Origin of the sequence: Pseudarthrobacter sp. 902506025, assembly GCF_040702325.1 — a bacterium.
Classification (GTDB): Bacteria; Actinomycetota; Actinomycetes; order Actinomycetales; family Micrococcaceae; genus Arthrobacter.
Genome location: NZ_JBFBKW010000004.1, coordinates 56,428 through 280,304, shown reverse-complemented (window position 1 = coordinate 280,304; position 223,877 = coordinate 56,428). Strand labels below are relative to the sequence as shown.

Annotated in this window: 215 protein-coding genes, 1 tRNA gene and 1 pseudogene (2 of these 217 only partly in view); 115 read left to right on the top strand and 102 right to left on the bottom strand. The window is 67.4% G+C overall.

The features are described 5' to 3' along the window. The 3 genes from AB0280_RS11180 to AB0280_RS11170 all read right to left on the bottom strand — a co-directional run. Positions 1 to 795: the 5' portion of a hemolysin family protein gene (locus AB0280_RS11180; protein WP_307491094.1), read on the bottom strand. 246 nt of this gene lie to the left of the window's left edge; the window shows 795 of its 1,041 coding nt (coding positions 1-795); the start codon lies at positions 793 to 795; the stop codon falls past the left edge of the window. After that, positions 788 to 2,149 (bottom strand): hemolysin family protein, encoded by a 1,362-nt coding sequence (locus AB0280_RS11175; RefSeq protein ID WP_307491096.1) that lies wholly within the window; start codon positions 2,147 to 2,149, stop codon positions 788 to 790. Before AB0280_RS11175 ends, AB0280_RS11180 begins: the two co-directional genes overlap by 8 nt. Before the next feature lie 124 nt (positions 2,150 to 2,273). Next, positions 2,274 to 2,510, bottom strand: a complete 237-nt coding sequence (locus tag AB0280_RS11170) for a zinc-ribbon domain-containing protein (protein WP_307491098.1) — start codon at positions 2,508 to 2,510, stop codon at positions 2,274 to 2,276. 147 nt (positions 2,511 to 2,657) lie between these two features. Here AB0280_RS11170 and AB0280_RS11165 point away from each other — a divergent pair, with 147 nt between their 5' ends. After that, positions 2,658 to 3,809 (top strand): GGDEF domain-containing protein, encoded by a 1,152-nt coding sequence (locus AB0280_RS11165; protein WP_275181463.1) that lies wholly within the window; start codon positions 2,658 to 2,660, stop codon positions 3,807 to 3,809. Positions 3,810 to 3,845: 36 nt separating this feature from the next. Here AB0280_RS11165 and AB0280_RS11160 read toward each other — a convergent pair whose 3' ends face one another. The 7 genes from AB0280_RS11160 to AB0280_RS11130 are packed head-to-tail and all read right to left on the bottom strand — an operon-like array spanning position 3,846 to position 11,084. Then, a complete protein-coding gene (locus AB0280_RS11160) occupies positions 3,846 to 4,961 on the bottom strand; it encodes a Gfo/Idh/MocA family protein (RefSeq protein ID WP_159634897.1) in 1,116 nt (371 codons plus the stop codon). Beyond that, the gene (locus tag AB0280_RS11155; RefSeq protein WP_275181352.1) at positions 4,946 to 5,644 is read right to left on the bottom strand and encodes a ThuA domain-containing protein; all 699 of its coding nucleotides are present in this window, start codon (positions 5,642 to 5,644) and stop codon (positions 4,946 to 4,948) included. The genes AB0280_RS11160 and AB0280_RS11155 overlap by 16 nt, the downstream gene beginning before the upstream one ends. 48 nt (positions 5,645 to 5,692) lie before the next feature. Continuing rightward, positions 5,693 to 6,697 carry a sugar phosphate isomerase/epimerase family protein gene (locus AB0280_RS11150; protein WP_366367264.1) on the bottom strand — a complete coding sequence of 335 codons (1,005 nt, stop codon included), beginning with the start codon at positions 6,695 to 6,697 and terminating at the stop codon, positions 5,693 to 5,695. Positions 6,698 to 6,748: 51 nt separating this feature from the next. Continuing rightward, complete coding sequence (locus tag AB0280_RS11145; protein ID WP_275181354.1) at positions 6,749 to 7,939, bottom strand: Gfo/Idh/MocA family protein; 1,191 nt, start codon at positions 7,937 to 7,939, stop codon at positions 6,749 to 6,751. A 14-nt stretch (positions 7,940 to 7,953) separates the two neighbouring features. Then, positions 7,954 to 8,856, bottom strand: a complete 903-nt coding sequence (locus tag AB0280_RS11140) for a carbohydrate ABC transporter permease (protein WP_275181355.1) — start codon at positions 8,854 to 8,856, stop codon at positions 7,954 to 7,956. Then, a complete protein-coding gene (locus AB0280_RS11135; RefSeq protein WP_307491106.1) occupies positions 8,856 to 9,758 on the bottom strand; it encodes a carbohydrate ABC transporter permease in 903 nt (300 codons plus the stop codon). The genes AB0280_RS11140 and AB0280_RS11135 overlap by 1 nt, the downstream gene beginning before the upstream one ends. Positions 9,759 to 9,764: 6 nt before the next feature. Further along, positions 9,765 to 11,084 carry an extracellular solute-binding protein gene (locus tag AB0280_RS11130; protein WP_307491108.1) on the bottom strand — a complete coding sequence of 440 codons (1,320 nt, stop codon included), beginning with the start codon at positions 11,082 to 11,084 and terminating at the stop codon, positions 9,765 to 9,767. Positions 11,085 to 11,381: 297 nt separating this feature from the next. Between AB0280_RS11130 and AB0280_RS11125 the strand changes: the two genes are divergently transcribed. Next, positions 11,382 to 12,422 carry a LacI family DNA-binding transcriptional regulator gene (locus AB0280_RS11125; protein WP_307491110.1) on the top strand — a complete coding sequence of 347 codons (1,041 nt, stop codon included), beginning with the start codon at positions 11,382 to 11,384 and terminating at the stop codon, positions 12,420 to 12,422. A gap of 91 nt (positions 12,423 to 12,513) precedes the next feature. On the opposite strand, the gene AB0280_RS11120 is transcribed toward AB0280_RS11125, so the two are convergent. The 6 genes from AB0280_RS11120 to AB0280_RS11095 form a co-directional block, all read right to left on the bottom strand. Continuing rightward, positions 12,514 to 13,374 (bottom strand): phosphogluconate dehydrogenase C-terminal domain-containing protein, encoded by an 861-nt coding sequence (locus AB0280_RS11120; protein WP_224024029.1) that lies wholly within the window; start codon positions 13,372 to 13,374, stop codon positions 12,514 to 12,516. Position 13,375: 1 nt separating this feature from the next. Continuing rightward, complete coding sequence (locus tag AB0280_RS11115) at positions 13,376 to 14,176, bottom strand: sugar phosphate isomerase/epimerase family protein (protein WP_224024031.1); 801 nt, start codon at positions 14,174 to 14,176, stop codon at positions 13,376 to 13,378. Then, positions 14,173 to 14,976, bottom strand: coding sequence for a triose-phosphate isomerase family protein (locus tag AB0280_RS11110; protein WP_224024033.1), 804 nt, complete (start codon positions 14,974 to 14,976; stop codon positions 14,173 to 14,175). Before AB0280_RS11110 ends, AB0280_RS11115 begins: the two co-directional genes overlap by 4 nt. Further along, positions 14,960 to 15,430 carry a ribose-5-phosphate isomerase gene (locus AB0280_RS11105; RefSeq protein WP_224024035.1) on the bottom strand — a complete coding sequence of 157 codons (471 nt, stop codon included), beginning with the start codon at positions 15,428 to 15,430 and terminating at the stop codon, positions 14,960 to 14,962. The genes AB0280_RS11110 and AB0280_RS11105 overlap by 17 nt, the downstream gene beginning before the upstream one ends. Next, positions 15,427 to 17,169, bottom strand: a complete 1,743-nt coding sequence (locus tag AB0280_RS11100) for a dihydroxyacetone kinase family protein (protein WP_224024037.1) — start codon at positions 17,167 to 17,169, stop codon at positions 15,427 to 15,429. Before AB0280_RS11100 ends, AB0280_RS11105 begins: the two co-directional genes overlap by 4 nt. Positions 17,170 to 17,275: 106 nt before the next feature. Then, positions 17,276 to 18,640: an MFS transporter gene (locus tag AB0280_RS11095; protein ID WP_366367260.1), complete on the bottom strand. Its 1,365-nt coding sequence runs from the start codon at positions 18,638 to 18,640 to the stop codon at positions 17,276 to 17,278. A 225-nt stretch (positions 18,641 to 18,865) separates the two neighbouring features. On the opposite strand from AB0280_RS11095, the gene AB0280_RS11090 reads away from it, so the two are divergent. Continuing rightward, positions 18,866 to 19,609: a FadR/GntR family transcriptional regulator gene (locus tag AB0280_RS11090; RefSeq protein ID WP_224024041.1), complete on the top strand. Its 744-nt coding sequence runs from the start codon at positions 18,866 to 18,868 to the stop codon at positions 19,607 to 19,609. 10 nt (positions 19,610 to 19,619) lie between these two features. Here AB0280_RS11090 and AB0280_RS11085 read toward each other — a convergent pair whose 3' ends face one another. Beyond that, complete coding sequence (locus AB0280_RS11085) at positions 19,620 to 20,729, bottom strand: LacI family DNA-binding transcriptional regulator (RefSeq protein WP_224024043.1); 1,110 nt, start codon at positions 20,727 to 20,729, stop codon at positions 19,620 to 19,622. Between the two features lie 173 nt (positions 20,730 to 20,902). Here AB0280_RS11085 and AB0280_RS11080 point away from each other — a divergent pair, with 173 nt between their 5' ends. From AB0280_RS11080 to AB0280_RS11060, 5 genes are all read left to right on the top strand, one after another. Beyond that, entirely contained in the window at positions 20,903 to 21,766 is an 864-nt protein-coding gene (locus tag AB0280_RS11080; protein WP_224024045.1) for an ABC transporter substrate-binding protein, read from the top strand. A 97-nt stretch (positions 21,767 to 21,863) separates the two neighbouring features. Then, entirely contained in the window at positions 21,864 to 22,652 is a 789-nt protein-coding gene (locus AB0280_RS11075; RefSeq protein WP_307491125.1) for an amino acid ABC transporter permease, read from the top strand. Then, complete coding sequence (locus tag AB0280_RS11070; RefSeq protein WP_307491127.1) at positions 22,649 to 23,431, top strand: amino acid ABC transporter ATP-binding protein; 783 nt, start codon at positions 22,649 to 22,651, stop codon at positions 23,429 to 23,431. Before AB0280_RS11075 ends, AB0280_RS11070 begins: the two co-directional genes overlap by 4 nt. Beyond that, positions 23,431 to 24,474 (top strand): Gfo/Idh/MocA family protein, encoded by a 1,044-nt coding sequence (locus AB0280_RS11065; protein ID WP_307491129.1) that lies wholly within the window; start codon positions 23,431 to 23,433, stop codon positions 24,472 to 24,474. The genes AB0280_RS11070 and AB0280_RS11065 overlap by 1 nt, the downstream gene beginning before the upstream one ends. 77 nt (positions 24,475 to 24,551) lie before the next feature. Then, the gene (locus AB0280_RS11060) at positions 24,552 to 25,673 is read left to right on the top strand and encodes an NAD(P)/FAD-dependent oxidoreductase (protein WP_366367257.1); all 1,122 of its coding nucleotides are present in this window, start codon (positions 24,552 to 24,554) and stop codon (positions 25,671 to 25,673) included. A gap of 59 nt (positions 25,674 to 25,732) precedes the next feature. Here the strand turns inward: AB0280_RS11060 and AB0280_RS11055 are convergent, their stop codons facing one another. After that, a complete protein-coding gene (locus tag AB0280_RS11055; RefSeq protein ID WP_275181464.1) occupies positions 25,733 to 27,184 on the bottom strand; it encodes a SulP family inorganic anion transporter in 1,452 nt (483 codons plus the stop codon). Between the two features lie 230 nt (positions 27,185 to 27,414). Here AB0280_RS11055 and AB0280_RS11050 point away from each other — a divergent pair, with 230 nt between their 5' ends. Next, positions 27,415 to 27,816: a MerR family transcriptional regulator gene (locus AB0280_RS11050; protein WP_201302543.1), complete on the top strand. Its 402-nt coding sequence runs from the start codon at positions 27,415 to 27,417 to the stop codon at positions 27,814 to 27,816. Between the two features lie 77 nt (positions 27,817 to 27,893). Continuing rightward, complete coding sequence (gene mptB, locus AB0280_RS11045) at positions 27,894 to 29,591, top strand: polyprenol phosphomannose-dependent alpha 1,6 mannosyltransferase MptB (protein ID WP_307491133.1); 1,698 nt, start codon at positions 27,894 to 27,896, stop codon at positions 29,589 to 29,591. 24 nt (positions 29,592 to 29,615) lie between these two features. Here mptB and AB0280_RS11040 read toward each other — a convergent pair whose 3' ends face one another. Both AB0280_RS11040 and AB0280_RS11035 read right to left on the bottom strand, forming a co-directional pair. After that, a complete protein-coding gene (locus AB0280_RS11040) occupies positions 29,616 to 30,872 on the bottom strand; it encodes a glycosyltransferase 87 family protein (protein ID WP_364398462.1) in 1,257 nt (418 codons plus the stop codon). Positions 30,873 to 30,900: 28 nt separating this feature from the next. Next, positions 30,901 to 32,190 (bottom strand): glycosyltransferase family 87 protein, encoded by a 1,290-nt coding sequence (locus AB0280_RS11035; protein ID WP_201302542.1) that lies wholly within the window; start codon positions 32,188 to 32,190, stop codon positions 30,901 to 30,903. Positions 32,191 to 32,546: 356 nt separating this feature from the next. Between AB0280_RS11035 and AB0280_RS11030 the strand changes: the two genes are divergently transcribed. Beyond that, positions 32,547 to 32,750 (top strand): hypothetical protein, encoded by a 204-nt coding sequence (locus AB0280_RS11030; protein ID WP_159634846.1) that lies wholly within the window; start codon positions 32,547 to 32,549, stop codon positions 32,748 to 32,750. 125 nt (positions 32,751 to 32,875) lie between these two features. Here the strand turns inward: AB0280_RS11030 and AB0280_RS11025 are convergent, their stop codons facing one another. Next, positions 32,876 to 33,136: a DUF3072 domain-containing protein gene (locus tag AB0280_RS11025; RefSeq protein WP_159634843.1), complete on the bottom strand. Its 261-nt coding sequence runs from the start codon at positions 33,134 to 33,136 to the stop codon at positions 32,876 to 32,878. A gap of 138 nt (positions 33,137 to 33,274) precedes the next feature. Between AB0280_RS11025 and AB0280_RS11020 the strand changes: the two genes are divergently transcribed. From AB0280_RS11020 to AB0280_RS10955, 14 genes are all read left to right on the top strand, one after another. Beyond that, on the top strand, positions 33,275 to 34,147 hold the full coding sequence (locus AB0280_RS11020) for an NAD(P)-dependent oxidoreductase (RefSeq protein ID WP_275181368.1): 873 nt from the start codon (positions 33,275 to 33,277) through the stop codon (positions 34,145 to 34,147). A gap of 188 nt (positions 34,148 to 34,335) precedes the next feature. Beyond that, entirely contained in the window at positions 34,336 to 35,712 is a 1,377-nt protein-coding gene (locus tag AB0280_RS11015; protein ID WP_366367256.1) for an MFS transporter, read from the top strand. Between the two features lie 146 nt (positions 35,713 to 35,858). Further along, positions 35,859 to 36,521: a GntR family transcriptional regulator gene (locus tag AB0280_RS11010; RefSeq protein ID WP_307491143.1), complete on the top strand. Its 663-nt coding sequence runs from the start codon at positions 35,859 to 35,861 to the stop codon at positions 36,519 to 36,521. Then, positions 36,518 to 37,687 carry an MFS transporter gene (locus AB0280_RS11005; protein ID WP_366367255.1) on the top strand — a complete coding sequence of 390 codons (1,170 nt, stop codon included), beginning with the start codon at positions 36,518 to 36,520 and terminating at the stop codon, positions 37,685 to 37,687. Before AB0280_RS11010 ends, AB0280_RS11005 begins: the two co-directional genes overlap by 4 nt. A 190-nt stretch (positions 37,688 to 37,877) precedes the next feature. Beyond that, the gene (locus AB0280_RS11000) at positions 37,878 to 38,606 is read left to right on the top strand and encodes an HD domain-containing protein (protein WP_307491146.1); all 729 of its coding nucleotides are present in this window, start codon (positions 37,878 to 37,880) and stop codon (positions 38,604 to 38,606) included. A gap of 57 nt (positions 38,607 to 38,663) precedes the next feature. Then, positions 38,664 to 39,458: an IclR family transcriptional regulator gene (locus tag AB0280_RS10995; protein WP_307491147.1), complete on the top strand. Its 795-nt coding sequence runs from the start codon at positions 38,664 to 38,666 to the stop codon at positions 39,456 to 39,458. A 121-nt stretch (positions 39,459 to 39,579) separates the two neighbouring features. Next, the gene (locus AB0280_RS10990; RefSeq protein ID WP_307491148.1) at positions 39,580 to 40,857 is read left to right on the top strand and encodes a cytochrome P450; all 1,278 of its coding nucleotides are present in this window, start codon (positions 39,580 to 39,582) and stop codon (positions 40,855 to 40,857) included. A 5-nt stretch (positions 40,858 to 40,862) separates the two neighbouring features. Then, a complete protein-coding gene (locus AB0280_RS10985) occupies positions 40,863 to 41,942 on the top strand; it encodes a PEP/pyruvate-binding domain-containing protein (protein WP_307491149.1) in 1,080 nt (359 codons plus the stop codon). Between the two features lie 61 nt (positions 41,943 to 42,003). Then, complete coding sequence (locus tag AB0280_RS10980; protein ID WP_307491150.1) at positions 42,004 to 43,872, top strand: PEP-utilizing enzyme; 1,869 nt, start codon at positions 42,004 to 42,006, stop codon at positions 43,870 to 43,872. Positions 43,873 to 43,909: 37 nt separating this feature from the next. Then, a complete protein-coding gene (locus AB0280_RS10975) occupies positions 43,910 to 44,653 on the top strand; it encodes an SDR family NAD(P)-dependent oxidoreductase (protein ID WP_307491152.1) in 744 nt (247 codons plus the stop codon). A 50-nt stretch (positions 44,654 to 44,703) separates the two neighbouring features. Beyond that, positions 44,704 to 45,024 carry a 2Fe-2S iron-sulfur cluster-binding protein gene (locus AB0280_RS10970; RefSeq protein ID WP_286400767.1) on the top strand — a complete coding sequence of 107 codons (321 nt, stop codon included), beginning with the start codon at positions 44,704 to 44,706 and terminating at the stop codon, positions 45,022 to 45,024. A 2-nt stretch (positions 45,025 to 45,026) separates the two neighbouring features. Next, the gene (locus AB0280_RS10965) at positions 45,027 to 46,328 is read left to right on the top strand and encodes an NAD(P)/FAD-dependent oxidoreductase (RefSeq protein ID WP_307491154.1); all 1,302 of its coding nucleotides are present in this window, start codon (positions 45,027 to 45,029) and stop codon (positions 46,326 to 46,328) included. Between the two features lie 30 nt (positions 46,329 to 46,358). Next, positions 46,359 to 47,138 (top strand): HD domain-containing protein, encoded by a 780-nt coding sequence (locus AB0280_RS10960; protein WP_307491156.1) that lies wholly within the window; start codon positions 46,359 to 46,361, stop codon positions 47,136 to 47,138. Next, positions 47,135 to 48,664: an aldehyde dehydrogenase family protein gene (locus tag AB0280_RS10955; RefSeq protein ID WP_307491159.1), complete on the top strand. Its 1,530-nt coding sequence runs from the start codon at positions 47,135 to 47,137 to the stop codon at positions 48,662 to 48,664. The genes AB0280_RS10960 and AB0280_RS10955 overlap by 4 nt, the downstream gene beginning before the upstream one ends. 158 nt (positions 48,665 to 48,822) lie before the next feature. Here the strand turns inward: AB0280_RS10955 and AB0280_RS10950 are convergent, their stop codons facing one another. Next, entirely contained in the window at positions 48,823 to 49,395 is a 573-nt protein-coding gene (locus tag AB0280_RS10950) for an MOSC domain-containing protein (protein ID WP_307491160.1), read from the bottom strand. Positions 49,396 to 49,456: 61 nt separating this feature from the next. Here AB0280_RS10950 and AB0280_RS10945 point away from each other — a divergent pair, with 61 nt between their 5' ends. After that, the gene (locus tag AB0280_RS10945; protein WP_307491162.1) at positions 49,457 to 50,431 is read left to right on the top strand and encodes an alpha/beta hydrolase; all 975 of its coding nucleotides are present in this window, start codon (positions 49,457 to 49,459) and stop codon (positions 50,429 to 50,431) included. A gap of 16 nt (positions 50,432 to 50,447) precedes the next feature. Here the strand turns inward: AB0280_RS10945 and AB0280_RS10940 are convergent, their stop codons facing one another. The 3 genes from AB0280_RS10940 to AB0280_RS10930 all read right to left on the bottom strand — a co-directional run bounded on the left by AB0280_RS10940 (position 50,448) and on the right by AB0280_RS10930 (position 53,793). Beyond that, entirely contained in the window at positions 50,448 to 52,817 is a 2,370-nt protein-coding gene (locus AB0280_RS10940; RefSeq protein WP_307491353.1) for an excinuclease ABC subunit UvrA, read from the bottom strand. A gap of 110 nt (positions 52,818 to 52,927) precedes the next feature. Beyond that, positions 52,928 to 53,347: a VOC family protein gene (locus AB0280_RS10935; protein ID WP_307491164.1), complete on the bottom strand. Its 420-nt coding sequence runs from the start codon at positions 53,345 to 53,347 to the stop codon at positions 52,928 to 52,930. After that, positions 53,344 to 53,793 (bottom strand): helix-turn-helix transcriptional regulator, encoded by a 450-nt coding sequence (locus AB0280_RS10930; protein ID WP_224024088.1) that lies wholly within the window; start codon positions 53,791 to 53,793, stop codon positions 53,344 to 53,346. Before AB0280_RS10930 ends, AB0280_RS10935 begins: the two co-directional genes overlap by 4 nt. A 256-nt stretch (positions 53,794 to 54,049) precedes the next feature. Between AB0280_RS10930 and AB0280_RS10925 the strand changes: the two genes are divergently transcribed. Then, the gene (locus AB0280_RS10925) at positions 54,050 to 54,439 is read left to right on the top strand and encodes a CBU_0592 family membrane protein (protein WP_307491167.1); all 390 of its coding nucleotides are present in this window, start codon (positions 54,050 to 54,052) and stop codon (positions 54,437 to 54,439) included. Between the two features lie 133 nt (positions 54,440 to 54,572). Next, positions 54,573 to 55,595, top strand: a complete 1,023-nt coding sequence (locus AB0280_RS10920) for a sugar phosphate isomerase/epimerase family protein (protein ID WP_307491355.1) — start codon at positions 54,573 to 54,575, stop codon at positions 55,593 to 55,595. A 21-nt stretch (positions 55,596 to 55,616) separates the two neighbouring features. Here AB0280_RS10920 and AB0280_RS10915 read toward each other — a convergent pair whose 3' ends face one another. From AB0280_RS10915 to AB0280_RS10890, 6 genes are all read right to left on the bottom strand, one after another. Beyond that, the gene (locus AB0280_RS10915) at positions 55,617 to 56,252 is read right to left on the bottom strand and encodes a PAS and ANTAR domain-containing protein (RefSeq protein ID WP_224024094.1); all 636 of its coding nucleotides are present in this window, start codon (positions 56,250 to 56,252) and stop codon (positions 55,617 to 55,619) included. A 144-nt stretch (positions 56,253 to 56,396) separates the two neighbouring features. Next, positions 56,397 to 57,341, bottom strand: a complete 945-nt coding sequence (locus tag AB0280_RS10910; RefSeq protein ID WP_307491171.1) for an NAD(P)-dependent oxidoreductase — start codon at positions 57,339 to 57,341, stop codon at positions 56,397 to 56,399. Beyond that, positions 57,338 to 58,687 carry an MFS transporter gene (locus AB0280_RS10905; protein ID WP_159634747.1) on the bottom strand — a complete coding sequence of 450 codons (1,350 nt, stop codon included), beginning with the start codon at positions 58,685 to 58,687 and terminating at the stop codon, positions 57,338 to 57,340. Before AB0280_RS10905 ends, AB0280_RS10910 begins: the two co-directional genes overlap by 4 nt. 158 nt (positions 58,688 to 58,845) lie before the next feature. Next, entirely contained in the window at positions 58,846 to 59,643 is a 798-nt protein-coding gene (locus tag AB0280_RS10900; RefSeq protein WP_366367251.1) for an IclR family transcriptional regulator, read from the bottom strand. A 91-nt stretch (positions 59,644 to 59,734) separates the two neighbouring features. Next, on the bottom strand, positions 59,735 to 60,472 hold the full coding sequence (locus AB0280_RS10895) for a fumarylacetoacetate hydrolase family protein (protein ID WP_159634741.1): 738 nt from the start codon (positions 60,470 to 60,472) through the stop codon (positions 59,735 to 59,737). A gap of 13 nt (positions 60,473 to 60,485) precedes the next feature. Further along, entirely contained in the window at positions 60,486 to 61,538 is a 1,053-nt protein-coding gene (locus AB0280_RS10890) for a D-2-hydroxyacid dehydrogenase (protein WP_159634738.1), read from the bottom strand. Between the two features lie 197 nt (positions 61,539 to 61,735). Between AB0280_RS10890 and AB0280_RS10885 the strand changes: the two genes are divergently transcribed. Then, positions 61,736 to 62,641, top strand: coding sequence for an MBL fold metallo-hydrolase (locus AB0280_RS10885; RefSeq protein WP_366367249.1), 906 nt, complete (start codon positions 61,736 to 61,738; stop codon positions 62,639 to 62,641). Positions 62,642 to 62,650: 9 nt separating this feature from the next. Here AB0280_RS10885 and AB0280_RS10880 read toward each other — a convergent pair whose 3' ends face one another. The 3 genes from AB0280_RS10880 to AB0280_RS10870 are packed head-to-tail and all read right to left on the bottom strand — an operon-like array spanning position 62,651 to position 65,768. Next, positions 62,651 to 63,628 carry a hypothetical protein gene (locus tag AB0280_RS10880; protein ID WP_366367247.1) on the bottom strand — a complete coding sequence of 326 codons (978 nt, stop codon included), beginning with the start codon at positions 63,626 to 63,628 and terminating at the stop codon, positions 62,651 to 62,653. Between the two features lie 9 nt (positions 63,629 to 63,637). Beyond that, positions 63,638 to 64,744: a GTP pyrophosphokinase gene (locus AB0280_RS10875; protein WP_307491183.1), complete on the bottom strand. Its 1,107-nt coding sequence runs from the start codon at positions 64,742 to 64,744 to the stop codon at positions 63,638 to 63,640. Positions 64,745 to 64,778: 34 nt separating this feature from the next. After that, positions 64,779 to 65,768 (bottom strand): LacI family DNA-binding transcriptional regulator, encoded by a 990-nt coding sequence (locus AB0280_RS10870; RefSeq protein ID WP_425328599.1) that lies wholly within the window; start codon positions 65,766 to 65,768, stop codon positions 64,779 to 64,781. 269 nt (positions 65,769 to 66,037) lie between these two features. Here AB0280_RS10870 and AB0280_RS10865 point away from each other — a divergent pair, with 269 nt between their 5' ends. From AB0280_RS10865 to AB0280_RS10855, 3 genes are read left to right on the top strand one after another with little or no spacing between them, the layout of a single operon-like run. Next, positions 66,038 to 67,090, top strand: a complete 1,053-nt coding sequence (locus tag AB0280_RS10865) for a nucleoside hydrolase (protein WP_366367245.1) — start codon at positions 66,038 to 66,040, stop codon at positions 67,088 to 67,090. Continuing rightward, positions 67,091 to 68,521: an MFS transporter gene (locus tag AB0280_RS10860; protein WP_366367243.1), complete on the top strand. Its 1,431-nt coding sequence runs from the start codon at positions 67,091 to 67,093 to the stop codon at positions 68,519 to 68,521. It begins immediately after the preceding gene. Further along, positions 68,518 to 69,480 carry a ribokinase gene (locus AB0280_RS10855; RefSeq protein WP_366367241.1) on the top strand — a complete coding sequence of 321 codons (963 nt, stop codon included), beginning with the start codon at positions 68,518 to 68,520 and terminating at the stop codon, positions 69,478 to 69,480. Before AB0280_RS10860 ends, AB0280_RS10855 begins: the two co-directional genes overlap by 4 nt. A 92-nt stretch (positions 69,481 to 69,572) precedes the next feature. Here the strand turns inward: AB0280_RS10855 and AB0280_RS10850 are convergent, their stop codons facing one another. The 10 genes from AB0280_RS10850 to AB0280_RS10805 form a co-directional block, all read right to left on the bottom strand. Continuing rightward, positions 69,573 to 70,319, bottom strand: a complete 747-nt coding sequence (locus AB0280_RS10850) for an SDR family NAD(P)-dependent oxidoreductase (RefSeq protein ID WP_366367239.1) — start codon at positions 70,317 to 70,319, stop codon at positions 69,573 to 69,575. A 34-nt stretch (positions 70,320 to 70,353) separates the two neighbouring features. After that, positions 70,354 to 71,553, bottom strand: a complete 1,200-nt coding sequence (locus tag AB0280_RS10845; protein ID WP_275181391.1) for an ROK family transcriptional regulator — start codon at positions 71,551 to 71,553, stop codon at positions 70,354 to 70,356. 27 nt (positions 71,554 to 71,580) lie between these two features. After that, positions 71,581 to 72,939 carry a glucosylglycerate hydrolase gene (ggh, locus tag AB0280_RS10840; RefSeq protein WP_307491196.1) on the bottom strand — a complete coding sequence of 453 codons (1,359 nt, stop codon included), beginning with the start codon at positions 72,937 to 72,939 and terminating at the stop codon, positions 71,581 to 71,583. Then, positions 72,936 to 74,018: an ABC transporter ATP-binding protein gene (locus AB0280_RS10835; protein WP_307491198.1), complete on the bottom strand. Its 1,083-nt coding sequence runs from the start codon at positions 74,016 to 74,018 to the stop codon at positions 72,936 to 72,938. The genes ggh and AB0280_RS10835 overlap by 4 nt, the downstream gene beginning before the upstream one ends. Before the next feature lie 42 nt (positions 74,019 to 74,060). Next, positions 74,061 to 74,900: a carbohydrate ABC transporter permease gene (locus AB0280_RS10830; protein ID WP_366367237.1), complete on the bottom strand. Its 840-nt coding sequence runs from the start codon at positions 74,898 to 74,900 to the stop codon at positions 74,061 to 74,063. After that, positions 74,897 to 75,790, bottom strand: a complete 894-nt coding sequence (locus AB0280_RS10825; RefSeq protein ID WP_159634699.1) for a carbohydrate ABC transporter permease — start codon at positions 75,788 to 75,790, stop codon at positions 74,897 to 74,899. Before AB0280_RS10825 ends, AB0280_RS10830 begins: the two co-directional genes overlap by 4 nt. After that, a complete protein-coding gene (locus AB0280_RS10820) occupies positions 75,790 to 77,055 on the bottom strand; it encodes an ABC transporter substrate-binding protein (protein WP_224024125.1) in 1,266 nt (421 codons plus the stop codon). Before AB0280_RS10820 ends, AB0280_RS10825 begins: the two co-directional genes overlap by 1 nt. Before the next feature lie 296 nt (positions 77,056 to 77,351). Then, on the bottom strand, positions 77,352 to 77,720 hold the full coding sequence (locus AB0280_RS10815; protein WP_366367234.1) for a hypothetical protein: 369 nt from the start codon (positions 77,718 to 77,720) through the stop codon (positions 77,352 to 77,354). Positions 77,721 to 77,805: 85 nt separating this feature from the next. Further along, positions 77,806 to 78,762, bottom strand: coding sequence for a hypothetical protein (locus tag AB0280_RS10810; RefSeq protein ID WP_366367233.1), 957 nt, complete (start codon positions 78,760 to 78,762; stop codon positions 77,806 to 77,808). A gap of 122 nt (positions 78,763 to 78,884) precedes the next feature. After that, a complete protein-coding gene (locus AB0280_RS10805) occupies positions 78,885 to 79,541 on the bottom strand; it encodes a cyclodeaminase/cyclohydrolase family protein (protein ID WP_366367232.1) in 657 nt (218 codons plus the stop codon). Between the two features lie 175 nt (positions 79,542 to 79,716). Here AB0280_RS10805 and AB0280_RS10800 point away from each other — a divergent pair, with 175 nt between their 5' ends. Continuing rightward, on the top strand, positions 79,717 to 80,511 hold the full coding sequence (locus AB0280_RS10800) for an alpha/beta hydrolase (protein WP_366367231.1): 795 nt from the start codon (positions 79,717 to 79,719) through the stop codon (positions 80,509 to 80,511). Between the two features lie 42 nt (positions 80,512 to 80,553). After that, on the top strand, positions 80,554 to 81,498 hold the full coding sequence (locus AB0280_RS10795) for a carbohydrate kinase family protein (protein ID WP_366367230.1): 945 nt from the start codon (positions 80,554 to 80,556) through the stop codon (positions 81,496 to 81,498). A gap of 6 nt (positions 81,499 to 81,504) precedes the next feature. On the opposite strand, the gene AB0280_RS10790 is transcribed toward AB0280_RS10795, so the two are convergent. Next, positions 81,505 to 82,281, bottom strand: coding sequence for a matrixin family metalloprotease (locus AB0280_RS10790; protein WP_366367229.1), 777 nt, complete (start codon positions 82,279 to 82,281; stop codon positions 81,505 to 81,507). Between the two features lie 467 nt (positions 82,282 to 82,748). After that, on the bottom strand, positions 82,749 to 83,927 hold the full coding sequence (locus tag AB0280_RS10785) for an ABC transporter substrate-binding protein (RefSeq protein WP_366367228.1): 1,179 nt from the start codon (positions 83,925 to 83,927) through the stop codon (positions 82,749 to 82,751). A 299-nt stretch (positions 83,928 to 84,226) separates the two neighbouring features. Between AB0280_RS10785 and AB0280_RS10780 the strand changes: the two genes are divergently transcribed. Beyond that, entirely contained in the window at positions 84,227 to 84,373 is a 147-nt protein-coding gene (locus AB0280_RS10780; protein WP_159634671.1) for a lmo0937 family membrane protein, read from the top strand. 106 nt (positions 84,374 to 84,479) lie between these two features. Here AB0280_RS10780 and AB0280_RS10775 read toward each other — a convergent pair whose 3' ends face one another. Together AB0280_RS10775 and AB0280_RS10770 are read right to left on the bottom strand one after the other, a co-directional pair. Further along, positions 84,480 to 85,778 carry a Y-family DNA polymerase gene (locus AB0280_RS10775; RefSeq protein ID WP_366367226.1) on the bottom strand — a complete coding sequence of 433 codons (1,299 nt, stop codon included), beginning with the start codon at positions 85,776 to 85,778 and terminating at the stop codon, positions 84,480 to 84,482. 23 nt (positions 85,779 to 85,801) lie between these two features. Continuing rightward, complete coding sequence (locus AB0280_RS10770) at positions 85,802 to 86,233, bottom strand: LexA family protein (RefSeq protein ID WP_159634668.1); 432 nt, start codon at positions 86,231 to 86,233, stop codon at positions 85,802 to 85,804. Positions 86,234 to 86,407: 174 nt separating this feature from the next. Between AB0280_RS10770 and AB0280_RS10765 the strand changes: the two genes are divergently transcribed. The 4 genes from AB0280_RS10765 (at position 86,408) to AB0280_RS10750 (ending at position 89,294) form a co-directional block, all read left to right on the top strand. Continuing rightward, positions 86,408 to 87,196, top strand: a complete 789-nt coding sequence (locus AB0280_RS10765) for a hypothetical protein (RefSeq protein WP_366367225.1) — start codon at positions 86,408 to 86,410, stop codon at positions 87,194 to 87,196. Positions 87,197 to 87,205: 9 nt separating this feature from the next. Continuing rightward, positions 87,206 to 88,024, top strand: a complete 819-nt coding sequence (locus tag AB0280_RS10760; RefSeq protein ID WP_364398543.1) for an HAD family hydrolase — start codon at positions 87,206 to 87,208, stop codon at positions 88,022 to 88,024. A gap of 125 nt (positions 88,025 to 88,149) precedes the next feature. After that, positions 88,150 to 88,413, top strand: coding sequence for a hypothetical protein (locus AB0280_RS10755; protein WP_159634626.1), 264 nt, complete (start codon positions 88,150 to 88,152; stop codon positions 88,411 to 88,413). A gap of 41 nt (positions 88,414 to 88,454) precedes the next feature. After that, complete coding sequence (locus AB0280_RS10750) at positions 88,455 to 89,294, top strand: glycerophosphodiester phosphodiesterase family protein (RefSeq protein WP_414703671.1); 840 nt, start codon at positions 88,455 to 88,457, stop codon at positions 89,292 to 89,294. A 48-nt stretch (positions 89,295 to 89,342) separates the two neighbouring features. Here AB0280_RS10750 and AB0280_RS10745 read toward each other — a convergent pair whose 3' ends face one another. After that, positions 89,343 to 89,702 (bottom strand): hypothetical protein, encoded by a 360-nt coding sequence (locus tag AB0280_RS10745; protein ID WP_366367223.1) that lies wholly within the window; start codon positions 89,700 to 89,702, stop codon positions 89,343 to 89,345. 133 nt (positions 89,703 to 89,835) lie between these two features. Here AB0280_RS10745 and AB0280_RS10740 point away from each other — a divergent pair, with 133 nt between their 5' ends. Next, positions 89,836 to 90,072, top strand: coding sequence for a DUF6480 family protein (locus tag AB0280_RS10740; protein ID WP_224024140.1), 237 nt, complete (start codon positions 89,836 to 89,838; stop codon positions 90,070 to 90,072). A gap of 61 nt (positions 90,073 to 90,133) precedes the next feature. On the opposite strand, the gene AB0280_RS10735 is transcribed toward AB0280_RS10740, so the two are convergent. The 3 genes from AB0280_RS10735 to AB0280_RS10725 form a co-directional block, all read right to left on the bottom strand. Next, positions 90,134 to 91,198, bottom strand: coding sequence for an EAL domain-containing protein (locus AB0280_RS10735; RefSeq protein WP_224024142.1), 1,065 nt, complete (start codon positions 91,196 to 91,198; stop codon positions 90,134 to 90,136). A gap of 170 nt (positions 91,199 to 91,368) precedes the next feature. Next, entirely contained in the window at positions 91,369 to 92,919 is a 1,551-nt protein-coding gene (locus tag AB0280_RS10730) for a putative bifunctional diguanylate cyclase/phosphodiesterase (RefSeq protein WP_307491277.1), read from the bottom strand. A gap of 20 nt (positions 92,920 to 92,939) precedes the next feature. Beyond that, entirely contained in the window at positions 92,940 to 94,583 is a 1,644-nt protein-coding gene (locus tag AB0280_RS10725) for an ATP-binding protein (protein WP_224024146.1), read from the bottom strand. Positions 94,584 to 94,791: 208 nt separating this feature from the next. Here AB0280_RS10725 and AB0280_RS10720 point away from each other — a divergent pair, with 208 nt between their 5' ends. From AB0280_RS10720 to AB0280_RS10705, 4 genes are all read left to right on the top strand, one after another. Continuing rightward, positions 94,792 to 95,589, top strand: a complete 798-nt coding sequence (locus AB0280_RS10720) for a class I SAM-dependent methyltransferase (protein WP_307491360.1) — start codon at positions 94,792 to 94,794, stop codon at positions 95,587 to 95,589. A gap of 346 nt (positions 95,590 to 95,935) precedes the next feature. Further along, the gene (locus tag AB0280_RS10715; RefSeq protein ID WP_366367221.1) at positions 95,936 to 96,382 is read left to right on the top strand and encodes a hypothetical protein; all 447 of its coding nucleotides are present in this window, start codon (positions 95,936 to 95,938) and stop codon (positions 96,380 to 96,382) included. 18 nt (positions 96,383 to 96,400) lie between these two features. Beyond that, the gene (locus tag AB0280_RS10710; protein ID WP_366367219.1) at positions 96,401 to 97,210 is read left to right on the top strand and encodes an SDR family oxidoreductase; all 810 of its coding nucleotides are present in this window, start codon (positions 96,401 to 96,403) and stop codon (positions 97,208 to 97,210) included. A gap of 86 nt (positions 97,211 to 97,296) precedes the next feature. Then, positions 97,297 to 98,421, top strand: a complete 1,125-nt coding sequence (locus AB0280_RS10705; RefSeq protein ID WP_224024148.1) for a glycerate kinase — start codon at positions 97,297 to 97,299, stop codon at positions 98,419 to 98,421. 13 nt (positions 98,422 to 98,434) lie between these two features. On the opposite strand, the gene AB0280_RS10700 is transcribed toward AB0280_RS10705, so the two are convergent. Then, the gene (locus AB0280_RS10700) at positions 98,435 to 99,097 is read right to left on the bottom strand and encodes a DUF6766 family protein (protein WP_307491284.1); all 663 of its coding nucleotides are present in this window, start codon (positions 99,095 to 99,097) and stop codon (positions 98,435 to 98,437) included. 2 nt (positions 99,098 to 99,099) lie between these two features. Beyond that, complete coding sequence (locus AB0280_RS10695; RefSeq protein WP_159634599.1) at positions 99,100 to 99,618, bottom strand: DUF6328 family protein; 519 nt, start codon at positions 99,616 to 99,618, stop codon at positions 99,100 to 99,102. Positions 99,619 to 99,838: 220 nt separating this feature from the next. Here AB0280_RS10695 and AB0280_RS10690 point away from each other — a divergent pair, with 220 nt between their 5' ends. From AB0280_RS10690 to AB0280_RS10680, 3 genes are all read left to right on the top strand, one after another. After that, positions 99,839 to 100,738: an SDR family oxidoreductase gene (locus tag AB0280_RS10690; RefSeq protein ID WP_307491288.1), complete on the top strand. Its 900-nt coding sequence runs from the start codon at positions 99,839 to 99,841 to the stop codon at positions 100,736 to 100,738. A gap of 87 nt (positions 100,739 to 100,825) precedes the next feature. Further along, positions 100,826 to 101,200: a hypothetical protein gene (locus AB0280_RS10685; protein WP_307491289.1), complete on the top strand. Its 375-nt coding sequence runs from the start codon at positions 100,826 to 100,828 to the stop codon at positions 101,198 to 101,200. Between the two features lie 227 nt (positions 101,201 to 101,427). Further along, positions 101,428 to 102,306 carry a glycosyltransferase gene (locus tag AB0280_RS10680; protein WP_159634589.1) on the top strand — a complete coding sequence of 293 codons (879 nt, stop codon included), beginning with the start codon at positions 101,428 to 101,430 and terminating at the stop codon, positions 102,304 to 102,306. Between the two features lie 14 nt (positions 102,307 to 102,320). Here AB0280_RS10680 and AB0280_RS10675 read toward each other — a convergent pair whose 3' ends face one another. The 10 genes from AB0280_RS10675 to AB0280_RS10630 all read right to left on the bottom strand — a co-directional run bounded on the left by AB0280_RS10675 (position 102,321) and on the right by AB0280_RS10630 (position 112,639). Then, positions 102,321 to 103,208, bottom strand: a complete 888-nt coding sequence (locus tag AB0280_RS10675) for a TolB family protein (protein ID WP_366367217.1) — start codon at positions 103,206 to 103,208, stop codon at positions 102,321 to 102,323. Positions 103,209 to 103,216: 8 nt separating this feature from the next. Further along, positions 103,217 to 104,218, bottom strand: coding sequence for a sugar phosphate isomerase/epimerase family protein (locus AB0280_RS10670; protein WP_366367215.1), 1,002 nt, complete (start codon positions 104,216 to 104,218; stop codon positions 103,217 to 103,219). Between the two features lie 51 nt (positions 104,219 to 104,269). Next, the gene (locus AB0280_RS10665) at positions 104,270 to 105,448 is read right to left on the bottom strand and encodes a Gfo/Idh/MocA family protein (protein WP_224024157.1); all 1,179 of its coding nucleotides are present in this window, start codon (positions 105,446 to 105,448) and stop codon (positions 104,270 to 104,272) included. Between the two features lie 56 nt (positions 105,449 to 105,504). After that, complete coding sequence (locus tag AB0280_RS10660; RefSeq protein WP_224024159.1) at positions 105,505 to 106,632, bottom strand: Gfo/Idh/MocA family protein; 1,128 nt, start codon at positions 106,630 to 106,632, stop codon at positions 105,505 to 105,507. Continuing rightward, positions 106,629 to 107,381 carry a sugar phosphate isomerase/epimerase family protein gene (locus AB0280_RS10655; protein WP_275181437.1) on the bottom strand — a complete coding sequence of 251 codons (753 nt, stop codon included), beginning with the start codon at positions 107,379 to 107,381 and terminating at the stop codon, positions 106,629 to 106,631. Before AB0280_RS10655 ends, AB0280_RS10660 begins: the two co-directional genes overlap by 4 nt. Before the next feature lie 42 nt (positions 107,382 to 107,423). Continuing rightward, positions 107,424 to 108,314, bottom strand: a complete 891-nt coding sequence (locus AB0280_RS10650; RefSeq protein WP_159634571.1) for a carbohydrate ABC transporter permease — start codon at positions 108,312 to 108,314, stop codon at positions 107,424 to 107,426. Then, positions 108,314 to 109,276 carry a carbohydrate ABC transporter permease gene (locus tag AB0280_RS10645; RefSeq protein ID WP_159634568.1) on the bottom strand — a complete coding sequence of 321 codons (963 nt, stop codon included), beginning with the start codon at positions 109,274 to 109,276 and terminating at the stop codon, positions 108,314 to 108,316. The genes AB0280_RS10650 and AB0280_RS10645 overlap by 1 nt, the downstream gene beginning before the upstream one ends. Before the next feature lie 12 nt (positions 109,277 to 109,288). Then, positions 109,289 to 110,617 (bottom strand): ABC transporter substrate-binding protein, encoded by a 1,329-nt coding sequence (locus AB0280_RS10640; RefSeq protein ID WP_366367212.1) that lies wholly within the window; start codon positions 110,615 to 110,617, stop codon positions 109,289 to 109,291. A 112-nt stretch (positions 110,618 to 110,729) separates the two neighbouring features. Further along, a complete protein-coding gene (locus AB0280_RS10635; RefSeq protein WP_366367211.1) occupies positions 110,730 to 111,551 on the bottom strand; it encodes a hypothetical protein in 822 nt (273 codons plus the stop codon). Then, positions 111,548 to 112,639 carry a Gfo/Idh/MocA family protein gene (locus AB0280_RS10630; protein WP_425328598.1) on the bottom strand — a complete coding sequence of 364 codons (1,092 nt, stop codon included), beginning with the start codon at positions 112,637 to 112,639 and terminating at the stop codon, positions 111,548 to 111,550. The genes AB0280_RS10635 and AB0280_RS10630 overlap by 4 nt, the downstream gene beginning before the upstream one ends. Before the next feature lie 195 nt (positions 112,640 to 112,834). Between AB0280_RS10630 and AB0280_RS10625 the strand changes: the two genes are divergently transcribed. Beyond that, positions 112,835 to 114,052 carry an ROK family transcriptional regulator gene (locus AB0280_RS10625; RefSeq protein ID WP_366367207.1) on the top strand — a complete coding sequence of 406 codons (1,218 nt, stop codon included), beginning with the start codon at positions 112,835 to 112,837 and terminating at the stop codon, positions 114,050 to 114,052. A 36-nt stretch (positions 114,053 to 114,088) separates the two neighbouring features. On the opposite strand, the gene treS is transcribed toward AB0280_RS10625, so the two are convergent. Beyond that, positions 114,089 to 116,368 carry a maltose alpha-D-glucosyltransferase gene (treS, locus tag AB0280_RS10620; protein ID WP_224024169.1) on the bottom strand — a complete coding sequence of 760 codons (2,280 nt, stop codon included), beginning with the start codon at positions 116,366 to 116,368 and terminating at the stop codon, positions 114,089 to 114,091. 276 nt (positions 116,369 to 116,644) lie between these two features. Here treS and AB0280_RS10615 point away from each other — a divergent pair, with 276 nt between their 5' ends. Then, positions 116,645 to 117,529: a GAF and ANTAR domain-containing protein gene (locus tag AB0280_RS10615; protein ID WP_307491310.1), complete on the top strand. Its 885-nt coding sequence runs from the start codon at positions 116,645 to 116,647 to the stop codon at positions 117,527 to 117,529. After that, positions 117,526 to 118,431 carry an SGNH/GDSL hydrolase family protein gene (locus AB0280_RS10610; protein WP_366367206.1) on the top strand — a complete coding sequence of 302 codons (906 nt, stop codon included), beginning with the start codon at positions 117,526 to 117,528 and terminating at the stop codon, positions 118,429 to 118,431. The genes AB0280_RS10615 and AB0280_RS10610 overlap by 4 nt, the downstream gene beginning before the upstream one ends. A 58-nt stretch (positions 118,432 to 118,489) precedes the next feature. Here the strand turns inward: AB0280_RS10610 and AB0280_RS10605 are convergent, their stop codons facing one another. Next, the gene (locus AB0280_RS10605; protein WP_307491314.1) at positions 118,490 to 118,957 is read right to left on the bottom strand and encodes a hypothetical protein; all 468 of its coding nucleotides are present in this window, start codon (positions 118,955 to 118,957) and stop codon (positions 118,490 to 118,492) included. A 75-nt stretch (positions 118,958 to 119,032) separates the two neighbouring features. Beyond that, the gene (locus AB0280_RS10600; RefSeq protein WP_224024176.1) at positions 119,033 to 120,385 is read right to left on the bottom strand and encodes a uracil-xanthine permease family protein; all 1,353 of its coding nucleotides are present in this window, start codon (positions 120,383 to 120,385) and stop codon (positions 119,033 to 119,035) included. 200 nt (positions 120,386 to 120,585) lie between these two features. Here AB0280_RS10600 and AB0280_RS10595 point away from each other — a divergent pair. Both AB0280_RS10595 and AB0280_RS10590 read left to right on the top strand, forming a co-directional pair. Continuing rightward, positions 120,586 to 121,191 (top strand): annotated as a pseudogene (locus AB0280_RS10595) (malonic semialdehyde reductase). Between the two features lie 133 nt (positions 121,192 to 121,324). Then, positions 121,325 to 121,852 (top strand): hypothetical protein, encoded by a 528-nt coding sequence (locus AB0280_RS10590; RefSeq protein WP_307491362.1) that lies wholly within the window; start codon positions 121,325 to 121,327, stop codon positions 121,850 to 121,852. Here the strand turns inward: AB0280_RS10590 and pgm are convergent. Further along, positions 121,849 to 123,501 (bottom strand): phosphoglucomutase (alpha-D-glucose-1,6-bisphosphate-dependent), encoded by a 1,653-nt coding sequence (gene pgm / locus AB0280_RS10585; protein ID WP_275181445.1) that lies wholly within the window; start codon positions 123,499 to 123,501, stop codon positions 121,849 to 121,851. The two genes, AB0280_RS10590 and pgm, sit on opposite strands and share 4 nt — an antisense overlap. A gap of 241 nt (positions 123,502 to 123,742) precedes the next feature. Here pgm and AB0280_RS10580 point away from each other — a divergent pair, with 241 nt between their 5' ends. Further along, positions 123,743 to 124,699, top strand: a complete 957-nt coding sequence (locus AB0280_RS10580; protein ID WP_275181446.1) for a nuclease-related domain-containing protein — start codon at positions 123,743 to 123,745, stop codon at positions 124,697 to 124,699. Here AB0280_RS10580 and AB0280_RS10575 read toward each other — a convergent pair. After that, on the bottom strand, positions 124,659 to 125,588 hold the full coding sequence (locus AB0280_RS10575) for a LysR family transcriptional regulator ArgP (RefSeq protein WP_224024182.1): 930 nt from the start codon (positions 125,586 to 125,588) through the stop codon (positions 124,659 to 124,661). The genes AB0280_RS10580 and AB0280_RS10575 overlap by 41 nt on opposite strands. Before the next feature lie 94 nt (positions 125,589 to 125,682). On the opposite strand from AB0280_RS10575, the gene AB0280_RS10570 reads away from it, so the two are divergent. Further along, a complete protein-coding gene (locus AB0280_RS10570; protein ID WP_224027255.1) occupies positions 125,683 to 126,255 on the top strand; it encodes a LysE/ArgO family amino acid transporter in 573 nt (190 codons plus the stop codon). A 34-nt stretch (positions 126,256 to 126,289) separates the two neighbouring features. Then, positions 126,290 to 126,796 (top strand): DUF4190 domain-containing protein, encoded by a 507-nt coding sequence (locus AB0280_RS10565; protein WP_307491322.1) that lies wholly within the window; start codon positions 126,290 to 126,292, stop codon positions 126,794 to 126,796. Positions 126,797 to 126,885: 89 nt separating this feature from the next. Here AB0280_RS10565 and AB0280_RS10560 read toward each other — a convergent pair whose 3' ends face one another. Together AB0280_RS10560 and AB0280_RS10555 are read right to left on the bottom strand one after the other, a co-directional pair. Continuing rightward, complete coding sequence (locus tag AB0280_RS10560) at positions 126,886 to 128,331, bottom strand: purine-cytosine permease family protein (RefSeq protein WP_275181448.1); 1,446 nt, start codon at positions 128,329 to 128,331, stop codon at positions 126,886 to 126,888. Between the two features lie 139 nt (positions 128,332 to 128,470). Beyond that, entirely contained in the window at positions 128,471 to 129,169 is a 699-nt protein-coding gene (locus tag AB0280_RS10555) for a FadR/GntR family transcriptional regulator (protein WP_275181449.1), read from the bottom strand. A gap of 131 nt (positions 129,170 to 129,300) precedes the next feature. Between AB0280_RS10555 and AB0280_RS10550 the strand changes: the two genes are divergently transcribed. The 3 genes from AB0280_RS10550 to AB0280_RS10540 are packed head-to-tail and all read left to right on the top strand — an operon-like array spanning position 129,301 to position 133,477. Continuing rightward, a complete protein-coding gene (locus AB0280_RS10550) occupies positions 129,301 to 130,671 on the top strand; it encodes an SLC13 family permease (protein ID WP_159634477.1) in 1,371 nt (456 codons plus the stop codon). 48 nt (positions 130,672 to 130,719) lie between these two features. After that, on the top strand, positions 130,720 to 131,943 hold the full coding sequence (locus AB0280_RS10545) for a CaiB/BaiF CoA transferase family protein (protein ID WP_307491325.1): 1,224 nt from the start codon (positions 130,720 to 130,722) through the stop codon (positions 131,941 to 131,943). A gap of 1 nt (position 131,944) precedes the next feature. Beyond that, complete coding sequence (locus tag AB0280_RS10540; protein WP_307491327.1) at positions 131,945 to 133,477, top strand: carboxyl transferase domain-containing protein; 1,533 nt, start codon at positions 131,945 to 131,947, stop codon at positions 133,475 to 133,477. A 12-nt stretch (positions 133,478 to 133,489) separates the two neighbouring features. Here AB0280_RS10540 and AB0280_RS10535 read toward each other — a convergent pair whose 3' ends face one another. From AB0280_RS10535 to AB0280_RS10525, 3 genes are all read right to left on the bottom strand, one after another. Then, positions 133,490 to 133,843 carry a LapA family protein gene (locus AB0280_RS10535; protein ID WP_307491330.1) on the bottom strand — a complete coding sequence of 118 codons (354 nt, stop codon included), beginning with the start codon at positions 133,841 to 133,843 and terminating at the stop codon, positions 133,490 to 133,492. Between the two features lie 667 nt (positions 133,844 to 134,510). After that, the gene (locus AB0280_RS10530; protein WP_159634465.1) at positions 134,511 to 134,738 is read right to left on the bottom strand and encodes a hypothetical protein; all 228 of its coding nucleotides are present in this window, start codon (positions 134,736 to 134,738) and stop codon (positions 134,511 to 134,513) included. Positions 134,739 to 134,926: 188 nt separating this feature from the next. Next, positions 134,927 to 136,333 (bottom strand): amidase, encoded by a 1,407-nt coding sequence (locus tag AB0280_RS10525; protein WP_366367201.1) that lies wholly within the window; start codon positions 136,331 to 136,333, stop codon positions 134,927 to 134,929. A 220-nt stretch (positions 136,334 to 136,553) separates the two neighbouring features. Here AB0280_RS10525 and AB0280_RS10520 point away from each other — a divergent pair, with 220 nt between their 5' ends. The 3 genes from AB0280_RS10520 (at position 136,554) to AB0280_RS10510 (ending at position 138,179) form a co-directional block, all read left to right on the top strand. After that, the gene (locus AB0280_RS10520; protein WP_224024197.1) at positions 136,554 to 136,880 is read left to right on the top strand and encodes a rhodanese-like domain-containing protein; all 327 of its coding nucleotides are present in this window, start codon (positions 136,554 to 136,556) and stop codon (positions 136,878 to 136,880) included. Continuing rightward, positions 136,880 to 137,860 (top strand): prephenate dehydratase, encoded by a 981-nt coding sequence (gene pheA, locus AB0280_RS10515; protein WP_275181454.1) that lies wholly within the window; start codon positions 136,880 to 136,882, stop codon positions 137,858 to 137,860. The genes AB0280_RS10520 and pheA overlap by 1 nt, the downstream gene beginning before the upstream one ends. Before the next feature lie 94 nt (positions 137,861 to 137,954). Beyond that, complete coding sequence (locus AB0280_RS10510; RefSeq protein WP_159634453.1) at positions 137,955 to 138,179, top strand: hypothetical protein; 225 nt, start codon at positions 137,955 to 137,957, stop codon at positions 138,177 to 138,179. Positions 138,180 to 138,231: 52 nt separating this feature from the next. On the opposite strand, the gene AB0280_RS10505 is transcribed toward AB0280_RS10510, so the two are convergent. Further along, on the bottom strand, positions 138,232 to 139,329 hold the full coding sequence (locus tag AB0280_RS10505) for a diacylglycerol/lipid kinase family protein (protein WP_366367199.1): 1,098 nt from the start codon (positions 139,327 to 139,329) through the stop codon (positions 138,232 to 138,234). A gap of 88 nt (positions 139,330 to 139,417) precedes the next feature. On the opposite strand from AB0280_RS10505, the gene serS reads away from it, so the two are divergent. The 4 genes from serS to AB0280_RS10485 all read left to right on the top strand — a co-directional run bounded on the left by serS (position 139,418) and on the right by AB0280_RS10485 (position 143,624). Beyond that, a complete protein-coding gene (gene serS, locus AB0280_RS10500) occupies positions 139,418 to 140,698 on the top strand; it encodes a serine--tRNA ligase (protein ID WP_159634447.1) in 1,281 nt (426 codons plus the stop codon). A 138-nt stretch (positions 140,699 to 140,836) separates the two neighbouring features. After that, entirely contained in the window at positions 140,837 to 141,844 is a 1,008-nt protein-coding gene (locus tag AB0280_RS10495) for a type IV toxin-antitoxin system AbiEi family antitoxin domain-containing protein (protein ID WP_307491337.1), read from the top strand. Positions 141,845 to 142,085: 241 nt separating this feature from the next. Further along, positions 142,086 to 142,973, top strand: a complete 888-nt coding sequence (locus tag AB0280_RS10490) for an HAD family hydrolase (RefSeq protein ID WP_307491339.1) — start codon at positions 142,086 to 142,088, stop codon at positions 142,971 to 142,973. 66 nt (positions 142,974 to 143,039) lie between these two features. Further along, the gene (locus AB0280_RS10485) at positions 143,040 to 143,624 is read left to right on the top strand and encodes a histidine phosphatase family protein (protein WP_159634438.1); all 585 of its coding nucleotides are present in this window, start codon (positions 143,040 to 143,042) and stop codon (positions 143,622 to 143,624) included. Between the two features lie 82 nt (positions 143,625 to 143,706). Here AB0280_RS10485 and AB0280_RS10480 read toward each other — a convergent pair whose 3' ends face one another. Together AB0280_RS10480 and AB0280_RS10475 are read right to left on the bottom strand one after the other, a co-directional pair. Further along, entirely contained in the window at positions 143,707 to 144,306 is a 600-nt protein-coding gene (locus AB0280_RS10480) for a hypothetical protein (RefSeq protein WP_275181458.1), read from the bottom strand. 150 nt (positions 144,307 to 144,456) lie between these two features. Then, positions 144,457 to 146,688, bottom strand: coding sequence for a catalase (locus AB0280_RS10475; RefSeq protein WP_275181459.1), 2,232 nt, complete (start codon positions 146,686 to 146,688; stop codon positions 144,457 to 144,459). 186 nt (positions 146,689 to 146,874) lie between these two features. Here AB0280_RS10475 and AB0280_RS10470 point away from each other — a divergent pair, with 186 nt between their 5' ends. Then, positions 146,875 to 149,313 carry a phosphoketolase family protein gene (locus AB0280_RS10470; protein ID WP_307491343.1) on the top strand — a complete coding sequence of 813 codons (2,439 nt, stop codon included), beginning with the start codon at positions 146,875 to 146,877 and terminating at the stop codon, positions 149,311 to 149,313. A gap of 4 nt (positions 149,314 to 149,317) precedes the next feature. On the opposite strand, the gene AB0280_RS10465 is transcribed toward AB0280_RS10470, so the two are convergent. From AB0280_RS10465 to AB0280_RS10455, 3 genes are all read right to left on the bottom strand, one after another. After that, positions 149,318 to 150,070, bottom strand: coding sequence for a DUF429 domain-containing protein (locus AB0280_RS10465; protein WP_307491344.1), 753 nt, complete (start codon positions 150,068 to 150,070; stop codon positions 149,318 to 149,320). Positions 150,071 to 150,107: 37 nt separating this feature from the next. Beyond that, positions 150,108 to 151,451 (bottom strand): carboxylesterase family protein, encoded by a 1,344-nt coding sequence (locus AB0280_RS10460; RefSeq protein WP_307491345.1) that lies wholly within the window; start codon positions 151,449 to 151,451, stop codon positions 150,108 to 150,110. Positions 151,452 to 151,565: 114 nt separating this feature from the next. Next, positions 151,566 to 152,054 (bottom strand): inorganic diphosphatase, encoded by a 489-nt coding sequence (locus AB0280_RS10455; protein ID WP_043450105.1) that lies wholly within the window; start codon positions 152,052 to 152,054, stop codon positions 151,566 to 151,568. Positions 152,055 to 152,210: 156 nt separating this feature from the next. Here AB0280_RS10455 and dacB point away from each other — a divergent pair, with 156 nt between their 5' ends. From dacB to AB0280_RS10380, 15 genes are all read left to right on the top strand, one after another. Continuing rightward, positions 152,211 to 153,707 carry a D-alanyl-D-alanine carboxypeptidase/D-alanyl-D-alanine endopeptidase gene (dacB, locus tag AB0280_RS10450; protein WP_224024220.1) on the top strand — a complete coding sequence of 499 codons (1,497 nt, stop codon included), beginning with the start codon at positions 152,211 to 152,213 and terminating at the stop codon, positions 153,705 to 153,707. A gap of 356 nt (positions 153,708 to 154,063) precedes the next feature. Next, on the top strand, positions 154,064 to 155,227 hold the full coding sequence (locus AB0280_RS10445) for a zinc-dependent metalloprotease (RefSeq protein WP_224024222.1): 1,164 nt from the start codon (positions 154,064 to 154,066) through the stop codon (positions 155,225 to 155,227). A 108-nt stretch (positions 155,228 to 155,335) separates the two neighbouring features. After that, the gene (gene tilS, locus AB0280_RS10440; protein WP_307492857.1) at positions 155,336 to 156,409 is read left to right on the top strand and encodes a tRNA lysidine(34) synthetase TilS; all 1,074 of its coding nucleotides are present in this window, start codon (positions 155,336 to 155,338) and stop codon (positions 156,407 to 156,409) included. Between the two features lie 30 nt (positions 156,410 to 156,439). Further along, the gene (gene hpt, locus AB0280_RS10435; protein ID WP_041651844.1) at positions 156,440 to 156,991 is read left to right on the top strand and encodes a hypoxanthine phosphoribosyltransferase; all 552 of its coding nucleotides are present in this window, start codon (positions 156,440 to 156,442) and stop codon (positions 156,989 to 156,991) included. Positions 156,992 to 157,097: 106 nt separating this feature from the next. Continuing rightward, entirely contained in the window at positions 157,098 to 158,228 is a 1,131-nt protein-coding gene (locus tag AB0280_RS10430) for a LacI family DNA-binding transcriptional regulator (RefSeq protein WP_307492735.1), read from the top strand. 171 nt (positions 158,229 to 158,399) lie between these two features. Then, positions 158,400 to 160,463 carry an ATP-dependent zinc metalloprotease FtsH gene (gene ftsH, locus AB0280_RS10425; protein ID WP_159634414.1) on the top strand — a complete coding sequence of 688 codons (2,064 nt, stop codon included), beginning with the start codon at positions 158,400 to 158,402 and terminating at the stop codon, positions 160,461 to 160,463. A 9-nt stretch (positions 160,464 to 160,472) separates the two neighbouring features. Beyond that, a complete protein-coding gene (gene folE, locus AB0280_RS10420; protein ID WP_224024226.1) occupies positions 160,473 to 161,117 on the top strand; it encodes a GTP cyclohydrolase I FolE in 645 nt (214 codons plus the stop codon). Between the two features lie 9 nt (positions 161,118 to 161,126). Beyond that, positions 161,127 to 162,062: a dihydropteroate synthase gene (gene folP / locus AB0280_RS10415; protein ID WP_159634408.1), complete on the top strand. Its 936-nt coding sequence runs from the start codon at positions 161,127 to 161,129 to the stop codon at positions 162,060 to 162,062. 13 nt (positions 162,063 to 162,075) lie between these two features. Further along, entirely contained in the window at positions 162,076 to 162,468 is a 393-nt protein-coding gene (gene folB, locus AB0280_RS10410) for a dihydroneopterin aldolase (protein WP_159634405.1), read from the top strand. Next, complete coding sequence (gene folK, locus AB0280_RS10405) at positions 162,465 to 163,010, top strand: 2-amino-4-hydroxy-6-hydroxymethyldihydropteridine diphosphokinase (protein ID WP_159634402.1); 546 nt, start codon at positions 162,465 to 162,467, stop codon at positions 163,008 to 163,010. The genes folB and folK overlap by 4 nt, the downstream gene beginning before the upstream one ends. Continuing rightward, on the top strand, positions 163,007 to 163,555 hold the full coding sequence (locus tag AB0280_RS10400; protein WP_224024230.1) for a DUF3180 domain-containing protein: 549 nt from the start codon (positions 163,007 to 163,009) through the stop codon (positions 163,553 to 163,555). The genes folK and AB0280_RS10400 overlap by 4 nt, the downstream gene beginning before the upstream one ends. After that, positions 163,536 to 164,048, top strand: a complete 513-nt coding sequence (locus AB0280_RS10395) for a PH domain-containing protein (RefSeq protein WP_275181952.1) — start codon at positions 163,536 to 163,538, stop codon at positions 164,046 to 164,048. Before AB0280_RS10400 ends, AB0280_RS10395 begins: the two co-directional genes overlap by 20 nt. Continuing rightward, entirely contained in the window at positions 164,045 to 165,694 is a 1,650-nt protein-coding gene (locus tag AB0280_RS10390) for a PH domain-containing protein (protein WP_275181951.1), read from the top strand. The genes AB0280_RS10395 and AB0280_RS10390 overlap by 4 nt, the downstream gene beginning before the upstream one ends. Next, positions 165,687 to 166,580, top strand: a complete 894-nt coding sequence (locus tag AB0280_RS10385) for a Rossmann-like and DUF2520 domain-containing protein (protein WP_275181950.1) — start codon at positions 165,687 to 165,689, stop codon at positions 166,578 to 166,580. Before AB0280_RS10390 ends, AB0280_RS10385 begins: the two co-directional genes overlap by 8 nt. Beyond that, on the top strand, positions 166,581 to 167,504 hold the full coding sequence (locus AB0280_RS10380) for a 4-phosphopantoate--beta-alanine ligase (protein WP_224024236.1): 924 nt from the start codon (positions 166,581 to 166,583) through the stop codon (positions 167,502 to 167,504). Between the two features lie 45 nt (positions 167,505 to 167,549). On the opposite strand, the gene AB0280_RS10375 is transcribed toward AB0280_RS10380, so the two are convergent. Further along, on the bottom strand, positions 167,550 to 167,816 hold the full coding sequence (locus tag AB0280_RS10375; RefSeq protein ID WP_159634351.1) for a hypothetical protein: 267 nt from the start codon (positions 167,814 to 167,816) through the stop codon (positions 167,550 to 167,552). Between the two features lie 127 nt (positions 167,817 to 167,943). Between AB0280_RS10375 and AB0280_RS10370 the strand changes: the two genes are divergently transcribed. Next, on the top strand, positions 167,944 to 168,564 hold the full coding sequence (locus AB0280_RS10370; protein ID WP_366367193.1) for a TetR/AcrR family transcriptional regulator: 621 nt from the start codon (positions 167,944 to 167,946) through the stop codon (positions 168,562 to 168,564). 55 nt (positions 168,565 to 168,619) lie between these two features. On the opposite strand, the gene AB0280_RS10365 is transcribed toward AB0280_RS10370, so the two are convergent. Next, complete coding sequence (locus AB0280_RS10365) at positions 168,620 to 170,245, bottom strand: HNH endonuclease signature motif containing protein (RefSeq protein WP_366367192.1); 1,626 nt, start codon at positions 170,243 to 170,245, stop codon at positions 168,620 to 168,622. Between the two features lie 359 nt (positions 170,246 to 170,604). Between AB0280_RS10365 and AB0280_RS10360 the strand changes: the two genes are divergently transcribed. Next, positions 170,605 to 171,171: a type 1 glutamine amidotransferase domain-containing protein gene (locus tag AB0280_RS10360; protein WP_159634341.1), complete on the top strand. Its 567-nt coding sequence runs from the start codon at positions 170,605 to 170,607 to the stop codon at positions 171,169 to 171,171. A 129-nt stretch (positions 171,172 to 171,300) separates the two neighbouring features. Further along, entirely contained in the window at positions 171,301 to 172,803 is a 1,503-nt protein-coding gene (locus AB0280_RS10355; protein ID WP_366367191.1) for an MDR family MFS transporter, read from the top strand. Here the strand turns inward: AB0280_RS10355 and AB0280_RS10350 are convergent. Both AB0280_RS10350 and AB0280_RS10345 read right to left on the bottom strand, forming a co-directional pair. Beyond that, on the bottom strand, positions 172,800 to 173,636 hold the full coding sequence (locus AB0280_RS10350) for an alpha/beta fold hydrolase (RefSeq protein ID WP_159634334.1): 837 nt from the start codon (positions 173,634 to 173,636) through the stop codon (positions 172,800 to 172,802). The genes AB0280_RS10355 and AB0280_RS10350 overlap by 4 nt on opposite strands. Positions 173,637 to 173,687: 51 nt before the next feature. Continuing rightward, positions 173,688 to 174,359 (bottom strand): TetR/AcrR family transcriptional regulator, encoded by a 672-nt coding sequence (locus tag AB0280_RS10345; RefSeq protein ID WP_275181944.1) that lies wholly within the window; start codon positions 174,357 to 174,359, stop codon positions 173,688 to 173,690. Positions 174,360 to 174,601: 242 nt separating this feature from the next. On the opposite strand from AB0280_RS10345, the gene AB0280_RS10340 reads away from it, so the two are divergent. From AB0280_RS10340 to atzF, 5 genes are read left to right on the top strand one after another with little or no spacing between them, the layout of a single operon-like run. Next, positions 174,602 to 176,104: an amino acid permease gene (locus tag AB0280_RS10340; protein ID WP_307492750.1), complete on the top strand. Its 1,503-nt coding sequence runs from the start codon at positions 174,602 to 174,604 to the stop codon at positions 176,102 to 176,104. A 47-nt stretch (positions 176,105 to 176,151) separates the two neighbouring features. Further along, positions 176,152 to 177,027: an urea amidolyase associated protein UAAP1 gene (locus tag AB0280_RS10335; RefSeq protein ID WP_307492753.1), complete on the top strand. Its 876-nt coding sequence runs from the start codon at positions 176,152 to 176,154 to the stop codon at positions 177,025 to 177,027. Then, positions 177,024 to 177,695, top strand: a complete 672-nt coding sequence (locus AB0280_RS10330) for an urea amidolyase associated protein UAAP2 (RefSeq protein ID WP_159634321.1) — start codon at positions 177,024 to 177,026, stop codon at positions 177,693 to 177,695. The genes AB0280_RS10335 and AB0280_RS10330 overlap by 4 nt, the downstream gene beginning before the upstream one ends. An 8-nt stretch (positions 177,696 to 177,703) precedes the next feature. After that, positions 177,704 to 181,429 (top strand): urea carboxylase, encoded by a 3,726-nt coding sequence (uca, locus tag AB0280_RS10325; RefSeq protein WP_307492859.1) that lies wholly within the window; start codon positions 177,704 to 177,706, stop codon positions 181,427 to 181,429. After that, positions 181,426 to 183,288 carry an allophanate hydrolase gene (gene atzF / locus AB0280_RS10320; protein WP_224024251.1) on the top strand — a complete coding sequence of 621 codons (1,863 nt, stop codon included), beginning with the start codon at positions 181,426 to 181,428 and terminating at the stop codon, positions 183,286 to 183,288. Before uca ends, atzF begins: the two co-directional genes overlap by 4 nt. Here the strand turns inward: atzF and AB0280_RS10315 are convergent. Further along, positions 183,266 to 184,180 carry an alpha/beta fold hydrolase gene (locus AB0280_RS10315; RefSeq protein ID WP_159634315.1) on the bottom strand — a complete coding sequence of 305 codons (915 nt, stop codon included), beginning with the start codon at positions 184,178 to 184,180 and terminating at the stop codon, positions 183,266 to 183,268. The genes atzF and AB0280_RS10315 overlap by 23 nt on opposite strands. A 68-nt stretch (positions 184,181 to 184,248) precedes the next feature. Here AB0280_RS10315 and lysS point away from each other — a divergent pair, with 68 nt between their 5' ends. The 10 genes from lysS to AB0280_RS10265 all read left to right on the top strand — a co-directional run bounded on the left by lysS (position 184,249) and on the right by AB0280_RS10265 (position 195,102). Then, positions 184,249 to 185,787: a lysine--tRNA ligase gene (gene lysS / locus AB0280_RS10310; protein ID WP_366367188.1), complete on the top strand. Its 1,539-nt coding sequence runs from the start codon at positions 184,249 to 184,251 to the stop codon at positions 185,785 to 185,787. 2 nt (positions 185,788 to 185,789) lie between these two features. Beyond that, positions 185,790 to 185,966: a hypothetical protein gene (locus AB0280_RS10305; RefSeq protein ID WP_307492758.1), complete on the top strand. Its 177-nt coding sequence runs from the start codon at positions 185,790 to 185,792 to the stop codon at positions 185,964 to 185,966. A 139-nt stretch (positions 185,967 to 186,105) separates the two neighbouring features. Next, the gene (locus AB0280_RS10300; RefSeq protein WP_159634309.1) at positions 186,106 to 186,435 is read left to right on the top strand and encodes a histone-like nucleoid-structuring protein Lsr2; all 330 of its coding nucleotides are present in this window, start codon (positions 186,106 to 186,108) and stop codon (positions 186,433 to 186,435) included. Between the two features lie 345 nt (positions 186,436 to 186,780). After that, the gene (locus tag AB0280_RS10295) at positions 186,781 to 189,273 is read left to right on the top strand and encodes an ATP-dependent Clp protease ATP-binding subunit (protein WP_159634306.1); all 2,493 of its coding nucleotides are present in this window, start codon (positions 186,781 to 186,783) and stop codon (positions 189,271 to 189,273) included. Between the two features lie 207 nt (positions 189,274 to 189,480). Then, the gene (locus tag AB0280_RS10290) at positions 189,481 to 191,601 is read left to right on the top strand and encodes a S9 family peptidase (RefSeq protein ID WP_224024255.1); all 2,121 of its coding nucleotides are present in this window, start codon (positions 189,481 to 189,483) and stop codon (positions 191,599 to 191,601) included. Between the two features lie 159 nt (positions 191,602 to 191,760). After that, on the top strand, positions 191,761 to 192,270 hold the full coding sequence (locus AB0280_RS10285) for an amino-acid N-acetyltransferase (protein WP_159634302.1): 510 nt from the start codon (positions 191,761 to 191,763) through the stop codon (positions 192,268 to 192,270). A 249-nt stretch (positions 192,271 to 192,519) separates the two neighbouring features. Beyond that, the gene (dhaK, locus tag AB0280_RS10280; RefSeq protein WP_159634300.1) at positions 192,520 to 193,521 is read left to right on the top strand and encodes a dihydroxyacetone kinase subunit DhaK; all 1,002 of its coding nucleotides are present in this window, start codon (positions 192,520 to 192,522) and stop codon (positions 193,519 to 193,521) included. 2 nt (positions 193,522 to 193,523) lie between these two features. Next, entirely contained in the window at positions 193,524 to 194,156 is a 633-nt protein-coding gene (gene dhaL, locus AB0280_RS10275) for a dihydroxyacetone kinase subunit DhaL (RefSeq protein ID WP_307492766.1), read from the top strand. Beyond that, positions 194,153 to 194,893: an HPr family phosphocarrier protein gene (locus tag AB0280_RS10270; protein ID WP_366367185.1), complete on the top strand. Its 741-nt coding sequence runs from the start codon at positions 194,153 to 194,155 to the stop codon at positions 194,891 to 194,893. The genes dhaL and AB0280_RS10270 overlap by 4 nt, the downstream gene beginning before the upstream one ends. 35 nt (positions 194,894 to 194,928) lie before the next feature. Then, positions 194,929 to 195,102 (top strand): hypothetical protein, encoded by a 174-nt coding sequence (locus AB0280_RS10265; RefSeq protein WP_366367183.1) that lies wholly within the window; start codon positions 194,929 to 194,931, stop codon positions 195,100 to 195,102. On the opposite strand, the gene AB0280_RS10260 is transcribed toward AB0280_RS10265, so the two are convergent. The 3 genes from AB0280_RS10260 to AB0280_RS10250 are packed head-to-tail and all read right to left on the bottom strand — an operon-like array spanning position 195,099 to position 196,945. After that, positions 195,099 to 195,605, bottom strand: coding sequence for a hypothetical protein (locus tag AB0280_RS10260; RefSeq protein WP_366367181.1), 507 nt, complete (start codon positions 195,603 to 195,605; stop codon positions 195,099 to 195,101). The genes AB0280_RS10265 and AB0280_RS10260 overlap by 4 nt on opposite strands. 29 nt (positions 195,606 to 195,634) lie before the next feature. After that, positions 195,635 to 196,066: a DUF3592 domain-containing protein gene (locus AB0280_RS10255; RefSeq protein WP_366367179.1), complete on the bottom strand. Its 432-nt coding sequence runs from the start codon at positions 196,064 to 196,066 to the stop codon at positions 195,635 to 195,637. 60 nt (positions 196,067 to 196,126) lie between these two features. Next, the gene (locus AB0280_RS10250) at positions 196,127 to 196,945 is read right to left on the bottom strand and encodes an A/G-specific adenine glycosylase (RefSeq protein ID WP_224024264.1); all 819 of its coding nucleotides are present in this window, start codon (positions 196,943 to 196,945) and stop codon (positions 196,127 to 196,129) included. Between the two features lie 274 nt (positions 196,946 to 197,219). Between AB0280_RS10250 and AB0280_RS10245 the strand changes: the two genes are divergently transcribed. Continuing rightward, on the top strand, positions 197,220 to 197,918 hold the full coding sequence (locus AB0280_RS10245) for a hypothetical protein (RefSeq protein ID WP_366367177.1): 699 nt from the start codon (positions 197,220 to 197,222) through the stop codon (positions 197,916 to 197,918). 96 nt (positions 197,919 to 198,014) lie between these two features. Here AB0280_RS10245 and disA read toward each other — a convergent pair whose 3' ends face one another. The 3 genes from disA to AB0280_RS10230 all read right to left on the bottom strand — a co-directional run bounded on the left by disA (position 198,015) and on the right by AB0280_RS10230 (position 200,154). Continuing rightward, positions 198,015 to 199,091: a DNA integrity scanning diadenylate cyclase DisA gene (gene disA, locus AB0280_RS10240; protein WP_159634285.1), complete on the bottom strand. Its 1,077-nt coding sequence runs from the start codon at positions 199,089 to 199,091 to the stop codon at positions 198,015 to 198,017. A 248-nt stretch (positions 199,092 to 199,339) separates the two neighbouring features. Beyond that, entirely contained in the window at positions 199,340 to 199,840 is a 501-nt protein-coding gene (locus tag AB0280_RS10235) for a 2'-5' RNA ligase family protein (protein ID WP_366367175.1), read from the bottom strand. Between the two features lie 83 nt (positions 199,841 to 199,923). Continuing rightward, a complete protein-coding gene (locus tag AB0280_RS10230; RefSeq protein ID WP_366367174.1) occupies positions 199,924 to 200,154 on the bottom strand; it encodes a hypothetical protein in 231 nt (76 codons plus the stop codon). 197 nt (positions 200,155 to 200,351) lie between these two features. Between AB0280_RS10230 and AB0280_RS10225 the strand changes: the two genes are divergently transcribed. Further along, the gene (locus tag AB0280_RS10225) at positions 200,352 to 201,965 is read left to right on the top strand and encodes a peptide chain release factor 3 (RefSeq protein WP_275181936.1); all 1,614 of its coding nucleotides are present in this window, start codon (positions 200,352 to 200,354) and stop codon (positions 201,963 to 201,965) included. A gap of 7 nt (positions 201,966 to 201,972) precedes the next feature. Then, positions 201,973 to 203,202, top strand: a complete 1,230-nt coding sequence (locus tag AB0280_RS10220; protein ID WP_366367173.1) for a beta-ketoacyl-[acyl-carrier-protein] synthase family protein — start codon at positions 201,973 to 201,975, stop codon at positions 203,200 to 203,202. Between the two features lie 43 nt (positions 203,203 to 203,245). Here AB0280_RS10220 and AB0280_RS10215 read toward each other — a convergent pair whose 3' ends face one another. Beyond that, positions 203,246 to 203,734: an NUDIX domain-containing protein gene (locus AB0280_RS10215; RefSeq protein ID WP_366367171.1), complete on the bottom strand. Its 489-nt coding sequence runs from the start codon at positions 203,732 to 203,734 to the stop codon at positions 203,246 to 203,248. Positions 203,735 to 203,853: 119 nt separating this feature from the next. On the opposite strand from AB0280_RS10215, the gene AB0280_RS10210 reads away from it, so the two are divergent. Then, positions 203,854 to 204,093 (top strand): hypothetical protein, encoded by a 240-nt coding sequence (locus AB0280_RS10210; RefSeq protein WP_366367169.1) that lies wholly within the window; start codon positions 203,854 to 203,856, stop codon positions 204,091 to 204,093. 13 nt (positions 204,094 to 204,106) lie between these two features. Here AB0280_RS10210 and AB0280_RS10205 read toward each other — a convergent pair whose 3' ends face one another. The 3 genes from AB0280_RS10205 to AB0280_RS10195 all read right to left on the bottom strand — a co-directional run bounded on the left by AB0280_RS10205 (position 204,107) and on the right by AB0280_RS10195 (position 208,444). After that, on the bottom strand, positions 204,107 to 205,678 hold the full coding sequence (locus AB0280_RS10205; RefSeq protein ID WP_366367168.1) for a HAMP domain-containing sensor histidine kinase: 1,572 nt from the start codon (positions 205,676 to 205,678) through the stop codon (positions 204,107 to 204,109). Positions 205,679 to 205,913: 235 nt separating this feature from the next. Further along, entirely contained in the window at positions 205,914 to 207,287 is a 1,374-nt protein-coding gene (radA, locus tag AB0280_RS10200) for a DNA repair protein RadA (RefSeq protein ID WP_159634258.1), read from the bottom strand. 29 nt (positions 207,288 to 207,316) lie between these two features. Continuing rightward, the gene (locus AB0280_RS10195) at positions 207,317 to 208,444 is read right to left on the bottom strand and encodes an FUSC family protein (protein ID WP_224024280.1); all 1,128 of its coding nucleotides are present in this window, start codon (positions 208,442 to 208,444) and stop codon (positions 207,317 to 207,319) included. Between the two features lie 251 nt (positions 208,445 to 208,695). On the opposite strand from AB0280_RS10195, the gene pstS reads away from it, so the two are divergent. The 5 genes from pstS to AB0280_RS10170 all read left to right on the top strand — a co-directional run bounded on the left by pstS (position 208,696) and on the right by AB0280_RS10170 (position 213,337). Then, complete coding sequence (pstS, locus tag AB0280_RS10190; RefSeq protein ID WP_366367165.1) at positions 208,696 to 209,817, top strand: phosphate ABC transporter substrate-binding protein PstS; 1,122 nt, start codon at positions 208,696 to 208,698, stop codon at positions 209,815 to 209,817. A 101-nt stretch (positions 209,818 to 209,918) separates the two neighbouring features. Next, positions 209,919 to 210,851 (top strand): phosphate ABC transporter permease subunit PstC, encoded by a 933-nt coding sequence (gene pstC, locus AB0280_RS10185; protein ID WP_366367164.1) that lies wholly within the window; start codon positions 209,919 to 209,921, stop codon positions 210,849 to 210,851. Further along, complete coding sequence (gene pstA / locus AB0280_RS10180; RefSeq protein ID WP_159634246.1) at positions 210,852 to 211,964, top strand: phosphate ABC transporter permease PstA; 1,113 nt, start codon at positions 210,852 to 210,854, stop codon at positions 211,962 to 211,964. Positions 211,965 to 212,035: 71 nt separating this feature from the next. Next, positions 212,036 to 212,815 carry a phosphate ABC transporter ATP-binding protein PstB gene (gene pstB / locus AB0280_RS10175; RefSeq protein ID WP_018763202.1) on the top strand — a complete coding sequence of 260 codons (780 nt, stop codon included), beginning with the start codon at positions 212,036 to 212,038 and terminating at the stop codon, positions 212,813 to 212,815. 93 nt (positions 212,816 to 212,908) lie between these two features. Then, positions 212,909 to 213,337: a hypothetical protein gene (locus AB0280_RS10170; RefSeq protein ID WP_224024285.1), complete on the top strand. Its 429-nt coding sequence runs from the start codon at positions 212,909 to 212,911 to the stop codon at positions 213,335 to 213,337. 129 nt (positions 213,338 to 213,466) lie between these two features. On the opposite strand, the gene AB0280_RS10165 is transcribed toward AB0280_RS10170, so the two are convergent. From AB0280_RS10165 to AB0280_RS10150, 4 genes are all read right to left on the bottom strand, one after another. Further along, a complete protein-coding gene (locus AB0280_RS10165; protein WP_224024287.1) occupies positions 213,467 to 213,874 on the bottom strand; it encodes a hypothetical protein in 408 nt (135 codons plus the stop codon). Between the two features lie 180 nt (positions 213,875 to 214,054). Further along, positions 214,055 to 215,065, bottom strand: a complete 1,011-nt coding sequence (locus AB0280_RS10160) for an inorganic phosphate transporter (RefSeq protein ID WP_366367161.1) — start codon at positions 215,063 to 215,065, stop codon at positions 214,055 to 214,057. 1 nt (position 215,066) lies between these two features. Then, positions 215,067 to 215,684 carry a DUF47 domain-containing protein gene (locus tag AB0280_RS10155; RefSeq protein WP_366367159.1) on the bottom strand — a complete coding sequence of 206 codons (618 nt, stop codon included), beginning with the start codon at positions 215,682 to 215,684 and terminating at the stop codon, positions 215,067 to 215,069. Positions 215,685 to 215,998: 314 nt separating this feature from the next. Then, positions 215,999 to 216,658 carry a hypothetical protein gene (locus tag AB0280_RS10150; protein WP_159634234.1) on the bottom strand — a complete coding sequence of 220 codons (660 nt, stop codon included), beginning with the start codon at positions 216,656 to 216,658 and terminating at the stop codon, positions 215,999 to 216,001. A 212-nt stretch (positions 216,659 to 216,870) separates the two neighbouring features. Here AB0280_RS10150 and AB0280_RS10145 point away from each other — a divergent pair. Further along, a tRNA-Lys gene (locus AB0280_RS10145) sits at positions 216,871 to 216,943 on the top strand. Between the two features lie 67 nt (positions 216,944 to 217,010). Here the strand turns inward: AB0280_RS10145 and AB0280_RS10140 are convergent. Next, complete coding sequence (locus tag AB0280_RS10140; protein WP_366367157.1) at positions 217,011 to 217,628, bottom strand: M23 family metallopeptidase; 618 nt, start codon at positions 217,626 to 217,628, stop codon at positions 217,011 to 217,013. Between the two features lie 3 nt (positions 217,629 to 217,631). Next, positions 217,632 to 217,973: a YciI family protein gene (locus AB0280_RS10135; protein ID WP_307492799.1), complete on the bottom strand. Its 342-nt coding sequence runs from the start codon at positions 217,971 to 217,973 to the stop codon at positions 217,632 to 217,634. A gap of 161 nt (positions 217,974 to 218,134) precedes the next feature. Between AB0280_RS10135 and AB0280_RS10130 the strand changes: the two genes are divergently transcribed. From AB0280_RS10130 to AB0280_RS10110, 5 genes are all read left to right on the top strand, one after another. After that, positions 218,135 to 219,154 (top strand): LacI family DNA-binding transcriptional regulator, encoded by a 1,020-nt coding sequence (locus AB0280_RS10130; RefSeq protein ID WP_159634225.1) that lies wholly within the window; start codon positions 218,135 to 218,137, stop codon positions 219,152 to 219,154. Between the two features lie 150 nt (positions 219,155 to 219,304). Then, entirely contained in the window at positions 219,305 to 220,141 is an 837-nt protein-coding gene (locus AB0280_RS10125) for a DUF4397 domain-containing protein (RefSeq protein WP_159634222.1), read from the top strand. Between the two features lie 113 nt (positions 220,142 to 220,254). Continuing rightward, positions 220,255 to 220,968: a class F sortase gene (locus tag AB0280_RS10120; protein ID WP_364398684.1), complete on the top strand. Its 714-nt coding sequence runs from the start codon at positions 220,255 to 220,257 to the stop codon at positions 220,966 to 220,968. A 45-nt stretch (positions 220,969 to 221,013) separates the two neighbouring features. Further along, a complete protein-coding gene (locus AB0280_RS10115) occupies positions 221,014 to 221,628 on the top strand; it encodes an RNA polymerase sigma factor (protein WP_425328597.1) in 615 nt (204 codons plus the stop codon). Further along, complete coding sequence (locus tag AB0280_RS10110) at positions 221,615 to 222,511, top strand: anti-sigma factor (protein WP_366367153.1); 897 nt, start codon at positions 221,615 to 221,617, stop codon at positions 222,509 to 222,511. The genes AB0280_RS10115 and AB0280_RS10110 overlap by 14 nt, the downstream gene beginning before the upstream one ends. 47 nt (positions 222,512 to 222,558) lie before the next feature. Here the strand turns inward: AB0280_RS10110 and AB0280_RS10105 are convergent, their stop codons facing one another. Further along, the gene (locus tag AB0280_RS10105) at positions 222,559 to 223,458 is read right to left on the bottom strand and encodes an ANTAR domain-containing response regulator (RefSeq protein WP_366367152.1); all 900 of its coding nucleotides are present in this window, start codon (positions 223,456 to 223,458) and stop codon (positions 222,559 to 222,561) included. A gap of 361 nt (positions 223,459 to 223,819) precedes the next feature. Here AB0280_RS10105 and AB0280_RS10100 point away from each other — a divergent pair, with 361 nt between their 5' ends. Then, a protein-coding gene (locus AB0280_RS10100) for an alpha-N-arabinofuranosidase (protein WP_366367151.1) crosses the window boundary here: on the top strand, positions 223,820 to 223,877 show its beginning. Its footprint extends 1,469 nt past the window's final position; only the first 58 of its 1,527 coding nucleotides appear in the window; the start codon lies at positions 223,820 to 223,822; the stop codon falls past the right edge of the window.

Here is a 223,877-nt window from a genome sequence, read left to right as displayed (position 1 = left end):
GTGCAGGTAGCCATCCGGCTCGCCGGCCGCGTTAACCAGGATGTACCGCGAGTAGCCGTGTCCTGCCACGGCCTGCTGGATGTCCGCCGGCGTGGCGGAGTCGTGCAGCAGCACCATCTCCGCCATGGGCACCTGCACGTCGGCCACCGTCTTGGCCGTGAACTCGAAGGCGTTGGTCAGGGCGCCGGTGGTGTCCTTCAGCATGCCGTCCCGGGTGGACTGCTCCACGATGGTGGCCACCTCATCCAGGGTGTACGCGCTGGTGGCCTCGTCCTTGGGCTCAACCCGGAAGAGCCGGAGGACGGAATTGGCAATCCCGTTCAGCGTCCAGATCACCGGCTTGAACACCTTGGCCACGAACACCAGCGGCGGGGCGAGCAGGAGGGCTGCCCGGGTAGGCACCGAGAAGGAGATGTTCTTGGGCACCATCTCGCCCACCACCACGTGCAGGAACGTCACCAGCAGCAGCGCCACCACGAACGCGATGATGCTTATTGCCTCGTAGGACAATGCGGTCAGGCCCAGCGGGATTTCCAGCAGGTGGTGGATGGCGGGTTCGGACACGTTCAGGATGACCAGGGAGCAGACGGTGATGCCCAGTTGGCTGGTGGCCAGCATGAGGGTGGCGTGTTCCATGGCCCAGAGGGTGGTTTTCGCAGCCTTGCTCCCGGCTTCGGCGCGGGGTTCGATCTGGGAGCGGCGGGCCGAAATGACCGCGAACTCGGCACCCACGAAGAAGCCGTTGACCAAAAGGAGAACCACCAGCCAGATGATGCCGGGAAGATACTCACTCATGGGTCAGCTCCTGGGTCAGGCTGTCGATAATGCGGTCGTGCGGGCTGCGCGGCGGTTCGCCGGACGCCGCAGGGGTGAAGCGCAGCCGTTCCACGTGCATGCCCGCCACGCGCTCCACGCGGAGGGTGCCGCCGTCGACCGCCACCTCGTCGCCCAGCTCGGGAAGCCGGTCCAGCCGGTCCGTGACGTACCCGGCCACGGTGTCGTACTCGTCCCCGTCGGGGACCTCGATGCCGGTGCGGTCCAGCAGCTCGTCCGGCCGCAGTGCGGCGTCGAACGTGACGGAACGGCCCACGCGGACCACCCCGGCCCGCGCCCGGTCGTGCTCGTCCTCCAGCTCGCCCACGATCTCCTCCACCAGGTCCTCCAGCGTGACGATTCCGGCCGTGCCGCCGTGCTCGTCGGAGACGATGGCCACCTGGAGACCCTGGCGCCGAAGCAGGCCCAGGAGCGTGTCAACGCCCATGGATTCCGGAACCCGCAGCGGCTCGATCATGAGCTCCGCCGCGGTGGTGTCCGCACGCCGGCCAAGGGGCACGGCGAAGGCCTGCTTGACGTGCAGGAGGCCCAGGACATCATCCTTGTCACGTCCGGTGACCGGGAAGCGGGAGTAACCGGTGGAGGTGGCAAGGGCGACGATGTCCTCCGCGGTGTCCGCCGCGCCCACCGCCGCCATCCGGACGCGCGGGGTCATCACGTCCGCCGCGCTGTACTCGGAGAAGCGGAGGGTGCGGTGCAGCAGGGTGGCGTGGTCCAGGTCCAGGACGCCCTCGACGGCGGACCGGCGCACCAGGGAGCTCAGCTCCTCCGCGCTCCGGGCACCCGAGAGTTCCTCCTTGGGCTCGATGCCGAAGCCGCGGATGATGCTGTTGGCCGTGTTGTTGAACAGCAGGATTACCGGCTTGAACACGGCGGTGAAGAGGGCCTGGAACGGCACCACCACCTTGGCGGTGGCCAGCGGCAGGGCCAGGGCGAAGTTCTTGGGGACAAGCTCGCCCACCACCATCGAGAAGACCGTGGCCAGGAAGATACCGGCAACAGACCCGACGGCCGGCACCAAGGCTTCGGCCAGCCCCGCAGACTGCAGCGGGCCGCTGAGCATCCGGCTGATGGCGGGCTCAAAGGTGTAGCCCGTCAGCAGGGTGGTCAGCGTGATGCCCAGCTGCGCGCCGGAAAGGTGCGTGGAGGTGATGCGAAGGGCCTTGATGGTGGGCCCAAGCCGCTTTTCGCCGCGGGCCTGGCGGGCTTCCAGGTCATGCCGGTCCAGGTTCACCAGCGCGAACTCCGAGGCGACGAAGAAGCCGGTGCTGACGGTCAGGACCAGGCCGATGCCCAGCATGATCCATTCAAACATTGGGGCGCCCCTCTCCTGGTGTGGCCGGTGATCCGGTCAGGTGGCAGAGGGGCCAGGGCATGTGTGAAGGAGGGTCGTCCATAACCCTTTCAACTCAGCCGGGGACGCGAAGGTTCCCGGCGCCCTACGGCCGCAGTTCCAGCGCACGCTTCTGGCGGGCGCTGATGGAGGATTCATGGCCGCAGTTGGTGCAGGTGATCCGGTATTTCCGGGACACGGTAAGCACCGGGATGAAGAACAGCGTGAACCTGGTGGCCTGCTCCTCAAGGAGGTGGTGGATGAAGGCGCCGCAGTGCGGGCAGGTAGCGGTCCGTCCCGGCAGGGCCTTGTGCACGGTCTTGAACCCAAAGAGAAGAAGCATGGCGGCCTTTCGTGGTCCGGTTGCTAACCACTACCCTAGGCGGGTTTCGAAGGTGTCCGTCAGGGGTACGGGAGCTTCTGCAGTGTCTGTGTTAAATGCAATACTTGCGTGAGCAGCAATCGCCGCATTTGGGGGGACGTCTGGCACATGGTTCTGGATACGGCAACCCTGCGCATCGCTTTTGGCCTGATGGCCCTGGTGCTGGTGGTTCTGTTCTACTTTTCCGCCTACCGGGTGACGCGATCGCCGTACAGCGCCTGGTGGTGCGGTGCCCTGCTGTTCTTCCTGTCGGGATCGGCCTGTTTCCTCCTCGATGGCACGCCCCACCAGTGGTGGGCCAACCCGGCCGGGAACACCCTGCTGGTCCACGGCGGCGTCGCGGTGTGGGCAGGGGCGCGTTCGCTGCGGACAGTGCGGCCGCCCAAGTGGGCCTTCACGGGCATTCCGCTGGCCACGCTCGTTGCCTCCCTGCTCGACCATCCCGCCACCAACACCTGGTCCGGCGGTCCCGTGTTCCTCGCCGCGATGAGCTTGACTGTTGGGCTTGCGTCCCGTGAACTGTGGCGCCTTGAGCCGGGTTATTCGCGGGTCCGCATCCCCATGGCGGTGGCTGCGGGCGGACTTTCCGTTTTTTACTTCTTCCGTTGGCTGGCGTTCCTCGTGGAGGGCCCGGATGGCCCGGTGTTCGTTAATGTCTTTGGCTCGGCCATCACCACGCTGGTCACCATGGTGTTGCTGGTGGTGGTTTCCTTCAGCATGGCGGCGTTGAGCAGTGAACAGCAGACGCGTGCCCTGCGTGTGGTCGCCACCCGGGATGACCTCACGGGGCTATTGAACCGCAAGGCCTTCATGGACCTTGCTGCGGAACAGCTTGCCGACCGCAGCATCACGGGCGGCTCGGGAGCCTTGATCCTTGCCGACCTGGACCACTTCAAAGCGGTCAACGACACCTACGGCCATGCCGCCGGGGACCTGGCGCTTCAGGCCTTCGCCGACGCCTGCGTGGCAACTGTCCGATCCACCGACCTGATCGGGCGGTATGGCGGGGAAGAGTTCGTCATCCTGGTTCCGGGGGCAAGCGCGGAACGGGCAGAGACGATCGCGGAGGAAATCAGCAGGCGCCTGGCCGGCGCCAAAGCACCGGATGGCATGGAGATGCCCACCGCGAGTTACGGGATTTCCACGTACGACGCCGGAACTTTCGATGCCGATGACCTGGTCGCCTCGGCGGACGCGGCTTTGTACAGGGCCAAGTCCCTGGGCAGGAACCGCGCCGCCCGCAGCGATCGGCTGCACTAGCCCCCCTGCTTCTGCGGCGCGGTTCCGGACACCTGCCTACTTGGACTGGAGCGCGTCTGCCTGCTCAGCCAGGACCGTCAGCTCCACGCTGCCAGGCCGCTCAACGGTGCTCTCGATGGCCACCGCCGTGCCCTTGTGTGCGGACTCCAGGACGGATTCCATGACCTCCAGGGCGTGGTAGGCCAAGGCTCCGCCGGCCCTGGGCTCCATTCCCTGCGGGGTGGCGGCCAGGTCCGCGATGCCGAACCCGCGGCCGGAATCCACGTAGCCGGCGGACACGGGAAGGGTTTCCCAGTCCTCGGCGCCCAGGGAAAACAGCTGGACGTCGCCGTCGAAGTGGTTGGGGTCCGGTACCACCAGGGAGCCGCGCTCGCCGTGGATCTCGATGTTGGGGGATTTGGACTTCACGGCATCAAAGCTCATGAAGAGCGTCGAGAGCGCGCCGGATGCGTGGACCAGGACGCCGGTGACGTGGGAATCGATGTTCACGGGGACCTTCCCGCCCTGGCGCGGCCCCGAGCCGATGGTCCGCTCATTCCGCGTGTGGCTGGCCGCACCGATCACCGACACCACAGGGCCCAGCAGCGTCACGAGTGCCGTGACGTAGTAGGGGCCCATGTCCAGGAGGGGGCCGCCGCCGGGCTGGTAGTAGAAGTCAGGGTTGGGGTGCCAGCGCTCGTGGCCCGGCGTCACCATGGTGGCGGACGCCGCGATGGGTGCGCCGATCAGTCCGTCATCAATGGCTTTCCGGGCGGTCTGGATCCCGGTGCCCAGCACGGTGTCCGGTGCACAGCCGACGACGACACCTGCCTCCCGCGCCGCGTCCAGCACCCGGCGTGCTTCTTCGGTGGTGGCAGCCAGGGGTTTTTCGCCGTAAACGCTTTTTCCTGCGGCGATCGCCTTCAGTGCCACCTCTGCGTGGGCGGCGGGGATGGTCAGGTTCAGGACCAGGTCCACGTCCTCTGCGGAGAGCAGTTCGTCCACGGAGACGGCGCGGACGCCGTCGTAGTCATCCGCCACGGCCTGCGCACGTGCCGGATCCAGGTCCGCCACGGCCACCAGCTGGATCTGGTCCAGCCGGCGGAAGTTGGCGAGGTACTGCGCGATGATGGCTCCGCAGCCAACGATTCCGACTTTCAACGGCTTGCCCACAGCAGGCCCCTTTCGATGATGGTGCGTACGTTCCGGTCCTGGAGGATTTCCACGCGGTGCCCGGGGGTGGACACGAAGATCCGGCCTTTGCCCCACTGGCGGGTCCAGATGGCGGGGGATGTCACTTCGCGGTTCCAGGGGTCCCACTCGCGGACTTTTTGGGTGGTGGTGGCCAGGACGTCGATGTAGTCGTCCGACAGCACCCAGTACTGTTCGGTGATCAGGTCGAAGTCCTTGATGCCCTTGGTGATGGGGTGGTCGGCGGCGGCCGGCAGCATGTTGACGGTGTAGGGCACGTAGTTGTCCGACTGCTCACCGATGCACTCATCCGGGTGCTTGCCGGGGTGGCAGGCGAACTGGCCGCCGATCAGGTGCAGGTAGTCGGAGGTGTTCCGGTAGGAATCGGCGATCCCGCCGTGCCAGCCGGCCAGGCCGGTGCCGTTCTCCACGGCTGCCCGCAGTCCGGCGAATTCGTCCTTTTCGATGGTGGTCATGGTCATGCACTGCATGATGAGGTCCACCCCTGCCATGTAGGCGGCATCGGCGTAGACCTTCGGGGATTCCTCCACCCGGACGTCGTAGCCGTTGTCCTTGAGGTAGGGGATGAAGAGCTCTGTGGCCTCGTAGGGCTGGTGGCCGTCCCAGCCGCCGCGGACCACCAGGGCGTTCTTGCGTTCTGTCATTGGGGTTTCCTTTGGTTGGCTGCCGGCTTTTGCCGGCAAGGCGTGGGGTCAGCGGCTGGCGAAAGCGGCGTCGAAGGCCGCTGCCGGCGGGGCGATCCGGGCCAGGTCCTGGACCATGGCCAGCGCCTGCGGGGCCCCGATAAGCCGGTCCATGCCGGCGTCCTCCCACTCGATGCTGGTGGGGCCCTCGTAGCCGATGGCGTTCAGGGTCCGGAAGATCCGGTTCCACTGCACGTCCCCGTGCCCTGCCGTGACGAAATCCCAGCCGCGCCGGGGATCGGCCCAGGCCAGGTGCGAGCCCAGGCGGCCGTTGCGGCCGTCGAGCTGGCGGATGGACTCCTTGACGTGGACGTGGAAAATCCTGTCCGCGTAGTCCTGCAGGAACATGACGGGGTCCAGGTCCTGCCAGATGAAGTGGGAGGGGTCGAAGTTCAGGCCGAAGTTCTCCCGGTGTCCGATCGCCTCAAGGGTGCGCTTGGCGGTCCAGTAATCGTAGGCGATTTCGGACGGGTGGACTTCCAGGGCGAACCGGACACCCACCTCGTCGAAGACGTCGAGGATGGGGTTCCAGCGGTCCGCGAAGTCCTGGTAGCCGGCGTCGATCATTTCCTGGGAGGCGGGCGGGAACATGGCCACCGCCTTCCAGATGGAGGAGCCCGTGAAGCCGGTGACAGTCTTCACCCCCAGGCGGGCAGCAGCCCTGGCGGTGTCCTTCATGGCGTCCGCTGCCCGGCGGCGTACGCCTTCGGGCGCCCCGTCACCCCAGACCTCAGCGGACAGGATGCCCTGGTGGCGCTCATCGATGGGGTCGTCGCACACCGCCTGTCCGGTCAGGTGGTTGGCGATGGCGAACACCTTCAGGTTGTTCTTTTCGAGGATGTCCAGCCGGCCCTGGAGGTAGTTGTCATCCTCGGCCGCGCGGCGCGGGTCCAGATGGTCGCCCCAGCAGGCGATCTCCAGCCCGTCGAAGCCCCACTCGCCCGCGAGCCGCGCCACTTCCTCGAAGGGCAGGTCGGCCCACTGGCCGGTAAACAGCGTGATTGGTCGTGTCATGTCTATTCCTTGGATCGCTTGAAGCTGGTCGTTGCCGTGCCGAACCGCTGCTCAGACTTTTTGCCACTGGCTGGAATTTGCGGCACTGGACTCCACAGCGGCCAGGACCCGCTGCACCTGCAGGGCGTCGGCGAAGGACGGTTCCGGTTGGCGGGCTTCGCCGATGGCCGTGACGAGGTCCACCACCTGGTGGGTGAAGCCGTGTTCGTACCCCAGGCCGTGGCCGGTGGGCCACCAGTTTCCGACGTAGGGGTGCTCGGGCTCGGTGACGAAGATCTTCCGGAACCCGGCGTCGGGGGATTCGGCGGCGTCGTAGAAGGACAGGACGTTCATGTCCTCGAAGTCGAAGGCAACGGAACCCTTGGTGCCGTTGACCTCCAGCCGCATGGCGTTCTTCCTGCCCAGGGCGTAACGCGTGGCTTCAAAGACGCCGATCGCACCCGAAGCCGTGCCGCCGTCGAACTTTGCGCTGAAGATTGCCGCGTCATCAACCGTGACTTTTCCCCGCGGAGCATCGCTGCTGAGGTCGCCGTGCCCGCCGAGTCCCACCAGGTCGCCGGCCAGCGGGCGTTCCTGCACAAAGGTCTCCAGCAGGGCCGAGACCCCGCTGATGTTCAGGCCCGTAACCCACTGCGCGGCGTCGATGCTGTGTGCTCCGATGTCACCCAAGGAGCCGGATCCGGACTTGCTCTTGTCCAGCCGCCAGGTCATGGGGGCGTTGGCATCGCTGAGCCAGTCCTGCAGGTATTGGGCCCTGACATGGCGGATGCCGCCCAGCCTGCCCTGTTCCACGAACCGCTTGGCCAGCGCCAGCGCCGGAGTGCGGCGGTAGCTGAAGCCGCACATGGAGAAGACGCCGTTCTTCGCCGCGGTCTCCGCGGCGAGCGTCATCCGTTCGGCTTCCTCGACGGAGTTGGCCAGCGGCTTCTCGCACAGCACGTGCTTTCCGGCTTCAAGGGCGGCGATGGCAATTTCGGCGTGGGTGTTGCCGGGCGTGCAGATATCGATGAGGTCGATGTCGTCGCGCTCGATCAGGCGGCGCCAGTCCGTTTCAACCGATTCCCAGCCGAGCTTGTCTGCCGCGGAACGGACTCCCTCGGCATTCCTGCCCGCGACCGCGGTCAGCCGGGGCTGCAGGGGCAGGTCGAAAAACCGGGGTGCGGTCCGCCAGGCGTGGGAGTGGGCTGCACCCATGAAGGCGTAGCCCACCATGCCGACCCGCAGGGGTTGTGCGGTGGTCATGGAGATGTCCTTTCTTACTTGCTGAAGCCGGCGGTGAGGCCGCTCAACAGTTGACGGCGGGCGACGACGTATACCACCAGCAGGGGAAGGGTCGCCAGGACGACGGAGGCGAGAATGGCGGGGATGTTCACGCTGAACTCACCCTGGAAGGTCCACAGGGACAGCGGCAGGACCCTGGTTGCCGGGCTCTGCGTCAGGATCAGCGGGAAGAGGAAACCGTTCCAGACATGCAGGGCGTTGTAGATGCCGACGGTGATGACCGCCGGCTTGGTCATGGGGAGAGCGAGGCGCCACATCATGGCCCAGTCGGAACAGCCGTCCAGGCGCATCGATTCGAAAAGCTCATTGGGGACATCGCGCATGAAGTTGGACAGGATGAGGACGCTGACCGGGATGGCAAATGCCACGGACGGAAGGATCAGGGCCAGCAAGGTGTCATACATGTGCGCCCGGGTGATCATCCAGTAGATGGGGATGATGGTGGCGTGCAGGGGGATGGCCAGGCCAAGGAGGAACAGGTTGTTCGTCAGGCTCAGGAACCGGCCCTTGCCGCGGACGATCGCATACGCGGCCATGAAGGACACCAGCAGGGCAGGCAGGACCGTGCCCAGGGTGACGATCAGGCTGTTGGTGAAGTACCTGACGAAGTTGTTCTCCAGGACCAGCTTGTAGTTGTCCAGGGTGGGTTCCGTTGCCGGGAGCATGGGGTTGGAGGTGAAGAAACCAGCCTGGTTCTTGAAGCTGGTGATCACCACGTAATAGATGGGGACGATGATGATGGCCAGCCAAAGCCAGCCGCCCAGCCCGCCAAGGAGGTTTGGCCGCAGCCGCCCGGGTCCCTTGGTGCGGGTAACCGGTGCTGCGGTGATGCTGCCCGCCGGGGCCGGTGGGACGGGAAGTTGTGTTGTGGAGGCCATCAGGCACCTTCCAATTGGCTTGCGTTGCGGTTTTTGCCGCCCAACCGCTGGAGGATGAGCGCCAGGCCCAGTCCGATGACGACGAGAATGACTCCCAGGGCGCTCGCGGCGCCCATGTCGTTGGCCTTGAAACCCGTCAGGTACATGTGCAGCGGTAGCAGCCGCGTGCTGTAGCCGGGGCCGCCCCCGGTGAGCACGAAGATGAGGTCGAAGTAGGCGAGGCTGCCCACCACCATCAGGGTGGAGGACGTGATGATCGTGTACTTGAGCTGGGGCAGGGTGATGTTCCAGAACTGGCGGAAGCGTCCCGCGCCGTCGATTTCGGCGGCCTCGTACAGCGACGTGGGGATCTGGCGGACGCCGCCCTGGTAAATCAGCGTGTGGAAGGGAACGAACTGCCACGCAATCACGAAGACCACCACGAACAGGACCAAATCCGAGTTGCCAAGCCAGTCCTGGGCAAGGATGGGCAGGTTGAATCCGGGGCCCAGGCCGAAGTTGGGATCGAGCAGGGCCTTGAAGGCGATGGCAACGGCGGCGGACGAAAGCAGCAACGGCAGGAAATAGAGCACGGCGAGGGCGGCGCGGTACTTCTGGCCGCCGGCCGTGAACACGCCAAGCAGCAGGCTGATGGGCGCCTGGACGATGAATGAGAAGAACATGATCTTCCCGGTGACCACCAGGGCGTTGCCGGTGACCGGATCCGTGAGGACCGTGGTCCAGCTGGACAGGCCGTCCAGCTTGATCTCGCCCAAACCGTTCCAGCTGGTGAAGCTGAGGAGGACGACGCCGATCAGCGGGACGACAGCGAACGCCAGGAAGAAGACCAGGGCCGGGACTGCGAGCCATCCCGAGGGGCCCGCGTCGCGGACCCCCCGGTTGGCGGAACCAAGAGCCGTCATGGAACCTTACTTTCCGATCGTGGCGTTCATGGTGCTGATGAACTGGTCAGGGCTGATCTTCTTGAGGAAGATCTGGTCCAGGTTGGACAGCATGGCGTCACCCTGCGCGGGGCTGAGGGCCTGGTCCCAGGAGAGGGTGAAGCTGGGGGCGTTCTTGGCCAGGCCGTAGACGAAGGTCAGGAAGTCCTTGTCGGGTGAGGCGGCGAGTTTGTCTTCGATTCCCTTGACTACCGGGACGGCGCCGGAGCTAATCAAGGCATCTGTGTTGGCATCGGTGAACATGCCGTCCTTGACATAGTCCAGGGCGGCCTTCTTCTGGGCATCGGTCGCCTTGGCGGAGATGGACCAGAAGTTGGAGGGGTTGCCCACGACGTTCGTCGGGTCACCCTTGCCGCCCGAAACGGTGGGGAAGGTGCTGTATCCCAGCTTTCCACTCTTGACGAAGTCGGCGGCGTCCTTCTTCATGCCCTGGTAGATCCAGCCGCCCTGCAGGATCATGGCGGCCTTGCCGGTGTACATCAGGGCCTGGTCTGCGTTGCTGTCCGCCGCAACGGATGAGAAGCCGTTGATGAACCCGCCGGCGTCGGCCAGGTCCTGGATCTTGGTCAGCGCCTCTTTGACGGCGGGGTCGGACCAGGCTCCGGGCTTGTTGGCTGCGATGTTGGCGAAGACTTCGGGGCCGCCAATGCGCTCCACCAGGTACTCAAGCCACATCAGGTCCGGCCACTTGGACTGGCCGCCCAGCGAGAACGGGGCAACACCGGCTGCCTTGAACTTCGGCACCAGGGCCATCAGCTCATCCCAGGTCTTCGGCGGCTGGGCTCCCACCTTGTCGAAGACGTCCTTGTTGAAGTAGAGGACAACCGGCTGGACGTTGTTGTTCGGCAGTGCGTAGGTCTTGCCGTTTACTTCACCGTTCTTCAGCACTGAGGGAAGGTAACGGTCCTTGACCTGCGGGTTGTCCTTGATGAAGGTGGACAGGTCGTCAACCTGGCTGGCGTCGACGTACGACTTCAGGACTCCGCCGCCCCAGCCATAGATGAAGGTGGGGCCTTCGCCGGCGCCGACGGCGGTGCGGACTTTGGTCTTGTAGGCGTCGTTGGCGAAGAAATCCAGCTTGATGGACTTGTCCGGGTTGGCCTGGTTCCAGTCATCCACCGACTTCTGGAGCACCGGCTGGTTGCCGCCGGTGAGTCCCCACATGGTGGCCGAATCGCTGCTGACGTTTGAGCCGGCAGGACCTGACGAACCGCAGGCAGCGAGGCTGACTGCCAGTCCTGCTGCGGAAATTGCCAACGCTGCCGAGCGCAACTCTCGAATCTTCATTTCGCTTCCGTTCATCCTCCGGGCTCAACGCTGGGTCCCGGTAACGTGTGAAGCAGGCGTTTGCCTCGGCTCCGAGGCGGATGGCCCGCGTCAATTCGGTCAGTGGTCGTACCGCGCGGCTTTCGAAAGTTTTCGAAACATTACGAGCGGTGGTGCCAATCTAGCCGTGAGCCGGGTCACAGTCAAGAGTTGAACCGTGATGGGCTCGACCTGTCCTTACCGGTAATCAGTTGACGCCCTGAGGAAACGCAGGCAAGATGGCCGTAAACGAAATGTTTCGAAAGAGTGGATGAGTCAGTGGCGAAGACTGCACGGCCGGCAAAGACAACCCTGGCAGCTGTTGCCTTGCAGGCGGGGGTTTCCACCCCCACAGTGTCCAAGGTGGTCAACGGCCGCGAAGATGTTGCGCCGGAGACCCGGGCCCGCATCCTGGCCGCCTTGGAGCAGGCGGGGTATCAATCACCCGTGCAGCGCCGTTCCGTGACGAGGACCAGCACGGTGATCGAGGTGGTGGTGGACGTCCTGACCTCCGCCTACACCACCGAGGTCCTGGACGGGATTCTGCAGTTCGCCGCTTCCGAGGATGTCGAGGTCCTGGTGAGCGTCACCGCACCGTCGACTCCGACGGTGCAGACCGCGGAGCGCCGCGCGCAGCGGATGGTCGACGAAGGCAGGGCGGGAATGATCGTGGTGACCTCGGCATTCAGCGAGGCGCAGATGCACGCTTTCCGGCGGCGCCGGATCCCGGTGGTGGTGATCGATCCGCTCAACCCGCCACCCGCGGACGTGGTCAGCGTAGGGGCCACCAACTGGGCGGGCGGCAAGGCCGCCACCGAACACCTGCTGGAACTGGGCCACCGGCGCATTGCCTACATCGGCGGTATTGAGCGGGCCGAGTGCAACCAGGCGCGGCTCCACGGCTACATGGCCGCCCTTGCAGCCTATGGCCTCTCCGTGGATCCGCAGTACATCATTTCGGGCGGCAGGTTCCGCCGGGACAGCGGGGTGTCCGGGATGAAGGCGCTGCTTGGCCTCGAGAAGCGCCCCACGGCCATCTTTGCCGGAAGCGACAGCATCGCCTTGGGCGTGCTCAGCGAGGCGGCGCATTGCGGCTTGAAGGTTCCCGGGGACATCAGCCTCGTCGGTTTCGATGGCACCATCCAGGGCGAGGAATCCGTGCCGGCGCTCACGTCGGTGGCGCAGCCCCTTGAGGAGATGGGACGGGCTGCCCTGAGGTCGCTGCTGCGCCAGGCGCGCGGTGAAGTCCTCGATTCCCGCCGGGTGGAGCTGGCCACCCACGTGATTGTCCGCGAGTCCACCGCCCCTCCCGCGGCCTGAGTGCGGGGCGGGGCAACGCGTGGAACACAAAGCGGCGGCTGCCACCCCGTCCGAAGAGGACCGGGTGGCAGCCGCCGCTGGGGTGTGAAGCCTAGCGCTTGACCGCTTCCAGCTTCAGCATCTTGGCAATGACGCCGTCGAGTTCGGAGTCGTCGAAGATCTTCTTCCAGTCGTCCTTGATGATGGTGTCCTTGCCGTACTGGATGGCGATTTCGCAGGCCTCGGAGAACGGGTTGGACCCGCGCAGGGCGTTGGTCAGCGCGATCTGGACGTGGCCGAACAGCATGGCCTTGGCGGCTTCCTCGGGGACGCCGGCGGTGTGGACGGTCTCGTGCAGTGCCTCGTTGAGCAGGGTGCCGATCATGCAGGCCACCGTTTCCACGAGGGTGGGTTCGAGGATGGCGAGCTGCTTGACGGTGACCCAGTGGACGTCGATGACGGGGGCGTAGATGGTGCGGATGGTCGCCTCCGCAGCTGCCTTGGTGGCCTCCGGGGCGTCTTCGTCGATGGCGGCCACCACGTTCTGCGGGGCGCCCTGGCCGCCGAAGGTGTCGGCCCATTCTTCCTTGGTGGTGCGCTCCAGGAACACGGACGGGTGGCACGGGTGCGCTACCGCCTGCACGACGTCGTCGCGCTTGGCCAGCAGGCCGGCGTAGGCGGCGGCGGGGTCCAGGGTGAGGAGGATGGATCCGGCTTTCATCTGCGGGACCACGCCTTCTGACACGATGCCCAGGACGGTGTCCGGGACGGCGAGGATCACCACGTCGGCGCCCTTGACGGCGTCGTCCGTGGCGGTGATCTCGCGGCGCTCGGCGCGGACGCGCTCCTGGCCGGCGGGGGAGTTCTCGCTGTAGAAGACGGTGTGGCCGGACTTCTGGAGGTTCCGGGAAACCCGCAGCCCCATCTTGCCCCCGGCTCCGATGACGGCGACGGTCAAAGTTTCTGCTGACATTTCACTTGCTCCTTAGGTATTCGATGCTTTGCCGGGTCCACTGGTTTTCGAGCCGGATGGTTTCCGCCTCGGTGTCCTGCCAGGGCAGCCAGTGTTCGACGATTTGGTTGATGTTTCGTTCGTGCGGCCGGATCTTCCCGGCCATGTACCCGTAGTCGAGCAGGCCTTCGCCGAGTGGGGCGCCGGAGTAGGTGAATCCCACCCAGCCGTCCTTGCGGCTGAAGGCAAAGTCCTTGACGTGCATGTTCAGGACATGGGGTGCGACGGCGTCAATCACCTCACGCGGCATCTCCAGCGCCGCGACGGTGTTGGCGGGGTCGCTGCAGATCCCCAGGTGCGGGCTGTTCACGCCGTGGATCACGTCCAGGACCCGGGAGGTGGGGACCTGTTCGTAGGTTTCCACGGCGATCTTCACCCCTGCCGCCTCGAACTCGGGCAGGACCTCCTTGAAGATGGCCACCGCTTCCTCCGTGGTGGGGGTGTGGCCTGGGGTGTTGAACATGGTCCGCAGCAGCGGGGATCCTAGGATTTCCGCGATGTGCAGGAACTTCCGAAGGTGCTCCGGCCGGATCCCCTTGGTGCCCAGCTCAAGGCCGATGCCCAGCCGGTCCGCGGTATCCCGCACGGCCTGGAGTTGGGCGTCGGTCATGGCTTCCAGCGGTGCGTAGTCGCAGACCTGGAAGAGGTCAACGCCCAGTTCCGCCGTCCGTTCCAGGGCGTCATGGATGCTCAGTGGCGTGGAGACCTGGTCCGAGAGCTGCCAGAAGAAGGCGTAGCTGCTGAGGCCGATTCGTGAGGTCATGCCGCCACCTCCGCTGTTTCCAGCCGCGCCGCGGTTTCGTCCAGGATGGTCTTCAGCGCCTTCGGGTCGTGGGCGAAGCGGCCCAGGAACAAACCGGCGACGGCGGGATCCAGCTGGGTGATCAGGCCCGGTCCGGCACTGCCGCCGTAGATCACGCGGCTGGTGTCCTGGCCCGGGAGGCTGCGCAGGTGCGCGTCCAGTCCGGTGGTGACGGCGCTGATGTACTCCGGTGTGGCCGGTTCCGGGGCGCCGATGGCCCATTGAGGCTCGTAGGCGACGATGGTCCGGCCGGCGGGCGCCAGGGACGACGCGCGGTTCAGTGCGGCGTCGATCTCCGCCGTGCACTGGGCGACGGCCTCCTCCACGGACCCCTGCTGCAGTTCACCGACGCACAGGACGGGGGTCAGCCCGTTGCGGTAGGCGGCTGCGGTCTTCAGCCCGATGGTCCGGTCGTCCTCGCCGAAGATCCGGCGGCGTTCCGCATGGCCCACCTCGGCGTACCGGCCGCCGAGTTCGGCGATGGTCCTGCCGCCCACCTCGCCGGTGTAGGCGCCTTCGTCTTCCCAGAAGATGTCCTGGGCGCCGGCGGCGGCACCGGCGGGGCCCAGGATCCTTGCGGCCTCCGGCAGTGCCGGCAGGACGGGCAGGACGAAGAGCTCGATGTCGCCGCTTTGCACTGCCGGATGGGCGAAGGCGATGGATGCGACGTCGCGGCAGTAGTCCACCGAGCGGGCGTAGCCGAAGTACATCTTCAGGCTGACGCCGATGATGGCTTGGGGGTTCTTAGCAGGAAGTGACACCCTCGTAGTCCTTAATCAGGGCGACCTTCTCCGCCGAGGCGGAGCTTTCGTCGAACGTGTAGGTGAGCCATTCCTTCGCCAGCCGGCGGGCGAGCTCCAGGCCGACGACACGCTGGCCGAAGGTGAGGACCTGGGCGTTGTTGCTCAGGATGGCGCGTTCAACCGAGAAGCTGTCGTGCGCTGTGACGGCACGGACGCCGGGGACCTTGTTCGCGGCGATCGCGACACCCAGCCCGGTGCCGCAGACCAGCAGGGCCCGGTCGGCCTTGCCCGCGGCGATGAGTTCGGCGGCGGCGATGGCAACTGACGGGTAGGGGGTGTGGCTACTGGCGTCCACCCCGACGTCGGTCACGGATTCGACCAGTTCGGAGGCTTCCAGGTCGGCCTTCAGGGCTTCCTTGTAGTCGAAACCGGCGTCGTCGGCTCCAATGACCAGGCGCAGTTTGGCGCTCATGCGTTCTCCTTGATGGTGGTGTTCTGGCTGAGGGTGTTGTGGATGGCACGGACGATCAGGGCCATGGACACGGCGCCGGCGTCAGGGGTGCCCAGGCTCTTCTCGGCGTGGGGCCGGGCCCGGCCCATCAGGGGCAGCAGGTTGGCGGTGTCCTCGGCAGCCTGCTGGGCAGTGGTGGCTGCAACGTCCCAGGCATCGGCCAGGGACTTTCCGCCCTCCACGCCGGCGGTCAGGGCATCCCGGAACGGAACCAGCACGTCCACCAAGGTCTTGTCGCCCACCTTGGCCTTGCCAAAGTCCATGATCGCGGCGGCGGCGCCTGCCACGCCGGCGGCGACAGCACCGGCGTCGGGCGCTTTGCTGTCACCCACGGCATCGCCTACCGCACGCAGGGCCATGCCCCACAAGGCGCCGGATGTGCCGCCGGCCTTGTCGGCCCAGGCATCGGCGGCGAAGTACAGGGTGGTGGCAGCGCCGGCACCGCGGCCGACGGCGTCTGCCGCGGCTTGCACGGCCGCGCGGACGCCGCGCTCCATGCCGATGCCGTGGTCGCCGTCTCCGGCGATCGCATCGATCCGGCCCAGTTCGGCGGCGTTGGCGTCCACCACATCCTTGGCGGCGCCAAGCGCCGCGAGGACACGGCACGCACCGGCCTGGGATTCAGCGGTTGCCTCCGGGACCGAAAGTTCGACGTCGGCCGTCTCGCCTGCCGTCTCCTCCAGCGCTTCGGCGGTGACGGCGCCGCGGCGGAAAGCCGGGGCGTCGGCGGGGGCGTTCCAGAGGGCCTCCAACTCGTCGTCGAGCCAGAAGAGGGTCAGGGAGGTGCCGGCCATGTCGAAGCTGGTGACCAGCTCGCCCACCTGCGGGTCCACCGCCTCCAGGCCTGCCTCAGCCAGCAGCTGGGCCACGCGCCGGTACACCACGAAGAGCTCTTCGTATTTGACGCTGCCCAGGCCGTTGAGGATGGGGACTAGGCGGGCGCTGGCGGCCTCAATGCCGTCGGGCACTTCGGTGAGGAGCTTGCCAACGAGCAGTTCGGCGAGCTCATCCGCCGTCGGAATGTCTGTTTCTCCAATGCCCGGCTCACCGTGGATGCCCATGCCCACCGCCATCCGGCCCTCGGGAACGGAGAACAGCGGTGTTTCGGCGCCTGGGAGGGTGCAGCCGGTGAAGGCGACGCCGAAGGAGCGGGTGCGGTGGTTGGCGCGTTCGGCGATCTCCATCACCGCATCCATGCCGTAGCCGGCCTCCGCGGCAGCGGCCGCTACCTTGAAGACGGTGAGGTCTCCGGCGATGCCGCGGCGCTTGGTGTGCTCTTCGATCGGGGCAGAGGAAACGTCGTCCGTGACGGCGATGCTGCGGCAGTCGATGCCTTCCCTGCGGAGCTTTTCCTTGGCCTGGGTGAAGTGGAGGACGTCACCGGCGTAGTTTCCGTAACCAAGCAGCACGCCGGTGCCGTTGTGGGCGGCCCTGGCCACGTTGTAAACCTGCTGGGCCGACGGCGATGCGAAAAGGTTGCCCATGGCGGCGCCGTGAGCCAGGCCCTGGCCCACGAGTCCGGCGAAGGCCGGGTAGTGGCCGGAGCCGCCGCCAATAACCAGTGCCACCGTGTCCGGGGTGCTCTTGGTGTTGCGGACAACGCCTCCGGAAACACGCCTCACCCAGCGTCCGTGTGAGGCGACGAAGCCTTCGATCATTTCGTCAGCGAAGGCTGACGGTTCGTTGAACAGGCGGGTCATGGGAAAAGCTCCTGGGCCTAGCTGGGGAAGGGTCTGTGGGCAGTGGTTGGTGTGGGGGCGCCTTCGGGCAAGGAAGGCGCCCCCGGGTTTTACGGTGCGTTGCCGCTCAGGGCTCGGCGTGCTGGCCGGCGCCGGCCGGATCCAGGGCCTCGGACCGGATGCCCTCCGTGACGCGGCCGGAACGGCTCAACGCCACCATCAGGACGGCGGACAGGAGCATGAAGCCGCCCACCACGAACATCGGCACGGTGTAGTCGCCTGTCCAGTCCTTGAGCCAGCCGGTGATGTAGCCGGCGCTGAAGCCTGCCAGGTTGCCCACGGTGTTGATCAGGGCGATGCCGGCTGCCGCTGCCGCACCGGTCAGGAACTGCGTGGGGACCGTCCAGAAGTTGGGCAGCGCGGCGAAAATGGCCATGGCCGTGATGGTGATGACGGCGATGGTGGCTGCCGGGCTTCCCGCAAAGAGTGCCAGCGGGATGCTCAGTCCACCCACCAGGGCCGGTACTGCGATGTGCCAGGTCTTGACGCCGCGCTTGGTGGCGTCCTTGGACCAGAAGTACAGGGCGATGGCTGCCGGCAGGTACGGGATGGCGGTGATCAGGCCCTTTTGGAAGACGTCGAACTTGGTGCCGTAGACGCCTTCGAAGCCGGAGATGATGGTCGGCAGGAAGAAGCCGAGGGCGTAAAGGCCGTAGATGAAGCCGAAGTAGATCAGGGAGAGCATCCAGACGCGGCCGTTGCCGAAGACGGTGCGTACGCTGACGTGCTTGTTGCCCGCGGCGGTTTCGTTCTTTTCCTTCTCCAGCGCGCCGGTCAGCCAGGTCTTTTCCTCGGCGCTGAGCCACTTGGCCTTGGCGGGGGAGTCGGCCAGGTAGAACCAGGAAACGATGCCGATGGGGATGGCGGGGATGGCAACGCCGAGGAACATCACGCGCCAGCCTTCGAGCCCGAAGAGGCCGTGCTGCTGGATGAGGACGCCGGCCAGCGGGGCGCCGATGACTGTGGTCAGCGGCTGGGCCAGGTAGAACAGGGCCAGGATCTTGCTGCGGTGCCTGGCGGGAACCCAGAGGCTCAGGAAGAGGATGGCGCCGGGGAAGAATCCGGCTTCGGCCACGCCCAGGATGAAGCGCAGGATGTAGAGCTGCTCAACGTTGGCCACCCAGGTGAACAGCAGGGAGACGATGCCCCAGCTGACCATGATGCGGGCCAGCCAGCGGCGGGCTCCGAACTTGTGGAGCGCCAGGTTGGAGGGGACCTCCAGCAGGATGTAGCCGATGAAGAAGACGCCGGAGGCGAAGCCGAACTGGGCGGCGTTCAGGGCCAGGTCCTTGTTCATGCCGTTGGGGCCGGCGAAAGAGATGGCGGTGCGGTCGAGATAGTTGATGAAGAACATCAGCGCGACGAACGGGACAAGCCTGATCGCCACTTTCCTGATTGCGGATTTTTCGACCACCGATTGTGTGGTGTCCACGTTGACTCCTAGATGTTGGTGTCCCGGCCGCATCCGTCACTGGAGGCGTGGGGCTGTCTCATGTGCACGCGGGCTTGGGGTTCCGCGGCGGCTGAAGCTGTGAGTTCCACCATAGGACTGAAACAAGAATTGGTCAACCGGTTGACTGGTTCCCGTCCGATGACAATCCCGTAGGTGGTCCTCTGGGGCCGTCCGGCGTGGTCAACCAGTTGTTACGCTTGGGTGGTGTCCGTAGAATCCGCCGCCGCGACGGCCAAGATCAGTGCCGCCCTGGGCTCTCTGGGGCAGGGTTCAGTGGTGTCGGAAGTGGCCGAGCGCCTGCTGGCCTTTTTCACCAGCGGTGATATTGCCCCGGGAACCAGGCTCCCTGCCGAGCGCACGCTGGCCGCCTCCCTTGGCGTTGGCCGGTCAGCGGTGCGGGAGGCCCTCGCTGCGCTGGAAATCCTTGGCATCGTGGTGGTCCGGCCGGGATCCGGCACTTATCTTCGGGACGGCGTCTCGGAGCTTCTGCCCCGCACCCTGAGCTGGGGCATGATGCTGGGCGCCCCACGCACGCGCGAACTCGTGGAACTGCGCAGCGGACTCGAGGTGCAGGCCGCCCAACTGGCCGCAGGGCGCATCACCGACGAGGCGCTGGAGCGGATGCGCTCAAACCTGGACACGATGGAACGCACGCTTGACGACCTTACGGCCTTCGTTGAGGCCGACGCCTCGTTCCACCGCGAAATCGCCGCGGCTTCCGGGAACCAGGTGCTCCAGGAACTCCTGCAAAGCATCCGCTCGTTGCTGCGGATCTGGGTGGACCGGGCCCTCACGGACGAAGGGCATGCTGCTGCCGCGCTGAAGGAGCACACCAAAATCTACGAAGCGCTGGCCGCCCGGGATGCCGGTGCCGTGACGGCAACCATGAGCTCCCACATGGAGACGGCTACCCGGCGCCTGCTGGCGGGATTCGACGCCGCCCAGTAGGCCCGGGGCGTCAGGCGGGCTTTCCCGCCAGCTGTTCGCGGCCAGGTTTCCCGGTGGTGGCCGGGCACGGCCCCACTGACCCGCGCCGCACCAGGGTTGCCGTGAATTGTGCGGGAGCGGCAGGCGGGAGCCCCTCCATTTGCCGGATCAACGCCTTCGCTGCCGCCACTCCCATGTTGTAGACGGGCTGGGCGATGACCGTGAGGGGCGGGGTTGTCAGCCTGGTCCACGCAAAGTCGTCGTACATCAGGAATGAAACATCCGCTGGAATGGACAGGCCCAGTTCCTGGATCGCTTCCACCACGCTGAGGGCGATGAGGCCGTCGGACGCCACCGCGGCCGTGGCCCGGTCCGGACCCCTGAGCACTTCCCGGGTAATGCTGCGGATGGAGTCTTCATCGCCCGCGTTCAACCGGACCAAGTCCTCCGGAAAAGCCAGCCCGTATTCCAGGAAGGCCTCCCGCATGCCTTCGATACGGTCGGCAATCTGTGAGGACTCCAGCGTCATTCCGGGGGTGTACGGGGCATTAGTCCTCAACGTGGAAATGAAGGCGATCCGGCGGTGGCCCGCATCCAGCAGGTACCGCGTAGCCTCGCGCGAAATCCGTGCCATGTCCACGGCCATGGTCTCAACCGGCATGTCCCCGGCAGTGCGGTCGATGAAGACCATGGGCCGGCCTGACCGGTGCACCTCCTGGAGGTGTCCGGTGTCCACCGAGGACGCAGGAGCGACGATCAGCCCGTCCACGCGCTTGTCCAGCAGCACCCGCACTGCGTCCACTTCCGCCTCGCGGTCCTCGTCCGTATTGACCAGGATGACGTTGTAGCCGGCCTTCTTTGCCGTGTCCGTGATGCCCCGGGTCGCCAGTCCGAAGTGGGGGTTCTCGATGTCACCCACCACCACGCCGATGGTGTGCGATTTGCCCGTGTTCATGCTGCGCGCAAGCTCATTGGGCCGGTAGGAAAGGGCCTCCGCCGCGGCCTGGACGCGCTCGCGGACGTCGTCGCTGACGGCGCCGTAATTGCCCAACGCGCGGGCTGCCTGGGCCTTGGAGACCTGGGCTGCCTTTGCGACGTCTGCAACGGTGACGTCCCGCCGCCGTGCTCCTTCAGCGCTCATCTTCACCTTTCGAAGAGGCTGTTGACGCCCCCTGTGACTTCCGCTACATTTCTATCCATCGATGTGAGTCCGGTCTCAATCCTAGAGTGTGAGACCGGACTCAACAAGAGCATCGGCGACTTTCTTCGGCGGCCCTGACAGCACCGCCTCCCTCCCAACGATTGGACAACGCTGTGAAGAAAAAGAACCTCCGCCCGGCCGGAATCGCCGCCGCAGCACTGGCTGCGGTCCTGGCGCTCTCCGGCTGCAGCTCCACCTCCGCCGCTTCCACCACTGAGAACAACCCTTACGGCCTGATCCAGCCGGGCACCATCCGCGTGGCCAGCCTGGGCGACTCCAAGCCGTACACCTTCGCCGACGCGTCCGGTAATTTCACCGGCTTCGACGTCGAACTGTTCAAGGATGTGGCCCACCGGGCCGGTGTGGACAACGTGGTCTTCACCGGACAGGACTTTTCCGGCCTCCTGGCCGCAGTGGCCAACGGGCAGTTCGACGCCGGTGTGGCCGCGATCGGCATCACGGACAAGCGGAAGGAAACCGTGGACTTCTCGGACGGCTACCTGGCCGGTTACCTGACGGTGATCACCACCAAGACGTCGGGCATCACAAGCGCTGAGGGCCTGGCCGGCAAGCGCCTGGGTGTGGTCCAGGGAACCCTGCAGGAAGCGTACGCCGTCAAGAACTTCACCTCGGCCAGCCTGGTCCGCTTCCCGGACAACAACACCGCCATCGCGGCCGTGAACAGCGGCAGCGCGGACGCCCACTTCCTGGATTACGAGGCAGCGAAGGCCTACGAGGACCAGCACGGCCTGGTCAGCGCCGCGGACATCCCGTCCTTCGACGCTCCGGCCGGGTTCGCCGTCGCCAAGGGCAAGACCGCCTTCAAGGAAGCCCTGAACAAGGGCTTGGCCGCCGCCATGGAGGACGGCACCTGGAAGAAGCTCTACCAGAAATGGTTCCCGGGCTCCCCGATGCCCAAGCAGTACCTGCCCAAGGCCGAACAGGCCGCCTCCGCCTCACCCGCGCCCAGTAAGTAGCCCGCGCGCACCAGCCCTCCGGCTTCACTGCCGGGGCGGGCCCCGCTGGCCGAGGCCCGCCCCGGCACCTCCACCCAATCTACGTCTGAGAGCAACCATGGACTGGTTCAACACCATCATCCGTACTTTCTTCGACTTCGGCGCTATGGCCGAGGTCCTGCCCCAACTGTTGGCGGTCGGCCTGCTGAACACGCTGATCATCTCCATCGCCGCCACCGTCCTTGGCACGGTGCTGGGGATGGTGGTGGCCGTCATGGGCATCTCACCCTCGAAATGGCTGCGGGTTCCGGCCCGGATCTACACCGACCTTTTCCGGGGCCTGCCGGCCATCCTGACCATCCTGCTGATCGGCCAGGGCTTCGCCCGGCTCAGCCAATCGATCTTCGGGCCGTCCCCTTACCCGCTGGGCATCATCGCACTGAGCCTGATCGCCAGCGCCTACATCGGCGAGATCTTCCGCGCCGGCATCCTCAGCGTGGACAAGGGCCAGGGCGAGGCCTGCCGCGCCCTGGGGATGAGCTACGCCAAGTCCATGGCCCTGGTGGTGGTGCCCCAAGGCGTACGCCGGGTGCTTCCGGCTCTGGTGAACCAGTTCATCGCGATCGTCAAGGACTCCTCCCTGGTGTACTTCCTGGGCCTGCTGGTCACCGAACGCGAACTCTTCCGCGTGGGCCAGGACGCCGCCGTGCTCTCCGGCAACCTCTCACCTCTGGTCGCGGCAGGCCTGTTCTACCTGGTCATCACCGTCCCGCTGACGCACCTGGTAAACCACTTCGACAACAAGTTCCGCAGCGGACGCCGCCGGGCCGCGCCACCCACCAGCGGGCTGAAGGAAGTCAAGGAACTCGACGCGGCCTCGCCGCTCACCACCGGGAGCAACACATGAACACCCCCACGCAAAACACCACCACAGCAGGCCGCATCGGGGCCCCGACCTTCCACGGCTCCAGCCTGGAACTGCACAACGTCACCATGGCCTACGGCGACATCGACGTCCTGCGTAACGTCAGCCTCACGGTCGCCCCCGGAACCACCACCTGCATCATCGGCCCCTCCGGCTCCGGCAAATCCACCCTGCTGCGGGGCATTAACCGCCTCCACGAACCCAAAAGCGGCGACGTGCTGCTCGCCGGCGACAGCACCCTGGGCACCAACCCTGACACCCTGCGTACCCGCATCGGCATGGTCTTCCAGCACTTCAACCTCTTCCCGGACCACACCGCGGAAGAAAACGTTGCCCTGGCCCTCTGGGCCGTCAAGGGCATGCCCAGGGCCCAGGCCATGAATCGCGCCCGCCAACGCCTGGCCGAAGTAGGCCTCGCCGAACGCGCCGACCACCGCCCCCGCGATCTCTCCGGCGGCCAGCAGCAGCGCGTCGCCATCGCCCGCGCCCTGGCCATGGAACCCGAAGTCATGCTCTTCGACGAAGCAACCAGCGCCCTGGACCCTGAGCTGGTCAAGGGCGTCCTGAACCTCATGGCGGGCCTGGGCCGCCGCGGCATGACCATGCTGGTGGTCACCCACGAAATGGGCTTTGCCCGCAAAGTCGCCGACCAGGTGGTCTTCATGGACGAAGGTGAAGTGGTCGAAGCAGGCACTCCCACCCAACTCTTCGACAACCCCCGCAGCGAACGCCTCCAGCGCTTCCTCTCCGAGGTGCTCTGATGGGTACGGTTCCCGCTGCACCCATCCGGACCGCCGTCGTCGGCTTTGGGGTCTCCGGAAAGGTCTTCCACGCGCCGCTGATCGCGGCCAACCCGGATTTCTCGCTCGACGTGATCGTGACGGCCCAGCCCGGGCGCGCGGCCGAGGCGGCACGCCTCTACCCACGGGCACGGATCGTTGGAACTCCAGAAGAGCTATTCGCCCTGTCCGCGGACCTGGACCTGGTCATCCTGGGCACCCCGCCGCACACCCACTTCGGACTGGCCGCGACGGCCATCGCCCATGGCCTGCACGTGGTGGTGGACAAGCCGTTCGTGCCCACGTCCGCCCTGGGTGGGGAACTGCTCAGCAGGGCGGACGACGGCGGCGTGCGGCTTACGGTGTTCCAGAACCGCCGGTGGGATGCAGACTTCCTTACCCTCCGGAAGATCCTGGCCTCGGGAGCGCTGGGGCAGGTCAGCAGCTTCGAATCACGGTTCGAGTGGTGGCGGCCGGAAGGGTTTGGGAACTGGCGGGACACCGTGTCCCTTGCCGAGGGCGGCGGCATCCTGCACGACCTGGGAGCCCACCTGATCGACCAGGCCATCCAGTTGTTTGGCCCGGTGGAACAGAGCTACGGCGAGACGGCCAACCGCGGGAAACATCCGGACGCTGCCGACACTGAGGCCTTCGTGTCACTGCTGCATGCCTCCGGAGTACGCTCCCGGCTGTGGATGAACGGCATGGCCGCCCAGGCGGGCGCCCGCTTCCACGTCCTCGGCTCCGCGGCCGGGTACACCAAGTGGGGTCTTGACGGCCAGGAACCTGCGCTCGCAGCGGGGATGCCGCCGTCGGATCCGGCATATGGCCTCGACCCCCAGGAGTCTTGGGGGCTCCTGGGCATCGATGGTGCAACGTCCCCCGTTCCTGCCGAACGCGGCGCCTACCCGCAGTTTTACGTGCAACTGGCCGCAGCCCTGCACGGGGAGGGGCCGCTGCCCGTCGACCCCGCCGGCCCCCTCGAAGTACTGAAAGTCATCGAGGGGATCCACGCCCTGGCCTGAGGCTCCCCCCAACTCTTCTCCATGACGCACCGTTCGCGTCCAACCCAGAACCACGAATTCCACAGAAAGGGACACCAATGTCCTCTGCCACAGCCACCAAGCGCGTCGCCATCATCGGCGGCGGAATCCTGGGCGTTTCCACCGCCGTGCACCTGCTCCGCGAAGGCGCCTCCGTGATCCTGCTGACCGAGCGCGGCCTGGCCAGCGAAGCCAGCGGCCGTTCCCTGTCCTGGCTCAACTCAGCGGGCGAACGGTCCACCCCGTACCACCAGCTGCGGGTTGCCGGCGTGGACCGCTACCGCACGCTCTTCGCCTCGGACCCCAAGCGGGAGTGGCTCCAGTTCGGAGGCGGACTCATGTGGAACGCGGACGGGCAGGCTGAAACGACCGAGGCGCGGCACGCTTACGAGAAGTCCATCGGTTACGACTCCAAACTGCTGGCTCCGGAAGAGATTGCCACAGCCACCCCCGGTATCGATTCCAGTGCCGTACCGGACAACGCCATCTTCAACCCCGGCGAAGGCTGGGTCAGCCTTCCGGACCTGATCGACTTCCTGATGGAGGAGTTCCACTCCCGTGGCGGCGAACTGGTCCTCAATGCCGGCAAGGCCTCCGTCATGGTGGAGGGCGGCCGCACCACCGGCGTGGAGACCTCGTCCGGCGGGACCTACCCGGCCGACGCCGTCCTGGTGGCGTGCGGGGCAGCGACGCCCGCCGTCGTCCAGCCCCTGGGCGTGCACATCCCCAATGGTTCGCCGGTGTCCATGCTGGTGGTGACCAAACAGGTGCAGCACGACGTCACCGCCGTGATGAACACCCCGCGCGCCGCGCTCCGGCCCAACCCCGGCGGCACGTTCGCGCTGGACCACGACTGGTACGAGGAACACATCACCGAGCACGCGGACGGTTCCTTCACCGTCCCGGAAGAAGTGGTGCAGGAACTGGCTGATGAAGCCTCCAGGCTGGTTGCCGGCAATCCGGAACTCAAGCCGGCCTCCTGGAAGATGGGCTACAAGCCGATCCCCGGTGACGGCGAACCCGTCCTGGGCGAACTCGGCCAGGTGCCGGGCTGCTTCGTTGCCTTCATGCACTCCGGTGCCACCCTGGGCCTTATCGCCGGCGAACTTCTTGCCGGTGAAATCCTGACGGGCCGGAAGCACCCCATGCTGGCGACGTTCCGGCCGGGGCGGTTCTCCTAGGTCATGCGCGAAGGAGCGGGACCGCAGACGTGCGGCCCCGCTCCTGGACGCGCCGAAAGTCAGGCGCCCAAATGCCCCGTAAGGCGGCGGTGGAAGCCGGTGCTGCGCTCATCCAGGCCTTCAATGGCCACCGCGGCGCCGTGGTGCCCGTACTTGGTTTCGATGGAGTCCAGGGCCGCCACTGTTGACGCGTCCCAGATCTGGGCGCGGCTAAGGTCGATGGTCACCGAGGCGGGATCGTCGGCGTACGCGAAATGCTCCACGAGGTCATTGCTGCTGCCGAAGAACAGCGGCCCCACCACCTCGTAACGCACGCTTCCGCCGTCGTCCGCCAGGTTCCGCTCGACGGTGATGACGTGGGCCACCCGGCGGGCGAACAGCACCATCGCCAGGATGACGCCCACCAGCACTCCGTAGGCCAGGTTGCCCGTGAAGACCACGACGGCCACCGTGACGCCCATGACGATCGTCTCCGGCAGCGGCATCCGCTTGAGGGTGGACGGCCTGACGCTGTGCCAGTCCACCGTGGTGACGGCCACGACCATCATCACCGCGGCCAGGGCCACCATGGGGATCTGCCCCATGATCGGGCTCAGCCCCGTCACCAAGGCCAGCAGGAACACCCCGGCCACAACCGTTGATATGCGGGTCCGCGCCTGGCCGGTCTTCACATTGAGGACGGTCTGGCCGATCATGGCGCAGCCGGCGATGCCGCCGTAGAACCCGGCGAGGATGTTCGAGACGCCCAGGCCCCAGGACTCGCGGCCCTTGTGCGAGGGCGTCTCAGTGATGTCATCGACCAGTTTCGCCGTGAGGAGGGTTTCCATGAGGCCGACGAACGCCACGCTCAGCGCCGTGGGCAGGACCAGCTTGAAGGTCTCAACATCAAGCGGAACCAGGAACGGGGTGAATCCCGGCATCTGGCCGGTCAGGGGCCCCTCGTCGGCGACGTTGGGAACAGCAAGGCCCGCAAGGATGGCGATCGCCGTGACGACGACGATGGCCACCAGCGGTGACGGGACCACCTTGGTGAAGCGGGGGAGGACGAAAATAATGGCCAGCGTCAGGGCAAACAGGACGTAGGCGAGCCAGGGGACACTGAGGACATGGGGCACCTGCGCCATGAAAATCAGCACACCCAGGGCGTTGACGAACCCGATCATCACTGATCGCGGGATGAACCGCATCAGGCGGGCAAGCCCGGCCAGGCCAAAGACCACCTGGATCACCCCTGCAAGCAGCACCGTGGGCAGGACGTACTGGACACCGTGCTCGTGCACCAGCGGTGCGATGACCAGGGCCACGGAGCCCGCAGCCGCCGTCACGACGCCGGGCCGTCCGCCAAGGATGGACATCGCCAGGGCAAGCACGATGGAGGCGACAAGGCTGACCATCGGATCCACCCCGGCCACGATCGAGAACGAAATGACCTCCGGGACGAGCGCGAGGGTGGTGACCATGCCGGCGAGGACTTCGCGGGTCAGCTGCCGCGGAGAGCGCAGCGCGGCCATGACGGTGTTCGGCTGCCGGGTGGGGCGGGGGCGGTCGGCGACGGCCAAGGAGCGGCTCCAGGGACTTGGCTCTCAGGAAAGAGCGGGTGGGCAACGTTGTGCGCGCCACGGTGCGCAAGGGTCCAGCCCTGCCATGGAAGACAATTGGGGTGGAGAGAAAAGCGCCGGTGACTGCCGGCTGCGCATGCAACACTACCCTAACGTGAGGGTTGAGCCGGATGGGTGACGTGATGGTGAAAGAGATGACCGCCGAAGAAGTGGTGGCCACAATGCATATCGGCGAACTCGCGGACCGTTCGCAGATGTCCCTGCGCACCATCCGCCACTACGACGAGGTGGGCCTGCTCAAACCGTCCGGCCGCACCGACGGCGGATTCCGCCTCTACACCGAGCGCGATTTCGCGCGCCTGCTGCTGATCCGCAGGATGAAACCGCTGGGGTTCACGCTCGAAGCCATGGCCGGGCTCCTGAAGGTCATTGACGCCTTGGAAGCGGCCGCGCCGGGCGAGGATGTTACGGCCATCAGGACTGAGTTGAACGGTTTCATTGAAGAAGCAGCGCGGCGCCGTGCGAAGTTGGAGGAACAACTCGGCATGGCCGACGAGTTCCTGGCGCTGCTGCGCGCTCGGTAGGGGACCCGCCGCTGTTGCCAAACTGTGCCTTGCCGCGCGGCCATGGCCCCGGGGCAGCAGTAAGCACGGCTGATAAAATGACCGGGTTGCAGGGCGGCCCAGGGAGCCGGTGCAACCAGTGCCGTAACAAAGTAGGGGACCACACAATCATGACGGCAGGCGGGTCACACCTTGAGACGTCGGAGAGCCGGCCGGGCAAACCGGTCGACGCCTCCGCGCCCGCCAGGGGCCGCGCCTACCTCGCCACCATCGAAGGTTTCATCGGCGCCCTCATGATGTTTGTCGGCTCCATCGGCACGGGCTGGATCGCCAACGGCTCGCCCATGATCCGCCAGCCGGTGGTCATCGCACTCCGCACCGAGGGGTGGGGTGTGGCCGTATCCACCGTGCTGCTGACGGCCGGCGCCATGCTCCTGATGCGCTCCTGGCTGAGGCTGGGCCAGCGGCTGGGGGACTGGGGGCAGTCGTCGCTGCGGTCCGTGGTGGTGGCCATCTCCGCCTGGTCCCTGCCGCTGCTGTTCTGCGTCCCGGTCTTTTCCCGCGACGTCTACGCCTATACCGGCCAGGGACGCCTGGTCCAGGAGGGCCAGAACCCGTATGAGGTGGGCATTTCCACCCTCAACAACTGGTTTTCGCTGGGCGCCGACCCCGCCTGGGCCGAGAACCGGACCCCCTACGGGCCGTACTTCCTGTGGCTGGCGCGCGCCGTCGTGGGGCTGACCGGCGCCCAGCCCGACGCGTCAGTCCTGCTCTTCAGGCTCCTGGCCGGCGTCGGCGTCCTGCTCTGCGTCATCTACGTCCCCAAGCTGGCCGAACTGCACGGCATCAACGGTGCTCGGGCCCTCTGGATCTCCGTGGCCAACCCGTTGTTCCTCATCAGCTTCATCGCCAGTGCCCACAACGACGCACTCATGGTGGGGCTCGCCGTCGCCGGTGTCTACCTGGCCGCCACCCGCCGCTACCTGCTGGGCATCCTCCTGGTCACCGCCTCCATCGGCATCAAGCCCATCACCGTGCTGCTGCTGCCGTTCATCGGGGTCATGTGGGCGGGCCCCTCTGCTTCATGGCCGCGCAAGTTCCTGATGTGGGGCGCGACGGCGGGCATCAGCTTTGGCGTGCTGGCCCTCAGCGGCATCCCCTACAGCCTGGGTATCGGCTGGACCTGGGCCATTATGGACCCCACCCCGGGCTACACGGGGTACTCGCCGTCGGGCTTCCTGGGCCAGCAGGTGGAGATGCTCGCCAATGCCCTGGGCCTGCCCGGGGGAAGGCTGGCCACCTGGCTGAGGACGGCCATGAAGTGGGCCGCCATCGCCCTGGTCCTGCTGCTCATGTTCCGCGGCGACTACTCCCGTGCGGTGCGCCGGATGGCCCTGGCGTTCACCGCCGTGGTGATGCTCTCACCCATCATTCAGCCCTGGTACATCCTGTGGTTCCTGCCGTTCCTGGCCGTCACCGGCATCCGGGACGACTGGCAGATCCGCTCGCTGTACGTGGGCGTGACGTTCTTCGTGGTGTTCGGCGCGCAGGACCAGCTCTCGGTCTGGTCCTTTGTGGAACTGCCCATCGACGCGTCTTCCCTGGCGTTCTTCACCGCCCTGGCCTTCACGTTCTACCTGCTGGTGCTGGACGTCCACACCCGGAAACTGCTCATCGAGGGAAAGCCCCTGGACCTGGCCCGGCGCGGGTGGCAGTGGGCTTTGGAACGGCGGGCGGTACGCCGCACCCGCGCACCCCAGGCCCCAGCCGCCGTCGACCGGTCCGAAAGCCGCTAGCCGGGCGGCCGGCCACATAAAAAGCTAGGCTTCCGCCGGCACCCGCGTGGAGGTCTTGCGGCCCAGTTCCGCCGTGCGCTTCACCGACCACCACAGCAGCACCACCAGGAGCACGTTACGGGTGGTGAGAATGGCCGCCATGACCGGGTGGGCGTGGATCAGCGGCGTATAGAACAGCGGATAGATCACGAACGTTGTCATGGCAATGCCCATCAGCAGGGCCGCGGGCACCTTCCAGCGCTCCCAGTCATGGGCCAGGCCGGCGATGATCACGGGGGCCAGCCAGATGATGAACTGCGGCGAGCCCACCTTGTTGAAGACGATGAATGCGGTGACCATCATAAGGGAGCCCTCGAGGAACAGTTCCTCGCGCTCGGCGCCCCGCCGCATCGCACGCACCAGCAGGATGGCGGCGGTCACGGCGGCGAGGACCAGCAGCGGCTGCATCAGGAACGCTGCAGTACTGGCTCCGGGGCCGTAGACCTCGGTGGAGTTGATGGCCGTGTTGTCCGCCATTTTGGAGCCGGCGATGTGGAAGACGCTCAGCCAGACCCACGGTGTGGAGAAGGTGGCCTCGAGCTGCATGCCGCGCTCGCCCTGGTTGAGCAGGAAGTCCATGATGTGCGGCAGCCCGCCGGTCAGCCAGGTCCCCAGTCCAACGACGGCGGTCACGGCGGCACCGGCGAGCACCACCTGGATGCGCTTGTGGCTGGCGATGACGATGGGTACCAGCACGGCTGCAGGCCACACCTTGATCCAGGTGGCCACGCTGAGCAGGACGCCCGCCACCACGGGCCGGTCAGCCGCGTAGAGCAGCGCGATCAGCACGATCGGTGCGGTGATGCCTTCCACCCGGGCGAAGCTCAGGTAGCCCATGAAGACGGTGAAAAACAGCCACCACCAGGCCGGCGCAACGCCCGTCACCTTCCGCGGGCCGCGGGTGAGGTAGAGCAGGCCGACGGCGTTGAGCGCCGTGATGATCAGGAACCACACCAGCAGGTAGAGGCTTGGCCCGGCGATGTTCGCCAGGAAGATGGGGATCTGCGCCAGCACGGGGTAGACCCAGGGGCTGATCTTCCCGGTCAGGTCCGCCGGGTTGTACCCGTCCATGGCCCACTGCCGGTACTGCTCGGTGTCGCTGAACGTATCGCCGTTCAGGAAGAAGGACGCCATCCAGCCCAGGAAGTACAAGTGGACGACGGCGAAGCCCCACCACACGCTGGACGGACGGGCGAACCAGTCCACCACCTTGGCTGGCAGGACTTTGCTGCGGACCGTCACCAAACGGTCAAAGAACCTTGCGGAAATCTCAGGTCTCCTTGAGCGCGGGGGCGGGTGCGGCGGTCTTCTTGCCCAGTGAGTACAGGCGCCGGACGCTCCACAGGAACAGGACCACCAGCAGGATGTTGCGGATGGTCAGCACCAGTGCCATCCACGGGTTGTTGTGGCTGAGGGCGTCGTAGAAGAGGGGGTAGATGAAGTAGGTGGCCACGGCGATGGCGATCAGCATCAGTGCCGGGACGCGCCATTCGCGCCAGCTGTGCGCCAGGCCGACGGCGACGGCGGGGCCCAGCCACACCATGAACTGGGGCGAGCCCACCTTGTTGAACACCACGAAGGCGGCGGCCAGGGCGAGGGCGCCGGCGAGAAGCAGCTCGGTCCGGTCCACGCCGCCGGCCACCTTGTGCTGCTTGCCGTTGTGGAGCGCCCAGAAGGCCAGGCCTGCCACCAGCAGGGCGGCCAGGACCAGGAGCGGCTGCATCAGCACGGACATGGTGGCGGTGCCGGGGCCGTCCACCTGCATGGAGTTGATGTCCGTGTTCATGTACATCCGGGAGCCGCCCACGTTCAGGACGGAAAGCCAAAGCCACGGGGTGGTGAAGGTGGCCTCGAGCTGCATGCCGCGGTCGCCCTGTTGGGTGAGGAAGTTCAGGAGCTTGGGGACGCTGCCCAGGGCTGCTGCCAGCGCAACGACGCCCGCCGTCGTCGCGATTCCTGCCAGCACTACCAGCAGGCGGTTCTTCACGACGGCGAACAGGGCCAGCATGATGGCCGCCGGCCAGACCTTCACCCAGGTGCCGATGGCCAGCAGGACCGAGGCGATGAACGGGCGCTGGACGCCGTATGCCAGGGCCACGAGGACCAGCGGGGCGGTGAGGCCGTCAACGCGGGCGAAGCCGAGCCAGCCCATGAGGAAGGTGAAGGCCAGCCACCACCAGCCCGCGGGGATGGCGTTGGCGTTGCGGCCGCGTCCGGTGAGTTTCAGCAGCGCCCAGCCATTGAGGACGGTTGTCATGAGGACCCAGAGGAAGAAGAACGGTCCAGGGCCTGCGAGGCCCGCAATAGCCATGGGGATCAGGGCCAGGATGGGATAAACCCAGGGGCTGGGGCCGCCCCGGAGGTTGGCGTCGTTGAAGCCGGCCATGGCCCAGTCGCGGTAGATGAAGGTGTCGCTGAACGCCTCGCCGCGCAGGGAGAGCGAAGCTGCGAAGACCAGGAAGACCAAATGGACCACGATGAAGCCGCCCAGCAGTCCGCGCCCGGAGTTCAGGCCGCTCCGCACGGGCGCGGGGAGGATGACATTGCGGATCCTGGTCAGACTGCCGAAGAGAGCGTCGGTGGAAATGGCGGAATCCTTGTCAGGTCGTTGCACAGTCAGCGGTCGCGCAATAATGGCTCGGGTGGGCCGCGGGGCGGGTTTCGGAGGCAGATGGAAGCCCCGGAAAACGGCTCCCACTCCCTTTCAACTCTAATTGACAGCGCCCTGCGGCCAGTAATTGTCAGGACAAAGGGTGGCGCCCAAGGCGCTGACCTGCGTCATTTATCTAAAGTTGCTGGCACATTTTTGCTCAGGCACCATGGGTCGAGGCGCGAAAGCGCCAACCGCCTATGCAGCCAGGGGGAGCGCTCGGCGGGGTATGCCCACCCATCCCCTGAAAGACACAGGCAACATCCATGAACTTCCCCCTGACCCTCACCGTCTCCGACCGCCACAGCATGGACACCGAGCTGGACGCCGCGGTCGCAGCTGCCAAGGCCCATGCACTGATCGGCCGCCGCCACGGCATCCTGGTGACCCGCCATGGCGCCGACAAGTTCACGGTGGACCTCAGCGACGCCGTCCCCTTCGGCCTCACCCGCGAACACCAGGCCTGGTAGGCCCCTTCAGCCGGCGGCTGACACAGCCGGCCCCCTGGCACAAAGCCGGTCGTCGAACTTACCCTGCCCCTGACGGCGGCGCCTTTGGCGCCGCCGTCAGTGCCGGCGTCGCCCGCTTGCCGCGTCTAGCTGCCGGCGCTGCTGTCCCCGCCGCCGCCCACGCGGTTGCTGCGCTGCTGCAGCCGGTCGATGTGCTTTGACGCCTCCGCCTTGCTCAGATCAGCGGGAAGTTCCTCCCCCGCCTCGCGTGCAAGGGTATCGAGGTAGCTGCGCTGGGCTGCCGTCATGGGCTCGTCCCCGGTCACCCAGTCTTCCGGGTCCCTGTTGAGCCCTGCGTTAGGTTCGGGTTCCGGGCTGCCGATCGTTTCCTGGTTGCTGTCGCTCATGGGTACGAGTCTAGGCCGGGGCGCAGACATTCCACTGGAGCGTGCGCTCTGGAATGCCTCCGCTTGAATAAGTCGGGGAATCATGGAGACGTTGAGTAGGTAGACGCCGGACATCAACGCAGCCAGGAGAATGACTCGATGGATACCAAGCTCAAAGTCGCCGTGCTCGGGACGGGAATCATGGGAGCGGCCATGGCCCGGAACCTCCTGCGGGCCGGTCACGAGGTTTCCGTGTGGAACCGGGATGCGACCAAAACGGAACCCCTGGCTGCTGACGGCGCCCGGCGTGCCGCCAGTCCCGCCGACGCCGTGGAAGCGGCCGACGTGGTCCTGACCATGCTCTATGACGCCGCCGCGGTGGAAGAAGTGGTCCGGGCTGCAGCCCCGGGCTTCCGGCCAGGCACGGCCTGGATCCAGTCCACCACCGTGGGTGTGCAGGACGCGCCCGCTGTGGCCAAACTGGCCGCCGAGCTCGGACTGGACCTGGTGGAAGCGCCCGTGTCAGGCACCCGCGCGCCCGCTGAAGCCGGCCAGCTCCTGGTGCTGGCCGCCGGGCCTGACGCTGTGCGCCGGCGGGTGGCACCGGTGCTGGATGCCATTGGCGCCCGAACCATCTGGACGGGGCAGGACCCCGCTGAAGGGTCCGCCGCGCGGCTCAAACTTGTGGTGAACAGCTGGGTCATTGCCGCCTCCAACGCCGCCGGCGAGGTGGTTGCCCTTGCCCAGGCGCTCGGGGTCGATCCGCAGCAGTTCCTCAACGTAATCGACGGCGGCGGACTGGACCTTCCCTACCTACGGACCAAGATGGGGCTCATCCTGGATGAGGGACTCGAGCCTGCGTCCTTCGCCGTGGACACTGCCTGCAAGGATGCACACCTGATCGTCGATGCCGCCGCTGAGCAGGGCCTCAAGCTCGACGGCGCCGAAGCGTTCGCCGCCCGGCTGGACCGGGTGGCAGAACAGGGCCGCGCCAAGCAGGACATGGCTGCGGCGTACTACGCCAGCAGGTAGCAGCCGGGGCTCCCCGAGCAGGCTGGATAGCGCTTGCCCGTTGACGTAATGCACGTCACCTTCTATATTGGATGAATCGATTCAAGAGCTGCCGCCCAAGCCCGTCCCCCGTGGGTTTCTGCGCAGACACCGCCCCCACTGTTTCCAGGGGTTTCGGTTCCTTGCCAATGAAGACGAAGGACAAGCACATGAGCACCACCCCAACCCGCGTGGCCCCTTCCAGTCCAGCTGCTGGGGCGGGTCTGCGGGATCCCAAGAAGGCGGCAATGAGCGGCTGGATCGGAAGTGCCCTTGAGTACTACGACTTCGCGCTGTACTCGCTGGCTGCCACGCTGATCTTCCCCGCCATCTTCTTTCCCGCGGAAAACCCGACCGTTGGGATCATTGCCTCCCTTGCAACCTATGCGGTGGGATACGTCTCCCGCCCGGTAGGCGCCGTCGTCCTCGGTGCTTACGGGGACCGGCACGGACGCAAGAAGGTGCTCGTCTTCGCCATGCTGCTCATGGGCTTTGCCACCTTCGCCGTCGGGCTCCTGCCCACGTACGGGCAGGTGGGCCTCCTCGCCCCCGCCCTCCTGGTGATCCTCCGCCTGATCCAGGGCTTCGCGGTGGCCGGCGAACTGGGCGGCGCCAGCGCCATGATCGTCGAGCACTCGCCGGATGCCCGGCGCGGCTTCTTCGCCAGCTTCAGCCTCCAGGGCACCCAGGTGGGGTCGATCCTGGCCACCGCCGTCCTGCTGCCGCTCGCCGCCCTCCTTCCGGCTGACCAGTTCGGCTCCTGGGGCTGGCGCATCCCGTTCCTGCTCAGCGCCGTCGTCATCTTTGCCGGCTACCTCATCCGCCGCCGCGTGACCGAGCCTCCCGCCTACGCCGCGCAGCCCGGGACCGCCGGGGCCGCGCAGCGCTTTCCACTCGCCGAGCTCCTGCGCACCCGGCCGGGCGCACTGCTCCGCTGCATCCTCATGACCTTCACCAATGTCATCGGCATGGCCACCCTGATCTTCGGCGTCTCCTTTGCCACCCAGAAGGGCTACGGCAACGGGTTCTCCAGCAGCGAGTTCCTGTGGGTGACGCTGGTGGCCAATATCGCGGCCGTGGCCACCATTCCGGTGTTCGGCGCGCTCTCGGACAGGATCGGCCGGCGGATGCTGATGGCGGCCGGCGGCGTCACCGGCGGCGTCCTGGTGACCGGATACCTCTGGGCGATCGAGCAGGGGAGCCTGCCACTGGTCTTCGTCTGCGTGGTGATCGTGCAGGGCATCTTCTTCCAGATGTGGAACGCCACATTCGCCACGTTCTTCCAGGAGCAGTTCCCCATGCGGATCCGGGTGACCGGCTTCGCTGTTTCGCAGAACATCGGGCTCATGATCGCGTCGTTCTTCCCGAGCATTTTCACCGCGATCGCCCCTCCCGGTTCCGCGAACATCCCGCTGACCATCGGACTGACTACGCTCGGCATCTGCCTGGTCTCGGCCGTGGCCACCCTGATGTCCTCCGACACCAGGGATACGTCCCTGGAGGACCTGGAAACGCAAAAGACCGGACGAGCCGCAGACCGCGCTTAGGTCCGCCGTTCAAGGAGGCAGAGGGAGGGGCGGCGCCTGCTGCCCCTCCCTTCTTCGTGTGCCGGCCCGCGGCGCCAGGGCGGGCGGGCTCCGCGCGGTTCTTTTGTATAGATGTATACAAGTATGATGCCGAGTGGAGGTGGCACATGTCCGAAACACCCGCCCGGAACACCGGCGCACACTTTGTCTACCAGGAACTCAAGCGCCGGATCCTGGGCCTTGAGCTGAAACCGGGGGAGCGCATCTACGAACCGGCGATGGCATCGGCGCTGCAGGTGAGCCGCACGCCGCTGCGTGAGGCCATCCGGCGCCTCATCTCGGAAAGCCTGCTGGAACAGCAGCCCACAGGCGGGGTGCTGGTGCCGGCCCTTGACGAAGCTGCCATTTCGGAGCTCTACGAGGTCCGCGCGGCAATGGAATCCCTGATGGCCCGCAACGCCTGCCTGAAAGCGACGCCTGCTGACATCGAAGCCCTGCACGGCATCCTTGAACGCAACGCCGCCATGGCGACGTTCGCCGATGACGCCATGCAGCAGGGCATGGCGCTGCACTCAAAAATCGCCGCGATCGCCGGAAACTCCTGGGCCCGCCGCTTCCACGGCCAGATCTCGAGCCATATGGAGCGGTACCGGCACTTCACCAACAGCACCCAGGAGCGCCGGGACCAGGCCCTGGCCCAGCACCGGACCCTGGTGGATGCAGTGGCCGGCGGCGATCCGGACAAGGCTGCCGCCATCGCTTTCCAGCACGTGATGGGCGCCCGGGACGCCGCGGTGCGGGCCATCTCCGGCGCCACAACCAGCGCATGATCGGTGAACTCGGACGGCGCACGTCCACGGCCCTGCTGGTCCATTCCGCACTCATCCAGGCCGTCACCTTCCTGGTCCGCCCAGCCGCCACCTACCGTGCGCTCGAGCTCGATGTCCCCGGCTTCGCCCTGGGCCTCCTCGCCGCCAGCTACGCCGTCTTTCCGCTGCTGCTCGCCGTGCCCACGGGCGGCCTTGTGGACCGCCTCGGTGAGCGCAGGCTCATGGCGATCGGGTCCGCCGTCGTCCTCTCCTGCTCTGCCTTCCTGCTGCTGTGGGGCTCCTCGATCGTGGCCTTGGTCATCGGAACCGCGCTGCTGGGGGCCGGGCAACTGGCGTGCGTCGTGGGGCAGCAGGCGGTGGTGGCCAACAATGCCGCTTCGTCCCGGATGGACTCCGCGTTCGGATACCTGACGTTTGCCGCGTCCCTGGGGCAGGCCCTGGGGCCGCTGGCGATTTCCCTGGTGGGCGGCGCTTCCATCCGTCCCGACACCCAGGCGATCTTCCTTCTTTCGGTCGTCATGAGCCTGGTGCTGTTCGCCACCACCTTTGTTGTCCCGGCCCACGTCAGCGCGCGGAAACGGAAGACCGTTTCCGCTGGTTCGGGAAGTGCGGTAATGCTGCTGAAGTCACCCGGCGTGGCCCGGGCCCTCGCCACCAGCGCCACCGTCCTGGCCGTGGTGGACCTGACCATGGTCTACCTGCCGGCCCTCGGCGCCGACCGTGGACTTACCGCAGCAACCGTGGGCGCCATGCTGACCGTCCGCGCCGTCTTCTCCATGGTGTCGCGGCTCCTGCTGGGCCGGGTGTCCCGGAGGATTGGCCGGATGCGGCTGCTGGTGGTGAGTCTGGCCCTGTCCACCGCGGCGCTGGCAGCCGCAGCCATTCCCATGCCGGCGTGGCTGCTCTTTGTGGTGATGGCCGTGCTGGGGCTGGGCCTGGGCATCGGCCAGCCGCTGACCATGTCCTGGCTTTCGGCGCAGGCGCCGGCCGGGCAGCGGGGGCGGGCACTGGCCCTGCGGCTCGCCGGCAACCGGGTGGGGCAGGTGGTCCTGCCCAGCGCCATCGGCGTCGTTGCCGCCGGGCTGGGTGCGGGCGGCGTGTTCCTTGCGTCAGCCGTCGTGGTGGGCGGGATGCTCCTGCTGCTCCGCGGGGTGCAGCTGGACTAGCGCGTCCTTGCGTCACGCCGGGCAGGCTTTTAGGCTGCGAACGACGGCGGGTCCCCGGGTTTCCGGGGCTTCCCCGTCCCAGGTGGGCCGAAAGCGTGCCGTGCGTGACGCCGTCGTCCGCCCACCGTCCGGTTCCACTGGGCAGAAGCCGCCCGTTGCCCGTGGGCACGATGCCGGGCAGGCTGTAGGAATGACGAAGCTGCAGCCCGCCGCCAACCACTCAGGCCTCGACGCCGCCGCTGTTGCCTCCGGGATCGAGCCGCACCCGGCGGGGGTCATCGCGCTGGACCCGGTGCTGGCAGGGATCTGGGAACTGGCTGCACCATACCTGAAGGTCCGGGACAATGACGCCCACACCCTCTACGCCTTCGGCCTGGCCCGCGCCCTGCTGGACGCCCACCCGGAAGCGGACGCCGCGGTGGTGCTTCCAGCCATCCTGCTGCACGACACCGGCTGGTCACAGGTCCCGCCCGGCGACGTCCTGGCGGCCATTGCGCCGGGCGGCGGCAGGCCGGACCTGGTGCTGCTGCACGAAAAGGAGGGGGCGCGCCTGGCCGCGGACATCCTCATCGAGTGCCGTTATGACCGCATCAGGATCCCCGCCATCCTGAACATCATCGACGGCCACGATTCCCGGCGGGAGGCCCTCTCCATCGAGGACGCCATCGTCAAGGACGCGGACAAGACCTGGCGCCTCAGCCCGCACGGGATCGACACCGTCATGGACTGGTTCGGGCTGGACCGCGGACAGGCCCTGCGGCTCTGCTCCCAGCGCGTGCACGGCCACCTGTTCACCGCGGAGGCCCAGGCCATGGCGCGGGCACTGTCGGCACTGGAATCGGTCACCCTCTGGCCGCAGCGCAACGCCTGCTTGGCTGACCTGGAAACCGGCGCGGCCCGGAGCCGTTCCCGCGCTTAGACTCTTTCCGGACGCTGCCGGCACCCTGGGCCCAGCGCCAGGAGCGAGGAGGCCCCCATGGCCGGCGGCAGCCGCGACCCCGGACGCACCGTGACCTCTAAAGTGCTGTCCATCCTGGAAGCCTTCGAGACGTCCCGCGGCGCCCTCAGCCTGACCGATATCGCGGACAAATCCGGGCTCCCGCTCAGCACCGCGCACCGCCTGGTGAACGAACTGACCGACTGGGGATTCCTGTCGCGGGAACCGAACGGCCGCTACCAGCTGGGCATCCGGCTGTGGGAGCTGGCGCAGAACACCGGCCGCCAGCTGCGCGATGCCGCCCACCCCTACGTCCAGGACCTGTTCTCGCTGACCGGCGAGACGGCACACCTGGCCATCCGGGCCGGCAATGAGGTCCTCTACATCGACCGGGTCTACGGCTCCAAACGCGTGCCCCGCGCGTCCCGGGTGGGCGGCCGTCTGCCCATGCACGCCACCGCCGTCGGGAAAGTCATCCTGGCGTTCGAAGACGACTGGGTGCGCGACGCCTACCTGCACCGGGACCTGGAACGCGCCACCGCCCACACCCACATCGATCCGCAAAAATTCACCGCCGAGCTGGTGGACATCCACGCGCAGGGCTACGCCACCACCCTCGAGGAAGTGCGGCTTGGCTCGTGCTCCATTGCTGTCCCGGTGTTCCATACCGGCCGGATCGGCGCCGCGATCGGCCTGGTGCTGCCCACCGCCCAGGCATCCACCATGACCAGGTACCTTCCCGTCCTCAAGGGCATCTCAGCCCAAATCGAAAAGGCCACCGCGCGGATCCCCCTGGAGACATTGATCGGCGTCCACAAAGGCCCGCGGGGCTGACGTTCGTTTCCGTCCAGTGGAAGCCGGCGCTGTCCCCTCCCGGTGATGTGGACCACACTGGTCACTAAGAAACCCCCGCCGCCCTGAGGCGCCGGGCGGAGCCAAGTCACCAGGAGTCACCATGTCATCGTCGACAGAAACGGCTGGCCGCTGTCCTTTCGGGTACGGCGCCGAAGCCCCCGCCGGGCACCACGGCTACGAACCCTTCCAGATGAAGGATCCCTTCACCGCCTACGCAGAACTCCGGGCCGAGCAGCCCGTGATGTTCGATGAGCGCACCGGCCTGTACGTCGTCTCCCGCTACGACGACATCAAAGCCGTCTTCGAGGACTGGGAAACGTTCTCCAGTGAGAACGCCCAGGCCCCGGTCCGGGAACGCGGACCCGCCGCGAAAAAGATCATGGAAGAGGGCGGCTTCACCGCCTACTCCGGCCTCTCCGCCCGCCGGCCGCCGGAGCACACCCGCATCCGCGCCGTGGTGCAGAAGGCCTTCACGCCCCGCCGCTACAAGGCGCTGGAACCGTTCATCCGGCAGAACGTGGTGGACCTGCTCGGGAGGATGCTCTCCCGCGAAGAGCGCCGCGGCGACCTGGTCAAGGACCTGGCCTACGACGTTCCCACCATCACCATCCTCACCCTGATCGGGGCGGATGCTTCCCAGGTGGACACGTTCAAGCGCTGGTCCGACTCCCGGGCCGCCATGACCTGGGGCGACCTGAGCGACGAGGAGCAGATCCCGCACGCCCATAACTTGGTGGAGTACTGGCAGGAATGCCTGCGCCTGGTCCGGGTGGCCCACGAACAGGGCGGCGACAACCTCACCGCAGACCTGGTCAAGGCCCAGCAGGACGGCGCCGAAATTTCGGACCACGAGATCGCCTCGGTCCTCTACAGCCTGCTCTTCGCCGGGCACGAGACCACCACCACCCTCATCTCCAACGCCCTGCGCGAGCTCCTGGCCCGTCCGGAGCAGTGGGAGCAACTGGTGGCGGATCCCAAGAGGATCCCCGCCGCCATCGACGAGGTCCTCCGCTACGCCGGCTCCATCGTCGGATGGCGGCGCAAAGCCCTCAAGGACACCGAGGTGGGCGGAGTGCCCATCCAGGAGGGCTCGCAGCTGCTGCTCCTGATGGGCTCGGCCAACCGCGATGAAACCAAGTTCATTGACGGCGAGGACTTCGAGATCACCCGGCCGAACGCCCGCGAGCACCTCTCCTTTGGGTTCGGGATCCATTACTGCCTGGGCAACATGCTCGCCAAGCTGCAGGCGAAAATCGCGCTCGAGGAAGTGGCCCGGCTCGCCCCCGGGCTGCAGCTCGACGCCCCCGGGGACATCGCCTTCCGCGAAAACCTCTCCTTCCGTGTTCCCGAGACCGTTCCTGTCACCTGGAAGGCCTAAGCACCATGCACAGCAACGATTACGTCCAGTTCTTCGACGGCGGCATCGAGCCGAAGCTTGAAAACCTCGGCGGCAAGGGAGCGTCCCTGGTCACCATGACCTCCGCCGGCATGCCCGTTCCGCCCGGCTTCGTCGTCACCACCGCCCAGTTCGATGCCTTCATGGACGAAGCCGGCATCACGGCGAAGATCCACGAACTGCTCGCCGGGTTGGACCCTGAGGACACCCGCCAGGTGGACCAGGTGTCCGCAGCCATCCGCGAGGACATCTGCTCCCGCCCCGTCCCTGAAGAACTGCGCAGCATGACCATCGCCGCCTACGAATCCCTGATGGGACGCTTCGACGCCCCCGTCCCCGTGGCAGTGCGCTCCAGTGCCACCGCCGAGGACCTGCCGGACGCGTCCTTCGCCGGGCAGCAGGACACCTACCTCTGGCTGGACGGCGTCAAGGCAGTCACCGACCACATCCGCCAGTGCTGGGCTTCGCTCTACACCTCCCGCGCCATCATCTACCGGCTCAAGAACAGCATCCCCAACGAAGGCCTGTCCATGGCCGTGGTGGTGCAGAAGATGGTCAATTCCAAGGTTTCCGGCGTGGCCATCACCATGGACCCCACCAACGGCGACCGGTCCAAGATCACCATCGATTCCTCGTACGGCGTGGGCGAGATGGTGGTCTCCGGCCAGGTCACCCCGGACAACATCGTGCTGGACAAGGTGACCCTCGCCGTCGTCACCGAACACCTGGGCGACAAGCACGCCGAGCTGGTCCCGGACGCCGGCGCCAAGGGCCTGGTTGAACGCGAGGTCGACGACGAACGCCGGGGCCGCCGCAGCCTCACCGACGCCGAGCTCACCGCCGTCGCCCAGATGGCCAAGCGGGCCGAGAAGCACTACAAGTGCCCGCAGGACATTGAGTGGGCCCTCGACGCGGACCTCCCCGACGGCGAAAACCTGCTCCTCCTGCAGTCCCGGCCGGAAACGGTCCACTCCTCGAAGCCTGCCGCGGTGACCGCGCCCCAGCCGGTCGTCACCGGCGGCTACTTCAGGGGCTTGAGCACCCCCGCGCTCAAGCCGACTGCCTGACCCCCATCCGAGGCTTCACCCCCACCAAGGCTCACCGCCGAGCCCTCCTGAAAGGACCGCCATGTCCATGAAGTCGTTCCCCAAGCCCTCCGAACTGCCGGTTCCCGCCGGGGCCGAAGGCTGGGAAAAGATCTACCCCTACTACCTGGTGTTCCAGGACAAGCTCAAGGAGCAGGAGGACGCCAAGTTCTGGTTCTGCGACAGCCAGCACTGGCCCACTGTGTTCAAGCCCTTCGAGACCATCGGCGGCGAATTCGCGGTCAAGTGCCTGGGCCAGTACAACGCCAGGCACCTCATGATCCCCAACGCCAACGGCATCGAGTTCCGCATCCACCTGGGCTACCTCTACATGTCCCCCATTCCCGTCCCGGAGGACCAGATCGCCGCCCGCGTGCCGCTGTTCGAGCAGCGCGTCGGCCACTACTTCCAGAACTGGGAGCAGCTGCTCAAGGACTGGCACGTCAAGGTCAAGGGCACCATCGCCGAGATGGAAGCCATCTCTTTCCCCAAGCTGCCGGACATGGTCCCGCTCGAGGACATCACCTCCGGCAAGGGCAAGGACGGTTCCGAGAAGCTCCTGGAAAGCTACGACCGGCTCATCCAGCTGGCCTACCAGAACTGGCAGTACCACTTCGAGTTCCTCAACCTGGGCTACATCGCCTACCTGGACTTCTTCAACTTCTGCAAGCAGGTCTTCCCCAACATCCCGGACCAGTCGATCGCCAGCATGGTCCAGGGCGTGGACATGGAACTGTTCCGGCCCGATGACGAGCTCAAGCAGCTCGCCAAGCTCGCCGCCGAGCTGGGCCTGCAGCCCCACTTTGGAAACACGGACGACGTCGAGGCTACTTTGGGTGCCATCGCCGCCGCCCCGGGCGGGGACCGCTGGCTGGCCCAGTACGAAGGTGCCAAGGACCCGTGGTTCAACTTCACCGTGGGCAACGGCTTCTACGGCCACGACAAGTACTGGAACGTGAACCAGGAAATCCCGCTGGGCTACATCGCCGACTACATCCGGCGCGTGGACGAAGGCCAGGAGATCATGCGTCCCGTCGAGGCCCTCATCGTCGAACGCGACCGCATCATCGAGGAATACCGGGACCTCCTCGAAGGCGACAACCAGGCCGTCTTCGACGCCAAGCGCGGCCTCGCCGCCACCGCCTACCCCTACGTGGAGAACCACAACTTCTACATCGAGCACTGGACCATGGGCGTCTTCTGGCGCAAGATCCGCGAACTCTCCCGCATGATGCATGCCGAGGGTTTCTGGACCCAGCCGGACGACCTGCTCTACCTGGGCCGCAACGAGGTCCGCGACGCCCTCTTCGACCTGGTCACCGGCTGGGGCGTGGGCGCCAAGCCCATCGGCCCCGACTACTGGCCCGAGGAGATCGAACGCCGCCGCGGCATCGTGGACGCACTCAAGACCGCCCGCCCCGCGCCGGCCCTGAACACCCCACCGGCCTCCATCACCGAACCCTTCACCCGGATGCTCTGGGGCATCACCACCGAGCAGGTCCAGCAGTGGCTGGGAGCGGGCGAAGAAGTGGAAGGCGGCGGACTCCGCGGCATGGCCGCCTCGCCCGGCGTGGTGGAAGGCCTGGCCCGCGTGGTCACCGACGCCGACCAGCTCTCCGAGGTGCAGCAGGGCGAGATCCTGGTGGCCACGGTGACGGCGCCCTCCTGGGGACCCATCTTCGGCAAGATCAGCGCAACCGTCACGGACATCGGCGGCATGATGAGCCACGCCGCGATCGTGTGCCGTGAATACGGCCTGCCGGCCGTGACCGGAACGGGCTCCGGGTCCACCACCATTAAGACCGGCCAGCGGCTGCGTGTGGACGGCACCAAGGGCACGGTCCAGATCCTGGACGCCGAGGACGACCTTGTGGTTGCCGGACCCGGCGCCCACAGCCATAGCCATGTCTGATCTGGACATGCCCTCAGGAGAATATTCCACTGAGGGCATGAATGATAGAACGGTCCTCATCACGGGAGCCGCCGGCGGGCTGGGAAGGGCGTTCGCGCTCGGCTTCGCCGGCCGCGGCTACCGGGTGGCGGTGGCCGACATCAATCTCGAGGGTGCCGAACAGACCGCCAAGCTGGTCCGGGAAGCCGGCGCCCGCGCCGCTGCCTTCGCCGCCGACGTGACCGACCTGGACTCCACGGAGCAGCTCGCCGCGAGCTGCGCGGACTTCGGAAACGGACGCATCGACGTCGTCCTCAACAACGCGGCGGTCTACGCGGGGGTGACACGCAGCCGCTTCGAGGACATCGATCCGGCCGAATGGGACCTGGTGATGAACGTCAACCTCAAGGGACCCTGGCTGGTGACCCGCGCCGCGAGCCCCTACCTGGCCGAGGGTGGCCGCGTCATCAACCTCTCCAGCGCCACGATCTTCAGCGGCTCCGAGCAATGGGCGCACTACGTCGCCTCCAAGGGCGGCGTAGTGGCCCTCACCCGGGTCATGGCCAAGGAACTGGGCCGGCGGGGGATCACGGTGAACGCCATCGCCCCCGGCTTCACGCTCACCGAAGCCAGCTACGGGCTCATGGAAAACGCCGAGAACTACGGCGTGGACCGCGGCGCCATCAAACGCGCCAGCCAGCCCGAGGACATTGTGGGCGCCGCCCTGTTCCTCGCCGGGCCCGACAGCTCCTACTACACCGGCCAGACCATGGTGGTGGACGGCGGCCGGCAGTTCATCTGACCGGCCACCCCCCGCCACCACCCAACCAACTTCAACCAAGGAGGACCACAATGCCAACGGTTCACTTCACCGACGCAGAAGGCACCGTCCGGGACGTCGAAGGCAATGCAGGCGATTCGGTCATGGAAACCGCGGTGCGCAACGGCGTCCCCGGCATCGTGGCCGAATGCGGCGGCTCGCTGTCCTGCGCCACCTGCCACGTCTTCGTCCGCGAGGACTGCGCCTCGCAGCTTCCTCCCATGGAGGACATGGAGGATGAAATGCTCTACGGCACCGCCGTGGACCGTGAAGACAACTCCCGGCTGTCCTGCCAGCTCCGCCTGACGGAGGAGCTCGAACTCTTCGTCACCACCCCCGAAACCCAGGTGTAGCCATGGGAACGCAGGCAGTGGAGCAGGAAGCCGGAACGGCCACGGTCCCCACCCGGACCGGGCTCCTGATCATCGGCGCCAGCCAGTCCGGCGTGCAGCTGGCCGTATCGCTCCGGGCGCTCGGCTTCGACGAACACATCACCCTGCTGGGGGACGAGAACCACCGCCCGTACCAGCGGCCGGCGCTGTCCAAGGAGTTCCTGCAGGGCACCGTGGAAAGCGAATCCCTCATCTTCCGGTCCAACGACTACTGGGCCGAGCACAACGTGGACCTGGTCAAGGGCGAATACATCGTCCGGATCGACAAGGAAGCGGACGGTTCCGGGGTGGCGCATGCGTCCTCGGGCCGGGAGTTCCCGTTCAAGCGGCTGGCCCTCACCGTAGGCGCCCGCGCCCGGAAACTGGAGATTGACGGCAACGGCCTGGACGGCGTGCTCTACCTCCGCAACGCCGACGACGCCCTGGCCCTGAAGGCAAAAGTGGGCGACGCCACGGATGTGGTGGTGATCGGCGGCGGGTTCATCGGCCTCGAGGCCGCGTCCAGCCTGCAGAAAATGGGTAAGAACGTCACCGTGCTCGAGTTCGGCCCGCGGCTGGTGGGCAGGGCCGTCGGGGAGGAAACCGCCGAATACTTCCTGCAGGCCCACCGGTCACGCGGCCTCGACATCCGTCTCAACACCAGTGCGGCGCGCTTCACCGCTGACGACGGCGGCACCCGGGTTGCCGCCGTCGAACTCCAGGACGGGACGGTACTGCCGGCACAGATCGTCCTGATCGGCATCGGCGTCATCCCCAACACCCAACTGGCAGAACAGCTGGGCCTTGCGGTGGACAACGGCGTGGTGGTGGACCGGTTCGCGCTGGCCTCCGACGGCACCACGGTGGCCGTGGGGGACGTCGCCAACATGCCCAACCCCGTTCCCGGCTCCGAGCCCGGGGAACGGATCCGGCTGGAAAGCGTCAACAACGCCATCGAGCACGCCAAGGTGGCCGCGTATTCCCTGACCGGGCGGCGCGAGGAGTACGCCGGAATCCCGTGGTTCTGGTCCAACCAGGCGGACCTCAAGCTGCAGATCGCCGGCCTGTGCAACGGCTACGACCGGACCGTAGTCCGGAACGACCGGGAACGCGGAAAATTCAGCGTCCTCTACTACCGCCAGGGCCGCATCATCGCCGCGGACTGCGTCAACGCGCCGCTGGACTTCATGGCCGTCAAGAACGCACTCGCCAAGGGCCTCAACATTCCCGCCGGGGCCGCAGCAGACCCCGGCACCCAACTCAAGACCATCACCACGGACAGCTAGCCGCGAGGCCGGCCAACCCGAAGGAGCATTATGAGCACCCCCAAGACGCCGTTTGCCCCGGCGGAGCCCGGCATTGCCGCCGGCAGCGCCCCCGGTGCCCCCGGCACCGCACCGGACACGGGCGACGCCCTGGCCGATGCCTTCGCCGCCGAATACAGCGTCCGCCCCATCCCCGCCCCCGGCCCCGTGGACACCACCCCCATTGCCGGCACCCCCGCGGCCCTGGACTCGCTCGACGCGCTCTGGAAGGCCGTGGTCCACGAGACCCGGACCCGCGGCAACGACATCCACCTGCCCATCTCCCTTGCGTTCGCCGAACGGCTGTGCCGCGCCTACCCGGACGCGGATGCAGACCTGGTGCGGGTGGCCACGCTGCTGCATGACACCGGCTGGGCCCACGTGGATGAATCCCGGATCCTCTCGGAAGGGTTCACGGGGGACTGGCGCAAGGCAACCATCCGCTATGAGCACGAAAAGCAGGGCTGCGACGTGGCCCGCCGGGTCCTTCCCGGCCTGGGCTATGCCCCCGGGTTCGTGGAGCAGGTCTGCGCAATCATTGACGGCCACGACACCCGGCCCGTGGCCCGCTCCCTCGAGGACGCGCTGATGCGTGACGCCGACAGGCTGTGGCGGTTCGACCACGCCGGCATCGCCCTCGCCTCCTCCTGGTTCGGGATGGATCCCGCCACCTACACGGACCGGCTGGCCGCCGAAATCATCCCCGAGCTCATCACCGGGGCCGCCCTCGAGATGGCCACCGCGGACCTTGCCCGGTCCAACGCGCTGCTGAAGACGGCGGTGATCCGATGACCTCCGCCACGCATGACGCACCGGCCGGCGCACCGGCCTTGACCACGCGGTCCGGCCTGGCGCTGCCGCACACCCACGTGGACACCATCTACGTCGACGGCGCCTGGCAGCGGTCCCGGGGCACCGGCCGGAACCCGGTCACCGACCCCGCCACCGGCGAAGTCTGGGGCTCTGTCCCGGACGGCACGCCGGGGGACGTGGACGCCGCCGTCGGTTCCGCCCAGAAGGCGTTCGCCGGCGAATGGCCCCGGCTGGCACCGTCCGAGCGGGCCGCCTACCTGCTCCGGATCGCCGACGAAGTGGAGAAGCGCGCTGACGAACTCTCCCTGACCAACTCGCGGGAGAACGGATCCCCGGTGGCCGAATCCTCCGGTGCCGCCGCCAACGCCGCCGGGATCCTGCGTTACTTCGCCACCCTGGACGGATACCTGGAACAGGAGGACGTCCGGCCCTTCCCGCGCGGCGGCGGTGAGTCCGTGGTGCGGCGGGACCCGCTGGGCGTCTGCGCGCTGATCGCCCCGTGGAACTTCCCCATCAACCTGGTGATGATCAAGCTGGCGCCGGCGCTGCTGGCCGGCTGCACCGTGGTGATCAAACCGGCGTCGCCCACCCCGCTGTCCATCCGTGTGATCATCGATGCCATTGCCGCAGCAGGCGTCCCGGCCGGCGTCGTCAACCTGGTCACCGGCTCCGGCCGGCTGGGCGACGTGCTGGTCAAGCACCCCGGAGTGGCCAAAGTGGCATTCACGGGGTCGACGCCGGTGGGCCGGAAAATCGCCGCCGCCTGCGGTGAGCTGCTGCGTCCGGTCACCCTGGAGCTGGGCGGCAAGTCCAGCGCCATCGTGCTGCCGGACGCGGACCTGGACGCCATGTCCCGGGTGCTGATCAAGTCCTCCATGCGGAACACCGGGCAGACCTGCTACATCTCCACCCGCATCCTGGCCCCGGCCAGCCGGTATGACGAGGTGGTGGACATGGTCACGGCCACCATCGCCGCCGGGAAGCAGGGCGACCCCCTGGATCCGGACACGGTGTTTGGCCCCTGCGCCACCGAAGCGCAGTACCGGACGGTCATGGAATACGTCGAGTCCGGGCTGGCTGAAGGCGCCCGCGCCACCACCGGAGGACGCGCTGCGTCCCTTGCCGGAGGGCTGGAGGACGGCTACTTCATTGAGCCCACGGTGTTCGCCGACGTCACCCCGGACATGCGGATAGCCCGGGAGGAGATCTTCGGGCCGGTGATCACCATCCTCAAATACAACGACGCCGGCGGCAGCGTCGAGGAGGCAGTGGCACTGGCGAACAACACCGAATTCGGCCTGGGCGGCCTGGTGTTCGGCCGGGACGAGGACGCCGCGCTCGCCGTGGCGGACCGCATGGACACGGGCTCGGTGGGACTGAACTTCTTCGCCTCCAACCACTCCGCCCCGTTCGGCGGCCGGCACGACTCCGGGCTGGGCACCGAGTACGGGATCGAGGGCCTCAACGCCTACCTGAGCTACAAGTCGATCCACCGGAAACGGTAGGCCGCGGCAGGCGTCACGCGAGGCAGGCTTTCAGGCAGCGCACGACGGCGGGATCCCGGGTTTCCGGGGCTTCCCCGCCCCGGGTGGGCCGAAAGCGTGCCGTGCGTGACGCCGTCTTCCGTCTTACGTCCTGCCGGGGCGTCCTAGGGCAGGGCCTGCTAGGGCAGCCGGGACGGCCGCAGGACGCTGGCCTCGCCTGCCCGGGCAGGGTCCAGCGGCACAGGGCTGACCAGCACCGCAGGACCCCGGTGCAGGAAGCCGCTGGAGACGGCCCGGCAGCGGATGCCCCCGCGGCCACGCATGGCCGGATGGGCGCCGGGGGCGAGCATTTCGTTCATCCACGCGCAGGGCTGGGCGTGCCGGCCGCCGTGCAGGGTCACCTGGGAGCCGCCGGATTCCAGCACGAAGTCCTGCCCCAACAGTGGGGCCAGCTGGGCCCCGCGCAGCACCACGTTCCGGCGGGTCAGCAGCGGATCGAACGGCGCCGAGCCCAACTCTGCGGCGATGGCCTCGAGGGACTCGACGGCGAACAGGGTCACCGCGGCGTCCATGTGCGCGGCCTTGCCGAAGAACCGGTCGTCCACGATGCCCTTGCCGGCCACCACCTCAGCCTGCGGAGCATCAGTGGTGGGAACGTCGGCGGCGCCGTCCCGGGCTCGGCCAAAGTAAGCGTGCGCGGGGGATACCAGCAGGTGCAGGATCTCGACGTCGTACCGGAACATTTCGGGCATACGGCCAGCGTAGGCCAGCCCGGCATTGAAATCCTGCCGCCGGATGGAAGGATCAGGAACCATGGAGACCTCACCGGCCGGCCAAGCCAGTGCGCCGCCCAGGAAGCGGACGGCCCTGTTCTGGGCATCGGCGGCTTGCGCTGCCGCCCTGATGGGGGTTGCGCTGTGGATGCTGGCAGGCAACCCCGCCGTCCTGGGCGGCCATCCGCTGCTGCCGGGCATCCTGCTGGCCGCGTCAGCCGCCGGTGCAGCTTGGGCAGCCCTGCTCTCGCTCCGCCGCGATGTGCCCCGGCCCCGCTCCCGCGTCCGGGCCATCGGCGGGTGGGCCGGCAGGCTGGCCGTCCTGGCCCTCGCCGCTGGGCTCGCCTGGCTCAACCCCTTCGCCTATCAGCCGGGCCCGACGGCGGAGGCCGGGCCGGCGTCGGACCTCACCGTCACCGAAACGGACACCGCCATCACCATGGCGCCCGACGCAGCCAGGACCACCAAGGGGCTGGTCTTCTACCCGGGAGCACGCGTTGATGCCCGGGCCTACCGGGACGTCCTGGCTCCCGCGGTCGGTGCCGGGTACCGGGTGGTCATCCTGAAGGAACCGCTCGGGCTCAGCCTGCTGGACGGCAACCAGGCCCGCAGCGCCATCGAGGACAACCCGGACATCACTACATGGGCGGTGGGCGGCCACTCCCTGGGCGGGGTGTCCGCATCGTCATTCGCCCTGGCGAACACCGACATCACCGGCCTGGTGCTGTACGCCTCCTACCCGGTGGAATCGCTGCGGGGACGGACCGGCCTTTCCGTCCTGTCCGTCTCCGGGACCAAGGACGGTCTCAGCACGCCGGACAAGATCCAGGCCTCCCGGGAACTCCTGCCCCCGGATACTGAGTTCGCCGCCGTCCAGGGCGGAGTGCACGCGTTCTTCGGCGACTACGGTGATCAGCCCGGCGACGGCGAGCCCGGCATCAGCCGCAGCGCCGCCCAGCAGCAGATTGGCACCGCCACCGTCAGCTTCCTGGGCCAGCTGCCGGGCAGCCGCTAAGCACGGTCCAGCGGCTTCAGGCCCCGACGTACGCCGCCAGATGCTGGCCGGTGAGCGTGGCCCGGCCGGCCACCAGGTCAGCCGGGGTGCCCTCGAAGACGATCCTGCCGCCGTCGTGCCCTGCTCCCGGACCGATATCGATGATCCAGTCACCGTGCACCATCACCGCCTGGTGGTGCTCGATGACGATGACCGACTTCCCGGAGTCAACCAGCCGGTCCAGGAGCCCCAGCAGCTGTTCCACGTCCGCCAGGTGCAAACCCACCGTGGGCTCATCAAGGATGTAGACATCCCCGGACTCAGCCATCTGGGTGGCCAGCTTCAGCCGCTGGCGCTCGCCGCCGGACAGGGTGGTCAGCGGCTGGCCCAGTGAAATGTAGCCCAGGCCCACATCCGCCAGGCGTTCCAGGACCTTGTGCGCGGCGGGCGTTTTGGCGTCCCCCTCGGCAAAGTAGGCCAATGCCGCGTCCACGGACATGTCCAGGACATCTGCAATGTTCTGGCCGCCCAGGGTATATTCGAGGACGGCGGGCTGGAAGCGGCGGCCCTCGCAGTCTTCGCAGGTGGACTCCACCGTGGCCATGACGCCCAGTTCGGTGAAGATCACCCCGGCGCCGTTGCAGGTGGGGCACGCGCCCTCGGAGTTCGAGCTGAACAGCGCCGGCTTCACACCGTTGGCCTTGGCGAATGCCTTCCGGATGGGCTCGAGGAGCCCCGTGTAGGTGGCCGGATTGCTCCGCCGTGAGCCCTTGATGGCACCCTGGTCGATGACGACCACGCCTTCGCGCTTTGCCAGCGAGCCGTGGATCAGGGAGCTCTTGCCGGACCCGGCCACGCCCGTCACCACGCAGAGCACGCCCAGCGGCACATCGACGTCGACGTCCTGCAGGTTGTTCGTCGACGCGCCCCGGACCTCCAGGGCGCCCGTAGCGTTCCGGAAGGACTCCTTGAGGCGGGCGCGGTCGTCCAGGTGGCGCCCGGTGATGGTGCCGCTGGAACGCAGCCCGTCCACGTTGCCCTCGTAGACGATCTCGCCGCCGCCGGTGCCGGCCTTGGGACCGAGGTCGACGACGTGGTCGGCGATGGCGATCATCTCCGGTTTGTGCTCCACCACCAGGACGGTGTTGCCTTTGTCCCGCAGCTGCAGCAGGAGCGTGTTCATCCGCTCGATGTCGTGTGGGTGCAGGCCGATGCTGGGTTCGTCGAAAACGTAGGTGACATCCGTGAGGGAGGAGCCCAGGTGGCGGATCATCTTGGTCCGCTGTGCCTCGCCGCCGGAGAGGGTGCCGGCCGGGCGGTCCAGTGAGAGGTAGCCCAGGCCGATCTCGGCAAACGAGTCCAGCAGGTCCCGGAGCCCGGCGAGCAACGGCCGGACCGAGGGCTCGTCCAGGCCGCGGATCCACTGCGCCAGGTCGCTGATCTGCATGGTGCACAGGTCCGCGATGTTCTTGCCGTTGATCCGGGAGTTGAGCACCTCCGGGGTCAGCCGGGTCCCGCCGCAGTCCGGGCACACCGCGAAGGTGACGGCGCGCTCCACGAACCGCTTCACGTGCGGCTGCATGGCCTCCACGTCCTTGGAGAGCATGGATTTCTGGATCTTGGGGATGACGCCCTCGAACGTGAGGTTGACGCCTTCCACCTTGATCTTGGTGGGCTCGGCGTACAGCATCGTGTCCAGCTGCTTCGCCGTGAACTTGGCGATCGGCTTGTCCATGGGCAGGCCCATGCCCTCGAACAGGCGGCCGTACCAGCCGTCCATGGAGTAGCCGGGAACGGTGAGCGCGCCCTCGTTCAGGGACTTTGACTCGTCATAGAGGGCGGTCCGGTCGATGTCGCTAATGTTCCCCATGCCCTCGCAGCGCGGGCACATGCCGCCCAGGTAGGTGACCTGGCGGACCACGTTCTTTTCCACCCGGCCGCCCTTCTCGGTGCTCATGATGCCGCTGGCCTTACGGGTGGGCACGTTGAAGGAGAAGGCCGTCGGCGGGCCGACATAGGGCTTGCCCAGGCGGCTGAACAGGATCCGCAGCATGGCGTTGGCATCGGTGGCCGTGCCCACGGTGGAGCGCGGGTTGGCGCCCATCCGCTCCTGGTCCACGATGATCGCCGTGGTCAGTCCCTCCAGCCGGTCCACGTCCGGCCGGGCCAGGCTGGGCATGAACCCCTGGACAAAAGCGCTGTAGGTTTCGTTGATCATCCGCTGCGACTCGGCGGCGATGGTGGCGAACACCAGGGAGCTCTTCCCTGAGCCGGAAACACCCGTGAACGCGGTCAGCCGGCGCTTGGGCAGCTCCAGGCTCACGTCCTTCAGGTTGTTCTCCCGTGCGCCCTGCACCCGGATCAGGTCGTGGCTGTCGGCAACGTGCGCCGCCTGCCTGGTTTCCATGTCTGCTTCCGTGCTCAAGGTGTCCCCCTCTTCCTGGAGCGGCGCCGAAGCGGAGCTGCGCTGGCAGCCCCGTTCCGGCGTCGTCCGTATATACGTGTCTGTTTATATGCCTAGGGCTGCTGGTTGATGCGGACCGTGTTGCCGGCGGGGTCGCGGAAGGCGCAGTCACGGATGCCGTACGGCTGGTCGATGGGTTCCTGCACGACGTCGGCCCCGGTCGCCTCCACCTTGGCGAACGCGGCGTCCACGTCGGGGGAGGAGAGGACGATGGTGGCGTAGGTTCCCTTGGCCATCATCTCGGTGATGGTGCGGCGCTCACTTTCGGTGATGCCAGGGTCCACGGCCGGCGGGTGCAGGACGATGGAAACGTCCTTCTGGCCGGCGGGGCCTACGGTGATCCACCGCATGGCGCCGCGGCCTACGTCGTTGCGGATTTCGAAGCCCAGGGCGTCGCGGTAGAACGCCAGGGAGGCGTCCGGATCGGTGGCGGGAAGGAAGGTGGAAGAAATGTTGATGTCCATGGCAGTCATGCTAGTGACGGCTCACGGGCCGGCGCTTCTCGATTCCTGACCGGTCTGGTGACCTGTTTCGCCACGCAGGCCGGGATTCCCGCCGTCGACTCCGCTGCCTCCTGCTTGTAGACGCTCGGCGGCATGCCCACCAGTTCGCTGAAGCGGGTGCTGAAGGTGCCCAGCGAGGAACAGCCGACGGCGAAGCACACCTCGGTGACGCTGAGGTCGCCCTTGCGGAGCAGCGCCATGGCCCGTTCGATCCTGCGGGTCATGAGGTAGCTGTACGGGGATTCGCCGTAGGCAAGCTTGAAGCGGCGGCTGAAATGGCCGGCCGACATATGGACATCCCTGGCAAGGGATTCGACGTCCAGCGGCTGGGCATATTCGCGGTCCATCCGGTCTTTGACGCGCCTCAGCTGGGTGAGTTCACGGAGGTAGGGATCGGGTGCGGGACTGCTGGTCACAGCTTCGATCGTGCTACGCCGCGCGGGCCTTGTCCAGACGTGGGGAGTATCACGTATCGGCCGTAATTGTGGCGTCCGCGCGCGGGATATGATTATGCCGCCGGCCAGCGTAAGAGGTCCTCGCCCGAACAGGGCTCGAGTCAACGCAGAGCTGGATGATGCAGGTTCCACGGAACGGCATCCGGCGAAACCCAACCTTAAACCACCTCTTGAGCCCTGCCCTGATACTGCGCAGGCATCACCTTGGAAGGACGCCATGGAACTGCTGTGGGAATTTGCCGGCTGGGCAGGCGCTGTTGCGATTCTCAGTGCATACCTGTCTGTTTCCATGGGGTGGCTGAAGGCCGGCAAGGGCTTCCAGACCGCCAACCTCTTTGGCTCCGTTGCCTTCATCATCAATGGAACCCTGCACGGCGCCTGGCCGTCAGTGGTCACCAATGTTGCCTGGTTCCTGATCTCTGCGGTGGCGCTGGTCCGCATGCGGTCGGAGGAAGCTGCCGCCGAGCCGGCCGAGGTTGCGCATGTCCAGTACCCCGGCGTCCCGGACTCCACCGGCCAGCTGGCCGTCGTTGAGGCCTTCACCGATGCCCTGCCCGTGGTCGGTTCCGCACCCGTCCTGGCGGACGGGCCCCGGCTGGCCGTCTAGGCCAACGACGGCGGTCCGCGCCGCAGGCGCTTTAAGGTTCCCGCCCAAAAGACCTATTGACAGGACAAATTGTCTCTCATACCTTGTTAGAGCGCTCCATTATCAGGAGTGGCCTTTCAAAGGAGAGAACCCCCTGAGGCTTGGTGTCTACAACGCGATCCTGCATGACCGTCCACTGCCCGAGGCGCTGACGGTCATCGCCAACCTGGGCCTGACGGGAATCGAGATCAATACCGGCGGCTTCCTTCCCCCGGTGCACGTTCCCACCTTTGACCAGATCCTGGAAAGTGACGCGGCGCGTGATGACTACCTGGCGCTATTTGAAGGGACCGGCGTTTCCATTGCGGGGCTGAACTGCAACGGCAACCCGTTGCACCCCAATCCGGAGATCGGGGAGAAGCATGCCGGGGACATCCGCCGCTCCATCAGGCTGGCGCACCGACTGGGCCAGACCCGCGTGGTCACCATGTCCGGCCTGCCCGGCGGCGAGCCCGGGGCGACCGTTCCCAACTGGATTGTCAACGCCTGGAACTCGGCCGCACTGGACGTCCTGGACTACCAGTGGGAGATTGCGGCGGAGTTCTGGAAAGAGATCGACCAGCTGGCGCGCGAGCTTGAGGTCAAGGTGGCCCTTGAACTGCACCCGCAGAACCTGGTGTTCAACACCGCCGATGTCCGGAAGCTGATCGATCTCACGGGGGCCACCCACGTGGGCGTTGAGCTGGATGCCAGCCACCTCTTCTGGCAGCAGATGGACCCGGTGGCAGTGGTCCGCGAACTGGGCCCCCTGGTATTCCAGGCTGCCGCCAAGGACGTCCGCATCAACAAGGAAAATGCCGCACTGTACGGGGTCCTGGACAACAGCTTCCGCCGGCTGTCCCCGGACGAGAACCGTACCAACCTGGGCGGTGACGAATGGGCCAACGAATGGCCACGGCACTCCGCCTGGGACTTCGTGGCCCTGGGCCGCGGCCATGACACCGCCTACTGGACGGAGTTCCTGCGCGCCCTGCACGAAGTGGACCCGGAGATGCTGGTCAACATCGAGCACGAGGACGTTTCACTCGGCCGGATCGAGGGCCTTCAGGTAGCTGCGAAAGTCCTGCGTGACGCGGACGCGGCACTGCGGGAGTCGCTGGCCTCCACTTCGGCGTAGAAGGCCTGTTCTTCCCTGCGGTTACAACAGGGGATGGCTTTGCGCGTCCGGCTCGCCGGCGCGGACGGTGGCACGGTCCACGATGTCCTGGGCAACAGCGTAGACCTTGCGGTTTGTGTCCTGGCTCAGCTGGCTGATGAGCTCGTAGGCCTGGTCGGCGGTGACACCCGTGCGGCCCATCAGGACGCCCTTGGCCTGTTCAATGACCGCCCGGTTGAGCGCCGACGCCGCCACCGCCTCGGTGGCGAGCTGGTGCCGGTCCGTGTGGATTGACGTCGTGAGGTCCACCACCACGCCCCAGACGCCGATCGGGGTGTCTCCGTCCATGATGTAGTCGGCGGAGTAGAGCAGCTTGTGCTGGTGGTCCTTGCGGTCCCGGATGGACAGGTACATGGATGACGGTCCGCCCTGGGTGGACACATGGTCCCAGTAGGCCTGCACCCTTGGCCGGTCTTCGGGCTCGACGTGGGGAAGCACCATCTCCATGGTCGGGACCACCTCGCCCCGTTCGTACCCGTAGATGCGGTACAGCCCGTCCGACCAGCGGAAGACGCCGTCCGCGAAGTAGTACTCAACGAATCCGGTGGGGCAGTTGAGGAAATCAGTGTGCTGGACGTTACCCTGCGCGGAATCTGGGTGCCTGCTGCTTGGTTTCAATAAAGGGCCGTTCGACGTGCTGTAGCCCGGCTCCCCTGCGCCCAGGCCTGAAAACACCAGAATATAGCAGAGCTCCCGCGGTCTGGACCGCAGGCCTGGGCGGGTCAGGCAGCGCCGTTCAGCAGGGCCAGGCGAACAGCGGACTCAGTGCGGAGACTCCTCCGGGGAGGCGGTGCCCAGGGTGGCGATCGCCTGCCGCACCACGGCCAGGTCCAGATCGCCAAGGCCCTGCGCCACCAGTTCCGCGTACAGGTCGACGCCGGCGGAAGCCATGGGTGTGGCGGTGCGGGCAGTTGCGGCGCTTTCCAGCACGAAGGACAGGTCCTTGTGCATGAACTTCGCCGGCCCTGTCGGCGTGTAATCCTTTGCCGCGAGCCGGGGGCCCACCACCTCCAGCACCCTGCTGGCGGCGAGGCCGCCGGACAGGACCTCAAAGAGGGCTTCCACATCCAGCCCGGAGCGTTCCGCAAGCTCGGCAGCCTCGGCGAGTGCCGCCGTCGTGGTTCCCACGATCAGTTGGTTGCACGCCTTGGCCAGCGAGCCGGCACCCAGGTCACCCAGCCGGCGGACGGAGGTCCCCATTGCCTCCAAAGCCGGGAGGGCCCGGCTGAAGTCTTCCGGTGAACCGCCGGCCATGATGGCGAGGGTTCCCCGCTGCGCGCCGACCGTGCCGCCGCTGACCGGGGCATCAAGCACCGAGGCGCTTCCGCCGCTGGCATCCGCAACGGCGAGCCCGAAGGCCCGCACCGCAACCGGCGACACGCTGCTCATCACCACAACGAGTGTTCCCGGTGCGGGCGGCGCCGCCCGCCACGCCTCCAGGAGCCCCGCCGCAGCCTCTTCAATGAAGGGGAGATCGGGGAGCATGAAGATGATGACGGGCTCGTCCCGAAGGTCCGCAACGTGGCTGGCGGCGTTCCCGCCCAGCGCCTCGAGGTCGCGGACGGCGCCGGGGGAGCGGTTCCAGCCCGTGACGTTCCACCCTGCCGTGAGCAGGTTGGCGGCCATCGGCGCTCCCATCAGCCCCAGCCCGACGAACCCCGCACTTTTGGGCGCAGGGTCCGTCGGGGCGGCGTTGCCGATGGTCACTTGGCGTCCTCCACGAGCACCAGGTCGCGGCCGTTGGTTTCCGGGGTGAAGAAGGTGGTGGCGAACGAGATAGCCGCCAGGACCAGGGAGTAGAGCGCGGGTACCAGCCAGGAGTGGTTGGTGGCCGCCAGCAGCGCGACGCCGATCATCGGGGCGAAGCCGCCGGCGAGCACGGCCGAAAGTTCACGGCTCAGGGCCACGCCGGTGAAGCGGTGCTGCGAGCCGAAGAGTTCCGGGAGCAGGGCGCACTGCGGGCCAAGCATGGACTGCACGCCCAGGGCGATGCCCACCACCATGACCACCCAGACCAGGGCCACGTTGCCGAGCGTCACCAGGTAGAACGCCGGCAGGGCGATGACGGCCTGGAAGAGCGCGCCGTAGCGGTACACGGGAACCCGGCCAAAGCGGTCGGACAGGGCGCCGAAGGCAACAACCAGCACCGCTGCGAAGCCCGCGGCGATCAGCAGGCCGGTGGGGCCGATGAACTTGTCGCCGGGGAAGACGCCGGCCGGCATGCTGATGAAGGACACCAGCAGCGCGGAGTAGATGGACGAGTTGCCGTTCTCGCCCATGCGGAGGCCAATGCCCACCAGTACGTTCTTCTTGGAGTGCTTCCAGATCTGGCCCACCGGGTTCTTGACCACGGCCTTGTGCTTCTCCAGTTCCTGGAAGACCGGGGTCTCCTTGAGCCGGAGGCGGATGAAGACGGCAATCGCGATCAGGATGATGCTGGCCAGGAACGGAACGCGCCAGAGCCAGCCCTGCAGGACCTGCTTGTCCGCCAGGGCCATCAGGGCAAAGGTGCCGGCGCCCAGGAGGGTGCCCAGCTGGATGCCCACGAACGGCAGCGAAGCGAAGAAACCACGACGGCGGCGCGGGGCCACCTCGGAGATGAGGGTGGTGGCACCTGCCTGCTCGGCGCCGGCGCCCAGGCCCTGGAGGATGCGCAGCGTCACCAGGAGCACCGCCCCCAGCATTCCCGCCTGGTCGAAGGTGGGCAGGAGGCCGATGGCGCAGCTGGAGAGGCCCATCAGGCCGATGGTCAGGATGAGCACCATCTTGCGGCCGAAGCGGTCGCCGATGTGGCCGAAGACCACGCCGCCGAAGGGCCGTGCCGCGAATCCGACGCCGTACGTGGCGAAGGAGGCGATAACGGCTCCGCTCTCGCCCAGCGGGGCGAAGAACAGTGGTCCGAAGATCAGGGCCGAGGCCAGGCCGTAGATGTAGAAGTCGTAGTACTCCAGGGCGGACCCTACGGAGCTGGCAAGTGTTGCCCTTCGCAGCTGGTCCGGATCGACGACGGCGCCGTCCGTGGTGGCCTGCGGTGAGTTAGTACGAGTTGTCACGAAAACTCCCTCTAATGCACTCCAGGCCCCCGTTGGCCTGGTGGGATAGCGGCAACACCTGTTGTGTCGATCACTATGCTGAACACAATACAGCAAGCTGAACAACTGGCAACAGTTTTTGGTTTTGAGTTACGGAAAGCCGCTGGGCCGGCCCGGGCCTAGCCCATCGGGTTGCCCAAGGAGTGGGCCAGTTCCTGCAGTTCCTTGACCATTTGGGAGCCCTGCTCCGGCGTGTAAGTGGCCTTGAGGGCTGTCACGGACAGGCCCAGGCTGGGACCGTGGGCGCCGCGGGTGGGGACAGAGACGGCGAGGCACACCACGCCGGTGGTGGATTCCTCGTCCTCGAAGGCAAAGCCCTGCTCGCGGATCTCCTTCAGCTGCGCCTTCAGTTCCGCGCTGGTGCGCAGGGATTTGGGGGTGAGCACCGGCAGTTCGGCGTCATCCGGGAACATTTCCTCCAGGTCATGGTCACGCAGCCGCGCGATCAGGGCCTTGCCCACGGCGCACAGGGACACCGGCATCTTGTCGCCGATGTTGGACGTGAGCCGCACGGCGGGGTGGCCCTCATACCGGGCCAGGTAAATGACGTTGGTGCCATCCAGCATGGCGATCCGCACCGTTTCGCGGGACAGGACGGAGGCCTGCTCGCAGTAGCGGTAGAACTCCTGTACCTCGTCCATCCGGCCGAGATACGCGGCGCCCAGTTCCACCAGCTTGCGGCCCAGCGTGAACTCCGAGCCCTGCCGGCTGATCAGGCGGGCCTCCTCCAGCGCCAGCAGGAGGTTGGAGGTGGAGGACTTGGGGATTCCGACCTCGCGCGAGAGGTCACTCAGGGTGAGGCGGCCGGTGGCCGAGGCGGCAAGGGCATCCAGGACGGCTGCTGCCCGGGTGACGGCCGGCGCCGGCGAGGTGGCTCCCGCTTTGTCGGATGAAGCGGGGATGTGGGAATCGGCCATGATTCTCCTTAGGTCGCCAGGGCAGACTGCGGTTCCGTTCAGTCAACTGAACGCAATCCATCATAAGGGCCGCGTCGGCACCCTCCTCCCGTCAGGCCACGAGGCTGCTCAGGGTGCCGATGCCCTCCACGACGATGTCCACCCGGTCCCCGGGCTCGACGGGCACCACTGTGGCGGGTGCACCGGTCATCACCACATCCCCGGGTTCCAGGGTGAGCCAGGAAGTGACGTACACAAGGCAGTCCACCACTGTGGAGGGGAGGTTGAAGGTCCCGGAGGCGGCCTTCGCTGCTCCGTTAACGTAAACGTCGATGGACACCTTTTCGGGATCCGGGAGTTGGGTTTCTATCCACGGGCCCAGGGGCGTGTAGTTGACGCCTGACTTGCCTTGGAAATTCCGCTCGTCCACCGCGTTCTGGTCCACGTTGGTGACGTCGTTGACGCACGTGTAGCCCAGGACGTGCTCCAGGGCGTTCTCCACGGTCAGGCTGGCGGCTGTCCTGCCGATCACGACGGCGAGTTCACCCTCGGCATTGACCGTGCCTTTGCCGCGGACCGCGGTGATGGTGTCGCCGGGTCCGGCGACGGTGTGGACGGACTTGTGCCACGCCTGGATGGGCAGTGGGTGGTCGTTCAGGGTCCTGTTGTGGCCAATGCCCAGGACGACGGCGGGCGTCACCGGGGCGAGGAATGTTGCCTCGCTGTGGGTGGTGGCGCCGCCGGTGTAACGGAGGGTTTCCTCAAAGGGGTCGATGATGTGATGCCAGGTGCCGTCGCTTTCAACGGCGTGCTGCGGGCCTGCTGCTGTTTGGATTCTGGCGATGCGCACTTCTCTGCCCGTCCTAGTAGAAGTGGACCGTGTCCACGAGGTGGGGGAGGTCCCCGCCGTCGAGGAACGTCCGGAGGTTGCTGCAGAACCGTTCGGTGATGAGGCGGTTCTCGGCGGCGCTGAGGGCTGAGGTGTGCGGCGAGACCATGACCTTGGGATGGTTCCACAGGGGGCTGTCCTGCGGCAGTGGTTCCACGGCGAAGACGTCAAGGCAGGCGTAGCCCACCTGGCCGTTGTCCAGGGCCTCCAGCAGCGCCTCCTCGTCCACCACGGTTCCGCGGCCCACGTTGACGAAGGTGGTCCCGGGCTTCATGGCGGCGAACAGGTCCCGGTTGAACAGCTTTTCCGTGTAGGCGGTGCCGGGCAGGGTGTTGACGACGGCGTCTGCCGTGGCCAGGAGGGCGGGAAGCCCGGCGTTGTCCACCACCTGGTCGATTCCGTCGATGGGCTCCACGGTCCGCTTGGTGCCGCTGACCTTCATCCCCAGTGCCCGTGCGATCCGGGCGGTTTCCAGTCCGATTTCGCCGAGGCCGCTGATGACCAGGTTGGATCCATTGACCAGCCGGGTGGGGACCCGGAGGCTGGGCCAGGCCTTTGCAGCCTGGTCCTGGGCAAGTTCGGCGCTGCGCTTGAAGCCGTTGAGGATTCCCATCGCTGCGAACTCCGCGAGGGGCAGGGCGTGGACTCCGGCGGAGGTGGTGATCTTGAACTTCTGCAGGACGTCCTGGCTCAGGCCCGATGCCTTGACCGCTCCGCCCGCCCCGGCCGCCATCGCGTGGACCCACTCCAGCCGTGGGTTTTCCCGGGCGATGCGCGCCAGGCCGTCAGGACTCTCGTTGGGAAAGCCGTACAGCACGTCGGCACTGTTGAGCATTGCCCAGTAGCGCTCTTCCTGTTCAGCCGTCCGTTTGAAGGCCGGATCCCCTGCGTGGTCGGCCGGGAAGCGCTCCGGGGGCAGGAGGCCGGGCTCGTAAAGGACAGTGACGGTGGGGTCAACGGCGCGGATCTGGTCCACAAGCTCTGCTTCGAGCGGGACAGCGATGGCCACGGTCTTGGTGGAAGTCATGCGTACAGCATACTGGGTGATGTTCGACATATTGAACAACGGGCGATACATGGTTCTTTTACTGCGATTAGTTTTTCAACGAATGACATTAGCCTGCTCCCCCCGACGCTTCCTGGCTGATTCTTGGAAGTCATCGGGTTTGCCTGCAGTCAGGTGGGTCCGCGACGTCACTGTCACAACGTCTTAGGGAGCACGTTTTGGATTCAAAGGACCATGAAGACAGGCTTGTCATGCTGGGGGTCAACGGCGGACCTGTCATCGCGCCCGGCGAGGCCCAGCCCGCCCTCGCGCTTGTAGTCAACAACGCTGTCTACCTGGTGGATTGTGGGCTGGACAGTGCACGGCAGTTGGTCCACTCGGGGCTCGGCTTCGGCCCGGTTCGGAGCGTCTTTATTACCCACCATCACTTCGATCACACTTCGGGGCTGCCGGGGCTGCTGCTCCACGGGTGGACGGCCCGCCCGCCGCTGTCGTTCCTTGACCTGTGGGGACCGCCCGGGACCAAAGCCAAGGCAAGGAACCTCCTGGCCGGCTTCGAGGACGACATCTCCCTGTACCAGGCGGGTGGCGGTTTTGGCCCGTTTCCGGCGGTCGAAGGCCACGACGTCGAACTGCCTGCTGATGGCGCCATCACTCCCGTCATGGAGGATGAGAACGTGGTGGTGGCCGCAACCAGGGTGTTCCACGGTCCGGAAGTGGCGGACTCCTATGCGTACCGGTTCACCATTAAACGCACGGGCAAGGTGGTGGTCTTTTCCGGCGACACTGCCGCCCATGATGCAAACCTGATTGCCCTCGCCAAGGACTGCGACGTTCTGGTCCACGAGACACAGGACAACTCCGCGGTTGAGAGAATCGCTGCCGGTCTTCCCGGGCCGCAGGCCGCCGAATTGACCAAGCACTTGTTCGAAGCGCATTCCAGCGTCCTTGAACTGCCGGCCATATCCGCAGCTGCAGGGGCGGGGAAGCTCGTCCTGAGCCATTACACCCCCACCGTTCAGCCTCCGGACGTGTGGCTGGCCATGGTGCTGCCTGCGGCCGAAAAAGCGGGATACACCGGAGAAATTGTCGCTCCCGCGGCTTTGGACGTAATTCCCCTGTGACCTGCTGGTTTACCGGAACCCGGAGGTGTTTGACCCGGACAGGTTGAGTACGTCCTTCAGCATCGCCAGTGCCGCCCCCTTCGGGCTGGAGCGGCCGCCCTGGACGGTGATGTCCCCGGCGTCCGGGCACCTGAAGACCATGGCCTTTTCCGGTCCAGCAATGGCGAAAAGCGGGTCCCCCGGCGCCACGGCTTCCAAGCGGACCGTGACCATCATGGGTCGCTCCAGGGAGGCGGACGCCACGGCGCGTAAACGCAAGCCTTGCCCGGAGGCCTCCTGCGCCCTGGCGGCGGTGGAGGAGTCGATGGGCTCCGTGTCCACCGCAATGGTGGACACGTCCCAGTTCCAGAGAAGCCCGGCGATAAGCCGCACCTTTGTGGCCGCATCCTTCCCGGACAGGTCCGCGGAAGGGTCTGCCTCCGCGATGCCGCGGCGCTGCGCCTCCAGGACCGCGGGCTCCAGCCCGGCACCGCGGGACAGCTCATCGAGAATGAACGTGGATGTGCCGTTGGGGCAGGCCCGGACAGCGTTGCAGCCCATGCCCCGAAGCGCGACGCGGGCCATGTCCGCCGTGGGAAGCGCGGCGCCGGTGGCCCCCGAGATACGGATGTGGCTGCCGCCATCGACGGCGGCACGCTCAAGGTCCCGCCAGTGGCTCAGCACGTGGCTCTTGGTTGCTGTCACCACATCCACCCCACTCCGGAGGGCAGCAACCGCTTCCTCCAGGGCACGGGCGTGAGCGTCCGGTGCGGATGGCAGGGCCTGGACCAGGACAGTGGCGGCGGTCCGGGACAGCGTTTCCTCAATGGGCCCGATTTGGTCCCATGACGAACGGGCGGGCACAGCGGAACCCGGCGCAAGGAAGACTTCGGTCCTGTGACCGCGGATGGCAGCAAGCTGCAACAGGGGACCATGCTCCAGGACAGCATCGACGAAGGCGCGGCCCACGGCACCGAAGCCGGACAGAACCAGCCGCACAGGTTCCATCAACGGCACCTACTTCTTCGTCATCCTGTACCGCTCAATTTGCCGCAGCCGCCGCAGGAGGCTGTCGCGCCGCGGGTGCGGGACGGCGTCGGGATCTTCCGCGGTGAGGTCGATGTGCTTGGTGCCGTACTGCCAGAGGAGGAGGTCATCCAGGAGCCGGTCCGGGCCGGGGGAGTAGCGGTGGTCCAGGGCCTTGCGGACTTCCGTGATCTGGTTGGCGCTGAGCAGTCCGGCCAGTTGCATGGTCTGGTTGAGCCCATGCGCGGCGAGGAGCTCGGCAGCCCAGCCCCAGTCATCGTCCACCTTGCGGTCCACGTGCGGGAGCAGGGTCCGCCAGACGTCCCGGATCCGGTTGGGCGTCAGCGGGGCCGCGCCCTCGCCGTCCATGTCCCAGTAGCCGCGGACTTCCTCGTAGCTTTCGTGAAGGTCCGAGAAGGCCGTTTCCACGGTTTCCAGCATGGCGGCGGTGGCGGTGAACTGCCGGTCGAAGTGCGGCGTCCAGGCACGGGGGTCCTCGGCCTTGAACCGGATATCGTGCTCAATCTCGCTCCACGCGTGCGCGAAAATGGTGCGGATCTGGCACTCGAAAAAGTAGCTGCCGTTGGGCTGCAGGTCCGGGTTGAAGACCTGCTGGTACTCCTTGACGGCTTCGTTCTGGATGGTGCGCAGGATCAGGTGCCGGCTGGAATACCCGTAGGTGCCGGACTCGATGGAACCAATGTCCTTTTCCCGGTCGCCGCGGCAGTCGAAAAGCTGCCGCTGGCGCTTGATGATGTTGGCGACCTCGGCGTTCTCCGCCGGCAGCTTGGTGATCACCCGGATGCCCACCATGTCATTGAGCGTGCGGAACGGGTCCGGAAACTTCAGGAGCCTCCGCCCGCCCGGCTCCAGCGGCTCCTCGGTGCGCGAGATCTTTTCCTTGAAGGATTCCACGGTCTTGGTGCGGCCGGTAACGAACAGCGGGGTGACCTCACTGTCCTTCAGCATGTCCCGCAAAACCAGCAGGACATCACGGGTAACCAGCTTCAGGGCAGGCCGGACGCGCTCATAGATTTCCACGTTGTGCTGCACCGACTCACGCAGCGGTGCGTCCAGACTTTCCCAGTTACTCGGCATGGTCCCAGCTTACGGCCGGGGTCCGACAGGAGGCCTACGTTGCGGCGGCCGACGTGGAGCCGCGCACCACCAGCGAGGTCTCCAGGGTGACGCCGCCGGACCCCAGCGACTTCCCCTCCATGAGCCCGCGCAGCTGCTCCCCGGCCTTCTGGCCCAGGGCCGTGGCAGGCAGGTGCACACTGGTCAGGCCCGGATTGCTGGTGGCCGAATAGGGCAGGTCATCGAACCCGGCCACGGCCAGCTCCCCGGGAATCCGGATCCCTGCGACGCGCGCTTCCTGCAGCACCCCGTACGCGTGGGTATCGGTGGCGCAGGCGACGGCGGTTACTCCCGCGCGCTGCCAGTCCGGCCACGCTTCGGCGAACGCGCCCGCCGCCGCACCGACGTCGATGGTGGTGCTGATAATGCGCTCCGGGCTCACGGTGATGCCGCGCGAGGCGGCCTCCTCCAGGAACGCCGCGCGCCGGACCGCGAACGTCTCGGTGCCGGTCACGCTGTCCACGTAGGCAGCTTCCCTGTGCCCGGCGCCGGCCAGGTGCGCCGCCAGCTGGCGCGCCCCGCTGGCCACATCCAGGTTCACGGAGGGCGCGTAGGACTCCAGCCCCGGCGCATCAAGCAGGACAAGGGGCGACGGCGACGCGAGGTCATCGAGGAACCCGGCGTTGGGTGCGTCCACCAGCAGCCCTGCCGGCCGCAGGGACATCAGGCGCCGGACGTCGTCGGCCTCCGGAAATTCGCCGGCCTCCGTGACGGACAGCAGCAGCTGGTACTGCGGGCCCAGCGACTCCCGCACCCCGGCGATCACCTTGGCGAAGAACGGGTTGGAGATGTCCGGCGCCACCAGGATCACAATCGAGCTGACGCCCTTGGCCAGGGAGCTGCCGATCCCGTCCACCACGTACCCCAACTCCGCAATGGCCTCCCGCACCCGGGAAATGTTGTCCTCGGCCACGCGCCCGGCGGTCTTGCCATTGGCCACCAGCGACACCGTGGCCACCGAAACGCCGGCCCGCGCAGCGACCATCGCCGCCGTCACCCGCCGCGGCCGTGGCCGTTGCTGCTGCACCTGTTCCCCGGAATCCATACTTTGATCGTAGTAGTCCCCGCCGCGCACGGATTGCGAGCCCTGCAGGCCTCCACGGCCAGGCGGGCCGGCTTCCTTGTCCCATATGGCATCAAGCGTTTGACGTGCGCCAATGCTCCCCATCACGTTAAGCGCTTGACGTAGACCACAAAACCCTGCCATGATCACTCGCGGAATACTCAAGACCCCTGCCCGCAAGGCAGGCCCCAATGACGTGGAGCACCATCGTGGAACCTAATCCCCAAGCGAGCCAGCACCGGACGGGTTCAACAGAACCCCGGAAGATCATCCTGGACTGCGACCCCGGCCACGATGACGCCGTGGCCCTGCTGCTGGCACACGGCAACCCCAACATCGAACTGCTGGCCGTCACCACCGTCGTGGGCAACCAGACCCTCGAAAAAGTCACCCGCAACGCCCTGGCCGTCGGCACCATCGCCGGCATTACCGGCGTCCCCTTCGCCGCCGGCTGCCCCCGCCCGCTGGTCCGCAGCATCGAAACCGCACCGGACATCCACGGCGAGTCCGGCATGGACGGGCCCGCGCTCCCTGAGTCCACCATCGAGCTCGACCCGCGCCACGCCGTCGACCTCATCATCGACACCGTCATGGCGCACGAGCCCGGCAGCGTCACCCTGGTCCCCACCGCCGGCCTGACCAACATCGCCCTGGCCGCCCGCAAGGAACCGCGCATCGTGGAACGCGTCAAGGAAGTGGTCCTCATGGGCGGCGGCTACCACGTGGGCAACTGGAGCGCGGTGGCCGAGTTCAACATCATCATCGATCCCGAGGCCGCGCACATCGTCTTCAACGAAAAGTGGCCCGTGGTGATGGTGGGCCTGGACCTCACCCACCAGGCGCTGGCCACTCCGGACGTCGTGGAGAAGATCGCCGCCATCGGCACCGGGCCTGCGAAGTTCGTCACCGAGCTGATGGACTTCTTCGCCCACACCTACAAGGACGCCCAGGGCTTCGACTACCCGCCGGTCCACGATCCCTGCGCCGTCGCGTACGTGATCGACCCCAGCATCGTCAGCACCCGCAAGGTCCCCGTGAACATTGAACTCCAGGGCACGCTGACCCTGGGCATGACCGTGGCGGACTTCCGCGCCCCGGCCCCCGCCGACTGCCATACCAGCGTGGCCGTGGACCTGGACCACGCACGGTTCTGGGACCTCGTCACCGACGCGCTGGTCCGCATCGGCGAGCCCGGCACCGTACGCCCGGAAAGTGCCCAGCTCACCTCCGGAGGTGTCAAGTAGATGGCCACCGCAACCATGACTGAAACCAAGACCGGCCGCGGCAACATCGCCGCCCTCATGACCGCCCTGCTGGCCGCCTGCGTGGCGTTCCAGCTCAACGCCTCCATGCTCAGCCCCGCCCTGGTGACCATGGGCCAGGAACTCAAGGCGGACCAGGCCCTGATCGGGCTTTCCCAGACCTGGTTCTTCACTGCCGCCGCCCTGTTCTCCCTGTTCCTGCCGCGCCTGAGCGACATCATCGGCCGCAAGAAGGTACTGGTCGGCATGATGCTGCTCATGGCCGTGGGCTCCGTCATCGCCGCACTGGCCCCGGACATCACCTGGCTGTTCGTGGGCCGCATCATCCAGGGCGTCAGCGGCCCCACCGTCCCGCTCTGCCTGATCATGCTGCGCTCCGCCGTCAGTAACCCCCGCAAGTACGGCACCCTCATGGGCCTCATCACCGCAGTCAACGGCGGGGTGGCCGGCGTGGACTCCTTCGTGGGCGGTTACTTCGCCGAGCACTTCGGCTTCCGCAGCATCTTCTGGCTGATGGTGGTCCTGGCCCTCGCGGCCACCGCCCTCATCATGTTCCTCGCCACCGAGAGCAAGCCCGGCGCCGGCACCCGGATGGACTGGCGCGGCGTGTTCTTCATCGTGGTGGCCGTCGGCGCACTGCTGACCGCCCTGAACGAAGGCTCCAAGCTGGTGGCTGGCTTCTCCTCCGGCACGATGCTGCTGAGCCTGGCGCTGGTCCTGGTATCCGCCGTCGCGTTCTTCGCGTTCTGGCGCACCGAACAGCGCGCCGCCCAGCCCATGGTGGAAACGGTGCACCTGCGCCAGCGCGCCACCTGGGCCCCGCTGCTCACCACCACCCTGACCATGACCGGCATCTTCGCCGTCATCAACGGCATCGTGCCCGCCTACGTCCAGGCCGCCAGCCCGGGCTTCGGGGTGGGCCCCACCGAAATGTCGTTGATCATCCTCACCCCCTACGCCCTGCTGGGCTGGCTGGTGGGCCCGCTCAGCGGACGCCTCGCCCCTGTCCTCGGGTACACCAAGGTGCTGCGGATCGGGCTGCTGGGCAGCATCGCCGCGCTCGCCGTCATCGCGTTCCTGGGCCTGCACAGCCTGCCCATGATGATTGCCGGCACGGTCTTGCTGGGCATCATGTACGCCGGTACGGTCAACATCATGCTCAACGGACTCGGCGTCGTCCTCTCGCCCGCCGGCAACCCCGGCTTCCTCCCCGGCATGAACGCCGGCGCCTTCAACCTGGGCGCGGGCCTGAGCTTCCTCATCCTGCCTGCCGTCCTGGTGGCGACGTCCGCACTCGGCGACGCGACGGCGTCGTACCTGACCGTCGTGGTGGTCGGCCTGGCGCTGACCGTGGCAGCGTTCGCGGCGTCGCTGCTGATCCCCAAGCCGGTTGAGGCCGAGGTGGCCGCATGAGTGCTGCCGCTGCCGCTTCAGGCCGGATCGTCGTCGTCGGCTCCCTGAACGCCGACCTCACCATCTACTGCGAGCGGCTTCCGCAGCCCGGTGAGACGGTCCAGGGCAACGGTTTCGCCGTGAATCCCGGTGGCAAGAGCGCCAACCAGGCCGTGGCCGCGGCCCGGCTGGGCGGGCACGTCAGCCTGGTCGGCGCCGTGGGGGAGGACGCCAACGGCAACATGCTTGAGGCCTCGGTGGCTGGCGCAGGCGTGGACGTCAGCCACGTGCGCACCTCCAGCGAGCCCACCGGCGTCGCCGTAATCGCCGTGGACGCCCGAGGCGAGAACAACATCATCATCTCGGCCGGCGCCAACGGCACCCTGTCCCCGGCGGACGTGGCCGGAGCCGCGGACGTCCTGGAGGGCGCCGCCGTGGTGAGCCTCTGCCTGGAAGTCAGCATGGAGACGGTGCTGGCCGCCGCGCAGGCAGGGCACGACGCCGGCGCAACAGTGTTGCTGAACCTGTCGCCGTATGCGGAGATCCCGGCTGCTTTGGCCGGGTTGGCAGACGTCCTGCTGGTCAACGCGCACGAGGCCGCGCTGTTCCTGGCTTCTGACATTCCAGGGGCCGTCGCTGTTGGCTCGGACTGGGACGCGGTGCGCGAACGGTTCGCAGGCCACGGGATCCAGCAGGTGCTGGTGACACTGGGTTCGCAGGGGTCCGTGGTGCTGGACTCGCTCGCTGCACCCGGCGCCCGGGTGACCCGTGTCCAGCCCACCACGGTGGGCGCCGTGGACACCACCGGGGCCGGGGACGCTTTCACCGGTGCCGTTGCGGTCCGGCTGGCGGCGGGCGATGCGCTCGCGGAAGCCGCCGCATTCGCCTCCGTTGCCGCGGCGTTGGCCACCACCCGCAAGGGGACGCAGGCGGCGTATCCGGAAGCGGCCGACGTCGAACGCCGCCTCAGTACCGCCTAGACCCGCCTTCACCCCCCATCGATTGCTCCCCACCGGCATAAAACCCCCGTCGATTGCTCCGTACTTGTCGTTTTCGCGCCCCAAAACGGCGTTTACGGAGCAATCGATTCCGGCAGGGTGAGGCCGGTGTGCTCCGCGAGCCGGGCCAGCAGCGCGTCCTGGAACCGCGGATCAGTGGCAGCCGGGTGCGGGGCCTGCAGGCGCTGGTGGTACCAGTAGCCGCCGCTGGCCAGGGCGGCCGGATCATCACTGGTGGCCAGCCATTCCTGGGTGCGGTGGCCCAGTTCCAGGCTGTCCGGGGCAGACCGCCCGCCCATCCGGGTGGGCACCCAGCCGGGATCCACCGCGTTGCTGGCGACGCCCGGCACCAGCCTGGCCACGGCTGCCGACAGCGCAGTGACGTGCAGCTTGGTGGTGGAGTAGGAGGCCGTCGTCGTGCGTTCTAACCAGTCCAGGCCGTCCAGGCCGGTGTCGCCGCCCCGGTGCATGCCGCTGCTCAGGTAGATGAGCCGACGGGGGCCGGGAATGAGGGCGGTGAGCACGTACGGGGCCACCACGTTCACCGGAACCAGCGCCGCGCCGCTCAGGACGCCGGCATTGTGGATGACGGCGTCGATGCCGCCGATTCCGTTGGCGTCCTCAGCGATCTTCCGGACGTCCGCCAGGATGGCCAGGTCCCCGACAACACTCTGCGCCCCGCGGTCCAGCAGGTGCTGGACTGCGGGGATCCGCCTCAGGGACCGCGCGTGCACGATCACCTCGTGGCCGTCCCGCAACAGCGTGTCCGCCGCCGCGAGGCCAAGTCCGTCGGTGGATCCGGTGATGAAGATGCGTGCCATGTCCGGCCTTCTTTCGCTCGTCGTCGCCCTGCCGCTACCGCCTGGTGCTGCCGGATGCCACGCGGACCGCCTCTTCGGAGAAGACCTGGTCTACGGCGCCCGGAGCAAAGATCTTCCGCATGACCAGGGTAGCGAGCCCCGAACAGGCAGCCTGGTCCTCCGGATGCCCTGTTTCCACCACCAGGCCCTCGCCGATGCGGTCCACCACATCGGCGAGAACGCGCTCTCCCACCTGCGCTGCGAAAAAGTCCAGGGAACCCAGGTCGCCGCCCAGGACCAGCCGGTCCGGGTTGAGCGTTGTGACGGTGGCGGCCAGGGCGCTGCCCAGCACCTCCGCTGCCGACTCAACGGCGCCGAGCACGGCCGGGTCGCCGGCCCCGGCGGCGGCGCGGATGTCAGCCATATTCCTGAAGCCCCGGCCGCTGAGCTTTTCGCTGAGTGCCCTGCCGGAACTGTAGGCGGCGAGGCAGCCGCGGCGGCCGCACCGGCAGAGCGGGCCGTCCGGGGTCATGCGGATGTGCCCGATGTCCCCCGCCGCGCCGTGGGCGCCCCGCAGGATGGAGCCTTCCACCACAATGCCGCAGCCAATGCCGGTGCCCACTTTCACGTAGACCACGGTTTCGGCATCGCTCCTGCGCTCACCCAGGCCGGCCGCCCTGGCATCATTTTCGACGACGAGGGGCAGGTCCCAGGATGCGGTGACCGCTTGCACCACGGAGTCGTCTGCCCAGCCGGGGAGGGTGGTGGGGTGCCGGACGTGCCCGGTGTCAGCCTCCACGGGGGCCGGAAGGCTGACACCGATGCCGAGCAGGGTCTCGTTCTTTCCCTGGGCCAGCAGCTCCTGCCCTTCCCGGATCAACGGACCCAGCACGGACTCGGCGGGAGCGCTGACATCGAGGGTCTTCGTGAAGGAGCGCAGCTGCCGGCCGGTGGTGTCGGCGATGCTTACCGTTCCGTGGGTCTGGCCCAAGGTGATGGCCAGGACCACCCTGCCCCGGTCTTCGAACCGGATCTTCCGCGACGGGCGGCCCCCGGTGGACCCCAGCGGTTCGGCTTCGTAAATGTAGCCCCGCCGCGTCAGGGTATCCAGCCGTTCATACAGGGTGGCACGCGACATCCCGGTGGTGGAAAGGAGCTGCTGCCGCGACAGCCCATCCGCGGCGCGGATCAGCTCCAGCAGGTGTCCGTGCGACGTCGCCCCAACCAGTCCCGCAGGCACTCTTTCAACCGTCACTCCGGCCCCCTTTCCCGGTTTCCCAGCCTACTTCCCCGGACGGTTCTCCTGGGCCGGCCCCACCCACTCAAGCGCCGCAGCCGCGGTCCAGGCCTGTGCGAGGCTTCCCAGGGGCTCGCCGGTGAAAGGCTCGTAGTACTCGCCGAACTGCAGGTCGGAAAGCTGTTCAAGGGACGCCGACCTGAGCGCGTCGACCAGGGCGGTTTCGCCGTCGCGGGCACAGGCCCAGCCAAGCAGCAGGTTGAGGAAGGGCCACACCGGTCCGCGCCAGTAGGTCCGCGGCCGGAAGGCCTCACTGGCCGGAGAGGTGGAGGGCGGCAGGGCGAACCGAAGGCCCGGGAACCCCATCCACCGCGGTCCGAGCAGAAGCTCCCGCTGGGCTGCGAGAAGGGCGGGGTCGCCGCCGGCGACGAGGGGAGCGAAGCCCGAGACAGTTTCGGTGCCGATCCACTCCCGGGCCAGCACATCGTAATCGCGCGCCAGCCCTGTGGCCGGGTCCACGGTTGAGGCAACGCCCTCCCGGAAGCGGGTGGCCATGCTTCTGAGTTCTTCGGCGTCCTGGTCCCGCCCGATTTCCGCAGCAAGTCCTGCGAGTACGTCGCTGGAGGCCGCCATGATGGCGGAGAAGAAGACGTCGCGGACACGGAAATCCACGGCGTCCTGCACGGCGGCATCGTCGAACCTGACCTCCGCCATTTGCTGGACCAGCCACAGGTACTTGGTGTATTCGGCGTCGTCGGGCCGTTCGCTGGCGTCCGCGACGTGCAGGACGTCGCGGCGGGTGAAGGGCGGCACGGTTCCCGGCACGATCCGCGAGTAGGGGCCGTCCCAGCGGGGGGAGTTGTCGAAGCCCGACTCCCAGCCGTGGTGGATTTCAACAAGTCCCACGCCGTCGGGGTCCCGGACGGTGGCCAGCCACCGGTGCCACGCCAGCCAGCCGTCAAAAGATTCGGCCAGGAACGCCTCGGCCACCTCCTGGTCCGCGCCGCCGTTTTCCCGTCCGCGGTCCACGATGTGGCGCAGGGCGATGGCGTGGACCGGCGGTTGGCAGATGCCGCTGCTTTTGATGCCTTCCGGCAGCGCCGCGGCGCCCGCCGTTCCCCACCGGTCGAAGCCCGGGAAGTAGCCGGTGTGGTTGTCACTGAAGACGATGTGCGGAATCATCCCCGTGGACCACTGCGCTTTGAGGAGGCTGCGCAGCTCCGTCACGGCACGGGGAACGCTGGTCCGGGCCAGGCCGATGGCAACGAACGCCGCGTCCCAGCTCCACATATGGGGGTACAGGTTGGGGGCGGCACTGGTCATGGTGCCCAGGTCATTTACCTTCAACACTTCAGTGGCGGCTGAGCGCAGTTCTTCCATGGACAGGGAACGGGTCGGGTTCATGAGGCCTCCAGTGCCATTGACGTTTCGCGGTCATAGACGCGCATGGTGTTCGGGGCGAAGCCCAGCCAGATGGTCTGGTGGGGTGCCGTCTTGAAGGTGGGGGTTGCCTGCACCTTGAGGGTGTGTCCGTCGACCTCAACGGTGAGCAGGATGGTGGATCCCATCGGCTCCACCACCAGGACCGTAGCGGCCACATCGCCGGAAGACCGGGTGCTGCTAACCGTCACGTTTTCGGCGCGGACCCCAAGGAGGACGTCCTTGCCCGCGAAGGAACGCAGGATGGACGGGGCCATGAGCCGCTGTTCGCCCAGGACCAGCGTGCCGCCGTCGTGGCTGACTGCTGCGTCCAGGAAGTTCATCGGCGGGGAACCGATGAAGCCGCCCACGAACCGGTCGGCGGGTGCGTCGTAGACGTCCAGCGGGTCACCCAGCTGCGCGATCCGGCCCTTCCGCATCACCGCGACCTGGTCTCCGAGGGAAAGTGCCTCGCTTTGGTCGTGCGTGACGTAGACCGTGGTGGTCCCGAGGTCCTGGACGATCTTCTTGAGCTCGGACCGGAAGGTCAGGCGCAGCAGGGCGTCGAGGTTGGACAGCGGTTCATCCATCAGCAGGACGTCGGCGTCCATGACGATTGCACGCGCCACGGCGACCCGCTGCCGCTGGCCACCCGAGAGGTTGGCCGGCAGGCGGTCCAGGTAGGGGCCCAGTTGGAGGAGATCTGCTGCCCACTGGACCTTGCGTTCGATCTCGTCGGCAGGAACCTTCGCCATCCGCAGCCCAAATCCGATGTTGTACCGGACCTTCCGGTGCGGGAACACGGCGTAGGACTGGAACACCATGGACAGGTTGCGTTTGTTGGGCGGCAGGTAGGTGACGTCGCGGCCGCCGATGGAGATGGAGCCGGAGTCCGGCAGTTCAAGTCCGGCGATCATCCGGAGCAGGGTGGTCTTTCCGCAGCCGGAAGGGCCAAGGAGGACGGTGAATTCACCGTCGGGGATGGACAGGGACACGTCATCCGTCGCGCGTTCGGATCCGCCCGGATAGGTCTTGACGAGGTTGGAGATTTGGATGTCAGCCACGATCGGCTCCTTCAAAAAAATGGTGGTGAGCGGGGGAGGGGCCTAGCGGATGGTTGAGCCCCACATGTTGGTGAGGTACCGGCGCATCAGGGCGATGAAGATGATGGACGGGATGACCAGGGCAAAGCCCCCGGCGAACCTGTAGGCCAGCGGTGAGTCTGACAGCGAGCTGAGGACCTGCGCGGGCAGGGTGCGGTGGTCGAGGGTGAGGATTGACGCGCCCAGCACTTCATTCCAGGACATGACGAACGTGAAGATCGACGCCGCGGCGAGGCCCGGCAGTGCCATGGGCAGCACCACCCTGCCGAACGCCCCCAGCGGTGAGCAACCAAACAGGCGGGCAGCTTCCTCAACATCAACGGGGACGCTGAGGAACACGCTGGCCGAGATCAGGATGGTGGTGGGCAGCGCCAAGGCCGTGTGGAGCAGGATGACGGCGTAGGTCGTGTCGTAGATGTCCACGGTGAGGAAGAGCCGGGCCAGGGGGACGGACAGCACCACGATGGGCAGGGCGCGGGTGAACAGCAGGAACAGCTGGTAGGGGTCCTTGCCGGGGAAAGTGAACCTGGCCAGGGCGTACCCTGCAGGGACTCCGATCAGTGCCGACAGCAGGAGTGTGCCGGCGCCAACAATCAGCGAGTTGCCCAGGGCTCCGAAGATTCCCGTGGAGCCGAGGAAAGCGTTGAGCGTGTCCACGGAAACGTTCGTGGGAAGGAGCGACAACGGAAACTCGTTGAACGATTCCCGGGTGGAAAGCGCCGCAAGCGAGATCAGGTAGATGGGAATCAGCATGAAAAGCGAGACGGCGATGCATGCGGTCTGCAGCAGGACCCGGTTCCGCTTTCTCCGGGCGATGGGGGTGGTGTCCACAGTGGTGCTCATCGGAGCCCTCCCTGGTTCTTGTCGCGGAGGGCCCGCAGGTAGAAGATCGATGTCAGCATGGACACGACGAGGATGACGAGTGCCAGCGCCGCAGCGACGTTGGGGTTCTGCAGCCCGGTGTACCAGCGGTAGGTTTCACCCACCACCAGGGGAAAGTTCTGGCCCGTGAGCGCCTGCGCCACCGCAAAGGTCTGGAACGCAAGGATGGTCCGCAGGATCAGTGCCACCTGGAGGCTCGGCTTCAGCAGCGGCAATGTGACGTGCCGGAGGCGCTGCCAGAACGTGGCGCCGAAGACCTGCGCGGCCTCGTCGTAGTCCTTGGGGATGCCCTGGAGCCCCGCCACCACGATGATGAGCACCAGGGAGGTTGCGCGCCAAAGTTCGGCGATCAGGACGCAGATGAACATGCTGGTCTGGTTGTCGTACGCCAGCCAGGAGGTGCCCTGCAGTCCGAACCAGGAAAGGACCGAGTTCAGGTACCCGCGGTCGTTGAAGATTGCGAGCCAGACCAGGCCGGCCGCCAGGTCGCTGAGCGCCAGCGGTATGGCCCAGACAAAGAAGTGGACTTTGTGAAGCCGGGGGTTGCTCCGCAGCATCAGGGCCATGGCGATGGCAAGGGCGAACTGCAGCGGGATCATCACCACGATCAGCAACAGCGTGTTGCGTACCGCCGGCCAGAAGTATGGGTCCTGCACCATGCGGTTGACGAACTCAAAGGTGAAACCCTGGTCATTCCTGAAGGCCTGCAGGACGCCCTGGATGACGGGCCATCCCAGCAGCAGCGCCATGAATATCACCGAGGGGGCTATCAGCAGGACGGCCGGCGGTATCCTGCGCCGGCGTGGCGGCGCAACAGTTGCCGCGGGGGTGGGGGGTGCCTCTACGGCCATTACGCTACCTCGCACTTCGTGGAAACCGGATCGGGCGCCCAGCAGGGAACATTCAAGCCCTTCAGGATGGTGTTCAACTGCGTCGCCTGCGTATCGAGGACCTGCTGGATGGGCCGGGTTTCCAGGCAGATCTGCTGGAAACAGTTCTTGAAAATCTGCGACACTTCGCCCTCTTTGGCGCCGAGGCCCACCGGGGGAAGGGCCAGGAGGGCGCCGGCAGACCGCTGCTGGCGGCGGACTGCGGCAGCTTCGAGCGCAATAGCGCCGGTCAAGTCGGAGGGAAGCTCCGTTTGGACCACCGGGAAGAAGGCGTTGCTGCGCAGGGTCTCGATCTGGGACGCGGGTTCGGTCAGGGCGCGGATGGCCTTTTCGGCGAGGTCGCGGTCCTTGCCATTTTTTGGCAGGGCCATCCCGGCGATGATCAGCATGTAGCCGCGGCCCTTGGGCCCTCGTGGTGCGGGGACCATGAGCCAGTCGTCGGGCTTGTCAGCAGGGGCATGGACCAGGCGGGCCACGTGGTCCCAGGCGACCAGGACCTCGCCTCGCGCCAAGGGTTCCTGCATGTAGTCATAGTTGGTGGATGCCGGTGCCATCGCGGACCACAGCTCCTGCATGTAGTCCCAGCCGGCTGCGGCATCCTGGTTCCGGAACGTGGTGATCTGCCCGCCGGTGAAGCTGGGCAGCAGGAAACCCTGGTAGAAGCGGTGGTGCAGGCCTTTGGGTCCGGCGGGCATCCCGAAGACGGGCCGGCCAGCTCCCTGTTTAGCCGCCTTGGCCCATGCGAGGTAGCCCTCGTAGGTAAGGTCGTTGACGTCCACCCCCGGGGGCAGCCACTCCAGGGCCTTCTTGTTCACCGCCACCACGTAGGTTGCCTGCATCCAGGGGACATACCGCGAGGTGGAACCGCCCACCTTGGTCAGCTCGAGCATCTCCTTCGTGAAGCCGCGCCCTGACAGGTCCCTGAGGAGGCCATCGACATCCTCCAGGGAGTCGGCCAGCGGAGCGAGCTCACCGTGAAGTCCGCCCAGGAGCGAGGTCTTCACGTTGCCGGCGCTCGCCTGGGAGGTGACCGTGGAGGCGAAGACGCCGGGGTCCACGGAGTTGTAGGCGGTGGGGACTTTCGCGAATTTCTTGAGGACTGCCTCGTACCGCTGCTTTTCCTCCACGGGCGTGAACTGGGTGGAGAGGAAGCCCACGGTTCCCTGGCCGGCTGCTGCGCCGCTGGTATCAAAACCTGCACAGGATGCGAGGAAAGGGGCCGACATGGCCGTTCCCAGTCCGGCCAAAAGGAGGCTCCTGCGGGAAACGGGCCCTCGCTGGGGATGAAATTTCGGGTCGTTCATTGAATGCTCCGATCGAGTGTGCGCCACTGCACAAACTTTCGTTTAAGCATTAGACATAAGTCGGGGGGGTGTCAACCCTTCGGTTCGAACGCCAATTGATAGAAAGGGTTCACCACGACAGCGGAAGGCGGCCCGGCGCACGCCGGGCCGCCTTCTGTGCGGACTCATCCAAGCCGGCCCCGTACCGGAGCCAAGTGGAGGTCAAAGGTGGGTTCAGCTCAGCCGCGCTTCCGGCCCAGGATCAGCGCCAGCAGGCCTCCGAAGACCAGAAAGAGCACACCCACCACCAGCAGCCCGGTGTTGATGCCGGTGTCGGCCGGGGGCGTGGACCCGGAGGCGGTGGCCCCTGCCGGCGCGGCGCCCCCGGCGGCTGCGGCCGTGTGGGCGGTGTGGGCACTGCGGCCGGAGGGCTGGGGCACGGAAGAAACCGTGCCGCCCAGGAAGGGGGCGGCGGTGTGGGTGGCGGGAATCGTGGCCGGCGTTGCCGGCGTGGTGCCGGCGGCATGGGCGGCTACGCCGTTGGAGGCCAGAAGGCCGCCTGCGATCACGGCGCTGAGCAGGCATCCACGGATAGTGCGGTGCATCATTTGGAAGTTCTCCTGAAGGTTGGATCGGGCCTACTGCTTAGCCCGGGACTGGCTCATTCCGCGTTGGGGCGCGGAGGGGCCTCAACTAGTCAGGAAAGGAGCCGGGGTAGAAGGACACACCGTCCGGGGCAGTGGGCAGACCGCCCTGGACGGCGGCTGAGCCGGCCGCCGGGATCTGCAGGTTATGGGCGTCCAGCCAGGCGGGCATGGCGGTGCCATTGCCGGACAGGCTGCTTCCGCCGGTGGCGCCGGGGACGCCCGGCAGCGGATCAGCCGGCCCGCGGGACGGCGGCCTGTGCGGATCCGTCCCCGTCAGCAGCGGCTTCCCGGCGGACGGCTCCATCCGCGGGTCGCACGGCAGGCCGTTGCTGTGAAACTTCCCATGGGACAGCGGGATCTCGAGGAGGGGCCGGGCGGAAGCCGGCGCTGTGCCGCCTGCCCCAACTTCCAGTTCGGCCGGCCGGGCAGGCGCGGCATCACCCGCCTGCGGAATGTCGACACCCGAAGGAAGGGGTGCCATGGCCGTGGGCGGGGGTGCAGTGGGTGCCGCCAAAGGAACAGCGCCGATGACCGGCTCAAGGACCGGCGCAAGCGGCTCAAGGACCGCGCCGGCCACGGGAACAACGGCTCCTACCGTTTCGCCGGCCACGCCGTCCACAGTGCCAACGGCCGGATCCACCACTGCTGCCACGGCTCCTGCCGGTACCACGGTGCTGACCATCGGAACAGCCTGCACCACGTCATCGGCCACGGTGGAGACCTCCTCCACGGCCGGGCGGAGGGGTGGCAATGCATAAGGTGACGGGGTCGCCGGGGCGCTTGCCGGTCCGGATTCCACTGGTTCCAGGACGTCCCCGGCGCGGTGAGTGAGGGTGGCGGCAGCCGATGCCAGCGCGGACCGGGCGGCTCCGGGAAGCGGGTCGCCGGGAGCGGAGGTATCAGCGGATGCACCCGCGGCGGACAAAACGATCCACGATGCGGCTGCCGCCACCGCGAGCAAGAGGGGTCGCAGGAACGTCCAGGCAGCCAGTCTTGACTTCACCTAGTACGCCTCCCCCCAGAGTTACCTGCAAACAATGCTGCCCACCATAAGCACAGCCGTGCAGCAGAGTCCAACCACCTGGGGAACGCCATGAACACCAGGCGGTCACATGTTTGCCCTGCTCAGGCCGCGTCGGTCGGGGCGGCCCGGTGGTCAATGTCCGCGGTCAGGGTGTCAATACGGTCCATGGCTTCACTGAGTTTCTCGACGGCGGCCCACAGGTCCGGCTGCTGCTGGCGGACCTGTTCCAGGGTGGCCCCGGCGGAGCGGAGGGATCCGAGGTCGAAACTGACATTGGTGCGGGCGCCGGCCACTGCCGCACGGAGGGCGCCGAACGCGACCACGACATCTGCGACCAGTGCCCGGTTGCCGTTGGTGGCCAGCCAGGCGAGGTCGTCGATTGCCTGGATGGCCCGCTCGCCAAGGACAGCAGAGGATGCTGCGGCTTCCAGCGACGCGCGGCGGATTGCCTCGTCCCGTTCCGGGCCCGGTTCCAGCCGGAAGGCGGCGCCGAAGGCTTTGGAGGCGGACGCGTCGTCATCAGCCAGCTTCAGGGCTTCCCGGCGCAGCGCCCGGGCCCGCGCCCGTATCCCGGCCGGCTCCCCGCCGTCGTCCTCCCCATTGCCGCTGTAGCCGGCGACCATCGACGTCAGCGATGCCGCCAGCGCCAGCATCAGGCCGGTCCCCGCGCCCCCGCCCGGCGAACCCGTGGACTCCGCCAGCGCGCGTGTCCACTCCTCAACAGTCGAATCCTGGGTGGTTACTTCAGCCTCTTCCATGCCAGGAACCGTGCCCATTAGGGCCACAGGCTAAACGGAAACAGCCGCAATGCCCGCGCTGGCCCAGTTATGGCGGCGGGACCCTGGAAAGTCCACGGTACCGCCGTCGTTAACCACCCCAAAAGTGGGCCAGTGTGACACTCACCCGCCCGCAGGCGCATGTAGTCTCGGCAAAGTGCAGCGGCATAGATACCAGTACGGCCAGGACCCCAGCCAGTGGGGCGAGCTTTTCCTGCCGGATCTTCCGGCCGGCAGCAAGCAGCGGGGCGTGGTGGTGGTGATCCACGGCGGCTACTGGCGCTCCACCTACGGCGCCGAACTGGGGGAGCCGCTGGCGAAGGACCTGGCGGAGCACGGCATGGCCGCCTGGAACCTGGAGTACCGCCGGGCGGGCAACGGCGGGGGCTGGCCGGAGACCTTCCAGGACATCCTTGCGGGCATCGACAAGCTTGCCGCGCTCGCAGGGCCGCACTCACTGGACCTGGACAAAGTGGTGGCGCTGGGACATTCGGCCGGCGGCCACTTGGCGGTATGGGCGGCGGGCAGGGACCGGCTGGATGGGCTTGGGACGGCGGAGGCCCGCCAGGTAAATAACACGAACGACGGCGTCCGCCTCACCGGGGTGGTCAGCCAGTCCGGGGTGCTGAACCTGGCCGACGCCGAAAGGCTGGGCCTCAGCAACGGCGCCGTGGGCAACCTGCTGGGCGGACCGTCGTCGGACTTCCCCGGACGCCACCGTGTGGCCGACCCGATGGCCGTGCTGCCGCTGGACCTTCCGGTCTACGCCGTCCACGCGACGGAAGACGACGACGTTCCCCTGGGCATGTCCACAACGTACGTGGAGGCCAGCCGTTCCGGAGCCGTCCCGGCACGGCTGATCACGGTGCCGGGGGACCACTTCGCGCTCATCGATCCCGCCGCGGAGGCCTATGTGACGTGCCGGGAACTGGTTGGAAAGCTGCTCGGCTGACACGAACTGCTGACGCCGGCCGGTTTCTGGCAGAGTATGACCATGCTCACAGTGATCGGCGAAGGCCTTGTTGACGTTGTCCAGCGCGCTTCCGGAATCGAGGCCCACGTGGGCGGAAGCCCCCTGAATGTCGCGGTGGGCCTGGCCCGGCTGGACCACCCGGTGCAGTTCATTGGCCGTTACGGCCGGGACGCGTACGGCGACTCGGTGGCTGCGCACCTGCGCGCCAGCTCGGTCATGCTGCCGGTGGCCCCGGACGAGCTGCCCACCAGCGTGGCCACTGCACTGATTGACGACGACGGCGCCGCCACCTACACGTTTGACCTCGCGTGGGAGCTGCCGCACCTGGCAGACCGGCTTGGCTTCATGCTGCAGGGAACCACCCTGCTGCACACCGGCTCCATTGCCACCATGCTGGCGCCCGGTGCCACCGAAGTGCTGGCCGCCGTCGAATACGCCCACCCGTCCGCCACCATCAGTTTCGATCCCAACTGCCGGCCCAGCATCATCACGGACGTGGACTTTGCCCGGCGCCAGGCGGAAAAGTTCGTCACGTTGTCCGACGTGGTGAAAGCGTCCGACGAGGACCTCGCCTGGCTTTATCCGGGACAGGATGTGCTGGATTCGGCCCGCAAGTGGCTGGCGCTCGGCGGGGAAGAAGGCCCTGCGATGGTGGTGGTCACCCGCGGTGCGGACGGGCCGTGGGGTGTGTGCCGGGCCGGCGAAGCCGCAATTCCTGCGCCCAGGGTGGAAGTGGCGGATACCGTGGGGGCCGGGGATTCCTTCATGGCGGCCCTGCTGTCCGGCCTGGTGGACCGGGAGCTGGACGGCGCCCAGAACCGGCAGGACCTGCGCGACCTTCCCGTCGAGGGACTCTCCGAACTCCTGGCACACGCCGCCCGCGCCGCCGCCGTCACGGTGTCCCGCCCGGGTGCCAACCCGCCGACCCGGGAGGAACTCCACGGGGCAGAAGCCACGGAGGGTTAGAAGGTCCTAGAGCTGCGGGACGCAGGGACCGCTGCCCAGCAGGGCCAGTCCGGCGAGGTCACCCGCAGCGAAGTTCCTGACGCCCACGTTTTCCGCATACATCAGTTGCGTCGGATCATTCACGTGGTCCAGGCCCAGCACGTGTGCCAGTTCGTGCATGATGATGGCGCGCACCTCCGCCGCGCCGTCCGGGCGGCTGGCGATGATGCCGGCAAGGTCAGGGGCATCAAGGCGCACCTGGCCGGCTTCGAGGACCAGCGGCTGCCCGGCGGCCTCCACGTAACCGCTCCCGCCAAGGCCGGCAACATTCCCGGCAAGGCCCGGCGTTTCCGCGGGCGTTGACCAGGCGATGAGTACCGGTACCCACCGCTTTCCGTAGCGGTCCGGCTGGAAAGCGGACCGGTCATCCGACGGCGCTTCCGTGGTGGGTCCGTCATAGACAAACTGCAGGCCGGAGGCCTGGGAGACTGCTGCCACTGCCTCCCGGACCAGGACATCGCCACCCGGCAGCGCGTTGTCCGGCCGGACAACGTAATGGACCGGGCGGCACGGATCGTACGCGACCAGCCGCTGGCCCTCTTTCGGCGACTCCTGCAGCACAAAGGCAGCGGAGCCCGTACTTGCGGGTGGCGTGCCCAGGGGTGCGGAGGCTGCCTCATGCCCCGGCGGCGGCATTTTCGCCCCGGGCAGGTAGGGGGCTGCGGCGGGAAGAACCACGCGGTCGAACAGTGTCGGCGCGAAGTACAGGCAGACCACCAGGGCGATCCCAAGGACTGTCCGCAACCGGATCGTCCCCAACGGGGCGGTCCGCTTCGACCGGAACCCTTCTTTTCCCGCCCTGCTCCGGAACTTCTTCCGCCGCCCTTGACCGGCTTCAGCACTGCGCCAGGGCGAAGGAGCCTCCGCCCGTCCGTACGCTTCATCGATGGCCCATTGCGGGATGCGTCCACTGGGGGAGCGCCGGACGTTTGGCGGCGCGAACCCGCCGGGCATGTCCCGATGAGACTTATCGTCATTCCCGAAGCCGTGCACCGGCACCCCCTGATTCCTGCCGCCCGCCGGCCAACCCTCCCAGCCTAGGGGCGGGCTGCCCGGCCTTGCCGCGGGAAAGGCGCAGGATTTGAGCAAGAAAGGCGGCCCCGGATGCAGGCCGCTCCGGGGCCGAAGTGGAGGCCCGAGGCCACATCGATTGCTCCGTAGACGCCGTTATGAGGGGTCAAAAGGGCGTTTACGGAGCAATCGATGAGGCTTTACTCCTTGCCGAGTCCTGCTGCCGGGGTCTTTCCGGTCGAGACGCTGTTGAGGGCGCGCAGGTCGAAGATGCCGGTGATGTCGGCCTGCTTGGTGGTGCCTGCGGTCACGCCGTCGGCCAGGAGCTTCTGGTAGGTTCCGGCCAGCGGGTCAACGGTGAAGACGATGTTCTTCAGGGAGCGGTCAATGACATCCGCCTTCAGTTCGGCGCCGGCTGCTTCCTTGAGGGCTGCATTGATGACGGTGGCCTTGTCGCCGGCTGAAGCGCTGTTGAGCCATTCGACCGACTTCGCGTGGCCCTTCAGGAGTGCCTTGACGGTGTCCGGGTGGTCTGCCGCGAACTTCTGGTTCACGATCAGGATGGTGGTGGGGAACTCGCCCGGCTTGCCGGACAGCGAACCGTCCCACAGGTCCTTTTCGTCCACCAGCACCTTCGCGCCGGCATTCAGCACCAGGCGTGACGCCCACGGCTCAGGCAACCACGCGCCGTCGAGCTTTCCGTCCTGGAACAGCTTGAGGGTCTGGGCGTTCTCCGTGGGGTTGATGGCCACGTCACCGCTGCCGTCCACCCCGGTCTTGTACCCCTGGGAGGAGAGCCAGGCGCGCAGGGCCACGTCCTGGGTGCCGCCCAGCTGCGGGGAGGCGAGCGTCTTGCCCCGGAGGTCGGCGGCGGAGGTGATGTCCGGCTTGACCACCAGCTGCGCCCCGCCGGCTGCGGCGCCGGCAATGATGTTGATCGACTGGCCCTGGCTCTTCACGAAGGAGTTGATGGCCGGGTTCGGCCCAATGTAGGTGGCGTCGATGGCCCCTGCGTTCAGGGCTTCGATTGCCGCTGGGCCGGCGTTGAACACCTGGGTGCTGAGTTTGGTGCTGCCGAGTTCATCCTTGATGAGGCCTTTGCTGACGCCCACGAGGGCCGGGGCATGCGTGACGTTTCCAAAGTAGCCGAGCTTCAGTTCGGCCGCGGGGTTGCCTGACGGGGCAGCCTCCTGCGAGGCTGCCGGTGTCCCGCTGTTCACGGCGGACGCGACGGCGGCGCCCCCACCGATGAGGGCCAGGACGGCTGCCGCGATTCCGATCTTCAGGCCGAGCGGGCGTGTGGGCTTGGCGGGCTGCCCGGCGACAATGCGGGTGGAGCCGTGCTGGTCTTCCGGACTCTTGTCCTGCTGGTTTGCCATGGGGAAATCCTTTGCTGGGGTGGATGCTGAGACGAGATTACGGAGCGCCCAGCGGCCCCACAATCGATCCCGTAGCGGGCGTTCACGCGGCGACGCGAACGCTCAACGCGGCGTAGTGCGGCGTCAAAAATCGTCGTGCGGGGACGCTGTTCGGAGGTCCGGTGGAGGAGGCCCTGTTCGACGCCGGGACGCAACGGCGGCCTTGGTTGCCATCAGTAGGTGCGGGCCGTGATTCGCGTGCTGCATTGTGGGTACGTGCACGGCATGGGGATTTTGTAAAACTAATCAAGGAGACTCTCATGTTGCTTTGGATTGCCATCATCATCGCCGTTCTCTGGCTTCTCGGATTGCTCGCGAACATTGGCGGCGGCCTGATCCACATTCTGTTGGTTGTCGCAGTGGTGGTCCTGATCTTCCACTTCGTCCGTGGCAGGTCCCGCGTCTAGCAACCCCGCGTCCCCGCCGCCGGCCCAGCGTCCGGCGGCGGGAACCGTCGGCTCCAGGCCGCCTTGCAGCCCCAGGCCGCCTTGAGCTCTTCAGGCGCCTGACCCCTCACGCCGCCTTGACCAGGGGAAGCTCGTCCCAGTGCGTTGTATAGCGGGGCGAGCGCATGTCACGTTTCATGGTCCAGTCCAGCCCGGATTTGATGCCCGCGTGCCCCAGCCCGATGGTGCCCCGCCCGAAGCGGCGGCTCACATCCTCAAGCAGCGGCCCGATGCCGCGTTCCTCATGCCGGTTCTCGAAGGGCTCCAGGGGCGGCTGGTTTCCCGTGGGCCGCAGGTCGGTGAGCATCAGCCCCGCCTTGGCGTATTTGAGCCCGTCCCGGATACTGGGCAGCAGCGCATGCGCCGCCCTGGTGAGCAGCAGCGGATCCGCCGTAGGCATGGGCAGCGGGACGCATACAGACGGGTACGCCTGCTCGTGGTCCCGGAAGGGGGACGTGGCAGCAAACGCCGTCAGGACCTTTGCCTGCAGCCCGTGCTTTGAGAGCCTGGCGCTCGCCTGCTGCCCGTAGATGCTGAGCACCTCCCGAAGCCCGGCGGCGGTGGTCACAGGGGTGGCGAAAGAGCGGGAAAAGATCAGCTGGTCGCGGCCGATGCGCTCTTCTTCCATTGGGATGCAGGGGGTGCCCCGCAGTTCCAGGACCGTGCGCATCAGCACCACCGAGAACTTATTCCTGATCATTACCGGATCCGCCCTGACAAGGTCCTGGACAGTGACGATGCCCAGCACATTGAGGCGCTTTGTGAGCCGCCCGGCAATGCCCCAGATCTCATTGACAGGAAGCCGGGACATCAAACCCTCCCGCACGTCAGCCGGAACGCATTCCCACAGGCAGACTCCGCCAAAGGCGGGATTGTTCTTGGCCCATTTATTGCAGAGTTTCGCCAGGGTTTTAGTGGGGGCGATGCCAACGCACACGGGAACCCCCACGTGCCGCCGGACTGCCTCTTTCATCCTCCGGCCAAGGGACAGCAGCTCGTCCGGGGTGCCCTTGACGCCCAGGAATGCCTCGTCGATGCTGTAGACCTCCAGCCAGGCCGAGTACCTGCCCAGCAGTTCCATTACGCGGGAGCTGATGTCGCCGTACAGCTCATAGTTGCTGGATTTTGCCACCAGGCCCCACTCCTTGGCCCGCGGCGCGAGTTTGAACCACGGTTCGCCGGTGGCGATGCCCAGTGCCTTCGCTTCCGGGGAACGGGTCACGGCGCAGCCGTCATTGTTGGAGAGCACCACCAGCGGCCGCCCTTCCAGGGAGGGGTCGAAGGCGCGCTCGGCGGAGGCGTAGAAGCAGTTGACGTCCACGTGCGCGATCTGCGGCATCTGCCGCATGTGGACGGGCTTAGCCATGCTGGTCCCCAAGCGCGGGCAGCTCAGACATGGTGCAGGCACCTGGTGGCAACGCCCCAGATGGTCAGCTCGGACAGTGCGGGCACGTGGATGTCCGGGTACTTGGGGTTCTCCGCCTGCAGCACCACGCCAGTGCGGGTGATGCGCAAGCGCTTGACCGTCAGTTCCCCGTCCAGGACGGCGATCACCACGGCCCCGTCCCTGGGCTCGAGGGCACGGTTGACGATCAGTTCGTCCCCGTCGCTGATGCCGGCACCCTCCATGGAATCCCCCGTCACCCGGACCACGAAGGTGCTGGTGATGTCCTTGATCAGGTGCGCGTTCAGGTCGATCCGGCCGTCGAAGTAGTCCTGTGCCGGCGACGGAAAGCCCGCCGCCACCGCGACCGGGGAAATCAGCACCGAGAACAACGAGGCGCCCGCGTCTATCACGCGGGGACCGACAATAACGCCCACAACACACCTTTATTCGAAAATATGTTCGATAGTTTCAGTGTAGCCCCGAGGGCTGACAACGGGCAGTCCCGCTCGGGGGACTAGACTCAGGCCACTGTCTGCTCTGGGGGGGGAAACGATGCGGTTGGTACGGCTTTGGTGGATTGCGGCGGCGATGACGCCGGGACTGGCGGGGTGCGCGTACAGCGAGGTACCCGAGGGGCAGGCTCCAGTGCCGTCGCCCCGGCCACCGCTGCCGCCCAGCCCGGCGCCGATCCGCGTGCTTCCGGGGTGGAAGACATGCGCCAGTGGTCCCAGGAGCAACTGCAGCCCAGGTTGCCCGGCGAGTTCGCCGGTTCCACCAGCTCGAACACCACGGTCAGCTTCGGATTCACTGGCGCGGAACCGGGTCGCTATGAGGTGCATTTCACCTGCGAGGGTCCGGTGACGGCAGAGGTTTCGCTTGCCAGCCAGGCCGGCGCCGAAGTCCTTCCCCCGCTGCAGGTCCCCTGTGACGGGAACATCTTCAAAACGCAGGTGGCGCTCGCCGTCCGGGGAGTGGACTTCGTCATGACTCCGGAAGGCGGAGCAGAGGGCCGTTACGCCTTCCGGCTGGTGCCGGCCTCCGCGAAGCCTCCCACCACGGTGCTGCCGGGAACGGATGGGCTGAAGGCCGTGGTCCGCTCCAGTCAGACGTCCGCAACGGGACCCGAGGTGGAGCTCAAGGGCCACATGGACAGGGACGGGGCCGGATGCGTCATCCTGCAGGCTGCCGACGGGAACGATTACACCCTGATCTTCCCCGAAGGAACCAGTTTCGACGCTGAAACGCTGGTAATGCCCGGCGGCCAGCGTCTTGCCGCCGGCGCCCCGGTAGTCCTCAAGGGCACCCGCGCCCCGGCCGATGAAAGCCTAAGCATGTGCCTGAACTACGCCCGGCTCCTGTCCGTGGAATCGGCGCACGGGAGCCAACCGCCCACGTAGACTTGCAGGATGCGGTTGGTAGCAAGCGATATTGACGGAACGATCCTCGGACACGACGGAAAAATCAGTGACCGCACCATCCGTGCCTTCCACGCCTGCCGGGATGCCGGCGTCGAACTGGTGTTTGTGACCGGCCGCCCGCCCCGCTGGCTGCACCCCCTGGAGGAACAGCTGGGCCACACCGGCCGGGTGATCTGCTCCAATGGTGCCGTCGTGTGGGATCTTGAAGCGGACCGCCTGGTCTCCGCCCGCACACTGGCCATCGAGACCGTCCTGGAAGCCCGCCGCATCATCAAGGGGCTCCGCCCGGCTGCGCTGTTCGCCGCGGAAACGCTCACCGGATTCCACCTGGAACCGGGCTTCATCGAAAACGAGTCCAGCGAACTTCTCGCCGAATTCACCCCGGCGCCGCTGAAGCAAACCCTCACGGACGATGACTCCGTGGTCAAGTTCCTCGCCATCGTCCGCGACGGCACTCCGGACGACTTCCTCGCCGAGGTGGCGCCCGCCGTCGAACACCTGGCCGCCACCACCCACTCCTCCCCGGGCGTTGCGATGCTGGAACTGTCGCTGCCCGGCGTGAACAAGGCCGTCACGCTTGCAGAATACGCACGCGCACTGGGCATCGACGCCGCAGACGTGGTGGCCTTCGGCGACATGCCCAACGACATCGAGATGCTCCGCTGGGCCGGTCATGGGTACGCGATGGCCAGCGGCCATCCGGAAGCCATCCGCGCGGCCGGGCAGCAGGCGCCGCATTTTGACGACGACGGCGTGGCCCAGGTTTTGGAGGCCCGGCTCGCTGCCCTGGGCGTCCAGTTTTCCTGACGCCCGGGCTGTCCCGGACCCGGCACCCCCATTTTCACAGCTTGCGCTCACCTGGCGTTTACCTTCCCTGCGTAGCGTGAAGCGTGGAGAGCAGGCACCCTCCCGCCGGCTCGAAGGGGGCAATGATGGCACGAAACGTCAGGCAGCACGCGGCCGATGCGCCGCAGCGCAAAGCAACGCCCGCTCCGCACTGGAAACAGTTGCGCCAGGGTGACCGGGTCCGGGTCCTGTTCGCGCCCGGATTCGAGGCAGGCGGCGTGGTGGACACCGTCACGGCGGACCACACCGCGGTATGGGTCCACCTGGACGCCGGCCGTGGGCGGACCCTGCTGCACTGCGGCGACGGCGTGGACATCCTTCCCTGCGGAGAGACCGCCTGCCTGGACTGACGGTCGGTTTCCACTCATGGTGGGGGCGGTAGGCTCGCAGTGTGAGCCTGCCTTTCTTCGAGCACCCTGACGACGCCGGGCGGCAGCTTCCCATCGCCATGGCGCACCGCGGATTCTCGGCTGAGGGCCTGGAAAACTCCATGGCCGCGTTCCGCGCCGGCGTCGACCTCGGCTTCCGCTACCTCGAAACGGATGTGCACACGACGGCGGACGGCGTGCTGCTGCTCTTCCATGACGAAACCCTGGACCGGGTCACGGACGGCAGGGGCCGGGTGGCGGAACTTCCGGCCGCGGACGTGGCCAGGGCGCGGATCAACGGCCGCGAGCCCATCCCCACGTTCGACGAACTGGTCACCCAGCTTCCCGAAGCGCGGCTGAACCTCGACGTCAAGGACTGGGGCTCGGTCCGCAGCACCGCTGCCGCGATCGAGCGGCACCAGGTGCACCACCGCGTTCTGGTGACCAGCTTTTCGGACCGCCGGCGGCGCGCGGTGCTGAAACTGCTCAGCCAGCCTGTGGCTTCGTCCGCTGGAGTGGCCTCGAGCGCCCTCTTCACCTTGCTGGGGCCTGCGCTTCCACGTCCGGCGTTCCGGTGGCTCATGCGCCGGGTGCTCCGGGACGTGCATGCTCTGCAAGTGCCCGTCCGCTATGGGCGGGTGCCTGTGGTCACTACCGGTTTCATCCGGCGGGCGCATGACCTGGACCTGGTGGTTCATGTGTGGACCATCAACGATGCCGGCGAGATGCACCGGCTCCTCCAGTTGGGGGTGGACGGCATCGTCACCGACCGGGCGGACCTGCTCCGCGACGTGCTGCGCGCCCGAGGCCAGTGGCCGGAGAAGCCCGGGCAGGCTAACCGGGCGCCCGGCCCGGCTGCCTAGCCTCTGGCCTGCTCCCGGCTGCCTAGCCCCCGGCCTGTTCCCGGGCGCCTAGCCCTGGTCTGTTGCGGTGGGCGCCGTGGCGTCCCCGGCCAGGCCGGCGTCGTCCGCTGTGCCGTTCTGCTCCCGCTCGCCGTGCGCCCTGCCGTTGTGCGCCTTGTCGTTGTCGGCGTCGCCGCCCAGCGGGCTGTTGGAGACCGGCCCAGGGGCGGCCCCGGTCTTGAGGCCGGGCGCCTTCTGCTTCTCCGCCTCCATCGCGTTTGAGCCTTCGCTCAGGGACGAGTGGACCTCCACGTCGTCGTTGGGATCTGCCGGGTCCGGCACGTCCGTTTTCTCCGTCGGCTTGGATGTCCCGGCCAGGTCCTCCATGGCGTTTTCTGCTGCCTTGCCAATGCTGTCGCCGATACCCATGTGACTGCTCCTTCCGGCGTTGCGTGCCGGCCGCCCCAGCGGCGTGCCGGCCCTACTCCTCCAGAATTATCAGCATGCTTACAATTAGTCCAGTGCTGGGGAACCGAACCGCAGCCGGAGAGGAAGGAAGGCTATGAGCACTTACCATCCGGAAAATGACCCCGCGAACCCCGACCGCCCGGGGAAGGAAGAGGTGGGCGCCGCCCAGCCCCGTCCGGCGGAGCAGCGCAGCCGGGAGGCGGCCGGCTCGCCGAACCCGGATCCGCTGGAAGGCAATGTCACCGGCCTGGAACCGGGCGGGGGAGTCCCGCCGGGAGAGACGCCGCCGGCGGAGGGCCAGATGAGCAGGGACCAGGGCCACTCCGAATAGGGCCCGGACGTGCAGCGGGGCGGCGCATGCTGCCCGCCGCCAACCTGACTGCGTCAGGTTCTCAGGACGACTCTGTTCCCCGGGTGGTGGCGCGAGGTTCCCCCGGCCCGGCCAGGTGGCGCTCCAGGCCGTCCATGTCGAGGCGCGTGTTCCAGCTGGCCCAGTCCTTGGGCCGCACCGACGGCCGGCCCAGCAGGTAGCCCTGGCCGGCGCTGATGCCCAGCTCCGTGAGGACCTTGAGTTCGCCCACCGTTTCGATGCCCTCCGCCACCAGGGTGATGCCAACCTGGTCGGTGAAGTCCACCAGGCATGCAGCCAGCGCACGCTGGAGGCCGTCCTTGTCGACGTCGCCGATCACGTTGCGGCCCACCTTGAGGAAGTCGGGCCGCAGGTGGACCATGCGGCTCAGCGCGCCGGCGCCGGTGTGGGTGTCGTCGACGGCAATGCGCAGGCCCTTTTCCCGCAGCGGATTGATCGCGGAAAGGAATTGCAGGTATTCCTCTTCGGGAATGTCCTGGGTCAATTCGAGCACCACCCGGTGGATGGGCAATTCAATGTGGTCGAAGAGCTCCGGCAGCCGCGGGTCCAGGCAGGACGTGGGGGAAATGTTGAGGGACACGTACAGGTCCTCGGGCAGGTCCTTCGCGGCCGCTGCCGCCGATCCCAGCGCGGAGAACTCGAGGTTGGCGCCCAGGCCCACCGCGGCGGCCTCGGCAAACCACAGCTCCGCGGCTGCGCCGTCGTCGCTGACGAACCGGGACAGCGCCTCTGCGCCCACCACGGTTCTTCCTTCCAGCCCGTAGATGGGCTGGAACGCGGTCATCAGCATCTGGTTCTCAAGCAGGGTGCTGATCCGGGACGCGCTGCGGATGGCATCCAGCTGCTCCGCAAACTGCGGCGGGAGCGCGGGCGGCGTGAGCCGCATATCCTTCGCGGCTTCCAATGTGTCCGTCATGGTGGCGTCGCTGCGCCGGGTCTCGAGGAGATACTCCAGCAGGGCCCGTTCCGGCACGCCGGGATTCTCATCGAGGCTGTTGCTCAGCCGCTGCCGCACAGCGGTTCCCGCAGGATCCGTATCCGCCAGCACGGCGGCGATAATTCCCCATGCCTGTACCCGAACCGACATTAGCAACGCCCCCAGTTGACGAAGTAATGACCCGATGGCCCCATAATGTTCAAATTTCCAAACGCCTTATAAAAGAACGGTGCTGCCAACCTGATTTCCGAGGCGGCGAAAAACCAGACACCGCACGCTGATCGTATAACGGCGGCCACGAAAGTGCAGTAGTTTTTGCGTTACTGGTTAGCGCTTTCCTGCTGGTCAGCCAGCAGTTCCGGAATCTGGTCGGGGGGAACAGGCCGGCTGAAGTAGTAGCCCTGGGCGCTGCGGCAACCCAGGCCGCGGAGGATTTCTGCCTGCTCCGCCGTTTCGACGCCCTCCCACACCGCTTCCAGCCCGCACGCCCGCACCAGCTGCAGGACTGCCGCCACCAGCGCGGGCTGGCTGGGGTCGCTCTCCAGCCCGGTGATCAGTGACCGGTCCACCTTGACCCGGTCCACCGGCAGCCGGCGAAGGTAGCTGATGGACGAGTAGCCGGTCCCGAAGTCGTCGATTTCGATGCCCACGCCCAGGCCGCGGAGCCCGCCCAGCGAATACCGGTCCAGCTCATTGCCTTTGACGATCGCCACTTCCGTCAACTCCAGCACAACCTGTTCAGGCCTGACGCCGGTCTCCTTCAGGGTGTTCCGCACGTCCTCGATGAACTGCAGGCTCTGCAGGTCCGTGGCGGAGATGTTGATGCGCACAGAGAACCGGCTGTCCACCAGGGCAGCATCAATCCAGGCCCGCAGCTGCTTCACGGCGGTCCTGAGGACCCACAGTCCAAGTTCGGAGATCAGGCCCGCCTCTTCGGCAAGGGGAATGAACTCGTCAGGCATGATGAAGCCGCGGGTGGGGTGGTTCCACCGGACCAGTGCCTCTACGCCTTCGATCCGACCGGTGCCAAGCTCCACCACCGGCTGGTAGTACAGGGTCAGCGCGTCGTCCTTGATGGCGGCCCGCAGGTCATCCACCAGCTGGCTGCGGAGGCGGCGCACCAGCAGCAGGGCGGGCTCGAACCGGTGCAGCTTGTTCTGCCCTTCGGCCTTGGAGGCGTACATGGCGACGTCGGCCTCCATCAGCATGTCCTCAGGGCTTTGGCCCCCGCTGCCCACGCTGAGCCCGATGCTGGCACCACAGCGCACGCTGCGGCCGGGAAGCTCGATGGGTTCGTTGAGGGAGGCCAGGATGCGGTGCGCCACGATCGCCGCCTGGTCCGCCGATGCGGACGGCATGACGATGGCGAATTCATCGCCGCCCAGGCGGGCTACGACGTCGGAGGCGCGCACCGCGGTCCGGAGCCTTTCACCCACGGTCACCAGGACCTGGTCCCCGGCCGTGTGCCCCAGGCTGTCGTTGATGGATTTGAACGCGTCCAGGTCCATCAACAGGATGGCCGGCCCCTCTTCGGATCCCCCGCCGTCCACCGCGGCACGGGCTTCCAGCGCGGAGCGAAGGGCTTCGAGCAGCGCCGACCGGTTGGCCAGCCCGGTCAGCGGGTCCTGCATGGCCATCTTCTGCATCTCAAGGTGGGCCTCGTGAAGGAGCTGGGTCCGGACCTGCACCCGCTGCTCGAGTTCCTCGTAGATGACCTGCAGGTCTTCGGCCAGCAGATTGGTGCCCATGATGATCGCATCGAGCTCGTCCCGGGCCGGGGAGACCTCTATCCGGGACGTGAGGTCGCCGGAGGCAAGCCGGACAATGCCTTCCAGGAGCTGGGAGAGCCGGGGATCGTCGTTGGCAAACATGGCCAGTCCTCCTTCGGCGCCTAGTTGGCCTGGACGCGGTCAGTGCCGAGGGGAAGGCTGACGGTGACGGTGGTCCCGGTGCCCAGGGTGGAAGCGACATCGATCCGCCCGCCGTGGCGGTCCACAATGTCCTTGGAGATGGCAAGGCCCAGCCCTGTTCCCGGGATGGCGCCGTTCATCGCGTTCGAGGCCCGGTAGAACCTGGTGAACACGTGGTTGATTTCGTCGTCCGAGATGCCGATGCCGGTGTCGGCGATGCGCACGGTGGCCCACTTGGACCCGTCCTCCGCGGCGTGGGATTCGCTGCCCACCTCGATCCGGCCGCCGCTGGGGGTGAACTTGATGGCATTGGACACGAGGTTGGTGAAGACCTGCTGGAGCTGCACCTCATCGGCCAGGATCTCCGGATCCTCCGGCACCGGGTCCACATCGATGGTGACGTTCTGCAGCGTGGCCAGCGGCCGGAGTGCCGCGGCAACCAAATCCAGGGTCCGTCCCAGGCGCACCGGCGCGAGCTGCATGTCCGCGTTGTCCAGCCCGCCGCGGGAGACGCTGAGCATGTCCTCGATGAGGGTCCGGAGCCGTTCGGTGTTGCGGACCACGATGTCCAGCATCTGGTGGACCTCCTTGGACACCGGGTGCTCGGTGCTCTCCTGGATCATGTCCAGGTACGCCATGATCGAGGTCAGCGGCGTGCGCAGCTCGTGGTTCACCGTGGCCAGGAAGTCCGTCTTTGCCTTGTCGAGTTCGCGCAGCTGCTTGACCACCTGCTGCTGGCTGCTGATCAGGTGGCTCTGGATGAGTCCGTAGGCGGCGTTTCCGGCCACGTGCTGGATCAGTCCCAGTTCGGCGCTGGACCACGTCCGTGGCCGGTCCATCATGGCGATCCAGATGATCCCCAGGGAGGAGTTGCCTTCGCCGATGGGCACCGCCAGCGTGGAGGCCGCCCCGGCCACGGCCCTGGCAGGCTTTTCGTCGGCCCTGGGCTCGGATTCGTTTCCGTCCGACGAGAGCGTCTCTGTCCCGGCCCAAAGCGCATCGGCCGTGGCGCGGGCCTCGTCCTCGCCGGGGAGGGCGTCCTTGGGCAGTTCCACCAGGCCCTGCCGGTGCCAGGCCGCCATGATCACCGGGACGCGGTGGTCCTCGAAGGTGGCCAGCACCACGTGGTCGGCCTTGAATGTCCGGCCGAAACCGGAGACCACGTGGTTGGCGATCTCCTGGGGATCGTTGGTGGCGCGGACCGCGGCTGAGACCTCGCGCAGCTGTTCACGGAGACCCTCGGCTTCCTGCCTGGCGGCGCGGCGCCGGGACACCTGCTCGATGAGGACGGATGCGCGGTGCACCAGCTCTTTGGGCTCCGGCGGCTTGGTGATGCAGTCGTGGACGCCGGCCGGGTTGGCTGCGGCTACCTCCTGCGGATTGTCCAGGTCCACCATCAGCAGGACGGGGGCTGCGGACTGGGCAGGGGACAGAAGCGCGTCGGCGACGACGACGGAGGGCTGGCCTGCGTCCAGCAACGCGGCGAGGCCGGCGGCGTCCGCCGCTTCCTGGACGCCGTACCCGGCGTCCCGCAGTGCCTGGGCGTTGCGGGCCAGGCGGCCGGCGTCGGGATCGGCGACGACGGCGGTGCGGGTCAGGGGCACGCCACTCGGCACAGCCGTCACAGTGTTCCCTTCCTCCCAGTTGAGTACATTCTAGGGGGACGGGGGCCGCACGGGTCCAGAGCGCCCGCGCCCACCCCGAGATTCGTGCCCCGCGGGCAGGGCACGCCGTAATGTGGCCGAAGCTGCGCCGGTTGGCAGGGATGGAACATATATTTGAGCCGTGTCCTCCCCAACGAAGTCGCCGCGGTCCGTCCTGCAGAAGTACCTGATGCTTCCCAAGCTCGTCAGGTTGTCGCGGGGTGCGCCGAAAGACCGGCACCAGGCATGGGATACCTACTGGGCAGGAATCACGGCCACGGGCCCCGGGGGAGAGGTCCTGTGGGATTCGGGCAGCGACCATGAGTTCCTGGGCTACAAGGACAGTCTCCTGCGCTACCTGGACCCTGCGCTTCCTGTGGTGGATACCGGGTGCGGCCATGGCAGTTTCACCCGGGCGCTCGCAGGCGTCTTCCCCCGGGTGGTTGGCGTTGATGTCTCCCCGCACGCCGTTGACAGGGCCCGGGCGGAGTGCGGGGGAAGCGGCAACGTGACTTTCGAAGCGCGGGACATGACGGCGGAGGGTGCCGGGGCAGCCCTGGCAGAGTCCCTCAACGCAGGCAAGGAAGGGGCCAACGTCTTCATCCGCGGCGTCCTGCACGTCCTTGCCCCTGCGCACCAGATGGCACTGGTCGAAAACCTCCGGCTCCTGGCCGGGCACCGCGGCACCGTCTTCATGGCGGAAACCAACTTCCAGGGCAATCCGGTGGAGTATGTGTCCCACCTCGGGGCAACCACGCGGGGCATTCCGGCGCCGTTGGAGCTGGCCATCCGCGGGCTCCCCATGCCGGGACACTTCGGGCCCGAAGAGCGCGAACGGACGTTCCCGGCGCCGGCCTGGGAACTCCTTGAAGATGGCCATACGGCCATCGAAACCAACCCCGTGACCGGCGTGCCCGGCCAGGACCGGGTGCCCGGGTACTACGCGATCGTCCGCCCCCGCCGTCAGGCCCCGGGACAGGCCATTTGACCGTCCCCGCAGACTTGCCCGGATTCCCGCAGCCAGTCCGCAGGCCGCCGTCCTTCCCCTTGACACGGGCCGGATCCCGAGGCTCCATGGTAAGTAGACTTACTAGTTAGCCCGAGGTGAAAGGAAGGCCACGCCAGCCGGGGGGACGGTTCTGCACCTTCGACTCCCGGACACACTGAATTTCCTCTACCAGCAACAGCAGCGACGGCATCCACCGAATGTCTTCCGGTTGGAAAATCCCAGCCCCGAAGACGCCCAAGCCGCACCCGCGCCCCAGCGCCGGCTGGTTCCGGACTACCCTCCGGTACCGCCACCGGCAGCAGGTGCAAGACCTACAGGAACCACCATGAGCAACCTCATTCCGTCCGGCGAACTCCGCCGGATGCTGCTGCCCCCCACCTACGGGCGGCACGTCACGCCAGCCACCGAATTCACCATTCTGTCCGTGGAGGTATGGGCCTCCGGGTTGGTGGTGAACATCCACCTTCCCTCGGATGACGCCCCCGAGCCCCGGCTCGTGCTCCAGGACCATTTCGGGACCGAATACACACTGCAGGAATCCGCCACCGTCGGGGCCCGCAACCTGCAGGTCTTCACCCCATCCGTGCCGCCGGGCACCAGGAGCCTGACCATCAGATCGGCTGACGACGCCGGCAGCAGGCCCGTGGTGACCTTCGCCGTACCCCTCATGGCCGTGCCCAAAGGCCGGCCAAACCTGGAGGCGGCAGGCCGCGGGGACTCTACTTCCGTGAGTGACGAGTCCTACGAGTCCGAGCTCCGCCGCCCTGCCTGACCTACAGAAAGGCCCGCCATGCCCGACACCAGCAACTTCGCGCCCACTGCCGCCATCGTCACCGCCTCCGACTCGGGAATCGGCAAGGCCACCGCTGTTGCGCTGGCCCGCGCCGGGATGGACGTGGGCGTCACCTGGCATTCGGACAAGGCGGGCGCGGAGGGGACGGCCGACGAGATCCGCAGCCTGGGGCGCAAGGCCGTGGTCCGCCAGCTTGACACCACCGAACTCCGCTCCGCTGCGGGCGTGATCGATGACCTCGCCGAGGAGCTGGGCGGCCTGGACGTCTTCGTCAACAACGCGGGGACGGGAACCAGCACCAAGTTCCTCGATCTGGGCATCGACGACTGGATGAAGATCCTCGACACGAACCTCAACGGCGCCTTTGTCTGCCTGCAGGCGGCGGCGCGGCGCATGGTCAAGGCCGGCAAGGGCGGCCGGCTGGTGGCGGTGTCCAGCGTGCACGAGTTCCAGCCGCGCGTGGGTTCATCCGCCTACGATGCCTCCAAGCATGGCCTGGGCGGCCTCATGAAAACGCTCTCACTGGAGCTGGGCCAGTACGGCATCACGGCCAACACGGTGGCCCCCGGCGAGATTGCCACGCCCATGACGGGGCAGGAGGACCAGGATCCGACGACGACGGCACGGCCCGGGGTGCCGCTCGGACGGCCCGGCCACGCGCGGGAGATCGCCGACGTCATCGCCTTCCTTGCCTCGCCGGCCTCCAGCTATGTGACGGGTGCGGCCTGGGTGGTGGACGGCGGCATGCTCCAGATGGGTCCGCAGGCGGGATCGCACCTCAGCGGCAATGAATGGCGCGAGGGATAGGCTGATCCGTCCGGCTGGGGGATCGCGCAGTCCGCATCGCGGAGATGGCAAGCGCTTTCCCGAGTGGTGCTGGCATGATGGAGCGCATGCGCATTCTTATCGCTCCGGACAAGTTCAAGGGGTCCCTGACGGCAGCTGAAGCCGCCGCCTCCATCGCTGAGGGGGCACTCCGGGTGTACCCGGACGCCGTCGCCACCCAGTTTCCCATCGCCGACGGCGGCGAGGGCACGCTGGAAGCGGCGGTGGCGGCAGGCTATGAGGAGCGGTTGAACGCCGTGGTGGGGCCAATCCTCGCCCCCCTTGGTGCCGCCTGGGCCATCCACAAGGCAGGCGACGGCAAGGTCACGGCGGTGATCGAAACGGCCCAGGCGTCCGGCCTGGCCGACATGGAGCCAATCCCGGCCAACGCCTTGCGCGCCCACAGCTATGGGTGCGGCCAGCTGATCGCCGCAGCCCTCGACGCCGGCGCCACCGAGATCGTCCTGGGGCTGGGCGGGTCCGCCATGACGGACGGAGGCAGCGGCGCCCTGCGCGCCCTCGGACTGAAACCTTTGGACTCAGCAGGAAACGTGGTGCCCCTGGGGGGAGGTTCGCTGGCCGACGTCACGGCGCTGGACACAAGCGGGCTGGACCCGAGGCTCTCCGCCACCACGTTCCGCATCGCCGTCGACGTCCGCAACCCGCTGTACGGGCCGTCCGGCGCTGCCCACGTCTTCGCCCCGCAGAAAGGTGCGGACCAGGACGCCGTGGAAATGCTCGACGCCGGGCTCCGCAACTGGGCGTCGGTGCTGCGGGAAGCAACGGGCCGGGACGTGAACGTCCCCGGCGCCGGCGCCGCCGGTGGCTTCCCGGCGTCGTTCCTTGCGTTCACCAACGCCACGCTGGAAGGCGGCTTTGCGCTGGTGGCGGGGCTGACCGGACTGGCTACCCAGCTGGACCAGGCGGACCTGGTGATCACCGGCGAAGGATCCATGGACTCCCAGTCGCTCACCGGCAAGGCGCCGATCGCACTCGCGAACGCGGCCCGGGACCGCGGCATACCCGTCATTGTGGTGGCCGGCAGGATCCTGGTGACTTTCGAGGACCTCGCCGGACACGGCGTGGTGGCCGCGGCCCAGCTGCTGGACGTGGCGTCGAGTCCGGAAGATGCCGTGGCAAACGCCGGCAAGTACTTGGCCTGGGCAACAAGCCAGGTACTCGAAGGGGCCTGACCGGCGCGGAACGTCAGGCACCGGTCTCGTAGTGGGGCTCGGCAACAGGCTTCGATTCCGGGGATCCCTTCTCCCGCAGGTATACCGACGCCCCTACCAGGACGCCGACGGCCAGGAACTCGCTCTGCCAGTTCTGGAAGGACTCGAACCAGAAGCGGCTGGTGCCCAGGTACTGCAGGAACGTGATGACGGGCTGGCCGTGGCTTTGCTGGTCCTGGTTGTACTCGTCCACGCCGCCGGCGGCGTGGAGGAGGAACGAGGCAAGGAACAACACGAAAAACAGGATCGACAGGGAGTGCTCGTAGACCTTGAGTGCCATGCCGCCGCGCCGGATCGGCCATGGGGTGGCGCTGCTGATACGCGCTTCCCGGGGGTCCTGGTCCTGAGGGGCCTTCCTGCCCATCGGCTTGGACTCGGATGAGCCCTTCTGGAACAGGAACACCGTGAGGACCACGTACATGCCCATCTGCAGGAACTCCGACTCCCAGTTCTCGAACGTGGCCTCAACGAAGGCGCCGGTTCCCAGGAACTGAAGTACGGATACCGCCGGCTCCCCATGGGCCTGCTGGTCTTCGCTGTACGACGCTGCACCGGAGAGGACCATTCCCACGAAAAATGCGAGGAACAGGCCCAGGTTGGCCACCAGCAGCCCGTGCTCTTTGGCCCACTTACGCATCCTCACTCCTTATCTTTGGCCGGGAGGATCCTCCCGGTGGCCCGTTTGTTCAGGCGAAGCGGAACGAACACCAGCATCACCACCATGACGCCCAGCAGCGCGCCACCCGCCATGACCCCGGCGGACCGGCCGGCCGCAACATCAAAGACCAGGGCGGCTGTTCCCGCGCTCAACAGGGCGATGCCGCCGAGGGCAATCTTGGTGATGGTGTCCGCGCTGGACACCAGCATTTCCTTCAGCCGTTTCCGGAAGAGCCGCCGGTGCACGCTGACCGGAAGGAGGATGAAGGCGGTGGTCAGGGCGGCAATCACCACGTTGGTGAGGTAGAGGCCAACTTCCCAGTCGTCCAGCTTTTCAAAGCGCTGCTGGAACGGCAGGGTCAGCAGGAAGCCGGCCAGGATCTGCACCCCGGTCTGGAGCACCCGCAACTCCTGCAGGAGTTCGGCCCAGTTGCGGTCCAGCTGCTCTTCGCGGGTCTCGTTCCGGCCCGTGCGGCCCGTGTAGTCCTCAACTTCGGACATCGGCGCTCCTTCCTTCCCGGCGGCGGTCCAAGTCTTCTTTCTACTCCTCCCGTACCCAGAAACAAGGCTGGCCGTTGCGCCCGCTACAACATTTGATAAGTTTACTGATTATTACCCGCGGTGGTGGACTTGGTCCGCTGCCCGGGATAGCTTCAAAGGGCCGGAGCACGGCGGAGCCCTTCTCTATCGACACAGGTCAACCGACAGCAGGCAGGCGGACATGAGCGACACCGACAAGCAGACAGACCAGCCGCAGGATCCGCGCGGCGGCTACCACTCGGGCCCCTTTCCCGAGCAGGAACAGAAGCAGCCCGGGCTCACGGCACCCATGGACCCCAAGCCGGACCACGGGGAGCTCAGCTACGAAGGACACGGCAAGCTCGAAGGCAAGGCCGCCCTCATCACCGGCGGCGACTCCGGCATCGGAAAGGCCGCAGCCATCGCGTTCGCCCGCGAAGGGGCCGACGTCGCCATCTCCTACCTGCCCGAAGAGGAAGACGACGCGCAGGACACCGCGGAGTGGATCCGCAAAACCGGGCGCCGGGTCCTCCTTCTTCCGGGCGACGGCCGTGAAGAGGAGTTCAGCACCCGCATCGTGGAGGAAACCGTTTCCGAATTCGGGCGGCTCGACGTCCTGGTGCTGAACGCGGCCTACCAGAAGAACCGGGAGAGCCTGGAGACGCTTCCCACCGAAGAGTTCGACCGGGTCTTCCGCACCAACCTCTATTCACTGCTGTGGTCGGCGCGGGCAGCCGTGCCGCACTTGAAGGCCGGGGCTTCGATCATCACCACGGCCTCCATCCAGGCCTTCAACCCGTCGCCGGAGCTCATCGACTACGCCATGACCAAAGCGGCGCAGGTGGCCTTCACCAAGGCCTTGGCCCAGGAGCTCGGCCCGAAGGGGATCCGGGTCAACGCGGTGGCCCCCGGCCCCATCTGGACACCCTTGATTCCCGCCACCGAGTGGCCGGACAAGCTCCCGTCCTTCGGCCAGGACACGCCGCTGGAGCGCGCGGGCCAACCCGCCGAACTCGCCGCAGCCTACGTACTGCTTGCTTCCGAGGACGGCTCCTACATCTCCGGCGCAGTCCTGCCCGTCACCGGCGGCAAGGGGCTCTAGGCGGCGCGCTCCAGGCAGTACCGGGGTTGTACCGCCCGGGCAGTATCAACAGACCAGCAACATCGGCAACGCACAACAGGAGGAAGCATGACGCAGGAAAACCAGCAGGCTGAACCCGAGTCGGCCCCGGGCGGCTACGGCACCCCCACCGCCGAGCAGGAGGCTGCCGGCACCCAGGGCGGCCAGCAGTCCAGCGGCGGCCAGCAGTCCGGCGGGGCTTCGTCGGCCGGCGCGGACACCAACGAACCGCAGTCGGGCACGGGCGGGAACCCCGTCCCGCACGACATGGACCTCCCCTCCAGCGCCGCGGAGATCGACGAGTCGAACGACGACTCCAAGGGCTCGGCGCCGGTCTCCTCGGAGTCCGGGCAGGAAGCCACGGGCATTCCGGACGGCAGCGGAAATGACCTTCCGCAGGAGAAGTCGCCGAACGATGACGACGAAAGCTTCGACGCCGGATAAGTCACCTGGCCCATGGCCCCCGTTTCCCCTGCCCGCTGCGGCAGCGGCAACGGGGGCCTTTGCCGTGCCCGCTGCTCCTCCTGCCGGCCCATTCCGGCGGTCCCCTGCAGTGGCATACATCCCGTCCGGCTGGGTACGGGACACGCGAAACCACATCAGCCGGCAGGCAGCAGAAGGCATCCCCTCCTGCCCGCCGGCGTCAATTTCGACGCCAGGAAGGTGGACCTGTGGGCAGGAGATCTTCGGAGCAGTGGGCGCGGCAGCCGGACCGGCCGGACAAAGTGGCGGTGGATGTCCTGGTGCCCACCTGCAACCGGCCGGCGGAGCTGGCCGTCACCCTTGCGGGACTGGCAGCGCAGCAGGAACCCGCGTTCGCCGTCGTCATCAGCGACCAGTCAGCGGGGCAGCCCGCGTGGGAACATCCGGCACCCGCAGCGATGGTGCGGGTGCTGGAGGCGCAGGGCCGGACCGTGACGCTGCTGCGCCACCTTCCACGGCGGGGACTGGCCGAACACCGGCAGTTCCTGCTGGACCAGTCCACCGCGGAGCAGTGCCTGTTCCTGGACGACGACGTTTGGCTGGAACCCGGCGCCCTGGAACGGCTGAGCCAGGCCCTCGCCGAGCTGCAATGCGGGTTTGTGGGCATGGCCCCGCAGGGGTTGTCCTTCCTGGACGATCCCCGGCCTGAACAAACAGCGGCCTTCTCAGCCTGGGAGGGCCCGGTGGCGCCGGAGCGCATCCGCCCGGGCAGCCCGGAATTCGAGCGCTGGCCGCTGCACAACGCCGCGAACCTCAGCCATCTCAGTGCCGAACTGGCCCTGCAGCCTGGCGACTGGGTGCCCTACCGCGTGGCGTGGCTGGGCGGCTGCGTGCTGTACCGCAGGGAGGCGTTGAACGACGCCGGCGGGTTCCGTTTCTGGACCAGCCTTCCGGCAGACCATGCCGGCGAGGACGTCGTGGCCCAGTGGCAGGTGATGGAACGGTACGGCGGGGCCGGAATCCTGCCGTCCGGCGCGGTCCACCTTGAAGCGCCCACCACCGTGACGGACCGGCGGGTGGAGGCGCACGACGTCGTCCTCAGGCAGGACTCCGCCGGGGCGCCCTAGTAGGCGTCAGGGCCTCAGGCTCCGCTCCCGGCTGCTCCCCACAGGGGGTACGCCACATACGCGAAACGGTCTGAAGCCGGCGACCAGCTGTTGACGTTCAGGGTGCCCTGGCCGCCGAAGACCGGCCAGGTGTGGAGCGGGGTGGTCCAGTCAGTGGTGGCGACGAGGACGACGTCGACCGGCAGGTCTGCCGGGTGGCCTTGCGTTCCGGCGGGGAAGCGGATGTAGCCGGCCAGGCGGCCGTCGGGGGAGAGATGCGGGAACCAGTCCACGGAAGCGCTGTCCACCAGCCGCTCGAACTGGCTTCCGTCGGTCCGGACGCGGGCGAGTTGGGCATGGCCGGGGAGGGTGGTGAAGGATTCCGTATTGAGGTACAGCCAGTCGCCGCCGGGCGAGTACTCGGGCCCGTCGCAGTGCCCGGGCCCGACGTCGACCCTGGCGGCAGCACCGCCGTCGGACTTTATGGTCATCAGGCGCCCCGGCCGTGTGAAGTCGCCGCCCTCAATCCCTACATATGCGAGCTCCGTGCCGTCGGGACTGACGCCATGCAGGAAATGGAAGGACCCGTCGTCGTCCGTGATCCTGGTGGCCTGTCCACCCGCCAGGGGCGCCCGGTAGATGTGTCCGTCCTCCCCGGACAGGAAGATGGTGTCGCCGTCCGGGGCCAGGACATGGTCGTTATTGAGCGCCGGGAGGCCCGTCAGCCGGATCCCGGCAAGGGATCCGTCCGCCAGGTCCAGTTTCCACAGGAGGCCGTCGCCGTTCAGGATCAGTGCGCGGCCATCGAGCGTCCAGTTAGGTGCCTCGAGGAGCATATTCCCCGTGGCGTATGCCAGTTCGAGCCCGCCGCCGGCCGAGGCAATCCAGACCTCGCACTGCTGGCCCGGCTGCAGGGCACGCATGGCGTGGATCAGTCCTTGCTGCTGAAGGCGGCGTCGAAGCTGGTTTGGGAGGCTGGGAAATCGTACTTCTTGAGCGCTGCCAGTGCTTCGGGGGCCCCGTGGAGGCGGTCCATGCCGGCGTCTTCCCATTCGATGCTGATGGGGCCGGTGTAGCCAATGGCGGCGAGGGCGCGGAACGAGGCTTCCCAGGGGACGTCGCCGCGGCCGGCGGAGACGAAGTCCCAGCCACGGCGGGGGTCGCCCCAGGGCAGGTGGGAACCCAGGACGGTGTTGCGGCCGGTTTGGCGGATCTTGGTGTCCTTGCAGTCCACGTGGTAGATCCGGTCCTTGAAATCCCAGATGAAGGAGACGGGGTCAATGCCCTGCCACATCATGTGGGAGGGGTCCCAGTTCAGGCCGAACGCTTCGCGGTGGCCGATGGCTTCGAGGGTGCGGACGGTGGTCCAGTAGTCGTAGGCGATTTCGGAGGGGTGGACTTCGTGGGCGAACCGGACCCCGGATTCGTCAAAGACGTCCAGGATGGGGTTCCAGCGGTCGGCGAAGTCCTGGTAGCCGGCGTCGATGACTTTTTCCGGGACGGGCGGGAACATGGCGACGTACTGCCAGATGGAGGAGCCGGTGAACCCGACGACGGTGTCCACGCCGAGGGCTTTGGCGAGCCGGGCGGTGTGCTTCATTTCCTCGGCGGCGCGCTGGCGGACGCCTTCGGGGTCGCCGTCGCCCCAGACCTTGGACCCGACGATGGCCTGGTGGCGGAAGTCGATGGGGTCATCGCAGACGGCCTGGCCCTTGAGGTGGTTGGAGATGGCCCAGACCTTGAGGTTGTACTTGTCCAGGATTGCCAGTTTGGACTCGACGTAGCCCGGTTCATCCCAGCGCCAGGCGTCCAGGTGGTCTCCGGAGACGGCGATTTCCAGGCCGTCGTAGCCCCAGCCGGAAGCAAGCTTCGCGACTTCTTCGAAGGGCAGGTCGGCCCACTGGCCGGTGAACAGGGTGAACGGGCGGGGCATTCGGGGCTCCTTGGCTTAAAGCTGGACTGGCGGGCGCTGCCGGGTCAGGCGTTAGTGGCGGACGACGGTGAGGGTGCTTTTGTTGGCGGCGGATTCCTCCACGGCGTTCAGGATGTGCTGGACGTTCAGTCCTTCTTCGAACGACGGCGAGGGCTGGGTTCCGTCCTTGATGGCGGTGAGGAAGTCGCGGATTTGGTGGGTGAAGGTGTGTTCCCAGCCGATGATGTGGCCCTGCGGCCACCAGGCTTCCAGGTAGGGGTGGCTGGGTTCGTTGACCAGGATTCGGCGGAAGCCCTGTTCCCGGACCGGGGCGGTGGCGTCCAGGAAGCCGAGTTCGTTGAGGTTTTCCAGGTCGAACAGGAGGCTGCCCTTGTCCCCATAGATCTCGATCTGGAGGCTGTTTTTCCGTCCGGTGGCCACCCGGGAGACCTCCACTGAGGCGATGGCCCCGGAGGTGAGGGACAGCGTGGCCCAGGCGGCGTCGTCGACCGTGACGTCCTCGGTGCCGTTCTTGCCGGGGCGCTGGTCCACGAAAGTGTTGAGCCGCCCGGACACCTCGGTGACCTGGTCGCCGAGGAGGAACAGGACCTGGTCGATTGCGTGGGAGGCGATGTCGCCCAGGGCACCGGACCCGGCGGTTTCCTTCCGCAGCCGCCAGGTCATGGGTGCCTGGGCGTCCGCGAGCCAGTCCTGCAGGTACGCGGCCCGGACGTGCCGGACGGTGCCCAGCCGGCCTTCGGCGATCAGTTCCTTCGCGAGGGCCAGGGCCGGGACGCGGCGGTAGTTGAACCCGATCATCGACTGCACGCCCCGGGCCCTGGCTTTGGCTGCGGCGGCGGTCATGAGTTCGGCTTCGGCCAGGGTGTTGGCCAGGGGTTTTTCCACCAGGACGTGCTTGCCTGCCTCCAGCGCGGCGATGGCGATCTCCGCGTGCATCCAGCCCGGGGCGCAGATGTCCACGATGTCGATGTCATCGCGGGTGATCACCGTGCGCCAGTCCGTTGCCGATTCGGCCCAGCCATACCTTTCCGCGGCCTCCGCGACCGCGGTGGCGTCCCGGCCCACGAGGACTTTCTGCTCGAAGGCCGGGACGTCGAAGAAGCTGGCCACATTCCGCCACGCATTCGAGTGGGCCTTGCCCATGAAGGCATAACCGATGGCTGCCACGCCCAGCGGGCGCGAAGCCGGTCGGGAGGCCGGGGGTTCGGAGGGGTGTGCGGGTGCGGTCATGGTGCGTTCCTGCGTGCTTCCTGCTGGCTGGACTACGTGCTGGATTACTTGCTGGATCAGAGCGTGGCGGTTTCCGGCGCCCAGTCCTCGGGGAGGGCGGGGGATGCCGGGGCTGAACTTTCAACGTTCACGAACGTGCCGGAATCGACGGACTCCGAGATCGAGACCATCGTGTCCAGGACGTGGTACGCCAGTTCACCCGTGGCACGGTGCTTCACACCGGCGCGGAGGGAGCGGGCCATGTCCAGGACACCCATGCCGCGGCCGTTGGCGGGCCCGGTGGCGGGAACCGTGGTCCAGTCCTCGTCGCCGGCACGCCAGAGCTTGATGTCTCCGGTGAAGTAGTTGGGGTCCGGCAGCGAAATGGTGGCTTCCGTTCCGGTGATCTCCACGAAACCCATCCGGGTCCGGGGGGATTCGAAGGAGAAGACGCTGTGCGAGGAGGCACCGGATTCGAACTGCGCCATGGCGGAGACGTGGGTGGGCACCTCGACGGTGAACTCCTCGCCTGCCTTGGGTCCCGAACCGATCACACGCACGTCCTTGGACTTGGAACCGACGGCGGCCACCTTGCGGATGGAGCCGAAGGCCTGGACCAGGGTGGTCAGATAGTAGGGGCCCATGTCGAACAGCGGGCCGGCGCCGTGCTGGAAGAGGAAGGCCGGGTTCGGATGCCACGACTCCGGGCCGGGGGTCTGGAACGTGGTCATTGCGGTCAGCGGCGTGCCGATGTCGCCGCGCTGGATCAGGCGCAGCGCCGTTTGGATACCGGCGCCGAGGAAGGTGTCCGGCGCGCAGCCCAGCCGGATGCCGGCGGCGTCGGCGGTCTTGAGCAGGCCCAGGCCGGATTCGCGGTCCAGGGAGAACGGCTTCTCCGTCCAGACGTGCTTGCCCGCGTTGACGGCTGCGGTGGCCACCTCCACGTGGGCTGCGGGGATGGTCAGGTTGACGATGATTTCGACGTCGGGGTGGTTCAGGGCCTTGTCCACGCCTCCCCACTCAGGGATGCCGTACTCCTTGGCGCGGGCTTCGGCGGCGTCCTCGAAGAGGTCGGCGATGACGTGGACCTTGAGGTCGGGGAACGCCGTGAGGTTGTCCAGGTATTGCTTGCTGATCACGCCGGCGCCGATGACGCCGACGCCCACCGGGCCGCTGCGGGCCGGCGTGCCGGCGGGGGTGCTCATGCGTTGGCTCCTTCGGCTGCGGTGTTGCTCTCCAGGAAGGCGAGGCTCTGGGCGATGCCCTCGAAGATGTCGCCGTCGTAGTCGTCAAACTCCACCACGCCTACCTCGAGGGACTGCGCGGCGGCGATGACGTCCATGACCGGGACCTTGCCCTGGCCTGCCGGACGCTGGGCCTTGTTGTCCTTGTTCAGCGGGCCATCCTTGATGTGGATGAACTTCACGCGGCCGCCGAGCTTGGTGAGGATGTCGATCGGGTTCTGGCCGCCGACGGCCACCCAGTAGGTGTCCACTTCGAGGACCAGTTCCGGGTCCAGCAGGGACTCGAAGTACTCCAGGGCGGTGCGGCCCTCGATGGTGGACTCCAGCTCCCAGGCGTGGTTGTGGTAGCCAACCCGGATGCCGTACCCGGCGCCCTTCTTCGCCGCGGCGTTGAGCTTGGCGGCGGTCGCCTGGATGTCCTCCGCCTTCTGCCAGTGCTCGGCGGGCAGGAACGGATCGATGACCGTGGTGATGCCCAGTTCCTTCGCGGCGGCGAAGATTTCGTCCTGGTCCTGGCTCATCAGGGGCGCGTGGCCGGACGGCGCGGTGAGGCCGTTTTCCTTCAGGGCGGCGCCGAGTTCCTTGGCAGTGGCCACGAAGTTGTAGGGCTCAACCTGGGTGTAGCCGATTTCGGCGACTTTCCGGATAGTGCCCGGGAGGTCCTCCGCGATCGCGTTGCGCAGGGTGTAGAGCTGAAGTGAGTAGGACATGGGTTTCCTTAGCGTTCTGTTGTGAATCGAAGTGGACTGCGGTCAGCGGCCGGCGAGCGAGCCGCCGATGCCGCCGACGCTGAAGTATTTGTTCAGCGTGGCGAAGACGATGACGGGCGGGAGCATCATGACCACGGCCAGGGCCATGACGGATGTCCAGTCCGTGGCGTTCTGCTGGAAGAAGGACTGCACGCCCATGGGAAGGGTGAAGATTTCGTTCGAGCGCAGGAACACGATGGCTACGAGGTAGTCGTTCCAGGCCAGGAGGAAGGCGAAGATCGCGGTGGAGAGAACGCCGGGAAGGGAGTTCCGGAGGACCACCTTGGTGAACGAGCCGAACACGGAGCACCCGTCGATCCAGGATGCTTCCTCGAGGCTGATGGGGATGGAGTCGAAGTAGGCGGCCATCATCCAGGTGGCCACGGTCATGGTGGAGCCGACGTAGATGATGGTCAGGCCCAGGAGGTTGTCCACCAGGCCCATGCCGGCGAACAGGATGAACAGCGGCACCACGGAGGTGATGATGGGCAGCGACTGCATGACGAACAGCAGCAGCGAGTACCCGGACACCGCCTTGCTGCGGCCGCGGGAGAGGACGTAGCCGGCAGGGGCGGCAACAGCCACGGAGACCACCACGGTGGACAGGGTGGTGACCAGGCTGTTCTTCAGCCAGGTGGCGGCCAGGGTCTTGGAGAAGACGTTGCCGAGGTTTTCAAACGTCAGGCCGGTGGCAGTGCTGTTGGGTCCGGGCGTGAAGGCCAGCAGCACGGTGACCATGATGGGCACCAGCACGATCCCCGTGATGATGAGGATTGCGGCGAAGCGCCACCAGCGGCCGCGCTGGCCCGCTTCGGAGAGGACCCTGCGCCGCTTGCCGGCGTCGATGCCGAGCGCGGGGCCGGATTCGGGATGGGCGTGGAGGACTGCGCTCATTATTCGACGCTCGACTTTCGGATCTGGCGGTACAGGATGACCGAGATGACCACCAGGGTCATCGTCATGAGGAAGGCGATGGCCACGCCGGGGCCGGTGGCGAAGTCCTGGAACACGGTCCGGTAGGCCAGGACCACCAGGGAGGTGGTGGCATTGACCGGGCCGCCGCCGGTGAGCAGGTAGATGGTGGGAAAGTCGTTGACGCAGAAGATGGTCATCAGGATCCAGCTGATGTAGGTGGAGCGGGCGATCAACGGCAGGGTGATCTGGGTGAACTGCTGCCAGCGGCTGGCGCCATCCATGCTGGCTGCCTCATAAACGGTGGTGTCCACCGAAGCCAGGGCGGCCGAGATCATCATCATCATGAACGGGAAGCTGACCCAGACCTTGAACACCATCACGGTGATGGAGGCCAGGGTGGGATCGGCCAGGAAGAGTGGCGTGCCCATGCCCAGGTTCCGGAACAGCGACGGGATCAGGCTGTCCGGGGTGGCCACCAGCCAGTTCCAGGCAGTGGAGGACACCACGATGGGCACCACCCAGGGCAGGAGCAGCAGGACCTTGAAAGTGCCGCCGCCGGGGATCTTGGTGCGCAGGAGCAGGGCCAGGCCCAGCCCCACCAGCCAGGACCCGAAGACGCCCACGATGGTGAACCACAGCGTGAACTGGGCAGCTTTCCAGAACGCCGGCGAGGTCAGGACGGTGGCGAAGTTCTGGCCCGCCACGAAGTTGCCGGTCTGGAGCAGGTCTCCGTCGTGCGTCGCCTGGATGGCGGCGTAGATCAGCGGGTAGCCGTGGATCAGGACGAGGAGGACCACGGAGGGGAGCAGGAGCCAGAAGAACGTCCTGGTGGCCTGCGCGGAGAGCTTGCTTTTGCGTTTTCCGGGGACGGCCCCGGACCCGCCGGGGGCAAGCCCGCGGCGGGCCCGGCTTAGGCCGGACTGGGTGGTGGTGCTGGACATGGGCGCTCGGTCCTACTTCTTCAGGACCGACTCGAGGCCGGACTGGAAGGTCTGCAGGGCAGTCTTGGCGTCGGCCTTGCCGGTGATGATGGTCTGGCTGAACTGGTTCAGTGCCTGGCCGCCGTCAAGGGCCGCCAGGTTCGCATTGAGCCGGCTGCCCTGGGCGGCGAAGGTCTTGGCAATAGGCTGCCAGTCCTTGACGATCTTGACGTTGTTGGGGTCGTTGGCGAACTCGGGGATCTCCGTGATCGACTTGAAGACCGGCAGGGCGGACATCAGCTTCTTCTGCCACAGCTGCTTGAGCTGGCCCAGGTAGTACACCAGGAACTCCTCCGAGGCTTCCTGCGACGGGGTGTTGGTGTACATCATGATGTTGTTCGGGAAGACGATGGTGGCCTTGTCCCCGTGCGGGCCCTTGATGGGGTCAGCCACCAGCAGGTCACCGGAGGTGTCGCCCACGCGCTGCGGGACGTTCACCTGGAACAGGCCGTAGCCGGCCTTGCCGTCTTTCCACTGGGCGGACATATTGTCCGTGGTGTAGCTGACCGCGGCCGGGTCGACGATGCCGTTGGAGACGAGCTCCAGGACGAATTCCATGGCCTCGACGTTGCGGTCATTCATCAGGTCCAGCTCGCCGTCCTTGTTCCAGACGCCGCCGCCGTTGTTGACCATCATCATGATCATGGAGTGGTTGGCGTAGTTGTTCCCTGCGCCTGCGCCGGTGGTGAAGCCGAACGCGCCCACCTTCTTCAGTGCCTTGCCTGCTTCCAGCAGGGACGGCCAGTCCGTGGGCAGCGCAACGTTGGCTTTCTCGAACAGGGACTTGCGGTACCAGAAGACGCGCATGTCCAGCTGCCACGGGACCGCCACGTAGCCCTTGTCCGACTTGAAGGGGTCCAGCACGCCGGGCAGGAAGTCATCGAACTGGCCGTTGGCCTTCAGCTTCTCGATCACCTTGTCCGCGTAGGCGATCTGGCCCTGCTGCTCGAACTGGAACGCCTGGAAGCCGCCGCCCGTGGACACAGCCGGGCCCGTCTTGGAAGCAATCGCGGAGGAGAAGGTCTGGTAGAAATTGTTCCACTGGATGATCTGGTAGCTCGCCTTGGCGCCATTGGCACCGGAGAAACCTTCCGCGATGCCCTTGGCGGCATCGTTGTAGGCCGGTGTTGCCCAGGGCATGTCCCAGAACTTCACGGTGCCGCCGGCCCCGCCCCCGCCGCCTCCCTGCGATGCCGAGCCGCCGCCGCAGGCGGCGAGCAGGGGTACGGAGGCTGCGGCAGCCGTCAGGCCTAGGAAGCCGCGCCGGGAAAAGGAGCGGCGATGTTCGGGAGTTGCGTTCATGATGTGTCCTTTCGGGACCGTCTTGCGCTGTGCGCCGTTGGTGCGGTCCTGCTCATCGTTGAGAGTGGAGGTGGGACTGGACTGCTGGTTCGGTTGCGTATCGGTGGGCTGGTTACGTGTCAGCGAGGGTTGCGTAGAGGTCGGTCAGCCGGGCAAACCCGGCCAGGTCGTCCGGCAGCGTGCCGGCGCTGAGATGGGTCTTCAGCCGCCGCCACGCCGCCCGGTGGGCGGATTCGTACAGGGTGGGAAGCAAAAGTTGGCCGTGGGCCCCGGTGACCCTGACTTCGGCGGGCCACGCGGCGTCCGGATCCGGGACCTGGACGTCCACGCCGCCGTCGGCCGTGTAGAGGTGGATCCCGACGCCGGCCGGGCGGGCTGCGGTGAGTACGCCCTGGGCGGTGAACGGTGCGCCGTTGGCCAGCCGGCCGGTGGCGGTGTACCCGGTGGTGCCGCTGCGGAGGACGCTGACGCCGTAAAGCTGTCCGCTGACGGCGAGCACGGCGGCGAGGTGCCGGGCCAGGAGCCGCTGCACGTCCGTGCCCGGGGCTGCTGTGGCAACACTGTCCAGCAACGATGCCGTGCCCACGGCGCTGCGAACAGCGTCGCGGGCGTCGGGGTCGCCGCTTCCGCTAACCAGCGCGGGGTTGGAAGCCCAGTGGAGATCGAGGACGACGGCGGCACCGGCTGCCCGGGCAGCGTCCGCCAACTGCGTGGTTTCCTCGGGGACGGGATCCACCACCAGGATGCCGCGCGGCCCGGAGTCGATGGCCCGGGCGGCTTCCGTGGTCCAGCCCGCTTCGCCGGCGACCACCACAACGTCAGCCGCCCGGTCCTCCGTCGCGGGGCCGAAGGTCGCCGGCAGGGAGGCAACTGCCAGGGCTACCGCGCCTGCTTCTTCGGCCCGCGGCGTTGCTGTCACTGTGTACGCGCTCATGCGGTGGCTCCTGCCGTTTCCGTGGCGGCCGCGTGTCCTGTGGCAACGTCCTGCACTGTGGCCGCGGAGATGGCCAGGGCGAAGGTGAGGTCGTCGATCAGGGCCTGGGCGGAGGGGGCCGGGCGCGTGCCGCGGGCCAGTTCAGCCAGTTCACGCCACTCGCCTTCGTAGCCGTTGTGGCCGTACGGACCGAAGGTGCTGGTTTCGCTGCCCCGGGAGAACGTGGCGACGGCGGAGCCGGCCTGGACGTAGGACGGCGTGAAGTCGATCCGCAGCGCGGAGTCGTCAGCGATGGCCTCGAAGGTCCACTCGGGCTTCCAGGTGCTGTTCATGACGGCGCGCAGTTCGATGACGCGGGTGGGGGTCCTGAGTGAGACGGCGTAACCGAACGGCCGGACGTGCCGCGCCTGGAGCACCTCGATCTCATCGAAGTCCGGGGTGAAGCGCCGCACCAGGGGCAGGTCGTGGATGGCCAGGCCCATGATGCCGCCCTGCATCATGGCCTTGATGACCTCGACGTCCGAATAATCGGGCGTGCCGGTGGCGGGGCGGGTAATGATCTCGGTGGCGAAGTCTTCGAAGCGGGCGTTCGGCGGGAGGATGATGGAGGAGCGGATGGTGTGCGCCTGTGCGGGAAGATCGCCCCAGTTTTGTTCCGCTGCGAGCCAGCCTGGGTCGAACGTATGCATGGCCCCCACCACGATCGGGACCCCCGTCGCGGCGCTGACTTCGGCGATCCTGGCTGCCTCCTCACCGTTCATGGCGAAGGGCTTCTCGCAGAGGACGGCTTTCTTGCCGGCCCGGCAGGCGGCAATGACCTGGTCCGCGTGGAAATGGTGGGGGCTGCAGATCGCCACGATGTCCACGCCTGGATCACCCAGCAGGGCCTCCAGGCTGGTGCTGGATGCAGCCCCGACCCGGGCCGCCACCGAAGAGGCCACGGCCGGGTCCACGTCCATGATGTGCCGTACTTCCAGGCTGTCCCGGAGCCGTGCCAGGGCCGGGAGGTGGATGGCCTGGGTGACGGGCCCGGCGCCGAGGATGCCGACGCCCAGGGGCCGGTCTGCTGGCGCTGCGATGTGGGACAAGTTCAACTACCTCTTTGTAAGCGGACTCTGGAGTAGCGGAGGGATCAGTGCGGCGGATGGTTGCCATCGGAACCGCAAATGTGCCTTGAGTCACAACGTAGAGCTACTTTTGACGCGCGTCAAGCAAAAGTTGTTTGTTGCGCGTCATTCTTCTGGCGTGGTGACAGCAGTAAGTAACAGTGTTATGACTTAGACATGACTTCACCGACGGGCAGGCAGGCCGGAAAAGACTCCGATGTCGGCAGCCTGTCGCGCGCCGGGGACCTGTTCCAGCTGCTCCGCGACGGCAGGGCCCGCACCCGCGCCGAACTTGCCCTGAGCACGGGGCTGGCCCGCTCCACGGTGGCCTCCCGGATCGATGCGCTCATGCTGTCCGGCCTGGTGGGCCCGGCAGGGGAAGCCCTCTCCAGCGGCGGCAGGCCGCCGTCGCGCTTTGCCTTCAACCCCGCAGCGCGCCTGGTGCTGGCCGTGGACGTGGGAGCCACCCACGTTATCGTCGCGGTCACCGACCTTGGCGGGAAAATCCTTGCCGAACACCGGCTCGAGCAGCAGGTGGCCGACGGTCCGGAGGCCGTGCTGGACCAGGTGGTGGCCCAGGGCAAGGAGCTGCTGGCTTTGGCGGGACGCAGCGTCGCAGAACTTGCCGGAATCGGCATCGGACTGCCCGGCCCCGTGGAACATGACACCGGCAAACCGGTGAAGCCGCCCATCATGCCGGGCTGGGACGGGTTCGACGTGGTCAGCTACGTCCAGCGGTCCCTGCCCGTCCACGTGCTGGTGGACAACGACGTGAACATCATGGCTTTGGGGGAGCAGTCCGCACACTGGCCGGAGCACAACAACTTTTTCTTCGTCAAGGTGGCCACCGGCATCGGCTCCGGCATCATCAGCAACGGCGAGCTGCAACGCGGTGCCAACGGCACGGCCGGCGACCTGGGGCACGTGCAGGTGGCCCGGGGCGCGGATGTCCTCTGCGCCTGTGGAAACTACGGGTGCCTGGAGGCACTCGCGTCAGGTCCCGCCGTCGCGCGTTCCTTGCGGGAGCACGGACTGGACGTCGGGAGGGGCGCCGACGTGATCCGGCTCGCCGCAGACGGCAACCTGCAGGCGATCCAGGCGCTGCGCCAGGCAGGCCGGGACATCGGTGAGGTCCTGGCCACCGTGGTCAACCTGCTCAATCCGTCCGTGATTGTGGTGGGCGGCAGCTTTGGTGAGACGGGGGAGCACGTGGTGGCCGGCATCCGCGAAGTCGTGTACCGGCGCTCGCCCCCGCTGGCCACCTCACACCTGCGCATCAGCGTCTCCCGCGCCGGAAGCCAGGCTGGCGTGCTGGGGGCAAGCCAGCTGGTCACCCAGTACGTGCTCTCGCCCGCCATCATCGAAGCCACCCTGGCCAGCGCCATCGCCGGGTGACGCCGGAGGATCCCCGGCGCCACCTGGCGATCAGCCTTACGCCTCCGCTTCGGGCTCCGGGGCCTCAGTCAGGAGCAGCGCGGTTCCGCCATAGGCGGGCAGCTCCAGGAAGAAGCTGTGCAGGTCATCCACCTGCCCCACGGTTTCGCCGCTGAACAGGTCCTGGACATTGGCGCCGGACGGCAGTTCGTTGGACTGGATGCTGCCGGCGATGTCCTGCCCGGAGAAGTTCAGCGCGGTGACCTGCAGGGCCCCGTCCTTCAGCCGGTTGACCAGCACCAGCGCGGCGCGGTTGGAGACCTCGGGGACGTCCAGCAGGGTGCCCGTGGCGATGCCGTTTTCTTCCCGGACGGCGAGGATCCGCTGGAGGCGCCGGGCGAAGGAGTCCTGGTCCTGCAACTGGTCCGGCAGGGATCCGTACAGGCTGCGGGCCCGCGGCATCCCGGCCGAGGAGTTGGTGGCGTCCGGGCTGGTCCCCATGAGGTCGTGCGCGCCCCGGTTGATCCAGCGCGTATCGCCCTGCGACGTGAGTTCGCGGACGCTGCTGCGGTCCAGGGCCATGATGCCGGTCAGGTCCCAGCCGGAAAGGGCAAAGACGCCTGGCTGGAGCGCGTTGTACATGGCCAGCAGCAGGTGGACGTCCCGGATCTGCGCCTCCTGCTCCGGGGTTACTGTGGCCGGGTCCTTGATTCCCAGGGCCGCCATGATGAAGCTGACAGTGGTGCAGGCAATGCCGTTGGTGGTGAACACGGCGTTGTACGGCGCATTCTCCCCGGTGAGCTGGTCCCGCAGGGTCTGCTGCACATTCTCGGCCAGCTGGGCGCCGGTGAGTTCCTCACCGTTGAGCTCGAACATCTCGTCCCGGTGTCCGGCAGCGAAGTGCAGCAGCTCGTAGGTGAGTTCGTCATGGTTCTGGAGTGCGTGCACCAGTGAGGCCTGGTCCACCCCGATTTCCATGGACAGCCGGAGGGTCAGCCGCAGGAACTCGGTATCGGCCGTGACCAGGGCGTAGTGGTACGCCGGCCGGGTGATGAAGTCGTAGGAAAGGTCCGGGCCGGACTCCGACGTTGCCTTGATGTCGTCAATGGTCAGGTTCAGCTCCTGGAAGGAGAACCCGCCCACCTTGCGGATCATGGAGCCGATGAGCTGGTTGGCGGCCTCGGACAGCGGATGCCCCTCGGACCAGCCGGGCTGCTCCTCGGCGCTCTTCTCGACGCCCAGGAAGCCGTTGGCATCAAGGCGGAGCGCCCCCGTGCCCAGGTCCACCAGCGAGTGCAGGGCATCGCCCACCACCAGGCGCATGCCGGCGAACGTGGGGTCAAGCCAGTTGATGGAGGGCTGGCCGGCCTTGAAGTAGTGCAGGTAGACCCAGCGGCGGGTCTTTCCGGTGGTGTCCACGATGGGCCGCGTAGCGCTCCAGTTGGTCTCCTTGACTCCGGGCTCGTAGAAGATGACCCGCTGCAGGCGGCCGATGATGTAGCCGGCTTTCTGCAGGGCCTGCTCGGAGTCGGGGCTGAGGTTGACCGAGTCCGCCCCCTCCGGGACGTCCGGGAGCAGGTTCCAGTCCTCTTCCGGGATGTCCACCATGTGGTAGATCCCCGGGTAGTCCCGGAAGTTCATCTCGGCCAGGCGGAAGTCCGCGCCCTTGCCTGTGTGGCCGGGGACGATGTCATCGATCACCGTGCCCTCGTGCTCAGCCGCGACCTCGCACATGCTGCGGAACTCTTCTTCGGTGCCGAAGACCGGATCGATCGCCATGCTGATGCGGTCAAAGTGGCCGTCAACGCTGGGCGTGTGGGACCAGCCGCTGATGCCGCCGGCGAGCTTCACGGGTCCGGTGTGGATCCCGCGGATTCCGATTTCGCGGAAAGCCTTCCACATTTCGGGGTCGCCCAGGGCGGAGAGGAAGGACTGCCCGGTCCGGGTGATGAAGGACAACGGGTAGGCGGTGAACCATACGGAGGCGCGTTCGACGGCGGCCCGCGGGTTGGGATGGGCATACGAGTTCTGCCACATGCTGGCCTGGCCGGACAGCTGCCGTGCCAGCGTATTCGCATCCCCGAGCATGGCCTGGTTGCGCAGCCACTCCACATACGCGGCGTTCCGTCCGTCGAATTCGAAGGACGGCCTGCTGCCCACGAACTGCCGCCGGCGCGCGATGGGCCGCAGCGCCTTGGGCCGGGCAGCGAAGAACTGCTCGTCGAAAGTAACCTCCAGGTCCGGTGACGGCTCCGCAGCGCCCTCTTCCACTTCCGCATTGCCCGCGGCGGCTGCATCCGCTTCTGAAGTACGCTCGCTGGTGCCCGGCTCCCGCATAAGCTCCTCTTTCCGTTGCTCGTTTCCGTGCTGGCATGGATGCCCCAAGACCCCTTGCCCAAGGTCAGGTACCCAAGCGAGCAGGGAGTATTCGGTGTTCCCCCTCCCGATGCTACTGCGCAGCCGAGCCTGCGGAAGGGACACCGGCGCGCCGCTCCTCCCTAAACCCGCGAAACCCCCTGTTTTGCCCGTTTCCCCCACCAACGCCTCAAAGGGGTCGTATTCTTAGAGCAAAGGTTTTGCAGTGGGCCGAAGCGCTGATAGCAGGGCTGGAGCATGGCCGCTGATCCCACGGGGCAGGTTGGCTGGGGACCGCTTCCAGTTACCCCGGAGCCGGTATTCGACAGCAAAGACGTCGAAGACTACCTCTGGGAAGTCACCCGCGACTTCATGACGGGTATCAAAGGTGAGCGCCGCGGCCTCGGCTGGGCGGCCACCCTCTTTCGCCTGGGCAAAGCACGTACCCTCGCGGCCAGCACGGAGCAGGCACGCGAGGCCGACCGCGAACAATGCTCGTTTGCCGACGGGCCGGTCATGGAAGCCGTGCGCACCGGGGAATTCGTCCTGCTGTCCGACCTGGGCCGGGACCGGCGCTGGCCCGGCTATTCCAGCGCCGCCGCCGGCCATGGCGTGCAGTCCCTGCTCTCCGTCCCCATCCTTACCGAAGGCGCCACGAGCGCTGCCATCACCCTGTACGCAGCGGCCCCGCATTCCTTCACCAGCGATGACCTGGTGCAGAGCCAAAGCTATGCACACCAGGTTTCGCGGGCCCTGCGCGTCGTCGTCCGCACGGCGGAGCGGGCGGAGGCAACGGCCGGCCTCGCCGTCGTCCAAAGCTCCCTGATCCTGGTGGACCTGGCGGTCCGCAGCCTCATGAACGAATACGGACTCACCCGCGAGGGTGCACTGCGGTTCCTGCAGACGCAGGCGATGCACCACGAAGTGGACCTGCGGGACGCGGCATTGAACGTTGTGGCCCCCGGCGGCGTGGACCGCGGGGGCGGGCAGGTTCCAGCGCGGCGGCAGGAAACGTACGACGGCGTGGCGGAGCTTCCGCGCCCGTCGGCGGCGGGGCGGGACTTTCCAACCGGAAAGTCGCCCCGGAAGGAAGCTGCGGCGGGGAAGGAACCCCCGCCGGCGGCGGAAGGGAGGACGGCATGACCATCGAGAAGCAGGAGCTGCGCTTCGTCGCCGAAGGACCGGACAGACATCCCTGGCACCGGTTCGTTGCCCTGGGGGACTCCTACACCGAAGGAATTGGCGACCCCGAGCCGAACAGCCTGGGCGGCCTCCGTGGTTGGGCTGACCGGGTGGCCGAGGAACTCGCCGACAGCCAGCCGGACTTCGCCTACGCCAACCTGGCGATCCGGGGCTTCCTTCTGCAGCAGATCCTCGACGTGCAGCTGGCGCCGGCCCTGGCACTGAAACCCGACCTGATCGCCATGTCCGGTGGCGGCAACGACATCGTGTTCCGCCACGGCGATCCGGACAAGCTGGCGGAAAAGATCGACGAGGCTGTCGGCATCCTGTCAGGTACCGGTGCCACGGTGCTGCTCTACGCAGGTCCGGACTGGGGCGACACTCCTGTCTTTGGCAAGATCCGCGGGCGCGTGGCGATCTATAACGAGCACCTGCACAGGATCGGCGCGCGGCACCACGCCATCATGGTGGACCTGTGGTGCCTGCCGGAGCTTCAGCATGCACTGATGTGGGACCCGGACCGGCTGCACCTGTCTCCGCTGGGCCATCACTCCGTGGCCGTGGCCACCCTCAATGCCTTGGGGGTAGCGCACGCCCTCAAGCCGCTCCAGCCGCGGCCGCTTCCGGCCCATGGGTGGACACAGGCCCGGGCCGAGGACCTGGTGTGGGCGCGGCAGTACTTTGTGCCGTGGGTACTGAAGCAGTTGCTTCCCCGGCATGCTGAAGGACTGGCGGCGAAGCGGCCGCAGCCGGCGCCCGTGTTTGGCCTGGGCCGCCCGGGGCCATTCCCGCCCGGGCACCCGGTGGCAGGCCGGAATCCGGGAATGGCGGGCGGCCCCGCACCGGAGGGGCAGGCAGCGTAGCCCTCTGTCCGGCGCGCCGTGTGGAACTCCTGCCCGGCGCCGGCAGGCAGTGCCGGCGTCAGGTCCTGCTGGCGTCCCTGGCCAACGCGATGAGTGCGGGGACCGCTGCCACGATGGCTGGGGCAGCCAGCAGCAACCCGTACCCCGGCTGGGTTGCTGACATTACTGCTGCAATGACAGACGCAGCGAGGGCGCCGATGAGCGCCACGGACCACGGCCTCCGGCGGTCCCTGGCGTTGAAGAACAGGAAACCCCCGAGGCCGGCTGTGGCCACGCCAAGGGCGATGACGATGCCGGAAACAATGGCCGGCCCGGGGCCCGGAGCGTCCTTGAGCTGGTCAATGAGCGCCACGGGTACTGCAAGCATCCAGCTGCCCAAAAGGAATGCGATGACGCAGGCCGCCAGGCGGCCTTTGGGCACCGGGTCCAGGGTGTGGATCTGCTCCGGCGGCAGGTCGGACTGCTGGACGTGGCGGTGGTTTGCCGGCGGTGTTGGCCGCGGCAGGCGCATGAAACTCTCAAGCATGGATCCCCCGAACGTAGTGCTTGACGTCCTTCCAACCTACACCGGGCCCTCAGAGCTGCCCCGCTGTATTCAGCCTCAACGCTTCTTCGGTGCCCGCTTCGCAGCCGCGTTCAGCGCCGACTTGACCGCGGGAGGCAGGACGCCCTGCTCCGTCTCGGGCTCCGCCACAGTTCCCCGCGCCTTCGCGATGGCCTTCATGCCGTGGTAGATCACCAGTGCGGCGGCGGATCCCAGGGCAATGCCGGTGAACTTCAGGTCCCCGATGGTCCAGGTGTAGTCGGCGATGCCGATGATCAGGGCGACGGCGGCGGTGGTCAGGTTGACGGGGTTGGAGAAGTTCACCTTGCTCTGCACCCAGATCTTCACGCCCAGGATGCCGATCATGCCGTACAGCATGGTGGCCGCGCCGCCCAGCACCCCGGCCGGAACGGTGGCAATCAGTTCGCCGAACTTCGGCGAGAAGCTGAGGAGGATGGCGAACATGCCCGCCACCCAGTAGGCCGCCGTCGAATACACCTTGGTGGCAGCCATGACACCGATGTTCTCCGCGTAGGTGGTGGTGCCCGAGCCGCCGCCGAAGCCGGCCAGGACGGTGGCGGCGCCGTCCGCCATCAGCGCGCGTCCGGAGACGCCGTCGAGGTTCTGGCCCGTCATGGCGGCGACCGACTTCACGTGGCCGATATTCTCCGCCACCAGCACCAGGACCACGGGGACGAACAGGCCCAGCACGCCGATATGGAACTCGGGGGTCTGGAAGTGCGGCAGGCCGATCCAGGCTGCGGCGTCCATCTTGTCGTACTTCACTTCGCCGCGGAGCATGGCCACCAGGTAGCCCACCACCACGCCTACCAGGATGCTGAGCCGCCCCAGGATTCCGCGGAACAGGACGCTGACCAGGATGATGGTGACGAGCGTGACCAGGGCGGTGATGGGGGCGGCGTCGAAGTTTTGCTTCGCGGCGGGGGCCAGGTTCAGCCCGATCAGCGCCACAATGGCGCCGGTGACGATGGGCGGCATCAGCCGGTTGATCCAGCCGGCGCCGAACTTCTGCACCACCGCACCCACCAGGGCCAGCGTGGCGCCGGCGAGGACCACGCCGCCCAGGGCTCCGGGGATCCCGAACTGCGCCTGCGAGGCGGTAATGGGAGCGATGAACGCAAAGCTTGAGCCCAGGTAGCTGGGCACCCGGCCCTTGGTGATCACCAGGAACAGCAGCGTCCCGATGCCGGAGAAGAACAGGGTGGTGGCAGGCGGCATCCCGGTGATGATGGGGACCAGGAAGGTGGCGCCGAACATGGCCACCACGTGCTGCATGCCCACGCCGATGGTCAGGGGCCACGCCAGCCGCTCATCCGGGGCCACCACCTGGCCGGGCTTGATGGTTTTGCCGGTGCCGTGCAGCTTCCATTTGATTCCGAGCATGCTCATGGGAAGGAATGCCTTTCAAGGGGGTGCCGCGAAGGGGCGAAGATCAACTCGGTCCAGAATACCGCCAAGTATTTCCCGCGGCCTGCTGTGGCCAAGGTCACCAGGCGTCACGGGAAGAGGAGGAATGCACTTGAAGTTGCAACTATGGACAGCAACAGAGGCCACCCCGGCAGGCGGGCGGCGCAGCGAAAGGGAAGCCAATGACCATTGCCCACGAAGAAGCGGTTATCGATTCGGCAGCCGTCGACGCCATCTTTGCCCAGGCCCGCACCGCCAACTCGTTCACCGGTGAGGTGACCGAGGAGCAGGCCCAGGCCATCTAAGAGCTCACCAAGTTCGGCCCCACCGCGTTCAACTCCCAGCCGCTGCGGGTCACCTACGTCCGCTCGGCCGAGGCCCGTGCCACCCTGGTGGATGCCCTGTCCCGCGGCAACCAGGCCAAGACGGCCTCCGCCCCGCTCGTGGCCATCCTCAGCTACGACACCGACTGGGCCGGCAAGTGGGACAACTTCCTCCCCGGCTACAACGCCCCCAAGGCCATGTACGACGCCGACCCGGCCCTGGCCGCCGCCACGGGCAACAACAACGCCCACCTGCAGGCCGGCTACTTCATCCTGGCCGTCCGCTCGCTCGGCTTCGCCGCCGGCCCCATGACGGGCGCAGACTTCGCCGCGATCGACGCTGCCTTCTTCCCGGCCTGCGACCAGAAGAGCTTCCTGGTGGTCAACATCGGCCTGCCCGGTGAGGAAGCCTGGGGCGAGGCAAAGCCCAAGTTCTCCTACGGCGAGGCCGTCCGCACCGTCTAACCCTCCCCGACGCGCCATCACGTCCTGCCCCCTTTTTTCCAACGCCCCATCACCTACTGATGGGGCGTTGGATTTTTATGGGCGGGAGGTGATGGGGCGTCTGAGGGGGGAGTGGGAGACTGGGGGCATGCCGATGCGGAACCTGATCTTCGTGGCGTTCGTCGAGCCCGTGGCCGACGGCCAGGTTTTCCGGCGGACGGACTGGCCGCTGCACATCACGCTGGTGCGGTTTGACGTGAGGCTCGACGCCGGCGCTGCCGCCACCACAAACGCCCAGGACCCCGCGGACGTCGCGGAAAGCATCGCCGGGCTTGCTGATGCGCCGATCGCCGCTGCGCTGGGTGCCGCGCTCACGGTGGGGGAGGACGCGGCGTTCGGCCGCAACGGTTCGCTACCGGTCAACCTCATCAAGCCCCAGCCGGATCTGCAGGCCCTGCACGTGCAGTTGGTTTCTGTCGTCGACGGCGTGCGCGGCAGGATCCTGACGCCCGCGCACACCCTTGCCGGGTACCGACCCCACGTCTCGCACCACGGTGGCAAACGCCTCCACCCGGGCGACGCCGTCGTGCTGGACCGCGTCGCCCTGGTGGACATGGCTCCCGACGGCGACCACATCATCAGGCGCGTCCTCCGGCTGTGGTGCCGCGAGGGAGAGAGTTAGGCGATGACGCTGTCCACCAGCGCCTTGGCCTCCGCCTGCACCTGCTTCAGGTGCTCCTCACCCTTGAAGGACTCGGCGTAGATCTTGTACACGTCCTCGGTGCCGGACGGGCGGGCCGCGAACCAGGCGTTCTCCGTGACCACCTTCAGGCCGCCGATGGGTGCGCCGTTGCCGGGGGCCTCGGTGAGCTTGGCGGTGATCTCTTCGCCGGCCAGTGAGGTGGCAGTGACGTCCGCGGCGGACAGCTTGCCCAGCTTTGCCTTCTGCTCACGTGTTGCGGCGGCGTCGATCCGGGCGTAGACGGGGGCACCGAACTGGTCGGTCAGGCCCTTGTACAACTGCGACGGGGACTTGCCCGTGACCGCGGTGATCTCGGACGCCAGCAGGGCCAGCAGGATGCCGTCCTTGTCCGTGGTCCACACGCTGCCGTCCAGCTTGTTGAAGGAGGCGCCGGCGGATTCCTCGCCGCCGAACGCGCCTTCACCGGACAGCAGGCCGGGGACGAACCATTTGAAGCCCACCGGGACCTCCACGAGCTTGCGGCCCAGGCTCTGCGCCACGCGGTCGATGATGGAGGAGGACACCAGGGTCTTGCCCACCACCGAGGCCGGGTTCCAGCCGCTGCGGTTGCGGTAAAGGTAGTCGATGGCTACGGCGAGGTAGTGGTTGGGGTTCATCAGTCCGCCGTCAGGGGTGACGATGCCGTGGCGGTCGGCGTCCGCGTCATTGCCGGTGGCGACATCGAAGGTGGATCCGCCGGCAGACATCCGCTGGATCAGCGATGCCATGGCGGACGGCGATGAGCAGTCCATTCGGATCTTCTCGTCCCAGTCCAGGGTCATGAACGCCCACTGGGGATCCACCGTGGGGTTCACCACGGTGAGGTCCAGGTGGTGGCGCTCGGCGATCTCGCCCCAGTAGTCCACGGAGGCCCCGCCCATGGGGTCGGCACCGATCCGGACGCCGGCCTCGCGGATGGCGTCCAGGTTCAGGACGGACGGAAGATCGTCCACGTAGCTGGAGAGGAAATCGAACTTTCCGGTGGTGTCCGCGGACTGCGCGTCGCCCAGCGGAATCCGCTTCACGCCGCGCAGGCCGTTTTCCAGCAGCTCATTGGCCCGGTTGGCGATCCAGCCCGTGGCGTCCGAGTCAGCCGGGCCGCCGTGCGGGGGGTTGTACTTGAAGCCGCCGTCGGCCGGGGGGTTGTGGCTGGGCGTCACCACGATGCCGTCAGCCTGCGGGGCCCCGGGCGCCGCCTTCCGGTTGTAGGTGAGGATGGCGTGGCTCAGTGCCGGCGTGGGGGTGTAGCCGTGCCGGGCATCGACCAGCACCTGGACGCCGTTGGCGGCGAGGACCTCGAGGGCCGAGTTCTGTGCCGGCTCGCTCAGTGCGTGGGTGTCCTTGGCCAGGAACAGCGGACCGGTGACGCCCTGCGCCGCCCGGTACTCCACGATGGCCTGGGTGATGGCCACGATGTGCTGCTCGTTGAAGGAGGCCTTAAGGCTGGATCCCCGGTGCCCGGATGTCCCGAACACCACGCGCTGGCCGGGATCACTGAGGTCCGGCGCGATGTCGTAATACGCGTCAAGGAGCGCAGTGATGTCAACAAGGTCCTGGGGTTGGGCAACTGTACCCGCGCGGCTAGCCATGGCTCCAGCATGCCAGAAGCTGGCAGGAGTCAAAACGATCCGCCCAGAATCCGGACGCTGTGACCTGCTGTGACGGACGCAAACCAAGTAGTCAACCTGAGTACACGGCCGCAAAAGTACCTATATACCGGGCCTTCCGTGCCCTGCTAATTTCAAGAAAATTCCACGAAAACACGCGAAAGGAACGGACGACGGCGGGCCGCCGGCGTCGTCCTGTCCGGCAAGGAAACGGGGACGTCCAATGGGGGCAGGAGACGGGGCAGCGGAACAGTCCAGGCTTGCTGCCGAGCGCGTTGCACGGCTGAAGCGGCGGCTGGACCAGGCCGAACATTCCACCAAGGCATGGGACGCCGGTGCGGTGGGGGAGCGGATGGTGGCCGACAAGCTCAGCGAGCTGGTTCCCCGCGGCTGGTACGTACTCCACGATGTCCATTGGCCGGGCAGGCCAAAGGCAAACCTGGACCATGTCCTGGTGGGCCCGGGCGGCGTGGTGGTGGTGGATTCGAAGAACTGGACCGGTGAGGTGCGGGTGGCTTCCGGGGTGCTGTGGCAGGGCCGTTACGCGCGGACCCAGGCCGTGGAGGGCGCCCTGGCCCAGTGCGCCGCTGTCGCCTCGGTGCTGGCTCCGCCGCACCGCAGGCTGGTGCGTCCGCTCATTTGCATGGCTGCGCAGCCGGACCTTTTCGGGGTGACGGCCTCGGACGTCGCCGTGGCCGGTTCCCAGCGGGTTGTCGGGGCCATCGAGGCGTTGCCTGCCGTCCTCGACCAGCAGGCAGTCGTGGGCCTCTATGAGGAGCTGGGCCGGCAGCTTACGCATGAGCAGGAGCCGGGCATCACGGCCCTGCGCAACGTGCGCCCGGGAACGGTGGTGCGCCCGGCGGGTGCGCTGCCCCCAGCCGGCCCCGCGGTGCCCCCGGCACGTAAAACCGGCTCCGGCGACGAGGCCGCCAGGGCCCGCAGTGCAGCGCGGCACCCCGCCGGCCGGGCCCTGCCGCCACGGGAAAAACCGGCAGGCCAGGGGACCAGCGGGACGGCTGGGGTGTCGGCAAAAAAGCGGTCAGCGCGACCGGCCGGCCCGGGGCGCCACGGCCGGAACGCCAAAGCGCAGCAGCACGGCAGTACCAGCGGAGGAAAGCTGGCGCTGCTGGCTGCATTCGTTATTTTCGCCGTCTATATCCTGCCCTACTTGGCCCGTTAGCTTCCCGGCCGCCGCCCCCGGGCTGCAGCAGGGTTCCGGCGGCCGTCCGGACAGCCGCGCCCAGCCGCGCGAGCCGGTCTGAATCCAGGGCCCACGCCTGCCAGTAGAGGGCCACATCCTGATGGGTGTCCTCCTCCAGCCGGACCAGGACGCCGTCGGCCAGTTCGCCGGTGAGTTGAAGCTCCGGGATCATTCCCCAGCCCAGGCCGGCCGTGACGGCTGCCAGGAACCCCTGGGAAGAAGGCACGGTGTGCGTGGGGGGAAGTCCAGGCACGCTCTTTCCGGTGAGCAGCTGCTGCTGAAGCGTGTCCTTCGTGTTGAATTTCAGCACCGGCATTGCCGCCCAGTCCACCCTGCCGGAGGCGGAAAAGCGGCGGCGCAGCGCGGGGGCGGCCACCGGGATGTAGCGCATGGATCCCAGCAGTTCCACGCGGCACCCGCTGACCGGGACGGGGTCGGACGTCACCGCGCCCATCACCGCACCGTCGCGGAGCAGTTGGCTGCTGTAGCCCTGGTCCTCCACGTGGAGGTCCAGTGCAGAGTCCTCCCAGCCCGCGGCCTGGTGCAGGACCGGAATGAACCACGTGGCCAGCGAGTCGGCGTTCACGGCCACCGGCAGGTGGGCCCGTGCCGGCGACCCCGCCCCCAGCGCTGCTGACGTTTCCGCCTCGAGTACCTGCACCTGCCGGGCCATCCGCAGCATCAGCGCACCGGCGTCCGTGGCGGTACAGGGCACCCGGCGGCGTACCAGGACCTGGCCCACGGATGCTTCCAGCGCCTTGATCCGCTGGCTCACCGCGGACGGCGTGATCCGGAGCAGGTCTGCCGCGGCCTCAAAGGTTCCTTCGTCCATGACGGCGGCGAGGGCTTTCAAGTGCTCGAGGTTCATGAAGATATTCTAATGACAATCAAGAATCCGTTATTTGCCTTCACTGAGCGGGAATCTTACGGTCATTGGTATGTGGGCTGCAGGAATTACGGGAATGCTGACCGGGCTGGCGCTGATCGTGGCGATCGGCGCCCAGAATGCCTTTGTGCTGCGCCAAGGTATCCGCCGGGAGCACATTGGCCCAGTGGTGGCCGTCTGCATGGCTGGTGACGCCCTGCTGATCGTGGCCGGCACGGCGGGTATCGGGGCGCTGGTCACCCGGTTCCCCGGAGTGCTGGAAGTCCTGCGCTGGGCGGGAGCCGCCTACCTGCTGTGGTTCGCGGTGCGGTCCTTTATGGCTGCGGCCAGGCCTGCCGCGCTGGCGGAACAGGCGCCCAGGTCCAGGAGTTCGGTCATCGCAACCACGGCGGCCCTGACATTCCTCAACCCGCATGTCTACCTGGACACCGTGGTGCTGCTGGGCAGCCTTGCCAACCAGCAGGGTCCTGACCTGCGCTGGACTTTCGCCGGCGGCGCCGTGGCCGGAAGCGTCCTGTGGTTTTCAGTCCTCGGGTACGGGGCGCGGGCGCTCGCAGGAGTGCTGGCAAGCCCCCGCACCTGGCGGTGGATCGACGCTGCCATCGGCGTCCTGATGGTGGTCCTGGCCGTCCGTCTGATCCTGCACTGAAGTAGGCTGTAGCCAGATTCGCAGGGGAGGAATCATGACCAACCAGCCGTCCCAGGGGCCCGATTACCAGCGTCCCGAAAACCAGCCCAACGGTTCGCCATGGCCCGGGTACCAGCCACCGGCCCAGTACGGGCAAGGCCAGTACGGGCAGGCCCAGTACAACCAGCCGCAGTACGGGCAGGCCCAGTACAACCAGCCGCAGTACGGACAGGCACCATATAGCCAGGCCCAGTATGGCCAGCCCCAGTATTTCGGCCAGCCGTCCTACTACGGCGGAACTGTGGAACCGAAGACCCTGAGCATCGCCAGCATGGTCTGCGGCATCGCCTCGGTCATCATGGGCTGGCTGTTGCTTCCCCAGTTCGCCGCCATCATCACTGGCCACCTGGCACTGCGCCGCGAACCCTCGGGCAAGGGGATGTCCATTACCGGCCTGGTGCTGGGCTACCTCTGCCTGCTGGGGTACGGGGCGCTCTGGCTGCTGTTCATCATTGGCGTGGCCGTCGCCGGCACCGCCGGGTCAAACACCGGCACGTTCTAACCGGCAGGTGCCAGGCGCGCCGATCCGGCACGAAAGGCGGCCCGGGCACCCGCGCCAGGACCGCCGTCGTGCTTACGGAAACAGCGCCCTTACCCCTTCACTGCCGCGGGGGCCGGCACCTCGAGCGGCCGGTCCGGGTAGATGGACGCCGCCGGGGCGCGGTTGGTTGCCTTGGCCCAGGGGTAGTAGATGGCCAGGGTGGCAACGATCCCCACGAGCCAGGAGATGTCCGCGCCGCCCAGCAGCTTGGTGACCGGGCCGGTATACAGCGACTGCGCCAGGAACGGGACCTGGATGACGACGCCGATTCCATAGGAGACCAGGGCGGCGGCGTTCCAGCGGCCGTAACGTCCGTCCGGGTTGTAGAGGGCCGGGATGTCCAGCCGGTCGCGGGAGATCTTGTAGTAGTCCACGAGGTTGATCACGGACCAGGGGGTGAACACCATGAGCAGCAGGAGCACGAAGTTCTTGAACAGGTTCAGGAAGTCCTTGCTGGCGAACAGCGCGATGAGGACGCTGGCGCCGATGACGGCCACGATGAACGCGATCCGGACGGCTTTGGAGACGGTGTCCCGGCGGTTAACGGCGGTGCTGATGGTGACGCCGCACATGAAGGCGCCGTAGGCGTTGAGGCAGTTCACGGTCAGCTTGCCCGTGACGATCATCAAGTAGATGAAGATGGCGATCAGGCCGCCGCCGGCAAGGTCTCCCATGTACCCCACCTGGTTCTTCAGGAAGTCCCCGCCGAGTTTGGCGGCGGACAGGCCGCCGGCCAGGGCACCCAGGGTCATGGCCCACTGCGCGCCGCCCACCGAGCCCGCGAAGGTGTACCAGAACGTCTTGCGCTCCGAGGTGTCGGCCGGGAGGTAGCGGGAGTAGTCGGCCACGTACGGGCCGAAGGTCAGCTGCCAGCCCGCACCAAGGGCAATGGCGGTCAGGAAGGTGGGCCATTCGAAGCCCTTGACCATCATCACCTGGGTGACATCGAACTTGGTGACGACGGCGACTGTCAGGTACAGGAACCCGGCCAGGCCCAGCACGGTGGCGATGCGGCCCAGCGCATGGATGTACTTGTAGCCCAGGATGGCCAGCAGGGCGGTGGCGGCACCGAAGATGAGGATCCCGACGGCGGGAGTGTCCACTCCCAGCATGAGGTTGATGGCCTGCCCCGAGAGGACGGTGCCCGTGGAAGCGAACCCCACGTACATCAGGATGACCAGCGCCAGCGGGATCACGGCTCCGTAGACGCCGAACTGGGCGCGGCTGGAGATCATCTGGGGCAGCCCCAGTTTGGGGCCCTGGGCAGAGTGGAGGGCCATGACGGCGCCGCCCAGCACGTTGCCCACCAGCAGGCCCACGATGGCCCAGAACGCATCCGCCCCGAATACCACCGCGAGGGCGCCATCCACGATGGCGGTGATCTGCGCGTTGGCGCCGAACCACAGGGTGAACTGGCCCCGCGGGTGGCCGTGGCGCTCACCCGGCGGGATCATGTCGATCGAACGTGCCTCTACGGCGGTACTGCCTCCGGCCATGGCCAAACTCCTCAGTGATGAAAACGTAAGGTCCATCACATCGGTTTTCGCGCCGCGGAAACACCGCCATTCAGGCGCAGCTGTCCGGGGAGCCAGACAGCCCGGCGTGTCGCCGCGGGGTGCCCGGTGCGTGCGGCTGCTAGCGGAGCAGCTCCACGTCGGAGACGAGCTCGATGTGCGCCAGCATGGCGTCGGCCGCTGCCGCAGCGTCCTGCGCACGTACGGCATCCGCGATCTTCCGGTGCGACGCCAGCGACTGTTCCGGCCTGCCGGGCTGGCCCAGGGATTCCATCCTCGTTTCCAGGATCATCTCCGCGATGAAAGCCATCAGCTGTGCCAGCACCGACGAATGCGCTGCGCCGGTGATCGCCTGGTGGAACAGCTCGTCACCGTGGGTGCCGCGGTCGCCGTCACTGATTTCCTGTGCCATGACGTCCAGGGCCTTGTCGATCGCGGCGAGGTCCTGGTCTGTCCGGCGTTCCGCGGCAAGGGCGGCAAGCTTCACTTCCAGGGTGCTGCGGGCTTCCACGATTTCCGGCAGCCGGCTCTGGTGTTCACGCAGGCCCTTGACCACCGAGGCGACGCTGGGCCTCCGGGCCAGGACCGCTCCGGTGCCGTGCTGCACGTCAATGACGCCCAGGACCTCAAGGGCCACAAGTGCCTGGGCGAGAGTGGCGCGGGAGACGCCCAGTCGCTCGGCAAGGTCGCGCTCGGCCGGCAGCAGGTCGCCGGGCTTCAGCTGGGCGGACTCGATATAGGCAAGGATCTGTTCCACCAGCTGCTCGTACAGCCGTGGCCGCGTCACGCGTTCCAGGCCCAGCCGTGCTGTCTTCTCCACAAAGCCCTCCCTTGGGTCTACCGGTCCAGAATACCGCCTTCATCTATTGACAGATAGACTCACTGTCTAAGAGGCTAGTCCAGTGAGCCAGTAACTCACGTCACATTCTTCCCCTCAATGGAGGACCAACGATGTCCGCTCCTGTCCTATCCATCATCATCCTCGCAGCGATGTTCCTGCTCGCCACCGTGCTGCCCCTCAACATGGGCGCACTCGCCTTCGTGGGCGCCTTCCTGCTCGGCGCCGTGGTGCTGGGCATGTCCACCAACGAAATCCTGGCCAACTTCCCCGGCGGCCTCTTCCTCACCATCGTCGGCGTCACCTACCTGTTCGCCATCGCCCAGAACAACGGCACCATCGATCTCCTGGTCCGCGGAGCCGTCAAGCTCGTGGGCAGCCGCGTTGCCCTCATCCCCTGGGTCATGTTCGCCATCACCGCCGTGATCACGGCCGTGGGCGCCCTGTCTCCCGCCGCCGTCGCCATCATTGCTCCCATCGCCCTGAGCTTTGCCGGCAAGTACAAGATCAGCCCGCTCCTGATGGGCATGATGGTGATCCACGGCGCGCAGGCGGGCGGCTTCTCACCGATCGCGGTGTACGGGGTCACCGTCAACGGCATCCTGGCCAAGACCGACCTTGCCTTCAGCCCCACCGCGCTGTTCCTGTCCAGCTTCATCTTCAACCTGGTCATCGCCGTGGTGCTCTTCGTGGTCCTGGGCGGCAGGAACCTCCTGTCCTCCAAGGTGGGGCACTTCGTGGAGCAGGCGGCAGAAGCCCGCATGTCCGTCAGCGTCGGCGCTAAGGCAGCCGGCGGCGACGTCCCCTTCAAGGGCTTCGGTTCGGGCATGTACGGCCCCCGGGACCCTGCGGGTGACGGCATCGCCGCCACCAAGGAACGCAAGGACCGGATCCCGCAGCTGGTCACCATCGCCGGCCTGATCGTGCTGGCCGTCGTGGCCCTCGGCTTCAAGATGGACGTCGGCTTCGTGTCCATCACCATCGCCATCGTGCTGGCCCTCGTCTCACCCGCCGCGCAGAAGGGCGCCATCAACAAGATCAGCTGGTCCACCGTGCTGCTCATCTGCGGCATGCTGACCTTCGTCGGCGTACTCGAGGAAGCCGGCACCATCAAATTCGTCTCCAGCGGCGTGGCCGGGATGGGAATGCCGCTCCTCGCAGCCCTGATCATCTGCTTCATCGGCGCCGTGGTGTCCGCCTTCGCCTCCTCCACCGCCATCCTGGCGGCCCTTATCCCGCTCGCCGTCCCCTTCCTCTCCACCGGCGAAATCGGCGCCGTCGGCGTCATCTGCGCCCTGGCAGTGTCCGCCACGATCGTTGACGTCTCACCCTTCTCCACCAACGGCGCCCTGGTGCTGGCCAACGCGCCGGAGGGCGTGGACAAGGACAAGTTCTACAAGCGCATCCTCGGGTACAGCGGGGTGGTCATCGTGGCAGGCCCCATCCTGGCCTGGCTGACGCTGGTGGTTCCCGGCTGGCTCTAGCCGGCACCGCAACCGCCGCCGCCGTACTTACGAAAGGAAACCCAGCACATGAGCACCGCCGAAACTTCCCAAGGCCCCCTGGCCGGGCACATCGTCGTCGACCTCAGCCGGGCGCTGGCCGGACCGCACGCCGGCATGATGCTGGCAGACCTCGGGGCCCGCGTCATTAAAGTGGAGAACCCCGGTGCGGGCGATGACACCCGGGGGTGGGGCCCGCCCTTCGTGGGGCCCGAAGACGACCTGCAGTCCACCTACTTCATGTCCTGCAACCGCAACAAGGAATCGATCAGCCTGGACCTGAAGAGCGAAGACGGCCAGGCGGTGCTCCGCGGGCTCCTGGAGCGGGCGGATGTGGTGATCGAAAACTTCCGGCCCGGGGTCATGGACCGGCTGGGCTTCTCCACCGCGGCGATGCACGGCATCAACCCGCGCCTGGTGATCCTGTCCATCACCGGCTTTGGCCACGACGGTCCCGAATCCCAGCGCAGCGGCTACGACCAGATCCTCCAGGGTGAGGCCGGTCTGATGTCCCTGACCGGATCGGGCCCGGATGATCCACAGCGCGTGGGCGTGCCCATTGCCGACCTGCTCTCCGGAATGAACGGGGCGTTCGGTGTCCTGGCGGCCCTCGTTGAGCGGAACCGGACCGGGCAGGGCAAGGTGGTGCGCACCTCGCTGCTGGCATCCCTGATCGGCGTCCACGCCTTCCAGGGCACCAGGACCACCGTTGCGGGTGAGGTTCCGCAGGCCCAGGGCAACCACCACCCCTCCATTGCCCCCTACGGCCTGTTCAACTGCAAGGACGGGAGCGTGCAGATCAGCGTCGGCAGCGAGAAGCTCTGGCAGTCCTTTGCCGCGGCTTTTGGTCTGGACCCGGCTGCCCCGGGCTTTGCCAGCAACGCCGAAAGGGTGCGGAACCGGGCGGAGGTGATTGCCGCCGTCGAACGCGCCTTCTCGGAGTACGGCGCGGTGGAGCTGCTGCAAAAGCTGAACGACGCCGGGATCCCCGCAGGCAAGGTGCGCTCGCTGGACGAGGTGTACGCCTGGGAGCAGGTGGCGTCCCAGGGGCTCGTGGTGGATGTACAGCATCCGCTGCTTGGAAAGGTGAGCCTGCCCGGGCCGCCGCTGCGGTTCTTCGCGCCGGGCGACGCCGCGGAAACCACCCTGACCGAACACGACGCGCCGCCGCTGCTCAACGAGGACGGGCAGTCGATCCGGGAGTGGCTGGGGCTTACGACGGCCGGCGCCGCTGCGGCTTCCGGGGCAAAGTAGCATGGCGACGGCGGAAAAGGTGCGGCACATGAACGCCACCGAGCTCCTGGAAACCGTGGTGGACCCCGGCTCCTTCGTCTCCTGGGACACCGAACCCCAACAGCCGGCGCTGTCCGGGGAGTACGCCGGCGATTTGGCCAGGGCGCGCGAACGCAGCGGCGCCGACGAGTCCGTCATCACCGGCGCCGGACTGATCCGCGGCCACAGGGTGGCGCTGATCGTCAGTGAATTCTCCTTCCTTGCCGGCTCGATCGGCCACGCGGCGGCGCAAAGGATCGTTGCCGCCGTCGAGCGCGCCACTGCTGAAGGGCTCCCCCTGCTGGCCGGTCCCGCGTCCGGCGGGACCCGGATGCAGGAAGGGACGCTCGCGTTCCTGTCGATGGTGAAAATCACCGGCGCAGTCCGCGCACACCGGCAGGCCGGCCTTCCCTACCTTGTCTACCTGCGGCACCCCACCACCGGCGGCGTGATGGCATCCTGGGGGTCTTTGGGCCACATCAACGTCGCTGAGCCGGGCGCCCTCCTGGGCTTCCTGGGCCCGCGCGTCTATGAGGCCCTGTACGGCGAAGCGTTCCCGGAGAACGTGCAGGTGGCGGAGAACCTCTTCAGCAAGGGACTGATCGACGGCGTGGTGGAACCCGGCGACCTGGCCGACCTGGTGGGCCGCGCGCTGGACATCCTGGCGGCGAACGGGGGCGCCGGCGGCGGAACCGTGCCGGCGACGGTGCCCGCCCCGCCCGAAACCCTGGACATCAGGCCGTCAACCGCTGATGCCTGGACCTCGATTGGGATTTCACGGCGGCAGCGGCGGCCGGACCTGCGCCAGCTGCTGAAGATCGGCGCCACGGACGCGTTGCCCCTCAACGGAACCGGGCAGGGGGAAAAGGACCCGGGACTGCTGCTGGCACTGGCCCGCTTTGGCACCCAGCCGTGCATCGTGCTGGGGCATGCGCGGCCGCTGCGGAAGGACCCCGCCGGCATGGGCCCGGGATCGCTGCGCGAGGCCCGACGCGGCATGAAACTGGCGGAGGAGCTGCGGCTGCCACTGCTCACCGTCATTGATACTGCCGGTGCAGCCCTCTCGCAGGAAGCGGAGGAGGGCGGACTTGCCGGGGAAATTGCGCGGTCGCTGTACGAACTGATCGGGCTCGAATCGCCGTCGGTCTCCGTGCTGCTTGGCCAGGGCGCCGGGGGAGGGGCGCTGGCGCTGCTGCCCGCTGACCGGACCATCGCCGCCCAGCACAGCTGGCTCTCGCCACTTCCTCCGGAGGGCGCCAGCGCCATTGTGCACCGCACCACCGCGTTCGCGCCCGCGATGGCCCAGGCGCAGGGTGTTGACGTCGCTGCACTGTATGCCAGCGGCCTGGTGGACCACATCGTGGATGAGCGGGGTGATGCTTCACTGGAGCCGCGCGAGTTCTGCACCCGGATGGCGCGGGCCATCGAGTACGAACTGGGTTCGGTGGCCAACATTCCGGTACCTGACTTGGTCGCCGCCCGCGCCCGGAAGTTCGCGAACCTGGGCGCCTTCTGAGGTCGACGGCGGCTACCTGCGTTGCCGGACCCTGTCCCGGTGGGCGTTTGAACGTAGCTGCAGGATGCGCGCGCCGCCCGCCACGGCTACCAGCACGCCGCCGGTCACGGCGGCAATGAACAGCGCCATGCCCAGCGGGACGGACCCCTCAAAGCCCAGGAACTTCACCAGGACCAACTCCTGGTTCTGCAGGATGAAGACGATCAGCAGGATCAGGAGCACCAGGGCGGCTACCACTGCGGCCCAGATGACGCCAGCGCGGGTGACTTTTCGTTCGGGGCCGGCCCCTGCCGTGATGGCTGGACCCCAGGCGCCCGTCGTTTCCGGTACATCCGCCCGGTAAGAGGGTGCGTTGCCGTGCCCCACAGGACGTTCCGCCGGAGTTTCCGGGGGGAGGGGCTGTGCCGTGGCGTGTTCTGACTCCGGCTGCCTGTCAGGTGTAGGCGTGCTCTGTCCTGCGCTCATAGTGTCCTCTTCCCAGAATGCTAAGCATGCTTACGGTTCAACCATAGACGCCAGGGTCACCGCAGCACAACGGCCTGAACGACGAGGCGCCGCAGCGGCTGCATTTCGGCGGAGAGTTGCAGGGGGCCGTGGTGCTGGAGGGGTCCCAGCGCGGTGACCCCTCCAGTGACTCCCGTCCGGGGCATTACTGCCCCGGCGTCAGACCCTCTCCTTGCTCTTTTCAGCGGAGGGGGTGCGTGGCGCAGGCGTCCTGCGCCAGTTGGGGAAGGCCCAGAACGTGAATTCCTGTGCCCTAACCGGCTTCCCGGGATTTTCCGCAGGGGTTTCCGGTTCCGCTTCAGGCCGGCGCTTGGTTTCTTTCTTTGCGCCCCACCCGAAGTCCTTGCTCGATGCGTAGCACATCACAGACCTCCTCATTGGTGACTGCCCCTTAATCGTCCTCCTGCCTGGCGCCGGAGTCGAGGGCGCGGCAGCGGGGCAGGGGGAAGGAGTGCGTGAACTGTGGGGCAGGAGCGCCGGGGCATCGGGTCTTAGGCAGGGTGCCGGCGCAGAGTGGCGCCGGGGACTGTCAGGTGCCGTTGGCCACGACGTCCTGCGCCTCCTGCGGGCGGTGGAACTCGCAGGGCCCCTGATGGCGGATGGGCAGGAGGCAGGTCCGGCCCGTCGGCAGATGGACCAGGGCGCAGCGGCCAGCCATGGCAAGGTCCTCCCTGACGTTGGAGTTGCTGAGGTCCGGCCGTTCCTCGTCTGGCGTCACGGTGGTTCCGGGGCTGGCGGCAGGGTATTCAGCGTTCATTGTGGGCAACTCCTCGTCAGGCGGAGGGCGGGTGGAGGGTGCTGAAACGTGCTTTTCCAGTCTGCGGCCGCGGGGGTTACGGGCGGGTTAACCCGGTGTTATGTTCAGGTCAACAACGTCAACCACGCCGGTGCCTCCCACGGGCTCCAGCTGGCCTGGAAGCCAAGATCGCCCGGTGCAACTGGCCCCTAATACCCCAGTTGCCGCGCCACCTGCAGGAGGAGGGCTTCTGATCCCATGGGGCCCACCAGCTGGATTCCCATGGGAAGTCCGCTCCCCGCGGCACCGCCGGTCCAGTGCACAGGGATGGTGATGGCCGGCAGTCCGCACACATTCACCATGGAGGACCACGGGGCGTATTCGCACTGCTTCCGGTAGTCGCCGTCGGCATCCCCCGGCCACTGGGCCGATGGCCAGCGGTCACCGCCGTGGGCGGTGCCGGTGAACCAGCCCACCGGCCGCGGCGTCTGTGCCAGCGCCGGCATCAGCATCAGGTCCCACTGCCCGTACTGTGCCAGGGTGTCGTGCTGGAACTGCCGCAGGAATGCCAGGGCCTCCGCAAGCTTCGCCGGGCTGCGCTGCTGGGCGCGCCGGCGGAAGGTCCGGGTCAGGGGCGCCAGCAGCGCTTCCCGGGACGGGCTGATGCGGGCAGCACCCACTCCGGCGGTCCACGCGGTGGTGAAGGCGTCCGGGTAGCGGTTGTCGTAGCGGATGCCGGCGTCAGCAAGGGTATGGCCGGCCTGTTCCAGGAGGGTTTCGCCGGCCTGGAGCGCGTCCAGGGCCTCCCGGTCCGGCGTGAACGGAAACGTGCTGGACCACGGGCTGTCCAGCGTGACGCCGATCCGCAGCCGGGGTGGCTCCTGCGTGATCGCCGAAAGGGATTGGTTCCCGGGTGCCAGGACGTCCATCATCAGTGCTGCGTCCTCCGCGCTCCGCGCGAGGGGGCCCGGCGCCACCAGCCGTGCAGGGTCGCCGGTACTTTCCCCGGCGGCCACCACCCCACGGCCGGGCTTGAGCCCCACCAGGCCACAGGCGGCGGCGGGTATGCGGACTGATCCACCGCCGTCGGTTCCGGGGGCAAAAGGCAGCAGCCCTGCGGCCACAGCGGCTGCGCTGCCGCCGGAGGACCCGCCCGAACTCCTGCTGGGCGCATGGGGATTGCGCGACGGCGGTGCGATGCGGTTCTCGCTGTAGGCCGTCAGTCCGAATTCGGGCACCTGGGTCTTGCCCAGCCAAATGGCGCCGGCATCCTTGAACAGGGCCACGAGGGGAGCATCTGCGGGGGCTGGTTTGTGGTCCAGGGCGGCACTGCCGTGCGTGGTCACCACCCCCGCCACATCAGTGAGGTCCTTGAACGCAACCGGCATGCCATGCAGCAGGGGCAGGTCATCGGCCTCCGAGCGGGAGCGCAGGGCATCCGCCGCCCGGGCCTGCGCCATGGCCTGGTCCGCCGTCACTGTAATAAAGGCGCCCAGAAGGGGGTTTTGGCTACCGATCCGGTCCAGGAAGTGGGAAGTGGCGTCCGTGGAGGACACCGCTCCGCTGCGAAGGAGGTCCCGCAGGGCCAGCGCCGGGAGATCGTGAAGTTCAGTCACGATGGCACCCCCGGTGGCATCTCCCCGGCTGCGGCCCGGCGCTCCGGCCTGGACATGCCGGTGGCGCGGGAAGGGCTGTCAGCTGCTGGGACATGGAAACCTCCTGGGCCTTCACCAGCCTAACCTGCAGCCTTTTCCGCTGTGATCCGGGCGGAGCGGGGTGGAAGGGCTAGGCTTAAACCTGACTTTGATCCGCCAGATCCGCCAAGACAGGACTCCGATGAGCGATTTCGATACCGTCCCCGTCCATGACGTCCCCGCAGACGCCGTGATCCTGGACGTCCGGGAGGATTACGAGTGGGTTGCCGGCCACGCTGAAGGCGCTGTCCATATTCCCATGGACCAGATTCCGGCGCGCCTTGGCGAACTCGATCCGGACGAGGATGTCTACGTCATTTGCCGCACGGGCGGCCGCTCCTTCCGCGTCGCCCAATGGCTTACCGGCCAGGGGTACACCGCCATCAACGTCTCCGGCGGAATGGACCAGTGGCTCGAATCCGGCAAGCCCCTCGTCTCGGACAACGGTCTCAAGCCCCTGGTCCTTTAGTGGGCGGCACGTCCCGCACCTACGCCTTCCTGGGCCCCGAAGGCACCTTCACCGAGGCTGCCCTGCTGCAGGTGCCTGACGCCGCCCAGGCTGTCCGGGTGCCGGCGTCGAACGTCAACGCTGGCCTGGACAAGGTCCGCGACGGTTCGGCAGACGCCGCCATGGTCCCTATCGAAAACTCGGTGGAGGGCGGCGTCACCGCCACGCTGGACGCCATCGCCACCGGCCAGGAACTGCGGATCATCCGCGAAGTCCTGGTTCCCATCAGCTTTGTCCTGGTAGCCCGGCCCGGCGTGCGGTTGGAGGATGTGCGGCGGGTATCCACGCACGGTCATGCGTGGGCGCAGTGCAGGCTGTGGATGGACCGGAATATACCGGATGCGGAATATGTCCCCGGCTCCTCGACTGCCGCCTCGGCCCTGGGATTGCTGGATGGGAACTGTCACTACGACGCGGCGATCTGCGCACCGCTGGTGGCCAGGGAGCATCCAGGGCTGTCGGTCCTGGCGGAGAATATCGGGGACAACCCCGGTGCGGTGACGCGCTTCATCCTGGTCAGCCGGCCTGGGCCGCTGCCGGAGCGCACCGGCGCGGACAAAACCACCGTCGTGGTCCCGCTTCCGGAGGACCGGCCGGGCGCCCTGATGGAGATCCTGGACCAGTTCGCCAGCCGCGGCGTCAACCTCAGCAGGATTGAATCCCGCCCCACAGGCCAGTACCTGGGCCACTACTTTTTCAGCATCGACGCCGATGGCCACGCCGGCGAAGCGAGGGTCGCTGACGCGCTGGCGGGTCTGCACCGCATCAGTCCACGCACCCGTTTCCTGGGCTCGTATGCCAGGGCCGACCGGCAGGCCACGCTGGTCCCCGCACATACCTCCGATGAAGCTTTCACAGCGGCCCGGACGTGGGTGCGATCCATACTCGCCGCGGAATCCACCGCAGGTGAAAGCGGTTCCGGGGCTTCGCCCAAAGCGTAGGTAAATGCCTTCCGAAGTACTTCCGTGGGGTGTTGACAATGCGTATGCTTGCCTGATCCACACGGGGTATGGCCCCTGACGAAGGGAGCGGGTCATGACCAGCAGCACTGACAACGACGGCCAGGGGATGATCGTCAATCCCAAGCCCACGGGAGATAACCAGGACTGGGACGGGGACGACGCCGACCGTGCTGACCGCCTGCGCTTCGAAGAGGAGCAGGCGATGATCCGCGAGCAGTCCGAAGCCCATGCTGCTGCCAAACAAGCCCATGCGGACGCGAAAGCTGCTGCCGAGGCAGAGAAGAAGTCCGGGGCCTGACGGCGCCAACTACTGAGTCCGGGCCCCATCGCGGCACCGCTTCAGCCGTCCGCTACCGTGCGGCGTGTGCGCTTCCATGCACGGGACCGCTGTCCTGTACCTGTCCTTTGACCCTGACCAGGAGTGACCGTGGCTCCACCCGGACCGTGAGCTGCGTGGCTTCCCCCGACGTGTCGCCGTCGAGCTGTGTGGGCGTGGGTTCAGGGCACTTGATGACCACCTTGACTGACCGGTAGACGGTCATGATGGGCAGCTTTCCGCTGTGCTTGAACATGATCTTCACGTACATCAGCAGCCAGCCCAGGGCGCTGCGGGGGCTCATGACCACGACGTCGAGCATGCCGTCGTCGATCATGGCCTGCGGGATGAAGTCAATGCCGCCGGGGACCAGCCCACAGTTGGCGAAAAGCACGCTCCGGATGTTCCGGACCTGCTCCGGGTTGTCATCCAGGGCGATGGAAACCTTCTTGCGCCGGCCCGGAAGGTGGCGCACGCCGGCCTCGGTGTAGGCGAGCCAGCCCACGGCCTTCTTCAGCCCCGCGTTCGTGTCGGCCAGGACTTCGGCGTCCATGCCGATACCGGCGATCACCAGGAAGACGTGCTCCGAGTAATGGCCTGTGCGGGAGTTCTCGATGGCCATCCGGGCGGTGTCGATGTACCGTTGGCGGCCGAAAAGGGCTGTCTGGACGTTGCTGTGGAGGTCGTTCACATCCAGGTCCACGTTCCGGGCCAGCAGGTTTCCCGTGCCCAGCGGAATCAGGCCCATGGCAACATCGGTGTGCGCGAGGGCCTCAGCCACCACGCGGACGGTGCCGTCCCCACCGCCCACCAGGACGACGTCGGGCTTTCCCGCCAACGCAGCCTGCATCTGCGAAAAGCCCGGGTCCTCCGCCGTCGTCTCGAAAAAGACCGGTTCCTCCCAGCCGGCGGCCAGGCAGGCCCTGTGGATCATCCCCCTGGCTTCGTCGGCCCGCGCCTTAATGGGATTCAGGACGACGGCCACGCGCTGTCGCGCCAGCCCTGAGTCGTAGGATTCGCCGGCCACGGCGCTGCGCACATGCAGGGCTTTGAGGCGGCGCACCCCCCACCAGCTGGACGTGGCGAAGGCAAGCGCCACCGCAATCAGCAGGTAGAGAATCCAGTCGCTCATGGTGCTTCAACAGTAGCCCGGCGCACGGCGGGGGACCGCACGGGGCCGCGCGCCCGCCGTCGTGCACTGAATTGGATACCCTTGTCTGGTGATCGACGTAAAAGACCTCAGCGAAAACCCGGACAAGTTCCGTGCCAGCCAGCGCGCCCGCGGCGCGGACGAATCAGTGGTGGACGCGATCATCTCCGCGAATTCCGCCCGCCGCGAGGCCCTGCTCCGCTTCGAGAACCTCCGCGCGGAGCAGAATGTCTTCGGCAAGAAGGTGGCGAAGGCCAAGGGCGAGGAGAAGCAGGCCCTGCTGGCTGAGGTCAAGGAACTGGCCAATTCGGTCAAGGCCGCGTCCGCGGAGGCCGATGCGGCCCAGACCAAGCAGGAAGAACTGCTGCGCACCATCCCCAACCTGGTGGAGGACGGCGTTCCCGAAGGCGGCGAGGACGACTACGTGGTGGTCAAGACCGTCGGCACTCCGCGCGAATTCCCCGACTTCGAGCCGAAGGACCACCTGGAGATCGGCGAGCTGATCGGCGCCATCGACATGGAACGCGGCGCCAAGGTCTCCGGCGCGCGCTTCTACTTCCTGCGCGGCGTGGGTGCCCGGCTGGAGATGGCACTGCTGCAGATGGCCATGGACCAGGCCATCCAGGCCGGCTTCATCCCCATGATCACTCCCACCCTGGTGCGCCCCGAGACGATGCAGGGCACCGGCTTCGATGTAAAGCACGACGCCGAGATCTACCGTCTCGCCGAAGACGACCTTTACCTGGTGGGCACCTCAGAGGTGGCCCTGGCCGGGTACCACGCCGACGAGATCCTGGACTTCTCCGCCGGCCCCATCCGCTACGCCGGCCAGAGCTCCTGCTACCGCCGCGAAGCCGGATCCCACGGCAAGGACACCCGCGGCATCATTCGCGTGCACCAGTTCAACAAGGTGGAGATGTTCATCTACACCACCGTTGAAGAGGCCGCCGCCGAGCACCAGCGCCTCCTGGCCTGGGAAGAGGAAATGCTGGCCAAGTGCGAGCTGCCGTACCGGGTCATCGACACCGCGGCCGGCGACCTCGGCACCTCCGCGGCACGCAAGTACGACTGCGAAGCCTGGGTCCCCACGCAGAACGCCTACCGCGAGCTGACGTCCACCTCCAACTGCACCACGTTCCAGGCCCGCCGCCTGAACATCCGTGAACGGGTGGTCAACGCGGAGGGCGTCTCCAAGGGCACCCGCGCGGTGGCCACGCTGAACGGCACCCTGGCCACCACCCGCTGGATCGTGGCGCTGCTGGAGCACCACCAGAACGCGGACGGCTCCGTCAACGTCCCCAAGGCGCTGCAGAAGTACCTGGGTGGCCTCGAGGTCCTCCCGGTCCTCTAGGGGTCCACTCATAAGCTTGTTCGCGGATCCGAACCTACGTGGTTCTGATCCGCGGACGAGCTTAGGTCCGCATCGTGGTTGTCCACATGCAGGCGCCGGTCCCGTATCCCTGCTTCCGCTGTCGCGCATCATGATGGCATGGATGTACCGCCTGGACTGATTGATACTGCCGCCATTCTCCGCACGGGTGCGGGCACTGATACCGTGCACCGTGCCTTCAAAGCGGGGCAACTGGTGCGGATTCGCCGGGGTTTCTACGTTCCCACCGAAGACTGGCTTCGTGCACTGCCCTCCCGCCGCTTCGAATGGACGACGACGGCAGTTGCCAGGTCAGTCAAAGGTGCAGTTCTGTGCGGGCTTACGGCAGCGGTGGCCAGTGGGTTGCCAACGCTTGGAACGCCACCCTGCGTGGAACTGGCCACGACGCTTCCCGGCCGCAGCGGCCTCAGAAATTCGCCGCTGATGGTACTGGGTGGGGACGCTTCCGCCGGGAACGTCCGCCGCACACGTTCCTATCCGCTTCGGTACCGCCTTATGACCGGGTTCAATGCCGTGCCCTTTGGCGAGTTCCTCTGCTCAGGGCTCACCAAGACCACCGTGGACGTACTGGCCTCAGCGGAGCTTAGCCAGGCCCTGGTGCTCGCGGACGGGGCCGCCCGCAGGCTATTGGCAGACGGCGTGCTGGAGGACGGTGTCAGCCTCCTGTCCGTGCCGGAAATTGCCGCCGGCATAGCGGCCCTTCCTTCCGCTGCTGCCCGCTGCCGCGCGGAGCGTGCGGCCGGCCTTGCCAGCCCCCAGCCGGAGTCGGTTGGTGAGTCCTACAGCCGTGCCGTCTTTGAATTCCTCGGCTTTGAGCAACCGGCCCTTCAGCAGGTCTTCAGGGATGGCACCGGCTTCATCGGCAGGAGTGACTTCTGGTGGCCCCGACAAGGCGTGGTGGGTGAATTCGACGGCAAAGGGAAGTACGTGGAGTTGGCCCGGCGGAACGGGATCACCGCAGAGGAGGCTGTTTACCGGGAGAAGCTCCGCGAAGACCGGATCCGTGCCCTCGGCCATGGTTTCGTCCGGTGGCGGTGGGCAGACCTGACGGACCCAAACAAGCTGCGTCACAAGCTCCTCGCCGCAGGCCTCCGCCCGCGCCCGTAGCCTGCCGCCGCTTGAATCAGAGCCTTGTTCGCCAATCGGAACGCTGAAGGCGCGGATGCGCGAACAAAGTCGGGATTCGAGGAATCAAGTGCACTCCTAACGGACAGGACCGCTCAGGGCCGGGGTGAAGGCACGCGCCGGCAAGCGCATCCATGTGGAAACCCGCCGTGTTAACCAACAGTTCAATAAACCTGTGGTCCGCGTCCTAGCGCGTGTCAGTTACGTCTGCTTCACTATGTGGATGACAACGCTGACTGAAACCTCAGTCGCCGGCAACGATGACCGGCGAGACAACAATCGAGACTACAACCAGAACAACATCGGCATCGCCGCGGTGGACCGGAAATTCATGGTCGCCCTGGACGTGGACGGCACCCTGGTCAACCACGACGGGCATATGTCCCCGGGCGTACGGGAAGCCGCGCAGGCCGTCGTGGCCGCCGGGCACGAGGTGATGATCGCCACCGGCCGCTCCCTGAACGCCACGCTTCCCATCATCGAGAAAATCGGCATCGAGCGCGGGTACGCCGTCTGCTGCAACGGCGGCGTGACCCTCCGGCTCCACCCGGAACTGGACAACGGCTACGAGGTCATCCACAAAGCCACGTTTGATCCCGCCCCGGCGCTGCGTGCCCTCCGCGAACGGCTTCCGTCCGCCAAGTATGCGCTTGAGGACGCCGACGGCAACTTCCTCTCCACCGAGCGGTTCCAGGATGCCAGCTTCGGGGTGGAGGCGGTAGGCGTCGACTTCCACACCATGCTGGAGGCAACTGCCGTCCGCGTGGTGGTGTTCAGCACCGAAAACACGCCCGAGGAGTTCAACGAGGCCATCAACCACGTGGGCCTCGCGGGGGTGACCTACTCGGTGGGCTGGACTGCGTGGCTGGACATCGCCGCAGCGGGTGTGACCAAGGCCAGCGCCCTGGAAAACCTGCGGCTCCGCCTTGGCTTCGAAGAACACCTGACGGTTGCGGTGGGGGACGGCCGGAACGACATCGAAATGCTCACCTGGGCCGGCCGCGGCGTCGCCATGGGGCAGGCCCCGGCGGAAGTGGTCGCCGCAGCGGACGAGGTCACCCACTCGGTGCACGACGACGGCGCCGCCCACGTGCTGCGCAGCCTCCTTTAATGCGCTGAAGGCACCGTCCGCTGCCGCGATTCCGGGGCGGGCCTGGAGCCAAGGCAGAATAGAGGCATGACCCTTACGACGTTCGCCCTCGTCCGCCATGGCCAGACCGACTGGAATGCCGAGCGCCGGCTGCAGGGATCAACCGACATCCCCCTGAACGACGTCGGACGCGGCCAGGCGCGGGACGCCGTCGGCATCCTGGCGCCGTACGAATGGGACGCCATCGTCTCCTCCCCGCTCAGCCGCGCTGCCGAGACCGCGGACCTGATCGCCGAAGGGCTCGGGCTCACCGTGGCCCGGCGCGTCCCGGAACTCACCGAGCGCAGCTTCGGCCCGGCCGAAGGGATGCAAGCGGGCCCCGAACTGGAGGCGCTGCGCGTGCCCGGCGGGTTCAAGGGCGCCGAAAGTGAAGACGAAGCCGCCGACCGCGGCCTCGCAGCGCTGGAAGCCCTGGCCGAGGAGTTCCGCGGCCAGCGGCTCCTGGTGGTCACGCATGGCACGCTGCTGCGCGTCAGCCTCAGCCGCGCCATCGGCCAGACCCTGGCGAGCGTGGACAATGCGGCCCTCAACCTGGCGCACCACCACGCGATCGATGGCTGGAAGCTGGAGTACTTCAACGGCGAGCCGGTCCTGGCCGCTACCGGGAGCTAAAGTCCGGAAAAGCCCCTGCAGTAATTGACGACGGAGGGACCGGCTCAGGCGGTCAGCCCACCAGCGGTCAACCCAGCAGCAGTCAGCGCACCGCCAGGATCAGCGCCAGCAGTCTCGCGGCAGCGGGCCGGGCGGCGTGTTCCTCATTCCACTGTGCCCGGGCCACCGCTTTGCTGACGGCCTGGGTGGTGATGCCCAGTTCCTGCGCCACGGCCTTCTGCTGGCCGCGGACCCCGGGGGTCAGCAGGTCGAGTACGCGCCATTCCGCGCCTGACCGCTCGCGCACGATATGGCCCAGCAGCCGCAGGATTGCTTCGGCGTCGTGGGCAACGTCGGCCAGTGGCCCCTCCACCGCAACCGGCACCCGCTCCTTGCTGGTGCGGAGCCGGTCCACGGCCCGGCGCGCATAGACCAGGCCGTGCCCGGACGCGTCCTTGACCTGGTTGGGCAGCGGCTCGTTCACGGGCCCCGCTCCGATACCCACGTACCAGTGCCCGCTTCGCAGTGCGATCAGCGCGGCGTCCACGGCCTGGTGCGGGCAGTCGACGATCCCCTGGACTTCGTCCTCGACCGACCTGTCAAAATCCAGGCGCGCGGGAATGTGCCGCAGCGCCTTGAGCAGCTGCGGCACCTGGTCGCCGTCGCGGCGGCTGTCCGTCTGGTTGATGGTCAGGGTGAACATTCTGGGTCCACACTACCCGGAAGTAGGAATTGCGAAACGGCCGGTTTCCCCTTGGGCGGCCCGCCGGTTCCCACCCCGGCAAACGGCTGGGGGTCCGCATTGCATGGACGCGGACCCCCAGCCACAGGACGGCAGGCCAACAGGCCCGGGTCAGTTTCCCTGTTCCGCAGCGGCGCCCGCTGCCGGGAAACGGTCCCAGGCGCGGTGGCCGGCGATGAGCCCCGAAAGTTCGGTGGTTACCGAGGCAGCATCGTTCCCGCCAACCACCCCTGCGGCCCCCTTCGGGATGCCGGCTGCCTCCAGCACCGCAGACCCGGAGCCCCAGGCCCCAACGGCCTTGGCGTGGCGGTAAGCCTCGGACAGCATCAGCGCGACGCGCGGATCCAGCCCGTCAGCCGGCTCCCCGGCCTTGGCGTCGCGCCCCGCGGAGGCATCGGCCGCGGGTTGCTTGCCCCCGGCGACCATCAGTGCGTCGAACTCGGTGGACCGTGCCGTGAGGAAGGTCCGCTGCACCGTCACCGAAAGCCCGTCGGAGGACAGCGTGCCCCCGGCCGGTGCGATGACCAGCGGGACCATGCCCTCGCCGTCGAGCGCCTTGCGGGCGGCCTCCACCTCCGCAAGGTCGCTGGAAGCGTCGGCGACGATGCCCACCACGCGCCCGGCAACCGGCCAGGTCCCACCCACCTGGGACACGGAAGGGCTGGGATCCCGGTCCGGCACCTGCTCGGTGGCCTCCGGGGCCGGCATGCCGAGGCCCGCGGCGACGGCGGCGCACAGCGCGGCGTCAATGTTGGCCAGGGCCTGGAGCTGGCGTTCGCGGACGGCGCTTTCGTAGCACTTGCCGAGCTCGAACGTGTAGGCCTGGATCACGTGGTCCTGCTCCACGGAGCTCAGGCTGCGGAAGAACAGCCGGGCCTGGCTGTAGTGGTCATCGAAGGATGCCGGGTTGCGCCGTTCCTTGATGGATTCCGCAACCGCCTGGGGCACGTCTACGAATGCCCCCATGTCCTGCCCCGCCAGGAACGGGCAGCCGCCATCCAGCGAATTGGGCCGGTACGGCGCGGCACCGCCATGGACCGCCGCCTGGTGCATGCCGTCGCGGAGCATGTCGTTGACCGGGGCGTGCGGCCTGTTGATGGGAATTTGCGCGAAGTTCGGGCCGCCCAGACGCGAAATCTGGGTATCCAGGTAGGAAAACAGCCGGACCTGCAGCAGGGGATCGTTGGTGACGTCGATGCCCGGAACCAGGTGCCCCGGGTGGAAGGCCACCTGCTCGGTTTCCGCGAAGTAGTTGGTGGGGTTTGCGTTAAGGGTCATGAGCCCGATGGGCTGCACCGGCGCCAGTTCCTCGGGGACGAACTTGGTGGGGTCCAGAAGGTCGATTCCCTGGAACATCTGGTCTTCCGTGTCCGGGAAGGTCTGGATTCCCAGTTCCCACTCCGGGTAGGCGCCGGCCTCGATGGCATCAGCCAGATCGCGCCGGTGGAAGTCCGGGTCCATGCCGTTGATGATCTGGGCTTCTTCCCAGACCAGCGAGTGCACGCCCTGCTTGGGCTTCCAGTGGAACTTCACCAGGGTGGTGTCGCCGGCGGCGTTGACGAGCCGGAAGGTGTGGACGCCGAAGCCCTCCATGGTCCGGTATGACCGGGGGATGCCGCGGTCCGACATGTTCCACAGGGTGTGGGCCTGCGCCTCGGTGTGGAGCGATACGAAGTCCCAGAACGTGTCGTGCGCGCTCTGGGCCTGCGGAATCTCGCGGTCCGGGTGGGGCTTGGCCGCGTGCACCACATCCGGGAACTTCATGCCGTCCTGGATGAAGAAGACGGGAATGTTGTTCCCTACGAGGTCGTAGGTGCCCTCATCGGTGTAGAACTTCGTGGAGAACCCCCGGGTGTCCCGCACGGCGTCGGCTGACCCACGGGAGCCAAGCACCGTGGAGAACCGAACAAACACGGGCGTTTCGACGTCCGCGGCAAGGAAACCGGCGCGCGTTACCTTCGACGCCGTGCCGTAGGACCGGAACACCCCGTGCGCTCCCGCGCCGCGTGCGTGGACAACGCGCTCCGGGATCCGTTCGTGGTCAAAGTGGGTGATCTTCTCGCGCAGGTGGTGGTCCTGCAGCAGGATGGGGCCGCGCGCGCCGGCCTTTAGGGAATGGTCCGTATCCTGCAGCCGCAGGCCCTGGGCCGTGGTCAGGTACTGGCCGGACTGGGCGCGGGCGGTGGCCGGCGCGCCGGTAGGGCTGCCCGTGGGGGACACGGCCTCGGGGCCGCGCTGGTCCGGTTTGGGCGGCAACGGCTCCCGCGGGCTGGTGGGCTCCTCGAACGCCGGCGGCTCGCTGGACGGAACCCCGGGAATTACAACGTCGTCTTCGGCTGGCATGTCTCGATCTCCCCACAATTGATGGTCTTAGCTTCCGCCTCAGCGAAAGCTAAGCTTGCTTAGTACCCTACAGGTGCCGAAGGCGGTAAAGGGAAGGTCCGACGGCGGGGGTTGCCTCCCTGCCCCTCCATCTGTTGCGATGGGGAAACGGCCGCCTGCAGCGGCACACCCGAGGTGAGGATGGTTATGGCCGGCAGCACTGGGCGCGATGGAATGCAGGACACAATGCAGCAGGACGACGTGTGGCAGGAAGGCATCGGGCAGGGGGAACTGGAACTCGTCGACCGCTGGTGGCGCGCCGCCAACTATCTCTCGGTGGGCCAGATCTACCTGCGGTCCAACCCGCTGCTGCGCGAGCCACTGCAGGCTGAGGACACCAAGTCCCGCCTGCTGGGCCACTGGGGCACCACGCCCGGGCTCAACTTCGTATACGCCCACCTGAACCGCGTCATCCGCCGCGACTCACTGGAGATGCTCTTCGTGGCAGGTCCCGGCCATGGCGGCCCCGCCGTCGTCGCCAATGCCTGGCTGGAGGGAACCTACTCCGAAATCTATGCCCACGTGGGCAATGACGAGGCCGGCCTGGCGGAACTGTTCCGGCAGTTCTCCTACCCGGGCGGCATCCCCAGCCACGCCGCACCGGAAAGCCCGGGCTCCATCAGCGAGGGCGGCGAACTGGGATACTGCCTGGCCCACGCCTACGGATCGGTCTTCGACAACCCGCAGCTGGTGACCGCCGTCGTGATCGGTGACGGCGAGGCGGAGACCGGACCGCTGGCCGCCAGCTGGCACTCCCACAACTTCCTGGACCCGGCCACTGACGGTGCCGTGCTGCCCATCCTGCACCTGAACGGCTACAAGATCGCCAACCCCACGGTCCTGGCCCGGATGCCGCAGGACCAGCTGGAGCAGCTGCTGCGCGGCTACGGCCATGAGCCGTATTTCGTGACGGTGGCGGATCCGGACAACACGGAGCAGGCGCACCGGGATTTCGCGGCCGTGCTGGACCGCTGCCTGGCCGATATCAAGGCCATCCAGGACGCCCACCGGCAGGATCCGGATGCAGAAGAGGCGGGGGAGGGCGGCCACCGCTGGCCCATGATCGTCCTGCGCTCGCCCAAGGGCTGGACCGGGCCGCGCACCGTGGACGGGCTGCAGGTGGAAGGCACGTGGCGGGCGCACCAGGTGCCGCTGTCCGAGGTCCGCACCAACGGGGAGCACCTGAAGCAGTTGGAGGAGTGGCTGCAGTCCTACCGCCCGGACGAACTGTTCGACGGCGACGGCAGGCTCCGGCCCGACGTCGCACGGGGTGCGCCCGCCGGTGACTTCCGCATGAGTGCCACACCGCACGCCAACGGCGGACTGCTCCGGCGCGCGCTGAAACTGCCCGCGTACCAGGACCACGCCGTCGAGGTTCCACATCCGGGCACGGACCGGGTGAGCCCCATGATCACGCTCGGGTCCTGGATGCGGGACGTCATCGCACAGAACATGGACAACTTCCGGCTGTTCGGCCCGGACGAGACGGCGTCCAACAGGCTGCAGAACGTCTACGAGGTCACCGACAAGGTGTGGCAGTACCGGATTGACGACGTCGACGAGCACCTGGCACGGTCCGGACGGGTGATGGAGGTACTGAGCGAGCACCTGTGCCAGGGCTGGCTGGAAGGCTACCTCCTCACCGGCCGCCACGGCGTGTTTAACTGCTACGAAGCTTTCGTCCACATCGTCGATTCGATGTTCAACCAGCACGCAAAGTGGCTGAAGGTATCCCGCAAACTTCACTGGCGCCAGCCGGTCCCCTCGCTGAACTACCTGCTGTCCTCCCACGTGTGGCAGCAGGACCACAACGGTTTCTCGCACCAGGACCCGGGCTTCATCGACCACGCGGTCAACAAAAAGGCCGAGGTCATCCGGGTGTACCTGCCGCCGGACGCCAACACCCTGCTGTCCGTCATGGAGCACTGCCTGGCGTCGACGGACTACGTGAACATCGTGGTCAGCGGCAAGCAGCCCTCGCCCACCTGGCTGGGCCCGGCCGATGCCGCCAACCACTGCCACCGCGGCCTGGGCATCTGGACGTTCGCCGGCTCCGAGGTGCCCGGCGAGGAGCCCGACGTCGTACTGGCCTGCGCGGGCGACGTCCCCACCGTGGAGACCGTTGCCGCCGCGGAACTGCTCCGCAACGGCGCCCCCGGCCTCAAGGTGCGGGTGGTCAACGTAGTGGACCTGATGCGGCTGCAGGACGAAAGCGAGCACCCGCACGGCCTCCCCGCCCATGACTTCGACGGCATCTTCACCGCTGACAAACCCGTCATCTTCGCGTACCACGGCTACCCGGCGCTGATCCACCGGCTGGCGTACCGGCGCACCAACCAGCAGGGGCTTCACGTGCACGGCTACAAGGAAGAGGGGACCACCACCACCCCGTTCGATATGGCCATGCTCAACGGCATCGACCGCTTCACCCTGGCCATCGACGCGATCGACCGCGTACCGGGCCTTGCCGAGAAGCACTCACTCCTGCGCCAGGACCTGCAGGACCGGCGCAACCGGGCGCGCGAACACACCCGCACGCACGGCGAGGACCCGGAAGAAATCCGGAACTGGAAACTGGGCGGCTGACGCCCTAAAGCGGGAGGTCGTCCAGCGTGCAGGAGGGCAGGTGGATCCAGCCTTCGCTGCGGGCCGCCCGGGCATGCGCATCGTCAGGGGCGAGGGTACGACGGCGGGCCACGGCCCGGGCGGTCAGCGAGGCGATGACGGCGTCGAACAGGTCGTCCGAAGCGGTTAGCCTGTCCCGGTGCCCGGCCAGGTCCAGCCAGGGCGCCTGCTCCTCGAGGGCCGCCAGCAGGAGGCCCAGGCGTTCGGCTTCGGGGATGCCGCGGCCTTTGTAGCCGCGCCCGTTGAGGCCCCAGATCTTCAGCGACGCCGCCGGGTACACCTCGGCAAAGCGCCCCGAGCCGTCCCGGAGCTGCGGGCCGTGCAGTGCCGCGATCTTCGCCTGGATCACCGCGCAGCGCATGGCAGGGTGGGCCAGCCGGTCGGCGGAAACGCTCAGGGGGATCAGGCCGGTCCGGGCGGTGCAGAACCGGTCCGTGTCCCGGTACGCAAGCAGCCGCCGGCCCGCGATGCCGTCATGTTCCAGGACGGGTGCTGCGTTGAAGGCCAGGTGGCCGGTGAGGAACGGAATCAGCGCGTCAGGCCAGCCCACGGGGCAGTCGACGCCGGTCATGCCGCAGGTGCCGAACAGGTCCACGATCTCCTGGTCGTCAACGTCCAGGGCCAGGTGGGCCAGCCGGGCCCGGTCATCGCTCCACTCGATGACCGCCACGGCAGTCTTCTTGGCCGCCGCCGCCAGATCCACGCCAAGGGTCCTCATGGGCTGCTCATCAACACTGCGGTCAAACGGCATTGCGTCAGACCGCGCGGTAGCGCAGGACGCCGGGGATGCTCCCGGATCCGCCAAGGTCAGTGCCCCGCGCGAAGCCGGCCCACAGGGCGCGCATCCTGCGGCCCGCGGCGTCCACGTCCGCCCAGTCCGCGCCGGCAATGAGCCCAACGCCGTCCCAGGTCTTCCGGTTGCCGAGCAGCAGGGGCAAATCCACCGTGTGGGCGGCGCCGAAGATGTTGCCGGGCGCGTGCCAGTCCAGGATGTAGCAATGCGCCCGCCCGCCCGCCTTGGCATGCCGGCGCGCGAACCTGCGGGTTGCCCGGCCGTACACGGTTTCGGTGACCACCCAGTCGATGGCCCGCACGGCGGCAGGACCCACCAGGGGGATGCCTGCCAGGCGCATCAGGCGGGGGCTGCGGGGGAGGAACAGGCGGGCCTCCTCGGAGGTATGGCCGATCAGCACCTCGATCGACGGCGCTGTCCGGTTCCAGGCAGCCTCGATCACGGACTCCTCCGGAAGCGGATCATGGCCGTACTGGGTGCCAAACGGCATGGCCGCCAGCATGCCGAACTTCCGGGCCACCTGCGTGACCTGGGCTTCGAGAGCCACCACGTCCATGGCGGGCGTCTGCTCGGAGACCCCTTCCGCAGCAATGCCCATGGCATGGTTCATTTTCGCCCGGCCGCGGGTAATGCCCAGCGGGGCGCTTTGGATGATGGCGCGCTGGAAAAGGGATGGTGCCTCGGGCGTGGCCATCAGGTGGGCGATCGCGTCGCCCCCGGCGGACTGGCCGAAGGCGGTGACCCTGCCGGGATCGCCCCCGAACGCGGCAATGTTCCGCTGCACCCACCGGAAAGCCTCGAGCTGGTCCAGGAGTCCCAGGTTGCCGGGCCGGCCTGCCGGTGTGGCGAGGAACCCGAACAATCCGAGCCGGTACGTCACGGAGACCACGATCACCCGGTTTTCGGCCACCAGCCGTGCGGGGTCGAAGATGGCCAGGTCCCCGGAGCCGGTGGTGTAGGAGCCGCCGTGGATCCAGACCATGACGGGCAGCTTCTCGTCCGGCTTCAGGTCGCCGGGCAGTGTGATGGAAAGGTTCTGGCAGTCCTCGCTGCCCGGCAGCTCGCCGTATTTGGTGCCCAGGACGTCGTCCAGGAACGGCACCGGAGCCTGGGGGCAGGCCGGTGCGGGAGAGGTGGCGGCATATTCGGCGGTCCAGTCCGGAACCGGGGCCGGCACCTGGAACCGGTGGGCGGTGGCGTAGGGAATGCCGGTGGCACGAATGACGCCGCCGTCGCGCCGGCCGCTGACGGGCCCGCACGGGGGATGGAACAGAAGCTGGGACGTCACGGCTGGCTCGGAACTCACAGCCCCACCATGCCATAACTTCCTGAAACAACGACGGCGGGTGCCCGGCTTCGAAAAGCCGGGCACCCGCCGGCGGACCCTAAAGCAGTTGTTGGGGCAAGCCCAACCTGGAAATCAGTGTCCGGTGGGCACGTAGCGCTTGATGGAAGCTTCCAGCTCGGCTTCGGCGGCGGCGCGGTCGCCCCAGCCCTCGGCCTTGACCCACTTGCCCGGCTCCAGGTCCTTGTAGCGGGTGAAGAAGTGCTCGATTTCCTTGATCAGGTACTCGTTGACGTCGCTGACTTCCTGGATGTGGTCAAAGCGGGCGTCCACCGGCACGCACAGGATCTTGGCGTCTCCGCCGCCGTCGTCGGTCATGTTGAAGACACCGATGGGGCGGGACTCGACGATGACGCCGGGGTGCAGGTCGAAGTCCTGCAGGAGCACCAGAGCGTCCAGCGGGTCGCCGTCCTCGCCGAGGGTGTTCTCGAAGTACCCGTAGTGCGTGGGGTACTGCATGGAGGTGAAGAGGACGCGGTCCAGGCGGACGCGGCCGGTCTCGTGGTCAACTTCGTACTTGACGCGTGATCCCTTGGGGATCTCGATGGTCACGTCGTGCTTCATGGGAATGCTCCTCGGCAATTGCAGGGGGTGCGCGGCACACTTGACGGGCCCACAAAAAAGCGTGTCGGTGCCGCCGACTACAATTGAGGATATAGCGAGAGGCCCTGGAATCAGGAACTTGTGGGGAAATTTCAGGACTTGAGGACCGGCACCAGCATGACCAAACCAACCGGCGGGGAACCGTTGCGCGCCCGGCGTTCCCGGCGTTCCGGCGGCATCACCCAGGAGGCAGGGAAGTCCTGGCACCTGGTCCTGGCCACCCTGGTCCTGCTCGCGCTGGCCATCCCGGCGGCCCTGCTCGTGGCTCCCGGATTCCGCGGACCGGAGGCCCCGGCGCCGGCCCCCGCTGCGCCCGCCTGGCAACAGGCCCCCGCCACACTTTCCGCCCCGCAGGTGCTGGCACCCCTTCAGCCTGCCGCCCCCGTACCCGCGCCGTCAGCCGTGGCGGCGCAGGTGGAACCGTTATTGACAGCCGACGGCGGCGGTACTTTCACGGGCATGGTCCAGGACGCGCTCACGGGCCAGGTCCTCTTTGACCGGGGTGGCGCCGAAGGCCGGGTGCCGGCGTCGAACCTCAAGCTGCTGACCGCCGTGGCCGCGCTGCGCACCCTGGGGCCGGAGCACCGTTTCACCACGAACGTGGTGCAGGGCCCTGCTCCCGGGCAGGTGGTCCTGGTGGGCGGCGGCGACGTCCTCCTGGGCGCGGGGGAGTCGCGGCCCGGACAGGCCATGGGCCATGCCGGCCTGGCCACGCTCGCAGCCCTCACCGTGCAGGCCCTGCAGGCCGCCGGTACCACCGGTGACATCAAGGTCCTGCTGGACGACTCCCTCTTCACCGGCCCTGCACTGAATCCCAACTGGCAGTCCGGAGACGTGGAAGCCGGCGAAATCGCTCCGCTGTACCCGCTGGCGCTCAACTCCGCACGCTTTGATCCCGCCGTAACCACCGGTCCCCGCCCCCAGGACGCGGCCATGGCTGCGGCGGAAGCGTTCGCGGCCCAGCTCCGTGCGGCAGGCGCCGGGGCGGGACTGACGGTGGCGGCCGGCGTCGACCGTTCACCCGGCGCGGCCAAGGCCGGCGCTGCAGCCCTGGCCGGTGTTGACTCGGCCACCGTGGCGGAGCAGGTGGACCTGATGCTGCAGGTCTCGGACAACTACCTTGCCGAAACCATGGGCCGGATGGCCGCGTTGGGCACGGGACGGCCCGGAAGCAATGACGGCGCCATTGCCGCGGTCGCCGCCGAGCTTGCGGCCGCCGGGATCACAGTGGACGCCGTGAAGCTGGTGGATGTGTGCGGCCTGGCCATGGGCAACCAGGTCACGGCCCGCCAGTTCACGGACGTGGTGCGGGTCATGACCACGGGAACGGATGCCAGGCTTCGCGCCGCACTGGACGGATTCCCGGTTGGCGGATTGTCGGGCACGTTGGACACCCGTTACGGGGATGCCACCACCTCGGGCGGCGCCGGGCTGGTCCGCGCAAAGACCGGGACCCTGAATACCGTGCTGGCGCTGAGCGGCTATGTGGTTGACGCCGACGGCCGGCTCCTGGTGTTCTCCTTCATCGGCAACGGACTGACGCCCGGAGCCGCCGGCAACAAGGTGGCGCTGGACCGGGCAGCTACCGCGCTGGCGGGCTGCGGCTGCCGCTAGCGCGGGCTTCCGGTAGTCCCCAGCAGCGCGGCCATCACGACGGCAGCCAGCACCGACTTCCAGCCCGTGCGCGGGCCGATGGTCAGGGGAGCGATGGGACGGTAGGGGATCATGGTTCCTCCTTCGATGGTTATGGCCGTGGACCGCATGGGCGGCCCTGCCCCGCATAAACGGTGCGGGGCAGCAACGGTTGTGCGGGGGCGGGCCGCTCCTGGACAGGCAGGCTGCCCTGCGGTTTCCAGCCTGCCCGGCGGGTCTGGGACAGCGCTTTCGCCTCCCTGTGCAGGGGCTGTGGAAGTTTCGCCGGTCAGCGAACTTAAGGACGATCCCTGGCCTGCTGTGTTCTGATGGGAACCATGGAGTCCACTGCGCGCGAGTCCGCACCGACGTTGTCCCCGGAAGCCCAGTCCAACCAGGCAGCCCAGTCCAACCAGGCGCAGGCCCTGATCAACTGGGACCTCGCTGCCTCTGCCGCGGCGAGGCTGGCTCCGGCCGGACCCGTGCTCGACGGAAAAGCCATTGGGGAGGCGGTGGACAGCCTGCGCCGGCTGGCGGACGCATCCGTGCCGCACGTCCACGAGATCACCGGGCTGGAAGCGGCGCGAGACCTTCGCGATTCCTCCGTGCTGGTGGTGGACCGGGCGTCCTGGGCCAAGGCCAACACCCAAAGCTTCGCGGTGATGCTCAAGCCCGCCATGCAGAAGATGCTGGACACCCGGCGCGGAAACCTCAGCCCCGCGGCCGCCCAGGTCAGCGGCGCCATTACCGGCAGCCAGTTGGGCGCCGTCCTGGCCTTCCTGTCCAGCAAGGTCCTGGGCCAGTACGATCCCTTTGCGGCGCTGGCGGAGAACTCCACGGCCCCTGCTGCCGGCCGGCTCCTGCTGGTGGCACCGAACATCGTCTCGGTGGAGCGCGAACTGAACGTCGCCCCGGAGGACTTCCGGCTCTGGGTGTGCCTGCACGAGCAGACGCACCGGGTGCAGTTCGCGGCGGCACCATGGCTGCGCCACCACATGCTGGAGCAAATCGACGAACTCAGCGGGCACCTGCTGGGCAACGTCGATTCCCTGATGGAGCGTGCCTCAGCTGCCGCGCGTTCACTGAAGGACCGCTCTGCCAGCGGAGACACGCCGGGCCGCGGCGCCATCCTGGACCTGCTGCAGGACCCCGAGGAAAAGGCCGCCATCTCGCACCTCACCGCTGTGATGAGCCTGCTCGAGGGGCACGCGAATGTGGTGATGGATGCCGTGGACGCCAGCATTGTCCCGTCCGTGAAGACCATCCGGCAGCGTTTCAACGACCGCGGCAAGGACCGGGGCGTCATCGAGAAGTTCATCCGCAGCCTTCTGGGCCTGGACGCCAAAATGCGCCAGTACTCCGACGGTGCCCGCTTTGTCCGCGCCGTGGTGGACGTGGCCGGCATGGAGGGCTTCAACAAGGTATGGGACTCGGTGGACCACCTTCCCACCGAGCCCGAGATCCACGACGCCAAGCTGTGGCTCGACCGGATGGGCCTCTAGTTGCCTTCAGAGGTACCGGTGGGCGCCCCGGCGGCTGAAGGACAGGGCGCGCGGAGCGGCCGACGCCGGCCGGGCAGGTTGGCGCCCGTCGTCGGCACTGCGCGCAAACTGCTGCAAAACGCCCTGGCCGGGGCCGGCTATCCCCGCCACGTCCTCGTAGCCTGCAGCGGCGGCCCGGACTCCCTGGCGCTCGCCGCCGTCGCCGCGTACTTTGGCCGTCGCGGCCACGTGGACGGCCGCCCGCTGACCGTCGGCGCCGTGGTGGTGGACCACCAGCTGCAGGAGGGGTCGGGCGATATCGCCGCCCGCACCGTGGAAGCACTGCAGGACCTGGGCCTGCACCCGGTGGAAATCCGGACCGTTACGGTGGCCGGTGCCGGCATGGGCCCCGAAGCCGCCGCCCGTGAAGCCCGGCATGCCGCGCTTGAGGCCGCAGCCGCAGATCAGGGCGCGGAGGCAATCCTGCTGGGTCACACCCTGGACGACCAGGCCGAACAAGTACTGCTGGGGCTGGCCCGCGGCTCCGGCACGCGGTCCCTCGCAGGGATGCGGCCGGCCCGTCCTGGAACTGGAAATGCCGTCCTCCTGCGCCCCTTCCTGGAACTCCGCCGGGCGGACACCGAGGAAATCTGTGCCGTGGAGGAGCTGGATCCCTGGCACGATCCCACCAACTCCGATCCCGCCTTCGCCCGGTCGCGGACCCGGGTGGAAGTCCTCCCGCACCTTGAGGAAAAACTTGGTCCCGGCGTCGCCGAATCCCTGGCCCGGACAGCCGCCATCCTGCAGCTGGACGCCGATTACCTGGACGATGTGGCGGAAAGCACCTACGCCTCCCTGGTGGAACGGGACGGCAGCGGACTGAGCCTGCCGGAGGAGGCGCTGCGGGCGCTTGCACCGGCCATCAGGTTCCGTGTCATCGCCAAGGCAGCGGCCGACGCCGGCGGGCAGCAGCCCAGCTACCGGCGCCTTTTGGCGGCAGAAGCGCTGCTCCGGCGGCATGGCTCGGCCGGACCGGTTGAGCTTCCCGGCGGCGTGAGTGTGTACCGGTTGTCACTGGCGCAGCTGGAGGAATCGAAGGACGCGGCGGCTGCAGGGGCCCCGGGCGGCGCCCGTTCCGTTCCCCGCGAACCCGCGCGCTGTGGGAAGCTAGTATTCCGGCCTCAAAAACCGCCCGCAAAATAGTCGCACCCCGCATCTAAACAGGAGCCATTGGTGGATTCAAACGACGTCCAGGCAGATCTCAAGCACGTTCTCTACACCAAGGAACAGATCCAGCAGCGGATCACCGAACTCGCCGCGCAGATCGACAAAGACTACGAAGGACGCGAAATCCTCATCGTTGGCGTCCTCAAGGGCGCCGTCATGGTCATGGCTGACCTGGCCCGGGCACTGCACAGCCACATCTCCATGGACTGGATGGCCGTGTCCTCCTACGGCTCGGGTACTCAGTCCTCCGGCGTGGTGCGGATCCTCAAGGACCTGGACACCGACCTGATGGGTAAGGACGTGCTGATCGTCGAGGACATCATCGACTCCGGCCTGACCCTGTCCTGGCTCAAGACCAACCTGGAATCCCGCGGCACCGCGTCCGTGGAAATCTGCACCGCGTTCCGCAAGCCCACCGCAGCCAAGGTGGAGATCGACGTCAAGTACGTGGGCTACGACATCCCCAACGAATTCGTGGTGGGCTACGGCCTGGACTACGCGGAAAAGTACCGCAACCTGGACTTCGTGGGCACCCTGGCGCCGCACGTCTACGAGTAACCCCGTCCCTCGGCATGGCGGTTCACGGCAATGGTGCCGCCGCCCGGGACTGCCGTGACTGCCGTGACATCCCATCCCGCAGTGGCCTTGCTGAGGTGCGGGAAGCGTGAGTAGCGGCAGCGTGGGCATCCGGGACGTGGCGCGGGAAGCCGGCGTCTCGGTCACCACGGTCTCGCACGTCCTCAACGACGTGCCTTTCGCCCGGGTCAGCCCGGAAACCCGCGAGAAAGTACGGACGACGGCGGCGCGGCTGGGCTACGGCCCCAACCGCCTGGCGCGCGCCCTCCGCAGCCGCAGGTCCGGTGTGCTGGGCCTGGCAATTGAGGATGTGGCCACCACTCCGCACGCCGGCCGCATCATCCTGGGCGCGGAACAGGCGGCCCGCGCCCGCGGCTACGCCCTGATGGTCGTCAACATCCCGGCGCAGGCAGAAGCGGATGCCGGCCCGCAGCCCGCCTTGAAGTCCAGCCCGGAACCCGGCCAGCACGCAACCGACCCCATACAAGCTGGCGTGGAGTCCCTCCTGGCACGGCAGGTGGACGGAATCCTCTACGCGGCCGGCCACCGGCGCGTCCTGCAGCCCTCCGCCACCCCGGGCAAGGTCCCCGCGGTCCTGCTGGATGCCGTCGCCCCCGACCGGAGCCTTCCCGCCGTCGTGGCCGACGAATATGGTGGGGCTGCAGCCGCGGTGGAAGCACTGCTCGCTGCCGGCCACACCCGGATCGGACTCCTCACCACCGCTGAAGAGAACCACTCCACCCGCCAGCGCGCCCGGGGCTTCCGGGACGCACTTCAGCGTGCGGGACTGAACGGTGCCTCCGCCACTGGCGAGGCGGCGTCGCCCGATGCATCCGGCGGGTACGCGGCTGCCCGCAGAATCCTGGCAGCCGCCAACCCGCCGTCGGCCCTCTTCTGCTGCAGTGACTCCCTGGCCATGGGCGCCTACCGCGCCGCCGCGGAACTGGGCCTGTCCATCCCCGGCAACCTGTCCGTCGTCGGGTTCGGCGATGAGGAACTGCTGGCCGCCAACCTCCATCCGGGGCTGACGACGGTCGCCGTGCCGCACTCCGAAATGGGGGCCTGGGCCGCCAACCGGCTGATCGATGAACTCGAAAGCGCCGCAGCGGAGGCCGGCCCCACCCCGCCCACGGGCGGACCGGACCCAGTGCGGCTCGGGTGCCGGCTGGTCACGCGTGGGTCCGTGGGGCTGCCGGATACCGGGAAGCGGCAGCCCTGACGCGGTATTCTGCGGACTGCCGCACCATCTACGCCCACAGGGAACTTTTGCTTTTCGCTATGCGTGATTTACTCCGGACGGTGTATAGCTAGAAGCTGACGCAGCACCATCACGCGCGCAGACTACTCGCCGTGAAGCACTACCGGAAGGGACGGGGCCAGCCCCGAACAGATGAAAGCTAAGAACTTCTTCAAAGGCCCGGGCATCTGGATCGTCGTTGTGGTCGGTCTGCTCCTTGTGGCTTTTGCAACGCTCGCCCCCGGCGGTGCGGCCCGGATCGACACGGACAAGGGCCTGGAACTGCTCTCCAGCAACAAGGTGGAGCAGGCCAAGATCTTCGACGGCGAGAACCGCGTTGACCTCACGCTGAAGGACAACCTGCAGGTGGACGGGCAGGACAAAGGCAAGAGCGTCCAGTTCTTCTTCGTGGATGCCCGCGCACAGGACGTGGTGAAGGCAGTCACCGACGCCAAGCCGGCCCAGGGGTTCACCGACCAGCCGATTGAAAGCAACTGGTTCTCCGGCCTGCTTTCCCTCCTGATCCCCGTGATCCTGCTGGGCGCACTCTTCTGGTTCCTGATGACCCGCATGCAGGGCGGCGGCTCCAAGATCATGCAGTTCGGCAAGTCCAAGGCCAAGATGGTCAGCAAGGACATGCCGCAGGTCACCTTCGCTGACGTTGCAGGTGCCGATGAGGCCGTGGAGGAACTCCAGGAGATCAAGGAATTCCTGCAGGAACCAGCCAAGTTCCAGGCCGTCGGCGCCAAGATCCCCAAGGGCGTGCTGCTCTACGGCCCGCCAGGTACCGGTAAGACCCTGCTGGCCCGCGCGGTTGCCGGTGAGGCCGGCGTACCCTTCTTCTCCATTTCCGGCTCTGACTTCGTGGAAATGTTCGTCGGCGTCGGTGCATCCCGTGTCCGCGACCTCTTCGAACAGGCCAAGGCCAACTCGCCCGCCATCATCTTCGTGGATGAGATCGACGCCGTCGGCCGGCACCGCGGCGCCGGCATCGGCGGCGGCAACGACGAACGCGAGCAGACCCTCAACCAGCTGCTGGTGGAGATGGACGGCTTCGACGTCAAGACCAACGTGATCCTCATTGCGGCCACCAACCGGCCAGACGTCCTGGACCCGGCCCTGCTGCGCCCCGGCCGCTTCGACCGCCAGGTGTCCGTGGAAGCGCCGGACCTGATCGGCCGCGACCAGATCCTGCAGGTGCACGCCAAGGGCAAGCCGATGGCTCCCGGGGTGGACCTGAAGGGTGTGGCGAAGAAGACGCCCGGGTACACCGGTGCCGACCTCGCCAACGTCCTCAACGAGGCCGCTCTGCTCACCGCGCGTTCCAACGCCAACCTGATTGACGACCGCGCCCTGGATGAGGCCATTGACCGCGTCATGGCCGGCCCGCAGAAGCGCAGCCGCGTCATGAAGGAACACGAGCGCAAGATCACCGCCTACCACGAAGGCGGCCACGCCCTGGTGGCGGCGGCCCTTCGGAACTCCGCTCCGGTCACCAAGATCACCATCCTTCCCCGCGGCCGCGCCCTTGGTTACACCATGGTGGTCCCGGAAAACGACAAGTACTCCGTGACCCGCAACGAACTCCTGGACCAGATGGCCTACGCCATGGGTGGACGCGTCGCCGAGGAGATCGTGTTCCATGATCCCTCCACCGGTGCTTCTAATGACATCGAAAAGGCCACCGGCACCGCACGCAAGATGGTCACTGAATACGGCATGAGCGAACGCGTCGGTGCAGTCCGCCTGGGCCAGGGCGGCGGTGAACCGTTCCTGGGCCGCGACGCAGGGCACGAGCGGAACTACTCTGACCAGATTGCCTATGTCGTGGACGAGGAAGTGCGCCGCCTGATCGAGCAGGCACATGACGAGGCCTACGAAATCCTCACCGAGAACCGGGATATCCTGGACTACCTCGCCTTGGAGCTGCTCGAGCGGGAGACCCTCAACCAGGCCGAGATTGCCGACATCTTCCGTGACGTCCGCAAGCGGGACTTCCGCGAGGTGTGGCTGTCCAAGGAAACCCGTCCCGTCCAGTTGACCGGACCGGTGGAGAGCCGCCAGGAACGGGCTGAACGGGAAGCGCAGGAGGAAGCGAAGAAGGCGCGCCTTGACGAGCCGCTGGACGCCCAGCCCCCGCACCCGCAGGGCGTGTCGGAGGATGCTCCGTTTCACGGAGGCACCCCCGACTCGGGGCCTGACACCCTTCGCGGCTAAGCTTTCCTTGTGACTTCCTTCGACGACGACGACGTTTCCGCCTCCGCCGCCTACCCGGCGGAGGACGGTTCCCACCACTCCAAGCGCGAAAAGGTGGACCGGCCACGGATTGAGGCGGCCGTCCGCGAGATCCTCCTTGCCATCGGCGAGGACCCGGACCGCGGCGGCCTCGTGGACACGCCGAAAAGGGTTGCGAAGGCGTACGCCGAGGTGTTCGCCGGACTGCACCATGATCCTGCGGACGTCCTGTCCACCACCTTCGACCTGGACCACGAGGAACTGGTCCTGGTCAAGGACATCCCCTTCTACTCCACGTGCGAGCACCACCTGGTGCCGTTCCACGGGGTGGCCCACGTTGGCTACATCCCCTCGCACGACGGCAAGGTGACCGGGCTGAGCAAGCTGGCCCGGCTGGTGGACATCTACGCCCGCCGCCCCCAGGTACAGGAGCGGCTGACTACCGAAATTGTCGAAGCGATGGTGCAGCACCTCAAACCCCGCGGTGCGATCGTCGTCGTCGAATGCGAGCACATGTGCATGTCCATGCGCGGCATCCGCAAGCCCGGAGCGAAGACCGTCACCAGTGCGGTCCGCGGGCAGCTTCATGACCCGGCCACCCGTGCCGAAGCCATGAGCCTCATCCTCGGAAGGTAACCACACACCATGGATTCACTCGCTGCAGCCCCTGGAACGGGGCCCGCTACGTCCCCGCTGCCCATCCTGCGCAAGCCCCGCCCGGCTGCCCGCTTTGAGGACCTCCCCACCGGCCGCACCCTGGTCATGGGCATCCTGAACGTCACCCCGGATTCATTCAGCGACGGCGGCAAGCACGCGACGGCGGACACCGCCATCGCGGCAGGCCTGCGGATGTTCTACGCGGGTGCGGACATCATCGACGTCGGGGGCGAGTCCACCCGGCCCGGCGCCGACGACGTCACCCCCGACGAAGAGCAGCGCCGCGTCCTGCCGGTGATCGAAGCGCTGGTGAAGGCCGGCGCGCTGGTCAGCATCGACACCACGCACGCCTCCACCGCAGCCGCTGCCCTGAAGGCGGGCGCGGCCATCATCAATGACGTCTCCGGGCTGACCATCGAACCGGAGATGGTGGAGCTTGTGGCGGCCTCCAAGGCACCCTATGTCCTCACGCACCGCCGGGGCGACGCCCGGACCATGAACTCGCTCGCCGAATACACGGATGTGGCCGGGGAAGTGGTGGCGGAACTGGCAGGAGTACGGGACAAGCTCTACGCAGCCGGTGTCAGCAGGGAACAGATCATCATCGATCCGGGCCTGGGGTTCGCGAAGAACGACGCCCAGAACTGGGAACTGCTGCAGAACCTGGACCAGCTGGACAGCCTGGGCCACAAGGTCCTGGTGGCTGCCTCCCGCAAGCGTTTCCTCGGCACCCTGCTCACCGTGGCCGGGAAGTCCGCCGCTCCTGACGAGCGGGACAGTGCCACGGCCGCAATCACAGCGATCAGCGCCTACCGAGGGGCCTGGGCCGTCCGCGTACACGACGTCGGTTCCAGCCTTGACGCGGTCAAGGTGGCTGCGCGCATGGCGGCACCCACAACACAAGCCGTACCCAAAACGCAATAGGGCCGGGGGACCCATGGACAGGATTACGCTGACCGGAGTGACCGCCGTCGGCCACCACGGTGTCTTCGATTTTGAACGCCGGGAGGGCCAGCCCTTTGTTGTGGACGCCGTGCTCTACCTGGACTTCACCGAAGCGGCGCAGTCCGACGACGTCCGGGACACCGCCCACTACGGTGAGGTGGCGCAGCGTATTACCGAGTGGATCACCGGGGAGCCCCTGAACCTCATTGAGGCACTCGCCGTGCGGATCGCCGACAGTCTCCTGGCCGAATTCGCGCTCCAGGCCGTGGACATCACCGTCCATAAGCCGCAGGCCCCCATCGAGGTCCCCTTCGGAGACGTGGCCGTCACGGTCCACCGCGAGCGGGTTCCCGCCGCCCCTGCGCTGTCCGGTGCGCAGGCATGAACGGGATCTACACCAAGGCCGTGCTGGCCCTGGGCAGCAACCTTGGTGAACGGAACGAGACCCTGACCGAGGCTGTGGCGGACCTGGTGGATCCGCCCGAAGTACGGCTGCTTGCCGTCTCGCCCATAGTCCAGACCAAAGCCGTGGGCGGCCCTGCCGGCCAGCCGGACTTCCTGAACATGGTCATCACGGTGGAAACCAGCCTCACCCCTGCCGAACTGCTGGAACATTGCCAGGCCGTGGAAAACAAGCACCTCCGCGTCCGTGAGGTCCGCTGGGGGCCGCGGACGCTCGACGTCGACATCATCACCTACGGCGAGCTCCGCAGTGACGACCCCGCCCTGACCATCCCCCACCCCCGGGCGGCCTCACGCGCTTTCGTCCTCTACCCGTGGTCGCTCATCGAACCCGCCGCCACGCTGAACGGCGAACGGATCAGCACCCTGGCAGTCCAGGCGGACGATTTCAAGGATCTTGCCCCGTTCGACGGGTTCGGGGACTTTGACGGGATGCCGACGGCGGGAGCGGTGGAGGAGAGATGAAGCCCATCAACCCGCTGCGCCTGCTGCTGATCTGCGTCATCCTTGCCATCGCGGGCTGGTCGGCCACGGTTGTCACCAGCCGGTACAGCATGGCCACGCCTGTCCTGCCTGCCACCGCGCTGGCCACGATGGGCGTCATCGTCATCATCACGCTGATCCTGGGTATCAGGATCCTGAGGTGGCGGAACAGCCACCAGCCCAACAGCAAGGCGAAAAAGACGCAGCTGGATCCCCTCCTGGCCGCCCGGACCCTGATCCTGGCGCAGGCGTGCGCCTACGCCGGAACGGTGCTCCTGGGATGGCATGTGGGCATCTTCCTGGACCAGCTGCGGATCTGGAGCCTGCGCAGCGACCAGGGCATCACCTGGCTTGCCCTGGCCATGGCGGGCGGCGGCCTGGTGATGATCGTGGTGGGGCTCGTCGTGGAGCGGTTCTGCAGGATCCCGCCGGAAGACGGCGACACCAACAGCGTTGACGGGAAGAAGGGCCGGCCTGCCCGCGGGGAAGCCGCAGGGGAAGGCGAGTATGCGTACCGAGGCGATTGACCCGCCGGGGATCGACTGGCAGCGGGTGTCACCGAAATACGTCACCGTCCGCCTGGTGGAATGGGCCCTGGCCAACATCGCCGCCATACTGGTCCTGTCCGCGCCGCTGGTGTTCGTCCTCCTGGGATGGTGGCGGTGGCCGCCGCTGTGGCTGGCCATCACCGTTCCGGCCGCCACCCTGCTGCTTGCCTTATGGCGGCTGGTCCTCATCCCGCGGCAGGTCCGGGCCATCGGCTACGCGGAGCGGGACGAGGACCTCCTGGTCAGGAGCGGCATCTTCTTCCAGCGCACCATGGCCGTCCCGTACGGACGCATGCAGTATGTGGACATCGCCGTGGGACCTGTGGAGCGGGGCATGGGCCTGTGTACCGTCAAGCTCCACACAGCGTCCCCCGGCACCAATGCGCGCATCCCCGGCCTCCCGGCGGCTGAAGGCGCCCGGCTCCGTGAACAGCTGGCCGCCCGCGGCGAAGCCAGGCTGGCAGGACTGTGACCACTGACGGCCAGCTGCCCGGTCCGGCGCTGCCGCCTGCCGGCACCGGCCCGGAAGCCACGGGAACGCCCGACGGCGAATGGCTGCGTGTGCATCCCGCCTCACCTTTTGTCCGTGGCTGGGTTGCACTGGCCGCCATCACGTTCTTCTTCGGCCGCGACCTGTTTGAGCGGACACTCCAGGGCCAGCCCGTGTTCGAGGACGGGTTCGCCCGCCGTGCACCGTGGCTCCTGGGCGGCGGTGCCGCGGTGCTGGCCGTGGCAGTCCTGGGGTTCGTCCTGACCTGGTATTTCACCAAGTACCAGGTCTCCGGCGGCTATGTCCGGGTCAACACCGGCCTCCTCTTCCGCCAGCACCGGCAGGCACGCCTGGACCGGGTGCAGGCCATTGACATCGTGCAGCCACTGCTGGCCCGCATCTTTGGCCTGGCCGAACTCAAGTTTGAAGTTGCCGACGCCGGCGAATCCGCCGTGCGCCTGGCGTACCTCAGGATCGACGACGCCCGCCAACTGCGCGCCACCATCCTGGCACGGGCCTCCGGGGCTGAGGCAGGTTTCGGGGCGGGCCCGGCGGCCGGCGCCGCGGCGCTTCCAGGTCCCGGCAGCCCGTCGGCGGAGTCCTTTGCCCCGCCCGCACCTGAGGCGCCCGAAATCCAGGTACTCAGCGTGCCGCCGTCGCGCCTTGTCGGATCGCTCCTGTTGAGCGAGCAAAGTTTCTTCATTGTGGTGGGCGGTTTCGCTTCCGTGGTCCTGTCCGCGCTGACGGACAACCGCGCTTTCTACTTCTACCTGGTACCCGCAGCGCTGGGCCTTGCCGCCAGCTACTGGAACTTCTTCAACAAGGGCTACAACTTCACCGCCGCCGTCTCACCGGACGGCATCCGGCTGCGGTACGGGCTGCTGGACACCCAGGCGCAGACACTTCCGCCGGGTCGGATCCAGGCCGTGAAGATTGCCCAGCCTCCGCTGTGGCGTCCGTTCGGCTGGTACCGGATGCAGGTGAACGTTGCCGGCTACGGGACGTCCGGCAACGCCGTCGAAGGCAACACCAGGACCATCCTCCTGCCGGTGGGCAAGTTCGCCGACGTCCTTGCCATGCTCTCGCTCGTCCTGCCGGACCCGGGAACGGATCGCCCTGCGGAGGTGTTCGCCGCGGGGCTTACCGGCAGGGATTCCGACGGCGGGTTCACCACCACGCCCCGGCGGGCCCGGCTGCTGGCGCCCCTGGGCTGGCGGCGGAACGGGTTTGCCGCCACGGACACGGCACTGCTGATCCGCTCCGGACGCTGGTGGCGGGACCTTGTGCTGGTGCCCCATCAACGCACGCAGTCACTGGCGATCCACCAGGGGCCCGTGGCGCGCCGGTTCCGGGTGGCCGACCTGGTCCTGCATACGACGGCCGGTCCCGTTGCCCCGCGGCTTACCCAGGCGGGGCTGGACGAGGCCAGGCAACTCTTCGACGAGCAGTCTGCGCGGGCCCGGCTGGCCAGGAAGCGGCAAACCACCGAACAATGGTTGCGGCAGGTTGTTCCGGCAGTGGAACCTGCGCCCGTGCCGGGCACACCGGTTCCCGGAGCGCCGTACCCTGGGGCTCCAGCCATTGAAGCCCGCACCCATTACCAACAGGAAGGCCAGACGCATGGCTAAGCCCGGACGCCTCGGCGTCGGAATCATCGGCGCCGGCAAGGTGGGCGCCGTGCTCGGCGCGGCCCTGCGCGGAGCCGAGCACGCCGTCGTGGGAGTGTCAGCCGTCTCCGACGCCAGCCGGGACCGGGCCGAGGCACTGCTTCCCGGGGTGCCCATCCTTGAGGTGCAGGACATCGTGGAACGTGCCGAACTGGTGCTGCTGGCGGTGCCCGACGACGCGCTGCCGGATTTGGTGGAGGGGCTGGCGAAGCTCGGCGCCTGGCAGCCGGGGCAGCTTGTGGCACATACCTCGGGCCGGTTCGGCGTGGGCGTGCTGCATCCGGTCCGTGCTGCCGGCGCCGTGCCGCTGGCGCTGCACCCGGCCATGACGTTCACGGGCATGAGCCTGGACCTCACCCGGCTGCTGGACTGCACCTTCGGCGTGACGGCCGATGCCGCCATGCTCCCCATCGCGCAGGCGCTGGTGGTGGAGATGGGGGCGGAGCCTGTGGCCATCGCCGAGGCGGACCGGACGCTCTACCACGCGGCCCTGGCCCATGGTTCCAACCACCTGGTCACCTTGGTGGCACAGGCGTCGCAGCTCCTGCGCGAGGTGGGAGTGGAGTCGCCCGAGCGCATGCTGGGGCCGCTGCTGCGCGCCACCCTGGAAAACGCGCTGGCCTCGGGGGAGTCTGCGCTGACCGGGCCGGTGGCCCGCGGTGACGTGGGCACCGTGCGTGCGCACGCCGAGGCGTTGCGGGAGTTCGACGGCGGCGGGCATGGGGACGTGCTTGAGGCCTACCTTGCGATGGCCCGCGCCACTGCCCTGCGCGCTGAAGGGCGCGGCCTGCTGAAACCCGACCAGCTGAAGGGGCTGCGCGAGGCCCTCGATCCGAAGGAAGACTGAATGCCCATCCAACTCGTCACCACCGTGGCCGGCCTGAAAGCCGAAAGCGCCCGCTTGCTCGGCGCGAAACAGGGTGTCTCCCAGGGGCTTGTGCCCACCATGGGCGCCCTCCACGAAGGCCATGCAACGCTGGCGCGCACCGCCGTCGAGCAGAACGATGTGGTGGTGGCCAGCATCTTCGTCAACCCCCTGCAGTTCGGCGATGCCGTTGACCTGGACCGCTACCCACGGACACTCGACGCGGACCTCGCCCTGCTCGAGGAGCAGGGCGTTGACCTCGCGTTCGCGCCCTCCGTGGAGGAGGTCTATCCCGGCGGCGAACCCCTGGTGCGGATCACTTCGGGCCGCCTGGGGAATAAGTGGGAGGGCGCCTCGCGGCCCGGCCACTTTGACGGGGCACTCACTGTGGTGGCCAAACTGCTGCACTACGGCATGCCGGCGGCCGGTCTTCCCGCCGGTCCCGCGGGTTCTGCCGGCGGCAGCCTGCCGGCGTACCGGGCCTACTTCGGGCAAAAGGACGCCCAGCAGCTGGCCCTGGTCCGGCGGATGGTTTCCGACCTGAACTTCCCGGTGGAGATCGTGGGTGTGCCTACGGTGCGCGCAACGGACGGGCTGGCGCTGTCCAGCCGGAACCGCTTCCTGTCCGATGCCGAACGGGACGCCGCGCTGGTCCTGTCCAGGGCCCTGCGGCTGCTGGAGGAAAGGGCGAACGCCCATGAGCCGCTGGACCTCGACTCCGCGCTGGCGATGGTGGAATCCCAGCCCTTGGTCTCGCTGGACTATTTTGACGTAGTGGACCCGGGCACCCTTGAGCCGCTGGCCGAGAACTGCCGGGAAACACCCTTCCGCGGCGAGGCCCTGGCGCTTATCGCGGCCAAGGTGGGCCCGGTGCGCCTGATCGACAACATTCCGCTGAGTTCGTAGCTGCCGTTCATAGCTGCCCCGCCGGCCCGGGGCATACCGTGCCCGTTATAGCCCTGAGTGGTCCCGGTTGATCATGAGCTGTTCGAGCAGCGCGCGTTCAGGGCGGCCCGGGTTCCTGGCGACGCAGCGGCGAAGGCGGGCCCGGACGAGTTCTTCACTGGGATCCTGGCCGCCAAGCAGTTCATCGATGATTTCCTGCGCCTGCCACCGGAGCGACTCGATGGCGAACTGCCTGACCTCTTCGGGCGTATCACTGGACATCCAGGGATCGGGATCTGACGGGACACTTTGGAACATCCGCTCTGCTGACATTGGGGCCTCCTTGCTCCAAACCGGCGGACCCTTTGGGGGCGCCTTGCGGTGTTCTAAAGAACTGCGTAGGAGAAACACTACAGCGGGCAAGACCAGTCTGTCTCCCCTGCAGTAGACTCCAAGTCTGATGAGCACAGAGGCGAAGGTCCCGATATCCGATGCGTCTTCCCCGGCCTCGTCGGGGGAGGGCAACACCAATTCCGTGGAGCGGATCCTCTCGGTGGCCTACGAGCTGTTTTCGCGCAGGGGAATCCGCGACGTGGGTGTCAATGAGCTCATCGAGCGGTCAGGGGTGGCCAAGGCCACCTTCTACCGGCATTTCCCGTCAAAGGATTCGTTGGTCCTGGCCTTCCTGGAGCAGCGGGACAAACTGTGGACTGTTGAAGCAATAGTGGCTCAGGCCCGCGGCCGGGGACAGACGCCGGAGGAGCGTCTGCTGGCGATCTTCGATGTCCTGGGGGAATGGTTCCGCCGCGATGACTTCGAAGGGAGTACCTTCACCCAGGTCTTGCTGGAGATGGGACCGTCCCACCCCTTGGGGCAGGCCAGCATCAACTACCTGGCAAAACTTCGGAGCCATGTGCAGGCACTGGCCGAAGAAGCCGGGCTTGCGGACCCTGACGGGTTCGCGCGTTCCTGGCAGATCCTGATGAAGGGCTCCATCATCTCGGCTACCGGCGGTGACCTGGACGCCGGGAAGCGCGCCCAGCAGATGGCTGCCTGGCTGATCGAGCACCACAGGGCATAGCGGCGGGCGCTGCAGGACGGGCTTCAGAAGTGGCCTCAGAACTGTCCATGGCAGCCTACGGCCGGGCACCAATGGCCTCCGGGAAAAGGGCGAATGGCGTGGCGAGGAATTCGGCCCAGAGGGGATCGTCGGCCGGCAGGTCGTTGAGGTCCACGTATCTGTCGTCGTCGGGTTCCCACTGCGGAAGGTTATTGAGGCTGGCCTCCAGGCATTGGCAGAGGGCGGGCGCGGCCCACTGGAGCCACTGCGGCCATTGCGACCCCTGCGGCCAGCTTTCTGGTGGCCAGTGGGTTGGTTCGGGGTCGGGGTGTTCTGGGTTGTAGTGCCTGCCCGTTGGTGAGGTCCAGCCGGGTGGTTCATTCTTGTTGGCGGGGTCCGGTGTCCATTGGCTGTGATGTTTGAGCCGGTGGTGTTTGGGGCAGAGCTGTGCCAAGTTACTGGTTCCAGTGGTGCCGCCGTGTTGCCACGCTTGTAGGTGGTCGGTTTCGTTGTCGGGGGTGCGGTTGGTGCAGCCGGGGAAAGTGCATTTGGCATCCCGCATCCTGATCCAGCGTTTGATGGCCTCGGTGAGCCGGTAGTTTTTCCGGCCGATTTCCAGTGGTGCCCCGTCGCGGGGGTCGACCAGGACCCGGTAGAACGAGTCCGCCCCGTCGGCGACAAGTTTCCGGGCCATGGACGCCGGAATCGGGCCGAAACCATCCAGCACGGCGGGTTCATCCGTCAGTCCGAGGAGGGCGAACACGGGCACGGTGACCAGGACGTCGGCCCGCGGCGCAGGGACCTTCCCGATCCCTGTGACACCCTGCGTGCCCGGGGCGGTGCCGGTGGACCCCTCGCCCGCCATCTGGCCGGCGCCGAGGAGGAGGCTGGCGGCGATATCGGGGCGGAGCTGGGTGAGGGTGCGCTCTTCGTCGGGGCCTTGGAGTCCGCGGGCGGTGGCCGTGGTGCGGTTCCAGATGGCGCAGGCGGTGTCCCCAGGGAGGTAGAGGGAGACCCAGGCCATGCCGTCCTTGTCGGGGGTGTATTCCATCCGCCGGTCAGCGGTACTTTTGGCGTGGCGCTTCTGGATCGATTCCGGATGGTGGCGTTCCCGCCACCCACGGACCTTGGCCCGGAACCGGGACGGTACGAGCTCGCCGGGGGCGGCGCCGCGGGCGGGCTGGGGTGCGTCAGGGTCGAAGAAATGCGCCACCAGCGCAGCAGCACCAGTCCAGTCGACGCTCTCGGTTTCGTCCGCAACGATGCGGGCGTGCTGCCACGACATGTCCCCGGTGGCCAAGGCTTCGAACACCAGCGGCAGGGAGCAGATCCGGCGTGAGTGCTCCACCAACGCCCCTGCTGCCGCGGAGCTGATGGTCAGCACCCCGGCGATCTCCTCCACGGCCGACATCTCCGCATAGGTCCGCTCATGCACTGGGGCGTCCGGGGCCAGCAGTGCGTGCTGGATCTCGACGGCGTCGGCAACGTCGCGGGCCTTGACCGCGGCGAGCTGGCCTTCCAGCCGCTTCACGACCTCCAGCCGTTTCAGGCGGAGTTCGTACCGCCGCTGCAGCACATCCACGTCAGTGCCAACGCAGGCACCGGATGCAAGGGCGGTGTCTTCCTGAATCAGCCTGCGGAAGGCAGCCATGGAGGATTCAAGTCCCTCCACAACCGCTGCCCCGCCTGTCCCGATTCCCATACCCATATCATCCAGCGACCCACTGACATTCTGACGTGGCATCGCCCATCACTGGCCACCGGTCGGGAGCTGCCGGAGGCCCAACCGTCACGTCCAAACGCCACCGGCCGTCCAAGGTGCCTCGGCCGCGCAAGCTGCCTGCCGCCGTCGTACGCAATTCCAGGGCGCAAAATCCCCGGCGCACCCCAAATACCCGCCGCGCAAAGGAGCTTGCGCGGCGCACTCGTGAGAGCACGCAAGATGGATAGTCAGCTTGCTTATTACTTTCCCATTTCCTAGGCTGGAGTGGTCAGGCAATCAACTCTCAAGCGGGACCCCCGCGTGCCAAAAGCGCGCAACCGCAAGGATGAGGAGGAACAATGTCAGAGCACAGCATCGCAGGCAAGAAGGTCGCATTCCTGCTGACTGACGGAGTGGAGCAGGTAGAGCTCACCAGTCCCTGGCAGGCAGTGAAGGACGCCGGCGGCGAGCCCACCCTGGTGGCGCCGAAGAGCGGCAAGCTGCAGGGCTACAACGGCACGGAGAAGGGCGATACCTTCGACGTCGACCTGACGGTCGCGGAGGCGAACGCCTCGGACTTCGACGCGCTGGTACTCCCGGGTGGCGTGGTGAACGCAGACCACCTCCGCGTCGACAAGGACGCCCAGAGCTTCACGCGGAACTTCTTCGAACAGCACAAGCCCGTGGCATCGATCTGCCATGGACCGTGGCTGCTCATCGAGGCCGGAGTCATCCGGGGCCGGAATGTCACGTCCTACTTCACGCTGGAAACCGACCTGAAGAACGCGGGCGCCAACTGGACGGACCAGGAAGTGGTGGTTGACCAGGGCCTGGTGACCAGCCGGAACCCTGATGACCTCCCGGCGTTCAACAACAAGCTGGTGGAAGAAATCTCCGAAGGCCAGCACGCAGGGCAGACCGCCTAAAGCAAAGCCCTAATGTTCCCTCAGGGGTAAAAGTACCCATGCGGAGGAATTACTCCAGCGGGTAGAGTGTTGGAATCTGCAGCGGCGCCGACCGCGCATCACTCTTAAAACACCCCTGAGGGAACACCCATGTCTACCGAAGTCTCTCCGAACGCCAGCGGACAGCCCGCCCCTGACCAAGGACCCGGCGAAGGAATCCGCCAAGGAACCCTGCCCGCTGCCCCGGAGAAGATGTCCCGGGAGTCCGTGACCATCATCAGCACGCTGCTGGTGGCGACGTTCGTGGTGATCCTCAACGAGACCATCATGAATGTTGCCCTGCAGCGGCTCATGGTGGACCTCCGGGTGGACGCACCCACCGTTCAATGGCTGTCCACCGGATTCATGCTCACCATGGCCGTGGTCATCCCCACCACCGGCTTCATCCTCCAGCGCCTCTCCACGCGTGCCGTCTTCATGCTGGCCATGGGCCTGTTCGCGGGCGGAACAGCATTGGCCGCGGTGGCCCCGGGGTTCGAGGTCCTGCTCCTGGCACGGATCGTCCAGGCCGGCGGCACCGCCATCATGCTGCCGCTGCTGATGACCACCATCCTCACCCTGGTCCCGCTGGCAAAGCGTGGCGCCGTCATGGGCAACGTGAGCATTGCCATCTCGGTGGCACCGGCCATGGGCCCCACCGTCTCCGGGCTGATCCTTGAGCATTTCACCTGGCGCTTCATGTTCTTCTTCGTCCTGCCCGTGGCCCTCGCAGCGCTGGCCATCGGCGCCAAATACCTCACCAACGTGGGCGAGGTGGAGAAGGGCAAGCTCGACGTCCTGTCCGTTGTCCTCACCGTTCCCGCTTTCGGCGGCCTGGTCTACGGGCTCAGCCAGATCGGCGGCGGCCACGGCGGCCAGGCTGGCCCGGGTGCCGGTGCCATCGCGGCCCTTGTCATCGGCGTCGCAGCGCTCACGGTATTCGTCCTGCGCCAGGTCCGGCTCCAGAAGGCCGCCGCGCCGCTGCTGGATCTTCGCGCGTTCAACTTCCGGATGTTCACCGTCTCGGTCCTCCTGATGGTGGTGGCCATGATGGCGCTGTTCGGCGGCGTCATCCTGCTCCCGCTCTACCTGCAGGAAGTCCGCGGCCTGGGGTCGCTCGAGACCGGCCTGGCGCTGCTTCCCGGCGGCCTGGCCATGGGGCTGCTGGGCCCTGTCATCGGCCGCGCGTTCGACAAGGTAGGCCCGCTGCCCCTTACTGTCACCGGCTCCATCCTGATGGTGGTGGCCCTTTGGCAATTTTCAATGCTCGACGCCGGCACAGCGGTTTGGTGGATCATCACCCTGCACGTGGCGCTGAGTTTCGGCCTGGCGCTGCTGTTCACCCCAGCCTTCACCACGGGCTTGAACCCGCTGCCGCCGCACCTCTACTCCCACGGCTCAGCGATCATGAGCACCACGCAGCAGGTGGCCGGTGCGGCGGGCACGGCCCTGCTGGTGTCCATCTTCGCTGTGGTGAGTGCGGCGTCGGGACTCGTAGCAGGGATGAGTGCCGCCTTCATGACGGCAACCGTCATAGCCTTTGCCGCCGTCGTACTGTCCGCGATGATGCGCAAGACCGAAGGTGCCGGCCCGGGCCACGGCGCAGGACACTAGCCGGCGAAGAAGTCGCTCAGTTCCTTGATCAGCTTGTCCGGGGCCTTGATGGCGCCGTCGTGGCCGAAGCCGGGCAGGATGGTGTAGCTGGAGCCGGAGAGGACGTCGTGGATCTGGCCGCAGGCGATGCCGAAGTAGGCCGGGCTCTTTTCGCCCACCACGATCAGCGTCTCCAGGGGGAGTGCCTGGAATGGCTCGGCAGGCATGTCGGCGGCGATGATGGCTTTGATTTCGCGGACGCCGGTGCGCATCAGTTCGCGTTGCTGCTTGCCTTCGGTGGTGCCCGCGGTCAGCTTGTTGGCCAGGGTCAGCATGGACAGCGGCATCCGCGAAGAAAATGCACCGCCGGCTTCCAGGCCGCGCTGGATCACGGCGAGGGCGCGGTCGTCATCCTTGGCGGCGATGGCACGCTCATATTCCACGATCCAGTCGGCGGTGACGCTGCCGTTCACGGAGACTGCGGGATCGTAGACGGCGAGCCGTTCCACGGGCAGGGTCCGCGCGGCGTGCAGGGCAACTGCTCCGCCGAAACTGTGTCCAAAGACGTCCGTGCTGGAGGTGTGCTTCATGACCGTGTCCAGGTCCCGGATGTCCACGTCCAGCGTGTAGTCCTCGGGCTGCGGCGACGATGATCCGCGGCCACGCCGGTTGAACGTGTGGACCGGCCGGCCCAGGGCGGCGCTCAGCTTTTGGGCGAACTTGGTGTAGTCCGCGGCCGTCACCATGGAGGGCGGCACCACCACCACACCGGACCCGGCCGACGCCAGTTCCGCGCCGGTGGAGAAGAGCTCAATCGTTCCGCCGTCGGGGGTCCTGATGTTCTCTCGCGTCATGCTCTGAGCCTAGCCGAGCAAGTGGTTGCAGGCATCCCGGAGAGCGTCGGCTCAGGCCAGCCGGTCAATGAGGGACCGGCTCGCCGCGCGGATGGCAGGCAGCTCCCGGCCCAGCCCGCAGAGGATCAGGCCGGCGTCGGCCGCCTGCAGGGGCGAGTCCGGCCCCACTGCCCCGTCCGCCCGGAGGTAGATCAGGGATTCCACCAGGCGGAAGGTGAAGTCGCCGCCGTCGGGTCCCGCCGCGGTGGCTGACAAGCCACCGCCCAGCTCTCCGTACAGGTGCCGGAGTTCCTGCCGGTCGTTCAGGAACCGGGCAAAGCGCGTGCTCCGCACCTCCGGCAGGTGGTAGAGGACGCCAAGGTTCCACCGGGCAGTGCACAGCTGGGTGCCGTCATAAAGTGCGACGGCGTGCAGCCGGCTCCCGGCCAGGCCTTCGGTTTGCGGGGTCCCGGCAGGGAGCGCCGCCACTGCGCGCGCGAACGTTAGGCCGCCGGACACCGTCCCCTCCAGCAGGTCCTCAAGGATGTCGTCCTTGGTTTTGAAGTGGTGGTAGAGGGACGACTGCCGGATTCCCACGGCGTCCGCAATGGACCGGGTGGAGGTGCTGGCGAAGCCTTGCGTGGTGAAGAGCTCTGCCGCGGCGTCGAGTATTTCCTCGCGGGCGGTGGCACCTGGCCGGGAGGGTTGCTGGTGGCGGGGGCGTCCCGGTCCGGCTGAAGTCACCGCTTCATTCTTGCACCACCGGGCGCTGCACCGGCCAGGGCTGAGATGCCGAATGGAGCCGGTGAGGGGACGGAAATCTGGTCGAAACAAGATGTCTATCCGCCTTTTACAGAGGCGAAACTGTTTGGGGACATCCCGCTGGAAAACTATCAATTGACCGGTAATCAGCAGCCTTCGGCCGAGCGCTGCGGTGCCGGGAGGCTTTGCCCCCCCAGATTCCTTTCCAGCCCCGGAGATTCCCGATGACATCAACCGTCCTCCCCACCGTCCACCAGGACGATGCAGACCTGACGTCCCTTGGCTACCAGCCCACCCTCCACCGAAAGCTCGGCCGTTACGCTTCCTTTGCCGCCGGGTTTTCCTTCGTCTCCATCCTCACCACCATCTTCCAGCTCTTCGCCTTCGGCTACTCCTTTGCCGGCCCGGCGTTCTTCTGGACCTGGCCGGTTGTCCTGGTGGGCCAGCTGCTGGTGGCCCTGAACTTCGCCGAACTCGCCGCCCGCTACCCACTGTCCGGCGCCGTCTACCAGTGGGCACGGCGCGTCGGGGGAGAAGGCGTCGGCTGGTTCGCCGGCTGGTTCATGGCCATCGCGCAGGTGGTCACCGCCGCCGCAGCCGCGATCGCCCTGCAGGTAGTGCTGCCCCAGCTCTGGGACGGCTTCCAGGTGGTGGGCGGGGACCCGGCACTCAACACCGTGACCGGGGCTTCGAACGCCGTGGTCCTGGGCGCGGTCCTCCTGGTGGCCACCACCATCATCAACTCCCTGGGCGTGAAGCTCATGGCCCATGTGAACTCCGTTGGCGTCACCTGCGAGATCGTCGGCGTCGCGGCCGTAATCCTGGCCCTCATCAGTGCCGCCCAGCGCGGACCGGACGTGGTTGCTGACACCAGCGTGCTGCAGGGATCCGACCTGGGCGCGGTGGGAGCCTTCCTGGTCTCAGGACTCATGGCCGCCTACGTCATGGTGGGCTTCAACTCCGCGGGCGAGCTCTCAGAAGAAACCAAGGACCCGCGCCGCACCGCACCGCGGACCATCCTCTCCGCCCTGCTCATCTCCGGCGTCGGGGGTGCACTGATGATCATCACCGCACTGATGGCAGCCCCCAGCCTGGACGATGGCCGCCTCGCCACCGAAGGCCTGCCCTACGTGCTCACCGCCGTCCTGGGCACCTTCTGGGGCAAGGTCCTGCTGGTGGACGTGGCCATCGCCATCTTCGTCTGCACCCTGGCAATCCAGACTGCAGGTTCCCGCCTGGTGTTCTCCATGGCCCGCGACGGCAAGCTTCCGGCGTCGCGCCTCCTTTCCTCCGTGCACCCCACCCGCGGCACCCCCATGTGGCCGTCGATCGTGATCGGTGCCCTGGCCGTCGCGGTGCTGGCCATCAACGTAGGCAACGCGGCGCTGTTCACCACCCTCTGCAGCGTCTGCATCGTGATGGTCTACCTCGCTTACCTCCTGGTCACCGTCCCGCAGCTGGCCAACCGCCTCCGCGGCGACTGGGACCGGGTGGGACAGGCCATGCCCGCGGGCCTCTTCTCACTGGGCCGCTGGGGCCTGCCGGTCAACATCCTCGCAGTGCTCTACGGCGCAGTCATGGTGGTCAACCTCGCCTGGCCGCGGCCCGAGGTGTACGACCCCTCAGGCGAAAACGGGCTCCTCCTCTGGTCCGCGCCGCTCATGGTCACGGCCGTCCTGCTCCTGGGCCTCTGGGTCCGGCGCCGGAATGCGGCAATCAAGGCCTGACGGGCCACCCCGCCCTTCCCAAAACATCCACGACATCCAGGACTGACATGACACAGACCATTGAAACGCCAACAACCGGTACCGCCACCACCGCCGGCGCCCGCACCCACGCCAGGGAACAGCACGGTAAGACCGTGGACACCATGCGCTTCGTCCCGGCAGCCTCCGCGCCGCAGCACCTGCTGGCAGGAATGCCCGACGGCGCGTCCCCCACGTGGGCAGAGTCCCTCGCCTTTGGCCGCTACACCACCATGGCGCTGGCCCGGGGTACCCGGATCCGGATCACGGACACCGCCGGCGACGCGTGCGTCCACACCCTGCTCTACCGGACCGGCGCCCTGCACGAACGCCTCAACCTTGCCGACACCGTCAAGGTCCCGTGGCAGGCCTACCCCGCCACCGGCCACCCGCTGCTGTCCGACGCAGGCCGCCTGATGGCCACCATCGTGGCGGACACCTCCAGCCGGCACGACGCATTGACCGGCGCCACCACCCTGGCAGGCAACACTGCCAGGTACGGTGCCGGGACCGTCCACAGCGCCTCACCGGCCGCCCGCGAACTGCTCACCCTGGGCGCCCTCAAGAACGGTCTGGGCACCCGCGACGTGGCGCCGTCGCTCTCGCTCTTCAAGGGCATCACCGTTGACCCGGCCGGAAGCATCACCTTCACCGGGAGCGCCGGCCCGGGCGCCGCCGTCGAGCTTCTCCTCCAGATGGACGCCGTGCTGGTCCTCGCCAACACCGCGCACCCGCTGGATCCCCGCAATGACTTCACCGGAACCGCCGTGGACATCACCGCCTGGCACGCCCCGCAGGACCTCGCGGAACTCGAAGCGGGACGCCTCGCCGGACCGCTCAGCCCGGAACACCTGCAGGCCCTCCGCAACACCGAACACGACCTCACCGCAAGGGACGCCCGATGAACACCGTTACAAGCACCCGCCCCGACGCCGCGGAAACCGCGCTCGCTGCCGGCACTGTGATCCTCGATGAATTCGTCGAAGCCCGCGGACCCTGGTCCGCCGTGGTGGCCGCCGGTGACGTCCTCACCATCGTGGACCTGGAAGGCAACCAGGCCGTGGACTGCCTCCTGTACGCCGCGGCAGACACCACCGTCCGCTACTCGGCTCCGGCAACCATTGCCGCGCAGCAGTCGATCGTCCTCACCACCGGTTCCGTCCTGAGGGCGGATACCGGTGCGCCCCTGATGACCGTCGTGGCGGACGAAGTGGGCGTGCACGACACCATCGGCGGTGCCTGCTCGCAGGAATCCAACACCCTCCGGTACGGCCAGCACACCCGCGAACAGCACGCCTGCGTGGAGAACTTCCTGATCGAGGGTTCCCGCTGGAGCCTCGGCAAACGCGACCTCGTCTCCAACATCAACTGGTTCATGAACGTCCCGGTGGACCCGGACGGCGCCCTGGGCATTGTGGACGGCCTGTCCGCCCCCGGCAAGCGCGTGGCGCTGCGGGCGGAAGTGGACACCCTGGTGCTGGTCTCCAACTGCCCGCAGGTCAACAACCCCTGCAACGGCTTCAACCCCACCCCCGTCCGCATGATCGTCACCCGGCCGGAGGCTGCACTGTGAACAACCACTTGAACACCTTCGACACCCTGCTGGTTGCCAACCGCGGCGAAATCGCCTGCCGCATCATCGAATCCGCGAAGAAGCTGGGACTGCGCACCGTGGCCGTCTTCTCCGAGGCTGACCGCGGCGCCAAGCACGTCCGGCTCGCCGACGAAGCCGTGCTCCTGGGGCCCGCCCCGGCCAAGGAGTCCTACCTCCGGGTCGATGCGATCCTGGCCGCCGCCAAGGCCACCGGTGCCGGCGCCATCCACCCCGGCTACGGCTTCCTGTCTGAGGACGCAGCCTTCGCCGAAGCGGTGGAAGCCGCGGGCCTGGTCTTTGTTGGCCCCACCCCGGAGCAGCTGCGCATCTTCGGCACCAAGCACACCGCGCGCGACGCCGCCCGGGCGGCCGGGGTGCCGATGATCGCCGGTTCCGGGCTGCTGGAGGACGTGGATGCCGCCGTCGAAGCCGGCAGGACGATCGGGTTCCCGCTGATGCTCAAGGCCACCGGCGGTGGCGGCGGCATCGGCATGACGGTGTGCCGCTCCGAGGCGGAACTCGCCGAAAGCTTTCCCCGCGTGGCCCGCCTGGCCGGCGCCAGCTTCGGAACCGCCGGGGTCTTCGCCGAGCGGTACGTGGAGAACGCACGGCACATCGAGGTCCAGGTCTTTGGCGACGGCGAAGGCCGGGTGGTGAGCCTGGGCGACCGTGACTGCTCGCTGCAGCGCCGCCACCAGAAGGTCCTTGAGGAAGCTCCGGCCCCGGACCTGCCCGAAGACCTCCGCGCGGAACTGCACCGCACCTCACGGGCGCTCTGCGCCTCCCTTAAGTACCGCTCCGCGGGCACAGTCGAGTTCGTCTACGACTCCGCCCGCCGGGAAGCCTCCTTCCTGGAAGTCAACGCCCGCCTCCAGGTGGAGCACCCCGTGACCGAGGCCGTCACCGGCGTTGACCTGGTGGAGTGGATGCTCCGCCTGGCGCAGGGCGGGAGCGCAGGGCACGCGGTGCTGGAGAACGTGCCGGAGGCACTGCCCGTCACCGGCCACGCCGTGGAAGCCCGCCTCTACGCCGAGGACCCGGCCCGTGGGTTCCAGCCCAGCGCCGGAACCGTTACCAACGCCGCCTACCCCGCGGCGGGGGAAGCCCGGGTGGACGCCTGGGTGGAAACCGGCACGGAAGTCTCCACCAACTACGATCCCCTCCTGGGCAAGATCATCACCTCCGGTGCCAGCCGGACGGAGGCCTTTGACCGCCTGGCCGCAGCCCTGGAAAACACCCGGATCGACGGCATCGAGACCAATCTGGGCATGCTCCGTGCCGTGGGCGGCCTGGATGTGGTCCGCAGCGTGCAGCACTCCACCAGCACCCTGGACTCCGTGGGGGATCCGGAACCGCGCATCACCGTGAACCGCCCCGGCCTGCAGACCAGCGTGCAGGACTGGCCCGGCCGCACCGGCCTTTGGCAGATCGGTGTCCCGCCCAGCGGCCCCATGGATGACCTGTCCTTCCGCCTGGGCAACACCGCCCTGGGCAACCCGGAGGGCGCGCCGGGCCTGGAGTTTACCATGACCGGTCCCAGCCTGACCTTCACGCACTCCACCACCGTCTGCGTCACCGGGGCGGACGTCACGGTGACGGTTGACGGCGCGGAGGTGCCCGCCTGGACGCCCGTCGTCGTTCCGGCAGGTGGAACGCTCGACGCCGGCACGGCCACCGGGAACGGCCTGCGGGGCTACATCCTGTTCCAGGGCGGCCTGGATATCCCGCAGTACCTGGGCAGCGCCTCCACCTTTACGCTCGGGCAGTTCGGCGGCCACGCCGGGCGGGTCCTGCGCGCCGGCGACGTCCTCCGCGCGGTGAAGTCCGCCGTCGAACAAGCCCCCGGCACTGCGGTGCCCCTGGACAGCCGCCCTGCCCTTAACTCCACCTGGGAACTGGCCGTGGCCGAAGGCCCGCACGGCGCCCCCGAGTTCTTCCAGCGCGAAGACATCGAGGAACTGTACGCCGCCGAATACGAGGTGCACTTCAACTCCGCCCGCACCGGCGTCCGGCTCATTGGCCCCAAGCCCCGCTGGGCCCGGACCGATGGCGGCGAGGCAGGCCTGCACCCGTCCAACATCCACGACACCGCCTACTCCGTGGGGGCCCTGGACTTCACCGGCGACACCCCGATCCTGCTCGGCCCGGACGGCCCGAGCCTTGGCGGCTTCGTCTGCCCCGTGACCGTGGTGACGGCCGAACGCTGGAAGCTCGGCCAGCTCCGGCCCGGAGACAAGGTCCGGTTCGTGCCCATCAAAGCCGGCCAGGCGCCGTCGGCCAAGGACCTGGGTCCGGGCCGCCAGCTGGTCCTCCCGGGGGATGCCGATTGGTCGGCGAACCCGTCCCCGGTCGCTCAGGTGGCCGGCCGCTCCGGCCGCCCCGTCCGCGGGGATGGCGACGACGGCGTGCTGGGCAGGGTGCCGGAAGGTTCCGGCCGGCCCGCGGTCACCTACCGCCGGTCAGGAGACGACAACCTGCTGGTCGAATACGGCGAGATGGTGCTGGACCTTGGCCTGCGCGCCCGGGTCCACGCCCTGCACCAGCACATTGAGGCGCTCCGCGTACCCGGCATCGTGGACCTAACCCCGGGCATCCGCTCCCTGCAGATCAAGGTGGACCCATCCGTCCTGTCCACCACGCGGCTGCTGGACCTGGTCCAGGACATCGAGGCCGCCCTGCCGGCGAGCTCCGAACTGGTGGTTCCCAGCCGTACGGTCCGGCTGCCGCTGTCCTGGGATGATCCCGCTACCCGCGAGGCTATAGAGCGGTATATGGCAGGCGTCCGGGACGACGCCCCGTGGTGCCCGTGGAACATCGAGTTCATTCGCCGCATCAACGGCCTGGATTCGGTCAACGACGTTTTCGACACCGTCTTCAACGCCGAGTACCTGGTCCTCGGCCTCGGAGACGTGTACCTGGGCGCGCCGGTGGCCACCCCGCTGGACCCGCGGCACCGCCTGGTCACCACCAAGTACAACCCGGCCCGGACCTGGACGCCGGAAAACGCCGTGGGCATCGGCGGGGCGTACATGTGCATTTACGGCATGGAAGGCCCCGGCGGTTACCAGTTCGTGGGGCGCACCACCCAGGTGTGGTCGCGCTACGCGGATTCCGCCCCGTTCGAGCCGGGATCCCCGTGGCTGCTCCGCTTCTTTGACCGGATCTCCTGGTACCCCGTCAGCCCGGAGGAACTCCTGGACCTGCGCGCCGACATGGCAGCCGGACGCGGCCGTGGCGTGGAGATCGAGGAGGGAACCTTCTCCCTGGCCGAGCATGAGGCGTTCCTGGCCGAAAACCGTGACTCGATCGGGCTGTTCCGGGAAAAGCAGGGTGCCGCCTTCGCGGTGGAACGCCAGGCGTGGGCCGACGCCGGCGAGTTCGACCGCGCGGAGGCTCTGGCCGCCGTCGTGGCCCCTTCAACGGATGACGTGGTGGTTCCCGACGACGGCGCACTGGTCTCCGCACCCTTCGCCGCCAGCGTCTGGAAGGTGGACGTTGCGGCCGGGGACCACGTGGTCAAAGGCCAGCCGCTGGTGTCCCTGGAGGCCATGAAGATGGAAACCGTCCTGGAGGCGCCCTGCGACGGTGTGGTGCTCCGCGTCCTGCCCACCGCAGGTTCGCAGGTGGTGGCCGGCGAGGCAGTGGTGGTCCTGGGCGCCCCCGCTGAGCCTGCAGCGCTGGAAACTCTGGAACTGGAAGAGGCAGCAGTATGAGCACCACAGCCACCGGCAACACCACCCGGCGCGTCAAGGCAGCGCTCGCCGCCATCGAAGCAGCGGACCGGCCCGAAATCTGGATCACGATCCGCGGCGGGGACGATCTCCTGGCCGAGGCAGCATCCATCGACGCCGCAGTGGCCGGCGGCGCAGACCTCCCGTTGGCCGGGCTCCTGCTCGGCGTGAAGAACAACGTGGACGTGGCAGGCATCCCCACCACGGCAGCGTGCCCCGGCTTTGCGTACATCCCGGACAAGGACGCCGAAGCCGTGGCCCGCCTCCGCTCCGCGGGGGCGCTGGTCCTGGGGGCCACCAACCTGGACCAGTTCGCCACCGGGCTGGTCGGCACGCGGAGCCCCCACGGCGCCGTGCGCGATTCCCGCCGCACGGACCACATCTCCGGCGGGTCCAGTTCCGGGTCCGCGGTGGCCGTGGCACTGGGACTGGTGGACATCGCCATCGGTACTGACACCGCCGGCTCCGGCCGCGTCCCTGCCGGGCTGCAGGGCATTGTGGGGATCAAAGCCACCCTGGACGTCGTTTCCACGGCCGGCGTGGTTCCCGCCTGCCGGTCCTGGGACGCCGTCACCATCTTCGCCCGGGACCTGTCCACCGCTGAACTCGCCATGGGCGTCATGGCCGGCAACTCCCGCGCCTGGCCCACGGACGTCCGGCTGGCCGCGCCGTCACGGCCCCGCGTCGCGTATCCGGCCACCCTGCCGGCCCTTCCGCCGGCCTGGGCAGCCGAGTTTGGGCGGCACATCGACCGGCTCACGGCCTCCGGTGTGGAAACAGCACCCATCGAATTCGACGACTTCCTCCAGGCGGCACGGCTGCTGTACGACGGCGGCCTGGTTGCCGAACGCCACGCCGCCGTGGGCAGCTTCCTTGAGGAGCACGACGCCGGCGCGGAAAGCCATGCGGGGATCGATCCCACGGTGGGGCGCATCATCCGGGCGGCCGGCACAGTGCCCGCCCACCAGTACGTGGCCGATACCGCCCGGCTGCAGGAACTGAAATCCAGGGCCATGGCGCGGCTGAAGGGCTTCGACGCCCTGCTCATCCCGACGGCGCCGTTCCACCCGACGCTTGCCGAAGTGGCAGCGGATCCGGTGGGCGTGAACTCCCTGATGGGCACCTATACCAACTTCTGCAACCTGTTCGACCTGTGTGCAGTGGCAGTTCCTGCCGGAGAGGTGGACGGCGCCCAGTTCGGGCTCACCGTGGTGGGCCGGACCTTCGATGACGCCGTGGCCGCGGACATCGCCCGCCGCATCGAAGCCACCCCCGCCCCGCCTGCGCTCTTCGCCGCCGCGGCGGTGCCGGGCGGTGCACGACCGGAGGCAATCGCAGGAGCCAGCCAGCCGTCGTCGTCCGTTCCCTGGCCGGTGGCCGCGGGGGCAACGGCGCTGCCGCTGGTGGTGGTCGGCGCGCACCGGAAGGGGCAGCCGCTGGCGCAGCAGCTGGAGGAGCGCGGCGCATTCTGGGACGGCCCGGTCCGGACGGCTGCACGATACCGGATGGTGGCGCTGGATACAGTGCCGCCCAAGCCGGGCGTCTACCGGTCCGACGACGGCGCCGAACTGGTGGGGGAGCGGTGGCTGCTGTCCCCGGCCGCCCTGGGGACGTTCCTGGCGGACCTCCCCGAACCCATGCTGCTCGGTTCCATTCAGCTCGCCGACGGGTCCACCGCCGTCGGGTTCGCCTGCGACGCCGTTGCCGCCGAACGCGGGGAGGACATCACCGCCTGGGGCGACTGGCTGGCCGACCGCAGCGTGGCGCCGGCGCCGCGGACGGTATGGCGGGACCTCGGCGAGGCTGCGCTCGCCGGGTTCAGCCGCGGCGAACGGGGATAGCGTCAGGAGTGTCCGGGCGGGGCTTCCCGTCCGGACCTTCGTCCTTGAAGTACGCCGAGATGTCCGTCACCAGTTCCTTCACTGCCGCTGGTATCGAGCCGTGGAAGCACTTGGGGGACAGCTGGTAGGTGCTCCCCGGCACTGCGGCGTGGAGCCGTTCCGCCGTCACCCTGTAATAGCTGGGACTCTTTCCGCCTGCCATGAAGTGGGTTCCGGCGGGCAGCACGCTGAAATCCCTGGCGTGGTCCTTTTCGTCGTACGCGGCCCTGAGCTCTCCCACGCCGCTGGGCATGACCTGCTGGAACATCCTGTTGACCTTGGTCCGCGACAACACTGCCATCAGGCCGGCCAGGACCGGTTCCGGAATCCTGGCCATGGCTGAACCCGGGCTGGTGGCCTTCTTCATGTGCGCCAGCGCGTGACCCACCCTGCCGTTGTTCACGGCGTCCTCGAATCCGTCCAGCCATGCGGTGTCGATGCTGCCGTCGATGTTCACCGCCGCGTCGTACACGGCGAGCTTGTCCGGGACGAACCCGGTCCCGGTGAACTCCTGGACGGCGTTCAGTGCCACCGAGCCACCCAGGCTGTGGCCCAGGATATTCCGGGCGCCGGTGGCTGTGAGTACAGTGCGGACATCCTCGATTTCGGTGGCCATGGAGTAGTCCGCGGGCTGTCCGGACGAGTTGCCCCGGCCCCGCCGGTCATACACGTCAACAGCCCAGCCGTCGCCCAGGCCCTTGGCCAGCTCAATCGAGAACGGGCGGTAGATCAGCGCCGTGAGGAACGCGCCGCCGATCACCAGCACCCGCTTTTCGCCCGGGGCATCATCGGTGCCGTAGCTGTACAAAGCCAGCCTGCCGCCGTCGTGCGTTGGAAGTACCCGTTCTTTCACCCGCCCATCCTAGGGCGCAAGCCTGCGGGGAAGCTGAAAGTCCGGGCAGCCAATGCCCGGTAAACTTGATGATTGTGACTTCCCAAAACACCCCCGCGCCCAAGAATGCCCAAGAGCCCATCGACGCCAGCGAGCAGATGCGGATCCGCATGGAAAAGCGCGCCAAACTTCTTGAGCGCGGCACGGAGGCGTACCCCGTGGGAGTGGAACGCACGCACTCCCTGGCCGAGATCCGGGAAAAGTACGCCCACCTCGAGGCGGACGACACCACCGGCGACATCGTAGGCGTCACCGGCCGCGTGGTCTTTGTCCGCAACACCGGAAAGCTTTGCTTCGCCACCCTGCAGGAAGGCGGCACCGACGGTAAGGGAACGCGCCTGCAGGCCATGCTGAGCCTGGCCAACGTGGGCGAGGAAGCCCTCGCCGACTGGAAGGCCCTGGTTGACCTGGGTGACCACGTCTTCATCAAGGGCGAGGTCATCTCCTCCCGCCGCGGCGAACTGTCCATCATGGCCGAGTCCTGGTCCATGGCCTCCAAGGCACTGCGCCCGCTGCCCGTCCTGCACGCGGAACTCAACGAGGAAACCCGCGTCCGCCAGCGCTACGTTGACCTGATGGTCCGGGACGAGGCCCGCGAGATGGTCTACACCCGCGCGGCCATCACCCGGTCCATCCGCGAAACGCTGTTCCGGCACCGCTACGTGGAAGTGGAAACGCCCATCCTGAACCTGGTCCACGGCGGCGCCCTGGCGCGTCCGTTCGAGACCCACATGAACGCCTTCGACCAGAAGATGACCCTCCGCATCGCCACCGAGCTGTACCTCAAGCGCGCCGTGGTGGGCGGAATCGACCGCGTCTACGACATGGGCCGCGTGTTCCGCAACGAAGGCGTGGACTCCACCCACAGCCCCGAATTCACCACACTTGAGTGCTACGAGGCCTGGGCGGACCAGTTCGTCATGGCCGAGCGGATCAAGGAAATCATCCTCGACGCCGCGGACGCCGTGGGTGCCGGACGCGTCCTGCAGACCGAGGCGGGGGAGATCAACCTCGACGGCGAGTGGACCTGGCTGGCCGTCTACCCCGGACTTTCCGACGCCGTTGGGCAGGAAATCACCCCGGACACCTCCGCTGAGGTGCTTAGGGAGCTTGCAGCCAAGCATGACGTCAAGGTGGATTCCAAGTGGGACGCCGAGAAGCTGGCAGTGGAGCTCTTCGGTGAAATCGTGGAGCCCACCCTGCTGAACCCCACCTTCGTCTACGACTACCCGCCCTCCGCGCAGCCGCTGGCCCGCCCGCACCGCGAGGACGGCCGCCTCATCGAAGCCTGGGACCTCATCATCGGCGGCATGGAGCGCGGCACCGCCTTCTCCGAACTGATCGACCCCGTCATCCAGCGCGAACGGCTCACCGAACAGTCCCTGCACGCCGCTGCCGGCGACGTCGAGGCCATGCAGCTTGACGAGGACTTCCTGCGCGCCCTCGAATACGGCGCTCCTCCCATGGGCGGCATCGGCCTGGGCATCGACCGGCTGGTGATGCTCTTCACCGGAGCCGGCATCCGCGAAACCATCCTGTTCCCCCTGCTGAAGCCCGAAGGGCACTGACCATGGAATACGTAGCAGTCATTCTTCCCTCCCTCGTGGTGGGCCTGCTTTTCTGGTTCGCCATGAAAGCAATCTTCAACGCGGACAAGGCAGAGCGGCAGGCGGAAGCCCGAGCCCAGGCCGAAGCGGATTCCCTCCCGGTGCAGCCCACGGAGCAACCGGGTTCGGAATCCAAATAGATAAACCCCCTGCTTTCCGGTTTTATCCCCAAGGAACCATTAGGCGCTTTGACGCGTTGCCAAGATAAGAGTCATACTTTTTTATGGGAAACATCCTGCTTTTCTGAAAACCGAACTTTCCAGCAAGAGGAAGACCTAAATGGCACAGAAAGTAAACATCATCCTCGTTGATGATCTGGATGGGGGATCCGCAGACGAGAATGTTAAGTTTGGCCTCGACGGGGTCAACTATGAGATTGACCTGTCGGCAGCCAATGCCGCTGAACTCCGGTCTTCATTGGAGAGGTTCACCACCGCCGCGCGCAAGGCATCCGGAGGCCGCGTCCAGCGGGCCAAGGCAGCCACGGGTGGCCGCAGCCACGACTCGGCGCAAATCCGGCAATGGGCGCGGGATAACGGCTACACCGTTAACAGCCGCGGCCGAATTCAGGCCGAAATCCAGGAAGCCTACCAAAAGGCAAATTCCTAGGACTGCCTTTAGCTCCGCCGAAACCCCGCTACCGCCACCCGGCGGGGCGGGGTTTTTCATTTTCAGTAATTACTGCTACGCAAGGCCTTCGCACAGGGTCCTTTGGCCCAATTGTGCCGTTGCGCATGAACGGGTGCTGCCAGCCATTATTCGCTTGGCCGTGAGCGCTCCGGCCGGCGCCTTTGACCAGGGCTGCCCCGTCTTTGCTGGCCCGGTCCACGGGGCCGCGACTGGCCGCCGCCGTTATTCCCGCAAGGGGCGCGGTTTCCCCTGTGGCGAACACGCTCCACAACTCAGGGGCGGCCACGTAGCATCAAAGTACGTCGTAGCTAGGAGTGTGGCGAAATGTTTGAGCGATTTACGGACCGTGCCCGTCGCGTAGTTGTGCTTGCCCAAGAAGAGGCACGCATGCTGAACCACAATTACATCGGTACCGAACACATCCTCTTGGGTCTGATCCATGAGGGTGAGGGCGTTGCCGCCAAAGCTCTTGAGTCTTTGAGCATTTCGCTCGACGGCGTTCGCGAGCAGGTGCAGGAGATCATCGGACAGGGCCAGCAGGCTCCCTCCGGCCACATCCCCTTCACCCCCCGTGCCAAGAAGGTACTGGAGCTCTCGCTGCGCGAAGCCCTCCAGCTGGGCCACAACTACATCGGCACGGAGCACATCCTGCTCGGCCTCATCCGCGAGGGTGAAGGCGTTGCCGCACAGGTTCTGGTCAAGCTCGGCGCCGACCTCAACCGGGTCCGCCAGCAGGTCATCCAGCTCCTCTCCGGCTACCAGGGCAAGGAAACCACCGGCGCAGGCGTCGGCGGCGGACAGCCTGAAGGTGCCCCTGCCGGTTCCGTGGTCCTGGACCAGTTCGGCCGCAACCTGACCCAGGCTGCGCGCGAGAACAAGCTGGACCCGGTCATCGGCCGTGAGCAGGAGATGGAACGCGTCATGCAGGTCCTTTCCCGCCGCACCAAGAACAACCCGGTCCTCATTGGTGAGCCCGGCGTCGGCAAGACCGCCGTCGTCGAGGGCCTGGCCCAGGCGATCGTGCGCGGCGACGTCCCGGAGACCATCCGCGACAAGCAGCTGTACACCCTGGACCTCGGTTCCCTGGTGGCAGGCTCCCGCTACCGCGGTGACTTCGAAGAGCGCCTGAAGAAGGTCCTCAAGGAGATCCGCACCCGCGGCGACATCATCCTGTTCATCGATGAAATCCACACCCTGGTGGGTGCTGGTGCCGCCGAAGGCGCCATCGACGCAGCCTCGATCCTGAAGCCCATGCTGGCCCGCGGCGAGCTGCAGACCATCGGTGCCACCACGCTGGATGAGTACCGCAAGCACATCGAGAAGGACGCCGCGCTGGAGCGCCGCTTCCAGCCGATCCAGGTCAAGGAACCCTCCGTGGCCCACGCCATCGAGATCCTCAAGGGCCTGCGCGACCGGTACGAGGCACACCACCGCGTCACCATCACCGACGGCGCCCTGGCCTCCGCTGCCAGCCTGGCCGAGCGCTACATCTCGGACCGCTTCCTGCCGGACAAGGCGATCGACCTGATCGACGAAGCCGGTGCACGCCTGCGCATCCGCCGCATGACCGCTCCGCCGGAGCTCAAGGCCATGGACGAGCGCATCGCCAAGCTGAAGATGGAGAAGGAATCCGCCATCGACGCCCAGGACTTCGAAGGTGCAGCTTCGCTCCGCGACAAGGAGCAGAAGATGATCTCCGAGCGGGCGGAGAAGGAGCGCCACTGGAAGTCCGGCGGCATGGATGACATCTCCGAGGTGGATGAGGATCTCATCGCCGAGGTGCTGGCCAACTCCACCGGCATCCCCGTCTTCAAGCTGACCGAGGAAGAGTCCTCGCGCCTGCTCAAGATGGAAGAGGAACTGCACAAGCGCGTGGTGGGCCAGGACGAGGCCATCAAGGCACTGTCCCAGGCGATCCGCCGCACCCGTGCAGGGCTGAAGGACCCCAAGCGCCCCGGTGGCTCGTTCATCTTCGCCGGCCCCACCGGCGTCGGCAAGACCGAGCTCGCCAAGGCACTCGCGGAGTTCCTGTTCGGTGAAGAGGACGCCCTCATCACGCTGGACATGTCCGAGTACTCCGAGAAGCACACCGTTTCGCGGCTCTTCGGTGCCCCTCCGGGCTACGTGGGCTACGAAGAGGGTGGCCAGCTGACCGAGAAGGTCCGCCGCCGTCCGTTCTCCGTGGTGCTGTTCGACGAAGTGGAGAAGGCCCACGCGGACCTCTTCAACTCACTGCTGCAGATCCTGGAAGACGGCCGCCTGACCGACTCCCAGGGCCGCGTGGTGGACTTCAAGAACACCGTGATCATCATGACCACCAACCTGGGTACCCGGGACATCTCCAAGAGCGTTGCCACCGGGTTCCAGTCCGGCACCGACACGCAGACCGGCTACAACCGCATGCGTGCCCGTGTCACGGAGGAACTGAAGCAGCACTTCCGCCCCGAGTTCCTGAACCGTGTTGACGACGTCGTGGTGTTCCCGCAGCTCACGCAGGACGAGATCATCGAGATCGTGGACCTGTTCGTGACCCGCCTGGAGAAGCGCCTCAAGGACAAGGACATGGGCATCGAGCTCACCAAGGCCGCCAAGGTGCTCCTCGCTACCCGCGGCTACGATCCCGCCATGGGTGCCCGGCCGCTGCGCCGCACCATCCAGCGCGAGATCGAGGACCAGCTCTCCGAGAAGATCCTCTTCGGCGAGATCCACACCGGCGACATCGTCGTGGTGGATGTCGAAGGCGAAGGCGACGACGCGAAGTTCACCTTCGCCGGCAACGCCAAGCCGCGCATCCCGGAAATCGCCCCGAGCGTCTAAGCGCCACAGCCAAAGCCCCGCCACTCCCACAAGGAGCGGCGGGGCTTTCGCTTTGCCGCCTCTCGCCCGGCACAGGCGGCCCGTACCCGCATAACCGGTGGTGTCCGGCAACGGTTATGCGGGCCAGGGCCGTCCATAGCGTTGGGCTGTCCGTGGAACTGAGAGTGGCGGCTGTGCTCCAGGCCACAAAGCGTGTTGAATCGGGGCATGGCTAATCAGAATCCGGCGATCCCGGACGAGCAACCACTGACCCCTTTCCACGACCTCGACCACTACCTGTCCATCCCGCGGGTAAGCGGCCTCGCCCTGAGCCCGGACGGCTCCCGCCTGGTGACCACCGTCGCCACCCTGAACGGAAAGGGCACCGAGTTTGCCACCGCCCTGTGGGAGCTGGACCCGGCCGGCCAGAAGCACGCCCGGCGCATCACCCGCAGCGCCAAGGGCGAAGCAGGCGCGGCTTTCGCCGCGAACGGCGACGTCTACTTCACGTCCGCGCGCCCCGACCCGGACAGCCCCGATGAAGAGGCGGTCAATGCACTGTGGCTCCTTCCAGCAGACGGTGGGGAAGCCCGCGTGGTCCTCAGCCGGCCCGGCGGCGTCAGCAAGGTGATGACCGCCAGGAACGCTGATGCGGCATTCGTGGCAGCCGAGGTACTGGCAGGGTCGGCCGATGAGGAGGACGACGCCGAACGGCGCAAATCCCGCAAGGACAGGAAGGTCTCCGCCATCCTGCACAGCGAATACCCGGTCCGCTACTGGGACGCCGACCTTGGCCCCGGCCAGCCGCGGATCTTCGCCGTGGAAGCCGGGGCAGACAAGGGGCCCGGCAAGCCCACAACCGTTGACGCCACAGCTCCCCTGGTCCTGCGCAACCTCACGCCCGACGCCGGCCCGCGGCTGAGGGAGGCCGAGACAGTGGTCAGCCCCGACGGGAAGACCGTCTACAGCAGCTTCACCAAACCCCTCGCCAAGGCGGACAGCCGCTCCGTCCTGGTGGCGGTGGATGTGGCATCGGGCAGCCTCAAAGTGCTCCTGGACCAGGAGGGCATGAGCTATTTCCCGGGTCCGGTCAGCCCGGACGGCAAGACCCTGGTGGTGATCAGTGAAAGCGACTCCACCCCGCAGCAGGCTCCAGAGGTCAGGATGCACCTCCTGGACGTCTCCGGGGGAGCAGGGGAGCCCGGCGGCCTCCAGCCACTGGCCCATGACTGGGACCGCTGGCCCAGGCCGGCAGCGTGGCTTCCGGACGGTTCCGCCCTTCTGGTCACGGCGGACGACGACGGCGCGGCGCCGGTCTTCCGGGTCAGCGTTCCGGCGGCTGCCGCCGAGGTGGGTGTTGCCCGGGTGACGCAGGACGCGGCGGCCTACTCCGACGTCGTTGTTTCGCCGGAGGGGCGCTATGCCTACGCGCTGCGCAGCTCCTACGAATTCCCGCCCGAAGCTGTGCGGATCGATGTGGCCACCGGGGAAACCACCCGGCTTCCAGCCCCTGCCGACCGGCCGTCCCGCCCGGGCCGGCTGGAACGGATCGCCGCCACGGCTCCGGACGGCTCCCGGGTTCCGGCCTACCTTGCCCTGCCCGAGGGCGCATCAGCAGAGGAGCCCGCGCCGATGCTGCTCTGGATCCACGGCGGCCCCCTGGGATCCTGGAACGCCTGGACCTGGCGGTGGAATCCCTGGCTCCTGACGGCGAAGGGCTACGCGGTGCTGCTCCCGGACCCGGCATTGTCCACGGGCTACGGCCAGGCCTTCATCCAGCGCGGCTGGGGTGCCTGGGGCAAGGCGCCGTTCACCGACCTCATGGCCGTCACGGACGCGGCGGTGGAGCGGTCGGACATTGATGAGGCCCGGACTGCTGCGATGGGCGGCTCCTTCGGCGGGTACATGGCCAACTGGGTGGCGGGCAACACGGACCGGTTCAAGGCCGTGGTCACCCACGCCAGCCTTTGGGCGCTGGACCAGTTCGGACCCACCACGGATGCCTCGCAGTACTGGCTGAAGGAAATGACCGAAGAGATGGCGCTGGAGAATTCACCGCACCTGCACGCCGGGAAGATCAGTTCGCCCATGCTGGTGATCCATGGCGACAAGGACTACAGGGTGCCCATCGGGGAGGGCCTGCGGCTCTGGTACGAGCTGCTGTCCAAGTCGCGGCTGGCGGCAGACCAGGACGGGCAGACCCCTCACAGGTTCCTCTACTTCCCGGACGAGAACCACTGGGTCCTCCAGCCGCAGCACGCCAAGGTCTGGTACCAGGTGGTGGAGTGGTTCCTGGCGAAGAACGTCCTGGGCAAGGAGACCGAGCTGCCGGCCGAGCTGGGGCTGTAATTTCCCGCCAACAGGCGCAAGGCGTCGATCGCCGGGGAAGATTGCGAGGCGAAGGGGGCTGGGGCATTTACGTAGCGTGCGTCTAAGCGAGGAACGAGCGAGCACGCGGTATATGCCGCAGTCCCCGAGCCGGAAGCCTTCGCCTCGTAGGATTGCCTTGTGACCGACTCCTTCCGCATCCGCCCAGCACGCACCAGCGACGTCCCCGCCATCAAGAAGCTGGTGGCGCCCCTGGCCGAGGAACGCATCCTCATGGCGAAGGAGACGGTGGCCTACTACGAGAGCCTGCAGGAGTTCCGCATCGCCGAGTCGAGCGACGGAGAAATGATCGGCTGCGGGGCGCTGCACGTCATGTGGGAGGACCTGGCTGAAATCCGCACCCTCGCGGCCTCCGGGCAATGGCGTGGCAAGGGCGTGGGCCACGTCCTGGTGGAGAGCTTGCTGGAGGAGGCCCGCGCCCTCGGCGTGTCCCGGGTCTTCTGCCTTACCTTCGAGGTGGACTTCTTCAAACGCCACGGGTTCGAGGTGATGGCGGACCAGTCCGCAGTGGACCCGGAAGTGTATTCGGAGCTTCTGCGTTCGCACGACGAAGGTGTGGCTGAATTCCTGGACCTGGCGCGGGTCAAGCCGAACACCTTGGGCAACACCCGGATGATCCGCACCCTTTAGGCAGCCCTGGGGCCGCCCGAGGCATACCCCTCTTGGTTTTACTCGAATTGATGGATAAACTACTGGAGGCCGATATGTGGGGGGCCTCAGGGAAGGGACAGTCATTGGGGGCTGTCCCTTTGCTGCGTCCGGGACCCGCCGCCGGCGGACGCGGCCAGAAAACCCGGGCCGGAGGAACCTACCGCCACCTGCGATCCCGGTAGTAGGGTCGGAAACACATCCTTCAGGAGCACAGCCAGGAGCACCGCCATGAAGAAACTCATCAACGATCCAAAAGCCGTTGTCCAGGAAGCTGTCCAGGGCTTTGGCCTGGCACACGCCGGACTTGTCACCGTCAGCGAAGACCCCATCTACATCACGCGCAAGGACGCGCCAGTGGCAGGCAAGGTGGGGCTGGTTTCAGGCGGCGGCAGCGGGCATGAGCCGCTGCATGCCGGCTATGTAGGGCGGGGAATGCTCGACGCCGCGGTGCCCGGGGCGGTGTTCACCTCACCTACCCCGGACCAGATCCTTCCCGCCACCCTCGCAGTCAACTCCGGTGCCGGCGTCGTGCATATCGTCAAGAACTACACCGGGGACGTCCTGAACTTCGAGACCGCCGGCGAACTGGCCGAGGCTGAGGGCGTAAGCGTCCGGACCGTACTGGTCAACGACGACGTCGCGGTGGAGGACTCGCTGTACACCGCCGGCCGCCGGGGAGTGGGCGGCACCGTGCTCGTGGAGAAGATCGCCGGCGCCGCTGCCGAGCGTGGTGATGGCCTGGACGCCGTGGCCGCCATCGGCGAACGGGTCAACGCCAACGTCCGGACCATGGGTGTTGCGCTGTCAGCCTGCACTGTGCCGCATGCCGGCACGCCAAGCTTCGACCTCGCCGAGGATGAGATCGAGATCGGGATCGGCATCCACGGCGAACCCGGCAGGCACCGGATCCCCATGGAAAATGCGGACAGCATCACCAACCGCCTGCTGGAACCCGTCCTGGCCGACCTCAAGATCAGTTCCGGCGACAAAGTACTGCTGTTCGTCAACGGCATGGGCGGCACCCCGCTGAGCGAGCTCTACATCGTGTACCGGCGGGCGGTGCAGGTGTTGGCGGATGCCGGCGCCACGGTGGAACGTTCGCTGGTGGGCAACTACATCACGGCGCTGGAAATGCAGGGATGTTCCATCTCCGTCCTCCGGCTCGACGACGAGCTCACCGAACTCTGGGACGCCCCCGTGCACACCCCCGCCCTGCGCTGGGGCGTGTAGCCGTGGTGCTGGATGCCAACTGGGCCGTCAAGTGGCTGACCTTGTGCGCGCAGGCCATGGCTGAACACCGCGTTGAACTTATCGAACTGGACCGTGCCATCGGGGATTCGGACCACGGCGAGAACATGGACCGCGGCTTCCAGGCGGTCCTTGCCAAGCTCGGTGAATCCGCGCCCGAAACGCCGGGGGCGGCGCTGAAGATGACAGCCATGACGCTGATGTCCAAGGTAGGCGGCGCGGCCGGCCCGCTCTACGGGACAGCGTTCCTTCGCGCCGCCACCGCTCTGGGTGATTCCGCCGAGATTGACCCCGTTGCCTGGGCCGGCGCCCTGGAGGCCGCCAGGGACGGCATCGTGGCGCGCGGCAAGGCGGAATCCGGGGACAAGACCATGGTGGATGCGTGGACGCCGGCAGTTGATGCCGCCCGCGCCGCAGCCGACGGCGGCAGCAACGATGTGCTGGGCGTCCTGGTGGCAGCCGCTGAGGCAGCGGAGGCTGGGGCGGTGGCCACCGACCCGATGGTGGCACGGAAAGGCCGCGCGAGCTATCTTGGCGAACGCAGTGCGGGCCACCGTGACCCGGGAGCAGTGTCCAGCGCGTTGATCCTGCGTGCTGCCGTTGGGGCGGCTGCGTGACTGTCAGCATCGTGGTGGTGTCGCACAGCGAAAAAATTGCCGACGGCGCCGTGGAGCTTGCCGCCCAAATGGCGCCGGATGTAGTCATCCTGCCAGCCGGGGGCACCGACGATGGCAGGATCGGCACCAGCCTGGAGAAAGTCCTCGCCGCCCTGGAAAAGGCCGGGGGACAGGCTGGCGGTGGAACGTCCGGGCAGGCCGGCGGGGATGGCGCCGGGGCAACTGGCACCGTGGTCCTGACAGACCTGGGATCAGCCGTGATGACCGCGGAATCGGCGCTCGAGTTTTTGGAGAATCCCGCCGGTGTCCTGCTTGCCGACGCGCCGCTGGTGGAAGGCCTGGTGGCCGCGGCCGTCGCCGCGCAAGGTGGTGCGGACGTCCATGCGGTCCTCAAAGCGGCCGAAGGCGTGCGCGGTCCGGCGCGCGAACCGGAGCGGGGCGGGGCGGGAGCCGAACACGAGCCTGTCAGCAGCGCCCCGCCGGACTTCACGGGCGACTTTGAGCTGGTGAACCAGGCCGGCATGCATGCCAGGCCTGCTGCGAAAGTGGCAGGGGGCCTGGCTTCGCTCGACGCCGAGGTCACCATCAACGGCGTGGACGGTGCGTCCATGACCGGATTGATGACCCTGGGCGCGGTCAAGGGCACCGTGCTGCACGTGGAAGCGTGGGGCGCGGATGCTGAACGGGCTGTGGAGTATGTCGGCGGCCTGGTGGAGGCCGGCTTCGGCGAGCCCTGAGCTCCCTGGCCGTTCCTGGGAATAAGCTCGATGGCATGGAACGGCCGCTTGCAGACAACACCCCGGAAATCGAAGTGCTGGACGGCCAAATCTCTGTGGAGGAACTGCTCGCCGAACTGGGCTTCAAGTGGAGCGCTGAACCGGTGGGCAGCGGCGCCGCGGCCGGAGCTTCCGACGACGGGACCTTCACCCAGCCGGCGCTTTTCTAGCCCCGCGGCTTTTGGGATGCCGGCTGCTGATGCAGCCCGTCGCCGTCCAGCGTAAGTGATGCCGACAGGAACTTCCCGCACTGCTCACCGAACGGGTACAGCGCCTGAGGGCGGAACTCCAAGGTGCGGACGGCCAGCGCTGTCCCGTCAGGAGCTGTGCCGGAAGCGGTCACCGTCATAAGTGATTCCGTCAGGGTCTCCAGCATCAGCGTGGCCACCTTGGTGCGGTCGGGAGAAGCCGTGGCCGAGCAGGCGCCCTCTTTCGTGCACCCCTGGTCCACGGAGGAGCTGCCGGGGCGGAGTTCGACGCCGGACTCTTTGCAGGTGCCGTCCTGGCACGCCCGCAGATGCAGCGTCTGCACCTGGGAGGAGTAGCCGGCGGTGACTGTCACGGCCACGGAGGTGGCCTGCGCAATCGCCGGGCAGGCGCTGCCGCCGGGCCCGCAGGCGGAAAGGCACACCGCAGCCATCCCCAATGCCACCAGCATTCCGGGCTTGTGCATGCCTTCAGGCTACCGCGCCGGCGGCACACTCAGCCCATTGGAAAAACGCCGATGAACCAGAACGAGGCGACGGCGAAGACCGCGAAAAATGCGATCAGGCAGCCCATGGCCGTGCGCGGCTCCGAGGACACCTGAAGTGATTCGTTGGGGTTCGCCGGGTTGTAGGCCACCTCGATCAGCGAACCGGGAACGGGCTGCTCCACCCCGGAGATTTCGGACTTGCCCATGAAGAGGGTGCCCTGAGGATCCGTGAACTGGTACGTGGGGAAGTAGCGGAGGTTCCGGTTGGAGCCGCCCACGCCGCTGGTCCACCCGGTTGCGCTGCCGGTGACGGTTGCCTGCGCCTTGGGCCAGGATGCCATCTGTTGTTCCTGCCGCTTGGTCCGGCGCGACTCATGGAGCAGCGAAAATATCGCCGCGGCAACAAACAGTGCCCAGACGATGTACAGAATGGTCTTCATGGCTTCCCCCGGTTCCGGTCACCAAGAAGTATGCCATCCCGGGCCCGCGCCGCCGGTGGGTCAGGCAGGAAGCCGGTAGCCGCCGTCGTGCATCTCTGCCAGCCCGTCCGCCAGCAGCCCCGCCAGCGCCCGCTCCAGCTGTTCAGGGGCGGAGTTGAGCCGGTGCAGCGCGGCCAGCGGCACCCCGATTCCTTCCGGGGCGAAGCCAAGGTCGGCAGGTTCACGCTCGAACATGTCCGGCGGCACGGGCGAGTCCGCCAGCCTGAGCACGGCCAGCACGGCGCCGCGGACCTGGCGGTCGGTGCCGTGCCAAGCCTGCCCCTTGGGAACGTACGACGGCGGGGGCTCACCCGCCGCCAGCCACGCGCAGGAATCTTTGACCGGGCAGGCAGCGCACTTCGGCGCCCTGGCCGTGCACACCAAAGCCCCAAGCTCCATGACCGCAGCGTTCCAGCGCACGGAAGTTTCGTCGTCGTCCGGCAGCAGGGCGGCGGCCAGGCGCATCTCCGCCGCGGTCAGCGCCGGGGCGGGAAGCGCGACGCCGGAGACCAGCCGGGCGTGCACCCTGCGGATGTTGGTGTCCACCACTGTTTCCCGGCGGCCGTACGCGAACGCTGCCACTGCGGCGGCGGTGTAGCTGCCCACCCCGGGAAGGGCCAGCAGCTCGGCGTGGGTGTCCGGGACCCTGCCGCCATGGTCCTGCACGATCGCCGTGGCTGCGGCGTGCAGCCGAAGCGCGCGGCGGGGGTAGCCCAGCCGGCCCCACGAGCGGACGGCTTCCCCTGCCGGTTCGCCCGCCAGGCCGGCCGGGGTGGGCCAGCGCTTAAGCCACTCATGCCAGACCGGAAGCACCCGGACCACGGGGGTTTGCTGCAGCATGATCTCGCTGACCAGGACGCCCCACGCGGAGCAGTCCGGTTCGCGCCAGGGCAGGTCACGGGCAATGCCGGCGAACCAGCCGTTGATCCGGTGGTGGAGCAGCTCCAGGTTTGCGGGGTCCGCCGGAGCGTGCTTTGCGGGGGAGGTTTGAGTGTCGATGCCAACACTGTAATGGAAGGGGTCCGGCGGGCCGAAAACCGGTTGTGACCAGCGCGATGGGCCTGCGGCGGCGTGGTGGCAGTGCAGATCCGGCGGGTTTCCCTAGCCTAGGAGGATGGGCAGGCAAGGCAATTCATCAGCGCGCGGCACGGCATCGGGTTTCAGCAGCGTCCGGAAGCCCAGCGCCGCTGTGTACCGCCGCCGACGGATGGTTGTCGGTGGTGCGCTCCTGCTGGTGATCGCGCTGGTGGCGGGCGGGTTCGCGCTCGCCGCAGCCTTCACGGGCGGGTCCCAAAAGGCATCCTCCACCCAGCCTTCGTCCACCGAAACCGCTTCGAACCCGGCCGCATCCCCGTCTGCTGCCGCCACGCCCTCCGCCTCCGCGGCGTCCGCCACGCCGTCGCCCACGGCCCCGGCGACGCCCACCTGCAACCAGAACCTGGTGACTGTCTCGGCCGCCACGGACAAACCCGCCTACGGCCCGGGGGAAAACCCGCTGCTCACCCTGAAAGTGACCAATGGCGGCACCGTGCCCTGTGAGGTCAACATCGGAACCTCCCAGATGGAGTTCCTGGTGACCAGTGGCTCTGACCGGATCTTTTCTTCGAAGGACTGCCAGGCCTCCAGCGAGGACCTGGTGAAGGTGATTGCGCCCGGTGCCAGCGAAACCGCCAACTTCCCGTGGAGCCGTAACCGCAGCGCCGATGGCTGCAAGGCCGTTGCTGCGGCCCCCGGCGGCGGCGGGGCGTACTACATCTTCACCGCCAAGCTGGGTTCCCGGGCCAGCCCCAAGGCCGTCTTCCAGCTGAACTGAGCTGGCTCTTCATCGATTGCTGCGTAACTGTCGTTTTCAGGCTTCATAACGACAACTACGGAGCACTCGATGAGCGGGTGTCCCACGGATGGGAATTTAGAGGAAGCGGTCCAGGAGGCTGGCCTCTGCCATGCGGCTGAGGCCTTCGCGGACAGTGCGGGCGCGCTGGTCGCCGATCCCGTCAACGGTCATGAGGTCATCAATGGTGGCGGCCATGAGGTATTGCAGGCCCCCGAAATGGTCCACCAGGCGGTCCGCCACGGCCTTGGGGACTGCCTTGAGGCCGGACAGCAGCCGGTAGCCGCGGGGCTGGACCACCGCGTCGAGATTGGCTTCGCCGCCCGCAAACCCCACAATCGCGGAGATCTTGCCAAGGTCGATCAGTTCCGTGGGGCCCAGGCTGACAAGTTCGTGGACGGCCTTGTCGATGTCGTCCGCGGAGGCATTGGGGCTGGCGTAGTCACGGATAATCACGTCGCTGCCGGGGCCCCTGCCCACGGTGAGTTCGTCGAGCTGCAGGGAGAGGAGCCTGCCGTCCTCGCCCAGTTCCAGCACATACTGCGAGATTTCCTCGGAGATGCGGCGGACCATTTCCTGCCGCTGGAGGGTCACGGCCACGTCCCGCACCGTCACCATCGCCTCGATTTCCAGCGCAGACAGCGAACTGGTGACCTGGTCCAGCCGGGCGCGGTAGCGCTCCAGGGTGGCCAGGGCCTGGTTGGCGCGGGCAAGAACGTTCTCCGAGCCCTCCAGGACGTGGCGGAGGCCGTTGACGTAAAGGGCAATGATTTGCATGGATTGGCTGACGGAGATCACCGGGACCCCGGTCTGCTTGGCCACCCGTTCCGCGGTGCGGTGGCGGGTGCCTGACTCCTGGGTTTCGATGCTTGAGTCCGGGACCAGCTGGACCGCCGCGCGCAGGATGTTGCCCGCGTCCTTGTCGCAGATGATGGCACCGTCCATCTTGGCCAGTTCCCGCAGCCGGGTGGGCGAGAACTCGATGCCGATATCGAATCCGCCGGAACAGATGGAATCGATGGTGCGGTCGGAGCCCAGGACGATCAGTGCGCCGGTCCGCCCGCGGAGGATCCGTTCCAGGCCGTCCCGAAGCGGTGTTCCGGGTGCAACCCTGCCCAGAGTGGCCTTCAGCGACTCTTCGGGGCTCCGCGCCATAGGTGTTTCCCTTCAAAGGTGCGGACCGCCGCCCGCAGGAATGCCGGCATCTGCAGGTGGCCGGCAGGATCAAAAAAGTGCTCTGATTCCCGCAAGCTCAATGATAGGGGTAAGAAGCCCAAGTTCCGCACGGGCAAGCCCCAAAGTGCCCCATTAGGGGGTAACCGGACAGGCCGTAAAAGTGCCCCCTGGATGTCATGCGGGGCAGGCACTTTCGCTCCGTTCAGCCGCGGTTCCTGCCGCCCGGCTCAGGCAGCCCCTGCCAGGAGCGTGACCGTTTTGGTGCTGCTGTCCCACAGCCGGGCTGCCGTACAGCGGCCCTCCACGCGAAGGTCCAGCAGGTCCATGGCCGTCCCGAGTTGATGGCCGGGGATGCGGCGGGAGATGGTGACGTGCGGCGTCCATGCCCCCGGCAGGGTGAGCGGCAGTGCACCTGCAAGCCCTTGGTGCAGGTGGCGGTGCAGATCCAGCAGGGGAGCGGCCAACAGGACAGACCGGGCCAGCACGTACCTGCCGGCTCCGGCGGGAAAGATGATGGCGCCGGAAAGGATCATGTCCAGGGGAAGCGCCTGCCAGGGTCCTTCCTGGCCGGCCTGCAGGTCCGCTCCTGCGGCAAGCGTGATGTGTGGACTGTTGCTGGGTGAGGTGTGCGCTGCCAGGCTGGGCAGGCCGGCGGCTTCGAGGCGCGCCCAGTCGGCCCTGATAAGGGCGTCCGTGCGGTCATCAAAGACCAGTTCGATGCTGCGCATAAGCACATCATGCCGTTACCCGCTGCCCCTTTCCGCGACGTGGTGTGCGCGCCGGGAAAGCCGGGCCGCGGCCGCGGGGTGTTTCAGCGCCTGCGCTCCCTGAGCATCCGCTCCAGATCCCTGCTGACTTTCGAGAGGGACGCGGCCCGCAGCGCCTTGTGTTCCGCCGCCGTCTGGACGCCCCGTTTCCGCAGCGGGGCGGAGGGAATGGCTCCGCCGGGCCCCTGCGCGCCCGCACCAGCCGGGCCGGCGGCCAGGTTGGTGGCCAGCGGATCAAAGAAAAGGTTCCCGGAGAAAGTGGCGCCATGCATCATGCGCCTAAGCTAATCGTCCGGCATTTCGCGGCTTTGAACGGCCGGTTTCGCCTGCGTTAAGCGCAGCCCATGCCGGTTTGCCGCCCTGCGATAAACTTGTACTTTGGCCGTTTGCCAATCCTGATTCCCCGCCCTCGAGTCGCAGCGCAGAACCCGAATGGCCCCTGGGCAGCCACAACCGCAGCGAAAGTAGCACCGTGTCCCAAGATGTCCTGACCCCCGCCCGGATCTCCGAGATTCACAAGCAGGCGGGCCGCCGCAGGACCTTCGCCGTCATCTCCCACCCGGACGCCGGTAAGTCCACGCTCACCGAGGCGCTGGCCCTGCACGCAAAGGTGATCGGCACCGCGGGTGCCTCCAGCGGCAAGGCCAACCGGAAGGAAACGGTCTCGGACTGGATGCAGATGGAGAAGGACCGCGGCATCTCCATCAGCTCCGCAGCCCTGCAGTTCTCCTACCGGGACACTGTCATCAACCTCCTGGACACCCCCGGCCACGCCGACTTCTCCGAGGACACCTACCGCGTGCTCGCAGCCGTGGACTGTGCCGTGATGCTGGTGGACGCCGCCAAGGGCCTGGAAACCCAGACCATGAAGCTCTTCGAGGTCTGCAAGCAGCGCAACCTGCCCATCATCACGGTCATCAACAAGTGGGACCGGCCGGGCCTGGACGCCCTGGCGCTGATGGATGAGATCACCGAACGCACCGGACTGCAGCCCATGCCGCTGACCTGGGCCGTGGGTATCTCCGGCGACTTCCGGGGCGTGTGGGACCTGCGGAATGACCGCTTCGCCCGGTTCCAGCGCAACAACGCCGGCGCGCAGATCGCCATCACCGAATACTTCACGCCGGAGGAAGCCGCCGAGAGCCAGGGCAGCAACTGGTCCGACGCCGTGGACGAGGCAGGCCTGGTGATCGAGTCCAACCTCGAGTTCGACGTTGAAGCCTTCCACGCGGGAAAGGCCACCCCCATCCTGTTCAGCTCCGCCGCACTGAACTTCGGCGTCAAGGAGCTGCTGGACGCCCTGGTGGACTTCGCTCCGCCGGCGTCCCCGCGCCCCGACGTGGACGGTGCGGCCCGCCCGGTTGAGTCGCCGTTTTCCGGCTTCGTCTTCAAGGTGCAGGCCGGCATGAACAAGGCGCACCGCGACCACGTGGCCTTCATCCGGGTCTGCTCAGGCGTCTTCGAGCGCGGCATGGTGGTCACCCAGACCCGCACCGGCAAGTCCTTCGCCACCAAGTACGCACAGCAGGTGTTCGGCCGGGAACGCGAAGTCATCGACGAGGCGTATCCCGGCGACGTGGTGGGGCTGGTCAACGCGTCATCACTGCGCGTAGGCGACAGCCTGTTCCTTGAAGAACCGGTGGAATACCCGGCCATCCCGCTGTTCGCCCCCGAGCACTTCCAGGTGGCCCGGTCCAAGGACCCCAGCAAGTTCAAGCAGTTCCGCCGCGGCATCGAGCAGCTTGAGCACGAGGGCGTCATCCAGGTGCTCCGCTCCGACGTCCGCGGCGACCAGGCGCCGGTGCTCGCCGCCGTCGGGCCCATGCAGTTCGAAGTGGTGGAGGACCGCATGGCCCACGACTTCAGCGCCCCCATGCGCCTGGAACGCCTGCCCTACTCGCTGGCCAGGATTTCGACGGCGGACGCCATGCCCGCGCTGGCCAACGTACCGGGTGCGGAGGTGCTTTTGCGGTCCGACGGCGAATACCTCGCCTTGTTCAACGACGTCTGGGCGCTCCGGCGGATCGAGAAGAACCATCCGGACCTGACACTCGTGCCCATCGGCACGCACAACCCGGCGAAGTAAGGCATCCGTGAACACTCCTGCACCCCGCGCCGTCGTCACCGGTGCCGGCACCATCAACCCGCTCGGCACCACGGTCAAGGAGACCTGGGAGGCCCTGCTTGAGGGGCGCTCCGGGATCACCGCCCTGCACCAGGACTGGGCGGAGCAGCTGCCGGTCAAAATTGCCGGGCAAATTACTGCCGACCTTTCGGAGCACCTCAGCACCCGCGAAATCAAGCGGATGGACCGTTGCGGCCAGCTCGCCCTGGTCGCTGCCCGTGAGGCGTGGACGCAGGCCGGGAGCCCCGACGTTGACCCCGAGCGGTTCGCGGTGGTGATCGGTTCCGCATACGGCGGCCTGGGTTCCACCATCGAGCAGGACCGCACGCTGAACCAGTCCGGGCCGCGGAAGGTTTCCCCGCACACCCTCACCCGGCTGATGGCCAACGGTCCCGCCGCCTGGGTCTCCATCGACCTTGGCGCCCGCGGCGGCGCACGGACGCCGGTCAGCGCCTGCGCCTCCGGGGCTGAGGCGATTGTCCAGGCAGCCGAGCTGATCCGCTCCGGTGCCGCCGACGTCGTTATTGCCGGCGGCGTCGATGCCTCCGTCAATGACCTGGTGATCAGCGGCTTCGCGCAGATCCGTGCACTGTCCACCCGTTCGGATGACCCGCAGCGGGCCGCGCGCCCGTTCGACGGCGGCCGGGACGGGTTTGTGCTCGCCGAGGGAGCCGCGGTGGTGGTACTGGAGAGCGAAGAGCACGCCCGTGCCCGCGGCGCCGTCATCCTTGGTGCCGTCGCCGGGGGAGCGGTGACCTCCGATGCCAACGACATCGTGGCGGCAGATCCTGCGATGCAGCGCCGCGTCATGCAGAAGGCGCTGGACTCGGCCGGGATGGAACCGGCGGCGATTGGGTTTGTCCACGCCCACGCCACGTCCACCCCCGTGGGTGACCGGCTGGAAGGCCAGGCGATCAATGCCGTCTTCGGCGCCTCCGTACCGGTGACGTCCACGAAGGGGCACACCGGCCACCTGCTGGGCGGCGCCGGCGCGCTGGCCGCCGTCGTGGTCCTCGAAGCCCTCCGCACCGGCCACCTTCCCGGGACGCTGAACGTGGAGGCACTGGACCCGGAAGTGGACCTCAACGTCGTCACCGAAAACACCCACCAGCTTCCGCCCGGGTATGCCCAGGCGGGACTGGTGAATGCGTTCGGCTTCGGCGGGCACAGCGTGGCTCTGGTCCTCACCGGCGCGTAGCCAAACGCTGGAACGCCGATGCAGCAGCGCGTTAAGCGGGGGTCTAGCTGGCCGCCATGTCCTCAACCAGTGCATCGAGGATGGGCAGCTGGCCCTTGACGAGTTTGAGCCGGGCCTCCTGCTCAGGGAACCAGCGGGCGTCGTCGATCTCGGGGTAGTGCTGGATTTTGCCGGACCCCTTGGGCCATTCCAGCGGAAAAGTGTTGCTGTTGATCGCCTCCGGGGCGAACTCAGCCTGTGCCGCGTAGGCGGTGATGAGCTTTCCCGAGGACTGCCGGAACTCGCCGAGCACCCGGTACTCAGCCTCCGGGGCCGCAGTCCCCATCTCCTCTGCGAACTCCCGCAGTGCAGCAGCCAGCGGGTCCTCGCCGTCGGCGTACTCACCCTTGGGAATGGACCAGGCGTGCGTGTCCTTGCGTACCCAAAACGGACCGCCCATGTGGGCTATCCATACCTGCAGCCCGTCCGGGACGCCGCCGGGGGTGGCCGGGGCCTGCCGGTACAGCAGGATGCCTGCGCTTCGAATGGGCATTGGGTCTCCGGATCGTCAGGAAGTGCAGTTGCCGTCCGCCGTTAACGTGGAGTTCACGGCGCTGCTCTAGGTTATTCCTTCAGGCACCCTGCCAGGCACTCCGCTCGAAAGGAGCACTCATGGCCAACATTGCTGAGGTTTTGGGACGGCTCAGCCCGGAAGAAGTGGAAGAACTCCGCAGCCTTGGTCCCCAGGGCCACCTGCCGCGGCATCTGGTGGATGCCCTGGACCGCGCGGCCGGGGGAACGGGGTCGGGCCGCGGGTACTACGTTGCCAACGGCAATGTGAGCGCCACCGGCGGCCCGCTGCTGGTGCTGCGCAGCGACGTCTCCAGCTGGCTGGCCGGCGCCGCTTCCTGACTGCCCGGAGCTGTCAGCGTAACGGCAGGATGAAGGTCGCAGTGGTGCCCACGCCGGGCTCACTGTCCAGGCTGATGGATCCACCGTGGCCTTCAACGATGGTCTTGCTGACGGGCAACCCCAGGCCCGCGCCCGGGATGGCCGTTTCCCGCGACCGGGCCGAGCGGAAGAACTTGGTGAATGCCTGTTCCTGCTCTTCCTCGGTCATTCCCACGCCCGTATCGGTGACGGAACAGACCAGGCCCACATCGGTCCTGACGGCCCCGGCAGTGATGAGGCCGCCGCTGGGGGAGTACTTGATGGCGTTCGAGAGCAGGTTCCTGACCACCTGGCCGATTCGCTCCGGATCCACCCTTGCCGGCAGCGGCTGCTCCACGTCAAGGACCAGCTGCAGCCCGTTGCCGGCGGCCTTGGGGAGTGCGGCATCCACCTCCAGCGCCAGCAGCCGGGCCAGGTCCGTTTCCTCCAGCGACAGGTCCATCCGCTCGGATGCCACAGCGATCAGGTCATTGACCAGGCTCAGCAGGTGTTCCGAGTTCCGGCGCACCACCAAAAGCTCCTCCCGGATGTCCTCATGCCCGGGTTCGTCCAGGACCAGTTCCAGGTAGCCCAGGATGGACGTGAGCGGTGTCCGCAGCTCGTGCGAGACCGTGGCAACGAAGTCGTCCTTGGCCGCCAGCGCGCTGACCAGGGTGGTGACGTCCACAAAGGTGATGACGGCACCACCTTCCTGGCCGCCTGCGGGAGGGAAACCGTGCGAGCTCACGGAGTAGGCCCGCTGGCGGTCTGCGGGGCCGGCCCAATACAACTCGTCCGTGAAGGCATCGCCGGCTGCGGCCCGGGCTGCGGGAAGCAGGCCTGACGGCACCGGTGTACAGCGGTCCGCCAGCATCAGCGTGCCCGGCCCTTCGGCAGGGCCCATCACGCCGCCGAGGGCGGGGTCCGTGCGCATCGCCCTGTTGGCCAGCACGGTGTGGCCCCGGGTGTCCACCACCCAGACGCCCACCCCAACGGCCTTCAGCACTGCATCAAGCAGGGCCTGCCGGCGGACGCTTTCCGCCAGCGTGCGGGCCAGATCCTGTTCGTTTTCAACAAGCCTGACGCGATGGCGGCGGATGGTGGTGGCCACCACGTGGGCGGTCACCGCGATGACAGACATGACCAGGGGAAGGATGAGGGTGCGGATCATGGATCCCCCGGCCGGGGACGAGCCCTGCACGGCAGCGGGAACAACGATGCTGAGGACCGTCCCAGCAATGGCCAGGGCCGGCGTGTACGGCCGGACCTGGGCAGAGAGCCAGATGACGGGAAATACCAGCATTACGCTCAGCACGCTGAAGGTAGGTCCACCCGCCTGCCGGGTGAGCCCGATGGCGATGCAATCCATCAGCGGGATCACGGCAAACGTCGCCGCCGGGATCCGGGCCCAGGGCGTGGCCACACACAAGGCGGCGATTGCAAGATGGAACAGCAGGGCTGCCATAAAGAGCTTGCTGTTGAATGTCTCTGGGCTGAAGACGGCCGTGGCAACCACCACGAGGACCATGGCCAACGTGACCGGCGATTGACTGGCGACCACCCGCATACGGGGACTAAGGCCCGCCAACAGGCCATCTAGTCGGTCGGACACCACCGGCTGTACCTGCGCCCTGCGTTCATGGTTCACCGCACTGGCGGTGCCCTGCTTTTCCCCGATTACCACGCTGCCCCCAGCACAGAAATGTAAGCCTCCGTCTGCGAGAAGGTTCTGGACTTAGAGTACCCGCCGGGAACCAGTGCTCTGCCCGCTGCCCCCGCACCCGGCCCCCGGAAGCAGGCTGCTAGCCAATCAGGAGGCTGAGCGCCTCCGTGAGGTGCTCCACTTCACGCACCGAGAATCCCGCCGGCACGGGACCGGGCCCGGTGTGGCTGGCCGGAACCACGGCGTGGGTGAATCCCAGCCGGTGGGCTTCCTGGATGCGCTGGTTGATGCCCGGTACGGGCCGGACCTCGCCTGCCAGCCCCACCTCGCCGAAAGCAATAAGCCGGATGGGCAATGGCTTGCGGGCCTTGGCCGAGGCCACGGCAAGGGCCACCGCTAGGTCCGTGGCCGGTTCACTGAGCTTCACCCCGCCCACGGTGGCAACGTAGGAATCATCCTTGTGCAGCATGGTCCCTGCGCGCTGCTGCAGCACGGCCAACAGCATGGACACGCGTGAACTGTCCAGGCCGCTGGTGGCGCGGCGGGGCTGCGAGTTGGGGCTTTCGGCGAGCAGCGACTGCACTTCCGCCAGCAGCGGGCGGCGCCCCTCCATGGTGACGGTGATGCAGGTCCCGGAAACCGGGTCCTTGGTGCGGCTGACGAACAGCCCGCTGGGATCGGCCAGTCCCTCGATGCCGTTCTCATTGAGGTCGAAGCAGCCAACGTCGTCGGTGGGCCCGTACCGGTTCTTCACGGCGCGGAGCAGCCGCAGCCGGGAGTGCCGCTCGCCCTCGAACTGGCACACCACATCCACCAGGTGCTCCAGCAGGCGGGGTCCGGCAATGGAACCGTCCTTGGTAACGTGCCCCACCAGCAGGGTGGTCATGTTCCGCCGCTTGGCGGCCGCGATGATGGAGGCGGCCACCTCGCGGACCTGCGACACGCCGCCCGCGCTGCCGTCAACATCGGCGCTGCTGAGCGTCTGCACCGAGTCCACGATCAGCAGCCGCGGCTCGATCTTCTCCACCTGGCCCAGGGCCTGGCCGAGGTCCGTCTCCGCGGACAGGTACAGGGATTCGGCGACGGCGTCGATCCGTTCGGCCCGCAGTTTGACCTGGGCGGCCGATTCCTCGCCAGTGACATAGAGGACGTCCTGGGCGGTGCGGGCGAACTTGGCAGCGACGTCCAGCAGCAGCGTGGATTTGCCGACGCCGGGTTCGCCGGCCAGCAGGATGACGGCGCCCGGAACCAGGCCGCCGCCCAACACCCGGTCCAGTTCGTCCACGCCGGTGGGCAGGAAAGCCGCCGTGGTGGCATCGACGTCGGCAATCCGGCGCGCGGGCTCCGCGACTGTCGTGGCCGCCGTCGTCCGTGCCACGGCAGTGCCCGTTTCCTCCACCGTGCCCCACGCCTGGCACTCGCCGCAGCGGCCCACCCACTTGGCCGTGGTCCAGCCGCACTCGGCGCATTTGTACGCGGGCGCCTTGGACGCCCGGGAAGTCTTTGTTGCCATGCGTCCAACCCTAACGGCGGGCACCAACACTACAATGCGGGCAGCACGTCCCTGGCCTCGGCCGCATCCATGCCGGTGGCTTCCAGCAGGTCCACCATCAGCGGCCGGAACAGCATGACCACGGTTTCGCCCTCCAGTCGCGTCACCTCCAGCAGCTTGGGATGCAGGCGAAGGGCGATCTCGCTCAGGTCCCGCCGGGCAGTGCGCAAGTGGGCGCGGCGGACGCCCTCGTGCGTCTCCGCAAGGCCCAGGGAAAGCTCGTCAATGGCGGCAGCTGTCTCCTGCAGCACTCCCGCGATGCTGTCCGTCGCCTCGTCGGAGAGCGCCGTGTGGTTGATGGCGCTGGTCAACCGCCGCGCAAACACGCGGCTGTTCCTCAGGGCGAGGTCGATGAAATCCAGCGACTGCTTCAGCCGGTCCAGTTCATCGCGGTGCCGCCGGTAGGCGGGCGCCAGGGTGGCCACCTCGCCGGACGCCCGGAGGGACTGGCGCATGGCATCCACCAGCGGCTGGCAGTTCCGGCCGCGGATCAGCGCATGCCAGGCCTGGGTGGAATCACTGTTGGCCAGCGCCCCGGCACATTCCCGCAGCACCTCCGCCAGCTCATGCAGCAGTTTCTGCACATCCCGGCGCGGCTCCTGTCGGGGGTCCTTGGGCACCAGGATGGTCACCAGCAGGGCGCACATGCCGCCCACCACGGCATCGATGCTCCGGGTGAACGGGCCCCCGGACGGTGCCGGGAGCAAGACCACCAGCAGCGACTGAAGCGCCAGCTGGGTGGTGAAGATATTCCCGCTGTCCAGGAAGCGGGCCAGCAGGATCGAGAAGAGGAGCACGACGGCGGCCACCCAGATATCGCCGCCCAGCCAGTGCAGGAGCAGGTCACCGACAGCAATGCCGATGGTGCAGCCCAGGCCCACTTCCATCACGCGCCGCAGCCGCGGCTCCCGGGAAAACCCAAGGGCGATCAGCGACGAGGTGGCAGCGAACAGGGGGCCGGAGTGGCCCAGGACGTACTCGGCGAACGCATAGGCGCCCACCGCGCACACGGTCATCTGGATGGCGGGCACAAAGGAGTTGCGGCTTCGGATCAACCCGGTCCGGATCCGGCTGCGCAGGAACCGCCTGGTCGCTGAGAGTCCTGCTGGGATGGCCATGGGTCCAAGTCTATTCAGTGCCGATCCACTGCCCGGCGCAGGTGCACTACGACTGCGCATGTGATCTGCGCAATGGTGACCCGGCATTTGTCAGCCAATATCCCGCCGTCGTTAATCCTCCGTTCACTTTGGACAGCCCATCCCGTTACCTGCGGCCCTTAACTTTCTTGAAGGTACAAAACGTACGCATCGCGCAGCAGGGTTCTCCGTCCCTGTCCCGCACCTGAATAACCCTGGAAGGGGTACATCTAGTGAAGGCACTCCGCTTCGGCCGCCACGCGGCTATCGCTGTTATCGCAGCCGGCGCACTCGCGCTCTCCGCCTGCGGTTCAGACAACGCCACGGGCACCGCCCCTGCCGGCTCCCAGTCCGCCGGCGGCACCAAGGTGACCGGTACGCTCACCGGCATCGGTTCCTCCGCCCAGGGCGCCGCCATGGACGCCTGGAAGACGAACTTCGCCTCCGCCAACTCCGGCGCCAGCGTGCAGTACTCCCCGGACGGCTCCGGCGCAGGCCGCAAGGCCATCCTGGACGGCTCGGCACAGTTCGCCGGCTCGGACGCCTACCTGAAGGATGAGGAATACGCCTCGTCCAAGTCCGTCTGCGGCCCCGACGGCGCCATCAACGTCCCCGTCTACATCTCCCCGATCGCCGTGGCCTTCAACGTTCCCGGCGTCACCGACCTGAAGCTGGACGCCACCACCGTGGCCAAGATCTTCCGTGGCCAGATCGCCAAGTGGAACGACCCCGCCATCGCCGCCCTGAACGCCGGCGTCTCGCTGCCCGACCTGAAGGTCACCCCGGTGAACCGCTCCGACGACTCGGGCACCACGCAGAACTTCACTGACTACCTGGCTGCCGCCGCTTCCGACGTCTGGACCGACAAGGCCGCCGGTGTGTGGCCCGCCAGCCTGCAGGGCGAAAACGCCAAGGGCACCTCCGGCGTGGTCAAGACCGTCACGGACACCCCCGGTGCCGTGACCTACGCCGACGACTCCGCCGTCAGCGGCAAGCTGGGCGTTGCCCAGATCAAGGTGGGCGACTCCTTCACCAAGATCTCCGCCGATGCTGCTGCCAAGGCAGTGGACGCCGGCAAGCCCGTTGAAGGCCGCGCCGCCAACGATCTCTCCATCAAGCTGGACCGCAAGACCACCATCGCGGGCGCCTACCCGATCGTCCTGGTGTCCTTCCACGTCCTGTGCACCACCTACGACAAGCAGGAGACCGTTGACCTGGTCAAGGCCTTCGAGCACTACGTAGTTTCCGCAGAGGGCCAGAAGGCGGCAGCAGAGTCGGCCAAGTCCGCCCCGCTGTCCTCGGACCTCGCAGCCAAGGCCGCCAAGGCCATCGACTCGATCAAGGTCAAGTCCTAGCCAACGCTGTAAAACCGGGTTCCCCGCCTGCCGGACGGCAGTGCGGGGAACTTGGCTTTGCGCCGCATCCTTAATCCAGCTACGAATCGAAGGGCCGTCGAATGACCGCCACCTCCCTGACCAGTACCCAGGGCGCCGGGCGCGCCGGGGACAAAGTCTTCTCCGGCGCCACGCTGGCAGCCGGGTGCCTGATCCTCGCCGTCCTTTTCGGCGTCGCGCTTTTCCTGGTAGTCCAGGCAATCCCCGCGCTGACCGCGCCCGCAGACAAGATCCAGGGCGGCCAGGGCTTCTTCGCCTACATCTGGCCCATCGTGATCGGCACGCTCATCGCCGCCGCCATTGCGCTGGTGATCGCCACACCCGTCGCCATCGGCGTGGCGCTGTTCATCTCCCACTTCGCACCCCGCCGCCTGGCCTCCAGCCTCGGCTACGTGGTGGACCTGCTCGCCGCCATCCCCTCCGTTGTCTACGGCGCCTGGGGTGCCGCTTTCCTTGCCAAGGAGATCGCGCCGGCATACGGCTGGCTCGCAACCAACATGGGCTGGCTCCCCATCTTCCAGGGCCCGGCCTCCACCACCGGCAAGACCATCCTCACCGCCGGCATCGTCCTGGCGGTCATGGTCCTGCCCATCATCACCTCGCTGTCCCGCGAGATCTTCCTGCAGACCCCCAAGCTGCATGAGGAAGCTGCGCTGGCACTCGGTGCCACCCGCTGGGAAATGATCAAGATGGCCGTGCTGCCCTTCGCCCGCCCCGGCATCATCAGCGCCATCATGCTGGGCCTGGGCCGCGCCCTGGGTGAGACCATGGCCGTTGCCCTGGTGCTCTCCTCCGGTGCCCTGACCGCCAGCCTGATCCAGTCCGGCAACCAGACCATCGCCGCCGAGATCGCCCTGAACTTCCCCGAAGCCAGCGGCCTCAAGGTCAGCACGCTGATCGCCGCCGGCCTGGTGCTGTTCGTCATCACCCTGGCCGTGAACATGATCGCGCGCTGGGTTATCACCCGGCACAAAGAATTCTCGGGAGCCAACTAAATGACCTCCACGCTTACCCCCGTCCGCAGCAAGCGGTCGGCGCTCACCAAGGGCCAGCTGCCCAAGTACGCACCCTACGCGGTGCTCGGTGGAGCCCTGATCGTCGGCGCTGCGATCCTTGCCCTGATCGGCTTCAACCCGTTCGGCTGGGGCCTGGTCTCCGCGATCCTGTTCGCCGTGGGCCTGGTGTCCTGGAGCGCCGCGGTGGAAGGCTCCCGCAAGGCCAAGGACAAGCTGGCCACTTGCCTGGTGGTCGGCTCGTTCCTGGTGGCGCTGCTGCCCCTGGTTTCGGTGATCTGGACCGTGCTGATCAACGGCATCCCCGGCCTCATCGACCCCGGGTTCCTCACCACCTCCATGAACGGCGTTACGGGCGCGTTCGACAACAAGGCCGTGGAAAGCGGCGGCCCGGTGATGGGCGGCATCTACCACGCCCTCCTGGGCACCGTGCAGATCACGCTGCTGGCCACCGTAATCTCCGTCCCCGTGGGGCTGCTCACGGCCATCTACCTGGTGGAGTATGGCAACGACGGCCGCCTGGCCAAGGCCATCACGTTCTTTGTGGACGTCATGACCGGCATCCCCTCCATCGTGGCCGGCCTGTTCGCTGCCGCGTTCTTCTTCGTGGTGGTGGGCCCGGGCACCAAGACCGGTGCGGTGGCCGCCGTCGCGCTGTCCGTGCTGATGATCCCCGTGGTGGTCCGCTCCAGCGAGGAAATGCTCAAGATCGTCCCCAACGAGCTCCGCGAGGCCGCCTACGCCCTGGGCGTCCGCAAGTGGCGGACCATCCTCAAGGTGGTTATCCCGACGGCGATCTCCGGCATCGCGTCCGGCGTCACCCTGGCGATCGCCAGGGTCATCGGCGAGACGGCGCCCATTTTGGTCACCGCCGGCTTTGCCACCAGCATCAACTCCAACGTGTTCGGCGGCTGGATGGCCTCGCTGCCCACGTTCATCTACACCCAGATCCTCAATCCCACCTCGCCGTCCAACCCGGACCCGTCCTCCCAGCGGGCCTGGGGTGCGGCCCTGGTCCTGATCATCCTGGTGATGGTCCTGAACCTGGTGGCACGCCTGATCGCCAGGATCTTCGCCCCCAAAACCGGCCGGTAACCAGGCCCTCCTTCCGCCATACCGCGGCGGATCCTAGACTTCAATCCATACCCAGTAAGTGAAGGAACACCATGTCTAAGCGCATCGACGTCAAGGACCTGAACGTGTACTACGGCGACTTCCTCGCCGTTGAGGACGTCAGCATCAACATCGAGGCCAAGTCCGTGACCGCGTTCATCGGCCCCTCCGGCTGCGGAAAGTCCACCTTCCTCCGCACCCTGAACCGCATGCACGAGGTCATCCCCGGCGCGCGCGTTGAGGGCGAGGTCCTGCTGGACGGCGACAACCTTTACGGCCCCGGCGTGGACCCCGTAACCGTGCGCTCGCAGATCGGCATGGTCTTCCAGCGGCCCAACCCGTTCCCCACGATGTCCATCCGGGACAACGTTCTGGCGGGCGTGAAGCTGAACAACAAGAAGATCTCCAAGGGCGAGGCAGATGTCCTGGTGGAACGCTCCCTCAAGGGCGCCAACCTCTGGAACGAGGTCAAGGACCGGCTGGAGAAGCCCGGTTCCGGCCTCTCGGGCGGCCAGCAGCAGCGCCTCTGCATCGCCCGCGCCATTGCCGTGGAGCCGCAGGTGATCCTCATGGATGAGCCCTGTTCCGCCCTGGACCCGATTTCCACCCTGGCCATTGAGGACCTCATCAACGAGCTCAAGGACCAGTACACCGTGGTGATCGTTACCCACAACATGCAGCAGGCCGCGCGCGTATCCGACAAGACCGCCTTCTTCAACATTGCAGGCACCGGCAAGCCGGGCAAGCTGATCGAGTACGGCGACACCCACACCATCTTCAGCAACCCCGTACAGAAGGCCACGGAAGACTACGTCTCCGGACGCTTCGGGTAAGCCGCTGTTCCCGTTGGCGATCTACTGACGCGTTTAGTACGCTAATCGAGATACTTTCGGAACTAGTAGTAAGCCCGCTTAAGGAGTTTTGCCATGACGCAGACGGCCAGTGAACCCCTGGGCCCCCAGCTTACTGTTTCCGTACCCGGGGTGGACGCAGTCCAGGACGCTGTCGAACCGGCGCAGGCTTTCGCGGCTGCGGCGGGACTGGCGGGACCCCTGGCTGCCGGTCCGCTGGCGCCGGAGCTCGAACCGCACCTCGCCCTGGCCGCGGCCGGCGTTGAGGAAGCCATCGAGGAAGAGGACGTCCTGGCCGAGGTCTGGCGCACCAGCTCACGCCTCGAAAGCATGCAGTGGGAACTGGACACGGCCCAGGAGTCCCTGCGGCAGGCTGTCCGCAAGGCCTCCGCTGCCGGAGTGGCGGACGGCGAACTGTGCACCGCCGCCAACCTCACCCCGGAGGAGCTCTCCACCGTCCTGATGGCCGCCGCCGTCGTCAGCCCTGTGGCCCTGGAGCTCTAGCAAACCCGCAAAGCACGCCGTGCCCAACGATGGCCCGGTTCGATGCGCAGGGACGGCTCCTGCACATCGAGCCGGGCCATCATTGCGCCTGCCCGTCACAGTGCAGCGCGCGGTAAGGGTGCGCGGTGCCTATTCCGGGACCTCCAGCTGGAACCCGCAGTGGCAGCGCAGGACCCGGGTGGGCAGGGATACGGCGTTGAGCCCGCTGCCTGACCTGTTGCTGCGGTAGCAGAGCCGCTCAACCTCGAACTCCGCCTCCTCCATGGGGAAGCCGCAGTGGATGTAGTCGTCCCCGAAGAGGACCACCTGGGCCATCCAGCGGACCTGGTTCAGTGCGGCCGCGACGTCGGTGGCGTAGGCCGTGTGTTCCTGGAACAGGTCGCAGTCGTTGCAGGTGTAGGACACTGTGACCAGGTCCCCGCCGGCAGCGCCGATGGCAGTGATGGCGTGGATGGTCAGCTGGTGCTCGGTTCCGCAGGCCTCGCACTGGGGTTGCCGGGGCTGTGGAAGGTGGCGCCGGGAATAGGAGTGGGACATGGCGCCTGCTCTTTTCCGCGTTGTGCATCCAAGCCGCCGGGTGGCTGCAGCGGCACCTGGTCCGCAGCCCTGCACACGGCGCGGACGCCGGTCCCCGGCACCGTTGACCGGGGGCGCACTCTCGAATCTACGTCACGGCGGATTCCCTGTACAGGGCAGCGCCGCCCCCGGTGGGCCTGCCTAGGCGGAAATGGGGGAGAGGGCCAGCGCAAGCACGAAGCCCAGGGCGCACGTCGCCAGCGGGGTCAGCCCCCAGAGCCACAGGATCCGGATGACCAGTTTCCGGTTGGTGACCGAAAAGTGCTGGTTTTCCCCGGCGCCGAGGGCCCCTGCCGTGACGGTGTGGGTAGTGGAAAGCGGCCAGTGCAGCCCGATGGCCCCCACGAAGAGCATCAGCGCGCTGAAGGTCTGGGCCACGGATCCACGAAGGGGATCGATCCTGGTGATCTTGTATCCAATGGTGTGGGAGATCCGCCATCCCCCGAAGAGCGTCCCGGCGGTCATCATCACTGCGGACAGCGCCGCAACCCAGGTGGGGATCCCGCCGTCGGAATAGCCTCCTGCCAGCAGGGCCAGCAGCAGTACCGCGCTGACGCGCTGCCCGTCCTGCAGGCCGTGGCCAAAGGCCACCGCGCCGGCTGCAACAGCCTGGCCCCGGCGGAAGCGCTGGTTCACCACGTTGGGCTGGGTGTAGCGGGCCACCCATGTGGCCGGATACACCAGGAGGAAGGAGCCGCTGTAGGCCACGAGCGGGGACAGCACCAGCGGCAGGACCACCTGGAACAGGAGCGACTGGTCCACGCCTGCCACTCCCGGGCCTCCGATCGCCAGGCTGGCGAGGCCTGCGCCGGCGAGCCCGCCCACCAGGGCGTGGGTGGAGGAGGCGGGGATGCCGCGCCACCACATCAGCACGCCCCAGGCGCAGGCGCTGGCCAGGCCCGCCACCAGGATGGCCAGGCCGTCGGTGCCGGACGGAAGGTTGATCCAGGTCCGGCTGACGGCGACGGCGAGCAGGGCGCTCAGGAGGGCGCCGACAAAGTTGAAGAACGCGGCGAGGAGCACGCCGACGCTGGGGGTGAGGGCCCGGTTCCGCACGGCCAGGGCCACCGAGGTGGACGCGTCGCGGAAACCGTTCAGGAAGGCAAACGCCGCGGCCAGCAGGACCACCGCGCCGAAGATGACTGCGGTCACGTCAGGATTCCTTGACGATGATGCTGCCTACCTGGGTGGCCACCCGCCGCATATCCTTGGTGACCTCCACCAGCTGGTTGGCGATGTCCCGGTTGCGGGAGTACTGGGCCCACTTCATGTCCGCGATCATGTCCGCCACCCAGACGCGGTGGGTCCGTTCTGCCCGTTTGGCGAGGCGCAGGATCTCGATCCAGTAGTCCTCGAGGTCGTCCAGGTCATTGAGCCTGCGCATGGCGTCAACGGTCAGCTCGGCCTGCCTGCTGATGATCTCCAGCTGGTCTGCGGCGCGCTTCGGGAGGCGGTCCAGCCGGTAGAGGGCCACCAGCTCCGCCGCGGCGTCCATCTTTTCCATGGCTTCGTTGAGGTACCGGGAGAGGGCGTACATGTCCTCGCGGGGCAGCGGATTCACAAAGCTGGTGCGCATGTGCGTCAGCAGCGCGAAATGCAGTTCGGCGGACTTGGCCTCGATGTTGTGCATGTCCTCAACGAGCTTGCCGTTCTCGTCCGCGGGTACGCCAAGGATCTCGGCCAGGGTGGCGGTGGCCAGCACGATCTGTTGTGCCATCTGTGAGAGCAGGTTCAGCCCTGCGGGCTCCTGTGGAAAAAGGCGCAGCTTCACGTGTTTACCGGTCTCCAGGACGTATCAAGGCGGGGGTTGCTGCCGTGTGACTTGACGGCGGCGCGCAACTGACGCTTACTCTACCGGCCCGTAACTGCACCCTCTGAATCGGCCACCTGGAAGAGGGCAGAAAAATGGTGCCGAACCGGATACGCCTCTCGGCGGTAGGCCGCTCTAGGCGGCTAATTGTTGAAGCCCGGGGGTTTCGCGGCTCGGCACCGGTTTCAGTCTTCTACTTCACCCGGCCCAAGTCAATCTTGACAGCGGAGCCTTGGTTCGTCCCGGAAATCCGGTCCGCCGGGGGAAAAGACGCCTCAGTCCAGTTCGCCCAGGCGCCACGCATTGGCCGCGTGTTCAAGGTCCTCGGCGGTCTTGACCAGCTGGTGGGAGTTGCGGGTCAGTTTGCTGGCGTGGGCCTCGTTGGCATGCTCGGCGCCGTCGGCGAGGGTGGCCTGGCCGAGCGCCACCACGCGGCAGAAGGCGGCGGAACGTTCCAGCGCGACGTCGAAATCGCCGTCGAACGCGCCGGAAAGGATGGCGTCCGCCATGGTGCGCATTTCGTCGGCGCCGGGCGGCTCAGCCGCGCCGGCCACCACGTTGGATACCTGGGCGGTGTCCCTGCCCGCGCGGAAGTAGACGCTGATGCGTTCGGGGTCCTGGACGGTGGCGGCACGCAGTGCGTAGAGCCGCCAGAGGGCGCCGGGAAGGGAGCGGGCAGGGCTCTCCGCCCACATCTCGGCGATGGCGTCCAGGCCCTGTTCGTCCGCGAGCTTCACCAGGCGTTCGGTGATCACCGGATCGTCGCTGTCGCGGCCATGGCGGACCAGGGCCTGCGCGGCAAGGTGGGCAGCCTCTGATACCCGGGCGGGATCGGCACCGCCTGCGAAGGGCTCGAAGTCCATCGGAGCGAAGGGCTTGGGCTTATGGTGCCGGTTGCTGCCGCCGTACGGAGTTGTTCCTGCTTGCTCGCTCATGCCCCCCACGCTACTCCTGTGCCACAGCGGAAATCGAGCGTCCGCGGGGCTTGTCCGGTGACGGCGGCAGGGGCCCGGACCGTGGGGTGAAAACGTACGACGGCGGCGCCCGGGGCGTGTGCGAAGTGTCCGGAACCATGGGTTAGAGTATTAACGTCCAGAAATGGATTGGGCCGTACGGGCAAAACACAGCGTGTTTGACCGGCCGGCAGGGGCCTTTAGCTCAGTTGGTAGAGCATCGGACTTTTAATCCGTGGGTCGTGGGTTCGAGCCCCACAGGGCCCACCCATCAAAACCACGAGGGTCCGCCGCGAACGTGCAGGCGGACCCCATTTCTTTTAAGCAGCCCCGGTCAGGCAGCCACAACAGCCCCGTTCCGCGGCAGTCCGCCCGCGAACGAGACGGGAACCGCGGAAGCCTGTCCAGGGTCTGCCGAGTCCATGGCCTGCACGTGCACGTGCGGTTCCGTGCTGTTGCCCGAGTTGCCGCACAGTCCCACCGGCTCCCCGCACCCCACCATCTGGCCCGGCTGGACGCAGACGCTCCCGCGCTTGAGATGGCACAGCGCGATGAACACCCCGCTGGACTCGATGATCACGTGGTTGCCGGCCAAGCCCAGCCACCCCTCCCGCACGCGCCGGGCCTGGGTTGCGGCATAACCGATCGAAGGAAAGCCGCGGAAAGCTGCGTGGTCAGGTTCCCCATCATGGGCGGCGCACACCACTCCGGACGCCGGCGCCGTCACAGCCCGGCCGAATCCTGGGAAGCGTTCCGGCGGCTCGGGCCGGAACAGTGAGGCCAGGGTGAGCGGCGCCGACTGCCCGCTGGCATCCACCGGTGTGAAATCGATGGCGAAGCTCGTGGCAAAGAGCCGCGTCCCGTGGCTGGGGACCCGGTCCGCCGGTGAGTTCTGCACCAGCCAGGTGCCCGTGAAGGGATAGGCCAGGTCAACCGGGCCTGCCGGATTCACGGTTCAGCCGGCGGGATCGTACTGGAAGGCGCGCAGCTCCTGCGGGCAGCGGCAGGCCACCGCGATCTTCGCAGCCCACTGCACCGCGGCGTCGTACGCGGGCAGTTCCAGCACCGTGTAGCCGCCCTCGATCTGCGCGGTCTGGGGGTAGGTGCCCGCACGTACCGATCCGTCACCGCTGACGGTGACGGGCGGGACACTCTCGTCAATGCCACCCCCGAAAACCCATACTCCGGCGTCTTTGGCCTCCTGGACCACGGCATGGGCGGCGTCTGCTACTTCCTGCAGGCCCCCGTCGGGGATGTCCATGGCGCCGCTGGGAAACGAGATCAGGTACTTGGTCATTCCGCCGGCTCCTTCTTCGCAAACGGTGGATCACCCTCATCCTTCCCATTGGTCAGCTGCCGCGCAAGGATTCAGCCGCACTCTTCACGGGCGCCCAAGCCCGCGGCACCAGCGGGCGCAACACGGGGAGCTGCGGAGGCGGCAGCAGGCACAATAGGCACATGGTAAAAACCAGCAAGGGCCGGATGCCGCGCCTGGAAGACGTGGCCAAGGTGGCCGGCGTCTCCCACCAGACCGTCTCCCGCGTGGTGAACAACCACCCCAACGTGAGCAAGGCGACCCGGGAAAAGGTGGAGGCAGCCATTGCCGAGCTGGGGTACCGCCGCAACACCGCGGCCCGGAGCCTGGTCACGCGGCGCTCGCAGACCATCGGCGTGCTGGCCAGTGAACTCTCCCAGTACGGGCCCGCCAACACCCTGCTGGGGGTGGAACATGCGGCCCGCAACGCCGGCTACTTTGTCAGCATCGCGGCGTTGCGGGAAGTGAGCAGGGACGCCATCGCCGACGCGGTGGGCCACTTCATGGACCAGGCCGTGGACGGGATTGCGGTACTGGTCCCGCACGCGGACACCCTGGCCGTGCTGGAGCAGCTGAACCTTCCGGTGCCCGTGGTGGCCGTGGGCTCCGCCGGCAGCGCCTCCGTCAGCGGGGCCATGGTGGACCAGCGCGCGGGCGCCAGGCTCGCCGTCGAACATCTGGTCAAGGAGGGCCACCTGCGGATCGGGCATATCGCCGGCCCTCCCGACTGGACGGACGGTGCCGAGCGCGCGGAGGGCTGGCGCGCGGTGCTTCGGGAGGCAGGGCTGGACGAATCACTCCTGGTGGAAGGGGACTGGAGTGCGGGGAGCGGCTATGCAATCGGCCGCCGGCTGGCGTCCGGACTCACGGCCACGGCCATCTTTGTGGGGAACGACCAGATGGCCCTGGGCCTCCTGCGCGCGTTCACCGAGGCGGGCGTCAGGGTGCCCGACGACGTCTCCGTGGTGGGCTTCGACGACCAGCCCGAAGCGGGCTACTTCACGCCGCCGCTGACAACCGTACGCCAGGACTTCGAGGAACTGGGGCGCCGCTGCATGGACATCATGCTCGCTGAAATTGAGTCAGGTGCCGCGGTGAGCTCCACGGTGGTGCCGCCGCAGCTTGTCCTCCGCGCCAGCACCGCCGCCCCGGCGTCCGGTTAGAGGCTCACGGGGTGCCTGGAGGGGCGGCCTAAACCCCGACGGAAGAAAAGTTAAAAAATCTCCATGAATCTGCATCCAAATCCGGGCCTGCGCCGGTAGTAGGGGTGTCAGCAAAAACGCCCGGCAGCCGGGCCGTTCAAGGAGATGGACATGCGCAACACAATCTTTACCGCAGGTGCCGGGGCGGCAGTCATTGCAGCCGCAATCGCCCTGGCCGGCCCCGCCAACGCAGCAGAGGGAGACGCCCAGCTCTCAGTGCTGCACGGCGTTCCCGGACTCACCGTGGACGTCTGGGTCAACGGCGACCGGACGCTGGACGATTTCACCCCGGGAACCCTCGCCGGTCCGCTGGCCCTTCCCGCGGGCACCTACGAAATTGCCATCACGGCAGCCGACGCACCCGACGCGTCCGCCCCCGCCATCGGTCCCGTCAGCGTCACCCTGGCCGCCAACGGAAACTACACAGCAGCCGCCCACCTCGGCGCAGACGGCAAGCCCACGGCAAGCCTGTTCACCAATGACGTCTCCCGGATCGAGGCCGGCAAGGGCAAACTGACCGTCCGGCATGCCGCCGCCGCACCCGCCGTCGATGTCCTGGCCGGCGGCACCGCCGTCGTCACCAACCTGGCCAACCCGAATGAACAAACCCTGACCCTGGATCCCGGCACGGTCCCGGCCGCAGTTGCCGCCGCCGGCACCACCACCCCCGTGATCGGCCCGGCGGATGTCACGGTGGCCGAAGGGACGCACACCATTGTCTACGCCTGGGGCAGCCTGGCGGACCAGAACCTGAAGCTGGCCGTTCAGACCATCGAGGGCCTGCACACCGCTCCGGCCTCGGTGCCCGGCGCCCTTGACGGTTCCGCAAAGACCGGCGGGGCGGGTCCCGCAGTTGCCACCGCCGGGTTCGGCCTGGCAGCGCTGGCCCTGCTGGCCGGGGCGGTGGGCGTAGGCCGCGCCGTCCGCGCCCGGCGGGCCGAACTGTAGCCGCCCGGCTGCAGGACCATCAGTGCAGGGGCCCGTCCGCACACCCGCGGTCGGGCCCCTGCGCGGGCCCCCTTTGTTCCCCAACCGATGTCTTCTTTGGAAGGAGGCCAGTCATGAACGCACTTACGACGCCGGAAGGCCGGTCCCGCAGTCGGCCTGCCTCAAGGGGTGCGGCAGCAGCGCTGGTGGCTGGAGTGCTGGTTCTCTCCGGCTGCGGTTCCGCCGGCCCGTCCAATTCCGGGCAGGCACCGCCGGCTTCCCTGCTGCCGCAGGCGACCGCCCCTTCCAGCGCCGCCGCCTCCACCCCAAACCCTTCCAGTCCTGGCAGCACGCGGCCGGGGGACATCCCGCTCCGGCCAGCCACCCTGCCGGTGAACGCTCCAGCCCCGGTACCCACGTCGCTCACCGTGGCCGGCACGGCCATTGATATGCCGGTGGTGCCCGGGGGAGTGTCCACCGCAGCAGCGATGGAGATCCCGGACGTGTTCGACCGTGCCGCCTGGTACAGGTTCGGCCCCGCCCCCGGGGCGGCCGAAGGCGCCGCCGTCATCGCCGGACATATCGACACCACCTCGGACCGCGCGCCCTTCTCCGCCCTGAAGTCGCTCCCGGCGGGAACCATTATCCGCGTGGGAAGGGACGGCGCCCCCTCCCTCAGCTACCGGGTGGTGGGCGTGGAGCTGATGGCCAAGGACAGGTTCGACGGCGCGTCCCTTTTCAGGCGGTCAGGGCCCCATGAACTCAAGCTGGTCACCTGCGGCGGCAAATGGCTGGACGAGCGGATGGACTACAGCGACAATGTGATTGTCACCGCAGTCCCTGCCTGAACCGGTCCCCGCATGAACCAGTTCCTGCACAGCCGGTGGCCAGCCATGTATCTCGTCGCCGAAGCCGGGAGGGAGCCGCCCGTGACCCTCCCCGGCCGCGCGTCCCCTGGATGGGATGACGGGCTCACCGACTCTTTCCTGTCCGGCGATGAGCACGCACTGGCGGCGGCCTACCGCGAGTTCGCGCCGCTGGTGCATACGCTGGCCCTCCGCTCCCTCGCGGACCGCGCGGCGGCGGACGACGTGACCCAGGAGGTCTTCATCCGGGTATGGCGCTCCCGGAGCACCTTCAACCCGCAGGTGGCCCGGCTCCCGGCATGGATTGTTGGCATCACGCGCAATGCCATCGCGGATGCGCAGCAGTCATCCGCCCGCGAAGCGCGCAAAGCCTACGCCGCCGCGGGCGCCGGCATGGCCGGGGACGCCGGGGCGGGAATGCAGGCCGCGGAAACGCTGGCGGACCGGCTGCTCCTGGACGGTGAATTGGAAAGACTGGGTGAGCCCCAGGGGTCCATCATGAAGCTTGCCTTCTACGAGGACCTGACGCACGAACAGATTTCGCGGAAACTGGACCTTCCCCTTGGTACCGTCAAGAGCCACATCCGCCGCAGCCTGACGCACCTGAGAAGCAGATTGGAGGTAGACCATGCCGCATCTTGATCCGGAACAGTTGAGCCTCCTGGCGCTGTACGACGACTGGGACGACCCGGGCGGCCGGGAGCACCTCCTGGCCTGCCCCCAGTGCGCCGCCGACTACGCCGCCCTGCGGCGGGCGGTGGACGCGGTGAAGACGACGCCGGACACCAGCCTGCTCTCCGTGCCCGGGCCCCAGGTCTGGGCCGGAATCCACCGCGAACTGGGCTTGGGCGATTACGTCCGGGAGGACCCGCTTGCGGCGGGGGTGCCGGCGGAACCCGGGCCTGTGGAAGACGTTTCAGGGGAACGCGGGGCTGAACGTCGCGGGGCTGACGGAGGTGCCGCACCGCCTGCCGGCACGCCCGCACCCGGGGACGTGCCGACGTCGAACGTTGTCCCTCTCGGTGACAAAACAAGCGGCAGCCGGACAAGGCGAACCCGGGCAGGGGGTGCCGGAACGGACAGTGCCCGGACGAGGGGCGCGTGGCAGCGCCCCGGAACGTGGCTGGCAACGGCGGCAGCTGCTGTCCTGGTGGTTTTCGGCGCCGTCTGGGCCTTCAACCGCCCGCCCCAGCCCCAGGAGCTGGCGGCAACCCAGCTGACCCCGCTGCCGCAGCACTCCGCGGCGGGATCGGCCAAAGTGGTGGAGGCCAAGGATGGTTCCCGCAGCCTGGAGGTCAGCCTGGACAAGGATGAAGCCAAGGGTTACCAGGAGGTGTGGCTGATCGCGCCGGACCTTTCCAAGCTGGTCAGCCTGGGCGTCATGAACTCCACATCAGGAACGTTCCCGGTGCCTGCCGGACTTGACCTGTCCCAGTACCCGGTGGTGGATGTATCGGACGAGCCCATGGACGGCAACCCGGCCCACTCCACCATCAGTATTGCCCGGGGCACCCTCACATCCTGATCCGGGCCCGCGGGCGCACCCGCAAACCAGGCTGGACCGGCAGCGGGTCAGCGGCCGAAGTGTGAGTGCGGAGCACCTTCCGGAAGCCGCTCCAGGATGTCCTCGGCCACCTTGCGCACCTTGATGTTCCGGTGGCTTGACGCCTTGGCGAGGATGGCGAACGCCTCCTGGTAGGAGCACCTGTTCTGGGCCATGATCACGCCGCAGGCCACATTGATGGACGTGCGGCTGTCCAGGGCCGAGCGGAGGTCCGTGGCCAGCGACCGCGCAGTGTGCAGGTTGATAGCCATCTGCAGGCTTTTGGTTGCCAGCACCGCGAAGGTACGTGCCTCCGCGATGACCTGGAGCGGGAAGGCCTTCGATTCCTGGGCGAAGAAGGCGAGGGCGGCCCTTGACTGGCCGAGTTCGCTGTTGCCGGGGATCCCGTCGTCGGCGGGAAGTTCTGCGTCCAGGCGGAGCCTGACCGCGAGGGCGCTGCCGAAGCCGGCCGCCTGCAGTTGGCTGGAATAGTGGCGCCAGCGGAAGTCCCCGTTCCTTTGGAGGACGGCCACGGGGTGGCCGCCTGCCATGACGTCGGTCACCGGTCCTTCGGCCGTTTCCCGTTCCCACTCCAGCAGGGTGACTACCTCGTCGGTGGTGCCGGTGACGGCGGGACCGCGTTTGGGCTGGTGAAGCACCAGGCCGCAGCCGACGTCGATGCCGGCGGTCCTGACCACGTGCGCGGCCGATGCCGCCACCAGCAGGTCCAGGGAGTCTGCCAGGGTCCGGGCGCCATTGACCAGGTCCAGCAGGAGAGCCGTGTTCTGTGGGTTTGCGTGCTCATGGCTGCCCTCCTCGGGCAGCGGTGTATTGCCCCTCCGGGAGAGCGGACGGGCAAGAGGGCCGGCGACGGCTGGGGGAGAGTCCTTGGTCTCGAAGGACTCCTCGTCGCCGGCCCCGCCTATCACCCGGGTCCGATGGACCGGGAAGCCTGCGCGGCCTATGTGTGGTGAACGATGCATTGCCGGTCTCACACCCCCCTAGTGAGCCAAGTACCGAGAGCCTGAAGGTCTTGTCTCTGTGAAAAAACCTAATGGGCCTCCGGTCCCCGGTGAATGCGTAGCTGGTACCTGTTTTTTCGATTAGGTAGTACTTGGAGGTTCCGGGTCCTGCGCTGGTTGGAGCGTCGCCGCAGGTGGGCGCGCCGCGGGGTCCTCCGGTCCCGGCTGGAACCTCCCGGCGTCGCCGCAGGCCAAACCCTTGACTCCCGGAGCGGGGCAACAAACAATATCTTCTATAACGTTGTAAAAACTACCCGAGGATATCCCTGTGACCCAGCCACAACCCACCGCAGCCAAAATCACCATCGATCCGTCGTTCACCGTGG

What these genes read in the sequence shown, in the direction of transcription:
- AB0280_RS11175 (WP_307491096.1), bottom strand. Translation starts at nt 2,149, where the DNA reads ATGTTTGAATGGATCATGCTGGGCATCGGCCTGGTCCTGACCGTCAGC.
- AB0280_RS11170 (WP_307491098.1), bottom strand. Translation starts at nt 2,510, where the DNA reads ATGCTTCTTCTCTTTGGGTTCAAGACCGTGCACAAGGCCCTGCCGGGA.
- AB0280_RS11165 (WP_275181463.1), top strand. Translation starts at nt 2,658, where the DNA reads ATGGTTCTGGATACGGCAACCCTGCGCATCGCTTTTGGCCTGATGGCC.
- AB0280_RS11155 (WP_275181352.1), bottom strand. Translation starts at nt 5,644, where the DNA reads ATGACAGAACGCAAGAACGCCCTGGTGGTCCGCGGCGGCTGGGACGGC.
- AB0280_RS11150 (WP_366367264.1), bottom strand. Translation starts at nt 6,697, where the DNA reads ATGACACGACCAATCACGCTGTTTACCGGCCAGTGGGCCGACCTGCCC.
- AB0280_RS11145 (WP_275181354.1), bottom strand. Translation starts at nt 7,939, where the DNA reads ATGACCACCGCACAACCCCTGCGGGTCGGCATGGTGGGCTACGCCTTC.
- AB0280_RS11140 (WP_275181355.1), bottom strand. Translation starts at nt 8,856, where the DNA reads ATGGCCTCCACAACACAACTTCCCGTCCCACCGGCCCCGGCGGGCAGC.
- AB0280_RS11135 (WP_307491106.1), bottom strand. Translation starts at nt 9,758, where the DNA reads ATGACGGCTCTTGGTTCCGCCAACCGGGGGGTCCGCGACGCGGGCCCC.
- AB0280_RS11130 (WP_307491108.1), bottom strand. Translation starts at nt 11,084, where the DNA reads ATGAAGATTCGAGAGTTGCGCTCGGCAGCGTTGGCAATTTCCGCAGCA.
- AB0280_RS11120 (WP_224024029.1), bottom strand. Translation starts at nt 13,374, where the DNA reads ATGTCAGCAGAAACTTTGACCGTCGCCGTCATCGGAGCCGGGGGCAAG.
- AB0280_RS11115 (WP_224024031.1), bottom strand. Translation starts at nt 14,176, where the DNA reads ATGACCTCACGAATCGGCCTCAGCAGCTACGCCTTCTTCTGGCAGCTC.
- AB0280_RS11105 (WP_224024035.1), bottom strand. Translation starts at nt 15,430, where the DNA reads ATGAGCGCCAAACTGCGCCTGGTCATTGGAGCCGACGACGCCGGTTTC.
- AB0280_RS11100 (WP_224024037.1), bottom strand. Translation starts at nt 17,169, where the DNA reads ATGACCCGCCTGTTCAACGAACCGTCAGCCTTCGCTGACGAAATGATC.
- AB0280_RS11085 (WP_224024043.1), bottom strand. Translation starts at nt 20,729, where the DNA reads ATGAGCGCTGAAGGAGCACGGCGGCGGGACGTCACCGTTGCAGACGTC.
- AB0280_RS11075 (WP_307491125.1), top strand. Translation starts at nt 21,864, where the DNA reads ATGGACTGGTTCAACACCATCATCCGTACTTTCTTCGACTTCGGCGCT.
- AB0280_RS11070 (WP_307491127.1), top strand. Translation starts at nt 22,649, where the DNA reads ATGAACACCCCCACGCAAAACACCACCACAGCAGGCCGCATCGGGGCC.
- AB0280_RS11065 (WP_307491129.1), top strand. Translation starts at nt 23,431, where the DNA reads ATGGGTACGGTTCCCGCTGCACCCATCCGGACCGCCGTCGTCGGCTTT.
- AB0280_RS11060 (WP_366367257.1), top strand. Translation starts at nt 24,552, where the DNA reads ATGTCCTCTGCCACAGCCACCAAGCGCGTCGCCATCATCGGCGGCGGA.
- AB0280_RS11055 (WP_275181464.1), bottom strand. Translation starts at nt 27,184, where the DNA reads ATGGCCGCGCTGCGCTCTCCGCGGCAGCTGACCCGCGAAGTCCTCGCC.
- AB0280_RS11050 (WP_201302543.1), top strand. Translation starts at nt 27,415, where the DNA reads ATGGTGAAAGAGATGACCGCCGAAGAAGTGGTGGCCACAATGCATATC.
- mptB (WP_307491133.1), top strand. Translation starts at nt 27,894, where the DNA reads ATGACCGGGTTGCAGGGCGGCCCAGGGAGCCGGTGCAACCAGTGCCGT.
- AB0280_RS11030 (WP_159634846.1), top strand. Translation starts at nt 32,547, where the DNA reads ATGAACTTCCCCCTGACCCTCACCGTCTCCGACCGCCACAGCATGGAC.
- AB0280_RS11025 (WP_159634843.1), bottom strand. Translation starts at nt 33,136, where the DNA reads ATGAGCGACAGCAACCAGGAAACGATCGGCAGCCCGGAACCCGAACCT.
- AB0280_RS11020 (WP_275181368.1), top strand. Translation starts at nt 33,275, where the DNA reads ATGGATACCAAGCTCAAAGTCGCCGTGCTCGGGACGGGAATCATGGGA.
- AB0280_RS11015 (WP_366367256.1), top strand. Translation starts at nt 34,336, where the DNA reads ATGAGCACCACCCCAACCCGCGTGGCCCCTTCCAGTCCAGCTGCTGGG.
- AB0280_RS11010 (WP_307491143.1), top strand. Translation starts at nt 35,859, where the DNA reads ATGTCCGAAACACCCGCCCGGAACACCGGCGCACACTTTGTCTACCAG.
- AB0280_RS11005 (WP_366367255.1), top strand. Translation starts at nt 36,518, where the DNA reads ATGATCGGTGAACTCGGACGGCGCACGTCCACGGCCCTGCTGGTCCAT.
- AB0280_RS11000 (WP_307491146.1), top strand. Translation starts at nt 37,878, where the DNA reads ATGACGAAGCTGCAGCCCGCCGCCAACCACTCAGGCCTCGACGCCGCC.
- AB0280_RS10995 (WP_307491147.1), top strand. Translation starts at nt 38,664, where the DNA reads ATGGCCGGCGGCAGCCGCGACCCCGGACGCACCGTGACCTCTAAAGTG.
- AB0280_RS10990 (WP_307491148.1), top strand. Translation starts at nt 39,580, where the DNA reads ATGTCATCGTCGACAGAAACGGCTGGCCGCTGTCCTTTCGGGTACGGC.
- AB0280_RS10985 (WP_307491149.1), top strand. Translation starts at nt 40,863, where the DNA reads ATGCACAGCAACGATTACGTCCAGTTCTTCGACGGCGGCATCGAGCCG.
- AB0280_RS10980 (WP_307491150.1), top strand. Translation starts at nt 42,004, where the DNA reads ATGTCCATGAAGTCGTTCCCCAAGCCCTCCGAACTGCCGGTTCCCGCC.
- AB0280_RS10975 (WP_307491152.1), top strand. Translation starts at nt 43,910, where the DNA reads ATGAATGATAGAACGGTCCTCATCACGGGAGCCGCCGGCGGGCTGGGA.
- AB0280_RS10970 (WP_286400767.1), top strand. Translation starts at nt 44,704, where the DNA reads ATGCCAACGGTTCACTTCACCGACGCAGAAGGCACCGTCCGGGACGTC.
- AB0280_RS10965 (WP_307491154.1), top strand. Translation starts at nt 45,027, where the DNA reads ATGGGAACGCAGGCAGTGGAGCAGGAAGCCGGAACGGCCACGGTCCCC.
- AB0280_RS10960 (WP_307491156.1), top strand. Translation starts at nt 46,359, where the DNA reads ATGAGCACCCCCAAGACGCCGTTTGCCCCGGCGGAGCCCGGCATTGCC.
- AB0280_RS10955 (WP_307491159.1), top strand. Translation starts at nt 47,135, where the DNA reads ATGACCTCCGCCACGCATGACGCACCGGCCGGCGCACCGGCCTTGACC.
- AB0280_RS10950 (WP_307491160.1), bottom strand. Translation starts at nt 49,395, where the DNA reads ATGCCCGAAATGTTCCGGTACGACGTCGAGATCCTGCACCTGCTGGTA.
- AB0280_RS10945 (WP_307491162.1), top strand. Translation starts at nt 49,457, where the DNA reads ATGGAGACCTCACCGGCCGGCCAAGCCAGTGCGCCGCCCAGGAAGCGG.
- AB0280_RS10940 (WP_307491353.1), bottom strand. Translation starts at nt 52,817, where the DNA reads ATGGAAACCAGGCAGGCGGCGCACGTTGCCGACAGCCACGACCTGATC.
- AB0280_RS10935 (WP_307491164.1), bottom strand. Translation starts at nt 53,347, where the DNA reads ATGACTGCCATGGACATCAACATTTCTTCCACCTTCCTTCCCGCCACC.
- AB0280_RS10925 (WP_307491167.1), top strand. Translation starts at nt 54,050, where the DNA reads ATGGAACTGCTGTGGGAATTTGCCGGCTGGGCAGGCGCTGTTGCGATT.
- AB0280_RS10900 (WP_366367251.1), bottom strand. Translation starts at nt 59,643, where the DNA reads ATGGCCGATTCCCACATCCCCGCTTCATCCGACAAAGCGGGAGCCACC.
- AB0280_RS10890 (WP_159634738.1), bottom strand. Translation starts at nt 61,538, where the DNA reads ATGACTTCCACCAAGACCGTGGCCATCGCTGTCCCGCTCGAAGCAGAG.
- AB0280_RS10880 (WP_366367247.1), bottom strand. Translation starts at nt 63,628, where the DNA reads ATGGAACCTGTGCGGCTGGTTCTGTCCGGCTTCGGTGCCGTGGGCCGC.
- AB0280_RS10875 (WP_307491183.1), bottom strand. Translation starts at nt 64,744, where the DNA reads ATGCCGAGTAACTGGGAAAGTCTGGACGCACCGCTGCGTGAGTCGGTG.
- AB0280_RS10870 (WP_425328599.1), bottom strand. Translation starts at nt 65,768, where the DNA reads ATGGTCGCTGCGCGGGCCGGCGTTTCGGTGGCCACGGTGTCGCTGGTG.
- AB0280_RS10865 (WP_366367245.1), top strand. Translation starts at nt 66,038, where the DNA reads ATGACGTGGAGCACCATCGTGGAACCTAATCCCCAAGCGAGCCAGCAC.
- AB0280_RS10860 (WP_366367243.1), top strand. Translation starts at nt 67,091, where the DNA reads ATGGCCACCGCAACCATGACTGAAACCAAGACCGGCCGCGGCAACATC.
- AB0280_RS10855 (WP_366367241.1), top strand. Translation starts at nt 68,518, where the DNA reads ATGAGTGCTGCCGCTGCCGCTTCAGGCCGGATCGTCGTCGTCGGCTCC.
- AB0280_RS10850 (WP_366367239.1), bottom strand. Translation starts at nt 70,319, where the DNA reads ATGGCACGCATCTTCATCACCGGATCCACCGACGGACTTGGCCTCGCG.
- ggh (WP_307491196.1), bottom strand. Translation starts at nt 72,939, where the DNA reads ATGAACCCGACCCGTTCCCTGTCCATGGAAGAACTGCGCTCAGCCGCC.
- AB0280_RS10830 (WP_366367237.1), bottom strand. Translation starts at nt 74,900, where the DNA reads ATGAGCACCACTGTGGACACCACCCCCATCGCCCGGAGAAAGCGGAAC.
- AB0280_RS10825 (WP_159634699.1), bottom strand. Translation starts at nt 75,790, where the DNA reads ATGGCCGTAGAGGCACCCCCCACCCCCGCGGCAACTGTTGCGCCGCCA.
- AB0280_RS10820 (WP_224024125.1), bottom strand. Translation starts at nt 77,055, where the DNA reads ATGTCGGCCCCTTTCCTCGCATCCTGTGCAGGTTTTGATACCAGCGGC.
- AB0280_RS10815 (WP_366367234.1), bottom strand. Translation starts at nt 77,720, where the DNA reads ATGATGCACCGCACTATCCGTGGATGCCTGCTCAGCGCCGTGATCGCA.
- AB0280_RS10805 (WP_366367232.1), bottom strand. Translation starts at nt 79,541, where the DNA reads ATGGAAGAGGCTGAAGTAACCACCCAGGATTCGACTGTTGAGGAGTGG.
- AB0280_RS10795 (WP_366367230.1), top strand. Translation starts at nt 80,554, where the DNA reads ATGCTCACAGTGATCGGCGAAGGCCTTGTTGACGTTGTCCAGCGCGCT.
- AB0280_RS10785 (WP_366367228.1), bottom strand. Translation starts at nt 83,927, where the DNA reads ATGGCAAACCAGCAGGACAAGAGTCCGGAAGACCAGCACGGCTCCACC.
- AB0280_RS10780 (WP_159634671.1), top strand. Translation starts at nt 84,227, where the DNA reads ATGTTGCTTTGGATTGCCATCATCATCGCCGTTCTCTGGCTTCTCGGA.
- AB0280_RS10775 (WP_366367226.1), bottom strand. Translation starts at nt 85,778, where the DNA reads ATGGCTAAGCCCGTCCACATGCGGCAGATGCCGCAGATCGCGCACGTG.
- AB0280_RS10760 (WP_364398543.1), top strand. Translation starts at nt 87,206, where the DNA reads ATGCGGTTGGTAGCAAGCGATATTGACGGAACGATCCTCGGACACGAC.
- AB0280_RS10755 (WP_159634626.1), top strand. Translation starts at nt 88,150, where the DNA reads ATGGCACGAAACGTCAGGCAGCACGCGGCCGATGCGCCGCAGCGCAAA.
- AB0280_RS10745 (WP_366367223.1), bottom strand. Translation starts at nt 89,702, where the DNA reads ATGGGTATCGGCGACAGCATTGGCAAGGCAGCAGAAAACGCCATGGAG.
- AB0280_RS10740 (WP_224024140.1), top strand. Translation starts at nt 89,836, where the DNA reads ATGAGCACTTACCATCCGGAAAATGACCCCGCGAACCCCGACCGCCCG.
- AB0280_RS10735 (WP_224024142.1), bottom strand. Translation starts at nt 91,198, where the DNA reads ATGTCGGTTCGGGTACAGGCATGGGGAATTATCGCCGCCGTGCTGGCG.
- AB0280_RS10730 (WP_307491277.1), bottom strand. Translation starts at nt 92,919, where the DNA reads ATGTTTGCCAACGACGATCCCCGGCTCTCCCAGCTCCTGGAAGGCATT.
- AB0280_RS10720 (WP_307491360.1), top strand. Translation starts at nt 94,792, where the DNA reads ATGCTTCCCAAGCTCGTCAGGTTGTCGCGGGGTGCGCCGAAAGACCGG.
- AB0280_RS10715 (WP_366367221.1), top strand. Translation starts at nt 95,936, where the DNA reads ATGAGCAACCTCATTCCGTCCGGCGAACTCCGCCGGATGCTGCTGCCC.
- AB0280_RS10710 (WP_366367219.1), top strand. Translation starts at nt 96,401, where the DNA reads ATGCCCGACACCAGCAACTTCGCGCCCACTGCCGCCATCGTCACCGCC.
- AB0280_RS10705 (WP_224024148.1), top strand. Translation starts at nt 97,297, where the DNA reads ATGCGCATTCTTATCGCTCCGGACAAGTTCAAGGGGTCCCTGACGGCA.
- AB0280_RS10700 (WP_307491284.1), bottom strand. Translation starts at nt 99,097, where the DNA reads ATGCGTAAGTGGGCCAAAGAGCACGGGCTGCTGGTGGCCAACCTGGGC.
- AB0280_RS10695 (WP_159634599.1), bottom strand. Translation starts at nt 99,618, where the DNA reads ATGTCCGAAGTTGAGGACTACACGGGCCGCACGGGCCGGAACGAGACC.
- AB0280_RS10690 (WP_307491288.1), top strand. Translation starts at nt 99,839, where the DNA reads ATGAGCGACACCGACAAGCAGACAGACCAGCCGCAGGATCCGCGCGGC.
- AB0280_RS10685 (WP_307491289.1), top strand. Translation starts at nt 100,826, where the DNA reads ATGACGCAGGAAAACCAGCAGGCTGAACCCGAGTCGGCCCCGGGCGGC.
- AB0280_RS10675 (WP_366367217.1), bottom strand. Translation starts at nt 103,208, where the DNA reads ATGCGTGCCCTGCAGCCGGGCCAGCAGTGCGAGGTCTGGATTGCCTCG.
- AB0280_RS10670 (WP_366367215.1), bottom strand. Translation starts at nt 104,218, where the DNA reads ATGCCCCGCCCGTTCACCCTGTTCACCGGCCAGTGGGCCGACCTGCCC.
- AB0280_RS10665 (WP_224024157.1), bottom strand. Translation starts at nt 105,448, where the DNA reads ATGACCGCACCCGCACACCCCTCCGAACCCCCGGCCTCCCGACCGGCT.
- AB0280_RS10660 (WP_224024159.1), bottom strand. Translation starts at nt 106,632, where the DNA reads ATGAGCACCCCCGCCGGCACGCCGGCCCGCAGCGGCCCGGTGGGCGTC.
- AB0280_RS10655 (WP_275181437.1), bottom strand. Translation starts at nt 107,381, where the DNA reads ATGTCCTACTCACTTCAGCTCTACACCCTGCGCAACGCGATCGCGGAG.
- AB0280_RS10650 (WP_159634571.1), bottom strand. Translation starts at nt 108,314, where the DNA reads ATGAGCGCAGTCCTCCACGCCCATCCCGAATCCGGCCCCGCGCTCGGC.
- AB0280_RS10645 (WP_159634568.1), bottom strand. Translation starts at nt 109,276, where the DNA reads ATGTCCAGCACCACCACCCAGTCCGGCCTAAGCCGGGCCCGCCGCGGG.
- AB0280_RS10640 (WP_366367212.1), bottom strand. Translation starts at nt 110,617, where the DNA reads ATGAACGCAACTCCCGAACATCGCCGCTCCTTTTCCCGGCGCGGCTTC.
- AB0280_RS10635 (WP_366367211.1), bottom strand. Translation starts at nt 111,551, where the DNA reads ATGAGCGCGTACACAGTGACAGCAACGCCGCGGGCCGAAGAAGCAGGC.
- AB0280_RS10625 (WP_366367207.1), top strand. Translation starts at nt 112,835, where the DNA reads ATGACTTCACCGACGGGCAGGCAGGCCGGAAAAGACTCCGATGTCGGC.
- treS (WP_224024169.1), bottom strand. Translation starts at nt 116,368, where the DNA reads ATGCGGGAGCCGGGCACCAGCGAGCGTACTTCAGAAGCGGATGCAGCC.
- AB0280_RS10615 (WP_307491310.1), top strand. Translation starts at nt 116,645, where the DNA reads ATGGCCGCTGATCCCACGGGGCAGGTTGGCTGGGGACCGCTTCCAGTT.
- AB0280_RS10610 (WP_366367206.1), top strand. Translation starts at nt 117,526, where the DNA reads ATGACCATCGAGAAGCAGGAGCTGCGCTTCGTCGCCGAAGGACCGGAC.
- AB0280_RS10605 (WP_307491314.1), bottom strand. Translation starts at nt 118,957, where the DNA reads ATGCTTGAGAGTTTCATGCGCCTGCCGCGGCCAACACCGCCGGCAAAC.
- AB0280_RS10600 (WP_224024176.1), bottom strand. Translation starts at nt 120,385, where the DNA reads ATGAGCATGCTCGGAATCAAATGGAAGCTGCACGGCACCGGCAAAACC.
- AB0280_RS10590 (WP_307491362.1), top strand. Translation starts at nt 121,325, where the DNA reads ATGCGGAACCTGATCTTCGTGGCGTTCGTCGAGCCCGTGGCCGACGGC.
- pgm (WP_275181445.1), bottom strand. Translation starts at nt 123,501, where the DNA reads ATGGCTAGCCGCGCGGGTACAGTTGCCCAACCCCAGGACCTTGTTGAC.
- AB0280_RS10580 (WP_275181446.1), top strand. Translation starts at nt 123,743, where the DNA reads ATGGGGGCAGGAGACGGGGCAGCGGAACAGTCCAGGCTTGCTGCCGAG.
- AB0280_RS10575 (WP_224024182.1), bottom strand. Translation starts at nt 125,588, where the DNA reads ATGAACCTCGAGCACTTGAAAGCCCTCGCCGCCGTCATGGACGAAGGA.
- AB0280_RS10570 (WP_224027255.1), top strand. Translation starts at nt 125,683, where the DNA reads ATGCTGACCGGGCTGGCGCTGATCGTGGCGATCGGCGCCCAGAATGCC.
- AB0280_RS10565 (WP_307491322.1), top strand. Translation starts at nt 126,290, where the DNA reads ATGACCAACCAGCCGTCCCAGGGGCCCGATTACCAGCGTCCCGAAAAC.
- AB0280_RS10560 (WP_275181448.1), bottom strand. Translation starts at nt 128,331, where the DNA reads ATGGCCGGAGGCAGTACCGCCGTAGAGGCACGTTCGATCGACATGATC.
- AB0280_RS10550 (WP_159634477.1), top strand. Translation starts at nt 129,301, where the DNA reads ATGTCCGCTCCTGTCCTATCCATCATCATCCTCGCAGCGATGTTCCTG.
- AB0280_RS10545 (WP_307491325.1), top strand. Translation starts at nt 130,720, where the DNA reads ATGAGCACCGCCGAAACTTCCCAAGGCCCCCTGGCCGGGCACATCGTC.
- AB0280_RS10540 (WP_307491327.1), top strand. Translation starts at nt 131,945, where the DNA reads ATGGCGACGGCGGAAAAGGTGCGGCACATGAACGCCACCGAGCTCCTG.
- AB0280_RS10530 (WP_159634465.1), bottom strand. Translation starts at nt 134,738, where the DNA reads ATGAACGCTGAATACCCTGCCGCCAGCCCCGGAACCACCGTGACGCCA.
- AB0280_RS10520 (WP_224024197.1), top strand. Translation starts at nt 136,554, where the DNA reads ATGAGCGATTTCGATACCGTCCCCGTCCATGACGTCCCCGCAGACGCC.
- AB0280_RS10510 (WP_159634453.1), top strand. Translation starts at nt 137,955, where the DNA reads ATGACCAGCAGCACTGACAACGACGGCCAGGGGATGATCGTCAATCCC.
- AB0280_RS10505 (WP_366367199.1), bottom strand. Translation starts at nt 139,329, where the DNA reads ATGAGCGACTGGATTCTCTACCTGCTGATTGCGGTGGCGCTTGCCTTC.
- AB0280_RS10495 (WP_307491337.1), top strand. Translation starts at nt 140,837, where the DNA reads ATGGATGTACCGCCTGGACTGATTGATACTGCCGCCATTCTCCGCACG.
- AB0280_RS10490 (WP_307491339.1), top strand. Translation starts at nt 142,086, where the DNA reads ATGACAACGCTGACTGAAACCTCAGTCGCCGGCAACGATGACCGGCGA.
- AB0280_RS10485 (WP_159634438.1), top strand. Translation starts at nt 143,040, where the DNA reads ATGACCCTTACGACGTTCGCCCTCGTCCGCCATGGCCAGACCGACTGG.
- AB0280_RS10480 (WP_275181458.1), bottom strand. Translation starts at nt 144,306, where the DNA reads ATGTTCACCCTGACCATCAACCAGACGGACAGCCGCCGCGACGGCGAC.
- AB0280_RS10475 (WP_275181459.1), bottom strand. Translation starts at nt 146,688, where the DNA reads ATGCCAGCCGAAGACGACGTTGTAATTCCCGGGGTTCCGTCCAGCGAG.
- AB0280_RS10470 (WP_307491343.1), top strand. Translation starts at nt 146,875, where the DNA reads ATGGCCGGCAGCACTGGGCGCGATGGAATGCAGGACACAATGCAGCAG.
- AB0280_RS10465 (WP_307491344.1), bottom strand. Translation starts at nt 150,070, where the DNA reads ATGAGGACCCTTGGCGTGGATCTGGCGGCGGCGGCCAAGAAGACTGCC.
- AB0280_RS10455 (WP_043450105.1), bottom strand. Translation starts at nt 152,054, where the DNA reads ATGAAGCACGACGTGACCATCGAGATCCCCAAGGGATCACGCGTCAAG.
- dacB (WP_224024220.1), top strand. Translation starts at nt 152,211, where the DNA reads ATGACCAAACCAACCGGCGGGGAACCGTTGCGCGCCCGGCGTTCCCGG.
- AB0280_RS10445 (WP_224024222.1), top strand. Translation starts at nt 154,064, where the DNA reads ATGGAGTCCACTGCGCGCGAGTCCGCACCGACGTTGTCCCCGGAAGCC.
- ftsH (WP_159634414.1), top strand. Translation starts at nt 158,400, where the DNA reads ATGAAAGCTAAGAACTTCTTCAAAGGCCCGGGCATCTGGATCGTCGTT.
- folP (WP_159634408.1), top strand. Translation starts at nt 161,127, where the DNA reads ATGGATTCACTCGCTGCAGCCCCTGGAACGGGGCCCGCTACGTCCCCG.
- folB (WP_159634405.1), top strand. Translation starts at nt 162,076, where the DNA reads ATGGACAGGATTACGCTGACCGGAGTGACCGCCGTCGGCCACCACGGT.
- folK (WP_159634402.1), top strand. Translation starts at nt 162,465, where the DNA reads ATGAACGGGATCTACACCAAGGCCGTGCTGGCCCTGGGCAGCAACCTT.
- AB0280_RS10400 (WP_224024230.1), top strand. Translation starts at nt 163,007, where the DNA reads ATGAAGCCCATCAACCCGCTGCGCCTGCTGCTGATCTGCGTCATCCTT.
- AB0280_RS10395 (WP_275181952.1), top strand. Translation starts at nt 163,536, where the DNA reads ATGCGTACCGAGGCGATTGACCCGCCGGGGATCGACTGGCAGCGGGTG.
- AB0280_RS10385 (WP_275181950.1), top strand. Translation starts at nt 165,687, where the DNA reads ATGGCTAAGCCCGGACGCCTCGGCGTCGGAATCATCGGCGCCGGCAAG.
- AB0280_RS10380 (WP_224024236.1), top strand. Translation starts at nt 166,581, where the DNA reads ATGCCCATCCAACTCGTCACCACCGTGGCCGGCCTGAAAGCCGAAAGC.
- AB0280_RS10375 (WP_159634351.1), bottom strand. Translation starts at nt 167,816, where the DNA reads ATGTCAGCAGAGCGGATGTTCCAAAGTGTCCCGTCAGATCCCGATCCC.
- AB0280_RS10370 (WP_366367193.1), top strand. Translation starts at nt 167,944, where the DNA reads ATGAGCACAGAGGCGAAGGTCCCGATATCCGATGCGTCTTCCCCGGCC.
- AB0280_RS10365 (WP_366367192.1), bottom strand. Translation starts at nt 170,245, where the DNA reads ATGGGAATCGGGACAGGCGGGGCAGCGGTTGTGGAGGGACTTGAATCC.
- AB0280_RS10360 (WP_159634341.1), top strand. Translation starts at nt 170,605, where the DNA reads ATGTCAGAGCACAGCATCGCAGGCAAGAAGGTCGCATTCCTGCTGACT.
- AB0280_RS10355 (WP_366367191.1), top strand. Translation starts at nt 171,301, where the DNA reads ATGTCTACCGAAGTCTCTCCGAACGCCAGCGGACAGCCCGCCCCTGAC.
- AB0280_RS10350 (WP_159634334.1), bottom strand. Translation starts at nt 173,636, where the DNA reads ATGACGCGAGAGAACATCAGGACCCCCGACGGCGGAACGATTGAGCTC.
- AB0280_RS10340 (WP_307492750.1), top strand. Translation starts at nt 174,602, where the DNA reads ATGACATCAACCGTCCTCCCCACCGTCCACCAGGACGATGCAGACCTG.
- AB0280_RS10335 (WP_307492753.1), top strand. Translation starts at nt 176,152, where the DNA reads ATGACACAGACCATTGAAACGCCAACAACCGGTACCGCCACCACCGCC.
- AB0280_RS10330 (WP_159634321.1), top strand. Translation starts at nt 177,024, where the DNA reads ATGAACACCGTTACAAGCACCCGCCCCGACGCCGCGGAAACCGCGCTC.
- atzF (WP_224024251.1), top strand. Translation starts at nt 181,426, where the DNA reads ATGAGCACCACAGCCACCGGCAACACCACCCGGCGCGTCAAGGCAGCG.
- lysS (WP_366367188.1), top strand. Translation starts at nt 184,249, where the DNA reads ATGATTGTGACTTCCCAAAACACCCCCGCGCCCAAGAATGCCCAAGAG.
- AB0280_RS10305 (WP_307492758.1), top strand. Translation starts at nt 185,790, where the DNA reads ATGGAATACGTAGCAGTCATTCTTCCCTCCCTCGTGGTGGGCCTGCTT.
- AB0280_RS10300 (WP_159634309.1), top strand. Translation starts at nt 186,106, where the DNA reads ATGGCACAGAAAGTAAACATCATCCTCGTTGATGATCTGGATGGGGGA.
- AB0280_RS10295 (WP_159634306.1), top strand. Translation starts at nt 186,781, where the DNA reads ATGTTTGAGCGATTTACGGACCGTGCCCGTCGCGTAGTTGTGCTTGCC.
- AB0280_RS10290 (WP_224024255.1), top strand. Translation starts at nt 189,481, where the DNA reads ATGGCTAATCAGAATCCGGCGATCCCGGACGAGCAACCACTGACCCCT.
- dhaK (WP_159634300.1), top strand. Translation starts at nt 192,520, where the DNA reads ATGAAGAAACTCATCAACGATCCAAAAGCCGTTGTCCAGGAAGCTGTC.
- AB0280_RS10265 (WP_366367183.1), top strand. Translation starts at nt 194,929, where the DNA reads ATGGAACGGCCGCTTGCAGACAACACCCCGGAAATCGAAGTGCTGGAC.
- AB0280_RS10260 (WP_366367181.1), bottom strand. Translation starts at nt 195,605, where the DNA reads ATGCACAAGCCCGGAATGCTGGTGGCATTGGGGATGGCTGCGGTGTGC.
- AB0280_RS10255 (WP_366367179.1), bottom strand. Translation starts at nt 196,066, where the DNA reads ATGAAGACCATTCTGTACATCGTCTGGGCACTGTTTGTTGCCGCGGCG.
- AB0280_RS10250 (WP_224024264.1), bottom strand. Translation starts at nt 196,945, where the DNA reads ATGCTGCAGCAAACCCCCGTGGTCCGGGTGCTTCCGGTCTGGCATGAG.
- AB0280_RS10245 (WP_366367177.1), top strand. Translation starts at nt 197,220, where the DNA reads ATGGGCAGGCAAGGCAATTCATCAGCGCGCGGCACGGCATCGGGTTTC.
- disA (WP_159634285.1), bottom strand. Translation starts at nt 199,091, where the DNA reads ATGGCGCGGAGCCCCGAAGAGTCGCTGAAGGCCACTCTGGGCAGGGTT.
- AB0280_RS10235 (WP_366367175.1), bottom strand. Translation starts at nt 199,840, where the DNA reads ATGCGCAGCATCGAACTGGTCTTTGATGACCGCACGGACGCCCTTATC.
- AB0280_RS10230 (WP_366367174.1), bottom strand. Translation starts at nt 200,154, where the DNA reads ATGATGCATGGCGCCACTTTCTCCGGGAACCTTTTCTTTGATCCGCTG.
- AB0280_RS10215 (WP_366367171.1), bottom strand. Translation starts at nt 203,734, where the DNA reads ATGCCCATTCGAAGCGCAGGCATCCTGCTGTACCGGCAGGCCCCGGCC.
- AB0280_RS10210 (WP_366367169.1), top strand. Translation starts at nt 203,854, where the DNA reads ATGGCCAACATTGCTGAGGTTTTGGGACGGCTCAGCCCGGAAGAAGTG.
- AB0280_RS10205 (WP_366367168.1), bottom strand. Translation starts at nt 205,678, where the DNA reads ATGCGGGTGGTCGCCAGTCAATCGCCGGTCACGTTGGCCATGGTCCTC.
- radA (WP_159634258.1), bottom strand. Translation starts at nt 207,287, where the DNA reads ATGGCAACAAAGACTTCCCGGGCGTCCAAGGCGCCCGCGTACAAATGC.
- AB0280_RS10195 (WP_224024280.1), bottom strand. Translation starts at nt 208,444, where the DNA reads ATGGCCATCCCAGCAGGACTCTCAGCGACCAGGCGGTTCCTGCGCAGC.
- pstC (WP_366367164.1), top strand. Translation starts at nt 209,919, where the DNA reads ATGACCGCCACCTCCCTGACCAGTACCCAGGGCGCCGGGCGCGCCGGG.
- pstA (WP_159634246.1), top strand. Translation starts at nt 210,852, where the DNA reads ATGACCTCCACGCTTACCCCCGTCCGCAGCAAGCGGTCGGCGCTCACC.
- pstB (WP_018763202.1), top strand. Translation starts at nt 212,036, where the DNA reads ATGTCTAAGCGCATCGACGTCAAGGACCTGAACGTGTACTACGGCGAC.
- AB0280_RS10170 (WP_224024285.1), top strand. Translation starts at nt 212,909, where the DNA reads ATGACGCAGACGGCCAGTGAACCCCTGGGCCCCCAGCTTACTGTTTCC.
- AB0280_RS10165 (WP_224024287.1), bottom strand. Translation starts at nt 213,874, where the DNA reads ATGTCCCACTCCTATTCCCGGCGCCACCTTCCACAGCCCCGGCAACCC.
- AB0280_RS10150 (WP_159634234.1), bottom strand. Translation starts at nt 216,658, where the DNA reads ATGAGCGAGCAAGCAGGAACAACTCCGTACGGCGGCAGCAACCGGCAC.
- AB0280_RS10135 (WP_307492799.1), bottom strand. Translation starts at nt 217,973, where the DNA reads ATGACCAAGTACCTGATCTCGTTTCCCAGCGGCGCCATGGACATCCCC.
- AB0280_RS10130 (WP_159634225.1), top strand. Translation starts at nt 218,135, where the DNA reads ATGGTAAAAACCAGCAAGGGCCGGATGCCGCGCCTGGAAGACGTGGCC.
- AB0280_RS10125 (WP_159634222.1), top strand. Translation starts at nt 219,305, where the DNA reads ATGCGCAACACAATCTTTACCGCAGGTGCCGGGGCGGCAGTCATTGCA.
- AB0280_RS10120 (WP_364398684.1), top strand. Translation starts at nt 220,255, where the DNA reads ATGAACGCACTTACGACGCCGGAAGGCCGGTCCCGCAGTCGGCCTGCC.
- AB0280_RS10115 (WP_425328597.1), top strand. Translation starts at nt 221,014, where the DNA reads ATGTATCTCGTCGCCGAAGCCGGGAGGGAGCCGCCCGTGACCCTCCCC.
- AB0280_RS10110 (WP_366367153.1), top strand. Translation starts at nt 221,615, where the DNA reads ATGCCGCATCTTGATCCGGAACAGTTGAGCCTCCTGGCGCTGTACGAC.